Below are 194,828 nucleotides of genomic sequence, written 5' to 3' on the forward strand. Positions count from 1 at the left end.
TGAGGTAATATCTCTTGACCAACATATTTTTAAAATTGTTTAGGGCTCCGTTTACTCTCACACTTTTTCACTTTTTCTTCAAGATTAACACTTCCTTTGTAATTGACAAACATAGGAGGGCTTCGCCGTTACACCGATTTGTTTTCTGCCCTAGCAAGCTTGCTTGCTAAGTTGTATTGTATAAGATGTATGCCAATTTTTTAATCATTTGTTAGTCAAGTGCTTGTGGTGGTATCGGGTTATCTGGTTGTTCGATAACGGACGGTGAGGTGTACGCTAATATACGGCTGTGGCGGGTCGCCGGCAAATCTTAACAAACGGTGTTAAAAATTAATATTGAGGTAGTATTTGTTTTTTAATAAAAACCCTACATTTATTCATTCAAAAACTAAAAACTCATTATGAAAAGGAAGATTTTTACTACGGCTTTATTATCGTGCTGCTTTATGATAGCGATGGCCGCTTTTGCCGACCTGAACGGAAAATGGGTAGGCACCCTTAGCACGCCCGATGGTCAGGCGCTTGATGTAAGCTATAACTTTAAGGTAGATGGCGAAAAACTCACAGGCACAGCATCATCTCCTGCCGGCGACGTTACTGTTGACGATGGCAAAATAAAAGGCGATGATTTTACTTTTAAAGTAAACGTAAATGGTACCGATTACCCACACAGCGGTAAAGTATATGCCGATTCTGTTGCCATGAACGTGGATTTTGGCGGCAGCAATGCGCATTTTGTTTTAAAACACGGCAAGTAATTATAAACCTGAAACTGAAGGACCCTGCCCCAAAAAGGCGGGGTTTTTGTTTTGGGGGGGATAAAATAGATCGTCATAGAACTTGTTTCAACACCCCATCATTAAAGTAGCCACCAAGCTTATCGGCTTAGCAAAGTGCCCACCTGCCGTGTGGGGTGTTGAAATAAATTCAACATGACGACAAATTTTTAAACTTACAACCCTTACCTTTGCGGCGAAATGCTGCAACGTATAACCGCATATTTGCTGATCGTATCCCTGGTAACGGTGAACTTTACGCGGCTGTTCGTTTATGCGGGTTTTGAGCTTAACCGCAATTATATTGCTACCAAGCTTTGCGAAAACCGCGATAAACCCTGGATGCATTGTAACGGCAAGTGCTACTTTATGAAAAAGATAAAGCAGGCCGAAGACAACAAAGCAGCCGGCGAACGCACAGCGCAAAAGAACCTTTTCCAGGAAGCTGGGTTTAACGAGCCACAGGCCGTTAAATTCCACTCCGTTTTGTTGGCGGTAATAGCAAGCCCCGAGCGTCCTATTCACCTGCCGACTCAAATCCGCCCTATCTTTCAGCCTCCGCGGCTTTCATAAATTCCATCTAAGTTTTCCTGATACAGCTTTTTTGATGATGGCATTGCTCATCGTTAACTATCATGCATTTTAATTTTTGCATGGGCTGTATATTATTTTACGCACGGTTGGCTAAATGCCGACGGGCAATTGATATGTTTTTATGAAACCATTTACGCTATTATATCTTCTATTTTCTTTTTTTTCGGCAATAGCCTTCGGGCAAAATAAACTTACCGGCACCATTACCGATGCCCGCACCCACGAGCCACTTGCGGGAGTAGCCGTTTGCAATGTTAACGACCCGGGCAACCCTGTAGATATTACGGTTACTGATACCAAGGGCAAGTTCGTAGTCAATGCCGACGGTGTTAAAACGCTTCGTTTTAGCCTGGTGGGTTACAACACGCAGTTATACAGCGTTACCAATAGCGGCACTTCTGTGGCCATTATTTTAGAACCCGCTACAATCGATCTGCAACAGGTGGTGGTGTCTGCCAGTCGCGAGCGACAAAGCAGGCAGAGCGCGCCAATTGCCATCAGTAAGATAAATTCCACACAGATACATGATACCAAAGCTACCGCGCTGTACCAGTTGCTAAATAAAACGGCAGGCGTTTACATGGTAAACCTGGGTAACGAGCAGCATACTATGGCTATTCGCCAGCCCATTACGTATAATGCGCTTTATTTATACATGGAAGATGGGTTGCCTATACGCCCTACGGGTATCTTCAACCATAACTCGCTATATGAGATAAACATGAGCGGCGTGCGCGATATAGAGGTGATTAAAGGCCCTGCATCTTCGCTTTATGGCAGTAATGCTATTGGTGGGGCGGTTAACTTTATCACCCAGGGGGCTCCGGCAGGCTATGCCGCCAACCTATCGTTTCAGGGCGATAATTACCATTACCGTCGGGTTGATGCTGATGGCGGCTTTACTGCAGGTAAGTTTGGCTTATATGCGGGAGGCTACATTGCGCATCAAAAAGACAGCTGGCAGGATTATTCTGACTTTGATAAATACTCGGGCAATATCAAAACCACCTATGATTTTGATGCTGCTACCCGGTTAACTACCTCTGCCACCTACAACTATCTCAATACCCAAACCCCCGGCAGCCTGGATAGCGCGCACTTTTACAACCGTAGTTATGGCGCTAACCAACGCTTTAGTTATCGCAAAGTAAAGGCTTTCAGAACCAGTGCCCGGTTAGAGCATACATGGAACGATAACAGTAATACCTTTTTAACGCTGTTTTACCGTAACAACTCTACCGCGCAGTTGCCTAGTTATTTTATATCAGATGTGCGCGATAATTCGGGTAAATACCTCAGCTCAAACGGGCAGGAGAACGACCAGCGCTTTCATAGTTTTGGCTTGCTGGCGCAGCACCGTACAGATTTTAGTTTCCTGCATTCGCGGCTGATAGTGGGGCTTTATGCAGATAACAGCCCAAGCAGTTATTACGCCAAATACCTGGATATACAAAAAGATGTGGCTAATAATTACTATACGGGCTACACCAATACCGGCAGGTACATTGATGATTACCGCATCAAACTGTTCAACACGGCTGCATACACCCAGTATGAAATAAAACCCGTTGATGCCCTGCGCATAGTAATGGGCCTGCGGTACGATCGTATCCACTACGCTTTCAGCAACAACATCCCAGCCGGAAGCACCAAATACAAGCAGCAGGAGACCAACAACTTCGATATTGTGGCACCAAAACTGGGGTTGACTTATAACTTTGGTAACAATAAAGGATTTTATGCCAATTACAGCGTAGGCTTTCAGCCACCCGAAACAGGCGATCTGTACAGCTCGCGTCAGTTGGTGCAGTTGAAGCAAGCCACTTTTAACAATTACGAGGCCGGCGGATGGCTTGCCCTGCTGGATAAGAAGATGTACCTGGAAGTAAGCCTGTACGATTTGGAAGGCCGTAACGAAATCATCAACCAGTTACTGCCCGATAATACCACGCAAAACCAAAACGCAGGCGCAACCCGTCATCGTGGGATAGAGTACTCTGTAAACTATGCGCCTGTAAAAGAGCTGAGCTTCCGCTTCAGCGGCACCAATGCAAGGCATACGTATGTAGATTACAGTGAAGTGCGCACCAACTACGCCACCGGCTTAAGTAGCGTAACCAGCTACAACGGCAAGCGGATGAACAACGCACCCGCCTGGATAGCCAATAGCGAAATTACCTATAAGCCGCTGTACCTCGATGGCTTAAGGTTATCGGCAGAGTGGCAGCACATCAACCAATATTTCACCAATCCGGCTAATACCAAAACCTATTCGGGTTATGATATTTTTAATGTGCGATTGGGTTACGATGTAAAAACAGGCGCTTTAAATGGCGCGGGCATATGGTTGAACGCGCTGAACGTTACCAATAAGCTTTACGCTACCACCGTCACCAGCAATCAATACGGCGATACCTATAATGCAGCGCCGCCGCGCATTTTTACCCTGGGCATTAGTTACGCTATAGCAAAACATTAATATGGCAACAGCAAAACAAAACTTTTATAAATGGCACCGCATACTGGGTTTAGTAGCCCTGGTGCCGGTTATTTGTTGGACATTGAGCGGATTATCACATCCGTTCATGTCTAACTGGTTCAGACCGTCGATTGCGCGGGAGGTGTATAAGCCTTTGCCGCAAAGCGGGATAAAACCAACACTATCCATTAAACAGGTGCTGGATAAGAACCATATCGCCCGGTTCCGCAATTTTGGGCTGATAGCGTTAGAAGGGCAGGCCTTGTACCAGGTAATGGGCAAGGATAGTACGGTTAATTATTATTCGGCTGGTACAGGTGATATATACAAAGGTGGCGACGAGGCTTACGCCAAATACCTCGCCCGGTATTTTTTGCAGGATACGGTATCAAAAATCAAAGGCGTTACGCTGCAAAAAACCTTCGATAGCCACTACCAACCCATCAACCACCTGCTGCCCGTTTGGCAGGTATCTTTCGATAGGGCCGACGGGATGGATGTGTACATAGAAACCACGCAAAGCCGCATGGGTACCTTCAATAACAACACCCGCAAAGCCATGCTGATGTTTTTTGAGCAGTTGCACACCTGGGATTTTCTGGCCGATTTAGGCGGCGACCAATTCCGCCTGGTGGTTTTGCTGGTTGTGGTGAGCATCATGTTCCTTTCCTTATTGAGCGGACTTACCATTTACGGCCTGTTTTGGAAGAAGTTTAAAACGGCGCAACAGAACCGTAAGCAGGCCGGGAGGGATGACACCCGTTTTGTGCACCGTTTTCATAGGCAATTGGGGCTTATTGTTTCCTTCGTGATGTTTACTTTTACCATCAGTGCTGCGTTTCACATCATTGTAAAACTGCATAACATCGCCCCTGAAGCAAAGGCCTATGAGCAACTGATCAGCACTGCCGACTTAGCCGCTTCTAACTTGCAATTGCCCTTAGCCGATAGCTCTATCGTAAAAACAGGCATCGTAAAGTTTGAAGGGAGTACTTATTACCAGGTGAGCACCAATAAAAAGGACATCCGCTATATTAATGTGGCGGATGGCAAAGAATTAACTGATGGCGACGCAGACTATGCAAGATACCTTGCGGGATTCTATCGCGCACCGCGCCCCGGAATTAAGCAAGTTAAAGGCAGATTGGCAACCACCCAGATACGCCAGTTTGATAACGAATACGGCTTCATCAACAAACGGCTGCCCGTACAAAAGGTGGAGTACCCCGGCGGCGAAAACTGGTACGTGGAAACCACCACCTCGCAGCTGGCAGAAAAAGTTACCGGGATAGACCGCGCGGAAGGCTTTTCCTTCATATTTTTACACAAGTATTTCGGCATGAGCTGGGCGGGTAAAAACATCCGCGACGTGGTGAGCATGCTGGCCGCCCTGGGTGTGCTGGTGGTATCGCTGTTCGGCTTTGCCGCTTTTATCAAAAACAAATAAACTCGCTATGAAGATACGTTTCGTACTATTCGCATTAACCGGCCTGCTGGCCATGGCCGCCTGCAATAACGCACCGAAAAAGGATGCCAAAGCCACAGCAACAGAAAAGCCCAAAGGCAAGTACTATTGTACCATGCACCCGGATATCACTTCGGATAAACCCGGTACCTGCAGTAAGTGCGGCATGGATTTGGTAGAGCGGGACACGACCAAGAAATAACAGGATTTAGCGGTTAAAGGATGGGACAGGATTTTTTCTGAACCATGATGAAAGGATTTAAGGATTGCCCTGATGCAATTCAAAATCCTTTCATCTTTTAATCAGGTAAATCAAGGTTCAGACATCAGCGACATCATTTAATCATTGAAATCAGCGGTTCAGACAAAAAGCAATGCCATAATTTCTGAATCATGATGAAAGGATTTAAGGATTGCCCTGATGCAATTCAAAATCCTTTCATCTTTTAATCAGGTAAATCAAGGTTCAGACATCAGCGACATCATTTAATCATTGAAATCAGCGGTTCAGACAAAAAGCAATGCCATAATTTCTGAACCATGATGAAAGGATTTAAGGATTGCCCTGATGCATTTCAAAATGCTTTCATCCTATAATCTGGCAAATCAAGGTTTAGGCATCAGCGACATCATTTAATCATTGAAATCAGCGGTTCAGACAAAAAGCAATGCCATAATTTCTGAACCATGATGAGTAGGATTGAAGGACTGCCCTGATGCATTGCCCTGACGCATTTCAATCGTGTCAATCGCTTAATCCTGTAATCGTGTTCGTGTTTACCAACCCACGCTCATCCCGAAAGAGAAGTTCCTTAAGCCTTTTTGGGCGGGGCTATCATCAAACATATCATTCATGTAATAGCGGGCAAATACGCCTATGCCGCCGTAGCCTACCCGCACGAAGGGGCCGTAGCGGAATTTAGTAAAGTGGTAATCGCCACCGCGTTTTTGGCTGCCGTTCTCTGTGCTCTCCTGCAAAAGGCTGCTGCCCAGCAATAAGCCCATATCCAGCCCGCCCACAAAGTGAAACCTGCGACCGTCGGCATCATCGTGCGTGCGGAAATCCAACGCCACCGGTATACGCAGGTAGCTTGCCCTCAGGCGGTTTTTGGTGTATTTGATATCATCGGGTACAAAGGTGAGCACGTCGCCATCGCGCTGTATGGTGCCGCTTTCGCGCAGGCGCAGGTTAAACCAATCGAAGCCTCCTGCGGTGTATATCCTGAACGCGGAGTTGAAACGATAACTCAATTGCAGCACATCAAACCCAATGCTGCTGCTGCGCCACGAACGATAGTTCAAAAACTGGTTTTGCGGCGATAGCTTAAAGCTGCCGTTATCGTTCAGCGTGGCCAGGCCTATATCGAAACGTGTAAAGGTAAGGCCAAAAGAAAAGCCCGGGGCCTTAGAGGCCGTGTAGGTGGTGTCGTATTCGTTATTGTTGATGTTTACCTCGGCAACGTCCTGGCCTATACCAAATTTTAATTTGTGCCGCTTTTTGCTTTTAATAATGATGATGGTATCCGCATCGCCTTTATCGCTGGAGCGGGTTTTGATGGTATCGGTTTGCGCAAATAGGCTACTTGCCGCAAAACATATGATGAGGGTGTATATAAATGCTTTCATGGTTATTTATTAGTTGCTATAACTTCTTCTTTTTTTACTCTGATGATGCCCAGGTTTATCCCGGTAATCAGCGACTCATCGTCGTCTTTGTTGCTGAATTCTATCAGCTTATCCTTACGTTTATCTACCTTGGCTACCACTACGTTTATCAGGTCGCCAAAGCTGCGGATGCGGCGTTTTTTTGGCTGTACGACAGCCAGGGTTTGGGCTGTCAGCGCAGGCACGGCCAGTGCGGCAATGCGCGTATCCTTTACTTCGGCGTTTACGGTTGGCGTAATAGCAGCCTGCGCAAGTGCATCGGATTTAACGGCCGCTAATATAACATCGTTATGCGTTGTTTGCTGCGCAATTTGTTGCGGTTGTTGTTGTTGAGCTATGGCGTCGGTATTCAGCGCCGGCAGGTTGCTTTTTTGTTTTTTGATGCTTTGCTTAACGCTGTGCTGTTTTACAGGCAGGCTTACAACGGCTACCTGTTGAGCTTGGGGCGCTGTCACCTTAATTTCGGCGGCTTTTGGCACAACAGTGTTTGTTTTTTGGATGCCGGTATGGTTAACGGCTATCAACTTTGATGGTTGGATAGTAGCTGGTTTTATTTTGGGGATAAAAAACAATCCCGCAGCAACCAACACCAGTACACTGGCAGCTATACTGATGAAAGGGAGGGCCGAGCGGTTCTTGCTGTCGATAACAACTTCTGCAGCAATATTATCCCATAAGTCTTTGCCCGGCTCTACTTCCAGGTCGCCCAGTTTATTCCGGAACAATTCATCAAAATCCTTATTTTGCATATTCATAGCTTTTTTTTTCTGCCTTTAGTATCTGTTCTTTTAAAATGGTCCTCGCCCTTGATAATTGCGATTTGGAGGCACCCTCGCTAATGCCCACAATCTCTGCAATTTCCTTGTGCGAATACCCGTCGATGGCGTAAAGGTTAAACACCATGCGGTAACCAGGCGAAAGGCTCGTTATCAGTACCAATAAATCCTTCGCCTCCAGGCTCGATGCTGCTGTTGCATTTACCGATGGCTCCTGCCCAGCCTCGTCGATATCTACAACCTGCATCATGCGGTGGTGTTTGCGGTAATACTCTATAGAACTGTGCACCATTATCCGCCGCACCCAACCCTCAAACGAACCATCGCCCCTGTAATTCTCTATCTTTTGGAACACCCTGATGAAGCCATTCTGCAGCATGTCTTCGGCCTCCATACGGTCGGTAGCGTAACGCAGGCACACGCCCATCATTTTTGAGGCCAGGCGTTTGTAAAGCATTTCCTGCGCTTTACGTTGCCCGGTTTTGCAACGGTGTACCAACTCGTCAATAGTGATTTTAGGTTCCAAAAACATCATTTAAAGGTAAGATGGGAAACCGGTTAAAATGGTTGCATGGGCAATAAAATAATTTTAACTAGCTTTGAGTATGAAAGTGATAACCCTCAACATACCAGATACCACTGATATAGACGACAAAGAGGCGGCAATGTTGCTGGCAAGTAGTTTATATGAACGCGGGAAACTATCTTTAGGGCAGGCCGCCGACCTGGCAGGGTTATCTAAAACTACATTTGCCGAATTATTGGGCAGCTACAATGTTTCCATTTTTAATTATCCTGCTGATGACCTCATCAACGATATAAAAAATGCCTGAAATTATTATAGCGGACACGAGCTGTTTTATTTTATTGACCAAAATTGACCAATTAAACCTTCTGAAAAACCTTTACGGCACAGTTATCACGACAAATACAATAGCCACTGAATTTGGGCAGCAATTACCTGATTGGGTCATCATCCAAAACCCTATAGATGAAAGGTATCAGCATTTGCTGGCGATGCAAATTGATAAAGGAGAAGCAAGCGCAATAACGCTGGCATTAGAAAATAACGATAGTACTGTTATCTTAGACGACTTAAAAGCCCGGAAGCTTGCAAAACAGTTAGAAATAGCGGTTACAGGCACAATTGGCATTATTGTTAAAGCAAAGCGAGTTGGTTTAATTCCCTCAATCAAACCCTTGATAAGCAAAATAAAGCAAACTAATTTCCGCATAACCCCGATGCTGGAAAACCTTGCACTTGAAGAGGCCGGAGAATTGTAACCTAACCTGTTTATATACCTATGAAAAAATTATTTGCTCTGCTGGTAACTACACTTTTTATCGGCCAAAACCTTTTTGCGCAAACAGCTTACACCCTTTTGAAACCCGATCGCGTTTTCGACGGGCAGGATATGCACGCCGGTTGGTGGGTGCTGGTAAAAGGTAACCGCATCGAGGCCATAGGCCTGCCTTCATCCATCACCATACCTGCCAATGCAAAAGTTATCGAACTAAAAGGCAGCACACTGATGCCCGGTATGATTGAGGGCCACTCGCACCTCTTCCTGCATCCCTATAACGAAACCAGCTGGGATAACCAGGTACTTACCGAAAGCCGCCCCGAACGCACTGCACGTGCCATAAACCATGCGAAGGCAACCTTATTGGCCGGTTTCACCACCGTGCGCGATTTGGGTACAGAAGGTGCCGGATACGATGATGTTGGCCTTAAAATGGCCATCAATAAAAGCATTGTACCCGGTCCGCGGATGTTGGTAGCCACCCGCGCCATTGTGGCTACGGGCAGCTACGGGCCCTACACCGGCGTGGCCGAGCTAAAACTGATAAAAGGTGCCGAAGAAGCCGACGGTGCTGAAGGCCTTACTCGTGTAATACGCTCACAAATTGGCTACGGTGCCGATGTGATAAAACTGTATGCAGATTATCGCTGGGGAACCCGGGGCACCAGCCAGCCCACCTTTACGCTGGATGAATTGAAAGCCGCCGTACAGGTAGCTGGCAGCAGCGGCAGGCAGGTGGTAGTACACTCGGGTACTACCGAGGGTATGCGCCGCGCCATAGAAGCCGGCGTAAATACCATTGAGCACGGCGACGGCGGTACGCCTGAGTTATTTAAGCTTATGAAAGAAAAAGGTATTGCCCTTTGTCCTACCCTTAACGCAACTGAATCCATAGAACGCTACAGCGGCTGGCGCAAAGGCATAGACCCCGCACCGGCCAGCGTAAAACTGAAACACTACATATTTACCGAGGCCCTAAAAGCCGGCGTTACCATTTGCATGGGCGGCGACGTAGGCGTGTTTACGCACGGCAAAAATGCAGAGGAAATGCTGCTGATGGCCGAGTACGGTATGAAGCCCATGGACGTGCTGCGCTCTGCCACATCTGTAAACGCCCAAATTTTTGATTTGAAGGATCTGGGCAACATCAAAGTAAATTATTTAGCCGATATTGTGGCCGTAAACGGGGACCCTTCTACAAATATCAAAGCGGTAACACAAGTTACTTTGGTAATGAAAGATGGGGTGATCTATCCGCTTAACAAATAAACAAAGCCAACCAATACAACCCATTATATGAATTTTGTACGCTCAACGTCCCTGCGCCCGGCACTGATTATTGTCGCATTGACATTTAATTGCTTGTTCGCTCTTGCACAATCTATCGTTATCCCCATCGAAACCAAAAACAACGCCATTGTACTGCGCGTGGGCGATGATAAACGGCTCAGCATGGTGTATTTTGGCGGCAAGCTCAATAATCCAACTGAATATGCTGCGGTACCTAAAACCACCAAACTGGATGGCTATGATAACGTGTACAATTCGGCTTACACCACATCGGGCACGCATAACCTGCTGGAGCCCGCCATTGAGGTTACCCATGCCGATGGCAATAAATCGCTCGAGCTGCAGTACGTAAGCCATACGGTTACCAAAATAAGCGATGATGTATCGCTACTGAGCGTGCATCTGAAAGATTCGCTCTACAATTTCGAGGTGACGCTGAACTACCAAAGCTACTATGCCGAAAACGTAACCGAGCAATGGAGCGTTATTACCCATCACGAAAAAAAGGATGTAGTGCTCAATAAATACGCCTCGGCCAACCTTTACATACAGGCCGATAGCTACTGGCTGAAGCATTACCATGGCGAGTGGGCACAGGAAATGCGCCCCGAGGAAGAGCAGCTTAACCATGGTATCAAAACGCTGGATAGCAAACTGGGCTCGCGCGCGGATATCTTTCAGCCGCCGGTATTTATGGTATCGCTTAACAAGCCCGCCGGCGAAGACGAGGGCCAGGTACTTTACGGCAACCTGGAGTGGAGCGGCAACTTCCGTATCGATCTGGAGGTTGACCCTACCAACAACCTGCGCATCATAGCCGGGGCCAATAACTACGCCGCCAATTATACGCTTAAGGCGGGTGTAGCCTTCGAAACACCAAAATTTTTGTACACCCTTAGCGATAAAGGCAAAGGCGATGCCAGCCGCAACCTGCAAAGCTGGGCACGCAAATACAAGGTGCTTGATGGACAGGGACCGCGCTTAACACTGCTAAACAACTGGGAATCCACCTACTTCGATTTCAATAACGATAAGCTTTCGGCTTTGCTGAAAGACACCAAAGATTTGGGCGTTGATTTGTTCTTGCTGGATGATGGCTGGTTCGGTAACAAATACCCCCGCAACGGCGACCACGCCGGCCTTGGCGATTGGGAAGTAAACAAAGCCAAACTGCCCGATGGAATACCCTTTTTGGTTAAAGTGGCGAAAGAGAATGGCGTAAAATTTGGTATTTGGGTAGAGCCCGAAATGGTGAACCCCAAAAGCGAATTGTACGAAAAACACCCGGATTGGGTAGTAAAACAACCCAACCGCCCCGAGTTTTACATGCGCAATCAGTTGGTGTTGGACTTGAGCAACCCCGCCGTACAAAACTTTGTGTTCAGCGTGGTGGATAAGCTTTTTGTAGAGAACCCCGACCTAGCCTACATTAAATGGGATTGCAACGCGCTGATGTATAATGCGTACTCGCCCTACCAAAAAAACCAGGGCAATTTTTATTTCGATTATGTGCGCGGGCTGTACAGTGTGTTGGACAGGCTGCGGGCCAAGTACCCCAAAGTACCCATGATGCTGTGCAGCGGCGGCGGCGGCCGGGTTGACTACGGTGCGCTGAAATACTTCACCGAATTTTGGGCCAGCGACAATACCGAGCCTATCGAGCGCGTGTTTATCCAGTGGGAGTACTCGTACTTTTACCCCGCCCTAACCAGCAGCAACCACGTTACCGATTGGGGCAAGCAACCCATCAAATTCCGTACGGATGTGGCCATGATGGGCAAGCTGGGTTTCGACATTGTAGTGAGCAAACTAAAACCCCAGGAACTGGCTTATGCACACGGTGCATTGGCAACCTATAAAGAATTCAGCGAAGCCATTTGGCATGGCGACCAATACCGCCTGCAAAGCCCATGGGGCAACGATTTTGCTTCGATTATGTATGTAGATGCCGCAAAAAACAATGCCATCATGTTCAATTACCTGGTGAACAACCGCTACCAGGCAGGCAGCCACCTGCCCATCCGCATGAAAGGTTTGCAAGAAGATAAGCTGTACGAAGTAAGCGAAACCAACCTGATGCCGGGCCGCAGCGCGGGCATAGCCACCGCAACCTACTCGGGCAAGTACCTCATGACCGTAGGCCTAAACCCCGATGTACGCGATGGTAGAAATAGCGTGGTAATAGCGGTGAGGGGGAAATAGAAGTAAATTACGAAATTTTCATAACAGAAAACAAAATGTGTATCTTTATGTAAAAATAGGTGTATGAGAACGAATATTGATATTGACGACAACCTAATGGCTACGGCACAAAAAATCAGCAAGATAAAAACCAAAAAACTGATGGTCGAAAAAGCGCTGCAAGTATATATTGGCCTGGAAAATCAAAAGAAGATATTGGATTTCTGGGGCAAAGTGGAGATTGATGAAGAAGCCTACAAATGAATATCATTTTAGTTGATACTTCGGTTTGGGTAAATGTATTTAAAGGTATTGAAACACAAGCAAGCCTGATACTAAAAAACAAATCGGATGATTTCGTTATAGCCACCTGCCCTGTAATAGTGCAAGAAGTATTACAGGGAGTTGTTTCGGATCAACAGTATGGCAAACTGTCTAATTATTTTAAAGGGCTGAGACAGTTAAATGGCGATGCTTACCATCTGGCGAATGAAGCAGCTCAATTGTATCGTAAATTACGAAAAAATGGCGTTACCATAAGAAAACCGAATGATTGCCTTATTGCTGTTTATGCATTAAGCCATAACGTCAAGTTACTTTACGACGATAGGGATTTCGACTTCGTTTCTAAATACACTGAGCTCAATAAGTTTTAAAAGGGCACTTCTAATACCTAAATACTTATTCGCTTTCACCAGTAATGCGATAGCTTCCTTAGAAAGCATCATGTCCCCTAAAACTTACACAGTAGAAAAAAAGGGCTTTGCGATGATAGCGTTCATCGCAATCTTCGCCCTGCTCTTGCTTATTTACGGTCAACCGCCGTTTGCTGTCACTATAATAGCGGCAATCGTAGTTGCGATTTTCACAACCGTGCAGTTGCGATGGGAATATACCTACAAGGTGGTTATAGACACCGATAATAAGCAGGTAACCGTAGTAACCAAAAGCCGCACGAATACGGTAATAGATACCGTGCCATTCAATGAGGTATATTTCACTTATAAAAAACGGTTCGATTATTATGGTGGGGGCATGGGGCGCTTCGGCACGAAGCCAACAAGGGACATCCTACAAATGGAGTGTAAGCGAAAAACCTTAGCGCTTTTAGTGCCCTGGCAGGACGGTTGGGATAACAGAATGATTATGAGCCTTGCTAAAGACCTCGCAGCAGCGGGCGTTAAACAAGTGGTGGATAAAGGCAACGATAATGAGATTGTAGTAATTCCTGCATAAATATAAACCTTACCGCTATATTGCTATAACTATTAACTTTGCCGTATGGCACGCTTATCTGTAAACATCAATAAAATAGCTACGTTGCGTAATTCGCGCGGCGGCGACAACCCTAACCTGATACAGGTTGCAAAAGATTGCGAACGTTTTGGCGCGCAGGGTATAACGGTACACCCCCGCCCCGATGAGCGGCACATCCGTTACAATGATGTTTTTGAACTGAAGCAGGTGGTAAAAACCGAGTTCAACATTGAGGGCAACTGCGAGGAACAAAAATTCGTGAACCTGGTTCTGGCCAATAAGCCCGAGCAGGTTACCCTGGTGCCCGATATTTTGGGACAGCTCACCAGCAACCACGGCTGGGACACCATAGCCAACCAGCATTACCTGCAAAAGATCATCAAAGTATTCAAGGATGAAGGCATCCGCGTTTCGATATTCGTAGATCCTGTGGTAGAGATGGTGAAGGCTGCTGCAACCACCGGTACCGACCGTATAGAACTATACACCGAAGCTTACGCCACCCAATACCATCAAAATAAAGAACAAGCCATTGCGCCATACGTAAAGGCTGCCGAAGTGGCCCATGAGCTTGGCCTGGGCATCAACGCCGGGCACGACCTTGATTTGAACAACTTAAAATACTTCGCCCAAAACATCCCGGCGCTGGATGAGGTAAGCATAGGTCACGCCCTCATCACCGATGCGCTGTATTACGGGTTGGAGAACACTATACAAATGTACCTGCGCCAGTTAGTTTAGTGCTGAGTCTGAAGTCGAAAGCCTTGAGTCGATAGTCCGAGTTCGTTAACTCAGGACTTCAGACTTAACGCACAATAGTAACATTACCCGATAGTACATCGCCCTTTTTCAATGTGATTATGTAGTAGTACACGCCCACGGGTAATGGCTTGCCATTGCTTGTGCCGTCGAACGGTTTTGCATAACCTATCGCTTGGAAAACCGTGGTACCATAACGATTATAAATATTCACTGTGGCACCGGGATAAGTATCTAACCCCGGTATATTCCAGTAATCGTTAATACCATCGCCATTAGGGGTAAAGGTATTAGGGATGTTGCCCTTTAACGCACTTAAGAACACTTTAACTTCTGTACGGGCACTTTCGCAATAACCATAGGTGAGGCTCACGTAATAGCTGCGGCTTTCGGCGACGTTGATATTGATATTGCCGCCAATGGTATCTTTTATCGGCTGCGCGCTTGTGGCCGTTTCGTATATACGGTAGATAGCCGTAGGGAAGGGGCTGTTAACCTTAAGAACCGCGGGACCGGTATTATAAACCTGTATATTGTTTACAGATGGCGTAGGAGGAGTTACGGCCTCATCAATAATGGTGTAAGGCAGTTCGGCAAGGTTGCAGCCGCCATCGGTAATACGCAGTTTATAACGGCCCTTTAAAACGTTGCTCAATGCGGCCTGGGTTTTACCGGGCATGGGGCTGTCGTTGTTATCGGCGTCGAGCCATTGATAGGTGTAATTGCCGGTACCTCCGCTTAGGGTAATGCCCGATACGCCCCCAATGCCCACGCCGCACTGTGTGTTGGTCACGGTACCAAAGCTGTTTACGTTAAATTCGGGGTAGGCCTCTATTACAAAGATTTCCGGGTAGGTAACCGGGCAAAAATTCTTGTTTGTTAATTGCAGCGTATATTTTCCGGCTTTTAAAAATTGTACTTCTTTGGTGTATCCCACGGGGGGCCCTTTTTCATCCAGCCATAAGTATTGCGTGGGCTCTTCGTTGGCCTTATCGGTATTCAGCGTTATGGTACCTGTGTTAAACGCAGCGCAGGTTTTTGTTTGGGTATAAGTGATGCCCGAAAAAACCGTTGGCGGGAAGCCCGCTACCTCAAAATCGTAGCTTTTGCTGCACGTGGCGTTGCTGATAGTGAGCGTGTAAAACCCGGCCGGCACGTTCGTCAGGTCAATTTGGGTGCTTTTTACGGTATTTGTGCCGGTAATGGTCCACTGGTAGGTGCTGGCGTTGGTTGTTTTCAAACCTCTAATAGAGCCATTGTTCTCGTTGCAGGTTGCCGAGAGGCCGCCCTGGCCGCTAAGGTCGAGGCCGGGCACATTAGCATTTTTTATTTCGAAGGGGCCAATGGTTTGCGAACAGTTTTTGTCTGCAGTAAAAACCGTAAGGCTATAGCTACCCGCCTCAACGTTGATCAGATCCAGCGTGCCCGAGCGGACGTTTTGTTGCTGATCTCTCCATTCGGCCAAAAGCGAGGCACCTGCCGTAATGCCGGTGATGCTTCCACCATTATTACAGCTCACCGGGGTGTTTTGCATTGCCGATGTATTTATCTCTACAGCGGTATCTTTTATCTCAAAAATGGGAGAGGTTGCAGCGCAATCACCTGCCGTTATAACCAGATAATATTTACCAGGTATAGCACCAACCAGTTCTTGTGTTGTGGCAACCACAATACCAGCTTCATTATACCACGCAAAAGTTGAGGCACCATTTGAGGATAGGCCTTTGATAGAACCGTCTTTGCCGTTACAAGCGGGCTGTATTTTTACATCTTCGGGCGCATAGGTAAAATGCAATGACGAAAATTCCGACGTTGAGCCGTTGATGGTGCTGGATGCAATAACAGCATAGTTTAAAATATTGCCGCTAAACTGCCAATTGCCGTTTGCATCAGATGTTAAAGACGCAAAGAGCTGTTGCGGCTCGCAATAGCTGCACTCTATGCTATAATAAAGGTCAACACGCGAATTTGCAGTAGCCGTACCTGCAATTGCCGTGGCAGACCGGTTCGAAATTACAGGCGCCCTCGGATCGGCGTTCCACAGTTTAATGGGCCGCAGGCCACCGTTGCATTTAAATATATTACCAACAACTTCAATGCCAGGCGATTCAACATTGAATATTACGCCAAAGTTATCTAAGACACTTAAGGGATCCAGGAAAGACCCGGCAAATATGTTTTGATCCGCTAAAGTTGTGCCTCCAATTTTCCCACCTGCTGTAGTATACGAAGGGATTATTGCCATGCCGTTATGGGGGATGACTTTGGTACCCGTAATGTCTGTTCCGAATTTATTCCCCTTCACAAAGAAGAAACAATCCGGAAATAGGGTCAGCTCATCTAAACTCAAATTATTGCTTATTTCGCAACTAAGCACGTTCCCGCTTACGGCAATCGCGCCTGCATGAACAGGTGCCCTTTTCAGCAATTCCTGAGTTCCTGAATAGTTTAGGCCGAATTTATTATTACTAACTAATACGGCACCCAAAGTTGCGAAATGCCCGTAATATTCAGATATTAACAAATTTCCGGTCATCACATTGCCCTCTTGTGGATTAGCGCCTCCCACGGTCACGTTCCGGACCTCCAAAAGTTCAACTGCTGCGGCCTTAAGTTCACATACAGACATACCATCTGATGTTATGCCGATAAAATTAGACTGGATGGTAATATCTTCAGATAAATCGGTTTGATTTGGAAACTCATTGTCGACAACAATATCATTTTCAAAATTGCTGATAATGCAACCTTTCCCTGGCGCACCTATCCGCAACCTTTTAACAGTGGTTGCATCTATACCCCGGGCGGAAGTGTATTGGCTGAAGAGCGAGGGGGCCCGGTCTAAAAACAATCCATATATCTCAATATCGGTTTGGTTCTCCATACTTAAACAAGCATTAATGAGAACGGTGCTTTCGTACACCGATAGCAATAGCCGTACCTTTGCATCACTTACACCAAAAGGAGCGCCTGACTGCGTGGCTCCATCAATTTGAATATTGGAGGTTACACTTGGCAGCATACTTAATATTTTTATCGTCCGCCCCGCCTCACTCAAATCGGCAATGTTGAAATTGATAAAATCTTTTACCGCGCTCCCGTTCGCTGCGGCCAGCGTCAAAGCCTCGCGAAGGGTTCCCGGCCCGCTATCGGCATTACTGGTCACGGTAAACACATCCGCGTGCGCTTTCAGGCAAAAAAAACAAAGGAGTAAAAAAATGAAAACCCGCCTGCCAAACATATGTGATTTAAGGAGAGAGCCAAAATACAAAATATGCTTGTAAAACCATTGTCACTAAAACATTAGCCAATTGTTATTCAGTAGCTAAAAGCTTACCTTTGCGCTAAATTTAAGGGACACCCATTTGATGAAGCTGAACATAGATTACCAGGAAAAATTCCAGCACAGGCACATCGCGCCAAACCCCGCAGACACCGATAAAATGCTAAAAACTATTGGTGTGCAAACGCTTGACCAACTGATAGATGAAACGGTACCAGCCAAAATAAGGCTTAAAGCACCGTTGAATTTGCCCGCTGCCAAAAGCGAGTTTGATTACCTGAACACGTTGAAGGTAACGGCATCAAAAAACAAAGTTTTTAAATCATACATCGGCCAAGGGTATTATGATGTGATTGTACCGGGTGTTATCCAACGTAATATCCTCGAAAATCCCGGATGGTACACGCAATATACCCCATACCAGGCCGAGATTGCGCAGGGCCGTTTACAAGCGCTGCTCAACTTCCAAACCATGGTTATCGACCTTACCGGGATGGAAATTGCCAATGCATCGTTACTGGACGAAGGTACCGCCGCCGCAGAAGCCATGTTTATGCAATACAGCCTGCGTAAAAATCAAAAAGCAAATGTGTTTTTTGTGAGCGAAGAGTTGTTCCCCCAAACGATCGACATCCTCAAAACCCGCAGCGAGCCTTACGGCATCACGCTGCAGATAGGCAATCATGCGGATGTTGAACTTACCGACGACATGTTCGGTGCTATTGTACAATATCCTGCCGGCAATGGCGAGGTGTACAACTATAAAGGCTTTGCCGACCAATTGCACGAAAAAAATATAAAGCTAACCGTTGTTGCAGATATCATGAGCCTTACCCTGCTCACCCCTCCGGGAGAATGGGGCGCTGATATCGTAGTAGGTAGCACGCAGCGCTTTGGCGTACCCATGGGCTTCGGTGGCCCGCATGCGGCTTATTTTGCCACTAAAGAAGAATACAAACGCTCTATCCCGGGCCGTATCATCGGTGTAACCATAGATGCAGCAGGGAACTATGCCCTGCGTATGGCCCTGCAAACCCGCGAGCAGCACATCCGCCGTGATAAAGCAACCTCCAACATCTGTACCGCGCAGGCACTATTGGCTATTATGGCCGGTATGTATGCCGTGTACCATGGCCCTAAAGGCGTAAAGCTGATAGCCGAGCGCATCCATGGCTTAACCGTGCTGCTGGCTTCTTCGCTTAACGAATTAGGTTTTGGGCAACTGAACAAAGTATATTTCGATACCCTGAAATTCGACCTGGGCGTTTTGGCCGGGCCGATACACTCAGAGGCGCTGAATAACGAATCGAACTTTCATTACAACGGCACCGAGGTAACCATCTCTTTAGATGAAACTACTTCGCCGGAAGATGTGAAGAACATCGTGCGTTTCTTTGCCAAAGTAAAAGGCAAAAGCTTAAGCGATGCCAATTTCGACAGCCTGCGCGAAAATGTTGAGACCGTAATACCTGCCGAATTACAGCGTACCTCTACTTACTTAACGCATGCGTTGTTCAACTCGCACCACAGCGAGCACGAAATGCTGCGTTACATTAAAGCATTGGAGGCAAAAGATCTTTCGCTATGCCACTCCATGATTGCACTGGGCAGCTGCACCATGAAACTGAATGCCACCACCGAAATGGTACCCGTTACCTGGGCGGAGTTTAGCAAGATGCACCCCTTTGCACCAACCGACCAGGTGGGCGGCTACATGCAATTGTTCGACGAACTGAACAAATGGCTGAGCGAAATTACCGGCTTTGCCGCAATGAGCCTACAGCCAAACGCCGGCGCACAAGGCGAATATGCCGGTTTGATGGTTATCCGCGCATACCACCACGACCGTGGTGATACGCACCGTAACATCGCGCTGATCCCGTCATCTGCACACGGCACCAACCCTGCATCGGCAGCGATGGCCGGCATGAAGATCGTGGTAGTAAAATGCGACGAGAACGGCAACATCGACGTAGAGGACATGCGTGCCCGTGCCGAGCAGTATAAAAACGAGCTGAGCTGCCTGATGGTGACTTATCCATCAACCCACGGCGTGTTCGAGGAATCGATCATCGAGATCTGCGAGATCATCCACGCCAACGGTGGCCAGGTTTATATGGATGGCGCTAACATGAACGCACAGGTAGGTTTAACAAGTCCCGCCAACATTGGTGCCGATGTTTGCCACCTGAATTTACACAAAACATTCTGCATACCGCACGGTGGTGGTGGCCCTGGCATGGGCCCTATCGGTGTTGCCAAACACCTGGTACCTTACCTACCGGGTCATGCGGTTGTTGATATTGATAATGGTAAAGCCATACACGCGGTGTCTGCTGCACCTTGGGGTTCGGCTTCTATCCTAATCATCTCCCATGCTTACATTGCTATGATGGGCGGCGACGGATTAACCAACGCCACCCGTTACGCTATCCTGAACGCTAACTATATCAAAACCCGCCTTAAGGCGCATTACAACGTATTGTACACCGGCAGCAAAGGCCGTTGCGCACACGAGATGATCCTGGATTGCCGCTCGTTTAAAGCCTACGGCATCGAGGTGGTTGATATTGCCAAGCGTTTAATGGACTACGGTTTCCACGCGCCTACGGTATCCTTCCCGGTTGCTGGTACGGTGATGATAGAACCAACCGAATCGGAACCAAAACACGAGCTCGACCGTTTCTGCGATGCCATGATTTCCATCCGCAACGAAATTGAGGACGTAGAAAAAGGCTTGCTCGACAAAACAGATAACCCTTTGAAGAACGCGCCGCATACTTCGGCTGTAATTACCGGCAACGAGTGGGAACACCCATACACCCGCCAAAAAGCAGGTTTCCCGCTGCCCTATGTAGCGGCTTACAAATTCTGGCCATCAGTAGGTCGTGTAAACGACACCTACGGCGATAGGACGCTAATATGCTCTTGCCCGCCGTTGACTGACTACGAATTTGAAGAAAGCGAAGTAACCACCCCGGAATACGGAACGTGATATTGAATGTGCAGATTTGCAGATTTGCAGATTTCAAATGTGCAGATAAATTGATTAGATTGAGGCTCCTATTTAAGGGGCCTTTTTTGGTTGAGAAGAGGCTCGAATTTCTAATCTTTACAAGTGAGTAACGTTATAAAAACAATCGATTTAGTAAGCGATTTTCAGAAAAGGTCTATCGCTCAGATCAATGAGGCAGTTTTTACAGAAAAAAATGTGGCTGGCGAAACTATATTTGAGGTTTTGATTTGGTGGTATTATTTCGATTGGATCCTATTTTCATATCCCGATTACGAGTCTCTTCCTAAGGAAAGTATTCTTTATAGATATTGCTGGTCGAGTTTATACGGAAAGGAGACTTGGGGAGATTATACCGAAGGCGAGGTGGAGGTAGATCGGCTTGAGGAGTTTTACGCGCACCTCAAATCTATTACATTGCGGGATGAACTTAATGTTGAAAAGGAGTTTGCTGCAATACTCGAGATATGCGAGTCTGCTATAAAACACAAAAATAAACTGTTTTTTATAGCAGATTATTTTTGATGAGTTTACTTTGCGTCTTCGCCCCTTTAGTTGAAAAAAAACGAACTGCAAAGCTCTGCGGCTCCTCTGCGAACTCTGCGGTTAAAAAAATCGCGAACCGATAAATTATATAGTTAAATTTAGGCTCCTATTTAAGGGGCTTTTTTATGGAGAGAATTTATAGGGATGAAGAAGTGCTTGAGTTATCTCAGGGGACTTATTTTATCCATGATGCCATCGTTACTCGCTTCGATATCAACCAGGAAGATCACCGTTTGCAAATAGAGGTATATTTTACGTCTATTGATTCGAAATGGTGGCCTGAGACGAAATTGAAACTACGTTTTATAGATATTATCGAGTATGGATTCTACTGGAATGCCAGTTACAGTTTCTACTATGTAGAACGATATAAATTCTTTAGAAATGAGAAAGGATTTTATATGAGTTTGTGCCCGACAGATGAAAACGGTAGCCCTTCCGATGATGATGGCGATGTAATCATCAGCAAAAGTATTGAAGGGTATTTGCTATAGTATGGTAAAAAAAGTGAATAAGTTTAGGCAATTTATCGAAAGCATTTTATCCAAAAAAAGTTTCACCAATAAAACGAGCATGACGGGCAAGGAATTAAGGCTTTTGATGGATAGGGCAATAAAAGACATCGCAGTCCCTTTTTTTCGAAATAAGGGCTTTAAGGGCTCTTACCCTCATTTCAGGCGAATCAACGATGATCGGGTCAACCTGTTAACTTTTCAGTTTAGCATGTCAGGGCCAAAATTCGTCGTAGAAATTTCTAATTGCTCGCCAAAGGGTGTTCAGCGAGGATGGGGCCCCGATATCCCGCCATCAAAATGTACCGCACATGACATGCACCTGCGGCATAGAATCGGTGCCATTAAACACAATACTCATTACTGGTTCGATTTTAGTTCAGGAGAAACCAATAGCAACATTTACGCCGAACGGGCAAAAGAAATCATGAGTCTTTGGGATGAAGCTGAAACGTGGTGGGACGAAGACCCTCATGAGCAGCGATTCGCATTGATTCCGAAAGATAACGAAAATTAAGTAAGCGGGGACAAAGCGCTTAACTATCGTTCAAAGAGGCCGGCTATCGTTTGCATCGCTACAAACATCTTCCCGGAGTCGAGTTTTACAAAATCGTACTTGGCGTAGAAAGCTTCGGCATCGGAATCCAGTGGATCAACAATTACTGCCATTGCGCCAATGTGTTGCAAGGAAGCATCGTAGCATTTTTTTAAAGCATCAATTAAAAGGTATTCTCCTAAACGTTTTCCTTTATAATTTTCATCTAAAGCCAACCTCCCTAATAATATCGCCGGGAGATTATGATAAGACGGAGGCATCTTTTTTTGAACATTTTCCGGCACAAGCGCTCGCGGTACACTGGTACTCGACAACGTATAGTAGCCAATTACACGGTCACCATCTACCATAACAGAGACCGTACTTAAACGTCTTTTAATATCCTGGCTTGCTTGCTTATGCAGGTAATCATCCAGCGTTGGCTTTCCGCATTTAAACGCCTTTTTGTTTAGTCGCGAATGCAGCGGTTCAATTGGGTAATTCATTTAAGATTCGGACGGTTGATTATTCAACTCCCGATAACGTTCTGCAGCTTCCTGCAAGCGTTTTCCCGGTTTAGGTGGGTTCATAATGGCATCAAAGAAAACAGCCTTATCCCTTTCCGATACCAGGATGGCTTCGTGTTGTTCAACTATTGCTTTGGCTTTCTCTTGTACGGTAGTTATCACGAAATCTGTAAGCGTACGGTATCCGCCCAGCCTGGCAGCTAATTCAAAAAGTTCTTTTTGAACTGCAGTAAGCTTGGTATCAAATCTTGACTTTTCTGCTTTGAACGCTCTTTCCATAATAGTCAAATGTACGGAAAAAATACGTACGAGTAAATTATTTATATCCAATTGAAAGGTGCCGGATGAGTTAATTCGAAAATAATTTTGTCTCTCTCGTTAAGACCGTCGTAGTATTTACTGAACTCCATTATGATACTTTCTCCTGAACCCATGCGCCAAAACATATCCAATGGGTCAATTTCCGGATGCATTTTCCATGGAGGCGATACAGCATCGGCAAGTTCGTGGAAATAGCCGTATTTTATCAGGAAGTCGCGTGCTTCCATCAGCGCAAAGCCTAAAAGATTCAGCCCATCCCAAAAGTAAGGATTGCCGACACCCTCATCGTTTTCTGCCATACCAATGCCCCATATTTTGTCTGCGGGGCTGGCTTCAACCAAAATGCGATTAGCAGTATTGATAAGGTATTCGGCAAACTTTGGGTTTTGGTTGAACTTATGGATGTTACCATTCACAACAATCTCATACCTGTAGGATAACCAAACTTGTTCGTCAAAACCCAGAACTTCACGCCCGAGTTTCTTTGCTTCGGCCGGGGTTGCGGCGGCTATGATCTTGTTGAAGGTTTTCTTGTCGGCAAACAATAGCGCCTTATTTGCCATCATCCAATGTTCAGTAGAGCGGTATGTTACGCCATCTACCGTAAAAGGCAATTCAAACCATTGGCTGAAACAAAATTTGCCAACATCCTCGCGTCTTTTGTTGGTATGCCCCCAAAAGAATATGTATTTAATGTGCTCTCCGCTGTCGAATTTGTCGGTAAGCCATTGTAAATCATAAGTGGTTTTCATCGGACCGGTTCGGATTTTCAGGTAAACTTAAATATCATTTGCCTTAATGTACATCAGCACAAAAAATAAAGTCAAACTCCTCCTATCACCCCCATCATAAACCCTATCGCCTCCTCAGAATGCAAAAGCTCCGTTGATTGCATCGTCATATCCGCCGTTTCCGCCGCCCGTATGCGCATTTGCTTTTCGTAAGCAGCAATTGCAGCAAGCGTATCCGGATAATCTTTATTCAACAATGCTTGCGATAATTCCAACGCATCCAGCATGGCCATGTTTACGCCTTCGCCGGCGTATGGTGGCATCAGGTGGGCGGCATCGCCAAGGATGGTAAGGTTGGGTCGAGCCTCCCAGGTATGATCCAAAGGCATACAGTATTGCGGACGGGCAAAGAAAGGGCCGCTGGCGTTTTCGAATAAGCCTAGCCAGATTTCATCCCAGCCAGCGTACTCTGCATTAAACCATTCGAGTACTTGTGCTTTATTTGTGAAGTCTATCCCGCTGGCACGCACCCAGTTTTCATCGCATTTAAAGCCGGGGTAAAATACCAGGCTACCATCACCTTTAGAACTCACGATCAAACTCTTCTCATCGCCGAAGGCAAATATCTTCCCACCGTTCAACAGCTTGTGCATATCGGGAATAACTATTTCCGAATTGTAAACAGCTCCTTCAATCGCGGTAACACCCGCATAAAAAGGCTTGATGGGCGTTAAGTACGGGCGCAGCTTAGAGTTTGCGCCGTCTGCAGCTATAACCAAGTCGGCATAGGCGATATCGCCGTTTTTAAAAGTAATATCCCAGCCACTTCCTTGCTGCTGCATGTTCAAAAATTGGCTATCCCATACTACCGTTCGCTCCACCAGAGAACTGAGCAGGATATTTTGCAGGGGCCCGCGGTCAATTTCCGGGCGCATAGTTTCCTGGCGCGGAGTGTCGCTATCATCAAATATCAAGGTTGCATGCTTATCGGCAATGCGCAAGGCATCGGCACCGGGGCGGTAGTTGGCCCAGAAGGCTTCCATCAGTCCGGCTGCATCCAAAGCCGCCAATCCCGATTCTTCGTGCAGATCCAATGTTGCGCCCTTGGGGCGGGCATCTTTATGCGCATCGCGTTCGTAAACTTTTACATCGGCACCGTTCATTTGTAGCAGGCGGGCCAGGGTTAAGCCGCCGGGGCCGCCGCCTATCACGGCTATCTTTTTATTGTTGATCGTGTTCATCTTAATGGCGCAGTGTTAGGCCCCGCTTATTAAGGTAGACGAGCATCCCCCAAATACATTTTAAAAAATACACGGGGGTTAACTATCTGCATCAATAACAGTCAAACAGCCATATATTTGCTTTAGCCAATATGAAACACATCAAAACGCCCTTCTTCATAATTCTGCTTGTGACCTTTACGCTCGCTACCAAAGCCCAAATCAACAACGTACAGATAAACAACTACCGCATGTACTACGCGTTGGCAAAACGTTTCGGGCAGCCCTGGCTTGCGCTTCGCAGCTTTGAGAACCATAACCGCCAAACCCTGTTGCTGGTGAACCCGCAAACGCTGGAAACCCGGGTAGACGAAGCCTTGGGCTACCAGCTAATCCCCATGAGCCTGCCGCAACTGCTCTTACTGTTCAAAGATTCGCCCTACCAAAAGGCCCTTGCCCGTGCCGAAAAGCAATCTGCCGCTATACAGGATGCCGGTATAGAAACCGGTATGCCTACCGAAACCGGCATCAGCCTCACGGCAGATTTATGCCCCTCGCACAGGCCATTGGATAAGCGCATCTTCATGGATATTTTTACCGGCTTTAAAAAGTTTGGGCGACCCGCGCCCATCGCATTATCGGTAAGTGGCGTGTGGATGCGGCAGCACCCGCAGGACCTTGACTGGCTAAAAAAAATGGAGGCGTTGCATGAGCTACACATCACCTGGATAAACCATTCGTTTAACCACCGGGTGAGCGCCACCGCGCCGCTCAGGCAGAATTTCTTGTTGGAGCCAGGCACCGATATCAATTACGAAGTGCTGCAAACCGAACTGGCCATGCTGCGCAACGGGCTGCTGCCATCGGTGTTTTTCAGGTTCCCGGGGCTGGTATCGGATCAGCAGCTGGTTTACCGCATTACCGGTTTCGGCCTTATCCCCATCGGTACCGATGCCTGGCTGGCCAAGGGGCAGCAACCGCATGCGGGCAGCATCGTGCTTATCCACGGCAACGGCAACGAGCCCATCGGCGTTACCGATTTCATCAAACTGCTGTCCACTAAAAAGGGGGCCATTGCCGATAAGCAATGGCTGCTGTACGATTTGCGAGAAGCCGTGGACCAGGAGTTTGAGGCAGATAAATGAAGCACTTTGCAACCGTCCACAGCTAGCTGGTTATAAATATTAAAATATTTTTTATTAAATGCTGTAATTCACGATTTTACGAAAACAATTATTTGATATATTCGTAATAATAAATTATCAACCGCCTCTGTGAATTATTTCCCTGTTCCTGCAAATGAGCAAGAACGTCTTAAGGCCCTGCGCCGGCACGACATCTTGGATACGCTTAGCGAACCTGAGTTCAACCGGATTACCGAGTTGGCTGCTATGATATGCGATGTGCCTATATCTTTGGTAACGCTTGTGGACGAAAAACGGCAGTGGTTTAAATCGGTACTGGGGCTTGATGTGCACGAAACACACCGTGAAATTTCGTTTTGTACCCATGTAATTATGGAAACCGAATTGCTGGAAGTACCCAATACTATGCAAGATCATCGTTTTAGTGACAATAGTTTGGTAACCGGGCCACCCGCTATACGTTTCTACGCTGGTTACCCTGTTATAGATCAGGAGGGATTTGCTCTGGGCACATTATGCGTGGCCGACCTCAAAGAACGGCACCTTACGGATGAGCAAAAAAGGGCATTACAATTATTGGCCGGTCAGGTTATGGAACTCATTACAGAGCGTAGGCAAAAACAGGAACTGATGAGCTTTCAGAAAATGTTTAACCTGGCTAATGATTTGGTTTTTATGGGCGGCGATGACGGCGTGTTTAAAAGGGTAAACCAGGCTTTTACCCGCCTTTTGGGCTGGAGCGAAGACTATTTGCTCAACACCGCTACCTTTGAATTTGTTCACCCTGATGATATTGCAGTCACCGTTAGCCAGTTGGAGCGGTTAGCTATGGGCGAACCTAAGGTGAGCTTTTTGCAACGCTTTAAAACCGTTACAGGCGAATACAAATGTATTGAGTGGACCTGCATCCCTCAATCTGCTTCGGGTATAGTTTTTGGCACAGGCCGAGATGTAACCGAAAAACTAAAACTGGAAAGGACACTCGCCAGAACCAGGGATATGCTGGAACGCACCAACACTGTAGCACGCGTAGGGGGCTGGGAGCTTGATCTGCGCAAGCAAAAACTGTACTGGACGCCTGTAACCAAGGATATCCACGCCATGCCGGCCGACTATGAACCTACCCTGGCCAGCACACTGGAATTTTACAAACCCGGCGAAAGCCGCGAACTCATAACAGCGGCTATAAACAATGCCGTAAGTATGGGTACGCCCTGGGACCTCGAACTGCAAATTATCAATGCCCGCAGCAAAGAAGTTTGGGTGCACGTTATTGGCAACGCTGTTTTTGAGGATGGCGTTTGCAGGCGCTTATATGGCACTTTACAGGATATTGACGATCATAAGCGCGTGGAAATTGCCCTGATGCAGGCCGTTAATACCCAAAAAGAACTCAATAAAGAGCTGAAGGAAAAAGCAGCACTGGTACAGGAACAGGATAAAACCATACAGGATATAAAAGAGTATAAGTTCCTGGCCGATTCGATACCGGAAATCATCTGGACCTCGAACCCCGACGGCACCATGGAGTACTACAACCGGTACTGGTTTGATTATACGGGTATGACGTTGGAAGAAACCGCCAAATTTGGCTGGGCTTTCATTTTGCATCCCGATGATATTGAAAAGGATTACCTGGACTGGACACACTGCCTCAATACCGGCACCCCCTATCAATCTGAAGTGCGTTTTAAGCGCAAAACGGATGGCACTTACCGGTGGCATCTTGCCCGTGCGCTGCCCATGAAAAACGATAAAGGTGAAGTTATCAAATGGTTTGGCAGTTGTACCGATATAGACGAATACAAACGCGCCCTTATCCTGGAAAACAAGATAAGCCAGTTTGAAGATTTTAACCGCATCATAGCCCACAACCTGCGCGGGCCCGCTGCCAGCATAGAGATGCTGCTGAACATGATAAATGATGAAGAAATTGCCGAAGAAAAGGATGCGCTTTTTAATATGCTAAAAACCAGCAGCTTTACCCTTAACGATACGCTGGACGAACTGATGAAGGTGCTGGAGGTACGCAACAATAAAAACATGGCGTACGACCAATGTTTTCTGCCAGAAATGGTGGCCATTACCGATGCCATGCTAAAAGGGCAGATTGTAGCTACAAAGGCCCAAATTACCACCAGCCTGCAGGTACCGGTGATGATGTTCCCGAAGATGTACCTCGAGAGCATATTTTATAACATGGTGAGCAACTCGCTTAAGTACAGTAAACCCGGCGTGCCACCCGAAATACATATAAGTTCAAAAACCGAAGACGGCCGCATAGTGTTGGAATTTAGCGATAACGGGCTGGGGATAGACCTGGGCCGCCACGGCCAAAACATGTTTAAACTGAACAGCGTTTTCCACAAAGGCTATGATAGCAAGGGCGTGGGCCTGTTTATGACCAAAACCCAGATTGAAACCTTTGGCGGAAAGATTACCGTTGAAAGTGAACCTAACGTAGGCACAAAGTTTACAATAGTGTTTTAGTTTCCCTTACCATTTACCACATAGCTTTTTCGAATATCTTAAAAACCTAACAGCTATTTAATCAAAACTTAATTTATCCCTATTTATTAAGTATAGCAATAAGTTTCTAATTTCTTATCTTCGTACAAACATCTAAATACTTTTGATCTTGCAATCGTCCCCAATACCTCATAATGAAAAGGAACGGCTTCGGAGACTAATTGAGTACAATATACTCGATACATTGAGCGAGGATGAATTTGACCAGATTACCGAGCTGGCATCTATCATTTGCGATACGCCAATCTCGTTGGTTTCATTGATCGATACCGACCGGCAATGGTTCAAATCAAATAAAGGACTCGGTGCCACGCAAACGCACAGAGACCTTGCTTTTTGCGCACATACCATTATGGGTACAGAGGTGATGGAGGTGCAGGATGCCACCATGGATACGCGTTTTAAGGACAACGCATTGGTAACGGGCGAGCCGGAAATACGTTTTTACGCCGGGTTTCCGCTAACCGATCCGGATGGCTTTACCCTCGGCAGCCTTTGCGTAATAGACCGTAAAACCAAAAAACTTACTGCACAACAAAAGCGCGCGCTTGCGCTGCTGGGAAAGCAAGTAACCGATTTGATCATTGAACGGCGAAAAAAACAGAAAAGAACAAATTTTGAGAAACTATTTGGGCTTTCGCAAGACTTAATATTTATAGGAGGTACGGATGGGTATTTTAAAGAAATCAACCCGGCGTTCACCACCCTGTTTGGTTGGGACCAAAATCATTTACTAAAAACGTCCACCTTTGAATTTATACATCCCGACGATATTGAAAGCACAACCGGGCAATTAAACAAACTTTTACAAGGAAAGCCTACCATAAATTTTCATCAGCGTTTCAAAGCGTTAGACGGTACGTATAAAATTATTGAATGGACATCTAACCGTGAAGAAAGCTCGGGATGTATTTTTGGTATAGGGCGCGATGTAACCGAAAATATTTTGCAAAAACAGCACCTTGCAGATAGCGAAGCAAAATTAAGGGCGTTTTTCGAAAACTCAAAAGGCCTGATGTGTACTCACCATATCAATGGTAAATTAATATCAGTAAATACCTCAGGCGCCTCCTTGCTGGGTTATTCAGTTGCCGAGTTAAATGGGTTAAGCTTGTTCGATATCATTCCTGCAGAACGGCATAAGATGTTGCGCGCCTACCTGAAAAAGATAAAACAGGAGGGCCGCGCAGAGGGGCAAATGATAACACTGCATAAAGATGGATCGCAAAGGGTATGGATGTTTAATAATACCCTGCAAAATAATGGAAATGAAAGCTATGTAATTGGTAACGCCATAGACATTACCGAACGATATGCCCTGGAAACCAAATTGCAGCGCACCACTGAAATGCTGGAGCAAACCAACCAGGTAGCGCGTGTAGGCGGCTGGGAGGTTGATCTGCTATCGAATAAGGTCTACTGGACGTCGGTTACCAAAGAAATTCATGGGGTGCCTGCGGATTACGAACCCAATTTGGAAACAGGCATTAGTTTTTACAAAACTGGAGAAAGCAGGGAAAAAATAAGTTCGGTAATAGAAAAGGCATTAACCGATGGTTCGCCCTGGAATGAGGAACTTCAGCTTGTAGATTTAGTTGGCAACGAAGTTTGGGTTAGGGCATTAGGCAACGCAGAATTTGAAAACGGTACTTGCAAACGCTTATACGGCACTTTTCAGGATATAAATGAAAACAAAAAAGCCGAAATTGCCCTGCAAAGATCATTTGCAACCCAAGAGGCCTTAAACGAAGCTTTGCTGGAACAGCTGGAATTGATTAAACGACAGGACCAAACTATTGAAAAAATCAAAGAATTCCAGTTTCTGGCCGACTCTATCCCACAAATCATCTGGACATCGAAAGCTGATGGCGGCGTAGATTATTACAATCAATTTTGGTTTAAATACACCGGCTTAAGCCTCGAGCAATCTATAGAATCAGGCTGGGATCCTGTACTGCACCCAGACGATGTACAAACCGACGACGCACTGTGGGCCAAATCGTTACGAACCGGCGAACCCTACAGATCTGAAGTACGGTTTAAAAGAGCAGCGGATGGCCTTTACAAATGGCATCTCTGTAGCGGGCTACCTATGCTTAATGATGCGGGTGAAATTGTAAAATGGTTTGGCTCTTGCTATGATATTGATGAATACAAACGTGCAATTGATCTTGAAAACCGGATAAGCCTTTACGAAGATTTCAACAGGATTGTTGCCCATAATTTAAGGGGGCCTGCCGGCAGTATCCGTATGATACTAAATATGTTAAACGAAACTGCCGACGAAAGCGAAAAAGCCGAATTCTTGCAGATGCTGGGCGAATCGAGCGACACGCTTAACGAAACGCTTACCGATTTAATGCAGGTGCTGGAAATACGGATCAACAAAGAAATGCAGCGTGATGATTGCGACCTGTTGAAGATTGTTTCTGTTACAAAAGCGATGTTACAAGGGCAAATGCTGGCAAAACAGGCCACCATCACCACCGATTTTAAAATTGCAACCATCCCCTTCCCTAAAATGTACCTCGAAAGCATTTTTTACAATATGGTAAGCAATGCCATCAAATACAGCAAGGCAGATGTGCCGTCTCATATCCACATCCAATCGGCAATTATAGATGGCCGTAGTACACTAACCTTTGCCGATAACGGGCTGGGCATCGACCTCAAAAGGCACGCCGGGCAAATGTTTAAGATGAGCAGTGTTTTCCACAAAGGTTACGATAGCAAGGGCGTGGGCCTCTTCATGACCAAGACCCAAATAGAAACCTTCGGCGGCAAAATCACTGTAGAAAGCGAACCTAACGTGGGGACTAAGTTTACGATAGTGTTTTAAAGGGAACATAAAAAGCCTTTTGTTCGCGCAAAGCCGCTAAGAACGCAAAGGCAAGGTTTAATTTTTTTTGCGTCTTTGCGGCTTTGCGCGAAACTTATTACATTGCAATTTAGCATGATTAAAGTTAAACAGCCCCATGCCCTACACCTGCCCCAAATGCGAACGCGAGTTAACCAGCGAAAACCAAATGCATTACTGCGCCAAGGTGAGCCTGGATAGCTTATTCAAAGGCAAATCGCCGGAGTTGATTTTACTCTTCGATAAACTACTCGCCGAAGTTGCCGACTGGCCCGATGTATTGGTAGGCACCACGCCCAACTGTATCACCTTTATACACCGGCAAACCTTCTTCGTTATCCGCCCCATGCAAAAGGTGCTGGATATCAAGTTCTACTCCACCGAAAAAATGGAAGGCCCGCCCATATTCAAAAGCATAGCCACCGCGGGCAGGTTTCAAAATAATATCCGCATGAGCAATGTGAGCGAGTTGCGGCCACAGCTTTTTAGTTGGATAAGGGGGTCGTATGAGTTGTTGTGAGAAGGTAATCTTGATTGATAATTGCACTATAGCCCTTCAGTGTTATCTTTCATTAAAGCTGCTTTTAACTTTTGCAACCAAGCAGAAAGTCCCGGACACTTTTGAATAATAACCTCTATCCCCAACGCTTCCAAAATCATCTCAGCTTCCAAAACCTTGTCGTATTTAAATATTTCTATTAGGCGTTTTGAAGGAGCACCTTGAGGACTTGTATTAATTTCTTCGGGATTTTCGTATTTGTTGATAATCTCCTGTAGCCTGCTCAACTTTTTTTCATCATCTACAACTATCTTAAATCCATCCATTCCCGAATACATCAAAGCTTCCATCTCGTGCTTTTGTATGTAGGGAATGATTAAATCTCCAAATTCTTCTAGAATCATATTTTCTATTATTGAGATATCATTTGCGTTATTACTATACCCAGGGAAATTATTTGGCAACCTGAAGAAATCTAAAAATGTAGTAATGATAACATTACCTTGTGCCAAAATGCGACCGATATCGTTTTTCAGATATTCATAACTTATATTTCCGCCTTTTTTATTTAGCTGCCTGTTTGTAATTATCTTTTGGGCATGCATGGCGTTTTTAAAACCATCTTTGTATAGATAAGGAATAACATGCTGATTTATAAATATTACTTCGGTATCACCTTCTACCAAAAAAACAAGCCTTTTCATTTATTACATGTTTGAAGGCTGACCACCTATAATATTTTTCTCCCAAACCTCACCCAAACTATAATCTTGTAACCACGAATTCAGTTCGACTTTGTTTAATCTATTAAAAACAGTCTCTTTCTCCTCTCGATCGGCAATCAGTATATCTTCTGGTTCAAAATAATCCACTAAATATACTGACTGAGAGGACACAATGATTTGCACTTCTTCTGAAGCCTTTCGAATTAAGCTTGCTAGTTTACTGATTGCTACTGGATGTAATCCTAATTCTGGCTCATCAATTATAATCGTCTTAGGAGGAGAAGGCTGCATTAACAGTGTTGCTAAACAAATAAAACGCAACGTTCCGTCGGAGAGATGATTGGCATTAAAATAAGCATCGGGTTCTCCAACTTCTCGCCATTCTAATCGAATTTGATTTTCATTCAACCTATCTGGCGACAACACAAATCTTTCAAAAAAGGGAGCAATTGATTTTATTGTTTTCTCTATTCTAACAAAATGCTTTGGATGCTTTTCCTGCAAATAATACAGAAAGGCAGCGACATTTGAGCCATTATGTTTTAACATTAAATTATCATTAATGTTAGATGTACCTTTCATTGGCGACTTGTCACCAGTGTCATGAAAGTGATAAACTTCGAATTCCTTAAGTCTATTATTCACATAGTAGCCCTGACCATATTGAATACCTTTTAAGCTAAACTCCCTGACTGATTTAGCATAATTATGAAAATGCCATTTTCCATAGGAATTAAACGCCGTGTCCAGCGATTTTATATACAATGAATCCTGCGATTCGGCCAAAGAAATAATAAGCCTATTAGTTTGATTAGAAAAATCACTTCCGAAAAAAAAATCAATATCAATTTGCTGAGTTTGCTTTTTTCCAAAATAAAGAAAACTGTCAGCCCCTCCCTTTTGAATAACGTAATCCCCTAAATTACGATCATATAGATTTCTAATAAGTGAAAAAATTGATATAAAATTGCTCTTCCCAACACCATTGCTTCCAATCAAAATATTAATTGGACGCAATTCGATTGATTGATTCTTGATCGATTTGTAACCTTTTACGTCTATTTTAACAATCATAATTAATAAGAAGTCCTTTTGATATATAGCAGTATATCGAAGAAACAGTTTATACGAATATAGCATATATATCCCAAAAAAGGGACATGGCTCTCACCACATCCCTTTTTCTTAAAACAAAAACCCGTCATCCTGAACTTGTTTGAGGACCCCATCTGCAGAGTTCGCGTCGATGCAAACCTGCTTAGCATGTCGGCCACTTTTATGATGGGATACCGAAAAAATTTCGGCATGACGTTGGGCAATTAAAAAAGGGATATGGCTCTCACCACATCCCTTTTCTTATCTTAATTCCTGACTCTAAAAGTCTTTCGTCTAATAATTAGTAACGGTAGTACTCCGGTTTAAACGGACCTTCAACCGTTACACCAATGTACTCGGCCTGATCCTGGTCTAAAACTTCCAGTTCAACACCAATTTTGGCAAGGTGTAAACGGGCAACTTTCTCATCCAGGTGTTTAGGCAGGGTGTAAACTTCGTTTTCGTAAGCATCGGCGTTGGTCCAAAGCTCAATCTGGGCCAAAGTTTGGTTGGTGAACGAGTTGCTCATTACAAAGCTTGGGTGGCCGGTAGCACAACCCAGATTTACCAAACGGCCTTCGGCTAATACAATAACGTCTTTACCTTCAATGGTGTATTTATCAACCTGTGCTTTGATTTCGATTTTGGTGTCGCCATAAGCGCTGTTTAACCAGGCCATGTCGATCTCATTATCAAAGTGACCAATGTTACATACGATAGCTTTGTCTTTCAATGCACGGAAGTGACCTTCGCGTACGATGTTCTTGTTACCTGTTGCAGTAACAACGATGTCGGCTTCGGCAATAGCGGTAGAAAGTTTCTTCACTTCGTAGCCTTCCATAGCTGCCTGTAAAGCGCAGATAGGGTCAATTTCGGTAACGATAACGCGAACACCAGCATTACGCAAGCTATCAGCAGAACCTTTACCTACGTCGCCGTAGCCACAAACAACACCTACTTTACCGGCCATCATTACGTCGGTAGCGCGGCGGATAGCGTCAACCAATGATTCGCGGCAACCGTATTTGTTATCAAATTTCGATTTGGTAACCGAATCATTAATGTTGATTGCAGGCACCAATAAAGTACCGGCTTTCATACGCTCGTATAAACGGTGAACACCAGTGGTAGTTTCTTCAGATAAACCTTGTATGCCAGCGGCAAGCTCAGGGTAACGGTCAAAAACCATGTTGGTTAAATCGCCACCATCATCTAATATCATGTTTAGTGGCTGGCGGTCTTCGCCGAAGAAAAGGGTTTGTTCGATACACCAGTCAAACTCGGTTTCGTTCATACCTTTCCAGGCGTAAACAGAAGTACCGGCAGCAGCAATAGCAGCAGCAGCGTGATCTTGGGTAGAGAAAATATTACAGCTGGACCAGGTAACTTCGGCACCCAGCGCTTGCAGGGTTTCAATCAGCACAGCAGTTTGGATGGTCATGTGCAGGCAACCCGCTATCCTTGCACCTTTTAAAATTTGTGCAGGGCCGTATTCGGCGCGTAATGCCATTAAGCCCGGCATTTCTGCCTCAGCTAGTTCAATTTCTTTGCGGCCCCAGGCAGCAAGTTCAATTTCCTTCACTTTATTTTTTACGTAGGTGGTTTCTACTGTCGACATAGCTTTTCTGTTTTTTCTTCAAAAGTAAATAATAAAAATTCTTTAAAGAAGGCGTAGCGGTTTTGTTGCCATAGGGCAATCGGGACCGCTGATTTTAATGATTAAATGATGCCGCTGATTGTCTGAACCATGATTTGCCAGATTATAGGATGACAGGATTTTGAAATGCATCAGGGCAATCCTTAAATCCTTTCATCATGGTCTGAACCGTTGATTTTTCGCGAAATATTAATTTTTTATTTGGTGCTTAAGAGGGCTACGCCGTTTTAATGATTAAATGATGTCGTTGATTGTCTGAAAAACTATGATGTACCGGTTTAAGGGATTACTTGTTTTGTAATCCTTTAATCGAGAAAATCAGGAAAATCATGGTTCAGACAATAAAATCAGCTGTTCAGAAATAATCGTGTTTATCGCTTAATCCTGTAATCGTGTGTATCTTTGTTTAATGGCAGATATACCTTTTTTGCAGGCGGTTTCGGTAAGTAAAATATACCCGGGGGCAACCCAATCGGGGGTGAAGGATATCAGCATAGAGATTGTCCCCGGCAAAATTACCGCTATAATAGGCGAAAGCGGCAGCGGGAAGAGTACCTTGCTGCGGATGCTTTTTGGTTTGCTGTCGCCCAACGAGGGCACGGTTTATTTTAAAGGAGAACGCATCTGGGGCCCTGAAGAAAAGCTTATCCCGGGGCACGACGAGATGAAGATGGTTACCCAGCATACCGACGACCTGAACCTTTTTGCCCGCGTATGGGATAACGTGGCCGCCATGCTACCCAGCACCAACGTAAAGCTTAAGGAAGAAAAAACCGAAGCCGTGCTCACCCAGCTCAACATGATGCAGATGGCCTACAAACGTGTGGCCGATCTGAGTGGTGGCGAGAAACAACGCGTAGCCATAGCCCGCGCCATCATCACACGCCCGCACGTGCTGTTTTTAGATGAGCCCTTTAACCAGGTAGATACCTCATTTAGGGAAGGCCTGCAGCACGATATACGCCAGATAGTACGCGAAAGCGGCATCACCGTGGTTATGGTATCGCACGACCCTGCCGAAGTGCTTTCCATGGCCGATGAACTGGTAGTGATAAGGGATGGTGTTATCGTAGAAAAGGGCCACCCTAAGCAACTATATCAAAACCCCAAGCAGCTATATACCGCAGAACTACTGAGCAATTGCAACGTGCTTACGCCCGCAGAAGCTAAATTGTGTGGCATAGCTACCCAAAAAGAAAGCGTGGTGGTGTATCCCGAATGGATAAGACTGACCACTTCGCCCGAGGCCACCCAGTGGACGGTGCGTGAAGTGCTGTTTAAGGGCTTTTACGAAGATTTGCTGCTGGAGTACAATGAAGTTGTCGTTCGCGTGGTAAACGGCGAGAATGACCGTTTTAAGCCGGGAGATAGCATTGGGATAAAGGTGAGGAAGTGGCTGGAGTACTAGCCCCCCTGAATATGGAGCTATTGAAATGCAAAGAGCCCGGCTACAACAAGTAGGCGGGCTCTTTGCATTTATAGTTGCCAAGATTATATCTCAAAAGAAGATAGCTGCACGAACTGCTGTACGCGTGCGGCCACTTCTTCGCCGGTAAGGTTCTTGATTTTTTCGGTCCCGAATTTCTCCACGCAGAACGATGCCAGGGCCGAGCCGAAGATGATGGCGTTCTTCATGTTGTTGAAGTTTACGGTGCCTACTTTGGCCATGTAGCCTATGAAACCGCCGGCGAAGGTATCACCGGCACCGGTTGGGTCGAATACTTCGGCCAGGGGCAGGGCAGGGGCCGAGAAGATATGATCCTGATGGAAGAGCAATGCGCCATGCTCGCCTTTTTTAATGATGAGGTATTTGGGGCCCATTGCCAATATTTTGCGCGCGGCTTTCACCAGCGAGTATTCGCCAGATAGCTGGCGTGCTTCGGCATCGTTAATGGTTAATACATCAACCATTTTGATGGTTTCCAGCAGATCATCAAGCGCAATGTCCATCCAGAAGTTCATGGTATCCATTACGATGAGCTTAGGGCGGTTTTTAAGCCGTTTAATCACCGTTTGCTGTACTTGTGGACTTAGGTTGCCCAGCATCAGATATTCGCAGTCCTGGTAGCTTTCGGGGATGATCGGATCAAAATCGGCTAAAACGTTCAGGTCGGTAACCAGGGTGTCGCGGCTGTTCATATCGTTATGGTACTTGCCGCTCCAGAAGAATGATTTTTCGCCTACCTTAATTTGAAGTCCATCGGTGTTTATGTTGTGCGCGTTAAAGTCGGCAATTTCTTCGGCGGGGAAGTCGTCGCCCACTACAGCAACGATGTTTACCTTGTCATAAAAGTACGAAGCGGCCAAACCGGCATAGGTTGCAGCACCGCCAACGATTTTATCTGTCTTTCCAAAGGGGGTTTCAATTGCGTCAAACGCCACAGTACCAATAACTAACAAACTCATGCGAAAATATTTTAAATTTTTTTTGCGCAAATATTGTGAATTTACCTCAATAATCATACTTTTGCACACTCCAAACCGGAAAATACTCGAGACTAGTTCGAGAGTATAGAAAAAGGAAGATTCCTGAGTAGCTCAGCCGGTTAGAGCATCTGACTGTTAATCAGAGGGTCGCTGGTTCGAGCCCAGCCTCAGGAGCAAAGCCCCGCACGTCTGCGGGGCTTTTTTTATGCATGAATTTTTAGATTAGAGATGCGTTGATAGCGGATCAGTCCGAATAATAAATTGGGGAATTATAGTAGCTTTGTATAGACAACGACGAATGAGCAGAATCACTATTAAAAATATCGGCCCAGTCACCAGCGTAGCTTTGGAGCTTAATCGGATCAATGTGATCATGGGGCCGCAGAGTAGCGGAAAGAGCACAATCGCTAAGATTGTCAGTTTCTGCCAATGGGCGGAAAAAAGATATATTTTGGATGGAAACAAATTTGAATATGACTTTGAGGAAATGTTTATGGAGTTTCACCGAATCGGAGATAGTTATTTCAGCAGAGATTCGGCATTTATCTATGAAAGCGATTTCTTAAAGATAAGTCAGAAAGGCACGAATTTCAAATTGAAATTCGAATCAAAAAAGAGGAACGCCGATTTCAAGAAACCCAAGAATATTTACATTCCCGCCGAAAGGAATTTCGTATCAGTTATCCCTAATTTAGGAAAATACAATGAAACGAATGATAATATCATGAGTTTCCTGTATGATTGGTTTGACGCCAAAAAGAATTATAACGCAGTCAACCCGCTACCCATTTTGAACTTGGGTGTCGAATATGCATTTGACAAAGAAGTCGATCAGTTGACCCTGCTGAAAAATAAAAAGATACTACAACTGAAAGATGCTTCAAGCGGCTTGCAGTCAGTTACGCCATTGCTAATGTTGATCCATTACTTGACCCACGGGTTCTATGAAAACAGCAAATCAAACTCGGTTTACGAGCGGGAAGAAGTGGTAAAAACTATTATAGACAACCTGAATACCCAGATAGACGGTCCAGACAGAGATGCCTTAAACGGCTTTCAGGATCTTAATGACAATTTTGTACTGACTAAGGAAAACACTGACAGGCTCTTAAAGCTGGTAAGAAACCGGGGACGCTACTTTTTCACAAATTTCATTATCGAAGAACCGGAGCAGAATCTTTTTCCATCAACCCAGCGCGATCTCATCTACCACCTATTTTCACTGATCCTGAATACTAATCGTCCGCATCATTTACTTATTACAACACACAGTCCTTTCGTATTGTACGCAATCAATAATTGCATTATGGGCAAGCGAATTAGTAACGATATGCCTCCTGAAGAGTATAATGAATTACGAAGTCATATGGCTTGGGTGGATTCGCACCAGATATCTGTCTGGCAGATGCAGGCTGGCCAAATTACATCCGTCCTCGACGAGCGAACAGGAACGGTCACCAAGCATTACTTTAATGAAATCATGAATGAGCTGTTAGAGGAATATTATGAGATGTTGAATTATTTCAAAGATGATAGAAGCACTGCAAGCTAATTTTCCTGAGCACACGATTATCAGCCATGATGAACGAGCGCTATATGTTGTCGATGAAAAACCACTAAAGTTGGGAAGTGGCATCCGAGTACACATCACCGATCCGGGTGTCCACCATGTTTATTTGCACAACCCTAGACAGATACCCTTGCTTTTCGACTGTTTCCCGGAAAATAGTTTCTGGCACGAAGACGGAGAGCAATGTAAACAATGTGAATGCATTATCTTTCCTAAATCTTGCCTGCCGGACGACTGGGTTCTGGCTGTCGAAGCCAAATATGCAAGCGTCGAAACAGCATTCAAAAAAGAGATTGATTATCCAAATATAATGGTCACACAGATTATTGATACCATTACTTTTTTGCGTAATAAAGGTGTCATTCCTAATGGGAAAACTGTCAAAGCTTTGGTGGCATTTCCTAAATTGATAGAGGATTTCAACGCGTTTTTTTTCACCAATACGCCGTCAGTAGAAGATATCCTGCTAAATCACCGGATCCTTATCCGGGCGGCGAATTTTGCCAGTATCAGGAACAATCGCAAATTATACCTAGGCGAACTTCGTGACTTCGATGCGATGTGACTATTGATATGCACTCAGCGATTGCGCGTTAGTCATTAGATAAAAGAGGCAATCCGCCCTTAATTCAATACCTTTTCTTAACTTTCAGATAAGACTGACTTTTTTGTAGCTGCTTCAGAAAAAAGTAAAGATCTTTCATTTTGAGGACGATTTAGTAAACGTGTGATACCAAGTGTTTCAAATCTTTTGCAAAAGAATTAGAGAAGCTTCCCTGATGAGCTGAATTAAATTGCTTTTTAGATTATAGTTAGCCATAAGGGAATCGAGTCGTTTCTAAACTACTTTCTATTGTTAAAAACTTTCAATTGTTCCACCAAGCGGTTCGAATTGCGACCAGCCTCAGGAGCATCAAAAATCAATGATTTAACCCCACTTTGGCGAGTGGGGTTTTTTGTTGTGTGCCAGGGATGGATATGCGCTATAGGGTTAAAGTCCGTATCAAGCAACATAGTCGTAGGAGAGCATTGCCACAATCCGAATAGCTTAATTGCTGTTTTATTTAAAAAGCTCACCAAGCTTGTCCAGCAAAACTTTGTCTTTAATATCGCGCGCAATAATTTTGCCTGTGGGGTCTATCAGCACATTAGCGGGAATAGAAGTTACCCCGTAAAGCACTGCTACTTCATTTTTCCAGCCTTTCAAATCTGACACCTGTGTCCAGGTAAGACCATCGTCTTTAATGGCTTTTATCCAGGCTTTTTTAGTTTGCTCGTTGTCCAATGAAATTCCTAAGACGGTAAAGTCTTTATTCTTGAACTTATTATACGCCAGAATAATGTTTGGATTTTCGGCGCGGCAAGGTAAACACCATGATGCCCAAAAATCAATCAAGACGTATTTGCCTTTGTAATCTGCCAATTTTATCATCTTGCCTTTTGTATCAGCAAGGGTGAAATCAGGAGCCATTAGGTTAACAGACGATCTTACCTGCCCGGTTATATCGGTTGCCGTTTTTTTACCTAACGGGGTAGCCTTTACTTCCGGCGTTAAGCTAGCATAGGCGGCAGCTACCTGCTGTATTGGCGCGGCGCTACGCATTAAGTCTATTACAGTAACTAAGCTGATATAGGAATCAGGGTGAGTAGTAATGAATCCGAACTTAACGGGCTCCATCTCGGCAAGCACTATTTGCCTTTTCTTTCTAAAATCAGCAACTTCGTTAATGTCTTTTTGCTGCTCTGGTTTCAGTGCTTCAAAATCAAGCATTATTTTACGATACTTATTTTGCAAAGTTTTTAAATCTGCCGAAATGGTCATCAAATCCCTGTTAGTTTTAGTGCCTGAAATGTCTGCGTGTTTCAGCGAATCGTTAGTGGTAAATAAAATACCCCCTGGTTCTATGTAAAACCCAATAGAGTTATAGGCAACCTCTATTTGCATAGGATTTTCGTTTTGGTACAGGCTGGCAGAAGCGATACCGTTTATACGGCCTGTAAAGCCGAAGGTATGGTTATTAACTAAAACCGAATCTAATTTCGATTTACCCTCAACTTTATAGATAAGATATATTTTATCTCCATTTTTAAAACCGTCGCCAGTGCCTTTGATCGTAAATGGAGCTTGGGCCAACGCCGCAAACGGCACCAGCAATAATAATGACAGAATTATTTTTTTCATAAGCTACGAGTTGTAAGATATGGTAAAAACAGACGGCAAAAGACAGGATAAGGCTTTTATTAGTATTAATATATCGGCTGAAGCCCACCTTATTTTGTTGCGGTGAAAATTCTGACCGGGCCTATCAACCCCGACTCGAGCTGAGGAGTATTTACATTCAACATGTCAAACCTAAAGGTCTCGTGAGTTTTAGTCAGTCTTTTTTCTTTTGGAAGGCTTAGATCATGCACCACACGGTTTGCCCATAAATTGATTACATCTATCTGTAATACATTGCCCTTCTGTTTTATGGCATCTGTAATGTCAACGCGCCAGGGGGCGCACCATAAAACACCTAAATCTTTGCCGTTAATGCGTACCACCGCAACATTTTTCACATCCCCCAGATCAAGGAATATCCTTTCGTCTTTTTCTTTTAAATTACCACCTGCCGGGGTATTCACATCAAACGTTTTGCTGTAGGTAGCCATACCCGAATAGTATTTGATCCCTTCTTCCGGGCGTTTTGTCCAGCTGATCAGCTCAGGGAATGTTGCCGTTGAAGGGCCACCCCAGGCAGCGTCAAATGAGGCGTTCCAGGCCCCATCTAAAGAACTTAGTTGAACAAGTTGCGGAAAGTTATGTGCGGTAGTACCATTAGCATTTACAGGTTTACGAAAAACGATAAAATAGGAGCCGAATGGGTCCAGTTCCAACGGCATGGTAGTACAATCTTTTGTTTGCCGGTAAGCTGTTGCGTTGATCATTTTACCGGTTAATGCATCCCATATTTCCGGTTGTTTACCGGCAATTCTAAAGGTAAAATCGCGTGTTTGTTTTTTATCAGTTCTGTTGATTACGAAATAAATTTCCGTTTCACCGTTTTTACGATGGATATAATCAAACTGATCCGCATCTTCAGCTTGTCCGTTAAAGGTAAAGTCTGATACTATACCATCAGCTTTTAAGACATCTCCCTCCGTTTTCCCCCAAATAATACGGCCTTTGCCTAACCTGCGTTCGGTTCGCGTTTTACCGTCTAGGTCACCCCATATCTCTGCGGCTATTTTTCTAACCTCCGCATCAGTCACCAGGTAATCTTTAAGTTCCCCGGCATTTTCAGGTGGCGCGCCAACCACTGTGGCCCCCATATAGATCAGGCTTCTAAGTTTCTTTATAACAGCAAGCGACATTCCTTTCGATGGAATTGACGAGATATTTAGCCCCTGATATCGCCCAACTTCTGCGGCAATTTCCGGCGAAGGAGATACACAATTCTGTAAAACAAGCAATTTATAACTCATTCCGCCGGGCAGTACAACACGTCCGTTTTTTACGGTCATTCTATTCAAAAGTATATCCGGGTTAATGTAATCGCAGTCGTAACCAAAACCAAGCGTTGGAATATTGTATTTAGGCGGCGCCAAAAGCGGCGGTTTCTCTCCCAGGTAATAGCAAACATCTGCAACAAAGTTTCCTTGCTGAAGCATATACTGGCATCGATTGAGGTAGCTAAAAAAAGCCGGCGATTGTTCCCACCAGGTAATATTAGGCGAGAAATGGGTGCCTGCACAATATTCGTATCCCGGCTTACCGTCAGAGGGGGGCTGGCTGGTTGCCGAGTGTAACATCAAGCGGTTGATTCCTTCAACAAAGGCATCATTTGCGTAAGGTTTCAGATCTGATGGGCCAAGTGTCCAATGGGTAGCATCTTTCTCCTGTTCTGTAAAAGCTTCGGCTTCGGCTTGCCTTTTACCGTACACATGTGCAGCTGTAGCAGTTTGCTTTAGGTTAAGTCTCGAACTTCGGTTTTTATTGTAACCACCGGGAGCATTACGATGCCCGTTAACCCAAAATTCACCGGCCAGTATGTCACTGGTACTAAAGTTCTTTAAAATATCTTGTGGTGGGATGTCATTCGGCCCGCCCGCTTCGTTACCCACTTTCATTCCGTATTTATGACATAAGTAGGCAAAATGCCCGTAGCAATTTTCAGCAATACAATCCTGAATGGTCCTGTCAAAATCCTCACGGAAACGTGCAGTGATATCAGAATCTGAAATTGTGTAGCCAGCTAAAGCCGGCAGGAAAGGCTTCAGATCATAACCACGGAATTTTTTAAACTGGTTAGGAAAATCCTGGGTCCAGGTTAGTTTACCGCATTCCCAACTGTCACTCCATAAATAGTCGATTTTCCCTCCGGCTTTTTTCGCCTCTTCAATAACCGTTTTGCCTAAATAATTAAAGTAATTGTCTAATGCCGACTTGCTTAAATAGTCGATCTCGTAGCCCTCGCCGCCTTTAAACGTATCACCTTCCGGGTACGCTTTCCATTTACTCCAGGGATGGCCGGTGAGCGTATAACCGCTTCTTAGGATTACCCATTTGCCGGGTGGTACATTCCAGTTTAAAACTCCGTTGGGGTTTAATTGTGATGAAATGTCGATAACCTTTTTTGGATCAACAATTTTATCATTTGCTGGAACCGGATAGGCTTGAACGATAATATCATGATAGTACCCTTCAACCTTCTCTGGCTGGGGTAAAGATCCGGAAAATTTTGTCCCGCCATCAACCGTGATTTCTGCTGTTACAATTTTTTTCATGGCATCATCTTGGGTAACAGAAGGCCCCATCAACGTCCATCCTCCAGCCAGGTTAAAACCAAACTCCAGGTGTAGCCTTTTAGCTTCACGAATAGCATGCCTGAAAAGGCTCCGCCATTCTTTACCTAAAAAATCGACACCTAAGAGTGGTTCTTTACCGCCGTAACCACCGTTGCAGATGAGGTTCACGCCGCTAATACCCTTCGCTCTAAATTCTTCGAGATCTCTCGTGATGCCTTCTTTGGTGACCCGATTATATATCCAAAACCAATATACCCTTGATCGGGCAGAATCCGGTGGAGATTGGAACCGGGTTAAAAGTGTGTCGGAACCTGACTTGTTATTTTTTAACCGATTATTGCGTTGCTGTGCCTGGCTAAAATTTGGAAAGGTTAAACCCAATAGTGCTATAAACGATATTAAAAAAATGTGGCGACCGGAATTTGCTTTGCTCATAACTTTATCTAGTAAAGATATTGGTTTGTATTGCAATTGCCCAATTGATTATGTTTTGTGTTGCCGGGGGGGATTACTATTTGCGGTTCCCCTAGTTGCCTACACAAGTTGGTGCTACAAAGCGTGCGGATTGGCTTGGTCAAGCCTCCCGGAATATTCAGGATACTGTGCGGCCAATCTCCTAAATTACAGTTGCACAATATTATTCCTGATTGCAAAGATAACCAGGCCGGTTACGTTGCGCGAACCCGTTTTTATCAACAGGTTATTACGGTGGCCGTTAACTGTTTTTACACTTATAAATAATTTTTCGGCAATTTCATCAGCGGTAAATTGCTGGCAAGTGAGTTTAAGTATTTCCTCTTCCCGGGGCGAGATATTGGCGAGCAGTTTTTTGCCGTGCTTTGGTTTTTTGATCATACTCCCTTGGAGGGCTTTGAGCGTCCTGCTGTTGATATAGCTGCCTTTTTCAAATACTGCTACAATAGCTTCAAATATTTCCGAAGGGTCGCAATCTTTAACGAGGTAGCCATGGGCACCGTTCTTGATCAGCTCGGTCATAAAGTTTTCGTCGTTATGTACCGATAGTACCAACACCTTTATCTCGGGGAACTTTTCGGCCAAAGCAATGGTGAGTTGTAAGCCGCTGTATTCTTTTTTGTTTTGCGGTGGTAAGGATAGGTCTACCAACAGCACATCAGGGCGTAGAGGTGTTTTTTCCAGCTTGTCAATTACCGAGAAGCCATCGGCACTTTCAAAAATCACATCAAAATTATCCCTTTGCTTTAGTATAGCTTTAATACCTTCCCTAAAAAGTATTTGGTCTTCCACTATACCCATTTTAATCGTGCTTTCCATCATGATATGTTCAGGTTAACAGGAGTTAGTACCCACAAACACTTAGCTTAGCGATGATACCACTATCGGGCCCGTTGCTATAGCTAAACCGGCCATTCATGGCCCTGGCCCGGGCATCCATACTTATTAGTCCCAAGCCCTGGCCGGCTTCTAAAGTATCGGGGAAACCGATGCCGTCATCTTTAAAGTTAATTATTAAATTTTCATCTAAATAATTAAATTCCAAAAAAATATTGTGCGCCTGCGCATGCTTAATGGTATTATTAATCAACTCTATGATGATACGGTAAATGCCTAATGCAACAGGCCATTTTATAACCGGCCACTCGGCCTCATGCGTAAAAAGAACTTTTATATTGCCAGACTGGTTAATTTGCCAGATAAACGATTCAATTGATTTTACAAGGCCAAAAGTTTCCAGCTGCGGAGGCATGAGTTGGTGACTGATATTGCGGACGCTTGCCATAGCCGACTCCGACAAATCGATGAGATTTTGCACGTTCCTGGAAGTAACCTCGTCGTTTATACCTGCATCGTACTGCTTTTGCCGTATCAACGTGAGGTTCATTTTCATGATAGATATCACGGCCCCTAGTTCGTCATGCAAATCCTGAGCTATACGCTTGCGCTCTTCCTCTTGCACCATAATGCTGTTTTGCAAAAGTTTATCGCGTTGTTTTGCTTCAATTGCGGCCTTTTCAAGCTCAAGCGCCATCAGGTTTTTCTGGAAGTTTTGATACAGCAACACCACGCCTACCGAGATAGTAAAAAGTACAACGGTAAACGGTATGATGACATCAACGAGGTTCATTTTTGTTTAATATGTTTCCAAATAGCTACTATGAAGAAAATATACATCGCTACCGATGCCAGGTCGTTATAAACCCAAATATAATTTACGGTTGCCTCATCGGCATTTTTGATCAGGAAGTTGGAAAAATAGTAAATTAATAAAGTTGTAGAAAAATTGATAAAAATGCCAGAATTAATCAGCGCAACAGTTTTACCCATTGGTACTTGATGCATACCCGAACGGGGATCTAACAGTACTATGAAGGTAAATATCGACAAAATAATCAAAACCAGCGCTTCAACAATAAGTGAGTGAGAATTAAAAGTACTGATGGGCTGTATAAAGGTGCTGTTGACGAAAGAAAATAGCAAGAACAGGGTCATTCCGGTGAAAAATATTTTTTTATCAATATACTTTTCAAGCGACGCGTAATAAAAGTAGGCGAGCAGCGTAAATTCAACAGGAACAGCAATATGCAATAAAAATAAATTGTGCAATTTTAGGTTTGACAATACAAGTTGCAAAATTTGGATACCACTGTTAAAAAGCAGGAAAAGTTTGAACGAGAACAGCTTGCCGTCGAATTTTTTGAAATATATTGCAGCAAATGCCCCGGCCAATAACGGTGGGGCATTTGATGCTATCAGGATAAAGCGGACTACAGACATACCTTATATTTTAATCCAATAATGCTGGTTTTGGTTGTTATTGTACAGAGCAAGGCGGGCAAGGGTTATTTAAGTCAATTTCATATATTTTAACAGTTGTGTCGGATATCGATTTTGATTTTTTGGTATTATTCGCTTTACTTATATGCGTACTTCCATAACGTATATCATAAAACACAGGTTCGGGCCAGCCGTTCTGGAATTGGTACAGCTTTCCGGATTTATCAAAATACAGATCTGCTTTTACAACAAATGTATTTTGTAGAGAATCAAAAACAGCCACAACGGGGTGCGCATAAATTTTTATAACAGGCTTTTCGTTAATTGTATCAATTCCCAGCGTTGTTTTTAGCATGAGCTGTTCACTCTTTGTAATCTTCCACAAAGTATCTATGTTCAAGCCAATGGAGAGTAATACATCAGCACTTCTTATAATACTGCCATCATAGTGCAGACTTGTATCCCCCTTGGCTAAAAACGTTGTTTTTTGAGCCTTAACGACGTCATAAGGCACCAATCTCTTGCTGAAGGAATCAACTGGAATACTGTCTAAAGATAACAAAGAGTCTCTAAAGCTGTTTTTTGCGCTTCCGGTATTTGGTAGGGCGCTATTACCACTTGGCCTTAGTATGATTACTAAAATAAGAGAAACGGTGGATAACGCCAGTAAAAAAATGATCCATTTGTGTTGTAGTTTCATGGTTTTTTGAGTTTAAGTAGCTGATTTGTTTTCCTTTACAATAATACTTATAAAACTAATCTATGAGATTGATGTCAACCGCAGGCTATTGAAAAACAGGTATTTATACCTATGCTATTTGCAAAAACAGGTATAAATATCTATTTGCAATATCACCTATTTATCCTCTTACAGGGCGTTTTAATAAGCTCCAACTTTACAATATCAAAAGCTTTTGTAAAGCGGAGCAGATCCCGCTTAAAAAAACGGCCTCACCTGTAAGGGTAGTTTTTACAGGGGCTAAATCCCGGAAAGCCTAAAAAGAAGGGGATTAACAAAATTTATTATGGCAAATATTGCTATCTCTGCAAATCCTACTACGCAGCAATTTACAATCACCTTAGATCAATGGGAATGGACGAAATTGCAAATAAAAGAAAACGGAGCTTGGGTTAATGTTCCAAAACAATCTGGTGGTGTACAATTCCAGTACACTGGTACAGGGCCTGTACAGTTCAAGGCGGTTGCTAATCACAACATTGTTATCGTAAATGGTCCAACTACGTTGTATATGACGGGGCCAGATAAAAAATCCACCTACATAGCGACTATTAGCTATGGCGATGTTAACTCGGAAATTCATTTACATGGTGTTTTAATCGTTTTGGACGAATACCTGCCGATTGATTTGCCAGGCCCCTTGTTTTTTAGCCAGGGGAGAATGACGGGCGAATTTTATGTTGATGTTGCAAGCTAAATATGTTATTGAAGCCGTTGATTAGCTTCTGAGAAAGCTGGTTTTCTGAAATAAATGGGTTTTAATTTAATGGCGAAACATCCCGGTTGAAATTTCGAATAACGCCGATGGCGGTGTAACGCCGAATTGGATTCAGCAATATCGTTACCAGGTGCTTGTGCCCGGTTTATGCTCCGCCGACGAATGCTACATTTCTATTGAATATTTGAGTCCAGCCTCAGAAGCATAAAAGATCAATGATTTAACCCCACTCCGGCGAGTGGGGTTTTTTTATGTCGTACTTCCTAAGCTTCTGAGCCCGGCAAATCTATCCAAGAATCATTTGTTTAATATAGCCTATAGATACCTCTTCGCGTGTATGATAAAGTGCAAAGCAACAATTGTTTAGTTGGAAAGGGCTTTTGCAGCGGCCGATTTCTTTTTCTCCTGGTCTTTAAAAAATCCTTTAAATAAGAAATTGTGCTTCAAAGCCTCCATATTTTGATTAAAACCATCAGTACCTTTCATCACATTATCCAGCGTAATGCTTATCTTTTTGGCGATGAGTGAATCTTTAAGGAGTGCGTGCAAGGTTCCTTTCCCGTTATTAAGATCATTATTAACCGAGGTTACCATGGTGTTGGCCTGCCGTGTTAGCTGATCGGCATTTTCACTCGCCGACTTTAATTTGATCAAAGCCAGCTTTAAATTAGCTGCCAGCGCAGTGTCTGATAACAGCAAGCCCGCCGTACCCTTACCCTGCTTTATCCGAACGACAAGCTCATTGAGTCCCGCCGTCAAATCGTTGGCATTCCTGCTTGCCTTGTCGATGTTATGGAGCGATGACCTTAAACTGATGCCGATGGTCTTATCGTTTAGTACATCAAAGATGGCACTGCTATCTAATCGAAGCACGGTTGATTTCAGCGCTTCGGAGATGCGGGCAATATTGCTATTTGTTTTAGAAAGCGTCTGTAGCATCTCGTCCGTACTGACCATCTTCTGTACGGCTAGTTCGTCGCCGCTATTCACAGGTTCGCTTGCCAGGTTGATAGGCGTAATGTTGATTACCTTGTTCCCCATCAGTCCTTCGGTACCAATAGCGGCCAATGCGTTTTTGTGTATAAAAGGCTTCACTTTACTGTCGATCTGCATCGCAACCTCAATGGTGGTATCATTCACCATCCGGATACTTTTTACCGTACCGGCCTGTATCCCGGAGAATAGTACATTGTTGCCCTCCATCAGACCGTTCAGATTGGCAAAGCGCACCTTGAGTTCAAAGTCGCTTCCGAAAATATTACGGTTTTTGCCAATCATATAAAAAGCAACCATCATCACCAGTAGGCCAGCCAGTACAAAAAGGCCTAGTTTTATGTTATTTTCTCCCTGTTTTGCCATGATTTTATTCAAAAAATTGTTTGATCTTCTGATCGGTTGCGTGCGCCAGTTCATCATAAGTGCCGTCGGCATAACATTTCCCTTCCAGTAATAAAATGACCCGGTCAGCGATGTTTTTCACACAGTTCATATCATGAGAAATGATGATAGAAGATGTTTGGTATTTCTTCTGTAATTGAAGTATTAACTGGTCAATCTCTCGGGCAGTAACCGGATCCAGGCCCGTAGTTGGTTCATCATACAAAATGATCTCTGGTTTGAGTATTAATGTACGCGCCAGAGCTATCCGTTTCAGCATACCGCCCGACAATTCCGACGGCATCATTTCTGCCGTGTGTTCAAGCGCCACATTGGCCAATGCTTCTTTTACCATCGCATCTACTTCTATTTGTAGCAGGTCTATCCAGTGCCGGCGTAAGGGAAATTCCAGGTTCTCCCGCACGGTCATTGAGTCGTAAAGGGCGTTGACCTGAAAAAGAAAACCTACCTTTGATCTTACCTTGATCAGGTCATCATCATTGAGCATAGTCACATCATCGCCCAGAACGTTGATACTGCCTTTATCTGGTTTCAATAACCCCATGACGCATTTGATGAGCACCGATTTCCATGCGCCGGATTTGCCTAGCACCACCACGTTCTCTTCTTTGTAAACGGTAAGGTTGAAGCCCTGCAAAACGATATTCGGCCCAAACCGCATATATAAATGTTCAATAGTGATGACCGGAACAGCCGCAGGTGCAATCACTGTTCCTTTCTTTTGATCAGTTGAACTATCAGCTGCCTTTGCCGTTTCCATTTCTTTGACAGCACAACGGCCGAGTTGGCAGAATTGCCTACGCCTTGGGTACCTTTTGTCGAGTTAAAACCCTTATAACAGCCAATGAGTCCCACGGCAAAACCAAAGAACAGGGTTTTGATGACAGCCGGTATAATATCGCTGTAGGTTAAACTCTGAAAAACCTGGGCGAAAAAGAACCGCAGGCTGGTAACCGAACTGATGTTTACACCGATATAAGCACCAAATAAGGAAATGGCATCGCTAAGCAGGGTGAGTATCGGCAGCATAAAAGTAGTGGCAACCACGCGGGTTGCCACTAAATATTTGAATGGGTTAGTTCCGCTAACTTCCATCGCGTCGATCTGTTCGGTAACCTTCATCGATCCCAGCTCAGCCCCGATACTACTGCCGATTTTACCGGCAAAGATGAGGGCAGTGATAACCGGCCCTATCTCCCGCACAATGGCGATGCCAACCATTACCGGCAATTTAGATTGTACCCCGTAACTAACCAGCGATGGCCGCAACTGCATGGTGAGCACCAGCCCCATAATAAAGCCGGTTAACCCTACCAGCGGAAAGGATTTATAGCCAATGAGATAGCATTGGGATAGCAATTCTTTAATCTCAAACCGTGGTTTTATCCCATGAGAAAAAAAGTGCCCCGTAAACCTGGATATTTTTCCGGTTTGTTCCAGGAAATCTGTGGTATCGGTTTTTAGTGACATAATTTATAACGGAAATTGAACAGTTTAAGACAGGGCATCAATTGGGCTTACTTATTCTGTTGTAGCTCCGTCAAATTTTTCAGGATTGTCTTCCGCTTCTTTTTTGGTAACACGTAAAATGCCGTCTTTATGATTAGGCGGGCCGTATATGGTGTACATTTTCAATTCGTTCTTCCCGTCAGTATTAATTACGTTATGTTTTGCGCCGGCAGGTACTACTATGGCATCCCCGTTTTTAACTTCGTACACGTTGCCGTTGATGATGCATCTGCCGCTGCCGCTCTCAAAGCGGAAGAACTGGTCATTGGCATTATGGATCTCTTCGCCGATGTCTTCACCCGGCTTCAGGCTCATGAGTACCACTTGTAAATGATTGCTGGTGTATAAAACGCTACGGAAACTGCTGTTTTCAAGCACTTCGTTTTCGATATTGGCGCTAAAGCCCTTCATGGGCGTTGTGTACACATCTTCACTGTTTTTCATAGGATTGATTTATAAATTAGTTTAATAGATGCCGGATGCATTAGGTATGCCTGATCGCATCGATCTCGATAAGATTCTTTCGTTGATGATATCACAGGATTCCGTCTGTTTCCAGCGGGTTTTAGTCTAAATATCTGCTAGAATGATCTTTTTTCGTTCCTCATAATCGGCTTTATCGATCTCACCGGAGGCCAGTCGTCTTTGCAGAATATCTAAAGGGTTGTTTTTTTTATTCCGCTGGAAAGGGATATCATAAGGCGTGGCGAAGATCCAGAACAGTAACATGATCCATACGCACCACCAGATAAAATCCATTCCCCAAAAGTTGTTGTAGTAAAACATGATGTTGATATTTTAAAAAGTTTATTAATAACACAGCAAATCTGGCTTCTTTGGGCCACCGGTATGTTATGTAATTCTTTAAATTAATTACATCATTCACACCTGATACAGGTTTTGATAAGGTGTGAATGATGTAAGCTATAAACAGTTTTGTGTAATGGTTCAGTAGCAGCTATTGGCCACTTTTACACTTTATTCTGCATAAGCTAATGGTGGTTATTTTATGGTGTATCTGTCTCTCTGCACGATCCCGCTAGAAGTTTTCTTCCGGACTTTGGGTGTCGGGTAGCCGAAGAAACGACGATGAAATACTTCACCGATAGCCATATAAGGCAACTGAGGGCGTTGATCCGGGAACCCACCCGGGTGGGTTGTGCAGAAAATCAATAGAACGGATAGTTTATGAGTTATGAAATGATAACAACCGGTGACACCGGCGGGGTCGAATTTCTGCACATCACTTCAACCGTTTTCAGGAAATGGAAAGTCTGGCGTGTACAGTTTCACGACGGCAAGGAAACTTTTCTGTTTAAATGCGGTAACGAATGGTGGTGCTGGAGCAGATGCTATCTAAACAAAACAGCTGTAAGAGCTGTTGAGGAATGCATAGAGGCGATCATTATCAGGAAGCAGCTGCAGGCTATTTTTAAATTTACTATTAATTAACGTACATGAATAAAGTAATTGTATTATACAGACGACCGGCCGGGAAACCAGTTCCCGGCGATTTTAAAACCAACATCGAAGAGATCCCGATAGCCGACAATGGTGAAGTGTTACTGAAAACGCGATACGTTTCGGTAGACCCGTACCTGCGCGGTCGGATGAACGACACGGACTCATATGTAGCCCCCTTTGAGTTAGATAAACCCTTACAGTCGGGCATCATTGCCGAAGTTATCGATTCCAAACACACGCAGTTCAAAATCGGGGATATGGTTTTGGGTAACCTTAGTTGGAAAGAGTATCAGGTTTCAGACGGTGTCGGCCTCCGTATCATACCACCAGATCCCGAGTATATAACCGCCTACCTAGGCGTGCTGGGAATGACCGGCCTCACGGCCTATACCGGACTAACCCGCATTGGCAAACCGAAAACAGGTGAGACCCTGGTGGTTTCGGGCGCAGCGGGTGCTGTAGGTAGTATCGTCGGGCAGATAGGTAAGATACTTGGTTGCCGCGTGGTGGGCTTAGCGGGTTCTGAGGAGAAAGTTGAACTGCTCACATCCAGATTTCATTTTGATGTAGCTATCAACTATAAAACTGAGCCGGACCTGAGCGCCGCGCTTAAAACTGCCTGCCCCAATGGGGTCGATATTTATTTTGATAATGTTGGCGGCAGCATATCTGATGCCGTACTAAATCAAATCAACAAGTATGCGCGGGTACCTGTGTGCGGCGCCATTTCATTGTATAATGATGCAGCGCCGGCAATGGGTCCGTATATACAGCCTGTGCTGGTTAAAAAGAGCGCGCTAATGCACGGTTTCCTGGTATCCGACTTTGCCGATCAATTCAATGAAGCCACCGTGCAGCTCACGGCCTGGCTAAAAGCCGGCAAGCTTACCTACCATGAAACCATTGTGGAAGGGTTTGATCATATCCCCAACGCCTTCATCGGGTTGTTTGAGGGCCGCAACGAAGGCAAAATGATTGTGAAAATTTAAATAATAACTAATAATAAGCTTACATGAAAGTATTAATGGTACTCACCTCCCACAGCGAATTGGGAAACACCGGCAAGAAGACCGGATTTTGGGTTGAAGAGTTTGCAGCCCCTTATTATGTATTGGCGGATGCCGGTGCCGAAATAACGCTGGCATCGCCAAAAGGCGGGCAGCCACCGATTGATCCAAAAAGCGAAGACCCTGACGCGCAAACTGCCGCAACCCGCAGGTTTGATCAGGACAAAGCGCTTAAAGAACGGCTGGCAAACACGCTACCGCTGAATAGCGTTAATGAAATGCACTACGATGCCGTTTTCTATCCAGGCGGCCATGGACCACTGTGGGACCTGGCAAATGATACAGACTCCATCGCCCTCATCGAAAATTTTTATGCGCATCATAAGCCTGTTGCTTTGGTTTGCCATGCACCGGGTGTACTCATGAAAGTAAAACGCACCGACGGAAGCGCTTTGGTTAAAGATAAAGCGGTAACAGGCTTCTCTAACACGGAGGAAGAAGCGGTTCAACTGACGGCCATTGTTCCCTTCCTGGTGGAAGACGAATTGAAGAAACTGGGCGGGGTTTACAGTAAGGGGCCCGACTGGCAATCTTATGTGAAACAGGATGGCCTGCTGATTACTGGTCAAAACCCGGCATCTTCGGAAGAAGCCGCGAAACTTTTATTAAAAGCTTTAGCCAAATCCTAACAGCCATGGATGCCCAAACAACACCGGAAGGATATGACTGGCAGCCCGGCAACACAGGCGTATCTCAGCTATCTTCTTCCGGTGCAAAAGGGCAGGGCGGGCAAGTATTTAGTTGGAGCGGATGCCGCAGCTTAAGGCGGGATTTTATCATGCTGGCGATACGCTCATAAAAGATGACAACACTCGCCAAACCTGTAGTAAACAGCACAAAACCAATTAAGTTCTTTTCGCCATCACGGATTATTTTTTATGCCTTCGCACTGCTGGTCTTTTATTTCGCGCTGCATTACATTGGCAAACTGAAAGATATCAGGGATCTGATGCTGCAAATGAGCCCGGTTTGGCTTTTCTTAACTCTGGGCGCGCAGATTGCTACTTATATTATTAGTGCGTTCATCCTACAGGGCCTTATCCGCAGCCACCCCGGTTCGGCAGATCTGCGTTCGCTTTTTAAAATGTCCATCGTTATTATGTTTGTTAACCAGGCCCTGCCTACCGGGGGTATCAGCGGCAATGGCTATCTTTTTAAACAATTGACCAGGCGCCAGGTTCCGCGGCATACCGCATTTACTGCCCTGGTACTGCAAACAATCGGCTTTTATTTTGCCATCATGTTATTGTTGGCCGTTTTTTACAGCTGGTATCTCATCTTCCAAGTACACGTGGCTGCGACGATCAACTATGTGGTATTACTTGGATTTGTATTTTACAGCGCACTTACCTGCCTGGTGCTGTTGCTGTATAACAGGAGCACCGTGTTGTTTATTCTTCGGAAATTAAGCAGGTATAACTGGATTAAACGTTACCTCAGAAAAGCGGGACTGCTTTCCCTGCAGAGCGAAAGCGAACGCTCCTTTCAGATGCTGTTCAATAACAGGAAAGTGCTCATGAAAACTGTGTTTTTTCAACTGGTAATTATTTTTTGCGATGTGCTAACCGTGTACGCGCTGGTGAAGGGATTCCATATCCCCATGTCTTTCGGGCTGGTGACGTTCGCCTTATTATTATCACTGGTTATCGGTGCATTGCCCATTTCTCCAGGTTCGCTTATTGTTTACGAAAGCGCAATGACCTATTTTTTTACCAAATTAGGCGCACCTGTTCATGCGGCACTTATCATTACGCTGCTTTACCGGTTCTTTACCTTTTGGCTGCCTATACCCGTCGGTCTTATCTTATACAGAAATTTGGACAGATCCGGCGAACCCCGCCCCGCCGTAACTAAGCAGCTTTAATCTTGCTGATCTCTGCCATCAGTTCAAGCGCATCGTGTTTGCACTGGTCTATCATTTCGGCTGCAATGTATGGCTGCCTGGTCTTTACCTTTATATTGGCTTCGAACGCAAAAAACTCCATCTCGCGGTTTTTAAATTCTTGCGTGGTATAACCAATAGCGTTGCCGCTAAGTTCAATCTCCTTTTTTTTCAAAGCTAAAGCCGCTTTCACTTCGTTAACAATGGCTTCTATTTCTTTCATCTGATTTGTAGTTTAAGTTTGGCGGTCCTTACATCACCAGTACTGCCGCCCCGTTCAGCCCGCCATTGCGCGTTGCGGCCAATGCTTCATTCGCCTGCCGCAGGGGAAACAGGCGGGTCTCGGTTTTAACTTCAATTTTGGCGATTAACGCAAAAAAATCATCACCATCTTTACGGGTAAGGTTGGCTACCGAACGGATGCTCCGTTCTTCCCAAAGCAATTTGTAGGGGAACGAAGGTATGTCGCTCATGTGTATCCCGCCGCATATTACCGGGCAGCCTTTGTCGATATCTGCCAGGGCCTTCGGGATAAGTTCGCCCACGGCCGCAAAAATGATGGCTGCATCCAGGGTAACAGGCGGTGCCTCGGTCGAGCCTCCTGCCCATACAGCGCCCATACGGGTTGCAAAAGCTTGTGCCTGCAAGTCGCCATCCCGGGTAAATGCGTAAATCTCTTTACCCTGCGATCTGGCGATCTGGATGAGGATATGCGCTGCTGCGCCAAATCCATAAAACCCGATTCGCTTTGCCGCTGAATTAATCATTTGGTAAGAACGGTAACCGATAAGACCCGCGCAAAGCAAGGGCGCCGCTGCAGGATGCCCGTACTGCGGCGACAGATGGAAGCAATATTTCTGAAATGCAACCGTATATTCGGCATAACCACCATCAATGGTATAGCCGGTAAAAAGCGCATTTTCACAAAGGTTTTCCTGGTCTCTAAGACAATATTTACAATGGCCGCAGGTATAGCCCAGCCAGGGTATACCAATCAGATCGCCTATTTGCAGGGAAGTTACCTTGCTGCCAACCTGCGCTATAGTGCCAATGATCTCATGGCCCGGTATCAGCGGCAGTTTGGGTTTGGGGAGTTCGCTGTCCATGATGTGCAGGTCGGTACGGCATACGCCGCAGGCGATTATCCTGACGAGGACCTGTTCTTCATTTGGTACAGGTATGGGCATGGTTTTGCAAACGAGCGGCTGGCCTGCTGCTTCCATAACCATGGCCTGCATAGTTTTGGGCAGGGGAGACCGTTCCGCCTGTTCTTTCAGCGAGTTGCTGGTGCTGCTGCCTTGTCCCTTCAAATTGTTGTTTTTCATTTTTATCCTGATTTATCCAACGATCAGTTCGTTTTTGACTAACATCACGCCAGGGGTGTTCCAGGCGATCTTTTCCGCTTCTTCTTTCTGGTAATAAGACTGCACCGTTCCATTCAACGTGATAGTATTCGCTTCAATGTTAACCCGTATGTTTTGGTCAACAGTAGCGGAGTAGCGTAAAAGGGCGTGTTCAATGGTTCGTTTTTCCAGTGCCGCCGCTGTTTCAGGGGCGATAACGAGGTTGTTTGTGAAAACTTTTACACCCGCCACGCTGCCCACCGATTTTTTGGCATCTTGCTTTTGAAAGTTATGGCATACTTCGCCATCCAGCGTAACATGCCCTTCTTCCACCTTAACCTTTATCCGGTCCAGGGGCACCCAGTTTAGCTTCAGATATGCCAATACATTTTTAGCTATTTCCTCGTCGGCCACTTCGTCGTTACTTGCTATCTCCACCGTAATATGTTCAACAATCGCTTTGACACCATCAATGCTTTTAGTTATGTTTTCCGTGTGGATCTTATCCAGATAGCGCTTAACCACGCCCGATAGGGTGACCATGCCTTCGTGTACCTGCACCATAACCGCTGCGCTTTTCAGCGTTGGGTCTAATTTGATGGCATCCTGAATATTTTTTAGTAAATCCCGGTCATTCTTCATTTGTTTGGTGAGCGTTGGTGAAAAGTGAAGTTCCGCTTAAAGCGGGCGCTGCTGTTATGCAATTCTATATTTTAGTTACATCATTCACACCCTGTGCCCTGCCGTGGCCAACGCCGGTTCGCCTTGCCCCGGGGTGTTTATAGTGATGTGCATCACCAAAGCTATTGACCACCATCATTAATGGCCGGCAGTTAATCACCTAATTTTGCGGTATGGCTATCAGCAGAAAAGATTTGTTCGGGTACACCCCCGACCCGGCATACGCATTGCCCGTTGCGTATTTTTCCATGGAGTTTGCTATCGATCAGGCGCTGAAGATCTATAGCGGCGGGCTGGGATTTCTCTCAGGATCACACCTCAGAAGCGCATTTGAATTGAAACAAAATCTGATTGGTATAGGTATTTTATGGAAATACGGTTATTACGACCAGCAAAGAGACCGTAACGGGTTTATGAAACCCGGTTTCGTAGAGAAGGAATATTCATTTCTGCAAGATACCGGCATCCTGTTCACCATAACCGTGCATAACGCGCCGGTTCAGGTGCGTGCTTTTCTGCTCCGTCCCGAAACCTTCGGCACCGCGCCGTTGTTTTTGCTGAGCACAGATATCCCGGAAAATGACGAAGAATCACGTTCTATTACGCATTGTCTTTATGATGCCAACGAGGCCACGCGTATTGCTCAAAGTATGGTTTTAGGTATCGGCGGCGGAATGCTGCTTGATCTATTGGAACTTACGCCAGCTATCTATCATCTTAATGAAGGGCACGGCGTGGCGCTGAATTTCTACCTGTATGAAAAACATAAGACCCTGGCGGAGGTGCGTAAGCGGGTAGTATTTACCACCCACACGCCCGAAACAGCAGGCAACGAAGAACACAGCTTTGAACTGCTCGGGGAGATGTCTTTTTTCTATCACCTAAGTATACAGGAGGTTCGCTCGCTTTTAAAAATGGAAACCTTTAATTATACACTTGCTGCCCTGAAGTTTGCCCGTAAGGCTAACGGCGTTTCCAAATTACATGGCGAAATAGCGCGTAAAATGTGGGCCGGATATGAAGGGGTTTGTGAGATCACGTCGATCACTAACGCGCAAAATAAAAACTATTGGGTGGATGAAGTGATCGGGCAGGCCATCGCTCAAAACGACCGCCCGGCTTTCAATTCACGTAAAACAGCACTCAAAAAACAATTGTTCAAAATAGTGGCAGACCAATGCGGTATGCTTTTTGATGAACGCAAGCTGACGATTGTTTGGGCCCGGAGATTTGCAGGTTACAAACGCGCAGACCTGATGATGCAGGATTGGGATCGATTTCTGAAACTGATTGGGAACACCCAATATCCGGTACAGGTTATCTGGGCGGGTAAACCCTATCCCGAAGATGCGGAAGGCATTGCGCTGTTCAACCAGATCATTGGTAAAGCCAGGCCGTTGGCCAATTGTGCCGTACTAATCGGCTACGAACTGGCTTTATCAGCTTCCCTTAAAAAAGGTGCCGACGTTTGGCTCAATAATCCACGGATGTATCATGAAGCCTCGGGTACGAGCGGGATGACCGCCGCCATGAATGGCGCGGTTAATTTATCGATGCCTGATGGCTGGGTGCCGGAATTTGCCAGGGACGGTGAAAACTGTTTCCTGATCCCAACCGCGATTAAGGAACAGCCGGTGGAGCAAATGGACCGCGATGAAAACAGCAATTTGATGGCTACGCTGGAAAAAACGGTATTACCCGCTTATTATACCAAACCTGATCAATGGTTTAATATGGTTAAGCAAGCAGCTGCGGATGTGGATCCGGCGTTTGAATCGGCCCGGATGGTGCGGCAATATTATGAATTGATGTACAAGACAGTTCTGCCGGAAGAAACTAAAGAACAGATGCAGCTGGCCTTTGAATAAGATAATGAATAATATAGGTTTGGTACTTTCTGGTGGCGGTGCGAGAGGAATCTCCCATCTCGGCGTGTTGCAGGGACTGGAAGAAATGGGTATCAGCGTAAAGATCATATCTGGCGCCAGCGCCGGTGCAGTGATTGGCGCGCTTTATGCTGCGGGTTATACCCCAGGGGAAATATTAAGTCTTGCGAAAGCTCATACGCCCAGGAGTTTGATAGCTGCTGTAATGAGTTCCGGCGGCCTTTTCTCACCGCAGGTTTTAAAAGGTGTATTGATCGAAGCTATACCGCAAAATAGTTTTGAGTCTTTGAAAACCCCGTTAATGGTAACGGCTACTGATTTAGCCAACTGCAGCAGCATCACTTTCTCTGCGGGTGTGCTGCATGAGGTACTGGTTGGCTCGGCGGCGATCCCGGCCCTGTTCGAACCTGTTGTTTTGGAACAACGGCTGCTGGTAGACGGCGGCGTGTGCAATAATTTCCCGGCAGATTGCCTGTCGGGTAAATGCGATAAGATCATCGGATCTCATGTAAATAAACTGCTGAATAGTAGCGGCGGGAAATTGTCAAGGCTTCAGGTGTTGGAACGTTGTTTCCATTTGGCAATTGCAGAAAAGGTTGCCGCCCAGGCCAAATATTGTGATGTTTTGATAGAGCCGCTGCTGCCTCACTATAATATGTTTGAAATGAAACATGCAGACGAGATTTTCGACATCGGCTACAACGCAGTAATGGCGCAAAAGGAAAGTGTTTTGCAGCTGGCTGATTGATAGAATCATAGGGTCAGCTTTTGGCGGTTAGCTTTCCGCGACCGGCAACAAACGATATTTACACTAATCAGCAGGCATTGATGCGCTATCATATACTAACAACGGATTACGACGGCACGCTTGCAGAGGATGAAATGGTCTCCGAAGCTACCCTGCAGGCGCTGGTTAGGCTTAAAGCCACCGGGAGGACGCTCATTTTGGTCACCGGTCGGGAGCTGTATCAACTACAGTTGATCTTTTCGGAGTACACCATATTTGATCTGATCGTTGCGGAAAACGGTGCGCTCATCTACGATCCTCGCACGCTGAAAAAGATATTATTGGGTGAACGCCCGCCTGAGGCATTTATTCAGGCGCTAAAAGACCAAGGCATTCCGCTTTCGGTCGGCGAGGTTATTGTCGCAACCTGGGAACCGCATCAGCAACTGGTGCTGGAAGCCATTAAAGCAGCCGGGCTGGAGCATCAACTGATATTTAACAAAGGCGCAATCATGATTCTGCCCCCCGGCGTTAACAAAGCCACCGGCCTGCATCAGGCACTTAAAGAACTGCACATGTCTGAACACAACACGGTAGCTGTGGGTGATGCGGAAAACGATAACGCAATGCTGCAGGCGGCCGAGTGCGCCGTTGCCGTGGGTAATGCCCTGCCACAGTTAATGGCTAATGCAGACTGGACAACTAAGGGCCAGCGTGGCGAAGGCGTTGCCGAGTTGATTGGCCAGATGATGCGGGATGACCTGGCCATGCTGGATACAAAATTATCAAGGCACTACCTCGAAATAGGTGAAAAAATTGATGGTGCCGAATTTAAGATAAGCCCGTACGGAAATAATATTTTACTGGCAGGTACATCAGGCTGTGGCAAAACTACGCTGGCAGCTGCCTTTATAGAAAAGCTTATAAAAGGGAAGTACCAATTTTGCTTGATTGATCCGGAAGGCGACTACCAGGACCTTGCCGGTGCCATTACCATCGGCGACGGAAGCCACGCCCCGCTGATCGATCATGTGGTAAGAGTGCTCAGTATTCCCGCAGAAAATGCCATCGTTTCTTTCCTGGCAATACCATTGACGGAACGTCCTGTTTATTTCAAAAAGTTGCAGGTCGCCTTGTCAGCTCTGCGAAAACAAAGTGGTCACCCTCATTTTATCATCATCGATGAGGCGCATCATTTGCTGCCAAAAGATAACACGGAAAGCTTTAATGATTTTCCTGAAGATTTCACCAATGTGTTTGCCATTACCACGCAGCCGGCACTGCTTTGCCCCGACTTTTTAAAGCGGATCAATATCATGCTGGCGATGGGAGAAACGCCCGCACAGCAGATTGCTGAATTTGCCGCAATTTCCGGTGACGCGCTAGCCTTGCCGGATCTTCCTGAACTTCACAAAAGGGATGTGCTGGTCTGGCAAAAAGAAACGTGTGGTTTCACTGTCATCAACGGCATTGAGCCGGGTAAATTTCTGATGCGGCATAAGCGCAAGTATGCCAGCGGCGACATGTACGCCAATAGTTTTTATTTTACCGGTCCAGCAAAGCGGCTTAACCTGAAAGCCAATAACCTGATGATCTTTATACAGATGGCGGCTGGTATAGATGACGAAACCTGGCTATACCACCTGCACAGGCACGATTACTCAAAATGGTTTCTGAATGCCGTTAAAGACCCTAAACTTTCCAGGGGTGCTGAGGCAATCGAAAATAATGAACCCAATGCGGATCTGTCAAGGAAGGCGATCTTCAGCCTGATCCTCAACAGGTACACGCTTTCTGCTTAGTGTGAATTATGTAAGTTATCCACAGAGTTATGCCCTTCACCGCTGTCAAATGGCATGATGCTGATACTGCCCGTTGATTTCCTGATGATGGTTTTAATAACTACCGAATTGGGTACATATTCAATGATCTCCACAATAATATGTGCCTTTCCAGTTTTCAGTTCGGCAGGGTCTGCTTTCTTATAGTCCATAATAGTAGATTTTAATTGATAGCTGTCCATTTCCATAAACCTAATTTGACTTCCAGGTAGCCGATATCCTGTTTCTTTTTGAGAAATGATTACCGCTCAAGGCTAGCGAATAAAGGTGGATATTGTTAAAGGCAAACCGTTACACAACTCCATCAATAAGTTGCATCATTCACACATTGGCCTTAAAAAGCCGATCACGGCTTTCGCCGCTTACTTTTTGTCTGTAAATTATTTTACTTTTTGGTTAAAACTTTAAGTTGTTTTTATGCTTACCTCTAAGATGAAGATACGGCCGGTTAATAAAATTACAGGACGTGCCGCCTTAGTGAGAACTACCTGCCACAGCGGCATATGCTGCTAATGTTGCTAGCCTTCATCAACCGTAATTTTCCGCTCATTTTATTTAAAGCAGGCTCCTATAAGTATGAAACTGTACGTGAAAACATGGTTTGTATCCGTTGCAAGATGATCGTGAAGCAACAGCTGAAGAGACTTTCCGTTCGTTATATTTGCGTTGAACTAGGAGAAGTGGAGATTGTGGGGAACTTGTCCGAGGTGCAATTGCAGGATTTTAAGGTTGCATTATCAAAATTCGGCCTGGAACTGCTCAACGACAAAAAAAGCATTCTGATTGAAAAGATCAAAAAGGTTATTGTTGAACTGGTACATTATGCAGAAGAACCGGCCAAAGTTAATTTCAACAGCTTGGGGCATTACCCATTAAACGAATAAGCGCTGCCCCGCACCACCATCCCGGCCCGAGATGGCATTTATACCCCAAACTAATCAATGACTACTAAAGCACCATTTAAATGATAGCGTTAACAACTCAAGTAGCCTGGCTTTTCCTGCTGGCCGTTCCTGTGGCCTGCATTGCCTGGACCGTTACCCATGAAGAGGTTTTCCGCGAGCCGCGGGAGTACTGTGTAAAGCACAGCTGGCAGGGAAAAACGCTGCTGGAGCGGAAATTCTTTTACCTTTTTACCTGTGAATATTGTTTTAGCCATTATGTGACCATTTTTTTCCTGTGCCTTACTGGTTACCAGTTATTGATGGAGGGTTGGAGGGGCTACCTGATAGCAGGTTTTTCAATTGTATGGATCGCCAATACCTATATGAGCTTATTTGGATTGATCCGGCAGGACATCGTTAGGGAGAAAGCGGAGATCAAAACGATGGAAAAGCAAAATAAAACTGATTGAACGTTTGCCCGGATCGAAAACGAGGGTGAAAACCATTGATTTAATGATGCTTATCATTTAATAAGTTCCGGCACCCGGTACACGATGGCATTGACATTAATGCCGGCCCCAACTGAAGCGAACACCAGCTGATCGCCGCCTTTGATCTGATAACCGGGCAGTTCACCTTTGCTAATCAGGTCATACAGCGTCGGTAAAGTGGCTACCGAACTGTTTCCCAGGGTCTCCACCGTGAGCGGCATGATCTTTTCCGGTATTTCCTGGCACCCGAAGGCCTGATACACCCTTTTTAAGATAGCCTCATCCATTTTGCGGTTAGCCTGGTGGATAAGCAGCGTATTCATATTTTCAATAGCAAGCCCGGCCTTGTCCATGGTTTCGCGGATTAATGCGGGCACCGCTTTGAGTGCATGCTCATAAAGTGTTCGCCCCTGCATTTTCAGCACCAGCTGTTCGGGTAGGAAGGGTTCAGGGTGATTCGAACTGCCCATCTTTAATACATATGCCTGATCGGCATACGTACGGGTGCTATGTGACAAGATACCGACGGGGAACTTACTTTGACAGGCTTCCAGTACTACAGCACCGGCACCGTCGGCGAATAGCATACAATCCCGGTTATGAGGATCGGTGATGCGGGAAAGGGTTTCGGCCCCGATGACCAATATTTTTTTCGCTTCTCCGGAACGGATATATAGATCTGCCTGTATAATGCCCTGTAGCCAGCCCGCACAGCCAAATGGCAGGTCATAGCAAACTGTGGCGGTATTTTTAATGCCCAGTCGAGATTTTACGCGTGACGCCAGTGCCGGAACCAGATCACTGCTCCGCGTATCTTCCCGTACATCACCGAAATTGTGGGCGAAGATAATGTAGTCCAGTTGTTCCGGGTCGGTCCCGGCATCCAGCAGTGCGGCTTCTGCCGCAAAAAAGGCAATATCCGAAGCCACGAGGTCCGCTGTAACATATCTTCGCTCAAAAATACCGGTGATCGCTGTAAATTTGCTGATGATCTCCTCATTAGTCTGTTCCAGCTTTACGCCTTCATCATTATAAAAAGTATGGTCTAGGAAATCTGCGTTTCTGATCGCGCGGGAGGGCAGGTAACTGCCGCTGCCGCTGATAATGCTATAAATAGGAATTCCTGTCTGCTGGGTCATTGGATCTGTTATGCTATTTTTTTTGCGTTGAATACTTGCTGGTTGGCCGATCATCAATCCGTCACGAACGTTATTTCAATTTTTTAATCAGTGTATTCTCCGGCGGTTGTCAACTATGGTTCCTGTTTCTCATCAAGCAGAAAAGAATAATCCTCAATGATCGCGTATCCGGCCGGGATATTAAGTGATCTTCCACACTTATGAAACAGATCGTCGTCATAAAACAATCAATTGCAATAACTTGTCGGCAGGTGTCGGCTGGGCGAGACGGGATGAACCGTATTAAAAGATTTTTAGCAGCTTCTGCATTCAGCATACAAACGTAAGGATTGCAGATCCGGTATCAGCGCATCATTCCTCATTGCTTTATTACCAATTTCCGTTAAAAATGGATACAATCAATCTGTTTTCTGTACTGACCGGGAGACAAACCGGTAACCTTTTTAAAAATCCTGGAAAAATAAAATATGTTTTGAAAGCCGGTTTGGGCCGCTATGTCAGCATAGGTTAACCGGGTGGTAACCATCAGGTATTGCGCCCGCTCTATTCTCTTTTCCTGAATATATTTTAAAGGGCGTTCGCCGGTGTGCTGTTGAAACAAACGGGAGAAATAATCGGCATGCTGATTTGCTTGTTCTGCCAGGTCTGCCACTAACAAATCCTGATGCAGGTTCAATTGTATATGACTGATTGCCTGAAGTATTTTAACCGGTATAGGGCTTGTTTCTTTATGTTTGAATGCCTCCGGCGTTAAAAATCGGGAAACCAGTTGCAAAAGAATACCGTGAGTCTCGGTAAAAGTGGCTATGTTTTGTTGGTTGTTAAGATCTTGATATTCTTTATAATAGATATTTTTTTCATAGATGCTGGGGTTGTCAGAACGATTGATACCCCGCCCGGGGTTTATCTCGAGTAATCGGGCAAAATTCAAAATGTCTACTTCGGTAGCCTTAACTTTAAAAATCGACCGGTTATTGGCAAACAACGATATCCCATCGGCTGATTCTTCAAAAAATTGGATAAAGTACTGGCTCATATGGCTTTGGCAAACCAAATTGCATAGGGTGAAACTTGGTATCAGGTATAAATAACCGGGTTCAAGTTTCAGCGTTGTTGAAATATCTGAAACTTCACCTGCACCGGCATCGATAAAATAAAGTCTGAAATAGGGGCTGATTACGTTGTTATAATTCCACTTCGGGCCAAGGTTTACATAATCAACATTCAATAAGGTATAAGTATGTTTTAGTGCCCTTTTAATCATCATATGCAGTAAATAAACTTCTGGTTCATCTATAAAAATTTCTTTGTGGTTTTTCTTGAGGTAGCATCCGCCATCATGCGTTCGCGTATTCGGCGTGCAATATCATGCAAAAAGTCGGTTTTGTATAAAAAAAAGTCCTATTTAGCCAACTATTTAGATATAATTTAAAAGAAATTTGATTCGTCAATTATAGATGCAAACACGTGTGTTGCTCATTAGCCAATTAATAAAGATATACCCGATTTATAGAATTATGCTTAACTGTCCGGCTGTTCATTTGCATAGTTAGTCAGGATGGTCGTTTGTTAATTATCACTAAGTCCGATTATGAAAAGAAGAACATTAATAAAAGGTTTGGCCACAGGGGTCTCTTCCTTATACCTATCTAAACTCTATGCTGCCAACCCGTTGCAAAACCAGCCAAACCAGGAGATTGCAGTAGGGCCTTTTGCGCCCACATGGAATTCATTGGCCCAATATCAGGTGCCGAATTGGTTTCGTGATGCTAAATTCGGTATATGGGCCCATTGGGGGCCTCAATGCCAGCCCGAACGTGGGGACTGGTACGCGCGCGGCATGTACCAGGAGGGCAGCGACCAATATAAGTTTCACTGTGAAAAATATGGGCATCCTTCAAAATTCGGCTTTAAAGATGTTGTAAATGAATGGAAGGCAGAGAACTGGAACCCCGAAGAATTGGTTGGGCTATATAAAAATGCAGGTGCGCAGTATTTCTTTGCATTGGCTAATCACCACGATAACCTCGACCTGTATAACAGTAAATACCAGCCCCAATGGAACAGTACTAAAGTAGGCCCCAAAAAAGACCTGATAGGCGGGTGGGCAAAGGCTGCCAAAAAACAGGGTTTGCGTTTCGGCGTAAGTGTACATGCATCCCACGCCTGGCGCTGGTACGAATCGGCACAGCTTTCAGATAAAAATGGCCCGATGGCAGGTGTACCTTATGACGGTAAGTTAACTAAAGCCGATGGTAAAGGGCAGTGGTGGGAAGGCCTTGACCCGCAGGAACTGTATGCCCAAAATCATGCCCTAAGTAGAGACAGTGCCAATCCCAACAGCATACATAGTCAATGGGGATGGCAAAATGGCGCGGTCGCACCCAGCAAAGCCTATTGTGATAATTTTTTGAACCGCACAATTGAATTGCTCGATAAATATGATCCCGATCTGCTTTACTTCGATGATACCGCCCTGCCGCTTTGGCCGGTGAGTGACGCAGGTTTAAAGATAGCGGCACATATGTATAACAGTAACATGAAAAGGCATAAAGGCAAGCTGGAAGCGGTATTGTTTGGAAAGATACTCGATGCCGAACAGCAAAAATGCATGGTTTGGGATATAGAGCGTGGCCAAAGCAACAAAATAGAGCCATTTCCATGGCAAACGGATACCTGTATAGGCGAATGGCATTATGATCGCCGCATATTTGACCGTAAAGGCTATAAAAGTGCACAAACAGTGGTGCATACACTGGTTGATGTAGTAAGCAAAAATGGCAACCTGCTGTTGAATATCCCTGTACGTGGTGATGGCACGATTGACAGCGAAGAACGTGCCGTAGTTGAAAACATAGGCACCTGGATGCACGTGAACAGTGAGGCGATTTATGGTACCCGTCCCTGGAAGGTATTTGGGGAGGGGCCGGCAATAGAATCAGCCGCGCCAATCAGCGCGCAGGGTTTCAACGAGGGTAAAGGGAAGCCGTTCACTGCAGAAGATATCCGGTTTACGGTAAAAGGTAACATATTATATGCCATTATGTTGGGCTGGCCAACGGGTAATGAAGCGCTGATTAAAATGTTAGCTGGCAATGAGGCGGGTAAAGTAAGCAGGGTAAGCCTGCTTGGAAACAACCAATTAAGCTTTGAGCAAACCGAAGCGGGCCTGAAAGTAAAGTTACCAGGACAGGCACCGGGTAAATATGCATTTGTTTTAAAAATTGAGGGAGCTGTTTAGCTATAATATGAATCAAAAATTTTATTTCTTCCTGGGTGTAGTCTTTTTGTTGTGCCCAACTTTATTTGTTAGCGCCCAGGTAAGTGCGCCAAACCCATTTGGCCCGGTGCCAAGCGCTAATCAACTGCGTGTGCAACAGATGGAATCTTATGCATTTGTGCATTTTTCATTGAACACCTACACAGACCAGTCCTGGGGATTTGGGAACGAAGATGTGAATTTATTTAACCCAAAGGATCTGGACTGTAGGCAGTGGGCACGTACCTGCAAAGAAGCAGGTATGAAAGGGGTCATCATTACCGCAAAGCACCACTGCGGTTTTTGCCTTTGGCCATCAAAATATACGAAGTACTCTGTTAAAAATTCGCCATGGAAAAATGGCAAAGGCGATGTGGTGAAGGAAATGGCCGCTGCCTGTAAGGAATATGGTTTGAAACTGGGTATTTATCTTTCTCCCTGGGACAGGAACAATCCGGATTACGGCAAGCCCGAATACATTACCTATTTTAGGAATCAACTCACTGAGCTGCTTACGAATTATGGACCCATATTCGAAATATGGTTCGATGGTGCAAACGGTGGCTCGGGCTACTACGGCGGTGCTAACGAAACCCGTACCATCGACCGTACCACGTACTACGACTGGAAGAATACCTATGCGCTTATCCATAAGCTACAGCCAAATTGTGTAATCTGGAACGATAACGGCGATAGGGGCGACCTGCGCTGGGTAGGTACAGAAGCCGGCTATGTAGGTGAAACTAACTGGAGCCTGCTCAACGCAACCGGTGATGTGCCCTACGATATGCTGCATTATGGGCTGGAAAATGGCAATGCCTGGGTTCAGGCTGAAGTAAATACATCCATCCGCCCGGAGTGGTTTTATCACCCGAGTGAAGATACCAAGGTAAAAACCTTGCCGCAACTGATGGATACTTACTACAACTCCATTGGCCGTAACGCTACTTTTCTGCTTAACTTCCCCATCATGCCGAATGGTTTAATCAATGGAAGAGATGTAGAAGCAGCCAGGGAATTTGGCAAGGCGGTTAAAGACGCGTTTGCTGTAGACCTTGCTCAATTAAAAAAAACAACAGCCTCTAATGTCCGTGGTAATAGCAACCAATTTGGTGCCGGTAAAGCGGTTGATAACAACACAAATACCTATTGGGCAACAGACGATAAAGTAAAGACCGCCTCGCTCACCATCAATTTAGGCAAACCCACTACATTCAACCGTTTCCTGGCGCAGGAATATATCCGTTTGGGCCAAAGAGTGAAAGCCTTTAAAGTTGAAGCGCTGGTTGATGGTAGCTGGAAAGATGTAGCCAATGCAACTACTATTGGGTATAAACGTATTCTTCGTTTTCCGAGTGTGAAGGCCACGAAGGTGCGGCTGACTATTACCGATTCCAAAAGCAGCCCTGTTATCTCCAATGTTGGTATTTACAATGCGCAGCAGATCCTGACCGCCCCGGCTGTCATCAGAGATCAATCCGGTAAAATCATCATAACCCCTGCCGACAAAGAATCAATAGTTTACTATACATTGGATGGAAGTACGCCAACCACCCATTCAAAGAAATATACGGGCCCTTTTGAAACGGTTGGAAAATTAGAAGTAAAGGCGCTTGCCAGCGACGCAGCTACAGGCAAAAGCAGTTCCGTTATGGAAGATAAATTCGACCTGCCCCGTAAAGATTGGAGAATTGTTGGAGTAGATGACGAAAAGGCCAACGCTATTTTAGATGGCGACCCAACCACAGTATGGCACCAGGGTAAAGACAAGAAGTTGCCGGTAGATTTGATCATAGATCTGGGTAAAGAACAAAGCTTGTCCGGTTTCAGGTACCTGCCAGATCCCGGTTTATGGGGGCCGGGTATCATAACCACTTACCAGTTTTATGTTTCGATAGACAATAAGGAATGGAAACTGGTTGATGAAGGAGAATTTCCGAACATCAAAAACAACCCCTTGATACAAATTAAAAAATTTGCGGCAGTAAACGCCCGCTACATCAAATTGAGGGCTTTGAAGAATACAGAGGGTAACGATAACATAGGATACGCAGAGGTAGACATAATTACAGCCGAACGATAGTTTTTTTGCGAAAAAGAACTAATTTGTGATACGATACAAAACCATAAAACCATGAAACAAAAGACGTGCACGCTTATGCTTGCCTGTTTGCTCCTGTTGGCCTGCTCCAATACAAAAAAACTTGCCGGCACAGGCGATGCTGAAAAAGGCTGGAAAAAGCTATTTAATGGCAAGGATATTAACGATTGGTTTGTGAAAATAAACCATCACAACGTTGGCGAAAACTACGGGAATACCTTCAGGGTAGAAGACGGCATGATCAGGGTTAGCTATGATCAGTATGGCGATTTTAACGATCAGTTTGGTCACTTGTATTATAAAACACCTTTCTCTCACTTTCAACTTCGGTTCGAGTATCGTTTTGTGGGTAAGCAGCAAAAAGGCGCGCCAGACTATACGCTACTTAACAGCGGCGTAATGTTTCATTCGCAGGACCCCAGAACAATGCTGAAAGAGCAGGACTGGCCCATATCCATCGAAATGCAATTATTGGGTGGCTTGGGAGATGGTAAACCAAGGCCAACCGGCAATATGTGTTCGCCAGGTACAGATGTTGTTTATAAAGGCGTTGTATCGCCCGATCATTGTATCAATTCTACCTCTAAAACCTACGATGGCGAGCAATGGGTAAAGGGAGAGCTTATCGTTGAGGGCAGTAAATTAATTACGCATATGATCAACGGCGATACCGTGCTGCAGTATTCCCGGCCTACCATTGGTGGTGGGGTAGTAAAAGGCTACGACCCTAAATACAAAAAAGACGGTACTTTGCTAAGCAGCGGCTTTATTGCCTTGCAAAGCGAAGGCCAGCCGGTAGATTTCAGAAACATTGAGATTAAACAGTTGCCGGATAACAATCGTTAAGTTTCATATTCTTTATAGCCTTCACTGCTGCGCGGTATTACCTGATTTTAGCAGCGCAATTGCTATTAATGACGGCACCGTGTGCGTATTATTTACCATTATCAAAACTTTCCCGCCCAAAAAATAAGCTGGCTTGTTGGCGCAATAAGTATCAGCAAGCTGCAGGTACGCCAGCTATTAAAGCTGAAATACAGGCTATGCCTAAATGCCTGCATTTTAAAAAGTTGCTATCGTTGTTTTGCAACAATCGAGCATTTCTATTAAAGTTACCCTGGCCGAACCCGGCCGATTGATTGGAAAAGCTTTTAAAGCTTGTCCATTCGCCACATCGTGAACAAAAGTTCGCTTTTCTTGCCGAATAGTGTGATGCAGTCCTTTTGCGGAACCATAGTTTTGAATGATTGATGGGGGCATATAACTCGAACGGAATTGATTTTATGCATTCCATCAACGGTGGGCTGACTTACCGTGCCCCCGATAATTTATATATCTATTAAAATTCATTTAAGTTAATGTATCTACTATGAATATTAAACGCAACGCACTTTTGTTAGCAGCGAGCTTTTTAATTTTGGCGGGGTTTAGGTCTCAGGCACAGTCTTTTCCACCCAGACCCAGGATTGATAGTATAACCGAAAACGATACCCATCGAACGCTCGTTCCATTTTTTACCCAGGCAACCACAGCAAAGAAGATGCCCACTTCTGAAGGGTTTATTCAGCGCTGGTCACTTTTAGAGCCCATTAATAAATCGATAAGAAGCAATCTTGTTTTTACGAATGGCTACCTGAAAAAGGAATTCGAAACCGACTATTTCCCAAACCAGTTTACCATTATCCCCAAAGATGGCGACAAAGTAAAAGTTGGCGAGCAGGAGTTATTGTGGCATGCGCTGGAGAGCCCAACTTTCAATGTCAAACTGTTTCGTTTTGCTTATGGACTAAGAAAACAGACCTATGCCGTATTGTTCTGGGCCGTTACGGTTGTGAACAGCCCACGGGAAATACAAAATGTAAGGTTAGCGGTAGGCTCAAACGGCGGATCTACCTGGTGGCTTAACGGTAAAGAAGCAGTAACGCTTGACGGAGACAGGCGCATGGTAATGGATGATTGCGTTTCGCCCCGATTAACGCTTAATAAAGGGAAAAACATCATTCGTGGCGCTTTGATTAACGGGCCCGGACTGAGTGATTTTTGTGTTCGCCTACTTGATGAAAACGGCGAGCCGATAAAAGATGTCACGATAAGTTTACAATAATCAACTACAATTTTAGATCGAATTTCTACAGCAATTGTTTATGATGAAATTAACAGCGAAGGCAATCAGTACTATAGCCATTTTTGCATTATGGTCTACCCTAACGGCGGTGGCACAAATTGGCAAACCATTTATACACGATCCCTCCACAATCGCGGAATCTGACGGGAAGTATTTCACATTCGGCACGTTTGGAGGCGGATTAATATCTGAAGACGGTTGGACATGGAATGAGGGCGGCGTGAGACCCGGCAGGGGAGCCGCACCCGATGTTTTGAAAATAGGGGACCGCTACCTTGTCACCTATGGTGCCACCGGTGGGGGGCTGGCTGGCGGCCATAATGGTAAAATACTCACCATGTGGAATAAATCGCTCGATCCAAAATCGCCGGATTTTAAGTATTCGGAGGCAGTGGTAGTTGCCTCATCAGATGGGATAGAGGATAACGATGCGATAGATCCATCGCTTCTGCTCGACCCTACCGACGGGCGGCTGTGGTTATCGTACGGCACCTATTTTGGTTACATCCGCCTGATAGAGCTCGATCCCAAGACCGGTATGCGGGTGAAAGGCAACAAAGCGTTGAATATAGCCATTGATTGTGAAGCAAGCGATTTGTTGTACCGGGATGGTTGGTATTACCTGCTAGGCACACATGGCACTTGCTGCGACGGCCCCAACTCCACCTACAATATTGTGGTAGGCCGCTCCAGAAAGGTAACCGGGCCATACCTGGATAAACTGGGCAGAGATATGCTGAAAGGGGGCGGCAAACTGGTGCTTGCAGCCGGCGACAGGCTGATAGGGCCGGGGCATTTCGGCCGTTTCGTGGTAGATAACGGCATTGAAAAGATGTCTTGCCATTATGAGGCCGATTTGGATCAAAGCGCCCGTAGCGTATTAGGCATACGCCCATTACTTTGGAAGAACGGATGGCCCGTTGGAGGCGAGAACATCAAAGACGGAACTTACGAAATAGAATCTGAGCGAAGGGGTTACGCATTACAATTAGCGGTTGATTTTACCAGGATGCCCGGCGGGATGCGATTCAATCGTGATAACAATGAACCTATAAAGCCGGTACCTTCACAGGAATTAGCGGATGTGATTAAGGACTGGCCAACCACCAACATAGGGGTTACCATTGGAGATTACATGTTTCGCCCTCATCAGAAATGGACAATTTCACCGGTGCCCGGTGCCGGGGGGTATTTAGGCGGGCCTTATTATAAAATAGTAATAGTCGGCACCACCCGTGCGTTAGCCGCAACGGCAGAAGCTGAATTGATCACCGTGCCAACGTTTACCGGTGCGCCGGAGCAATTATGGCGGATAGATCAACTGACTGACGGCACTTACAGGATTATGCCGAAGGTTGTGCCAAACGCCAAAGAGCAACTGGCTTTGGTATCTTCGGGAGACAGCACGCCTACGCTGGCTAAATTTGATATGAACAGCGATAATTCCAAGTGGAATTTCAGGGTACACTAATCCACGCTATAGGTGAAAAAGCAGAGCTTTTGGTGAGTGCGTTTTGTCCGGTTTGTTTTATAGAAATTTCGAAAAAAGGCACTCAAATCAGGCTATTCCGGCAGGCATTTGCCTGCCGGTTTTTGCGCCCTTAGCAGCCCCCGATTTGCCCTAAAAACCGTTAAAAATCTGTGCTTTTCGGAGTTTTTTCGGTGTTTTAAATCATTGCCGCTGATATTCATCCATCTACTCCTTCTTAACCATTTTGTGTAAAAATCAACAGGGGTTTTTATTAGAAGTTACCCATCGGCAAAACCAATAACTTGCCGCCACCAATTATAAAAGGGCTCCGTCGGCCAGCTATTCTGGCACGACGGAACCGCTTTTTATTTAAGCCGATAATTACCCATGAGATATTTAAACACGAGATGGAGCAAGCCATTTTTATTGATACTGGTTTGTAGCATTTGCGGCAGCGCACTCAATAAATTAAAAGCACAAGGCAATGCGTTGCCGTTCCAAAACGCAAAGCTTAGCGCTGATGCCAGGGCTGCCGACCTGGTAAAACGGCTAACGCTGGAAGAAAAGGTGTTGCAAATGCTCAACAAAGCACCTGCCATTACCAGGTTAAGCATCCCCGCCTATGATTGGTGGAACGAGAGCCTGCACGGTGTTGCACGCACAGAATACAACGTAACCGTTTACCCGCAGGCTATTGGTATGGCAGCAGGCTGGGACCCAGCTGCATTTAAGTTAATGGGCACTTACATTGCGCAGGAAGGCCGCGCTATCTACAATCTTTCCGCTGCCAACGGCAGTACGGGCATTTACCATGGCCTTACGTATTGGACACCCAACATCAATATCTTCCGCGACCCGCGATGGGGGCGTGGGCAGGAGACCTATGGAGAGGACCCATTCCTTACCGGACAACTTGGAAAAGGCTTTGTGAACGGCTTGCAGGGCACCGACCCGCATTATCTTACGGCGGCGGCATGTGCTAAACATTTTGCCGTACACAGCGGCCCCGAACCATCCAGGCATACCTTTAATACTACCGTCAGCAACTACGACCTTTGGGATACCTATTTGCCCGCTTTTAAAGAACTTATCGTTAACGCTAAGGTAGCTGGCGTGATGTGTGCCTACAATGCGCTGGGCGGGCAACCCTGCTGCGGCAACGATTTACTGATGACGGATATCCTCCGCAATCAATGGAAGTTCAAAGGCTACGTTACCTCGGATTGCTGGGCCATTGACGATTTCTTTAAAAACCATAAAACCCATACCGGCCCGGCAAGTGCAGCCGCAGATGCCGTATTCCACGGTACCGATCTGGAATGCGGTACCGATGCTTACAAAGCCCTGGTGCAGGCCGTTAAAGATAAACTGATAGACGAGGAGCAAATCAATGTTTCGGTAAGACGGTTATTCGCTATCCGTTTCAGGTTGGGGCTGTTTGATAAGGATTGCAAATACAACCTCATTGGTAGGGAAGTATTGGAAGCCAAGCCGCACCAGCAACTTGCCCTTAAAATGGCCAGGCAGTCCATCGTGTTGTTGAAAAATGAGGGTCAATTGCTGCCCCTAAAAAGAACATATAAAAAAATCGCCGTTATTGGTCCCAATGCCGATAATGAAACTTCGGTTTTGGGCAACTATAACGGGTTCCCTTCGGTAATTACCACACCCTTAAAGGCCATCAGAGCTAAGTTTGGTGCAGGTACCGATGTGTATTACGAGCGGGCAACCAGCTATACCGATAACCGTGTAGCCTCCGCAATAAACAACCCTGCTGTTTTTTCAATCGATGGGCATCGGGGGTTCAAGGTAGCCTATTTTAAAAATACGGAATTGAGCGGCGAGCCTGTATTTACCAATTATGGGGAAACTATAGCACACCGCTGGCCCGAAAATGGCGACGTGGCGGGCGGCATAAAAGCGAATGGGTTTTCGGCCCGCTGGTCCACGGTTTTTGTTCCGGATAGCACGGGGCTATACAGTTTTAAAATTACCGGGAGGGATGGCTACCGCTTATTGGTTGATGGTGTAGAGAAAGCCGCCGACTGGAGGCAGCACGGCTCAACTACTATTGATTTTGTACAGCAATATACGGCGGGGAAGCCATATCAAATTGCACTTGAATTTTACCAGGGCAGTGCGCCCGGCAGAATTGCTGCCATAAAAATGGTACCCGGCAGGGTAAAAGAAAACAAGCCAGAGGCTATTGCTGCGCGGGTAAGCGATGCCGATGTGATTGTATTTGTAGGCGGCATATCGCCCGAACTGGAGGGCGAAGAAATGCCGGTTAGCCAACCCGGTTTCTCGGGTGGAGATCGCACTTCCATAGCGCTCCCGGCTATCCAAACCGAAACATTAAAGGCCTTGTATGCTACAGGCAAACCGGTGGTGCTTGTGCTGATGACCGGAAGCGCCATTGCCATGAATTGGGAAAATGAGCATATACCGGCAATAGTGAATGGCTGGTATGGCGGCCAGGCTGCAGGCGACGCCATTGCCGATGTGCTTTTTGGCGATTACAATCCATCCGGCAGGTTGCCCGTAACCTTTTATAAAAGCGACCGCGATTTGCCGCCGTTTGAAAGTTACGCCATGGCTGGTCGTACCTACCGGTATTTTAAAGGCGAGGTGGCTTACCCCTTTGGCTTTGGGCTTAGCTATAGCCAATTTGGTTATAGCTTTGGAAAACAAAAAATGAAAGTTAGCGCAGGGAAAATAACCGGTCTGGTTAATGTTAAAAACCAGGGGGCGAAGGCCGGTGATGAGGTTGTGCAGGTTTATATACAATACCCGGATGGTGTAAACGAAATGTTGCCGATAAAAGAATTACGGCAATTTAATCGGATCAACCTCAGCCCTGGTGCTTCTAAAAATGTTGCAGTGTCTATCCCGCTTAGCAGCCTCAAAAAATGGAATGAACAAGCCGGGAAGTTAACCTTACGCCCCGGGAAATATAAAATATTAATAGGCCCGAATTCAAAAGACAGCGCCTTGCAGGCAGAAGTTTACCTGAACTAAGTTTACCGGCAGGGCTTCTTTGCTGGGCAAGAGGCTGTATCATAAATGCATTTTGGGTATTTTACTCAAAATCAAATTTGGCTTCGTGTTCTTTGTGTTTCTCCCTTTGTGGACTTTATGGTAAAATTTTAACCACAAAGTTCACAAAGGTTGCATACAGTTTAGCGCAAAGGGCACAAAGCCTATATTGACCAAATTCGGTGTTTTTATTTAACGCTGGGTTTTAATTGATGATACGGACTCTTGTCACTAGCTATACCGCTGTTGCAGGTCGGAGATGATATCGAATTCATCTGCTACCTTGGTGATCAGGCTTTCGAACACTTTAAAATACTGGGCGTAAACCTGGTGGTTTTCGGGCTTAGGATAGTAGGTTTGATGCATGGCTACTGTTTTAGAAGCTTCTTCCAGCGAAGGGTAAATACCCATCTCGGTGGCGCTTAGCAGGAAGGCCCCTCTGCCAATGCTGTCGCCATGGCTCAACGTACTCACGGGTTTGTTAAATATATCTGCTATCATTTGCGTACAAAGCGGTATTGAAGCGAAGTTGCCGTTGATAGAGAGGCCTTCAATATGGCGGTGCTTTTCCAGCGTGCGGCCAATGCTATACATTTCGAACAATATCCCTTCTATGGTAGCCCTGATGAAATGCTTGCGCTCGTGCCGTATGTTTACCCCAAAATAGCAGCCCCGGGCATTGGGGTTCCATATAGGGGCACGTTCTCCGTGTAAAAAGGGGAGGAAGATGAGCCCACCAGATCCAACTTCAACCGTTGCCGCTTCCTGTATCAGCATTTCCATGGATTGGTCGATATCAAACGCTTTTGGGAAATCGCCAAATTGTTTGGTAAACCAATTGAATATCACGCCGCCATTGCTGGTTGGCCCGCCGGTAATGATATGCTTTTCGGTAAGCAGGTAGTTAAATATTTGTTGTTTAGGGTCTTCTATAATCCGGTCGCCTATGATACGGAAGGCACCGCTGTCTTCGATGGTTATGGTAGCCATGTTATTGCCCCAAACGCCTGCACCAAGGGTTGCCAGGCAGCCATCGCTCGATCCGATTAGGATTTTTACCGTAGGCGACAGCTTCAAAACCCGTTGATATTCTTTTTTTAGCGTTACGCCCGAGTAAAAAACAGGGTGCAAGGCGGGTAACTCTTCGGGGGTGATGCCCGCGAAATCTAATGCCGCCTGGTCCCAGGCCAAATTGTGTATATTCATTAGCCCCGTTGCAGATGCAATGCTGTAGTCTATTACGCATGCGCCGGTAAGTTGCTGTATGATATAGCTCTTCATCGGCATGAATTTTTTCGCCAGCCCGAATTTCTCCGGCTCGTTATTTTTCATCCATGCAATTTTTATTAACGACGACATGGGGTGTATGGGCGTACCGGTGGCTTTATAAATTTCCTCGCCAAGCGCGCTGGCTTTTAAGTCGGCAGCTTCTTTTTTGCCCCTGTTATCTGCCCAGGTAATGGCGTTGCCCAGCGGTACGCCATCTTTATCTACCGCCAGCAGGCTGTGCATCGATGAGCCGAAGCAGATACAGCTTACCGTATATTTTTTAGGGTATATTTTCTCTATCAGCAGGTTTTTTAAGATGTATAACATCGTAATGAACATCTGCTCGGGGTCTTGCTCGCTATGGTCGGTTTGTTCATGAAAAGTAGGGTAATGCCCCTTAGCGGAACTGATTAAATTGCCCGAAAGGTCGAAGGCAAAAACCTTTACTGCGGCCGTGCCCATTTCTATGATGATGATACAGTTCATGATGTATACTATTGATCTGTTGTTTTATTTTTCCTGAATTCGGTTGGCGTATAGCCGGTAAGTTTTTTAAAAGTTGTTGAGAAATGCTGCGACGAATAAAAGCCGGTGTTAAGCGCTATATCCGTAATATTTACCTCGTTCCTTTTCAACAGTTTGGTGGCTTCGGCTATCCTGATGTTGATCAGGTAATTCAGCGGCGAAAATCCGGAGTAATTTTTTGCTTTCTCGGTAAAAGCGGTAGTGCCCATGCCAATTAGCGTGGCCATTTCTTCAACCGTCCATTGGTGGGCCAGGTCTTGCCTTAAGGCATGTTCCAGTTTTAAGAAAGTTTGCGGGAAATCTCGCCTCGAATTATTTTGCCTGATAAACTGCCGGCTTATCAAAACAAAAAGCTCATCCAGCAGCTGGTTGGCACGGGTGTAAAAACCTACTTCTTCGTTTTGCAGCTCGGCTTGCAAACTGTGCATCAGCGCATGTGCCTCTTTTAGTTTTAAAACATGCTGTTCTTTATTGATCAGCAATATTTGGTTTACCGATACTTTTTCTTTTTTGGTTAAGCCGCTCCATTTGCCCAGCAGCAGCCTGCCGTTATCTTCGGTAGATATTTTTATCCAGAACAGTGCGCCGATGTTCATGATGCTGCTTTGGCCACCAATACACTGGCCCGGCAATACCATGGCAAAATCTCCGGGATACAAGGTGTGTTCCTGCGAATCAATTATCCAGGTAAACTTTCCTTCCAAAATATAATACAGGCAAATACAATCGGCAACATTACTGCTGAACGAGTTAAGTTGGATGGTATTATTCTTTTTGTGGGCAAATTCAAGTATATGCGGAAAGTGCGCAAGCTCCTTGGATAAGCCCTGCTGAAGTATCAGTTGATTCATTCAGGATAATTAATTGGTGTGCGGTTGGGGAATTGCAAAACCCAGCCGGCTATTTGGGTGCGGTAAATCCGAGCCCATCAAAAGCAAGTTTACGCATTATCAAACCAACATTTGTATAAAAATCATCGCTGTTTTTTAATGGTATTTTCCGTGTTTTATAATGCCATTCTTTGTTAAGATTATAACCAATCCCAAATTAAACCAGGCTGCTGTTGTACCCGGGGCCACTCCCGCTTTCAGCGTGCAAATTAAAACTGTATGATGAGAAAATGGCGTTTACTTACCGGCATTTTAGGTGTTGCATTATTGCATTGCTGCATCTTTTGTAAAACGGCCTCGGCCCAGCAAATCACCAAAGATGAATTGATATTCCTAACCCCCGAGTGGAAAGGCGAGCGCTTTGCCGATGGCCGCCCTAAAGTGCCCGATGCAATTTTGGCCAGGATGAAAAAGGTGAGTATAGAAGAAGCCTGGGCCGTATTAAAGAACGCCGGTTATGCCTATCAGTTAACCGAAAATTGGTTGGTAATAAACCCCGATAGCGTTTTGGTGGGGCGCGCAGTAACGGCAACATTTATGCCGGCACGGCCCGACGTATGGAAAGCCATAGACGACAGGGGTATAGCCCAAGGTAAAAAAGGCCAGAATACCTGGCCGGTAGATCTTTTGGTGAAAGGCGATGTGTACGTGGCCGACCAATTTGCCGCGCACAAGAACGGGCCAACCATTGGCGACAATGTGGGCAATGCCATATTTGCCAAAACCGGTAATGGCATTGTTTACAATGGTGCCGTGCGGGATATCCGCGGATTGAAAGAGATTGGCGGTTTTACCTCGTTCGTAGAGAGCTACGATCCATCTTACCATAACCCACCGGGCGACCTCAACACCATGATCATTGGCATCAACCAGCCCACCCGCATTAAACAGGCTACCGTAATGCCCGGCGATGTAGTGCTTGGCGAGAACGGCGTGGTGATATTTATACCGCCGCACCTGGCCGAGAAAGTAGTAACCACCTCTGAAATAGTAAGGCTGAGAGATATGTTTGGCCACCTGCGGTTAAAAGAAGGCAAATACACCGCCGGGCAAATAGATGCCCGCTGGAGCGATGATATCGAAAAAGATTTTTCGGCCTGGCTAAATGCCCATATCAACGAGTTGCCCGTACCTAAAGAGCAAATACAAAACATCCTCAAAAACCGAACCTGGTAAATCAATCTATCAAAAAACATACATTATGTCAAACCATCAAAACAGGCGCAGCTTTCTTACGAAGGCTTCTATAGCCGGCGCGGCTGCACTGGCAGCACCGCTGAGTAAAACATTTGGGCAGGGATTAATAGATGCCAAAGAGCGCACATCGCAGGCATCAGCACCAACCGACCTTAAAATAACCGAGGTTAAATGCGCCTATGCAGGCGGCGGGCTCTTTGTGAAAATATATACCAACCAGGGCATTTGGGGATCGGGCGAGGGGGTAGATGCCATTGCAGGCACCTATTACCTGGTTAAACGGCTGGAGTTTTTTCTGAAAGGGCGCAGTCCGCTAAATCCCAATCGCATAGCCGAAGAGATACGCAAGGCTAACTTTTTTGGTGGGGCACAGTCGGGTATGTTCGTTGCAGTACTTACAGCCATTGAGGCCGCGCTTTGGGATTTGACAGGCAAGGCTTTGGGGGTACCGGTTTACCAGCTGCTCGGCGGTAAATACCGCGATAAATGCCGGGTGTATTGTGATACGGAATTGTACACCGCCACGCATCCCGTGCCCCAGGATTATGCTAAGGCAGCCCGTGGTGCCATTGACCGTGGTTACACAGCCGTAAAATTTGATATTGACGATGCGCGTGACCCCAATAAGTTTGACCGCTATAACTGGACTGCAAGCAACGCCGAGCTAGACCGGATGTTCAACGCCATAGCCGCCGTAAGGAAAGAGGTTGGTCCGAATATCGATATCTGCGTAGATATGCATGGCCGCTATGATGCCACCACGGGCAGAAGGGTAGCCAAGATGATGGAACCCCTTAATTTGATGTGGTTGGAGGAACCCGTACCCGCTGATAATATTGATGTATATAAAACCGTAACCCAGGAAACAACGACGCCTATTTGCGCCGGTGAGAACTTTTACCTGGCGTACGGCTATACCAGGCTGCTATCCGAAGGAGGAATAGATATTGTAATGCCCGATTTGCAGAAGTGCGGCGGGCTGGGCGAGGGGCAGCGGATAGCCAACCTGGCCAACTTGTATTACGTACCGTTTTCGCCGCATATGGTCGGCTCGTTCCTGGGGGCTATGGCTACGGCGCACGTTTGTGCTTCGGTACCCAACTTTCATATTATGGAATGGCAAACGCTAAGCGATACCGAACCTAAGTGGAAAGAGATCGTAACCTACGATAAACCATTTATCGAAAAAGGCTTCTTGGTTTTGTCTGATAAGCCGGGAGTTGGGGTAGAGATAAATGAAGAGGGTCTTAAAAAATACGCCGTGCCGGGCGTGCCTTTCTTTGCCTGATGGTGTGGCGGATGAGCGCTTTTTATAAAGCCACCACAGCTTTAGCCATAGCAGCATTTGTAACGCTTTTATTAACCATTGCTTTTAGGGGGCTGGAGTATGCCGGCCCCTACCTGCTTGCGTTTTTTTTGCTGCTGGCCATCAGCGCACGCGCATTTCCAAAAACCAAAAGCTTCGCATACACGGTGGTGATTTTTGGGGCAGCGGTAGCCGCGCTTTATTACCCGGAGCTGTTTGTAAGCTATGGTAGCTTTAAATACGCTACGCTGATTATCCCGCTTATCCAGCTGATTATGTTTGGCATGGGCACCTCTATGCATTACAAGGACTTCCTGGGCGTATTGAAGGCCCCAAAAGGGATATTGATAGGCGTGGTGAGCCATTTTATCATCATGCCATTACTCGGCTTTAGTATTGCCACCTTAAGCGTAAAGTTTGCAGCTATGCCGCCGGAAGTAGCGGCGGGTATCATACTCATTGGTTGCTGCCCCAATGGCATGGCATCAAATGTAGTATCGTACCTGGCTAAGGCAAATCTGGCCCTATCGGTTACCATCACCAGTATATCCACATTGCTTTCGCCGGTGGTAACGCCTTTTTTAATGAATTTACTTGCCGGCCCGCTCATTAAAATAAACCCCTGGCTAATGGTTGCGGATATCTTTAAAATGGTGATGATACCCATTGCGCTGGGTCTGCTTTTTTCGTCGGTAGCCAAGGGGCGTGCCACCTGGCTCAAAAAAGTTATGCCATTGGTGTCAATGGCAGGTATTATCGGCATCATTATCATTATTACCGCCGCCGGGCGCGATAGCCTGCTTAAGGTGGGCGTATTATTGGCTGTGCTGGTGTTGTTGCACAATATAGGCGGCTACCTGCTTGGTTTCTGGTCGGCAAAATTATTGGGAATGGAAGAGCGCGACTGCCGCACTATAGCCATAGAAGTTGGGATGCAAAATGGCGGCATGGCAGCAGGGCTGGCAAAAGGCATGGGTAAAATAAGCACGCTTGGCCTGGCCCCCGTAATATTCTCAACATTGATGAATATTACAGGCTCATTACTGGCCTCGTACTGGCATAAAAAACCAATTAGCTCAAATGATGAAAGCTTTGATTTAAAGTAATTTAAAGTGTAAGTCTGAGTTTGCAGGAGCGATTTTTTTGTGTAAAAATCATCGCTGTGGTTTTTTAGAAGATAATGCCATTTGCTTTAACATTCTTTGTACTGTAACCAATTGTAACCGAACGAACGTATTTTTTTGACCAAACAATTAGTACCGCAGTAATGCGGCTTATAAAGAACAGCTATGCACATTTTTAAAACTACTGATAAAGTTATTGTTAAATACCTGGGGCAGCTTTATAGCTCGGCAGCATGGACCTGGGATGCTTTCATTAACCGCGAAGGACTGCATCATGCGGTGCTGAACGATATCTCGAACCTTACAGCCAGCGATGCTTTGTCTGCTGATTTGGAAACGCTGAGCGCACCTATCGCCAACCAGGAAATATGGGCATCGGGCGTAACCTATTTGCGCAGCATGGATGCCCGCATGGAGGAATCTAAAGACGCGGGCGGCGGCGATTTTTATGCCAAGGTTTACAGTGCCGAGCGCCCCGAGATATTCTTCAAATCGCCTGCACACCGTGCGGTTGGCACAGGTGGCACCGTACGCATCCGCAAGGACTCCAAATGGAACGTTCCTGAGCCGGAGCTGGTACTGTTTATTTGTAGCGCGGGTACTATTGAAGGATACATGATTGGCAATGATATGTCGTCGAGAGATATTGAAGGCGAAAACCCGCTATACCTGCCACAGGCAAAATCATACGATGGCGCAGCAGCGGTTGGGCCTTGCCTGTATGTGCCAGCAGCGCCTATATCACCCGAGACTAAGATCCAATTGGAAATTTTAAGGGGCGATGAGTTGATGTTTGCTGATGATATTTTGATCAGCAGGATGAAACGCACGCACCAGGAGCTTGCCAAATACCTTTTTATGGAAATGTCGTTCCCGGCGGGCGCTTATCTCATGACCGGTACAGGCATCGTACCGCCCGATTCGTTCACACTGAATTATGGCGACGTAATCAACATCACCATCGGCAATATAGGCACGCTTACAAATGTAGTTGGGGAGTAATGATGATAAACCTGGAAGGAAAGCAATTGATAAACTGCCAGGGGATGCCACAGGCTTTATTACCCGAAGAATTAGAAGATACTCATGTGCTTGCTATTTGGCGTTTTGTAAACGGCTATTTCAGCAATGCATCCATATAAATTATAAAACGAATATATAATGTCACAATTCAGAAGTTCGGATTGGTTTGGTAAATCGGGTAAAATGGGCTTTTTATACCGTAGCTGGATGAAAAACCAGGGAATGCCTGCCGATCTTTTTGATGGCCGTCCGGTTATTGGTATTTGCAACACCTGGTCGGAACTTACCCCTTGTAATGCGCATCTGCGCGATTTGGCCGAGTCGGTAAAACGCGGAGTTTACGAAGCCGGCGGTTTCCCGGTAGAATTCCCTATCATGTCATTAGGCGAAACTTTATTGAAACCAACTGCTATGCTCTTCAGGAACCTGGCTAGCATGGATGCCGAAGAGTCGATACGCGGAAACCCTATTGATGGGGTGGTATTGCTTACGGGATGCGACAAAACTACGCCATCAACCATGATGGGTGCGGCAAGTGTTGGCCTGCCAACCATTGTAGTTCCCGGTGGGCCGATGCTGAACGGAAAGTTCCGCGGTGCGGATATCGGATCGGGCACGGCGGTTTGGAAACTTACGGATGACCTGAAGACCGGTAAAATAACCAACGACGACTACCTGGCAGCAGAAAGCTGTATGTCGCGCAGCGCAGGCCACTGCATGACGATGGGGACAGCATCTACCATGGCCTGTATGGTGGAGTCGCTGGGCATGTGTTTATCCGGCGCGGCAGCTACTCCTGCGGTAGATTCGCGGAAAAAAGTGCTGGCACAATTATCGGGCAGGCGCATTGTAGAAATGGTGAAGGAAGATCTGACCATATCAAAAATACTCACCAGAGCTGCTTTCGAAAACGCTATAAAGGTAAACGCCGCCATCGGCGGTTCAACCAATTTCCTTATTCATTTAACAGCCATAGCCGGCCGGGTTGGCGTAGAACTAAACATCGACGATTTCGACAAGCTTGGCAGCAGGATACCCTTGCTGCTTAACCTGATGCCATCGGGCAAGTACCTGATGGAAGACTTTTTTTACGCAGGAGGCTTACCCGTAATTCTAAAGGAGCTCAGCAGCGAATTGGATATGAGCACGGTAACTGTTACCGGTAAATCGCATGCCGAGAATATCAGCAGCAGCAGCATTTGCTACAACAAAGACGTTATCGCAGACTACTTAGAGCCTATTATCCCGGAGGCGGGCATAGCCGTATTGAAAGGAAACTTGGCGCTTAACGGGGCGGTTATCAAACCCTCTGCAGCCACCCCCGCGCTGATGCAGCACACCGGCAGGGCCGTGGTTTTTGAAACCATAGAAGATTACCACGCCAGGGTTGATGACCCCGACCTGGATATAGACGAAACCTGTGTAATGGTATTGAAAAGCGTTGGGCCGGTAGGCTACCCTGGCATGCCCGAAGTAGGCAATATGGTGTTGCCCAAAAAACTCCTGGATAAAGGCGTAACCGATATGGTGAGGATATCAGACGGGCGCATGAGCGGAACCGCTTATGGTACTGTAGTGCTGCATGTATCGCCGGAATCGGCCATTGGTGGTAACCTGGCCCTGGTACAAAACGGCGATATGATAAGCCTGGATGTACCCGCCAGAAGGATTGACCTGTTGGTTGATGACGCTGAACTGGACAAACGGAGACTACTGTGGCAGAAACCCGCTTACCATACCGATAGGGGCTATGTATCGATGTACCAGCGCCACGTACAGCAAGCCGATAAAGGAGCCGACCTCGATTTCCTGGTAGGAAATTCGGGTTCTGTTGTAACGCGCGATTCCCATTAACAAGATAGCTGATCGACGATGATGATATTGGTACTCATATTCTGTATACTGCTGCTGGTAACGCTTATCACATGGGCAAAGGTAAATGCTTTCCTGGCCTTTATTTTCGTGGCGCTGCTGGCCGGTTGCTTATTCGGAATGCCGTTCTCAAACGTTATCGCTTCCGTTAATAAAGGGCTGGGCGATACCCTGGGGTCGGTCGCCATTATCATCGTATTAGGTGCCATGCTGGGCAAACTGGTTGCCGAAAGTGGTGCCGCCCAGCGCATCGCTCATTTTATGCACGATCTGTTTGGCGCAAAGTACGTTACCTACGCCATGGCGTTGACCGGTTTTATTGTGGGTATCCCGCTGTATTACAACGTTGGGTTTATACTGCTGGTGCCTATTATTTTTTCAGTGGCTTCAAGCTATCGTTTGCCTTTGCTGTATGTAGGCATGCCCATGCTCACCGCCTTGTCGGTAATGCATGGTTTTTTACCGCCGCATCCATCGCCCATGACGCTCATCAGCGTTTTTCATGCTGATATCGTTAAAACATTTGGCTACGGGTTGGTTATCGCAATACCGGCTATACTTATTGCCGGGCCAATATTTGCAAACACGCTTAAGAAAATAGGGCCAAACGGGTCGCAGTTTAACCATGGCACCGCCGCGCTGCCCGATGCAGAATTGCCAGGTATAGCCAATAGCATTTTGTCTTCGCTTTTACCGGTCATCCTTATTTGCCTAGCCTATTTGCTGCCCCTGCTTTTTGGGCACGCACCCATGGTAAAAACCCTGGCCCAATGGCTTGGCGAACCCATTATTGCCATGTTGCTCACGGTAATCATCAGCACTTATACCCTCGGCTTACAAAAAGGTCGGCCCCTGGCCAAAATTATGGAGGGCTACGCCAGTGCTGTAAAAGATATAGCCATGGTATTGCTCATTATTGGTAGTGCAGGGGCACTAAAACAAATATTTATCGATAGCCAGTTGAGCAACGCGCTTGCGGTAATACTGGTAAAAAGCGCCATGCCACCTCTTTTGCTGGCCTGGCTGGTAACCGCCGGCTTGCGCCTTTGCCTGGGTTCGGCAACGGTTGCCGGTGTAACGGCGGCAGGAGTATTATTCCCAATTGCGCAGCACGCCGGCCTCAATACCAATTTACTGGTACTGGCCATTGGTGCAGGCAGCTTGTTTGGCTCGCATGTAAACGATACCGCTTTTTGGCTGTGCAAAGAATATTTTGGCCTGTCGGTAAAGGAAACGTTGCGCTCGTGGACACTGATGGAAAGCCTGGTATCTGTAATAGGGCTGGCCGGCGTGTTAACATTAAACTTCCTGGTATAAAATGAATGCGATCAATATAAACCATAAAACCCCCACATAAATTATGAAGAGAAAAATACTATAAAATCAAAAAGAGGCGGCAAATGGCCGCCATGGAATACCGCTTACCCAATTGCCAATTTTGGGGAAGAGGTTAAAAAGAAGTAACCATACCAATTTAATTAACCGAAAATCATGAGAAAAAAGAATCAGGCATCTGGGATGATGCTGTCCGTTTTGATAAGTGTGTTTTTGACACTCATTTTTGCGATGGACGCAAAGGCGGGGGGCACAGGCACTCCACGCATGGAGAATGAACTAAGCGTGCAAACCGTTACCGGTAAAGTTATCGACGAAAAAGGAGCACCTCTTGTAGGCGTAAGCGTAAGCGAAAAAGGCACCAGCAACGGCGTAATGACCGATGTGAACGGTAACTACAAAATACAGGTTGCCGGCGATAAGGCTGCGTTGTTGTTTAGCTACATTGGCTATAACCCCAAAACAGAGCAAGTGAACGGCCGCAGTGTTGTTAACGTTACGCTGGAGCCTAAACCAAGCGCGCTTAACGAGATCGTAGTAACGGCATTAGGTATAAAACGCGAATCGAAGAAATTAGGTTATGCGGCAGAAAACGTGCGCGTAGGAGAAATTACCACCAACCGCTCTACCAACTTTATTAATTCGCTTGAAGGTAAAGTTGCCGGTTTGGATATTTCGCCACCAGCAAGCGGCCCGGGCGGAAGCACCAAGATCAGGCTGCGCGGGCAATCTGCCTTTCAGGGTGATAATGCACCTTTGATTGTATTAAACGGCCTTCCATTATCGCAAAGCCCATCCAGCACAAACGGTTACACCCAATCAGTGGATTTGGGCGATAACATGCAGCAGATTAACCCGGATGATATCGAGTCGATGACGGTACTGAAAGGTGCTACAGCTGCTGCGCTTTATGGTTCACGTGCAAGTAACGGTGCCATCATTATTACCACCAAAAGCGGTAACAAAAACCAGGGCATAGGCATAGAGTTTACATCAAACTTTACCCAAAACCAGGCATTGGATTTTACCGACTTCCAATATGAGTACGGCCAGGGTGAAAATAACGTACGCCCCAAAACGCAAGGCCAGGCACAAAGCTCGGGTGCGTGGAGCTTTGGGGAGAAATTTGATAATGCGCTTACCTATCAGTTCGACGGCGTACAACGCCCTTATGCACCCGAAAAAAACCGCATAAGCAAGTTCTTCCGGCTGGCAAACGCATGGACTAATACCATCGCATTCTCGGGAGGCAGCGATAAGGGCAGCTTCAGGTTCTCCTATTCAAACCAGGATGCGCAAGGCATTGTACCTAATAATGATTATCATAAAAAGATATTCAACCTTGGGCTTAATTATAGCTTCACCCCAAAACTAACCTCGCAGATCTACATCAACTACGATCACGAGAATAACAACAACCCGCCGGTAATCGGTATACAGGGAACATCGGTAACCAACTATATGTACCGCTATTCCAACTCGGTTAGTTTGGATGTGTTGAAGGCCAATGCGGTTGACGCTAACGGCAACGAAACGCCTACATCGCGTTTTACTACCCTTACCAACCCCTACTGGATCATGGCCAAGCAATTTACCAGGCAACCTAAAGATCACCTTTTGGGTACTGCAAGCCTGCGCTATCAGTTTTTTGATTGGCTTTACCTGCAGGGCCGCGTAAATATGGAATATAGCGCGTCGTTCTACGAACAAAATTCACCTACAGGTACGCTGGCAAATGCTGCCGCACCAGCCGGCTACTACAATGGTAGCTATAACTCAAATGATAACACTTACCGCGCGCTTAACGCCGACTTCTTATTGGGCGGCGGACACAAATGGGGCGACTTTTCTTTTGATGCCACCGTGGGCGGAAATACCTTCCCTTCATCATCAAGCGGATATAGCGTTACCGCAACAAACTTTTATGTAAGGGATTTTTATACCCTTGGTAATGGCGTTACTACCACTTCTTCCTACAGTGTTTCCAAATCAACAGTAAACTCACTGTACGGAACTGCTGAGTTTGGTTACAAATCGTATTTGTTTGTAAACGTAACAGGCCGTAACGATTGGTTCTCGGTACTAAGCCCGGATCATAATCATTACTTTTATCCTTCGGTAAGCGGCAGTTTCGTGTTTTCAGAAATGTTTAAAACCCTGCCATCATGGCTCTCCTTCGGCAAAATCAGGGCTACTTATGCTAATGTGGGCAGCGCAAATGGTATTGGCCCTTACAGCAATTCGCTTACGTATGGCCTCTCTCAAAATTCGTTTAACGGCATTCCGCTGGGTAGTATCAATAACACCACTACGCCTAATCAGGATATCAAACCTTACAGCGTAAAAGAAAAAGAAGTTGGCCTGGAGCTGCGTATGTTCAACAGCCGCGTTAACCTGGATGTTGCGGCTTACGATAAGCATACCACCAACCAGATACTAAGTGTTGCTATTTCTAACTCCTCGGGTTACACCGGTACCATTGTAAACCTTGGCGAATTGCAAAACCGCGGTATGGAGTTCCTGCTGGAGGTGATACCGGTCAAAAATGAGAATTTTACCTGGCGCTCGGCATTCAATACTGCCTTTAATACATCAAAAGTATTGGCGCTGGCAAATGGCCAAAATCAACTTACACTGGGTTCAGGTGAGTTCTTTGGTTCTATTGTTGACCAGGTTGGCCTTCCGCTGAACCAAATACAGGGTGCAACTTATCGCAGGGATGCTGCAGGTAAAATCATCGTATCCGGAGGTAAACCAGTAGCAAGCACTTCGCCCAAACTTTTTGGCAGTGCATTGCCTAAGGCTACCGGTGGTTGGGTAAACACCTTTACGTATAAAAAGTTTACGCTGATGGCTCATATCGACTATAAAGTTGGCGGTAAAATATTATCGAGCTCCAACCTGAACTTTTTGAGGGAAGGTTTATCTAAGCCGTCATTGGTTGGCAGGGAAGGCGGCGTAACGTTTGATGGCGTAAACGCCGACGGTACGCCTAACACAACAGCCGTAAATGCTGAAGACTTTTATGCGAATTACCGCTCTCAGGGTATCCTGGATCCTTTTATTTATAAATCAGATTTCATCAAGCTAAGGAACGTTTCGTTAAGCTATGATTTTTCTAAGATGGTGAAAACCAAATTTATAAAAGGGCTTGTGCTTTCTGCAGTGTGCCATAACGTGCTTATCATCAAAAAGTACATTGATAACCTCGATCCGGAAGCAATATCATCAAGCGGCGATATCCTGACCGGCTATGAGCAAAGTTCGCTGCCTACCACAAGGACTTACGGCTTCAATCTAAACGTCAAATTTTAATAGCGTACCATCATGAAAAATTATATAAAAATCATCTTATCCGCTGCTTGCCTGTGTTCTGTAGTAGGTTGCGATAAAGGGTTTAAAGAGCTGAATGTAAACCCGAACAGTACAACCAGCCTCGACCCAACGTTTCTGTTTTCCAACTCTGAAGTGTTAACTTATGCATCGTTAATGGAAACGGAAGCAACTGTTGTTCAGCAATTCATCGATCCTTTCGGTGGTGTTACCTCGGCGTTTAACTTCAACGTGCTAAACCAAACGTACTCCGTGCTGCGTTGGAACAATGCTTATCCTAATAGCATTAAACTGTTGGAGAGCGTTTTGGCTAACACCAAGGGCGATGCCGCTAAGGTTAACCTGTATAACGAGGCCCGTATATGGCGCGCTTACAACTATATGATGCTGGTTGATACCTATGGTGATGTACCCTACAGCCAGGCAGGGCAGGCTTACCTCAATTCGGTATTTTTGCCTAAATATGATAAGCAACAAGATATCTATGCCGATTTGGTGAACGAAGTTACCGCAGCTACAGCCGCGTTAGACCCTGCGAAGGACATAGTAAAGGGCGACGTTTTCTACGGCGGCAACATTCCGCAATGGAAACGCCTGGGGTATTCGCTGTTGCTTCGTTTAGGTATGCGCTATTCAAAAGTGGATGCCGCGAAAGCTAAAACCATAGTACAGGCTGCATTTGCAGGCGGCGTGATGCAATCTAATGCCGATAACTGTTACCTGAAATATAATACAGCGTACCCTAACCTAATGACGCAACAAATTCAGCAATTGACTAATACCTACTACCTTGCCGAGCCGTTTGTTACGCAATTGAAATCAACCGGCGACCCCAGGTTAAAGTATATCTCTGCCATGTATGCCGACCCGGGAAAAGCCCTGAGCCTTGCTCCGGATACCGCATCTGCAAATCAATTCGGCTTGCCGATAGGGTATGACAGTGGCACCTTGCCTTCAGCGCCCGGTTTTCGCGGCGGGAGTGGCTCGGGTTTCAAATATTCGCAGGTAAATTACAGCGTGTTTGGTAAAATAACCGCACCGCAGTTTTTCATAACCTACGCGCAAACGCAGTTGTTACTGGCCGAGGCAACCTTTAGAGGTTACATATCGGGCACAACCAGCACTTTTTACAATGCAGGTGTAAAGGCAGCAATGGATCAGTTTGCCACTTATGATGCTGGTGCCGTAATACCGGGCAGCACCGAAGATGCTTTCTTAAATAACCCGCTTAATGCGTATTCTGATGCCAACGCTTTACGGCTTATCAATACGCAGTATTGGATAACTTCTTTTGGCAACGGTGCCGAATCATGGGCTAATTTCAGAAGGAGCGGCTTCCCTGCATTAGCACCAAATACTTATCCGGGCAAGCAGATAAAAGGCAGTTTTGTACGCAGGTACACCTATCCGCAAACCGAAGCTTCAATCAATGCTGATAACTATAGGGCCGCTGTAGCCAGCATAGGCGCAGATGATTTAGACACCCCGGTTTTTTGGGATAAATAACGATACGCATATCCCTGATTATTGTTCCTACTACGCCCCGGAGCCGCTTGGCTTCGGGGCTTTTTTATAGAAGGATAGTGCTTTGCTAAAGGGAAAGCCAGGTGATTATGTTGCTTACCCGGAGCTTTTGACAAAAAAGCAAATTATCGTTTTTTTGGTGGACGGTAATGGCAACGCGAGGGGAGAAGTGATGAACAATAATATCCTGCCAAATAGCTGCCGTTACTTTGCAGTAAAACCAACGAGGGGATATAAAAAAGCTCAACCGGAGGTTATCGTTGGATTCTCCGGTTGAGCTTTAATGGTTATTATAGGTCAATCTATAACCTAATGTTTTTCCGTTAACGGGGATGATGAACTGATTTTAGTATTTCACTACCCGTTCCGTCCAGGTGGGGCCACCGATGGTGAAGATACCGTTCCTGAAAAATACCGGCTCTGTACGCTGGCCGTTCGCCTGTCGATACGGTTTGCGCGTGGCCATTTTGTGCCGCCAGTAACATCAACGCCATTAAAAAGCTGCCGGCAATTACCGCGAGCCGCAATTGTATAAACCTGTTTTTCATTTTTGAAGTATTCTTTGTGATAGTAAGCAGCAGTTACGAAACTTAGTATGGTGTCTTTAATCATTTAAAATAAAGCCGCCACTTGGCTGTATAATCACTTCGATGGCACCACTTTTTTTAACTTCGGCTTTTTGCATGGAGGTTGTTTGGCTGGCGTCGTCGTTATAAAAATTCACCATTTTTCCCGAGAGCATAGGGAGAGACAGTTTAAGTTTAATAGCTGTTTTCCCCGCGTTTATACCTGCCACATACCATTTATCCTGATGCCGCCGGGCTAGCACGCTGTATTTACCCGGGTAGCCGTCAATATAAAGTGTTTCGTCCCAGGTGGTAGGCACTTGTTTCATAAAATCTAATTCAAAGGCTGGTGCATCGGTTAAGTTGTTAGGCGTAAGCGCAAACATTTGCACCGGGTTCTGGAAAAGCACAGCCGTTGCCAATTGGAAACCATCGGTTGTTAAACGTTTGTTGCGCCCGGTGTTGCTCTTTACCAGGTATTTGTTTAAAAATACACCACCAAATTCCATACTGCCCACAGTATTGCGAATAAATGGATGCAAAGTGGCATTGTAGGCCTCGTTATCCCTTACGTTTTGAGAGAAAATCAACATCTCTGAGGCAAGCACCGCTTCACTTCCTATAAAATTGGGATACATTCTTTCCCAACCTCTGGGCAGCGTGGCGCCGTGGAAATCAATCATCAAGCCATAGTCGTTAGCGTCAGACAAAATATCTTCATACAAGCGCATGGTTTCCTGCTTGTCGCCACCAAAGAAATCAACTTTAAGGCCTTTAACACCTGTTTCTTTAAGCCATTTCATCTCCTTTTTGCGCTCAATGGATGAGCTCATTTTGTTTCTGGGGCCCTGTGGCGCATCATTGGCCGCACCGTTAGAATTGTACCATAAAAGTACATCCACACCTTTGGCATTTGCATATTTTACAAGTTCTTTCATTTTTACTTTGCCAATGTTGGTGTCCCACAAGGCATCCATTAAAATGTAATTGAATTGAAGCGTCGAGGCCAGGTCGATATATTTTACCTGGTCGTCATAGTTCATGCTGTTGTCCTGCCATACAATCCAACTCCAAACCGACTTGCCGTATTTGTAATCGGTTGAGGGCTGGTAAAGCGGCGCAACCACATCAAAGGGAATAGTTGTTTCTACAATGGGTTTAAGGTTTTCACCTACGGTAATGGTCCGCCATGGCGTAATGCCCGGCAAGGAAAGCGCAGCGCCCGTGCTTCCAAAACCATTATTTTGTTTTGGGTTTGGATAGGCTACGGTATATACCCCCTCCGCCGAATAATTGCTTAAGTGCGATGCACAGTACAAACTGCTCACACCTGTTTCAGACACCAGCACCCAGCCATTATCGCCAACGTGGAAAAGTGCCGGGAAAATATAACCCTCGTTATTGCGGGTGGCTTTTTTCATGGGGGCATCTGCTTCATAAGGCGCTTCATAACTTGGGGCCGAGCGGGCAAATCCAGTCATGGGGTTCATCATTTCAGAAAGAAATGTAGTAGTAAACGATGGGAATTTGAATCCGGTAGCTTCGCTTTCAACTACGCAGGCAAATGTGTTACCCCATGAAGGTAACTCATAGCGGAAGGCAATGTTGTTATTACTCACCTGGAATACAATAGTTAAACCCTTTTTGGCGGCGTTTTCAAACGTACAGGTTAACCTGTTGGCCTGATAATGAATGTCCGATTGCTTTATTTTTGTTTCCGAGTAATTGTTTTCTACAACGTCTTCTGCTTTGCTCAGGAATTTCATTCCCGTAGTAAAATCGCCTTCATTGGCAGTAAGGCCCAACGGCGAGTTTTCTACCATGGTTTTCCCTTTGTAAGTTACGCCGTACACCAGCTTCCCCTCGTTTAAATGTATATCTACTTTTAATTGTTTATCGGGGCTGGAGATTGTTAGCTCCTGTGAAGAGGCTTTGAGTGTTATCAATATTGACATAACACCCGCTAACCATATAAAGCAATATTTCATAAAAAAATGGTGTGATTGGGTTAACATGCAACTCGTTAAGTTCATGTTACCCGTTTTTTTATTGAGTATTAGTTTTTAAAAAGCAGCGATACATAACCCTTAAGGCTGCGACGCCAGGTTTGCCATTCGTGCGCTGTTCCGGGCGACTCATACTGTGCATATTTAATGCCTTGTTTATCTAACATGTTGCGGAACGCACCGATAGAACCAGGAAAGGGGTTTGGCTCTTTACTGCCCCAGCTCAGCCAAAGTACATGGAGCTGTTTGTTGATAGCTGCACCGTCTTTAAACTTGCCGTCGAGGAAGGTGTTGGGGTCTATTACATCTGCACTTGGGTAATTTGGCGTACCGCTAAACCCGCCTATGGCCGAGAATTTATCCAGGTTGTTCATGATAATGCGCATGGTTTGGTTGGCACCCATCGAAAGCCCGGCTATTGCTCTGTGCTCGCGGTTGGCAATGGTGCGGAACTTGGTATCAATCATCGGGATAATTTCATTCACCATTACTTCTTCAAATATCGAAACAGGGCGGGCGGTGTTATCAGTAGTACCTGTTACCGGTTTATTGGCGTATCCGTTATCCATTACAACAATCATCGGCACGGCCTTTTTATCGGCAATCAGGTTATCGAGTATCAGGTTTGTTTTTCCCTGTACGGCCCAGCCGGTTTCATCTTCAAAGCTGCCATGTTGCAGGTACAGCACCGGGTAACGGGTTTTAGTGCTTTCGTTATAACCCGCGGGGGTATAAACAAAACAGCGCCTCCATGCATTGGTTAGTTTAGAGAAGTAAATATTTTCGCTCACCAGGCCGTGTGGTACGTTCTTTAATGCATAAAAGTCGCCGTCGCCTGCTGGGATTTCAATACCGCTTCCTAAGCGGCCTGCACCATAAAAGTAAAGGCTCCCCGGATCGGGAACAGAAGCACCATCAATGTTGAGCTGATAATAATGAAAGCCTTCATCCTGGGGTAGCGACTCGCCCGTCCAAACGCCTTTGTCATCTTTAACCAGGTCGTACTTTTTGCCGCCCAGATCTAACTGTACTTTTGTGGCCTGCGGGGCGGAAATACTTGCCCGTACCCTGGCCTGGCTGTTTACCTGTGGGTATGGTTTGCCCGGTTGGTTGCTGCTTGCCGGTTTAAAATCTTCAACAAGCGTAGCTTTATCCGATTGCGCCATACCGATGCTGCCGCGCAGGGCGGCAGCTATCAGCAGGATGGCTATTTTATAAAAGAATGGAACTTTTTTCACGTTTTTAATTTTGGTGATTTAACTGCTGTTAGCCGATTGTATAAAGCGTTGCTGTTATTGGTTGAATAACATCGGCGCAAGTTCATGCAGGCTTCGGCGCCAGGTCAAAAACTCATGTGCTGTTTTATCAGAAATGAACGAAACGGCATTATAGCCGGCCTCTTTTAGCGCATCAGTTGCTTTTTTTACGCCGGTTGGGTTTTCTTTGCTGCCGCAGCTAATGAATATGAGTTTGGGTTTGGCTTTGCCGGTAAACTCTGCAGGGGTGTAAAGGCCTCCGCTCAGCAGGGCATAGTAATCAAAAACTTCGGGTTTGTTTAGGGTAATGGTATGGGTTTCCATCCCGCCCATGGATAAGCCACCCATAGCACGATGTGCTTTATCTGCAATGGTGCGGAAATTCGCATCTACAAATGGGATCAGTTCATCGGTCAGCACCGTTTGAAATGCATCTATCTTAAAATTCCTCATCCCGCCGAATTTGATTTCGTTGGTCATGCCGTAGGTCATTACAATAATGAAAGGTTTTGTTTTGCCTTCGGAAATCAGGTTGTCCATAATCAAGTTGGCATGCCCCTGGTTGCTCCATGCGGTTTCATCTTCGCCCCAGCCATGTTGCAGGTAAAGCACAGGGTAGCGTTTAGATTTATCTTTTCCGTAATCGGGCGGGGTGTAAACAAACGCCCTGCGCGAGGTACCAGTGCTTTTAGAAGGGAAAAGTATTTGCTGTACATTGCCGTGGGGCACATCTTTAAGTGCGTAAAAATCCTGGTCGTGTGCAGGGATCTCAATGCCACTTTCCCAACGGGTTGAACCATAAAAATTGAGCGCACCGGGGTCGTTAAATACGCCGCCATCAATGGTGAGGTGGTAGTAGTGAAAACCCTCGTCCATAGGCCCTTCGGTGGTGCCGGTGAAAACGCCGTCGGCCCCTTTGGTAAGCCTGGTGCCGCCGCGGCCTCCAAGGCCCAGACTAACCTTTATGCTATCGGCCTGGGGGGCCATGATGCGGAAGCGGGCGTAGCCCTGCGAGTTTACCTGCGGGTATTCTTGCCCGGGTTGATTAACGGTAGATGGTTTAAAGTCGTCCAGCACAGCGGGCTGGCTGGTTTGCCCATAGCAAATGGCACTCGTTGCACTGATTGCTAATGCAACAGCTAAACATTTAAAGTTCATGGTTTGATAAATTAAGTTTATAAAATTGGTGGTTTGGGTTTATTAGCATCGTGAGCGTATTGGTACCAGTCACGATGCTCAATTTTAGCAATTAATTGTATAAATAACAATTAATTATAGAGTTTTTTTTAAGCCGGCGGTGTTTTTTACGACGATGGGCAGTAGTGCCGCAATTTCTGTTCATTTCAAAGATTAAATCATCAGATTAACGCCTGTAAGTTGGGCCAAAACCTAAAAACATTTACCGTTTTTTGGTATATGAAATCGATTGCATGAAGATATTACATTGAACTGCATCTATCGAAGCCATTTTTTAATTGATGATTATTTAGCGCTGGTTGAGGCATCATGATTTCCACAGGTGTTATTTTAAGCTCATTAAACAATCGATTGCTAGTTTTGTAAAGTTAAGTCTTTGTTAAGTGTCTAAAATACATTTAATAATTGAAAATGGATTTATACTTATCACGATCAACCAACAGTTGAGTGATCGTTTGTTGCAGCCGCTTTTATGGTGAATAAAGAACATTCCTTGCATCTTTTTGGCGAATACTGCCATTGATAATTGCTTAATGTGAAGATATTGGGCCCCAGGTAAACCATACCGAAACCCAATACATCCGCCATTTATGAAGTTCGTTTATTCAACCATCGGCAAATTTTTAATTTGTGGTACAGCAATATTAATGCTTAGCCACAGGCCATCGGCTGCTGCCGTAACCGACAGTACTTATGTGCGCAATTCGCCGGCGAAGGGTTCCTTCAGGTTGTCGGCAAATGGATTCTCGGCCCCCATCTTTACCAGTAAAACCGATTTCGTTGGCGTGCTGCGCGCTGCCGATGATTTGCAAAATGATATCGGCGCAGTAACCGGGTTGAAGCCGGAAATTTTAACCGGGCTACCTAAAGAGAAAAACGTAGTCATCATAGGCACCATAGGTAAAAGCCCGGTGATCGACGGATTGATAAAATCGAAGAAACTAAACGTTGCGGGCATTCAGGGTAAATGGGAGTCGTTTATTTTGCAGGTGGTAGATAAGCCCCTGCCGGGGGTGGACAAGGCGTTGGTGATAGCAGGCAGTGATAAAAGGGGCACGATATATGGTATTTACGATCTTTCGGAAAAGATAGGGGTCTCGCCCTGGTACTGGTGGGCCGATGTGCCGGTTAAACACCATGATGCGCTTTATATTGCTGCGGGTAGGTTTACCAACGGCGAGCCAGCCGTTAAATACCGGGGCATTTTCATCAACGACGAAGCGCCTGCGTTCTCCGGCTGGGCAAAGCAAAAGTTCGGCGGCATCAACCACCTGGTGTATGCCAAAATGTTCGAGCTGATATTACGGCTAAAGGGCAATTACCTTTGGCCGGCCATGTGGGGTAGCGCTTTTAATGATGATGATACCCTTAACCGAAAAACTGCCGATGACTATGGTATTGTAATGGGGACATCGCACCACGAACCGATGGACCGGGCGCAAACCGAATGGAAGCGCTACGGAAGCGGCGAGTGGAACTATGAGAAAAACGGCGAGACGCTCCGCAGCTTTTGGCGAAAGGGCATCGAAAATATGGGCGATGCCGAAACCCTGGTAACGGTTGGCATGCGCGGCGATGGAGACATGGCCATGCAGCAGGGAACCAATATCGCCTTACTAGAAAAGATAGTGGCCGATCAGCGGGATATTATTACCTCGGTAACTAAGAAACCGGCAGCAAAAACGCCCCAGGTGTGGGCACTGTACAAAGAGGTGCAGGATTATTATGACAAAGGAATGCAGGTGCCCGATGATGTTACGCTGCTGTTGTGCGATGATAACTGGGGAAACATCAGGAAGCTGCCGGCCCTGGATGCCCCCCGGCGCGAGGGCGGGTACGGTATCTATTATCATTTCGACTATGTGGGTGGCCCGCGCAATTATAAATGGATAAATACCAACCCCATAACTAAGGTATGGGAACAGATGCACCTTGCCTATCAGCACAAGGTGGACCGTATTTGGATAGTTAACGTTGGCGACTTGAAACCCATGGAGTTCCCGATCTCTTTTTTCCTGGATTATGCCTGGAACCCCGCTAAAATCGGTCCCCGCGATTTACTTTCCTACACGCGCAAATGGGCTACCGCGCAATTCGGCAGCGGGCACGCCGCAGAAATAGCCGATATTATTTCTGCCTATAGTAAATACAACGGAAGGTGCAAACCCGAATTATTGAACGAGAACACCTACAGCCTGGTTAATTATAACGAGTTTGAGGATGTGGTGAACGATTATAAGCGATTAAATAAACGGGCAGATTCCTTATTCCGCCTGATGCCGCCGGAATACAAAGATGCCTATTACCAGTTGGTGCTGCATCCGGTGGAGGCATCCGCAAATTTGTATGCGATGTTCTATGCAACTGCGCTCAATCACCTGTATGCTGCTCAAGGGCGTTCGGCAGTCAACCAAATGGCTGCAGAAGTAAAGACACTTTTTGAACACGATGCCCAAATCTCCGATTATTATAACAATCAACTGGCGGGCGGAAAATGGAGCCATATGATGGATCAAACGCATATCGGCTATACCAACTGGCAACAGCCGCCGGTTAATGCAATGCCAAAAGTCTCCCCTATCGATATACCCCAACCCGGCAGCATGGGCGTAGCTGTAGAGGGTTCAGCCGAATCATGGCCTAAGGTGGACAATTCAAGCGCACCATCGCTGCCGGGATTTAATGATCGGGTAAACCAAAGCCACTTCTTCGAATTGTTCAACAAAGGTCTTAGCCCTGTCGATTATACGATCACTACGGATAAATTCGTCAGATTGAGTGCTGATAAAGGAACGATAGATAAACAAACGCGCATATCGGTGAACATTGATTGGAATAGCGTACCTGCGGGTATGAATCAATCTCTTATTAGCGTAACTTCATCTGACGGGACAAAGGTTGACATTGCCCTTAAACTGCAAAGGATACCATTACCGCTGCCCAAAGGATTCCTGCAGACGGATGCCTATGTTTCTATAGAAGCGGCGCACTACCAAAAAGCTATTCCGGGTAGCAACTATGCATGGGCAGAAATACCCGACTATGGGCGTAACCTATCTGCCATGACGGTGTTGCCATTAAGTAAGAGCCGTAGTAAAAGCACCGTTAATACGAAACCCTGCCTGGAATACATCGTGACCTTGCGCGATACCGGAATGATAACGTTGAACGCCTACCTGGCGCCCACCATCGACTTTACCGTGGATAAATCGCTAAAGTATGCTGTAGCGATAGATGACGAGCAGCCACAGTTGCAATCCTTCGATGCCGATAACAATCCCCGGCTATGGAGCCGGGCCGTAAGCAATAGCATCAACATCGTCACCACAAAACACCGGGTAAGCAAGGCCGGTACCCACGTGATAAAATTTTGGATGGATAGCCCGGCAATTGTTTTAGAAAAGATCGTTTTACAAGCCGGGGGAGCGGTTAAACAGAGTTATCTGGGTCCGCCCGAAAGTTTGCATAATTGAGCAATATTGCCAGGCCATCGCATGCTTTTGCAATTACCCCGGGGCAAACAATACATTTGGTGTGTTATTATGGACAAATGAGGTAGGGCGAACGGCACAGGATGCATAGATTTAACCCGCAGTAAATTCACCAGTTATAACTGTGCACCAATAAACCGTCGGTTTAGTATTTAGTCGCTTACCAATGAAACCAATTAATCACCCAATGAGAAGGATTGTGTACCTGTTGTTTTTTATTTCCTTGCGGGCGGCTGCTCAAAATGCACCGGCCTATCCGCCGCTCGTAAATTTTACTGCCGACCAGGATAAGGACAATATGATGAAGCAACTGGGCATCATATCCTTACGACCGGGGCCGAGCGGCGACGAAAAAGCGCCGAACCACGCCAACTACGATGAAGCACTTGCAAATCCCTACCCGGATTATCCGGAGATATTGACACTGAAAAACGGCAAAAAAGTAACCACCGCCGAGCAATGGTGGAAACTGCGCCGCCCGGAGATAGTGGAAGATTTTGAGCGCGAGGTTTACGGACGCATACCCAAAGATGTACCGAAAATTACCTGGGAGGTGAAAATAACCGACCGGGAGTTTATGGGTTTTACGCCCGTTATTGCCAAACAATTGGTGGGCCACGCCGATAATGCTGCCTACCCACTTATTGATGTAAATATTGCCATGACCCTGGTGCTGCCCGCCAATTCGAAAGGACCTGTGCCTTTACTGATCATGTTTGCACCCAGTGCACTGCCTGCACCGGCGCAACCTGCAAAGGACGAACTGCAAAAAATAAACGATGCCCTGAAAGATTTGCTGTTGAATGCCAGGCCCGACCTAAAGCCGATTTTTGACAAGTACCCTGCTTACAATATGATTGCCGCGCAAAACTACGGCTTCAATCCCTTCGCACCGAGGCCCGCCGGCGATTTGCCGGCTGCCCAGCAATTGATAGCCGATGGCTGGGGCTATGTGCTCATCGATCCGGCAAGTATTCAGGCGGATAACGGAGCGGGCCTTACCAAAGGAATTATAGGGCTGACCAATAAAGGGCAGCCGCGCAAACCCGAGGACTGGGGCGCACTACGTGCCTGGGCTTGGGGTGCATCAAGGGCGCTGGATTACCTTGCGACGGAGCCAATGGTAGACATCAAGCATGTGGGCATTGAAGGCGTATCAAGATACGGGAAGGCAGCGCTGGTAACCATGGCATTCGACCAAAGGTTTGCCATGGGTTTAATTGCTTCATCCGGCGAGGGCGGTACCAAACCACACCGCCGCAATTTTGGCGAAGCGGTGGAAAACCTTGCCGGTGGCGAATACCATTGGATGGCGGGCAATTTTATAAAATATGCGGCGAGCAATGCCGGTTTTGGGAATAAAACAGCCAATGACCTGCCCGTAGACGCACACGAGTTGATAGCCCTTTGTGCGCCAAGGCCTACTTTTATCAGTCACGGCATCCCCTCGCAAGGCGATGCCAACTGGCTCGACCATCAGGGCAGCTATATGGCAACTATCGCCGCTGGTTCGGTATTCAAACTGCTGGGTGTTAAAGACCTTGGTTTTACAAACGACTATAAAACCGAGAAAATGCCGGGTGTTAACGTAAGTATTTTAGATGGACAGCTTGCCTGGCGACAGCACGACGGCGGGCACACCGATGGGCCAAACATCAAGTATTTTATTGGCTGGGCCGATAAGTTCATTGGCCATACCGCCGCTGGCCGTTAGGCCCTCAACTTTACAAATTTTAAACATGGATCAGTTTTCATTAAAAGATAAGGTAATCGTAGTTACCGGCGGCACGGGTATCCTTGGCGAGGCCTTCGTAAACGGTATTGCCGGGGCGGGAGGGACGGCGGTTATTTTAGGCCGTAAATTGGAAGTAGCACAGCTTCGCGCTCAAAAAATTATTGATGCGAGTGGCCGCGCACTGGCCATACAGGCGGATGTGTTGAAAAAGGACGAAATTATCGCCGCGAGGGGTAAGGTACTGGCTGAATTTGGAAAAATCGACGGTCTGGTTAATGCAGCCGGGGGCAATATGCCCGGCGGAATTGTTCAGCCGGAGGCAGATGTTTTCGACCTGGATATGGACGGCCTGCGGCAGGTAATGGAGCTCAATTTATGGGGTACCCTGCTACCCACGCAGTATTTCGGCAAAGAGATAGCTAAAAACGCAACGGGCAGCATCGTGAATATTAGTAGCATGGCATCTCAGCGGGCGATCACCAAAGTGCTGGGCTACACGCTCGCCAAAACGGCGGTAGACGCGTATACCAAATGGTTTGCGGTGGAAACAGCCAACCGTTACGGCGATAGGGTACGCATGAACGCCATAGCACCGGGTTTTTTCCTTACCGAACAAAACCGTACCCTGCTTACCACGCCCGATGGTGGTTTTACCACCCGTGGCAACCTGGTTATTAACCAAACGCCCTTCAAACGTTTTGGCGTACCTGAGGAATTGGTAGGCGCATTGATATGGCTATTAAGCGATGCCTCGAAATTTGTTACCGGTACGGTTATTAATGTCGACGGTGGTTTCGCGGTGAATAGCGGCGTGTAGGAACACCAGGAAGTAAAACGATTACGCTAAAATAGGTTATATATCACTAGAAAAGCAATCCCCCAAAATGATTGAAAATAAAGCTACAAACTATCGGTGGACCGTATGCGCGCTGGTGTTTTTCGCAACCACTGTTAATTACCTCGATAGGTCGGTAATCAGCCTCCTTAAATCCAACCTCACAACGGAGTTTAAATGGGACGATGGCGATTATGCCAATATCGAGATCGCGTTTAAGGTTGCTTACTCCATTGGCTTGCTTGCTGCCGGGCGGATAATAGATTACTTAGGGACAAAGAGAGGTTACCTGCTTTCTACCTTGTTCTGGAGCATTGCGGCGGTCTGTCATGGTTTTGTGAGCAGCACGCTTGGTTTTGGCGTAGTGCGTGCTGCTTTGGGGTTAAGCGAGTCGGGTAATTTCCCTGCGGCCATCAAAACGGTGGCTGAGTGGTTCCCTAAAAAAGAACGGGCGCTGGCAACAGGCATATTCAATTCGGGGGCCAACATCGGTGCCATCATCGCGCCGCTCACCGTGCCATTTATTGCCCTGATGTGGGGCTGGCGATGGGCATTTATCATAACCGGAGCTGTAGGCTTTATTTGGATAGTGCTCTGGATAATCTACTATGAGATCCCATCGAAGCAGAAAAGATTAGGGGTAGCTGAATTCAACCTGATCAACTCCGCCGATGATGAAACCGAAAACCAATCGGCCTTGAAAAAAGTAAGCTGGTTTAAATTGCTCAGCTTCAGACAAACCTGGGCTTTTTCTATCGGCAAATTTCTTACCGACCCTATTTGGTGGTTTTACCTTTTTTGGTTACCCGATTTTTTGCAAAGCCAGTATAAAGTAACGGGCACGGCAATGGCATTGCCGGTGGCGCTGGTGTACACGTTTTCCGCATTCGGCAGTGTTTTTGGCGGCTACCTACCAAAAGTATTGATAGAAAAGAACTGGCCGGTATTTAAGGCACGCAAGGTATCCATGTTTTTTTATGCGCTGGCGGTTGTCCCCATTATTTTCGCCCAGGTATTGGGTAGTGTAAATATGTGGCTGGCGGTATTTATTATAGGGCTGGCGGCAGCCGCGCACCAGGCCTGGAGCGCCAATATTTTCACTACGGTTTCAGACATGTTCCCGAAGAACACCGTGGGGTCTGTTACTGGTATAGGTGGCATGTTTGGTTCGGTGGGCAGCGTTTTGCTATCGTTGTTTGTACAGAAATCAATGTTTATCCATTACCGGTCAATCGGACAGATAGAGACCGCCTATTACATCATGTTCGGCGTGTGCGGAAGTGCGTATATCCTGGCCTGGCTCATCATGCATTTTATGGTACCCAGGCTTAAACAGATTGCGCTTTGAATTATAAAGACATGGCTTACAACAGACATAACAGGTTGTATGTGTACAATTAAGTGAACGCAGCAAGTTTATTGAATTCCCTGTAAGCAAAGCAGCGAAGGATTAAAAAGCGCAACATATGACCATGCTAGGCCCAGGTGGCTTTAGCGTCAAGAGAAAATAAAAATAAATTATGCAATCGATTGTAATTGATAAAAATTAATCTATTTTCGTTTTAAATAAAGCCAGTTGCCGGCATCCGCACACAGAAGGATTTTTCGGGGCATGGTTAACCATTATAATTTATAGCGAGACCCGCTGAAACCTAATACTAAATTGAGTCATCAATGAAATCTCTTTCGACCGGCGATTACATCGTATTTTTAGTCTATTTCCTTATCGTAGCCTGTTACGGTTACTGGATATACCGCCGTAAGCATAATGCCGACGCTACCTCCAAAGATTACTTTTTAGCGGAAGGCTCCCTAACCTGGTGGGCCATTGGGGCATCCTTAATCGCGTCGAACATTTCTGCCGAGCAGTTTGTGGCCATGAGCGGCAATGGCTTTACCATGGGCCTGGCTATATCTACCTATGAGTGGATGGCCGCCCTTACGCTGATCATCGTAGCGGTATTCTTTATACCGGTGTATCTCAAGAACAAGATCTTCACCATGCCGCAATTCCTGCACCAACGTTATAACAGCACGGTTGCCATGATTATGGCGGTATTCTGGTTGCTGCTGTACGTAATTGTGAACCTAACCTCGATACTGTACCTCGGTGCTATTGCCATCAACGGCATCTCCGGCATCGATTTCAAATTGTGTATTGCCGGTTTGGCCATCTTCGCCATCATCATTACGCTGGGCGGTATGAAGGTAATTGGCTATACCGATGTTATCCAGGTGTTCTTCCTGATACTGGGCGGTTTAGTAACCACCTATATCGCCGTTACTAAAGTAGGCGAGTACTATGGCCACCCCGGCCTGCTTAACGGCATGTCGGACATGTACAGCCATGCCAATGACCATTTCCAGATGATATTGAAAAAGGAAAACAAAAGCTACGGCGACCTCCCCGGCCTGACGGTGCTGATAGGCGGTATGTGGATTGTAAATCTTAACTACTGGGGCTGTAACCAATACATTACACAAAGGGCGTTGGGTGCCAACCTCAATACGGCGCGTAGCGGTATCCTGTTTGCTGCTTTCCTGAAACTGCTGATGCCACTGATCGTAGTACTTCCGGGTATTGCGGCCTATATCCTATATAAAGAAAATGTATTCAATGCGGATATGACGGGCAGCATCACAGCCAATCACGATAATGCGTACCCGGTATTGCTTAACTTACTGCCTACCGGTGTAAAAGGTTTGGCTTTTGCCGCACTAACGGCTGCGGTAGTAGCCTCGCTGGCAGGCAAGGCCAATAGTATCGCCACCATCTTTACATTGGATATCTACAAAAAGAAAATCCGCAAGGACGCAACCGACCACCAGCTGGTGGTAGTAGGCAAAATTACCGTAGTGGTAGCTATGATACTGGGCGTAGCCATATCGCCATTCCTGGGCATCGATAAAAAAGGCGGTTTTCAGTTTATACAGGAGTACACAGGCTTCGTATCGCCGGGTATCTTTGCGATGTTCATCCTGGGCTTCTTCTGGAAGAAAGCATCATCCAACGCGGCATTGTTCGCTACCATCGGCGGTTTTGCGTTCTCGGTATTCTTCAAGTTCCTGCCCAAGGTGGTTGATTTAACCTCACTGGCAGCAAGCGGATTTTCTTATAAGAGCGCCGAGAGCGGCCTCTACGAGATACCCTTCCTGGACAGAATGGGTTTCGTATTCGTTATCTGCATAGCAGGTATGGTGATTATCAGTTTGATAGATGCAGCCAAAGGCAAAGAAACAAACGGCCTGGAGATAGATGCCAAAATGTTCAAAACATCAAACGCTTTTGCAGTTGGTGCCATGCTGGTTTGCGGCATACTGGTGGCTTTATATACTATATTTTGGTAATAAGACAGGCTGGTAACGCATTAGCCATCAACGGCTGAGAACTTAACGGCCCTGTGCATACTCCTTGTTTTTTAAAGATATGATACCAAATTTAAAACAAACATTCCGCTGGTTCGGCCCTAATGACCCGGTAACTTTACGGGCCGTCAGGCAAACCGGCGCAACCGGCATCGTTTCGGCCCTGCATCATATTCCTTGCGGCGAAGTTTGGAGTATGGACGAAATACGTGCTCACCAAACTACCATTGAGGAAGGCGGTTTTGATTGGACAGTTGTTGAAAGCGTAAACATACACGAGTCGATTAAAACAGGTGCCTCAGATCGCGATAGGTATATTGACAACTATAAGCAAACGTTGGCCAACCTCAGTAAAGTCGGCATTGGTACGGTGTGTTATAACTTTATGCCCGTGCTCGACTGGACACGTACCGACCTTGATTACCGCTTAGCAAACCAGGCATCGGCGCTTAGATTTGATGCGGTTGCGCTGGCAGCATTCGATCTTTATATCCTGGAACGGGAGGGAGCATATGCCGAATTCAATGCCGATGAGCAACTGGCCGCAAAGCAGTACCTGGATAAGCTAACAAGCAACGAGATAAGCCTGCTAACGAATACCATATTGGCGGGCTTGCCCGGAACCGACGAGGTATTTACTGTAGAAGAGTTTAAAGGTCATTTGAAAAGATTTAGCGATGTTGATGCCACGAAGCTGAAAGAAAACCTGGCTTACTTTTTACGCGCCATTATACCCTGTGCGGAAGAACACGGCATAAAAATGTGTATCCATCCCGACGATCCGCCATTCCCGATACTCGGCTTGCCGAGAGTGGTATCTACTGAACAAGACCTGCAAGATGTAATTGATGCGTACCCTTCGGCAAATAATGGCATCACCCTTTGCACCGGCTCGCTTGGTGCCCGTCCGGATAATGATATTCCGGGCATGATAAAGCGTTTAGGCAGTCACATACATTTTCTGCATTTGCGGAATGTGCAGCGCGAAGCAGACGGAAGTTTTCACGAAGCGGACCATTTAGGGGGCAGTACGGATATGTTTGAAGTAATGAAAGCAGTGGTAACAGAACAGGCCAGGCGGCAGGAGGTAGGACGATATGATGCCGAAATACCCATGCGACCCGATCATGGACATAAACTACTGGACGATTTTAATTACAACACATATCCCGGTTACTCAATAATCGGGCGATTAAAGGGATTGGCAGAATTGCGGGGCCTGGAAATGGGCGTAAAGCAATCATTGCTCTTTTTAAATCAAGTATTTGGCATCCAGTATAAAAAGGAAGGTTCTCTATAATGTTTTTGTTGCATTACAAACGCCTGCGCGCACATAATATATAAATGATGACGATAACCTTGCTGTTTAAGCGATTGGCGCTCTTATTCGCAATTTTGCAAATTGCCGGCAATGTTTATGCCGACGATGGGTACAAGCTCTGGCTTGGCTATAACGCCGTCGCCGATAAAAAACTGGCTGCTAAGTATAAAGCGCAGTTGGCGCATTTGAAATTTGCAGGCAATACACCTTCGCTTAACGCCGCCCGCGAGGAACTGTTAACCGGATTGGAAGGTACCCTGGCCCTTAGGCCTCAAATTGGCGACAAAATTGAATATCCAGCCTTGTTGGTAGGTATTGCGTCATCATTAAAACTGCCGGGAAGTGTTTGTTCTGAAAGCGAACTGGATAAAACCGGCAACGAAGGATACCTTATCAAAACGGTAATCATCAACCAAAAAAAGTGCATCGTTATTACGGCCAAAACAGATATTGGTGTTTTGCATGGTGTTTTTGGGTTTTTAAAGTTGCTGCAAACGCAGCAAAGTATCGATGCCTTAAATATATTGGAGTACCCGCGTATCATGTACCGGGTTTTGGATCATTGGGACAACCTTAACCGCACGGTGGAACGCGGATATGCAGGCGCATCTATTTGGAACTGGCATAAGCTGCCTGGTTATATAGATCAGCGCTATATCGACTACGCCCGGGCCAGCGCTTCGGTGGGTATTAATGGCTCGGTGGTGAATAATGTAAACGCCAACGCGCTGATGCTGACACCGGAATACCTGGAAAAGGTAAAAGCACTGGCCAATACTTTCAGGCCCTATGGCATAAAGGTGTATTTGTCGGTTAAATTTAGCAGCCCCATTGATATAGGCGGGCTCAAAACCGCCGACCCGCTCAATGCGCAGGTAATGCAATGGTGGAAAGATAAGGCAGATGAAATATACCGTAGCATCCCCGATTTCGGTGGCTTCCTGGTGAAGGCTAATTCCGAAGGGCAGCCCGGCCCACAAGCCTACGGGCGCAGCCATGCAGATGGTGCGAATATGCTTGCTGATGCATTGCTACCCCATAACGGTATTGTAATGTGGCGCGCATTTGTTTATGACAACAACGTGCCTGATGACCGCGCGAAACAAGCCTATAACGAGTTTAAGCCGCTCGACGGGCAGTTCAAAAAAAATGTAATTATCCAAGTGAAGAACGGGCCGATAGATTTTCAGCCCCGGGAGCCGTTTCACCCCTTATTTGGTGCTATGCCCAATACCCCGCTGATGATGGAGTTCCAGCTGACGCAGGAGTACCTGGGCTTTTCTACCAACCTGGTTTACGAAGCCCCGTTGTTTAAAGAAAGTCTGGAATCTGATACCTATGCAATGGGAAAGGGCTCTACGGTAAGCAAGGTTATACAAGGCGCGTTTAACCCAAAACTCATTACCGGGATGGCTGGCGTGGCAAATATCGGCACAGACATCAATTGGTGCGGGCATCCTTTTGCCCAGGCCAACTGGTATGCCTTTGGCAGGCTTGCCTGGAACCCGGATTTATCATCGGGCGATATAGCTTCTGACTGGTTGAAGATGACTTTCTCCAATAACCCTGGTTTTATTTCGCCAATGAAAGCGATGATGCTGCAATCAAGGGAAACAGCGGTAAACTATATGACGCCGCTCGGGCTTCACCACATCATGGGTGTAAACACGCATTATGGCCCGGGCCCCTGGGTGGATAATGCGGGCCGTGCCGATTGGAACGCTGTTTATTACCACAAGGCAGATTCTGCAGGTATAGGTTTCAACCGCAGCAGCACCGGCAGTAACGCGGTAGCGCAATATCAACCGCAGGTAAGGGATCTTTTTGAAAACCTGGCCACTTGTCCGGATGAATATCTGTTATGGTTCCACCATGTAGGGTGGGATTATAAGATGCGTTCCGGGGCTACTTTGTGGGATGAAATGGTGCATCGTTATTACCTGGGGGCAGATGCTGTTAAACAAATGGAGCTTTCCTGGGGTAAAATGGCGGGCTATGTAGATGAAGAAAGGTTTGGATCGGTTAAGCAATTATTAGCTATTCAATACGACGAGGCGACAACCTGGCGTAATTCCTGTGTGTTATACTTCCAAACATTTTCCAAAAGGCCAATACCAGCCCAATACCCAAAGCCGGATAAACCCCTGAGTTTTTATAGGGACCGGAAATTTTTGCTCGCACCCGGTATCGGCGGAAATCAATAAATAATTAAACCAAGCTATAAATTATAAACTCATGAACCAGTTATCAACCAAAGCAAAGCCGTTTTTAATGCTGCCAATTGTTTTATGTTCGCTCTTAGCGTGCCATTCACCAGAGCAGAAAGCAAGCACCGCAGCTACCGATACCACGAAAGTAAAATTCCTTACCGAGCCGCTAATTAGTAACATATACACTGCGGATCCCTCAGCGCACGTGTTTAACGGTAAAATTTATATTTATCCTTCGCATGATATTGATGCAGGAATAAAAGAAAACGATAACGGCGATCACTTCGCCATGAAAGATTACCACATCCTATCGATGGATAGTATCGGTGGCAAGGTTACTGATGAAGGCGTAGGGCTGGATATTAAAGATATACCATGGGCCGGCCGGCAGCTTTGGGCACCCGATGCTGCGTATAAAGACGGTACTTACTACCTGTATTTCCCGGTGAAGGACAAGCAGGATGTCTTTAAAATTGGGGTGGCAACTTCTAAGCAACCTCAAGGTCCGTTTAAAGCAATGCCCGAGCCTATAGCCGGTAGTTTCAGTATAGATCCCGCTGTTTTTACGGATACAGATGGTACTTCCTATATGTATTTTGGCGGTATCTGGGGTGGTCAATTGCAGCGCTGGGCCACCGGTAAATACGAAAGCAATGGCTCTAAAACCGATTTGCAGCAAGATGATAAGCCGGCAATCAGCTGCAGGGTAGCCAAACTTAAAGCGAACATGACGGAGTTTGATGGGGCGGTGAAGGATGTTGTTATACTCGATAGCGTTGGCAAACCTTTATTGGGCAAGGATCATAACAGGAGGTTCTTCGAAGGATCGTGGATGCATAAGTATAACGGTAAGTACTACTTTACCTATTCTACCGGCGATACGCACCTGCTTTGCTATGCTGTTGGCGATAGTCCGGTTGGGCCGTTTACCTACAAAGGGGTATTTATGAAGCCCGTACAAGGATGGACCACACACCACTCTATCATAGAAGTTAAAGGTAAATGGTACATTTTTTACCACGATACGCAAATATCCGGAAAAACACATTTACGGAACGTAAAAGTAACTACACTTGAACATGAGGCCGATGGATCAATAAAACTGATTGACCCCTTTATAAAATAGATGAATTTTAATACAACGATGGAAAAACCAAATCAAGCACTCGAAACATTAGCGATAGATACCGTAAGGATACTTTCTGCGGATGCAGTACAAAAAGCAAACTCCGGCCACCCGGGCACCGCAATGGCGCTGGCACCAATGGGCCATGTATTGTGGACCAAATTTTTAAACTACAACCCCAAGAACCCCGATTTTGCCAACCGCGACAGGTTTATCCTTTCGGCAGGCCATGCTTGTATCTTACAATATAATTTCCTGTACTTAACAGGTTACGACCTGAGTTTAGACGATATCAAGGCTTTCCGCCAGATGAACAGCAAAACCGCCGGCCACCCCGAATATGGTTTGGCACCAGGTGTTGATGTGACAACCGGCCCGCTTGGCCAGGGTTTTGCAAACGGCGTTGGTTTCGCTATCGCGCAGAAACATTTAGCCGCCCGTTACAACAAACCGGGTTTCGACCTTTTCAATTATAACATCTACGCCATCGTAAGCGATGGTGATATGATGGAAGGCGTAACTTCTGAAGCAGCTTCTTTAGCAGGTCACCTGCAGTTGGGCAACCTGATCTATTTATACGATGATAACCATATCTCGATAGAAGGTAGCACCGATATCGCCTTCAACGAAGATGTAAGCGCACGCTTCCGCTCATACGGCTGGCATGTACAGGAAATTGCCGATGTAAACGATACCCATGCTTTAGAACTGGCATTGATCAACGCAAAATCTGAAACACAAAAACCATCATTGATCCGCGTACGCTCACTGATTGCTTACGGCAGCCCTAACAAATCGGGTACTGCAGGTTCGCACGGTTCGCCGCTGGGTGCCGATGAGATCAAACTGGTAAAAGAATTCTTCGGTTTCGATCCGGAGAAATCATTTAATGTGCCTGCCGAAGTATTGGATTACTACCATGCAAAAGGCGCACGCGGCGAAAAAACCGAAGCCAACTGGAACGAACTGTTTGCCAAATACAAAGCCAAATTCCCGGAACTGGCTGCCGAATACGAAACCGCAGTATCGGGCGAGCTGCCTGCAGGCTGGGCCGATAAACTGCCTACCTTCAAAGCATCCGACCCGAAGATGGCCACCCGCCAGGCATCAGGTAAGGTGTTGAACGCCATTGCTGCAGGTCTGCCAAACTTAATTGGCGGCGCAGCAGATTTAGCCCCATCTACCGAAACCAACTTAAAAGAGTACGATTCGTTTACATCAGAAAACCGTGCAGGCCGCAACTTCCACTTCGGTATCCGCGAGCATGCGATGGGTTCGGCATTGAATGGTATGGCTTTAACAAAAGGCGTGCTGCCATTCGGCGCAACCTTTTTGCAATTTGCAGATTATATGCGCCCGCCGATACGTTTGGCAGCCATCATGAAGATCAGCCCGATATTCGTTTACACACACGATAGTATCGGTTTGGGAGAAGATGGCACCACGCATCAGCCGATAGAGCATTTAGCCACCCTACGTGCTATCCCTAACGTTACCGTTATCCGCCCGGCAGATGCCAACGAAAGCGCATTTGCCTGGAAAGTAGCGATAGAGAAAAAAGGCGGCCCGACGGTATTGATCTTCACCCGCCAGGGCTTACCAATCCTCGATCAGGATAAATACGGCAAAGCAAGCGGCGTAGAAAAAGGTGCTTATGTGGTATCAGAAGCCAGTAAAGAAATCGATCTGATATTACTGGCAACCGGTTCTGAAGTAGCCCTGGTGATGGATGCGCAAGCTAAATTGGAAGCAGAAGGCATCTCTACCCGCGTGGTGAGCATGCCATCATGGGAGCTATTTGAAGCGCAGGATGCCGCCTACAAAGAATCGGTATTGCCAAAAGCAAGCCGCAAACGTTTGGCTGTAGAAATGGCCTCGCCAATGGGCTGGCATAAATACACTACCGACGAAGGCGACACGCTGTGCATGACCACCTTCGGCGAATCAGCCCCGGCAGAAGATTTGTACAAACACTTCGGCTTTACCGTAGATAATGTAGTTAACAAAGCGAAAGCTTTATTATAGATATAAGAAATCAAGAGTCAAGAATCAAGATTGGAACGTCTGTCTTGCTTCCTGGCTCTTGACTTCTTGCTTCTATCAACTTCGGTGCATGCCAAAATCCATCATTCATTCATTGCAAAAGAAGATGGAGTTTTAGGGCGTTGCACCTTTTTATTCGTTTGGTATTCTGAAGGTAGTATGCCGAACTTGCTTTTAAACGTCCGGGAGAAATAGCTTGGCGTTCCAAAACCCGTCATGTAGGCTATCTGGGCTACGTTATAGTCGCTAGTTTCCAACAGTGCCGCGGCCTTTTCTAATTTCACCTGGCGGATATATTCTACTGGCGTACAACCCGAAAGTTCCAGCAATTTATAATACAACGATCCCCTGCTCATCCCCACATGCTTGCTTAGTTTCTCAACAGACAGATCCGGGTCGTTCAGGCCGTTTTCAATACATTCCATCACTTTATTCATCAACTTTACATCTGCCGATTCTGATTCGATTTGATTGACTTTGAATTGGATGTGTTTGGAGTATGTTTCTTTCAGACTACTGCTCATGATAAGCAGGTTGCAAATTTTGGTGTACAAAATTTGGAAGTTGAACGGTTTGGTGAGGTAGTCGTTCGCCCCGGAGCGGAGCCCGTCCAATTGTTCCTTCTCCTTTGCCATTGCAGTGAGCAATATCACCGGTATATGGCAGGTGCGTTTATCCGATTTTATTTTCTGGCTTAGCTCAATGCCATTTACATGGGGCATGCCAACATCGCTTACCACCAAATCCGGGTGAAGGCTCAATGTTTTTTGCCAGCCCTGTTTGCCATCGGGTGCTTCTAAAATGTGGAAATATTGCTTTAAGTGCTGAGCGAGGTAATAACGGAATTCATCGTTGTCTTCCACCAATAGCACAGTCGCCATATTAGGGTTTCTTTCGGCCTCATCATCTGCCTGCGAAATTTCAAGGCTTTCGCCGCCAAGGATGGACGATTGCGGTAAGTTAGTTTCCGGCTCTTCTGCCACCGAAAGGGCCGGTAGCAGGGGTAGCGTGATCACAAAATCGCTGCCTTTGTCGCCGGCGCTTTTGGCGCAGATATGGCCACCATGTAGCTCTACAAATTCTTTTGTGATCGCAAGGCCAATACCCGTTCCCTGGTTCATTATTGAGCCTTTTTGGACCGACTGATAAAAGCGATCGAATATTTTAGTGGTATCATTTTCAGCTATACCAATGCCGGTGTCCGAAACGGTTAAATGCAATAACGGCTGCCCGGTATCTGCGCCGGAAATATTAATATCAATGGTTACACAGCCTCCGACGGGCGTAAATTTAAATGCGTTTGATAGTAGGTTAAATATCACGCGCTCCATTTTGTCGCAATCGAACTGCGTGGCCCATGATTTTTGGCTGCTATCTATTTTAAGCATAATATGCTTGTTTTCGGCTATGTCGCGAAACGATTCGGTACATTCTACAATAAAGCTGACAATATCGCCGGGCACCAGGTTCAGTTGTAGTTCCTGCTCCTCCATTTTACGAAAATCGAGCAACTCATTAACCAGGTTAAGCAGCCGTTTGGCATTTCGGTTGATCATTTTCAAGTGACCAAAATCTTCCGCCTCAAACCCCCGGTTCATTAATCTGTCTACCGGGGCCAGGATAAGTGAAATGGGCGTCCTGAACTCGTGGCTCAGGTCGGTTAGTATTTTAATCTTTACACGGTCAAGTTCATGTAGCCGCTCCGCTTCGAGGCGTTCCCGTTCAAGCAATTCCTTTGCTCTTGATTTCTCCTGCGCTACCTCAAACTCGTTCCGCAGTTTCCGGATACCCTCCCTGCGGATGAGCAATAAAATTGCAGCGGCAGCGAGCAGGTAAAACAGGTAGGCATATACGGTGCGCCAAAACGGTGGCAATACCACGATATTTATTTGGCTTGGCGGATTATTCCAACCGTTTTCGTTCTTACTCGACATCACCTGGAATACATAGTTCCCGGGGTCGAGGTTGGTGTAATTAGCTGTTCGGGCTCTGTTTACATAGTTCCAGCCCTTATCGAAACCCGAAAGCCTGTAAGCATAAAGGTTCTGCCTGGGCGAGGTATAGTCTACCGCTACATAGTTGATGGAGAAGTTTTCGCCATATTTAAGTATAATTTCTTTGGCACTACTCAGTTGCTCGTTTATAGGGGAGTTTGCAGAAGGTGCTATGGGTAAATTATTTACCTTAAGCCCGCTGAATATCACTTTACCGGGCACAGACGATGGCGGGAGTTTTTCGGGATTGAAGTAATTAAAGCCATCCTCCCCTCCAAAAAACAACTCGCCACTACTGGTTTTTATGGCGGAGCCAATTAAGAATGCACCTTGTTGAATGCCATTTTCTGCCGTGAAATTCCTGAAGGTACTTTTGGCACGATCGAAGGAGACGATACCCCTGTCGGTACTGATCCAAAGCATGCCTGCGTTATCTTCAACAATACTTTTAATAAAGCCATTGGTCAATCCTTCGGGCTCTTTAAACGAATGGAAGCGGTTGGTTTTTGCGTTGAAAAAGTTGATGCCATCATTGGTGCCTACCCATAGGGTTCCGTCTTTAGCGAACAGGGTAGCCGAGATTACGTCATCGGCTAATCCGCTGTTGGCTTTTGTGTAATGGGTAAGATTGCCATTTGCAGCCTGGTAAACGGCAATGCCTGTACCGGCAGAGCCTATCCATATATTACCATTGGGTGCCATGGTTAGCGATTGTATAAAATCGTTCAGCGGTAAATCGTGAGGAAAGCCGATACTCGCCCGCCTGTTCAAATTAGAAAACGTATTGGTGGTTTGATCATATACGTCAATCCCATGGCCAATAGTGCCAAACCATAATCTGCCATTTTTGTCTTCGATGATCGCAGTGACATCGTTAGAGCTCAGGCTATTAACGCCGGCATTATAGGTGAATTGCTTAAATGTGCCGCTTTGCGGGTCGATACAAAAAACGCCATGATGGTAAGTGCCGACCCATAGCTTCCCCTTCCGGTCAATATGGAGCGACAAAATTGCTGGTTTTACCGATCCGTCGAGCCTGCTTGTTAGCTTATAAGGCGTAAAAAGCCCGGTGGCGCGGTCTAAAAGTTCTAGTCCGCCGCCATCTGTGCCAACGAAGATTTTTCCGGGCTGATATTCGGCAAAAGCAGTTACGAAAGGTGCCGCCAGGCCTCTGGGGTCGAAAGGGTTGCTTTGTTTGAGGTTAAAAAGCGCGAGGTGCCGGTTGTATTTACTTACCCCACCACCGAACGTGCCTATCCAGTAAATGCCGTCCGGATCGATAAATACACTCCTGATAGATTTGCTTTTTAAGCTGAACATATTGCGTGGATCAGGCCGCAGCTGCTTAAACACGCAGGTAGATAAATTCAATACAGTTACCCCGTCTTCGGTTCCTATCCATAGGTCGCCGTCTTTGGTGGCGGTTAAGGCGAATATGGCGTTGTTGCTTAATGAATTGCTGAGTCCTTTCGCACATTTATACACGGCGAATTTGCCGGGCGAAACTTGTTTGTTCAAGCCATCAAAAGTGCCCAGCCAAATGTTCCCCTTCGCGTCTTCCGTTATCGATTTGACGATATTATTACTCAAGCTCGTTGTATCTGCCGGGTTATGTGCATACCTGCTTATTTTGCGGGTGCTGTGGTTATAAAAATAAGCACCGCTATTGGTACCTACCCACATGTTTTGGTTTCTGTCTTCAAATAGTGAGATAGCCACAAAGCTTCCCGCATCGGTGATTTTAGGATAAGTTATCGGCAAACGGGCAGAGTGGCCTGTTTGGAGATCTATCATCCGCAAGTCGCCATAAGTGCCCACCCACAGGTTGCCGCTATGATCTTCCAATATCGTCCTGGCCGATATGGTAGGGAGTTCCTTCCAGGTGCCATCGCCGGTATATGTTTTAAAGCTGTCGAATTTTGTATCGTAATAACAAAGCCCTCCTGCAGCAGTGCCAATCCAGAGTTTTCCGGTATGATCTATAAATAGCGCCAACACCTCATTAGATGGGAGGCTGGTTTTATCGCCCTGATGATGCCTGTAAACCGTAAAATTATTACCGTCGTATTTGCTTAAGCCATTGGTTGTGCCGAACCACATCAAGCCATTCCGATCTTTAATGATAGCGGTGACGGTGTTTGCTGATAACCCTTCTTTCACGGTGATAGATGTGAAGTTCAGGTTATTCTGGCCGATAGCAATTAGTGGCGTACTCATTAAAATCAGGCATACCGCAAGGTTGCGTTTAATCAAATTCCAAATCATGGTAAATATGTTTGGCCCCGCCGCAACGATAGCTGTTTTGCTACAGATACCGTCTTAGAATGGGTTGGTAAAAGATAATTGGTTATAACAAATATATTATTCTCACTCAATTTATTTACGAAAACATATACATAAAAGTAATTTTTATAACAATCGATTGAATGATTGGCCTGCTGCCGTTTGTCTGCTGTTTCCATATTGATGATTAGGACATCTTAAGCAGCATGCATGGATAAGGGGGTAATGCTTAACGGTTGTTTTAAGTGACTGATTTAAAATCTCATTAGGCTTTTTTATTCGTTTTTTATATCAGGTTAGGCTATCAGGATCTTTGTATGATCAAGCGGTATACGCAATGCCGGGATAAAAAACTGATTTCATTGCGTTGCAAATTATCGCTCCCATATCATACAACATATCAAAATAGATGTTAAATTTACAATCGATTGCCAATATAAATTCGATTTTGAATTTTAGCTTTTGATTTTCCAGCCCTTACGGTTTACTAAACAGACATGAGGTTTATGAGAACATTTTTTGCCGGATTTATCGGCATGGTGGTAGTATTATGCACCGGGCAGTATGCCAATGCAACATTAAGGCTTCCGCAACTCGTTAGCGATGGTATGGTATTGCAGCGCAATACCAATATCAAAATATGGGGCTGGGGTAGCCCCGGGGAGCGGGTGAAAATAGCTTTTATCGGTAAATCGTTCAAAACGCTTGTAGGGGACGACGGCCAATGGAGCGTAACCCTCCCGAAAATTAAGGCAGGGGGGCCGTATCAAATGGATATTGATGGCAGTAACCACATTGTTTTAAAGGATGTACTTATCGGCGACGTTTGGTTCTGTTCGGGACAATCTAACATGACCATAAAGATGGAGCGCGTGAAAGAGAAATATCCCGAAGAGATAGCTAAGGCTGATTTTCCGTTGATCAGGTATTTTTTTGTTGCGACTACTGCGGACGTGGCCGGCATCCATAGCGACTATCCTCCCGGCCACTGGGTGGCAACTACAAAACAAAATATACTGGAAATAGGTGCAGTTGCTTATTTTTTTGCAAAGCAACTTTATAGCAGGCACCATATACCTATCGGCATCATCAATTCGAGCGTAGGCGGCACGCCTATACAAGCATGGATAGGAGAAAGCGGCATAAAAGATATTGGTACCTATGGCCATCGGCTAGCCCAATTTAAGGATACGGCTTTTATGGCCGGCATCGCCCGGGCCAAACAACGGGCCATCGCCCCGGATCCGGCTCTGCAGGGCGAAGACAAGGGGACTTCGGGAGCTATTAAATGGTACGAACCGAGCTATATTCCCAATAACTGGCACAAGTTCTGGATGCCGGGCTATTGGGCCGACCAGGGTGTAAAAGGGCTGAACGGTGTTGTTTGGTTCAGGAAAGAAGTAAACGTTCCTGTTGAGATGGCTGGCAAGGCGGCGAAACTGTTCCTCGGCCGCATTATTGACGCCGATGAAACCTATGTAAACGGTAAACTGGTAGGGAAGATCACTTATCAGTACCCGCCACGCAGGTACGAGGTACCGGCTGGCATATTAAAAGCCGGGAAAAACGTAATTATGGTTCGTGTTACGAATTCGGCCGGGAAGGGTGGTTTTGTGCCCGATAAGCGTTATGAATTAACCGATGGTACTACGGTAATCGATTTGCGGGGCGACTGGCTTTACCAGGTTGGCCAGGCCTACCAACCGCGCAGAAATGCGCTCAGAGGCAGTGCACCGTTTTCGGCCCAGGATGAGCCGACCGGGCTATATAACGCCATGATAGCACCCGCAGTGAGCTATCCTGTAAAAGGCTTCCTGTGGTACCAGGGCGAAACCAATATCGGGACAAAAAACTACGGGGAACTATTAACTGCTCTTATAAATAATTGGCGTACTGCCTGGAAAGATGACTCCTTGCCGTTTTTGGTAGTTCAGTTGCCCAATTTTGGCGAGGTACAGTATTCCCCCGCCGAAAGTGCCTGGGCCGAGATAAGGGAAGCACAGCTAAAGGCAATGGCTTTGCCGAACACCGCATTGGCAGTTGCTATAGATGGCGGCGAGTGGAACGATATTCATCCCCTAAACAAGAAAGATGTGGGAGAGCGCCTTGCGCTTGCTGCAGAAAGGCTGGCCTATGGTAACCTGCAAGTCGTTGCATCAGGCCCTACCTTTCAATCTGCTGTTGTCTATGGCAACAGTATTACCCTTGCCTTCACTGATATTGGAACCGGCCTGGTATCAAACAACGGCGAGCCGCTTGCTCAATTTGCAATAGCAGGCGAGGATAAACAATTTGTATGGGCTAGTGCTACTATTGTGGGAGATAAGGTTGTGGTATCGTCGCCCCTGGTGCAACATCCCTTGTATGTACGGTATGCCTGGGCAGATAATCCGGAGGGTGCCAATTTGTACAACCGTGAGGGCTTGCCGGCCTCTCCGTTCCGCACGGATCTGCCTAAGTAAATCAAAAAACATTGCCTCGTTGCCTAAACAAAAAAGGACAGCCTCGCGCTGTCCTCTTAACCAATTAACTAACCAAATTGAGGCACTAGCCCCAAGGGTGGGTAATAAATTTAATTTTTAAAATTCCTCTTTTTTTAAATGCGCGAATAGCTGTTTTCGTCATATTTATACTACATATGTCCGTTATGGAATTTTCATGGGCGGCAACGGAATGCCTTTCATAACACTATTTCACAAATCATTTTAACAAATAAGTAGTTTGGCCGGCCGCTATACGCTTATTTGTGACACATATTGTTGGGCCAACCGAGAAACTTCACATAAACCCGTTTTTTGCACATTTGCAATATGATTTTTGCGATATGTGATATACCAATCCTCCGAAACCACAGAACTTAGCAGAAAGTCGAGGGTGAAAAAACGCCAGACTTCAACCAATTTTTTAACCAGGCTCTATTTTTTTTCTGACGGGATTAAAACCTCTCTGTTTACGTCCAAAAATGCAATCGATTGCATTTGTAATGAGGCTAATTCTATGATATTAACTATACACCTGAATAACCAATTATAAGCACCAAAAACCTAAGTTATGAGCCTATGAGCACTACATAAAAAAAGCAGGGGGTGAAATGTCAAGGACATGTAAACCGTCGATAAACAACTAACCAATATTAATGTGAAAGATTAAAGCAGCCAGAAATGGATTTAAAAAATTAGGGTGGTAATGATGTTAGCAAGTCTGCATCTTATGCCACCTATTGGCTTTAATCATCAAATACTTAGTAAATAAATTATGAAAAAATCAATACTAAACATTTATAACAAAGCGGCGCTCTTACTGCTATTCAGTATTTTGACTTGCGCCACAGCTTTGGCACAAAGCAAAAAAATAACGGGTATTGTGCTTGATGAAAATAATCAACCACTGCCCGGGGCTACTATTAAGGCACCAGCCGGAAAAGTGACTACCTCTACCAATGTAAACGGTAAATTCACCATTGAGGTAGCTGATAACGAGAAGTCGCTGTTGGTACAATTCGTAGGGTATTTAGACCAGGAAGTGGCCATAGGCAACCAGGTTAACCTCACTGTTCACCTTGTACCCAGTGCAAAAAACCTTAACGAAGTTGTGGTGGTGGGGTATGGTACGCAGCGCCGGAAAGACGTAACCGGCTCGGTGGCATCGCTTTCTGCAAAAACCTTAAGCGAAGTGCCTGCGCCAAACTTAATAGATCAGTTAAAAGGCCGCACGGCCGGCGTAGACATCGTAAGTAACGGCGCAACGCCGGGAACCGGTGGCCAAATCCGTATTCGTGGTAACCGTACCATTACTACAGGCAACAACGATGGTCAGGACGGCCCTTTGGTTGTTTTGGATGGCATACCTTATCCGGGCAGCATCAATGATTTTGCCCCGGAAGATATCGCATCTATCGATATATTGAAAGATGCATCGGCTACTGCTATTTACGGTTCGCGTGGTGCGGGCGGCGTTATCCTGGTTACTACCAAAAGAGGGCGCGCAGGGAAAGCGGTTGTTTCTTACGATGCCTATTACGCAACTGCCAGCGTGCTTGGGAAGTACAACATATATGATGGCGCTGGTTACGCGCAGTTGAAGCTTGATGCCGCCAAATACAATACGGCATCTCCGGGCACCAGCGCATACCCCATAACAACAGCCGAACAAGCTGCACTAGCCGCCGGGGTTTCTACCGATTGGCAAAGCCTCATTTACAGGAATGCACCGACTCAAAGTCATCAATTAGCCGTTTCGGGCGGTAGCGATGCCACCCAATTCAATATCGCGGCCGGTTTTTACCGCCAGGATGGTATCATCGTTAACCAACGTTTCGATCGTGCCGATGTGCGCACAACAATAGATCACCGTATTAGCAGCCACGTTAAAGTTGGGATCAATAGTATAAATACCTACCGCATTACCGCACTGCCGGGCGGCGGTGGCGTACCCAGTGGCCTGGTGAGGACTACACCGCTGGCCTCGCTCAACAATGATGACGGCACCGTAAATCTTTTCCCTCAAATCGGAAGCATTGATGCTGCTGCGGTAAGCCCATACACGCTTATTACCAAGGCAAGTTCAATTTACGATCGTACCCGTCGCTATTCTACTTTTAACAGCTTATATGGCGAGGTAAATATTTTAGAAGGCCTTAGGTACCGGGTAAATGTTGGTTTGAATTTTATACAAGAAAATGGCAACTCTTACAACGGCACGTTAACCTATATAAACGGCAACGCATCACTGAACAACGCTGCACTTAACAATAACGAGCAATGGAATTACAATATCCAGAATTTGCTTTACTACAATAAGGCGTTTAAAAAACATCGGATAGATTTTACTGCGCTTTATGAAATAACTAAAGATCATAACAAGAACAGCAATTTCAACACCACTGGTGTGCCATCAGATTATATACGCAACTCTAACTTTAACCTGGCAAGCGGTACCATTAGCGGCGGCGGCAGTTTTAGCGAACAGGGCCTGCTTTCGTATATGGCGCGGTTGGCTTACAGTTACGACGATCGTTATCTGTTAACTATTACCGGCAGGCGCGATGGCGCGTCGTCACTGGCTCCTGGCCACCAATGGTTCACCTATCCAGCTATTGGTTTGGGGTGGAATATCAGCAACGAAGCCTTCATGAAGAACGCCACTTTTATAAACAACTTAAAACTACGAGGTGGCTTCGGTATATCGGGTAACAGAAACGTAGGTGCTTATGCCACCCTGGGGAGCTTAACCTCTACAGCTTACAATTTCGGTAGTTCGGGCCAGTTAGCCTACACAGTTACCAGTTTACCTAACCCCAATTTAGGTTGGCAGTCGACAGCGCAAACCGATATCGGTTTAGATATTACCGTATTGAATAACCGTATTACGGCCAATATTGATGTTTATCAGCAAAAAACCAAAGATATACTCTTGCAGGTTAGCTTGCCGCCAAGCACCGGTACCGGCAGCACCTTCCAAAACCTTGGTAAAACCGAAAGTAAAGGTATAGAAATCAACGTGTCTACTATCAACGTTCAAACCAAAGGCGGCTTCACCTGGAGCACCGATTTCAGTTTTTCGATGAATAGAGAAAAAATCACGCAATTGACTAATCCGGGCCAGTTGAGCGATCCGGGCAACGGGTGGTTTGTAGGGCAGCCATTGAACGTTATTTACGACGTAAAGAAGATAGGCATATGGCAAACTTCTGATAAAACCGACGGAACCTTAGCAAAACAGACCTCTCCGGTTCAGTTCCCGGGTCAAATCAGGATACAGGATTTGAATGGCGACAACGTAATTAACGCCAACGACCGCCAGGTTTTAGGCAATTTCCAGCCAAAATGGGTTGGCGGTTTTACCACCCGTTTTGCTTACAAGTCTTTTGATCTTTCGGCAATTTTTTATGCGCGTATGGGGATGAAAGTATTGCTGCCTTATTTCACCGCAGATGGCGGGTCGGCAGGTTTTCCTTTCTTTAACCAAGGCCGTGTTAACCAAATTAAAACCAATTACTGGACCACCGACAACCCAACAAATGATTTCCCTGCGCCCGATGCCAGTACAGATCGTTTATTGTTTGGCTCAACGCTGGGGTATTATGATGGTTCGTTCATCAAGTGCCGTAGTATCAACCTGGGCTATACGCTGCCAACGGCGTTGATCAAGAAAATAGGTTTTAGCAATTTACGTGTTTACGCAAATGCAACTAATCCGTTCATCGTTTACTCGCCTATAGTGAGAGACCATTTGGCGCTCGATCCGGAAGGTAACGGATATGGCGGCTCGGTAAATAACAACGGCGGTAACGCAGCTGTAACCGGCCGTGCTGTAAGCGTGAACCTTAATAACCCTTCTTACAGGCAGTTTACCATTGGTGTGAATGCTAAATTTTAAAATTAAAGAGATACTGATATGAAAACAAATAGAAAATTTGCTTGTGCTTTTTTAATTTTCACGGCACTTTTAGGCAATGGCTGCAAGAAAATACTGGAAGAGCACCCGCAATCGAGTATAGTTCCATCTTTTTTTAACACCCCTTCGGGTGTGCTGGGCGGCATAGCCGGCGGCTATGCCGCAATACGCGAGGCAACTTATGGCACCGAGGGTTTTACCGCCGAAATGGATGCCGGTACCGATGACCACCTGGCCGGCGGTAGCGCGAGTGGGATTCAGTTATATACTTATAATGGTATCAATTCCAGTGTAGGCGGTGCCGGTTTTGCCGACGCTTACAGGGCTATCAATACCATGAACGGCGTGTTGCAATATGGGCAGAGCATTGATTTGGACGCCGCAACACGTAAACAATATCTTGCCCAGGCCAAGTTTTTAAGGGCGTTTTGGTATTTTTTATTGGTGCAGAAATATGGCGATGTGCCATTGCATACCGAATTTATTTCGGTACCTACAAAATCAGATACAAGGGCCCCTGTTGCTGATGTTTACAAAGTAATTATACAGGATTTGACCGATGCCGCAGCAGATTTACCCAATACGCCAACTGCACCGTTTACAGGCAAGGCGGCATGCAAGCCGGTTGCGCAGTTTTTACTGGCAAGGGCGTACCTTACCAGGGGATGGTTAACCAATAGCCAGCCGGATTTTCAGCAGGCATATACGCTCTTCACAGACCTTATTACCAATAAAGGAACATATGGCTGGGATTTATGGCAAGATTACGGAGACGCGTTTAACCCCGCGAATGATTATGGCAAGGAAACCATTTTTGTGAGCGACCATAACATCGATACCAAATATGGTATTTATCCGCTTGGCCAGGCGCAAGGCGGTGGGCCATACAATCTGTTGCCTTGGTTTACCAATTTTAATTACCCCAATTTAAGTGGTATAAATTCATATGAAAACGCATCAGGCGGTTTGGTTACAACCGGCGCGGGCGCAATGGTGCGCGATGTTCAGTATGGTCGTCCTTATACCAGGACAAGGCCTAATTCTGACCCGGTTAAAACCGGTGCCAATACCGGCAAGCGCTATGTGTTAGATCAGGCTTTTGTTAACCGCGATGTGGACTCACGCTACGAGAACACTTTCTATACCGCATGGATATCTAACGTAGCTACAACCAACACGGCTGCTGCTGCAAATAATAGACGCGGCATTTCTTACACCATGGTACCCGGTTTAGATACCGGCATTTACATGCCGCCTTTCGATGTGGTAGGTGCCCCGCAGTTTATAGGTACAAGGCCGTTTAAAGGTATCGTGATACCACCTAAGTACTGGAATAATAACATCTTTCCTTCGGTAAAGAAGTTTATGGATCCAAGCCGTGCTGCTGCCAACTTTAACGACCCTTCAACCAGGCCTGTGGTGATCTGGCGTTTTTCTGATGTTTACCTGCTGGCCGCCGAGGCTGCATTTAAGCTCGGCGATTTAACCAACGCCGCCAACCTCATCAATGTGGTTAGGCAGCGTGCGGCTTATCGCAAAACAAACACACCTGCTCAGAATACGGCAGCAGTGGCAGCAATGACTATTCAACCAGGCAACGTTACGCTCGACTTTATACTGGACGAACGTAGCCGCGAGTTCTTTGCAGAATGCCAAAGATGGCTCGATCTGGTACGTACCCGCTCTTTAACCACAAGGGTAAAAGCCTGGAACAACGAGGCTGCTCCTTATGTTAAGGATGAGTTTATGCTGAGAGCTATACCGCAATCAGAAATCGATTTGGTAATAGAAGGCCCGAAAATGCCTCAAAACCCGGGATATTAACCGTGGGGTAACCAATCTATTTTTATTGACTAAAAACGAGAGGCTGTTCCGGATTGGAATGGCCTCTTTTTTTGAAAAGCGGATATTTTGTTCATTGATCCTCCACTTTTATAGCGTTGCTGAACATGAGTAGGTGATATTCAATAAAATGTTGTACATGGTTTGCCCTAAAACATTCACTTTAGTTGTGTTGGCCCTTGCATTCAAAAGGGTAGGAGTTTTAAAATCAAAATTATCAAGCATATGAGCTATTTTAAAACAGGCCCGAAGTCGTTGAGCACTTCGTGGATAATTTGCCTCGCAGTCATTTCTTTTGTGGCAATAAGTTGGACGTACAAGCCAGATGGATCTCATAAGGTAGCCGCTTCACCATCCGCAAAAAAGCAGGAAAAAGGGCTTAAGGATTACTACCGGAAATATTTTTCTATCGGGGTAGCAGTAAATATTGCGGCACTATCCGGAGATGAAGCAGATTTGATCAGCCTTGAATTTAACAGTGTTACGGCAGAAAACGATATGAAGATGGGGCCTATCCATCCCCAGGAAAATACTTACAACTGGCGGAATGCAGATTCTATCGTGAATTTTGCCATCAAGCATAACATAAAGGTTAGGGGCCACAATTTGCTGTGGCATGCACAGGCACCTGCGTGGATGTTTAAAGATAGTACGGGCAAGCAGGTAAGCAAAGAGGTGTTGCTACAGCGCTTAAAAGACCATATTACAACCGTAGTTAATCATTTTAAGGGCCGGATATATGCCTGGGATGTGGTAAACGAAGCTATTGACGATAAGCCCGATAGCTATTTGCGTAACTCTTTATGGTATAAGATATGTGGCGAAGACTTTATACCCAAGGCATTCGAATACGCCCACGCAGCTGACCCATCCGTTGCGCTTTATTATAACGACTACAACAGCGAAGAAGAACCTAAACGCGAGAAGATTTACCGGCTGCTGAAAGGCCTTGTAGATGCCAAAATACCCATAACGGGCGTGGGGCTGCAGGGGCACTGGAAATTGGATAACCCAACGCCCGGACTAATAAGGAAGGCAATTGAACGTTACGCATCCCTGGGATTAAAAATTCAGATTACCGAGCTTGACATTACCGTGCGAAAACCTTTTAAGCGTGATACCAGTATGGTAAACGGCGCACGGCCAACCATGCCGGTTGATTCGGGCTATACGCCCAACCTGGCCAGTCAGCAAGAACAGCGCTACAAAGAAATTTTCGAGATTTTCAGGGAATATAGGAAGGTAATTACCAACGTTACCTTCTGGAATGTATCAGACCGCCATAGCTGGCTCGATGCCAGGAACGGTGGGCTCGCCGGGGGGGCTGCAGCCAGCGATGGTACCAGGCCCACCATCCGTAAGGCTTACCCTTTACTGTTTGATGAGCATCTGCAGCGCAAGAAAGCTTATTATGCGGTGGTAGATTTTTAATGTAGGGACCTTAGTGTTTACAGTTAATTGAACCGATGCCTAAGCTTAGGCACAAAGAGGTGCTAACCGGCATAAACGGTAGGCACCTCTTTTGGCTATTATCATTTTTTTTAAACGCTCTTTAACTATTGGCGTTCAGCAATACACCGGCCCACTAAGTTATTGGCCTTAAGGCCCTACAATTCCGGTTTAATAACTGCAGCAAAACCACCTCTGCGCAATATTGGTACATCTATTGAGGTATTTTTATCTACCAGCAAATACTGAGTAGAAAATGCCTTATCGTGCTCTCCATCAGTAATTAATGTTAACTTGTACTTTACACTATCGGCTAAAAAGTCAAGCTTCACGCTTTTCTTTTTTTCCCTTAGCTCGGCGTTTATGCCGCCTATGTACCAGTCGTTGCCTTTGCGTCGGGCCAGGATTACCTCTTTCCCCGGATAACCGTCTAATAGCCTGGTGTCGTCCCAGGCAGTTGGTATCTCACGCAAAAATGCCTTTGGTGCGTCGGGCAAGTTATAGTAGCCTTCGGGCCTATCGGCAAAATGTTGCAAGGCCGATTCAAATAATACGCTTAACGCCAGTTCATGCCCGTAAGAAGTTACATGAGGATACTGGGAGTTTGTAAATGTAACCGGCGTATAATCCATAGAACCTACTACGTTGCGGGTAAAGGGCAATATGGCATTATGCTCGGGTGCGGCCATCGTAAAATCCGGTGTGTTGTTATACCATTCTGCCCCGCGCACAGCTTCGTAGGTCATTAGGTTAGGGTAAGTGCGCGCCCATCCGCGCGGCACCAGGCTTCCATGAAAATAAACCATTATCTGAAATTGGGCCGCATCATTCAAAATATCCAGATAATACTGTATCATATTTTGCTTTTCGCTTTCGAAGAAATCTATTTTAACGCCTGCAACACCTAGTTTTTTTAGCTTGGTGAATTCTATAACCCGGCTTTCATGCGTCAGCATACGGTCTTTCGGGGTAGATGACACATAAGTGTGGTTTCCACCCGAATTATACCACATGAGCGGTTTTACGCCTTTTGCCCGGATGTAATTTAGCGCATCTTCCAAATTTCCGCCGTTGCCCATTCCATCCCATTCCCAGTCTAATAGCGTGTACGGCCAGTTCATATCTGCCGCCAGGTCGGCAAAACGGGTTACTATTTTATAATCTTTTGTACCATGGTTGCTCGACCAGTAATTCCATGATACCGGCCCGGGTTTTATCCAATCGGTGTTCTTTATTACCGACGGGGCGGATAGATCATCTGTTAACGTTGATGCGACAATATCCTGCAGCGTTCCCATGATTACTACGCGCCAGGGCGATTTCCAGGGAAAGGTTATGGTTGGCTCCACTGTGCCGGTGCCGCGCCCATCGCGCGGGTCGGGAAATGTAAGTTTGTATTTTGTTGCGTCAAGGGTGTTGCTCAGTTTCGTTCCGCAATAGTTACGGTCTAGATCGGCCTCGTGCAGTAAAAACCAGCACGTCTTATCTTTTGTGTTGAACAAAGCCGGATAGCACCATTCCTGTTGCTGTACCTTATCATCACTCATGGGCGTGTAATACCCCTCGTTAGCGGTATTCCATTTTTCCATCCAGCGGCTCGTTTCCCTGGAGATTGTGAAGGCAGTCAGTTCGTCCTTCACCGCAACAGCTTCATGACCCTCCGGAAATTCATAGCGAAAAGCAACACCATCATTATAGGCCCGCAAAATGAGGTTGATTTTAGTCTTATCAGGATTTTGGAACGAGGTGATGATTTCATTGGCAGCATTGCTCCTTACCGACCTTTTTCCGTGTACGGATGTGTAACGTTCGTTTATTAAAACCGGCCTACCTGCTTTAACCAAAGTTAGCTCTTTGGAAAACGCCTGGTCGGCCCTGATGAGGCCTAAGTCTATACGTGATATGGATTCTGTAGTTGTTGCGTCCAGGGTATATAGCACTTTCAGGTACCATTCGCCTGTGTTGCTGTTTTGCTGATTGAACAGCTCTATGGTTATCTTTTTATTTGGTGATTGAAGTGTAAGCTTCTGCGCATATAAGGCCTGCTCCAAACAGGTGATGATAAGAACCCCAAGAATGATGGCTTTTAGATTTTTCATGATAAGTATCGATGTAAAATAAGAGTTGGAAATATAAAAAAGATTGTCACTTTTTTTGCCAGCTATTTTCCAATCAGCTTATAGGTTTTTCCTTTTTCTGTTTTTACATCATAAAGTGAACTTTCGGCCAGATTAACGCTGAGGTCTTTACCCGAAGGTTTGATTACAGGCTCGGGTATGCTTGTGATATCATAAAACGGATTTGAATTTTTGCCACTCGCCTTTTTAAGCTGGCTGCCGGTTGCTGTTTGATTTAGCCGCAGGCGCAAGTTGCCGCCTACTTTTGAATGAATAACCAGGTGCGTGAGTTTGCCCTCGTCCCAGTCCATATCTACCACAAAGCCGCCCCGGGCAACCAGTCCCTTTACACTTCCTTTGTTCCATACATCGGGCAGCGCCGGTAGCAGGTAAATAAAACCATCGTGGCTTTGTAGCAACATTTCGGCTATGCCCGATGTGCATCCGAAGTTACCATCAATTTGGAAAGGCGGATGTGCATCAAACAAGTTGGGGTACGTGCCTCCGCCTCTGCCTGTAACCGGCGCAATTTGGTCTGTGATTAATTTGTAGGCATGATTACCATTGAGCAAACGTGCCCACAGGTTAATTTTCCAGGCCATCGACCAGCCCGTAGATACATCGCCGCGATACAGCATGGAGTTTTTTGCCGCAGCAAATAGCTGAGGGTTGCGGAACGGTGAGATTTGACTCCCCGGGAATAGGCCGTACAGGTGCGATACGTGGCGGTGATTATCGGTAGGTGAATCCAGATCTTCCAGCCACTCCTGCAGTTGCCCATATTGGCCAACCTGCATCGGCGGCAGCCTCTTCCGGTAGTTTAATAGGCTGTCGCGAAAAGCATTATCTACTTTTAAATCAGCAGCAGCGTTTGCAACCAAGTTAAACAAGCCATAAACCAGTTGGTTATCCATAGTTGCACCTGCGGTTACCGATACCTGTGTTTTACCGTTGATGTATTCATGCTCCGGGGAAACGGATGGCGATACCACCAGCCAGTTATGCTCCTTATCTTCCTGCAAAACGTCGATAAAATACGTGGCGGCATCCTTCATTACCGGGTAGTATTTTTTAAGGAATTCTTTATCGCCGGTATATAAATAGTGTTCCCAAATGTGTTGGCAAAGCCAGGCGTTGCCGGTTGGCCAAAGCCCCCAAAATGCCCCGTCGACCACGCCCGTCATTCGCCATATATCGGTATTGTGATGCATGGACCATCCCCGCGCGCCGTACATCACTCGGGCAGTTTCTTTGCCGGTAACCGATAAATCCTTAATCATATTAAACAGCGGCGTGCTTAGTTCCGGTAATTGGGTAACCTCGCTTGGCCAATAGTTCATCTCGGTGTTGATGTTGACCGTGTACTTACTGTCCCAGGCACCTTTCAAATCACCGTTCCAAATGCCCTGCAGGTTGGCAGGCTGCGAGCCGGGTTGAGAAGAGGAGATCAGCAGGTATCGCCCGAATTGAAAATAAAGTTCGGCTAATTGCGGGTCGTTTCCTTGTGCGAAATTCTTTATTCGAAGATCAGTTGTCGCTTCCGCCGCCGTGGTAGTACCCACGTTTAATTTAACGCGGTTATAATATTTTTGATAGAAAGTGATATGCTTTGCCAGTAACGCTGCATAGCTGGTTTTGTACGCATTATTGATGATTGCCTTTGCCCGGCTCAGTGGATCGGCGCTGATATCATGGTAGTTGACAAAGTTTGTGGCAATTGACAGGTAAATGATAGCAGTATCTGCACGCGTCACCTTAATACCCGATGTATCGGCAGTAAGCGAGCCTGCGGCCAATTTTACCCTGGTGATGACATTGAATTTTACCCTTCCTTTTTGATTTTCGTGATCGCTGCTCAGGCCCGACAGGATGAGGTCGCCGTTAACAACTTCTTTGTTTTTACTTAGCGGACTTTGAAAGGCAATGTTGCAGGTGATCATCTTAGGTTTATCGGCAGTAAGCCTCACCATTAAAACGTTATCGGTAAACGATGTAAAATATTCGCGCTTATACTTTACACCATTATATACATAGGTTACCGAAGCGGTAGCGTTTTCGATGTTAAGGTCTCTTTTATATTCATCTGTATTTTGATGCCCGGGGAAATTGATATACAGGTTGCCCGCCAGTTGGTAAGGCATACCACTATTGCCTTTTGGCCCCAATTGTTTATTGGCAACCAATTGGGCTTCCACGTATTTTTTTTGTGCCAGCAATGCGCGCACTTCATCAATGTAGGGTCTTGCTGCCGAATCGACATTATTGTTAGGGCCTCCCGCCCAAATTGTCGATTCATTTAGCTGCAGGCGTTCAAGCTGCGCATCGCCAAACACCATGGCGCCTATGTGCCCGTTGCCCATTGGCAGTGCTTCGTTCCAGTTAGCGGCGGGTTTGTTGTACCATAAGGTGTTTTTGCGTTGTGCAAAAACCGTAGCGCTGTAGCATAATAAGATGCATACCGCAGCGAATTTTAAATAGTGGCTGGTCATTATAGTTTTAGGTGTTGGTTTAAGATCAGAGATGGTTTATTATTCTTTTAGGTCCCACTAGCCGGCATTTCAATAGTACTCAACGGTTAGCAAGTTCGCACGGTTTGTAAGCTGTAAATGATGATGGCCGTTGCAACGGGCTTTAGGTTTTTTAATCACCCTAAATTAATTATTCTGCGCTAAAGCTGGCTGCCTAATTTTGCCGGTCTGGACATTTATGTTAAAGACATGTCAAATACTGGTATCAGGACGCTTTTGCATTGTGGAATTTTATCGCTATAAACCAATTACAAATAAACGAAGCGGGCCATTGCCCGTAGGGCGGCGAACCGGCTAAACAGCCATTAAAAGCTACAGCTAAAAGGATTGCCGGGTTATGAAGGAGTCATCATGTATTTTACAAAATCAGATCAATTAAAGCGATTACTGTTGGCAAAATTGATGTGCCTGCTCATTGCCATGGCACCAGTAAAGGTTGTAGCCCAAACCGTAATGGCTATTTACCCCGATACCATCCCCAACACCAGGAATGGGCAGTTGGTATTGCCGCAGAAATTAAACCCCGGCCTTATTTACAGTGTGCCAAAACCCGAAGTTGAAATGTTTGCTCCCGCAGAAGGAAAATCGAACGGCTCGGCAGTTATTATTTGCCCCGGGGGGAGTTATAAAGTATTGGTTTACCAGGGGGAGGGTGTTAGGGCTGCGCGGGCTTTTGCCGAAAATGGTACCACGGCATTCGTACTCAAATACCGACTGCCCGACGATTCCATTATGGTGGATAAAACAATCGGCCCGCTTCAGGATGCCCAGAAAGCGATGAAATTTGTACGCCAACGGGCCAAAACATTGGGAATTGATCCTAGCCGTATTGGCATAATGGGTTTTTCGGCAGGCGGGCATTTAGCAGCCACGCTGGCAACGCATTTTCACAAGTCCCTGGTTAAAAACCCCGAAAATATCAGTCTCCGGCCGGATTTTGTGATACTCATTTATCCGGTAATCAGCATGCAGGATAGCCTCACCCATTTGGATAGCAGGCGTAATTTGCTGGGCAAAGCCCCATCCAGGGCAACCGTTGATGCCTTTTCGAACGAATTGCAGGTTGCTGATGATACGCCACCAACATACATCACGCATGCAGGCGACGATAATTTAGTAAGTGTAGATAATAGCATCGTTTTCTACCAGAAACTGAGGCAACATAAAGTCCCTGCAGAGTTGCATCTGTTCCCTAAGGGGGGGCACGGGTTTGTACTGGGCCAACCCATCGAAAGCTGGACTGCCCCCATCTTTAAATGGATGCAAACATTAAATAAATAACACAAATACCTATTTCACGCATGCAATTACATCAACACCATAAACCCACAATCATGAAGATATTCTATTTCGTTTGCTTACTGGTTTTGGCCGGTTATACGGCCTGCGCGCAGAACGGCACACCTGCAAGCACTAACATCAGGCAGGCAAAGTACCCCCTGATATTGCCCGATCACCGGGTGGTTTTCCGCGTAAAAGCGCCGGATGCGAAGCGGTTGCAAGTAGATCTGGGCAAAAAGTACGATATGCAGAAAGACAGCAGCGGCTTTTGGACAGCAACCACAGACTCGATAGGGGAAGGCTTTCATTATTATTCTTTATTGATTGATGGCGTGGCTGTTGCCGACCCGGCGAGTGAATCTTTTTATGGCATGGGCCGCATGGCCAGCGGTATCGAAATCCCCTTTGCGCAAGGTGGTTATTATCAGGACAGAGACGTGCCGCATGGCGATATGCGTATCCGTAAATACTATTCGGCAACGGCAAAGGCCTGGCGACAGGTTTTTATTTATACCCCGCCCGGCTACGATGCAAATACAAAGGAAAAGTTCCCGGTGCTGTATATTTTGCATGGCGGCGGAGAGGACGAACGCGGTTGGGCAAACCAGGGAAAGACAAACGTGATACTGGATAATTTGATAGCCGATAAACGTGCAAAACCCATGTTGGTGGTGATGCCCGATGCTAACTTCAGCGCTTCCGGGTTCTCAGAAGATTACCTAATTACGGTTGAGCAGGAGATAAAAGGATCGGTCATCCCCTTTATCGAAAAAAATTACCGCACTAAAACCGACGCTGGGAGCCGGGCACTTGCAGGCCTTTCTATGGGCGGCCTAAACACCCTATACACCGGTATTAAAAATAATGACATGTTCGCTTATCTGGGCGTATTTAGTTCGGGTTGGATATTACCCATGCAAAATGATATTGCCGGCGCGCAGTACGACTTCATGAAGAAGAACCAGCCAACGATTAACAAAAATCTAAAAGCTTTTTGGATAGCCATGGGCGGCAAGGAGGATATAGCTTATAACAATTGCCAGTTAATGCTTGCCAAATTTAAAGAGCTGAATATAAACTATACCTATTATGAATACCCGGGCGGGCATACCTGGCCGGTATGGCGCAACAACCTGTATCATTTTGCACCCTTATTGTTTCAATAGGGCGTTGCGGAATAAAAATCAGGGTATATTAAATTTAAGGATCAATAAAAACATAAGTGATGAAGTTTGATACGAAAAGCGGTTTGCTGCTCAGTTTCTTAACGGTTTTGATGAGTTACGCTGCTGCGCAAAACCCGCTGATAAGAAATCAGTATAGTGCCGACCCTACTGCACGGGTGTTTGAAGGGAAAGTATATATATACCCATCGCACGATATTTTGGCTACACCAGGCCACGGTCGGTTGGCCTGGTTTTGCATGGAAGATTATCATGTGTTTTCGTCTGCCAATCTTGTTGATTGGACCGACCATGGTAAGATTCTTTCCCAGAAAACCGTGCCCTGGGCAGATTCGACGGCCTATAGCATGTGGGCGCCAGATTGCATCTTCAGGAACGGGAAATATTACTTTTATTTTCCGGCCCCGCCGGCGGCAAAAGCAAACAGCAGGGGTTTCAAAATAGGTGTAGCTACGTCAAACACCCCTTATGGTCCGTTTACGCCGCTGCCCGATCCGATAGCAGGTGTGAACGGCATCGACCCGAATGTTTTTATCGATAAAAGCGGTCAGGCTTATTTGTATTGGGCTCAGGGTAATATATACATGGCTAAACTGAAAGAAAACATGATTGAGCTGGATTCCCCTTCGCAAATAATAGCCAACCTACCGGAAAAGGGGCTTAAAGAAGGGCCTTTCCTGTTCGAACGCAAGGGGATTTATTACCTTACCTATCCGCATGTGGAAAATAAAACGGAACGATTGGAATACGCCACCAGCGATAACCCCATGGGCCCCTTTAAATTCACCGGTGTAATTATGGATGAGTCGGCTTCCGGGTGTTGGACAAATCATCAATCTATTGTTTCGTTTAAAGATCAATGGTACCTGTTTTACCACGATAACCAGTTATCGCCCAATTTCGATAAGGCCAGGGCCATCCGGGCCGACAGCCTGTTTTTTAACGAAGACGGCACCATCCGTAAAGTGGTCCCTACTTTGAGGGGCATCGGGGTCTCCTCTGCTAAACAAAAGATAGAAATCGACAGATACTCAGCTATAAGCAGCACCGGGGCATCGGTTGATTTTATTGATACCGCAAAACGGTTCAACGGATGGAAAACGGTCTTAAGCCAAAAAGGTGCCTGGGTTCGTTATAACGCAGTTGATTTTGATCAGAAATCGAAGGTCGTATCCATCATGGCCAGGTCTGCCGTGGGCAGCGCAATAGAAATACGCCTGGATAAACTGGAAGGAAAACCGCTTGCACGTGTAAATATTACCAACAGCAACCAATGGAGCACAATGAAAGCCGCCGTGTTGAAAGCAATAGCCGGCAAGCATGATTTATTTGTTGTGCTTACCGGTGCCAATTCAGCTGAAATTGACTGGGTGAAATTTTGAGTGTCGAAAAACTTTGCATACCAGCCCGCATTTTTTGCGGGTCGGCCAAAAGCATAGCACCCACATTCGGCAGTGCTAAATATAAGCACTACATGCCCAGCCAAGTTTTATAGGCTTGCTGTTAGTGGTATGAATTATACACCGTTTAAAATTGTTTTTGCCGGTTCGGTGCATGAAAATTTATTTGCTTTTTTGATGAAAATAATTGTAAATTCAACAATTATAAACCACCTGTATTCCTAATTGACGTCTTGATAAAAGCTTCATCCAAAGCTTGTTTGTGTTGTGCCTGAAAGGGTGCGCCACACCTGTTCTTTCAAGATATTGCTGTATTTAGACGTTGCTAAATTTGAGAGAGAAATGCATTATTTTCAGCTGTTTTCGAGCCGGAAGGCAAGTTCGTTTTTGCTATTTCAGCTATCTGTTATAGCAATTACGCTATTTGCGTACCCCCGTAACGCGAATGCGCAGGAGATAAAATTCACGGCAATAACATCGCGCGACGGGTTATCATCAAACACCGTAAACGCAATACTGAAAGACGATGACGGTTACATGTGGTTTGCTACCCCCGAAGGTGTAGACAGGTTTAACGGAAAAGATATCAAGGTTTATGGTTTTCATAACGCAGGCCAGGGTAGTGTGCAGGCCAACGAAGCTGCCTCTATGTATAAAGATCGGCTGGGTAGGATATGGGTTGGTACCGTAGGCGGCGGACTTTATTTTTATGACAAACTTAACGATCGCTTTGCCTCCTACCCGGGACTGGGCAGGCAAGGCGGCGTTACCAATCCAAATCAATACATCAGGACAATTTGCGGCGACTATAGCGGGAAGTTATGGCTTGGCAAAATTGATGGTATCACTATATTGGATACGGCGGCAAAAACAACCCGCAGGTTTTTACCCGCCGGACGACACGGCGGCCAGCAGGCACCGGAAAATATATTGTGTTTGTTTGAAGACCGTCAGCACAGAATGTGGATAGGAACGTCAACTGGGCTTCACTTATTTAACCCCGCTACCGGAAGTTTCGCAACTTTTACACACGACAAAAACAATGTAAACAGCATCGGATCGGATAAAGTGAACACGGTAACACAGTCTGCCGACGGCAGGATTTGGGTGGGCACGTTTAAGGGCTTAACCTGCTTCTCAGCAGACCTAAAAACGTCTAAGAGTTTTAACTACAGTCCGTCTGATAACAGGACTTTAAGCGGTAACCTGGTATATAACATTGCCGTAGCCGATGCGAACAAATTATGGATTGGTACCGAAGGCGGGCTGGATATTATGGATATGCGCACGGGTTTGGTGCAGCGCTTTAAGCACGATGACCGCGAGGTATTTAGTATAAACAGCAAGTCTATCCGCTGCTTATACCTGGACCCTTGTGGTATTTACTGGTTGGGTACCTACGAGGGTGGCGTGAACAAGTACGACAGGAGCCTTACCTTATTTGATCTGAAACAGAATAATGGCTACGATGCCAAAAGCTTAAGCAACCCGGTGGTAACATCGCTTGTTGAAGGCAAACAAGACCAAATTTACGTGGGAACAGATGGCGGCGGGCTTAACGTTTTTGATACAAAAACACGCTTGTTCAGCCATGTGGATATCAGGCCGAGAGAAAAAATAAACTCGGCCGGCCTGCCAATTTTATGTATGGCGCTTGATGGTAAAGAGCAGCTTTGGCTCGGCACTTTCCAAAACGGCCTGTTTGTTTATAACACCAACAACGGCAGCTACAAGCAACTGAAGGCCGGTAGCGGAGCCAGCGATATCAGCAGCAACGAAATATTTTGTTTGAAATACGATAGCAAAGGCCAGATGTGGGTGGGTACTAACGGCAACGGTTTAAACAAGTACGATCCCGCGACCGGAACCTTCCGGAAATACGAGGGCACTTTCGGGTCCTTAGATCAAAAAAGCCTTCCTTTAAATGGGTACATCAGGGCAATTGAAGAAGATAGGGAGGGCAACATCTGGATCGGCTCGGTAGGCACCGGAATTGCCATCCTCAACCCAAAAACGCAAAAATTCAAACTGCTCAACTTTGCCAATACCGGTATGGCTATTGAAAGAGTTTTTAGTCTACTGCAAGACAGCCGGGGCAATATGTGGATAGGAACCAGCGGCGACGGCTTGTTTTGCTACAACATAGCTACCGGTAAATTAAAATCGTATTCCACTGCTAATGGCCTCGCAAGCGGCGTTATCCATAAAATTTTAGAAGACAATCATGGCAATATTTGGGTAAGCACCAACAAAGGGGTATCCAGTTTCAACGCCGGCCTAAAGCAAATTACCAATTACTCAAAATATAACGGGCTGCAGGATGCCGCGTTTTCTGATGGGGCAGGTTTAAAACATTCAAATGGTTCGTTGTTTTTTGGTGGCGGCGGCGGCCTTAATTATATCGACCCTGCAAAAGACGTTAAATTCAATAGAAACCCGCCGCCGGTATATTTAACCGGCCTGCAGGCTGATAATAAAGTCGTAACGCCGGGTAAGGACGCGCCGATAGCATCCAATATTGCCGTTGCTCAACAGCTCAGGCTCCGTTACAAGCAAGATTTTGCCTTAAGTTACAATGCCGTTAATTTTACCATACCCGAGCAAAATAGTTATGCTTACAAACTGGTGGGCTTTAATACCGATTGGAATTATGTGGGGACGGCAACTACAGCCTACTTCACCAATTTAAACCCGGGCGAGTACACCTTTATGGTGAAAGCCGCTAATAACAATGGCATTTGGAGCGAAGAAGTGGCCAGCATACACGTGAGCATACTGGCCCCGTTTTGGATGACCTGGTACGCTTATATAGCCTACGCTTTAATTGTGCTGGCCACTTTGTTGTTCATCAGGCATTTAGGCATTAAAAAGGTAAAAATGAAATTGGCCGTTGAGCAGGAAAGGAAAATGGCTGAGGAGATGCACCGGGTTGACATGATGAAGGTGAAATTTGTAACCAATTTGAGCCACGAATTCAGGACGCCTATTTCGCTTATACTCGCGCCCACCGATAAATTACTTGCTCATCATAACGACCGTCAAACTACCAAACAGCTTGCCGTTATTAAGCGGAATAGCCACAGGTTGCTCAACCTGGTAGATGAGATGCTGGATCTCAGAAAAATAGAAGAACACGAGATGAAGCTGAATCTTGCCGATGGTGAGATATCGTCCTTTATTAAAGAAGTGGTGGATTCGTTTTATGATCTTTCTGAATCAAAAGACATACAGCTTCACTATGAGGGCTTGCAACATCCTTTGTTCGTGAAATTCGATGCCGATAAAATTGAGCGCATATTGCTTAATTTACTTTCAAACGCTTTTAAGTTTACCCCTGCGGGAGGGAAAGTAAGGGTAGAAATATTGGAAATACCCGGAGAAGGTGCTAAATCTGCAGCTTCGCTGGCTATAAAAGTAACTGACAATGGCATCGGTATCGAAAAAGAGAATCTAACTAAGATTTTCAACCGTTTTTTCCAGGGGGAGAATCTGTCGGGAAGCTTAAATCAAGGAAGCGGTATAGGGCTTTCTATCGCGAAGGAATTCGCTGAAATGCACGGCGGCAGGATACTGGTAGAGAGTAAACCGGGCCAAGGCGCAGTTTTTACAGTAATGATTGATCTGAAACGGTTCGATGCGCAGCCCGCTACAGCTGCGCCAATCGCAGCAGCAGAGAATCTGCTAGTGCTTAACGGGCAAGACGACGACCCAATTGAAGAAACTAAAGCCAATGCCCCCTCTAAGCTGCGGGTACTTATTATAGAAGACAATGCAGAATTGCGAAGCTATATTAAAGAAAATTTAAAAAGGTGTTTCAAGGTAGACGAAGCAGCAGACGGCAAAGAAGGCTGGGAGAAAGTGCTATCGTTTCACCCCGATCTGGTGGTGAGCGATATCAGCATGCCCCATATGGACGGCATTACATTGACGGGTAAAATTAAGGCCGATAAACGGACGTGCCAAATCCCGGTGATTTTACTTACAGCCCTTACCGGCGATAAGCAGCAACTTTTGGGCTTGGAAACCGGGGCAAATGATTACCTCACCAAGCCGTTTAATTTTGATATTCTGAACCTGAAGATCAAAAATCTTTTATCTCAAAACAGCATATTAAAAAATACGTACAGTAAACAACTTAAGGTTACCCCCGAAAGTGTGGAAGTAGAATCGAGCGGCGAGAAATTCCTGAGTAATGCCATCAACTATATCGAAAAAAACCTTACTAAACCCAAATTTTCGATAGTGGATTTGAGCGAACACCTCGGCATGAGCAGAGGGGCGCTTTACAACAAGATATTTGCCCTCACCGGGCAGCCGCCCGTAGAATTCATCAGGTCCTACAAGCTAGATCGCGCAGCATTTTTACTGTTAAAGAGCGATATGACGGTATCGCAAATAGCGTATGAAGCGGGTTTTGGCACGCCTCATTATTTTTCAAAGTCGTTTAAAAACAAGTTCGATGTGCTCCCCTCAGAATACCGTAAAATGGTAGTTAAAGAGGATGCTTTATCCGATACGCCAGCCGCACACGCGTAGCAATTGCATCAGCTAAGTTTTAAAGTGCAGGAGCATTATTTCCTTATTTTAATGTCGATAATACATTTCTTGCAGTAAGATGTTAAAAAGTGTTATTCAAACCTTCTCTGTATAAATACTTTTGAACCGGTTAAGGGCATCTTAACCGGCTTACTAAGCTAATTTATAACCGTTCAGCAATTTGTAATTTTCCAGGTTCCGCTAAGTTTGATGCGCTGCCTATGCAGTGTTTATGATGATGCAGCAATAGAATGGAAGAATATCAGGCATGCCGCGCTGTGGTGTATTGTGCTTTTTTGTTAGCCTTAACTGTTAATATTAAAATTTTGGATATGAGGTATCTGTATGCGGTTTTCTTCTGCATGATTTTTCAAGTAATTTGCGTCCCTAAATTGCTGGCGCAGCATAATGCTGCTATCGATTCTTCCTCTTTTTATACCACGGTTAAAACGTATGTAAATCCTGTTTTGCCGGGAGATCATCCCGATCCTACGCTGCTTAAGGTAGGCAACGATTTTTATTATTGTGGCTCCACATTTCACTTTAACCCCTATCTGCCTATTTATCACTCTACCGATCTGGTGCATTGGGAGGTGATTGCGCGGGTTTTACCGGCAGCAAAGGCTGGCTGGGTTAACGATAGGCCGTCCGGTGGGATATGGCAGGGGGCAATCACGTACTTCTACGGCTCTTATTGGATATATTTTTCGGCAGGGGGCCAGTGGTTTTGTAAAGCCGATTCGCCGGCAGGCCCCTGGTCGGCCCCGGTTCAGGTAAAATCTAACCCCCAAACGGGCAACCTGGGTTATGATAATTCAATTTTTGTAGACGATGACGGCAAGCCTTATATGCTGATAAAAGACGGGCAGAAGGTGAACCGCATACAAGCCCTGGGCAAAGACGGCCAGTTAACCGATACCGTAATTAATATAGACTGGGTGAACGCCAAGCTACAATATAGCTGGGCAGAAGGCCCCGTAATGAGTAAACGTAATGGCTATTATTACTACTTTCCCGCAGGCGATGTATCGGGCGGCCAGTATGTGCTGCGGGGTACTGCCTTAACAGCAGATTCTACCAAATGGGAACGGCTGGGCGAGTTTTTTAAACCCGTTACCGATCCCAAAGCCGGCTTCCGTCGGCCCAATCATATTGCGGCACCATTTCAGCTTGCCGATGGCTCCTGGTGGACGATTGGGCAAAGTTATGAGAAATACACGGGAGATGATTGGTCGGGCATGGGCCGCCAAACATCACTGTTCCCGGTGCTATGGGAAGGTGACCGCCCCTGGGGCATGGCACCCACAACGCAACCTATTGTAAACCCACAGTTGCCAAAGTCACACATTCCGTGGCGAAGCGTTAAGACAGATTATTTCAACAAGGATACACTTGGGCCATGGTGGCATTTTTTAACAAAAAAAGCATCCGCCAGGTATTCGTTAACCGCGAGAAAAGGCTGGGTTAGACTTACGCCCGATACGGCTCGCACCCATTTGGTACAAAAGGAAACCGACCATTTTTATACTGCGGTAACAAAAGTTTCGTTGAATGCGCTCGAGCCTGCCAGCAAAGCGGGGCTGTACCTCACCAATGGCAATCAAAAAGTTATCGCGCGGCTATACTCCGGTTACGATAATGGTAAAAAGATCGTGTTCAGCTTAGATACCGCAACACGCTCTGTTGCCAATTTGGCCGGGGATGTAGTGTGGTTAAAGCTGCAGCGCGAACAGCATCTCCTGACTGCCTTTTACAGTGCCGATGGTAAAAAGTGGACCCAGTTGGGCCAGCCTATAAGTGCTGCCGGCCTTGATAAGGTTCAGCCTAATTATAATTCGTGGGTAGGTACCAGCGTAGGCTTGTTTGCCGAAGGTAAACCTGCGGATTTTGACTTCTTTATTTGTAAAGACGGATTGTCTACACAGCCTGCTTTGGGATATAGCAATTATTTCGGCGTGTCGATAGCCGATACTAAAGGTGGGGAGGCCGTAACAAATACATCAGCCCTTGGGGGATGGTTCATGATTTCGGGCGTAGAACTGGGTGAGGTTTCGCCGTCGGCAATTGCCTTAACGGTTAATTCGGCCACAAAGGGGTACCTGGAAGTGTGGCTTGATGATTTGCAAAGCGGCAAGCTCCTTTGCAAATTACCCTTTACACCAACGGCACCAGGTAAGTGGAGTGTACTTACCAAAGCCATACCTAAGGTTGGCGGACAACATGATCTGTTAATCAAATTCCCGGCCGGGACACCCAAGGCAACATTTGTTAAAAGTATCCGGTTCTTAACTAAATAAAGATATGCTTGTAAGAAAACTATCCGTTCTGTTGCTGCTCATTGGGCTTGTATCTGCATCAGTATTTGCCCAAACCCAAAAACAGGTCAATAAGAAAAATAACGCTGCGGCAAAAAAAGGCGTTTATGTAAACCTTTTCCGCAAGGCGGGCTACAGCCATGCAGATATAGATCAGAAAGTTGCCAAGGCGTATTACGACGTATTTGAAGGTCCTAACCGCGTTTTTTTTACTGTGGGTGATACACTTGGCTATGTAAGCGACATTAAAAACCACGATGCCCGCACAGAGGGCCTTTCTTACGGAATGATGATTGCCGTACAGTTGAATAAGAAAGATGTTTTCGACCGGATATGGCGATGGTCTAAAAAGTACCTCCAGCACCAGGATGGGCCAAGGGAGGCTTACTTTGCCTGGAGCATAAACACAGGTACCATGAAACGTAATTCGGAAGGCTCCGCGTCTGACGGTGAGTTGTATTACATCACCAGTCTTTTATTCGCATCTAACAAATGGGGGAATGATACGGGTATCGATTATTATAAAGAGGCGCGCCGCATTTTAGATGCCATGTGGAAAAAAGACGGAAAGGGTAATATTTATAATTTAATCAATACCGAGCATAAGCAGATCACCTTCGTGCCGGAAGGCCGGAACTACAACTGGACCGACCCATCGTACCATCTCCCTGCTTTTTATGAAGCATGGGCCTTGTATGCAAAAGATGGGCATGAGCAATTTTACAGGGATTGTGCCGATACGTCCCGTGTATTTTTCCACCGGGCTTGCGATTCGGTAACCGCGCTGAATTCTGACTATACCGAATTTAGCGGCAAACCCCATCCAACGCCCTGGATGCCGCCCGGTTTTAGGTACGATTCCTGGCGGGTTCCAATGAACATCACTATGGACTACGTTTGGTTTGGTAAAGACAAAGCATGGCAGCAGCAGTATGCAGTACGTCTTCAAAATTTTCTGCGGTCCAAGGGTATCGATACTTTTGAGGATCAGTTTAACCTGGATGGTTCGCGCCCGGCTTTTATTTTAAAGGCCGGCAGCGTAGAAAAGCTAAGGCATTCGTTGGGGCTGGTGGCTACTTCAGCTTCCGCATCTATTATGAACAAGGATAACGCGAGCCTCGATTTTGTGCGTGCATTATGGAATGCCAAACTCGAACCTTACGACGATGGATACTTCGACCCGTATTACGACGGCCTGTTATATCTCTTTAGCCTGATGCACCTGAGCGGGAAATACCAGCTGATAACCCCACAACATACAAATCATTTACCTCAATAATTTTAACCAAAATGAAGAAGTCATTACTAGTTAAGCAGTTGCTCAGTACAGCGGCAGCCTTGCTGTTTACCACTTGCGTATTTGCACAGGATATTGCCCACCAGGCACGGGCAGGGTTCGATGTTGTGCGCGCCGATATTCCCCACGGGAAAATAGATACCATCACCTACGACTCTAAAACAGTTGGCAATGCCCGTAAGGCCCTGGTTTATACGCCGCCGGGCTTCTCTAAAAAGATCAAGTACCCGGTACTATACCTGTTACACGGCATTGGCGGCGATGAAAAGGAATGGCTAAACGGCGGTACACCGCAAGTTATCCTTGATAATTTGTACAAAGATGGCAAGCTAACGCCAATGATCGTAGTGTTACCAAACGGTCGGGCCATGAAAGACGACCGTGCAACGGGCAATATCATGGCGCCGGACAAGGTAGCCGCATTCGCTACTTTTGAACAGGACCTGCTTACAGACCTGATCCCTTTTATCGAAAGCAAATACCCTGTTTTGAAAGACAGGGAGCATCGCGCCATTGCAGGGCTATCAATGGGAGGAGGGCAATCGCTGAACTTTGGTTTAGGCAACCTGGATAAATTTGCCTGGGTGGGGGCTTTCTCGGCTGCGCCGAACACCAAAAAGCCCGAAGAGTTGGTACCCGACGCTGAAGCTGCAAAAAAACAACTCAAACTGCTTTGGATATCCTGCGGCGCAAGCGATGGTTTATTGTCTTTCAGCAAGCGCACGCACGATTACCTGGTTGAAAAAGGCGTTCCGCATGTTTATTATATAGAGCCGGGCGTACACGATTTTAAGGTTTGGAAAAATGGCCTGTATATGTTTTCGCAGTCTATTTTTAAGCCTGTAGAGGTAGCCAACTTTGCTAAGTACGTTTACACCGATAATAAATAAACAGGTATTAGATGAAAGCAAAACTTCGGTTTTTTGTCACGGGCATATTCCTGTTTATCGCATCCGAGTGTTTCTCACAGGATAAGGATTTTTATATCTTCTTATGCTTTGGGCAATCTAATATGGAAGGAAATGCGCGGATTGAGCCGCAGGACACCACAGTCGACAAGCGTTTCCAGGTATTTGAAACTGTTGACTGCCCCAATTTGGGCCGTACGAAAGGTAATTGGTATCCCGCAGCGCCGCCATTGGCGCGCTGTAATACCGGCCTTACGCCTGCTGATTATTTTGGCAGAACGCTGGTTGCAAATTTGCCATCAAAAATACGAATTGGTATCATCAACGTTTCTGTAGCGGGGTGCAGGATAGAATTATTCGAAAAAGACACTTATCAATCCTATGTGGCCAAGGCCCCACCCTGGATGCTGAATATGATTAATGCATATGACGGTAACCCTTACGCGCATTTGGTAGAAATGGCCAAGCAGGCGCAGAAATATGGGGTAATAAAAGGCGTTTTGCTGCACCAGGGCGAATCGAACCCGAACGACAGCCTGTGGACGCAAAAAGTAAAGGGGATATACGGCAATTTACTGCACGATCTGCATTTGAAAAGTAAACGGGTACCCTTGCTTGCCGGCGAACTGGTTAATGCCGATCAGGGTGGTAAGTGTGCGGGTATGAATGCCTTTATTGCCGGGCTGCCTGCTTTAGTGCCACATTCGTATGTGATATCTTCGAGCGGCTGCCCGGCAAATGCCGATAAGTTGCACTTTACAGCCGAAGGATACCGCATAATTGGCAGGCGCTACGGGGAACAGATGCTGGCTCTTTTGGGCTATAAGGCTGCTTATTAAAGCTGCTGCCTGCTTTTAGGTGACCAAACAGACGAAACAGCCGAAAGCCGAATGTGGTTTTCACAGTTTCTGATGCGCGTGGCGGTATTCGGAAGGCAGGAGCCCGAACTTATCTTTAAAGATCTTCGAAAAGTAATGAGGCGTGGCGAATCCTGTTTCGCGCGCCACCTGCGCCGGGGCTTTGTTGGTATTGGTAAGCTGGCCTGCAGCTTTATCCAGCTTAAATGAGGTGATCAGTTGTATTGGCGATTTCCCGGTAAGTTCGAGTACTCTGTTATAAAGCGATACGCGGCTGGTGCCAAGGTATGCGCTTAAGCTGGCTACATTGAGGTTGCCGCTCGTGATATTCTCCTCCATAAAACGCGTTACGCCACTCATAAACGACTCCTGATTAACTTCCACTGCCGCAGGGAGCACCGTAAAATGCCTGCTGTAGGTTTTTTTAAGCAGATTGTGAACAGCCAGCAGGTTTTTTATCTTAATGAGCAGTATATCGAAATTGAATGGCTTGGTAAGGTAGTCGTTGGCGCCGGAGCTAAGGCCCCTTAACTGGTCATCGTGGCTGCTGAGGGCGGTTAATAAAATAACGGGCAGGTGCCTGGTACGTTTATCAGTCTTTATTTTTCCGCTCAGTTTTATGCCGTCTATCTGCGGTAGCTTAACATCGGTAATAATCAAATCAGGATGCAATGAAAGTACCTTTTCCCACCCATCCTGCCCGTCGGCTGCCTCAATTACTTCGTAAGTATCCTGCAAACATTCAACGATGTGATCGCGCCATTCTGCGTTGTATTCAATAACCAATAAACGATGATGTTTTTCCTGCATTTAGAGCTAAATTACAACTGCTTGTGTGCTCGGGGTGATTGTATCCGGGCATAAAGCGCTGCCTTATTTACGCGCGTACACAAAAACGGCCCCGTATCACCCCAAAAGGTAAACCTATATAACAACATTACGAAAATTGCCCGTAAATGAAAACGGGGTGCCCCGCATAAGCTGCGTTTAACGGGCGTATACAACGTTTTTTGCCCAAAAACTAAACAAACGTTGTTTAAATGTGGCAAAAAATTGCACCTGCTTTTTTTAGTGTGGTGTAATTTTACTTTTACTCTAACGAGGTTCAACAGCACCAGAGAGCGTATTTAACCAATTACTAAACATTTTAAAAACAACACTAACGGCCTGGCTTGCTTGCGCTTTTTTTTGGCAATAAAAATGCAATCGATTGCATTTTGTAGTAAAGCCAAGAAAAAAGATTCAACAGCAGGAGGTTCAACAACAACTGACTTTAGCCGGCATGGCCGGGTAAGCTATTATCATACTCAACCAATCTCAACCAATTAACCATAAAACCAAAAGCAAAATGAAAAAAAGGACCGACTAAAATTAAACAGATGATCAGGGGAGATCATACCCGGAAACGGATGTGCACGAATAAGCACAACCCATATTCTCCACTTAATCCAATTTTAAATTTTAACCAAATTATGAAAAGAAAATTTTTACTTAATCACAGCATACGGGCAACGTTATTAACAACCTTGTTTGGTATTGTTACATTACAGGGTGCTTCTGCTTCGGCATCAGCATCTAACTTTAAAAGTCCGCTGGCCGATGGGGCGGTAAAACCCTACGCCGCAGTTACCATTACAGGTAAGGTTACCGATGAAAACGGGGTTGGCGTACCGGGTGCTACCGTAATGGTAAAAGGCACATCCATTGCGGCTGCTGCCGACTTTAACGGAAATTATAAAATAACAGCTCCCGATGCAAACAGCACCCTGGTTTTTAGTTTCCTGGGGTATGTTTCAGCAGAGGTTGCCATAAACGGGCAAACCGTAATAAACGTTCAGCTAAAAGCCGATACCAAATCGCTTAACGAAGTTGTAGTAGTTGGTTACGGTACCCAGAAACGTGCTGCCGTAACGGGTGCTATATCTACTGTGAGTGGGAAAACACTTGCACAGCTTCCTGTGGCAGGTATCGATCAGGCTTTACAAGGCCGGGTTGCCGGTCTTACCGTTACCAATAACGGTTCGCCGGGTAGCGCGCCAATTGTATCTATCCGCGGTAACAGCTCCATCAGCTTCGGATCAGACCCATTGTATATCGTCGACGGATTTCCCGGTAGCATTGGCGGTATCGACCCTAAAGATATCCAGTCGCTCGAAGTATTGAAAGATGCGAGCGCGGCAGCCATTTATGGTTCAAGGGCTACCAACGGTGTAGTTATCGTGACTACTAAAAAGGGTGCCGCCGGCAAGGTACAAATCGATTTTGACTCATATGTGGGCGTGCAAAGCATCACCAAACGGTTCGATCTGTTAAATACAGACCAGTACCTGCAATATGAGCGCGCACTGAATTCTCCATCAGCAGTGCCGCCAAGGCTGGAACCGGCAAATTTCAATAAGCCTATTTACGAAGGTGCTTCTCAAACGTTTGCACAAACGAACACCGATTGGCAAGACGCGTATTTCAAAAACAACCAATTGCTTCAGCAGCACTCTGTTGCCATAAGCGGCGGTAATGATAACTCTCACTTCTATACATCTGCCGGTTATTTCGCGCAAAACGGTATAGCACAGGGATTAGATTTTAACCGGAAGAACTTCCGCATGAACTCCGACCACAAAATCCGCTCGTTTTTAACCTTCGGCGAAACATTCAATGCATCGGTTACGCATCAGCGTCTGGATGTCCCAGGGGGGAATCGCACCCCGATAACTAATGTAATCAGGATGTTACCTTATATCCCGGTTTATAACCCAAATAACGCGGGAGGCTTTCAGGGGCCGTTAAATAGTTTCGATGGTTCTGACCCTACCAACCCGGTTGAAGGTGCATTGATCAACGAAAACTATAACAATGGCTTTAACATCCGTGGTAATGCATTCATGACCTTGAAATTCACCGATTGGTTGAAATTTACTTCTACTTACGGCCTGGATTACGGCACAAACCTTAATGAGCAATACACGCCGATATACAATGACGGCGGTACATCAAGTTCACCAACTGCCACAATTAGTAAAGGCAGGAGTTCGGGCACAACTACGTTGTATTCTCAGCAACTTGCTTTCGATAAAACGTTCGCCAAACATCACGTATCAGGCGTTGCCGTATATGAAAGCCAGGGTACAAATAATTCAAGCCAGTCTTCAAGCGGCAACCAGTCAACCAATGCTGTTAAAACATTGCAAGGTGCTACCAACCTGTTTACCAACTATACAACCGATAGAACTTTACTCGTTTCGATGGTTGGCAGGCTTGCTTACGATTTTGACAGCAAGTACTTTATTTCAGGTTCGATACGCCGCGATGGTTTATCTGTTTGGGCTCCCGGTCACAAGTATCAAAATTTCCCTGCTGTTTCTGCCGGCTGGAAAGTTGACAGGGAAAGTTTCCTTAAAGATGTTACCGCTATCACAGAACTGAAGTTACGTGGTGGTTATGGTGTTACCGGCGTAAACGGTACCGCTTTAGGCCCATATCCATACTTACAGGCTATATCAAGCAACCAGGCAACTTATCCTTTTAACGGATCGCTTTCTGATTTGGGTAATGCTTCGTTTTACAACGGTTTAACCAACCTTTCACTTGCCTGGGAAACTACCAAGCAAACCAACATTGGTGTAGACCTGGGCCTTTTTGATAACAAAGTAACGGTATCTGCCGAGTTATACAAAAGGAAAATGGACCGCTTGATTATCAACGTACCAACACCATTAAGCTTTGGTTTCGGCGGTGCCGGAACAGTTGCAAACGTGGCATCGTTAGAAAACAAAGGTTTTGAACTTACCGTTGGGTATCACCAAAACAAAGGCGATTTTAAATGGGATGTTACCGGTTTATTTAGTTTAGTAAGGAATAAAGTGCTTGAGCTTAACAGCCCTAATGCATCTATTACTGCCGGTGGCGATGCTGATTTTGGTGGCGGTGGCCCTATCACCAATACTATCGCTGGTCAGTCTATCCAATCATTCTATGGCTACGTGGTAGAAGGTATCTTCCAAAACGCGGGTGAAATAACCGCGCATGCAACGCAACCCGGCGCTCAGCCCGGCGATATCAAATTTAAAGATCTCAACGGTGACAAGATCATTAACGATGCCGACAGAACTTTTATCGGTAGCTACCTGCCTAAATTCACCTACTCTTTAAACTACTCGGCCAGTTATAAAAACTTCGATGTAAGTATCTTTTTCCAGGGAGTACAGGGCAATAAAATATTCAATGCCGAAAGGATTATCCTGGAAGGTATGCCACGTTTATTCAACGCAGGTACTAATGTGTTGAAAGCATGGACACCTACCAACACCAACACAGATATCCCAAGAGCTGCGAAAGGCGATCCGAATGGCAACGTAAGGCCATCTACCCGTTGGATTGAAGATGGATCTTACCTGCGCCTGAAGAATGCTATCATAGGTTACAACGTACCATCAACCTGGCTTAAATCAAAAACAAACAACAGTTTAAGCAGATTGAGGCTGTATGTTTCATCGCAAAACTTGCTGACGTTTACCAAGTATTCCGGTCTCGACCCTGAAGTGGGCTCTAAAAACGGAACACTAACTAACGGTATAGATTACGGCCAATATCCACAGCCACGGTCATTCCAGTTCGGTATTCAGGCAACTTTTTAATCAGTATTCACTAATAATTTTATAAATTATGAAAAATAAAAAATTTTATATCTGGTCTGCGTCTACCATACTTTTGGTGATGGCTACCACTTACTCCTGCAAGAAAAGCGACCTCGATACGAGTAACGTTAATGCGGTGACTACCGATCAATACTATAAAAACGCAGGTGAACTTACCAAAGGCGTAAACGCAGTGTATAAAGCTGCGCAAGGCCTTAACCTGGTAGCCAGGGAGTGGTTCTTTATCCACGATCTTAGAAGCGATGAGGTATCAGCGGGCGGAAGCCAGTTAGAGGTGCCAAGGGCGCAAATGTTGGCCGGTACTTTCGATCCTACCAACAGCGTTTTGAACTCTGTTTGGAACGGCTGGTTCCAGGTTGTTTTTAGGGCGAATATTGTTTTAGACAATGCTCCGAGCGTAACAGACGATATCGCAATCAGAGATAGAAGAGTTGGCGAAGCAAAATTCATGCGTGCATGGGCTTATTTCGATTTGGTTAGCCAATGGGGTGGCGTACCTATTTATACCACTACTGTTAAAAGCCCAACCGGCTTTGTGCCGAGGTCTTCTGAGGCGGATGTTTACGCATTAATCATCAAAGACCTGCAGGATGCTGCAGCTGTATTACCGGGTAAATCAGGCACTGATAAAGGCCGTGCTACTAATGCTGCCGCCAATGCATTACTAGGCAGGGTGCTGATGCAAAATGGCGACTACGGCGGTGCTAAAGCTGCGCTGCTAAAAATACCAACCGCAGGTGCCGATGGTTATGCTTTAACCAGCCGTTTCCTGGATAATTTCGAAGAAGAAACAGAGTTTAACTCAGAATCGATATTTGAAATGGTGTATGTAGATAAAGGCGACAACGGCTTCAACTGGGGTGGCGACAGCCCGACCGAAGCACAGACCACTGTAAGAAACCAGGAATACAATCCGGTTGCCTGGAGGAATTTAATACCATCGAACAAGCTGTTAAATGAGTTTGAAAACGTTGCTACAGGTGCTGCAAAAACAGATCCAAGGTATAAGTTCTCGTTTTATGAAACCGGCGACTCGTACAACAACGGTGCATCAGTATTACTTGCAAGCGATCAAAACGGCGAATCATCAACCGTGAACGGTGTCACCAAAAAGGTAGGTTTCCGTAAATTTATGGTTATCTATAAAGAAGGTTTACCTGCTGCATCGTTCCACCCGGGTGGCAATAACCAGCGCATCTTACGTTATGCCGAGGTATTAATAAACCTTGCCGAGTGCGAAAACGAACTGGGTAATACCGCTGCTGCCATAGCCTACCTCAACCAGGTAAGGGCAAGGCCGAGCGTTGATATGCCTGCTTACCCAACCACGCAGTTCCCTGTTAGTTCTAAGGCAGAAGTAACCAAAGCCATCATGCACGAAAAAATGGTTGAAATGGCCGATGAGCAGGTAAGGAACGTTGATATCGTAAGGTGGAGGAAGAAAGGATATTTTACTACCGATCCACTTTCATACTTCAAAGCAAACAGGGATGAGTTATTGCCAATCCCTACAGCAGAATTGGATAATAATCCTGAACTAAACGGGCATCAAAACCCAGGGTATTAATTGATATTTATTAAATTACCACCGGGGGCCAAAACGGCTCCCGGTTTTTTTGTTCTTGCAGCATTATTATGAAAAAAATCTACTTCTGCCTTCTTTGCTGTTACTTGTATGCCGGTTGCAAAAAGCCCGCTATGTTCACGCAGGTTTCTTCCTCGCATTCGGGTATTCATTTCAATAACCTGATCACTGAGAATGATACCCTAAACCCAATTGACAATGCGTATGTATATAACGGCGGCGGGGTAGGCGTAGGCGATTTTAACAACGATGGCCTGCCTGATCTGTACTTCACCGGCAATATGGTTTCCAATAAACTTTATCTCAATAAGGGGGATTTTAAGTTTGAGGATGTTACCAATGCGGCAGGGGTGACGGGAGCTGGCCGTTGGGGCAGAGGTGTGGCGGTGGTGGATATCAATAATGATGGGCTGGCAGATATTTATGTGTGCAATTCGCTATCCGGCGATGTGCATAAACGGCAGAACCTGCTGTACATCAATCAAGGGCTTAACAAAGCAGGCATCCCTGTTTTTAAGGACGAAGCCAAAGCTTACGGGCTGGATATGCAGCTGCACTCCACCATGGCCGGTTTTTTTGATTACGATAACGATGGCGATCTGGATATGTATCTAACCGTAAACCGGCCGGAACCTTCAGAATACCCCAATAGTTTCAGGCCGGTAAGTCGCGATGGCACCGGCAGGAGCATGGGCCACTTATACCGAAACGATTGGGACGCGGCACTTAAGCATGCGGTGTACACGGATGTTTCGCAGGCCGCAGGTATTGCCATAGAAGGTTACGGGCACGGCGCTACCATTGCCGATATTAATTTGGATGGATGGAAAGATATTTATGTAACCAACGATTTCCTCTCGAGCAATATCCTTTACATCAACAACCATGATGGCACCTTTACCGACAGATCGAAGGCGTATTTTAAACATACATCCTTCAACGCGATGGGGCAGGATATCCAGGACATTAATAACGATGGCTTAGCCGACGTTTTTGAACTGGATATGAACCCTGCGGATAATTACCGCAAAAAAATGATGATGATGCCCAACAGTTATCAAACCATCCAAAATTTTAATCATTACGGTTACCAATTGCAATATGCCCGCAATACCCTACAGTTAAACCAGGGCCCAAGGGTTGGGGAGCAGGATTCCATTGGCGCACCCGCGTTCAGCGAGATAGGCTTTATGAGTGGGGTTGCTCAAACAGATTGGAGCTGGACACCTTTGATAGCCGATTTTGATAACGATGGCTATAAAGATATCATCGTAACGAACGGCTACCCCAGGGATGTAACGGATCACGACTTTATGGTGTACCGGTCTCAGCCTTATCTCAGCGCCTCCAAGCAAGAAATCCTTAAACAGATACCCGAGGTTAAAATCCATAATTATGCTTTTAAAAATGGCAAGGGCTTGCGCTTTTCCGATGAAAGCAGCAATTGGGGACTTACCGCGCCCTCGTTTTCGAATGGTGCTATTTATTGCGATTTAAACAACGACGGCAAGCTGGATTTGATTACGAACAATATCAACGACGAGGCATTTATCTACCAGAATACCGCCGCTAACGACTCCCCCGCGAACTTTTTTAACGTTAAGTTTAAAGGAGATAAGCAGAACCTGAATGGCATTGGCGCTATGGTGCGTATTTACTATGCTAAGGGATTAACGCAGGTTTATGAGAACAACCCATATCGGGGGTATTTATCCAGCCTACAGTCTATGGCTCAATTTGGGCTCGGTAATATCGGTACCCTCGATTCTGCGGTAGTGGTATGGCCCAACGGCGCTAAACAAACCATTACCAAAATAAAAGCAAACCAAACGTTAACGGTAAGCATCAGTGATGCTCAGGTTAAGCCAAAGCCAAACGCGACTCCTAATGCAGTTAAGCCGATATTTAGTAATATCACTCGTGCCAGCGGCATAAACTATGTGCAAAAAGATTCCGACCGGGTAGACTTTAACATACAAAAGCTTTTGCCGCATAAACTATCGGGCTACAGCCCGGCTTTAGCAGCAGGCGACCTTAATGGCGACGGCACCGACGATATCGTTATCGGCGGTAATTCTACCGAACCTGCACAAATACTGCTTCAGCAAAAAAACGGTAAATTCATTCAAAAGCTATTAACGGCTAATCCCGCCAACGGTGGCTTCTACCAGGACGGTGGCGTACTTTTATTTGATGCCAACGGCGATAACGCACCGGATATTTATATCGCCCGTGGTGGATATTCCGCAAAGCCCAATGCAGGTAATTATCAGGATAAGTTGTACATCAATAATGGCAACGGCGAATTTACGCTGCAACAGGATGCCTTACCGGCAAATTTTACCAGCAAGCTTTGCGTAAGGGCCTTTGACTACAACCACGATGGTAAGCTTGATCTTTTTGTATCGGGCCGTGTAGAACCCTGGCGGTACCCTAAACCCGTAAGCAGCCTTATCCTGAGGAATGATAGTGGAAATGGTAACGCGAAATTTACCGATGTTACAGCAGAAGTTGCCCCGGCATTAAAAGATATTGGTTTGGTATGCGATGCGCTGTTTACAGATTATGATGGCGACGGCAACACCGACCTTTTGCTGGCAGGCGAATGGATGCCCCTCACGTTTTTAAAATATAGCCATGGTAAGTTTATCAACGCCACTTCAACGACGGGCGTAGGAGATAACCCCGGCTGGTGGAATTCTATCGTAGCCGGCGATTTCAGGCACACCGGGCGGATAGATTACATCGTAGGTAATAGCGGCCTCAACAGCCTTTACCAGGCAAACAGCGAGCAGCCCGTTTACATCACCGCAAAAGATTTTGATAAACGCGACAGGTACGATGCCTTCACTTCGCTTTATCTGCCAGGAAAAGATGGCGTAATGCGCGAGTACCCGGCAAACGTGCGCGACGATGCTTTTAAGCAAATGATAAGCCTCCGAACCAAATTCACCAATTATCACAGCTATGCCGAAGCAACGCTGCAAGATTTATTTAGCGATGAGCAGCTGAAGGGTGCCTTAAGGCTTAAAGCAACCGAACTGCGGTCATGCTATTTCAGGAACGACGGCCATGGAAAGTTTACGGTAATCCCTCTGCCCGACGAAGCACAGGCATCGGTATTAAATGGTATGGTTGCCGATGATTTAGACGGAGACGGCAATATTGATCTGGTACTTAACGGGAATGATTTTTCTACAGATGTATCCATCGGGCAATCTGATGCCCTGAACGGTTTGTTCCTGAAAGGCGATGGTAAAGGCGGTTTCCGTCCGCTAAATATATTGCAAAGCGGTATTTACCTTCCTGGTGATGGCAAGGCGCTTGTAAAACTTCGCGGAAGCAACGATAGCTATTTACTGGCGGCAAGCGAACATACCGGGCCTTTGCGGTTGTTTAAACTAAACACAAAAAACAGGCTTATAAATATTTTGCCACAGGATAAAAGCGCTGTAATCACAGATAAGAACGGGCGTGTTACCCGACAGGAGTTTTATCATGGAACTTCCTTCCTGTCGCAATCTGCAAGGTTTATTTCGGTAGATAATAACGTAAGGGAAATTGCCATAACAGATAATAACGGCAAGGTTAGGAAGCTGACATTTTAAGGTGATCGAATGCTCCTTTGAGAGTATCAACAAAGCGGGGGGTATATTGAGCACTTCAATTTAGCCTTTTAATGAAAATGCTTGGCCTGGCTGCATTTTAGAATAGGCTGGTTAGGTAATTGATGGGATTTGAGCACCCGTCAGTGATACCGAATCTTCATTCATACTAAGTATGATGAAAAAGATGCCTACAAAAAAAGCACCTTCCTTACCGGAAGATGCTTCACAATGATTATATAGTGTATTAAGCTATTTTTACATTTACTGCGTTTGGTCCTTTACGACCTTCTTCAACGTCGTAACTAACCGCGCTGTTCTCGCGAATGTTGTCAATCAGACCTGTTGAATGAACGAAGATTTCGCTTCCACCATTGTTAGGTGTGATAAATCCGAAGCCTTTTGTTTCATTAAAAAATTTTACTGTTCCTTGTTGCATTGTATTGTTATAAATAATAAGTCTGCAAGTTACGCAAAGTTATTGGTGTATTTTCTTTTTGGTAAAAATATTTAAATTTTATTTAATTGGATACTTATTTCGCTTGTAAATAGACCTTGAATTCCGAACCTTTACCTAACTCGCTTTTTTACACAATTTTCCCGCCTGAATTAGTAACGATTTCGTTTACCAAACACAACCCGATACCCGAACCTTCAACCGTGTCGCCTATACGGCTATATTCTGAGAATGCATCTTTGCGCTTGGTTTTATCAATGCTGATACCGTTGTGAATTAAACAGGGATAATTCCAGGTGGAATTTCAGCCCTCAAAAAAAATACCCGTTGCAAGTGTGACGGCAAATGACAGCTAAACAGTTCAAGTTTAGATTTTATGATTAAGATTAGTAACTGCTGATTTTTACTAGGAGTAAACGTACCGAATAGTATTTATTAATTGTATAAATAACAATTAATGTAATTGATTATTTTGCTGGTAAATATTTTGTTACTTACGCAGGGATTAACTCCTGTAACTTTCTTTTTTGGTACCCAAGTCGGCCTGGATTTATCGTTCCGTGTATTCGGTATAGCTGAATATAATAGCTTGATTTGAATATAAAAAACCGTCATTATTGTGATCAGCCTACGAAACAGCGGCATAGGCGTATAATGTACTATCGTTTTCTGAACGATATTTTATATTATTTCTAATAATTGGTTTTTTATTTAAAAAATCCTGTTAAGTTTGCTTATCAATTTAAGTGTATAAAACACATTTAATAAACCAAAAAACCAATTATGATGAAGCCGTGCACCATTTTTAGCTTGTGCGTATTTTTGCTTGTTACCACCAACCTGGTAGCACAAAACCCTAAATTAACACTCGATTTAACCAAACCCGGGGTAACTGTTAGTCAGCAGTTGTATGGGCTGATGACCGAAGAAATTAACCATGCTTACGATGGCGGTTTATACGGCGAATTGATAAGGAACCGGGTGTTTAAAGATAACCCGAATACGCCAGAAGCCTGGAGCCTTGTGCAGGAGGGGGAAGGTAAACCGTCGATACAGTTAGTTGCGCCTGATCCTGATAAGGTTGCCATGGATCAACGAGGGCATGCCATCAACAGTTCGCTTACCACCTGCTTAAAACTGGTTGTTGAAACCGATGGCGGCAGGGCAGGGATTGCCAACGAGGGTTATTGGGGTATCCCGGTAACGCCAAATACTACCTATAAAGCTTCTTTTTATATAAAAGGCCTGGGCAGTGCGCCTCCACGCCGCCGCCCGGATGGTGCTGCTTCAACCACGCCTGTTATCGAAAATAACACAGCCGGCCCTATAACCGTTACCATAGAAAGTAACGATGGTAAAACCGTGTACGCTACTGGTGTGATTACCCTGGCCAAAAGTAACTTTTGGAAAAAATACGAATTGCAATTAACTACAGCATCTGATATAAAGCCCACTGCGGATGCGCGTTTTGTAATATCCACCAACAGAAAGGGCGTTTATTATTTTAACCTTGTGTCCTTGTTTCCGCCAACTTATAACAACCGCGCTAACGGTAACCGTATTGATATTATGAAATTGATGGCCGATATGAAACCCGCTTTTTTAAGGTTTCCGGGTGGCAATTTCCTTGAGGGGCCGAAGTTGAACGATGCCTTTCCCTGGAAGACAACCTTAGGGCCGCTCGAAAACCGGCCAGGGCATAAAGGTTCCTGGGGCTACCGCGCAACCGACGGTATGGGTTTGCTGGAGTTTTTGGAATGGTGCGAAGATTTAAAGATGGAGCCTTTGCTGGCTGTGTACGCTGGTTACTCGCTCGATGGCGACCACGTAGATGCCGGCCCCTTATTGAAACCATATATTGAGGATGCCTTAAACGAAATTGAATATGTTACCGGTGATATACATACTTACTGGGGGGCAAAGCGCGCTGCCGACGGCCACCCCGCTCCGTTTAAATTACAGTACGTAGAAATTGGTAACGAAGATGGCTTCGACGGATCTGGAAGCTACGATGGGCGTTTCGCACAATTCAATGATGCTATTAAGGCCAAATATCCTGCCTTAAAGTGTATCGCCACCATTGGCGGCAAAGATTTCCTGGGCACGCGCGGTAAATTAACCATACGCAAACCGGAGATTGTTGATGAGCACTATTACCGCAATGCCTGGGAGATGGAAGAGGATGCCGCTCATTATGATAATTACGACCGTAAAGGTTACAAGGTATTTGTTGGCGAATGGGCAACAAGAGAAGGCGCACCAACTACCAACCTGAATGCAGCCCTTGGCGATGCCGCCTGGATGACCGGTATGGAGCGTAATTCAGATCTGGTTATTCTATCGTGCTATGCACCGCTGTTTGTGAATGTAAACACCGCTACAGCTACCGCGCCAAAGGCCTGGCAATGGGATTCGGACCTGATTGGCTATAATGCTTTAACAAGCTTTGGTTCCCCGTCTTATCACGTACAAAAACTATTCAGCAATTATATAGGCAATAAGGTTGTCCCCTTAACAGGCATTAATATACCTACCCAAACCAGGCCCGCAACTAAAAGAGATAGCGCGGCTAATAAAATGCCGCCGCCTATACCGGGTATGTTTTACGTAGCCACAAAAGACACCAAAACAGGCAAGATATTTTTAAAGGTGGTAAATGCTACCGGCAAGCCGCAACAGGTAGATATTGAATTGAATGGTGTGGTTAAGTTATCGGCAGAGGGCACCCTGATCGTTATAAAGGGCGATAAACCGGAGGATACCAATACGATTGATAACCCGGATAAGATAGTCCCCGTTTCATCGGTTGTAAAAGGACTCAGTAAGAAGTTTACCAGGACCTTCGATCCATATTCGGTAAGCGTACTTCAAATGAATACGGTTAAATAATTGACAAAGGGTATATTAATAAAACGATGAGTATGAGACATTTTTTTGCCCGGCTTACTATAGCAGCAAGCTTGCTTTTTGTCCCTTTTTTGGTTGAGGCGCAAAACAAGGCGGTTAACCCGGTTATCTATGCTGATGTGCCCGATATGAGCATGATTCGTGTGGGCGATACCTATTATATGAGCAGCACAACCATGCACATGAGTCCGGGTGTGCCTATCATGAAATCGAAAGACCTGGTGAACTGGAAATTGATTGGCTACGCCTATGACACGCTTGCAACCGTTGATGCGCTTACGCTAAGCAACGGCAAAAGCACCTATGGCCGCGGCTCCTGGGCCAGTAGCCTGCGTTATCATCAGGGTACTTTCTACGTCACCACTTTTGCCCAAACTACGGGTAGAACCCACGTATATACCACTAAAGATATCGAAAAAGGGCCATGGAAATCCGTGTCGTTTAAACCGGACCTGCACGACCACTCCCTGTTTTTTGACGACGATGGAAAAGTATATATGATAACCGGCGGTGGGAAACTGAGGATTGTGGAGTTAAACGCAGATGTATCGGGTATAAAACCCGGTGGCATCGATCAAACCATTATTGAAAATGCAAGCCTGCCTTCCGGGAATAAAGGCGGCCTGAACGCCGAAGGCTCTCAACTTTTTAAGGTAAACGGGAAATACTATCTGTTTAATATTACCTGGCCACGTGGCGGCATGCGTACCGTAGTTATACATCGTGCAGATAAAATTACCGGCCCCTATGAAGGGCGGGTTGGCCTGCAGGATAAGGGCGTAGCGCAGGGCGGCTTGATTGACATGCCCGACGGCACCTGGTATGCGTACCTGTTCCGCGATTTTGGCGCAGTAGGGCGTGTGCCTTATTTAGTGCCCGTAAAATGGGCCGATGGATGGCCCGTTTTAGGCGTTAACGGCAAAGTGCCGGATACACTTAATTTGCCGGCGAATAAAAGTTTGATACCCGGGATTGTATCATCGGATGATTTTAAGCGGAAAAAGGGCGAACCAGCATTGCCGCTGGCCTGGCAATGGAACCACAATCCCGATAATAGCCTGTGGTCGGTTACTGCACGAAAAGGTTATCTGCGCCTTACAACAGGAAGAGTGGATACCAACTTTTTGATGGCAAGGAATTCATTAACACAGCGTACCGTTGGCCCGGTTTGTACAGGGGAGGTATCGCTCGACGTATCGAACATGAAAGCGGGCGACTTTGCCGGCCTGGGGCTTTTGCAAAAAAACTATGGCCTGGTAGGCGTTAAAATTGATGGCGAAAGCAAAACAATCGTAATGGTTAACGCTAAAACCGGTATGCCAACAGTGGCACAAAGTATCCCGCTGAATCAACAGAAAGTTTTCTTTAAAGCCGAATGTGTTTTTACGGATAAAAAAGACATCGCCAATTTCTTTTACAGCTTGGATGGTAAGGAATGGATGCCCATTGGCACCCAATTGAAAATGGCATATACCATACCTCAGTTCATCGGCTACAGGTTCGCGTTGTTCAATTACGCTACTAAAACCCCTGGCGGATCAGCTGATTTTGATTATTTTCATATCACAGATAAGGTTTCAGGGCAGTAGCTGGGAGTAGATTATCCCTTGAATATGACACAAAGGAGCCCCAGTCTACTATAGCTTGGGGCTTCTTCTTTTACATACTTTTCCAGGCCGTGGCTTTATGCCGCGCTTCCTTTTAGCTTTAGCCGTTTGTGATAGAAAATATACGAGCAGGCCAATACGGCAAGGAATACCAGTATAGGTGCCCAATCTTTAAAGGCAATGCCCGAAGCATAGGAAGAATATGCGGCACCGATAAGATCGAAAGTGAAGCCCGCGTATGCCCATTCTTTAAGCCTTGGAAAACCCGGCGTTAGTATGGCTATTACACCCAGTACTTTGGCCACCGCCAATAAATGCATTACATAAGGCTTGTAGCCTAGTACTTCCAGCATTTTGGTGCCTTCGGGGGTTTCCTTAAAGCTGCCCACTGCCGAAAAAAGCATCAAGGCCAATATCAGCCCCGTGGTGATCCAGTAAATAATGTTAATCGTTTTCTTGTTCATGGTGATTGTAATTAGGTTATTTTAATAGTTTAAGTTAATTAGCGCAGGTTTTGATTGCGTTGATTTCCCGCTGCCTAATATAACACCATTTATAATAATTTGGAACTCGTAAGGGCTTGATAATTAACCAAAAAAAATAAAATTGTCATTTCGCAGGCTTGCAAAAGCTTCCTTGGCTAAGGCAAAGTAATCCAGCAACGTCTTAATCTGTTTATGGCGCGCGAACACTGTTTTTGCATCGTTTATTCTTCCTGGTAATCTTATGGCTGGAAAAAAAGCGCTGAGGTTACCCTCTTAAGCCAAGGAATACATCGGGCGGGTATACAGGCAATACCGGTATATTATCTTTCTGCAATTGCTCATCGCGGGAAATAAAGTAATCTATTTGATGATGGATTGCGGCATAGTATTGCAAGGCATCCTCGATATCATTGATTTTTGAATGTAAAGCAACTAAGGCTGTTTCGTGGGGAATGTCTATGAGCCGTATATCCGCTAATAAGCTTAACAGTACTTCTTTGGCGGTTTCCGCGCCGTAGGCTTTAGTAAGCCAATACCCTGTATATGTAATACCGATGAGGTAATAAATCCTTGCAGGCGGTTATCTGCAATTAATTGAAAAAGCTCATGCGCCTCCAAATAGTGCTCGCGTTTTAGCGTAAAATCGAGCAATATGTTCGCATCTAAAAAACCTTAGCGGCCTTTTTTTTATCCTGATAGTAGAGTTCCTTTAAATCTGCTTTTGCATCAATATCATGTTGCGGCAGTTGGTCAACTATATCCATAAAAGATTTCTTTTTAAGGGGTTTGGTTACGTTTCTAAAATAATCTTCCACTAAATCAGATACCCTGGTATGCTGTTTTTCGGCATATTGCTTCATACGCTGTATAACGCTTTCTTCTATCGTAAGATTTAATCTGCTTTTCATAAGTATAAAGATACGCATAATCCTAAATCATGCACGTGTGCTGGAAATAATAAAAACGCGAAAATAAGTCTTGACGGGCTTGACGTAAATGATTTAAGCGTAGCTTGAGAGATCAAATCTATATGGCTTTGCCGGTTATTAACTCATGATAACTGCTTAGGTTTTTGTTTCTTTAGCATTGTTAACAATCTCCAATATAATGGCATCTAACTTAATAGCGGCAGTTGACAAATGATCCAACAGCTCCTTTTTTTCCGGATCGGTTAACCCTTCATTTTTTAATACATTCATTAACCCCAATATATTAGCAACATGAGGCCGCGTTAAGTGCGATTGTTTCCAGGCTACTGCCCTTAATTTTTCGTTTTGTTCCTCTATAGCCCTGGTATGATTGAGCTTCTCGGTGATGTCCTTAAAATATACCGATAAGCCGCTTTCAGAGGGGTAAACCATTACATCAAACCACCGGTTTACAGCCGGGCTAAACGTTTCAAATGATTGAACGGTTTTTTCTTCAAACGCCCTTTTATAGTGCTCGTAAGTAGTCGGTCCCGGTAATTCGGGATACAGATCTCTCAGATCGTGGCCAACAACTTCTTCGCGGGGCTTTTTCAAAATAATTTCAGCCCTTTTATTCCAATAGTTTATTGTCCAATTTTTGTCTATCGCAAAAAAGCCATCACCAATACTTTCCAGTATGTCATTTCTTTCCTGGTAAGAGCTGATTAATTTTTGCTCGGCCAGTTTTTGTTCGGTAACATCCCGCTCAATAGCTATCCAATGGGTAAACCAGCCCTTTTCATTGGCTACGGGGGTAACAGACATATTTATCCAAAATTCTTCTCCATTCTTTTTATAATTGATAATGGTGATCTCGCACGATTGCCATTTACGTAAGGCCGCGCTAAGCCGGGCCAGCGCTGCCCGGTCACTTTTGGGCCCCTGCAAAATTCTTGGCGTTTTACCCACAACCTCGGCGGCGGTGTACCCTGTCATTTTAGTGAATGCATTGTTCACATAGATAATGCGTGGCTCCGGCTCATCCAATGGCTCAGCCTCGGTTATCAAAACCGCATCGTTGGTGTTGGTAATTACCGATTCCAGTAATCTCAGTTGCCGCTCTTCTTCTTTTAATGCGGTAATATCATGAACAGACCCAATCAACTGCACACAATGGTCATTTTCGTTTAAAATGGGTGTAACTGTTACTTCTCCTGTTTTTATGCCTGTTGGGTATGGTGTTGTTTCTGTCCAGGTAGTCTTTTGTTTATGATGAATTGCCTGTGTATACTTGGACACCGCCAGGGTTAACGATGGCTCGGGAATAATAGCATCAATATATTTTCCGATCACTTCGCTTTCCTCAATTCCGGTGATATCTGCGAACGCCTTATTAACAGAGATGAATTTAAACCGACCGTCGGTTTCAACACTAATTACAAAAATTACATCTTTAACGTTGTTGTATATCAATGATAACTGTTGTTGGCTATTTAACAGCTTTTGTTCGTTATCCTTTACCTTCTGCAAATTAGCTTCCTTTTCGGTAACATCGTTAAGCACAACCATCATGCATTCTTTGTCGGCATAATTGATGGCGTAGCCCGAAATCTCAACCTTAATAATAGTTTTGTCTTTTTTTAAATGCTCATAAACGCCAAATTGGTAAGCCCTGTCTTTATCAACAAGCCCTTCAAGTATTTTATTAATATCTTCAATATCTTTTTTGGGCCGGTAATCATGTATGGTCATGCTTAAAAACTCGGCTCTGCTGTAGCCATAATGTGATACGGCCATTTCATTTACATCGCGTATTTTATAGCTCGATAACTCATATATCAGCATGGGTAACGGGCTTTTATCAAACAGCACACGGTATTGTAAATCGTGTTTCATGATATTGCTGTGCTCATGATTTGGTTCCATGCCAGTCGCTCCGCCCTTATTCTCTTTCAAAGAAGTATCAATTCTTTTTGACATATTAGTAACTCCACCCGGTGTAAAGCTGAATAAATTTACGAGATGTGCGTATTAAAAAGAATTTTATTTTGAAATGATACCGAACTGTGATAGTTTTTGGCTGTTACGGCAATGAAAATGAAGAGAAGTTGCCAACACTTTTTCGATTTAGGCTTGGGAATGAATGGAAGCCGTTTTTGACAAAAATTCAGCTTACTGCCGATAGCATTATCGGTAGTAATGTTTTAACCATTAATGCACCCATCTTTGCAGATGAAGACTTTACTAAAACAGGGCTAATAGTAAACGATATGATGCAAACTTTTGGAATGAGCGAACAATAATAATATAAGCCGGTTTGCCGTTGCAACGCCCAGATGAGCCTTTGCTTCCGACGAACCGGCAAATGCACCAATTTGTTAATTCTTCAAAACTTCGGGCGAAACCAATACGTAGTCGTACTTCTCTATCACGCTGTAAGCATCGCGTGTTAGCGAGTCATCGTATTTTAACCTGATCCTTAAGCTGCGGATATCTACAAGCACCCATCTGTCAGCGGCATATAGCTGAGAGAACACTTTTGGGTTGTCGGGATTATCACTGGTCAAATCATCTACCACGCTGTCTTTCTCGGTAGTGTATCTTACCATGATGTAAACATTAGCAAACTTTTGTCCTTGTCGTTGCGCAAGTTCATACACGGCGTTACCTATATCGTACTGATTGGTTTGCAGGTTGATCCCTTTGGCCAGGTGGTTGCTACCCATTTTAAAGAATACTTTCGGGCTTGCCGCTTTATCATAATAACGGAAGAAATTGCTTTTCATCAGCGCCGCCCGCCCTTCATTATCGCTGTTGCGATAGATCTCTTTGGATATTTTGATATCGTCTAGCAAGGCCCTGAATTTTGGTTGCCGCACTACTTTTTTCAGGCTGTCGAGCAGTTTAGTTTCGGGGTACCACCACCTGGCTTGTAAACTATCTATTACCGGTTTGAATGCCGCTTTTGTTTTTTTAGATTGGGCATTGTAAGCCTGGTTCATGCCGTAAGAAAAGCACATTTGGAATTCCTGGTCAATCCCCCAGATATCGAAACCGAATTTATTGGCGGCAAGGAGCATTTCCGCGTCTTCTTTTGTACGGAAGAACGGGAAGGTGCCAATGCCGGGGTAGCCCGCTTTAAATATTTTATCGAGGGTATCGGCAGGGTTTGTTGCTGCAGCAATGCGCTTAAGCTCTGCTGCCACAAAAGGACTGGTTTCTACGCAAAAGGTTTTATAGCCTTGTTGGTTTGCGCTGGCCATAGCCAGGGCCGTTAGTTGCGATAATTTGGCTGAGCCATGGTATTCGCCCCAGGCTACGAACTGGTTTTGAGCAAACAGATCCTCTAAAACCTGCCAGGCTTTACCCTCGGGCTGGTTGCCATTGAAGGTGAAAGAGCTGGTGTTTGCAGCGATGCAGTCGTTTAGTTTTTCCAGGTCGGTACGCGGTTTCTTTGCCTGGGCAAAGCCGGTTAGGGGTAAGCACATGATGAGTGCCAAAAGGAAGCTTTTCATTGTTGTTGGGTTGTGGTTAAAAACTTTGTTTAAACGGTAGTCACAATTTGCAAAGCGCTGGCTTTATGCTGTTGGCTACGGTACAAAATTGCAGGTAGGCGGGCTGCCCCTAAACTTTATTATCCCAAAGCACGCAAACGCTATCCCAGCGTAGCCCTGCGTACTCTTGTATGCTTTGGATAGGGAAAAGCTGCGTTTGGGTAGCCAAACCGGTTGTTGGTGTAAAAAAATTAATAAATAGGCTTCCTGCGCTATATATTCGGGTTTCAAAAAAGCGGATGACAAAAAAGAGGTTGATCTTGTATTACCTGGCTGGGTGGCTTTGCCTCACCCTGTACCTTTATATAGATAATGTGGCCAATAAAAGGGGGGCGCAGCCCTATGTATGGTCTAACCTGGTTTCGGTTTTCATGGCATTCACTTTCTGTTTCTTTGCCGTTTATCCTTTTTTTTTGAAACGGAAAAAAATACCGCTTTTGCTTGCAGGGCTGGTTATTGCAGAGGTGCTGTTTGTGGCTTGCCGGTATCTGATAGAAGAAGTGCTGTATCTTTGGTTTTTAGGCTATGATAATTACGATGACAGTGTTAGTGCAATCAGGTACTTTAACGATAATTGGTGGCGGGCGCTGCAGCCCATCTTGTTTAGTTTTATAGCCTGGGCGCTGCTGGATACGTTCAAAAAAGAGCGCGAGGCCGAACAGCTTAAAAAGGAAAATATACAGGCCGAATTATTGTTTTTAAAAACACAGATCAATCCGCATTTTCTCTACAATACGCTAAACTACCTGTATTCGCTGGCTTATCCGGTGTCGGATGTATTGGGGCAGGCCATTATCAAGCTGTCTCAACTGATGCGCTACATGCTCCATAATAGCCCCGATGGCATGATTGGCCTTCAGTTGGAGATTGATTATCTTCATAATTACATCGAAATCTATAAGCTTCGCTTTGAAGATCATTTTTTTGTGGATTTTAGCATTACAGGGGCGTCAGAAGGGAAAAGGATAGCATCGCTGATATTGATACCCTTTGTAGAGAACGCGTTTAAGCATGGGGTTGTTGATGATAGCAGCAGGCCTATCCAAATACGCATAGATGTAAAGGGGGACGAATTATATTTCAGTTCGAGCAATGCCATCAACCACGGCGCTAAGGATAGTTCCAGCGGTATAGGGCTGGCCAATATCAGGCGCAGGCTGCAACTCATCTACCCCGAAACGCACCAACTGCTAACCGCAGCAGAAGGCGATACCTATACCACCACTTTGAAGATCCACCTAAAATAATATTGCGATATATCTATGCCAACCACTATGATCCGTTGCCTTGCCGTTGACGACGAAGCTTACGCCACCAAAATGATTGCTGATTATATCGGCAAGGTGCCTTACCTGGAGCTTGTTGGCGTGGCCAATAATGCCATCGATGCGCTCGCCAAAGTAAGGGAGGGTGGGGTAGACCTGGTTTTCCTGGATATCAGGATGCCGCAGCTTACCGGGCTCGATTTTTTAAAGCTTTGCGGCGATAAATGTAAAGTAATACTCACTACGGCATACGCCGAGTATGCGCTTGATGGTTTTGAGTACAGTGTGATCGATTACCTTCTAAAACCTATCGCTTTCGACCGGTTTTTTAAAGCCACCGAAAAAGCCCTGGAAGTTTTCCAGCCGAGGCTTAACCCAGTGGTTGCAAGCCCGCAAAACCAGCCGGGTTACCTTTTTATAAAAGGCGATAGCAAGAACAAATTCCTGAAAGTTGATCACCAGGATATACTGTACATAGAAGGTTTAAAGAACTACGTTTCTATCTATACCAAAACGCAGCGGCTGATTACTTATCAAGCCCTGCGCGAACTGGAGGAGCAGCTGCCACAGCCCCCATTTCACCGTGTGCATAAATCTTATATCGTATCAATAGATAAGATCCGCCTCATTGATGGTAACACCTTGTATGTTGGTGATACAGCCCTGCCCATAGGCGGCATCTACCGCGAAGCTTTCCTGAAAGTGATACGCGGTGCGTAAAACCTGGTGTTGAAGTTCTCTGCGTTACAGAGGATGCATTTGCAGTTTTTGCCGTATGCCTGGCCTGATTTTTTAGGGAGATTGAGCATCGCCCCGCGTGGCAAGTCCTCAAGAATAAATGCCTAACTTTATAGCAAAACTGCCTTCACGCATTCGTCCGTCATGAAAAAACTCCTGCCGTTCATCATCGCCCTGCTTCCTGTGTTCTGTTATGCCCAAACCGATTCGGTACTGGTGCTGTCTGACGTGCATATCGATCTTCGCAAACCCTTCGATACTTTTTACCATACCGATACCGACCCCAGGGTGTTCTTATCTGCTACCGAAAACGCCAAAACGGGTAAATACCCCTTTATTATTATGCCCGGCGATTTGCTAAGGCATACCACCAAGGCCGAGAATGATACGCACGATATAAGCGACATGCAGCAGAGCTACAAATATGTCATCAAAAACGTAAGAGCCATTGATAAGCATGCCGTGATATTGCCTGCGCTGGGCAATAATGATTGCATTGCGCACAACGTACCCAATGCCGCAACCTATAAAGTTTTTTATGATGCTTTGCTCAAACGGATAGACAGGCATGGCCGGATCAAAAAATCATTCCTTGCCGGCGGGTATTACGCCTACGAGAAAGACAGCCTGGCAATCATCATCCTCAACACCGTGCTTTTTATGCGCGAAAATGACTCGCTGGCTACCGAAGCTAAAGCGGAGTTGGTTTGGCTGAAAGAGAGGCTACAGGCCCTTACACCCGGCCAATCGGCGTGGCTGGTTTACCATGTGCCGCCGGGTATTGATAGGTACGGTAAAACACCCTCCTGGCAGGATAACATCCAGGCCACCTACCTGCAAATCATCAAACAATATGCGCCACGCATTAAATTGCAGTTGGCAGGGCATACCCATATGGTTGATGCCCGCTTGCTGGTAGATAGCGGCAAACTGCTATCGTATGTTGCTATAGCCCCCGGGCTCGATGGGCGGAACAGCAATAACCCTGCCTACCAGGTGCTGCATTACAATCAAAACGATAAAAGCCCAACCCAAATTACCACCTGGTACACCGATTCTTTGAGCAACTATCAATGGCATTCCTTTACGTTTAACCATATGGATTTCGGCTTTTTTAAGGATAGCGACCCTAACAGCAGCCTGGCGCAGGATTTTATAAAGCATTACACCACCTGCAGGGGCGCTACCAAATCTAAAGATGGCGCTACCATCGGCTGGGATGATACTTTCAGGGAGATATCAACCATCAGGATTTCTGATTGATAAGGGCCAGACTTAAGTATGCACGAAACCTTTTAGGGGCGGTTCTTATCGCTCGCAGATTTGACTCACCCCGACGACCCGCATGCGCGGGCGTCGACCCTCTCTGCTGCGCAAAGAGGGTGAAGAAAAGAAAAAAGTAACTAAAACCCTCTTTGCGGAGCAGGGTGGTCGAGCGGAGCAAAGACCGGGTGAGTCGACTCGCGACGCGGACATAGCAACCATGTCTCAAACGCTATCCCCCCACCTACGGATTCTTTGGCCGGTACTTAGCCTCGTTCAATATTTTTTGCGCATCACGGTCGGCCATTAGCTGCGGCAGGGTAACTTCTGGGTGCTTATCCATATAAGCACGTACAATTTGCCAGCCGGTCCATATCGCCAGCTTGGGTGCCGATTCGTTGTTTTCGCCCAACCCGGGGGTAAAGGGTGCCTCGTTAAGGTATTTCTGTATTTTTTGATAGTCGCTTTCGTACAGCAGGTTCTCCTCCAAAAAGTAGCTCCAAATATCGGCCTTAAAGCTATCGCACCATTTAATCTGTTTATCGGTATAACCAATTTTGGTAGAGTCGGCCACATCTGGCAGCACCTGGTCCATAAAGTACATAATTTTGCCGTTGTACACCATTTTGGCCAACAGGCTTTTGTCTTTTTCATTCTCGGGGAACATATCCTCGCGGGCTATGCCCTCCACTACGCGCGGGGCAATATTATCCGGCGTAAACCGGCGACTGACGTAATGCGGGAAAGCATTCACTAGCGAGGGGTAAAAGCGCGAATCGGCACCCAAAAACAAATCCAGCCCAATGCCAAAGTACCCATCGCCAATGGAGGTTTGCGCCTCAAAGCCCGACCAATAAGCATATACTTTGGGCAGGTTCTTCTTGGGGTAATAGTATTTTATACGGCGGAAAGCGTCGGTGAGTTCTGCTTCCTGTTTATCCATGTTGGGGTAGGTGGCATCTACGTCGTGTTTTAGGTCGGCATAGGCCTTGTCTGCAAAAATGGCACGCAGGCGGGTGTAGTATGCCGTATCTCGGGCACTACCGGCTTTTAATACGCGCTCTATAAAATCGGTATAAAAGCTGCCGTATTTCTTATAAAGTACGCCGGCCTGTTCGTCCATAGGCTTTACACGCAGCGAATCAAAATCCTTATCAAAACGTTCGATTTTTACATCAAGCTGTATATCGCTAACATCAATTTTTTTATGTTTGTTACAGGCCGATAGCAGCACCAGGGCAAGGCCTAAATAAATAAGCCCCGTTTTATAAGAATAAGAAGTCATTTCTGTCGTTTTAGCAAAAATAATTTTTTTATTTGCATTACAGCGAAAGCATTACTACCGCATTATATGAAGATCGCATTAGCCCAGCTTAACTATCACGTAGGTAACTTCGAATCGAACACCAATAAGATCATACAGCACATCCGCGAAGCCAAACAAAACGGTGCCGACCTGGTGGTTTTTGCCGAGTTATGCGTTTGCGGCTACCCCGCGCGCGATTTTTTGGAGTTTACCGAGTTTATTAACCTATGCGACGAAGCAGCCAAAACCATTGCTGCCGAATGCCGGGATATTGCCTGCATTATAGGCCTGCCAACACCCAACAACAAACCCGAGGGTAAGGATTTGAACAACTCCGCCTATTTTATTGCCGATGGCGAGGTAAAGGCCATTGTAAACAAAGCTCTGCTGCCCAACTACGATATTTTCGACGAGTACCGCTATTTTGAGCCATCAACCAGTTTCAACTGTATCGATTTTAAGGGCAAGCGCATTGCACTTACCATTTGCGAGGATTTGTGGAACACCATAGAAAACCCGCTATACATTACCCGCCCTATGGATACGTTGATACAGCAAAATCCGGATGTGATGATCAATATTGCGGCATCGCCATTTGCGTACAACCACGATGACGAGCGTATTGCCATTTTAAAGGATAACGCCAGCCGCTACAACCTACCGCTATTTTATGTGAACCATGTTGGCGCGCAAACCGAACTGATATTTGATGGTGGCTCGCTGGTTTTTGATAATGGGGGCAATTTGGTTGATGAGCTACCGTATTTCAAGGAAGCTATCACTTCCTATACCCTGGGCGATGATGCGGCCATCAGTTTTGAGCATGAAAGTACCGTACGCGTACAAAAACAGAGCGATATCGAACAGATACACCAGGGACTTATTTTAGGCATCAAAGATTACTTCTATAAATCGGGCTTTAAGCAGGCGATATTAGGCCTCTCGGGCGGGATAGACTCTGCCGTGGTATGCGCATTGGCTGCCGAGGCCCTCGGGCCTGAGAATGTGATGGCCGTGCTGCTACCCTCGCGTTTCAGTAGCGACCACTCTATAAAAGATGCCGAGGACCTGGTGAAGAACCTGGGCTGCAAAAGCGAGATTGTACGCATAGCCAAAATTACCGAAGCCTTCGAGGAATCGCTGTCGCCCCAGTTTAAGGGACTGCCGTTTAATATTGCGGAGGAGAATATCCAATCGCGCAGCAGGGCGGTGGTGCTGATGGCCATGTGCAATAAGTTTGGCTATATATTGCTCAATACCTCCAACAAAAGCGAGGCCGCCGTGGGCTACGGCACGCTGTATGGCGATATGTGCGGCGGTATATCCGTTATTGGCGATGTGTTCAAAACCCAGGTGTTTGAGCTGGCGCGTGAGATAAATAAAGACCGCGAGATAATCCCCGAGAATACCATCGTAAAACCGCCGTCGGCCGAGCTTAGGCCCGACCAAAAAGACACCGATTCGCTGCCTGAATACGATATACTGGATGCCATTTTATTCGAGTATATCCTCAACAGGCGTTCATCTGCCGAGATCATCAAGCTTGGTTTCGAAGAAGCTGTAGTGCGCAAGGTGCTCAGGCTGGTAAATATAGCCGAGCATAAACGCTACCAAACCCCGCCCATTCTGCGCGTATCGCCAAAAGCCTTTGGTATGGGCAGGAGGATGCCGATTGTAGGGAAGTATTTGTCGTGATGTCTGAACCATGATTCACTTGATTCAAGGATTACCTGATGAATACGCAGCAGGAACGAGTCATGGCAATCCTTAAATCCTGCTAATCAAGGTTCAGAAAAAAAGAGCTTTATAACCATAGTATCCGATAATTTTAATAATCATGAGAACTGCTGATAAACTCAAGAATGTCCAGAATCTACTTCCCAAAAGTTAAAACGATTAGTATAGAAGAGTTCCTGCATATTGTTGTGAATTATTTATAGATAGCTGAGTAGCTCGTCGGGTGCCAGTACAGTTATACCGGCATCTTTAAAGTCCTTTAAATTTCGGGTTACAATAAAGTCTATATTGGGTACGGCAGTTGCTGCAATTATTTGAATGGCATCTTCAAAGTCTTTATAATTTGATAAAAGGCTTTTTTTGATGATAGCGCTAACAATTGAAATTAAGTCGATATAATCGAGTAAAGAATAAAGTGATGCTCTCAATTCCTTTTCGGGGGCGTGCTTCTTTAAAAGGTAATGCGTTGTTGCAAACGCGTGTGAAGAAGTAAAAAGCTTTACTTTGCTTTTTTCCGCCAGATCGAACAGTTGTATGGCAAATTTACTAAAGGGCGGCCTGTCGGCAAGCAGATCAATCAGGATATTGGTATCTACAAAAACCTGCTTCATAAATACTTCGTTTCAAAATAGGATGCTAATTCTTTTTTTTCGTCGAAATCTGAAGGCAATTTTACAGAACCGGCCAGGTTTTTCAACTTATCAGAAATTTGAGGCGTTTCGCTATGCTGCTCTTCCGTAAGTGTTTCCAGGTAGGTTTCAATTAATTCTGATAAACTCCTGCCGGTTTGCTTTGCATACAATTTTGCTTTTTTGATAACGCTTTCTTCCACGGTTAGTGTTAGCTTTGTTGTCATTCCACGTGTGTTTTACTCAAATATACGTATTCCTTATAAAATCAAACAGAAGCGTCAGGCACTGAAATAATTATCGCGTTAATAATAGGGGGGATTTTGTAAAAAAAACTTTCACCCCATTAAACCTTTGCCCAACAACCCGTCTAACGCTTATAAATAAAAGGTGTTGCCATGAAAAAAAATATCTATTTAATGCTGGCGGTAGCGTTTGTATCGGCACTGTCGGCCTGCAGCAGTTATAATTATTATACCGCCGCTGCCAATAAAACCAACCTAAGTGCTTACCGCACCTTTGCCTGGGCACCCATGCAGCGCGATACCGGCAAGCAATGGCGCCCCCTTACCGAAATTGGTAACGGAAAAATAAAGGAAGCCGCCAAAGCGGCCCTGCTGCAAAAAGGCTTAACCATTAATGAACAAAACCCCGATCTGTTGGTAGGCTACGCCACCGCTACCGGTCGTGGTACTAAAATAACCTATTATTACACCCCTATGTACGGCGGCTATTATGGCGGCTTTGGTTATGGTTGGTACCGCCCCTTTGGCTATGGCTATTACGGCTATGGTTATCCGGGTTACGGTGGGGCTTTCCCTGCAAGGGTGCCTTACCGCGAGGGTACCATTATTATAGATTTAATAGACCCCAAAACCAACGTACTGGTTTGGCGCGGCTATGGCGTTGGCGAACTGCGCGACCCAAAAACCACTCAGCGCGAGATACCCAAAGTGGTAGAAGGCATACTGAAACAACTGAGCTTAGCACCACCACTTAACAAGGGGTAAAAACGTATTCGTTTTAAGTTTATAAAAGGAAAAGCCTTTCTTGCACAGTGCAGGAGAGGCTTTTTGCTATACATGAAGACGGATTTTTGAGATGAATTGCGCTTTGGCTTTAGTGCTGCCCGGCAAGGCTATTACATTTGCAGCGTACAGGCCCGCATTAAAGCCGCCGATGCTATCTATCCTGCGGTACATAAGTTGGTGTTGAACCCTGATTTGATGATTAATGGCAGTAGGCTGCTAAAATATGTACACCGGCAATGCTAATAATTTAGGATAAGGCTTCTTTTTGTTTTTTATTTAGGTAGTAAGCACCGTAAATAACCGCTACGATTACGAGAAACATTACCCAGGTATCAAGTGGTACCGGGCAGCCGGCTGGGTCATCCAAATCGATTTCATCACAGGGGGTACCCGGGTCTTGCGCAAATGCGCATGACATGCTCAAAAATAGTAGTATAAGGGTAGCTAAAATGCTTTTTAGTTTAAAATACATGCAATCTACAATTTAATAAATTTACTCCGGCCAACCACACTATTGTCTTTCTTGTTATTAACTTGAATGATGTAAATTCCGGGAGGTAAAGCTTCTATGTTTCCGCTCCAATAGGGTTCAGAAAACGAAGCTTGTTTTACCACACGGCCCGAACTGTTGATGATAGATATGCTATACGAGCCACTATTTTTTTGCGCTAGCATAGACACATTTATTTCTACACCGGTAGGGTTAGGGAAAACTTTGATGAGTTTTATACTTCCATTGGCTATTTCTGAATACATCAGTTTCACTTCTTTAGAATAGCTGATGTTGTTGTCAATATCGGTTTGTTTAAGTCGGTACACGTTAGACCCCAGTACGAAGTTCTTGTCGGTAAAGCTATAAGTACCGCTATTATTGGAAGCCATATCGTAAATAGGGACGTAAACGCCGTTGGTATCCAGTTTTTGTAACTCAAACTTGGTATAGTCAAACTCGTTATCAACTTTCCATACAACTTTAGCACCTTCCAGTGCTTTGCTTGCAGTTAACTGTAGTAAAGAGTAAGGCGGGAGGTTTTTCTTATGAAAAACAATTTCGAACCGGTCTGCCCCAAATGTAGCGGGCACACTTTTATCGATATTGAAATTATAAACCTTGTAAGTACTAATCAGCAAGGAGTCTTGTTTATAGTGATCTAACAGAAACGTATCATAACGCTTGTTAAGCGTTTCAAATTCACTCCCTTGCAACTGGTAAATACCGGTTGTGGTAGCGTTTACAGATATCTTGAATTTATTACCTTCGGCTAAAGGCGGCAGGTTTTTAAATGCCACCAAATGCCCGGCGCTGTCAACGTTAGATAGCGATACCTGGGCACTGATCCCGCCTAAATCTTCCGCATCATTAAACGGATCGTATACGTTACTTCCGTCTGTTTTAAAATACATCAAAATATCGTCGGTATTCACGCTGTCTTTCACCAGCTTTAGCCGCATGCTTTGGCTAATGGTTTCGTTGGGCAGCCCCAAAAATGCGGTAACCTGTTGGGTTGATGCCTTGGCGGTTTCGTTAAAAGTTAAGGTAGTTGTACCACCACCGGCTTCCGGCATTACCCGTACAAAAAAGCCTTGCCCGCTGGGGATATAGCGGGTAGCGCTACCGGTACCGCTGGCACCCTGGGTGTAGGTTTCAAAATTTTTGGAGGCCGGGTTATATATATAATAAGTTTTGCTTACATAGTTACTGGTTGGCGTACTACCGCTTAAGGTAGCAGGCGGCGCATAAATACCTGCGGTGCTGGTGGTGTAGCTTAACTGTTCCCAGTCGATGGTAGAGGGGTACGGGTTGCCAACCAAATTGAAACCCCTAACGCCCGAGTTGCCGGTAACGGCATTATAGCCAAGTGTATGCTGATAACTTTGTGTAGCTGTTTGGCTGTACCACAGCGTTACAGGTATTGAGCCCTGGTTAAGCGCACCCGTTGCACTCAGGGTTACATCATCCGGTGCGGTAGGGTTAGGGAAGGCCACCCTGGCACTGAGCGATGACGTGCTGCCGCGGTAAAACATGGCAAAGCCATTACCTACCGGCAGGTAACCGCTTGTTTTTTTAAAGGTAGTACCATCGTCAACAAAACTTAAAGAGGGCGAAGAAGCGATGCTGCTGATGCCGATATAATTTCCGCCACTAAAAGCATTAGATAAAGGCTTTCGGTCTTCGCGGTATAGGTAGAGGGTTGGGTTACCTGTGCGGTTAAAGCCACCGGATGCCGCACCCGTTAAAATAGGGAAGTTACCGTTGCTGCCGGTTAAGTAGCCCAAGCCATAAACATTGCGGCTTTGGCCATTGAGTGTTTGTGCAGAGGCATAAACCGGCGACGACAAAAACCTGTATGCGCGGTATGTAGAGTTGCTGCTCCCTTTGATATATTTTTGTACAACAAAGTTGCTGCCGCCAAGGGTAACGTTGGTTAACTGGCCGATGGATGCAGACCCGCTTGAATTTGCCAGTAAATTGAAGCTGCTGGCGCTGTTAGTAAAGGTAAGGTTGCTTAATGATAACGAAGACAACGGATTTAAAACGATTGTGCCGCCGTTAACATTTAACGTTTTGCTACCGCCGACAATGGATACCGTTGCAGAAGGGTCTAAAGAGAAGCCATTGGTTAAGGTTAGATCCTCCTGCATGGTTAAAGTAATGGCACCACTTGCTGAACCAAATCTAATGGCTTTGAATGTTCCGCCATTGGTTGATGTTGGCTGGTTTGTAAACGCGACTACACCAACCCTTGGAATTTGTGACGACGTTGGGGTGCTTCCCGAACTCCAGTTGGTCCCGGTGCTCCAATCACTGCTGTTTGTCCCTTTCCAGTCTACACTATTGGCAAAACTTATCGTACCGCTGGTTACCCCTGAGGATGTAATACTAATGCCGGTTTGCGAATTGTTTGGTTGTTCAAAAAGGCGGCCAACAGCAGTTAGTGTAAATGTGCCTGTTGGATTCTTGCCATAGTTAAGCTGAGATTTTGTTGTGCCTGTAAAAAAATAATATTGCGGTACAGACAAGGTTCCATCGGTATTACCGCTGGTTGATACCGTATCGGCGAAGCCAGACACCTGTACTGCGCCAGTACCATTCCCGCTAAGCTGAACGCTCGAACTGATTTGATGGTCGGTACTGGTGGAAAAAAAGGAGTCGTTAGATTCCCAAAATCCGCCGGTGTTGGATACGAAGTAATCATTTAACCCAACTGACCCTGAACTGGTAAGGTACAGCTGACTTCCAAAAGCAAAGTTGCCTCGCGCTTGTACTTGTAAACCATAGTAAATCACCGTTTGGTCTTCGGTGTACGGTGTTGGAGTGATACCATTCGCAGCAGAGTTCGCACCAACAAAGGTCAGCACCCGGGTATACATGTCAAATTTATCAAACTGAAACCTGCGTAAGGTGGTACTGGTTGCTTCGAGGTAAGAATAGTAATAAGTGCTATATCCACTCCCGGTGTTATCGCTGGAAATGGTGACCAGTGTTTTTGCTGTGGTCATTCCCGCTACGAACCTATCCATATATATCGCCCAGGTACCACCCCTGAGTCTTTGTATCTTGATCATATAGGCATTCTGATCGTTTGGCAGCGTGGCAGAAAGGATTGAGTTATAATGGCCCGCTTGATTACCTGTATCATATCTGTACCGCAGCACCAGGCTTGTACCCACATGCGAAACGTAAAACCCCTGCATATTGTTGGTTGTGTAACCGTTGGCTATCAGCCAGTATCGCCAGGAGTTGTTACCGGCGGTCATTACATCGGGGTCGTCGTTTGATGAAGTGGTGGTGTTTTTATAAACAAAGTTCCATTCAAAATCATTGGCCGACAGGCTTACGCCGCTGGTGCCGTTGCCAACAAAATCCCAGCGGATGGCACCAATAGCACTTAAACTTTTTGATTCCAGGCTTACCGAGCCATCGAGCGGAGATGTTGTGGATGCATCTATAGTAACCGAAGTACCACCGCTTGGGCGTGTGGCATTACCCACGCCGGATGCGCCTAAAGAAGAAATGGTACCGGCGCTGGCACTCTCAAAATTATTATAGTAGTAAGTGGAGTTGTCGCTAGTTTCCTGGGCACTTACTTTTGAGTTAAAAAGGATCAAAAAATTAGCAATAATGAAACAAATAAGTGATAATTTTTTCAAGGCTTGGGGAATTTGTCTTTTTTAATACAAACTTAATCAAAAATGATGCAAATCACTTTTTTATGTGTAACAATTTGCTGCTTGAAGCGTATAAGAGATTATTAAGCATGCAGATTTAAAGCAGTTGATATGCCTTTCAAATACCCATTTCCTCAATTTGTGTATTTTATTCCCCGGTGTTGCTGATTTAAAGAATAAAGCAAAGAAATTGCTCGTTTTACGGCTGTTAAATGAGAACCTTTTATAGAAAGGGGGGTAGCGAGTAAGCTACCATTTGAAAAATTGCATCATGCGTTTGAATTTATCGGTTTTGCTATTTTTTATCCCGCTTTAAATGTGCAAACTTGTAATTACATCCTCTTTTTTAGCTTAATGAAGAAACGCTATTCGGTACTGCTGTTCCATATTCTTGTACTGTGCTTTGCCGCGCCGGTATTTGCGCAAAAACCGCTTGTAGATGCCGCCAAAAAACAGGAGCTTAACCGTATTTCGGTGCAGGCCGGCCAGACGTTTAACGCAGGGCAGCAAAGGGCAGTATCGCTGGCTAAGGGGCGTGGCTGGGCCATCCGCAGCCAAACAAAAACCGGCAACCTTAAAACCTTGCAGGGTACCAACAGCCTGGGTTTCCCGGTGTTTTTGGTTACCCATAACAACACTATAGCTGCCGCTACCACCGGCACCAATGCCGTACAACCAGGCGGCGCGCTGGGGCTCAACCTATCGGGCAGCAGCACTTTTTTGGCCAACCGGCTAGCCATTTGGGATGGCGGCTCGGTTTACAGCTCGCATGTAGAATTTGCCGGCAAAACCATCACCTCTAAAGATAACGCCTCCGTGCTCGATCACTCTACCCACGTGGCCGGTACCATGGTGGCCAAAGGGGTTTACGGTCCGGCTAAAGGCATGGCTTTCAACATGGCTGTACTGAACTCCTGGGATTTTGATAACGATGTATCTGAAATGAGCGCCGCTGCCGCAACGGGCCTGCTACTGTCCAATCACTCTTATGGCGATGTTGCCGGCTGGGAATACAACAGCGGCACCGGTCATTGGGAATGGTACGGCCTGCCCGGTGATACCGAGGATTACAACTTTGGCTTTTACGATAGCCGCGTGCAAAGCTGGGACAATATTGCTTACAACGCACCTTACTACCTCATTGTTGAGTCGGCGGGTAACAGCCGCAGCAGCAACGGCCCCGCCGAGGGTGAAGTATATTATGGCTATGCCACTAAAACCAATCCCGCCATCATCAACAAAGGGCCAAGGCCGCCAGGCATCAGCAGCAACGATGGATACGATATCATCAGCACCACGGGCAACGCCAAAAACATCCTCACGGTAGGTGCGGTAGGCCCCCTGCCCAACGGTCCGCTCAACCGCAGCGATGTGGCCGTATCATACTTCAGCAGCTGGGGCCCAACAGACGATGGCCGCATAAAACCCGATCTGGTTGCCGATGGCGAAAACGTGCTCTCTACCGGCGTAAGCAGCCCGAATTCGTACCTTACGTTATCGGGAACCTCTATGGCGGCACCAAACGTTACGGGGTCTTTATTGTTACTACAGGAGTATTACGCACAAAAAAATAATGGTGCCTATATGCTTTCCGCTACGCTGAAAGGGTTGGCCTGCCATACCGCATTTGATGCAGGTAACGTAGGGCCCGACTACATTTACGGCTGGGGGCTGCTCAACATGCGCACGGCGGCACAGGCCATTACCGATAACGGCGCCAAAAGCCTCATCAGCCAGAACACGCTGGCGCAGGGGCAAAGCAAAACCTTCCAGGTAACGGCATCGGGCGTTGGCCCGCTGGCGGTATCTATCAGTTGGACCGATCCCGCCGGCACCCCAACCACCGAAGGGGTGATCAACAGTCGCGTACCTAAACTAGTGAACGACCTGGATATCCGCGTAAGCGATGGCGTAACTACCTACAGCCCCTATGTACTGGATCCTAATAACCCATCGGCTGCAGCCACTACGGGCGACAACATTCGCGATAATATAGAGCAGGTGTACATTGCCAACGCTACGCCGGGCAAAACTTACACTATCACGGTATCGCATAAGGGTACGCTATCATCGGGTAGCCAGGCGTATTCGCTCATTGCTACGGGTATTGGTGGCGCGGCTTATTGCGCATCGGCCCCGGCATCGGCCTCGCCCGGCGCATCCAGGGTAGATAACTTCACTTTATCCAACGTTAATCATACTGCTGTAACCGGCTGTGGAGGGTACACAGACAATACCACACTAACCTTGCAGTTAGAGCAAGCCAAAACCTACCCCTTCAGCATTACTTTGGGTAGCTGTGGTGGCAATTTCAACAAAGCTGCCAAGATATTTGTAGACTGGAACGGCGATGGCACCTTCGGCGCCGACGAACTGGCCGCTACTACCACCGTAGTGAACGGCACAGCTACTTATACCGGCAATATTACAGTGCCGTTATCGGTTGTCCCCGGTAATTTCGGCCTTTTGCGTGTGGTACTTACCGAAACTTCGGATGCGGCAACCATCACAGCCTGCGGTACTTACGCCAAAGGCGAAACGCAGGATTACCGCGTACAGTTTGCCAAGCCCGTGGCCGATGCCGGGGTATCGGCCATTGTAAATGCCGAAGACGGTACCTCCTGCGCAGTGGCCACAGCCGTAACTGTTAGGCTTAAGAATTACGGCAGCGCCGGTATCAGCAATTTGCCGGTTACGGTAACGGTTACCTCGCCAAATAGTACTGTGGTTACGTTTAATGAAGTTTATACGGGTACCATCAGTCCGCTGGACGAGGTTGATTTCACGCTTTCGGGCAAGTTCAATACCTTGGCGGGGGCAACCTATACCATCGCTGCTGAAACCCGCCTGGCCGGTGACCCTATTACAGCCAATGATAAAACCACCGGCACGATAAGCATAAGCCTGCCGCCTGCACTGGGTACGCTTAGTGCCTACCTGTGCAATAACAACAATACCTACCTGCTCAACGGCACCGGCGATGGGCAGCTGCTTTGGTATAAATCGGCCACTGATGCCTTGCCGATAGCTTTCGGACCAATCGCATCAACCACCGTTGCACCCACCAATAATACTTTCTACGCCGGACTGAACGATTTTAGCGGCAACGTTGGCCCGGCCACCAAAAGCGCATTCACCGGCGGGGGGTACAACCAGTTTGGCCCATCGGTAGTGGTGTACACCAATGTGCCCGTAGTGCTTGAAACTGCGCGCATGTACTTCGGCAACCCAGGCAAGCTCACCTTTACGGTAACCAATGCCAATGGCGAAACGGTATCTACCACCACCATCAACGCAAGCGCTACCCGCAGCACTCCCGGCCCCGGTGCCCAAACCAACGACCCTGCCGACGAGGGCACATTAGTGAATCTTAACCTCACCCTGCCCACCGCAGGTACCTATGCCATTACGCCAACGTATGATACATCGGTAACGGTATTCCGCAACAACGGCGGGGTGGCTGGCTATCCATTCAAGATAGGCAACATCTTCAGCATTATGGGTAATACGGCGGTATCGCCCACCAATGCGAGTGATACTACATACTACAAAACCTTCTACTACTACTTTTACGATCTGCACGTGAAAAGCATGGGTTGCCCATCTGCCGCCAGGCTGCCTGCTGCCGTAAACAAACCGGTAATTACCCGGGTGGATGATGTGCTGACTTCCAATTTTGCCGAGGGTAACCAATGGTACCTGAACGGTGTGGCCGTTGCAGGTGCAACCGGTGCTACCTACGCGCCCATACAAAGCGGCAAGTACACCACCGAAGTTACTTTGAACACCGGCTGCGTAAGCCGGTCGGATGAGTTTGCTTTTGCCCTCGTTGCCAAACACCCCGATGCGAGCACCGATATCGGGCTCACCTTGTTCCCTGTGCCGGCGGTTGATAACCTTAATGTGTTGTTTGTGGCGAAAGCGGCAGGTACCGCCAAAATAGAATTGGTAAACACGGCGGGGCAAATCGTATATCAGCAGGAGCAAACGGTGACCGCAGGTAATTTTAGTACGGCGGTAAACACCACCAACCAGATGCCGGGTACCTATGTGTTGCGGGTAACTTTAGGGCAAAAAGTGTATGCCAAAAAGGTAATCATCGTGAAGTAAAGGTTTCCACAGAAAAGCACCGATTTTTTGAAGAATTTTAAAGGTTTTCCGGGGTAAAAACACAAAAAAACGGCTGAAAAACCACAAGTTCTTCAGCCGTTTTTGCATCCCAAAAACTGGGGATGGACTATCCTATTAAAAAGTGTACTTCAAACCCAGACCCGGTGCCAGGTCGAAAAAAGGTCCGGTAGCCAGTTCAACGCGCGGGTTTAAATCAAGGCTAACGGCGATGGGGGCATCGGCAATTTTGTATTCTAAACCCAGCACGCCGTCGGCACCCAGCAAAATATGGTTGCCGGTATAGTACTTGTCGTCCCCGCCGAAGGTTTTATACCTGCCCGCACCAACCGAGCCCAGGTGCGCACCAAAGCCATAATAAAACTTAAGTCCTGCTGTGTTAAAAGCCTGTTGATGAACCTCATACAAGCCGGTAAGTACAGCCCCATGTGAGCGGATGCCGAGGATTCCTTCCAGTGCGGTGCGGTCGTCCATAAAGTATTTTACCGAGAAACCGTTCTCGAAACCGCCGAATTTAGCGCCAACGGCCGTTTTGTAATCCTGGGCCTGCGAGCGGTTGGCAGCCAGCAAAAAAGTGCATATTATTAATGCGATAAAGGAAATTTTTTTCATGGTAGTAGTTTTTGAATAAACGGCATAAATAGGGTTTTATGCTTGTTGGGCCAAAAAAGAAGGCGTTTTAAAAGGCAAGTGCCTGGTTTTCAAAGGGAAAATTACACTTGTATAAACAGTATATTTATGTTGAAATACACTAAATTGCCCAAATTATTTTCTGTAACGATGATGAACCGCAAACTCCGCATATCCCATAAATTAGTTTCGGCTATGGCTTTTTTATGCCTTACGGCTGGCTGCGTAAAAGGGCAGCTAGGGCAAAACGTAAGCGGCCAGTACCGCAACGGTATGGTGGTTTGCGCCTATCCCGATGCTGCGCAGGTGGGCCTGGATATCCTTAAAAAGGGAGGCAACGCCGTGGATGCTGCGGTTGCCGTGCAGTTTGCGCTGGCGGTAACGCACCCGCAGGCAGGCAACATTGGTGGCGGCGGTTTTATGGTGTACCGCTCGGCATCGGGCAAGACCAACACGCTGGATTTCAGGGAGAAAGCGCCCTCGCAGGCTAATGCCAATATGTACCTGGATAGTGCAGGCAACGTAATACCTAATATGAGCTTATACACGCATTTTGCTTCGGGTGTGCCCGGATCTGTAGATGGAATGGTAGCCGCTCATAAAAAATACGGTAAATTAAAATGGGCCGATCTGGTGCAACCTGCTATAAACCTGGCGCTGAATGGCTTTAAGATGACTGCACGCCTGGCCAGTAACGTCAACAGCGCGAAGGCAAAATTTGCCGCACTGAACCCCGGAAAAAAATACCTCTTAAAGGATGGTTACTGGAAAGAAGGCGACATATTGATACAGGAGGACCTGGGGCATACTTTAGAACTGATACGCGATAAAGGTCGCGACGGCTTCTATAAAGGTAAAACTGCAGATATGATCGTTGCCGAAATGAAATCGGGCAAAGGCATCATGACCCTGGCCGATTTGCAAAATTACCACTCGGTATGGCGTACGCCCATCGTTGGCGACTATAAAGGCTACAAAATCATTACCATGCCGCCGCCAAGTAGCGGGGGCATCGTTTTGATGCAGCTGTTGAAAACCGTTGAACGCTACCCCCTTAAAAGGTGGGGCTTCAATAAAGATTCTACCGTGCAATTGATGGTAGAAGCTGAACGCCGCGTGTATGCCGACCGCTCCAAATACCTTGGCGATCCAGATTTTTACAAAGTACCCAAAGATAGCCTCCTTGATAATCAATATCTTATCAAGCGAATGGCAAACTTTAACTGGGACGTAGCAACGCCAAGCGCCAGCATACAACCAGGCATGTTCATTGGCTACGAAAGCGACCAAACCACCCACTATTCCATAGTTGACAAGGAAGGCAACGCGGTGGCTATTACCACCACCCTCAATGATACTTTTGGCTCGCACGTATTTGTAGGGGGCGCAGGCTTTCTGCTTAATAATGAGATGGATGACTTTAGCTCGAAACCCGGCGTGCCTAATATGTATGGCCTGCTGGGCGGCAAAGCCAACAGCATACAACCCAATAAACGGATGCTATCGGCCATGACGCCTACCATTATCGAGAAAAACGGCGACCTGTTTATGGTAGTGGGTACGCCCGGCGGTTCTACCATTATCACCTCGGTTTTCCAAACGGTATTGAACGTGATAGAGTTCGATAAAAGCATGCAGGAAGCGGTATCGGCCAAGCGCTTCCATCATCAATGGATGCCCGATGAAGTTGGTGCCGAGCCGGATGCCCTCGATAGCATAACCGTGGACAAGCTAACAAAAAAGGGTTATAAGTTTACCAAACGCGGCGCTATTGGCCGGGTAGATGGTATCCTGAAAACCAAATGGGGTTACTACGAAGGTGGTGCCGACCCCAGGGGAGATGATACCAAATTGGGGTGGTAGTAGCGTAAATTGCTCATAGTCAATATTCCAGATAAAGCTAGTATGAAATTACGGCTTGCAATATGTTGTTTCATGAGCCGTTTAGTTTCAACCATTACATATTTATAAAGGCGAAAAAACTATGGACTATGGACTATAGACTATCGACTAAAACACTAAGTTTGTTGCCTTATGCGAAGCAGTGTAAAACACCAGGAAACGATTGATTACTTTTTAAAGATAGTTTGGCAAACCGTTGCCAACCGTTATAACCAGATAGTTACAGAATTTGGTATTACGCAATCTATAGGTTACCTGCTCATCAATATCGATGAGGAAGGAACTACCGTATCGCAGGCCGCGGCATTGCTTGGGCTTAAATCAACCAGCCTTTCGCGCATGTTGAACCAGTTGGAGGAAACAGGCCTGATATACCGCCAATCTAACAAAGGGGATAAACGCTCGGTAAAAATATTCCTGACCGATCTGGGCAAAGAAAAACGTAAAATGGCCAAGGATGTGGTTAAGCAGTTCAATAATTACCTCAATAGCCACATAAGCGAGGCAGATAAGCTGTATTTAACCGAAATATTGAAAAAGATAAATCAGCTCACCGTCAATTACAAACCCCAATAGCTGGCTTAATTTACGCTGCCAAGTGTTAAAAAGTGTTAAGCTGCCGTTTTTGCCATTTAAAACAATAAATTTGCGAATTATTAAGGGAATGAACAGGTTACTGCTTATCATATTGTTGCTTGCTGCGGGCTTATCGTCATGCAAAAAGGGGTATGACGTGGTTGCGGAGGTAAGGGCGCAAGGGGTTATTGATGAGAAGATAATTACCGACTATATTGATGCCAACGGCTTAACAACTGCAGCCAAGCGTATTGATACTACCGGTGTTTTTTATATCGTTATAGCACCTGGAGAGGGTAACGACTTGTTCACTAACTCTACCCGCGTAACGGTTGATTTTACTGGCAGGATATTGACCAGTGGAAAGGAATTTAGCAAGAGTAACGATTTTCACCCCAGTTTTGCGCTGGGCGAGGTGATAAGGGGATGGCAATTGGGCATACCGCAAATTAAGAAAGGTGGCACCGTACGATTATTGGTACCCTCGCGTTATGCATATGGGCCGTATGACCAGACCGATTTGGGATTGCCCAAAAATTCGGTGCTCGACTTTGATATAAAACTTTTAGATGTAACGAACTAATTTTAGATGAAACAAAAGATCTTTACCTTTTTACTGATAGCCGTGGCCGGCTTAACCGCTTGCCGTAAAGACGGCGTTGACCCAACGATCAAGGAATTCGACGAACAGCAGATACAGAGTTATTTAAGCAGTAACAGCCTTACTGGCTTTAGTCGGGATACCACTGGCGGCGATACCACCGGCATGTATTACAAGATCATCAATCCGGGTACAGGCCCGGCGCTTGAATGGTCTGACAGGGTTTCACTGGTATTTACGGTGAAAAGTTACGATGGCAAATACACCTCGGCAGATACCATTACCAACCATTTTGATGACTACTTGGGTCATTTACAGCAGGACGGCTTGCCTAAAGGCTTGCAAACAGCTATACACAATGTGCTGAAATACAAAGGGGCCAGCATGCGCCTGCAAATACCATCGCGTCTGGCTTATGGTAAAAGCGGCTACGGCAGTGGCAGCGTTACCAATGTAAATAGCCGTATAGCGGGTAACCAATGCCTTGATTATTATGTGCATGTAATTGCCGATCAGCCGGCGTATGATGACCTCGTTATCCGCAATTACCTTACTGCCAATAGCCTAAGTGGCTATACCAAAACGGCATCAGGTTTGTACTATAAGGTTATTGTGCCTGGCACGGGTGTAGTTGGGTCAATAAATGATCTTTCTGTCGTTACCACCACTTACACAGGTGCTATTTTAAACGGCACCTCGTTTGATGAAGCATCAAAAACTACTGCTTATGAATTTACGCCTGCTACCAGCGATGGTTTGGCTGGTTTGGTATCGGGCGTTTCTGAGGGCTTGAAAGGCTATGCTGCGGCGGGCACATCAATATCACTCATTATGCCATCGGCGCTTGGATATGGGACATCTCCGCCATCGTCATCTGGTATACCAACGCATGCACCGCTCCGTTTCGAATTCCAGATAACCACGGTGACGCAATTAGAATAAGATATTAACTTAAGGCTTCTTTGAAAGCCTTGAGGCAACGTTCGCGCGCAAAAGCGTGATTTACAATGGGTTTTGGATAGGTGCTGAAGTCGGCATACTCCGGAACCCATTTTTTTATGTATTCCATCTTTGGGTCAAACTTCTTCATCTGCGCTTCGGGGTTGAATATGCGGAAGTATGGCGCAGCATCTGTACCGCAACCGGCTGCCCATTGCCAGCCGCCTACGTTACTGGCCATTTCATAATCCAGCAGTTTTTGGGCAAAGTAGGCTTCGCCCCAACGCCAGTCTATCAGCAGGTGTTTGGTTAAAAAGCTTGCCGTTAACATGCGCACACGGTTATGCATAAAGCCGGTGGCATTCAGTTCGCGCATACCTGCATCAACCATGGGGTAGCCGGTTTGGCCATTACACCATGCCTTAAACTGCTCTTCGTTGTTTATCCATTTGATGTTGTCGTAATCGGGCTTAAAGGCATGCGCTGCCGTTTGCGGGAAATGGTGCAGCACCATCATATAAAACTCGCGCCATATTAACTCGTTAAGCCATGTTTTTTCGGTGGCGTGAAAAGCATTAGTGGCCAGTTGCCTGATGCTTACCGTACCGAAACGCAGGTGAAGCCCGATATGCGAGGTGCCTTTAACTGCAGGGAAATCGCGTTTTTCGGCATAATCGGCAATAAACTTTTCATAAGCCGTACCCGGAAATTCAGCATCGCTTTTTGTAAAGCCCATCTCTTTTAGAGAGGGTATGGGCGATGCTTTAAACTGATAAAGATTGGCTAAATATTTTTCGGTAGGGTAGGCCTTGAGGTAAAATGGTTTCAGCTTTTGATACCATTTGTTTTTATAGGGGGTGAAGACCGTGTAGGGCTTTCCATCATCCTTTGCTACCTCATCGCGTTCGAATATCACCTGGTCCTTAAAGGTTTTTAGGTCGATGCTGTGCTCCGCCAAAAGCTTCGCAACGGCATCATCGCGTTTGTTAGCAGCAGGTTCATAATCGTGATTGGTATAAACGGCTGTAACTTTACGCTGTTTAATCAGTTGCTCAATAGCGTGTTCAGCCTGGTCATAAAACACCAGTAAATCGCTGCCATGCTTTTGGTATGCTGCCTTTAGCTTGGTAATGGTATCGTAAATGAAGTTGACCCTGGCATCATCTTCCGCATTTAGCGCATCCAATATATCCTTATCGAATATGAACACCGGCAGCACCGGGTGGCCGCTATTTAGCGCGCGATACAGGCCGGCATTATCATTCAGCCGCAAATCGCGGCGGTGCCAAAAAATAGTGATGGGCGTATTATCCATAAATCTCTTGCAGGGCCGAAGTTATATCGGGATAGGTAAATGTAAAACCGACATCCATTATTTTTTTTACAGATGTTTTGGTGCTGCCCAGGGCCAGCAAAGCCATTTCGCCCATCAGCAATTTCAATATAAAAGCAGGTACTTTTGGTGCCCAAAGCGGGCGATGCAGTTGTTTGGCAATCGCCCGGGTAAGCTGCTCGTTAGTCACCGGGTAAGGGGCAGCCATGTTGAAAACGCCGGTTAAGTTCTCGTCAGCTACGCCAAGCAGGTACATATCCATCACATCGCGCGGGTGAATCCAGGATACCCATTGTTTGCCGGTACCCAATGGCGAACCAACGCCTAGTTTAACCGGAAGCGCCAACTGTGGCAAGGCGCCGCCATCTTTGCTTAACACCACGCCAGTGCGAAACTTGAGTACGCGCAGGCCAAGTTCCTTGCCTTCGTCAACCGCGTTTTCCCAATCGACGCAGCAGGTGCCGATGAAATCGTTCGCGGGCGGGCTGTCTTCAGTAAGCAGTTCCTCGCCCCGATTACTATAATACCCTACACCCGATGCAGAGATTACAGAACGTACGCGGTTTGCCCTGTTGCGCATCAGCCCGTAAATAAGGCCGATTGATTTGGTGCGGCTCTCTAATATCTCGCGTTTGCGCTGGTCGGTCCAGCGTTTATCAGCTATGCCCGTACCTGCCAGGTGTATAATGGTATCCACGCCATCTATGCAATGCTCGTCTATCTGCCCTTTGTCCACGTCCCAAATAAAGGTATGTACCTTTGGATTTTTGCCTTTGCTGCGGCTAAGGTGGCTTACGATATGGCCCTGGGCCAATAATTCTTCGGTTAGTTGGGTTCCCAGCAAGCCGGTGCCGCCGGTGATGAGTATGTTTTTGTTCATAAATTATAGCTAGATGAAAATATAGAACGCAGTATATGTATATCACATTCGAAATTCAGCATTCGTGATTACTTCTGTTTTTCTCCTTCTCCAAAATCAACTATCCTTTTTGCCATCCCTTTAAATATAAAAAGGTGGAAAGGCCACATCAGGTACCAATACATGCGGCCCCAAAGCCCGCGGGGCCTAAACGTAGCTACCTGGCTGAGGAAAGTTTTGCCGTTGCGCTCAATAATTTTAAATTCCAGCCAGGCTTCGCCAGGCAGTTTCATTTCGGCATAGAGCAAAAGGCGTCGGTTAGGTTTATCGGCAAGCAATACGCGCCAAAAATCGATCACATCGCCCGGCGACACGCTGATATTGCTGGTGCGACCGCGTCTGCTGCCTACTCCGCCAAAAAGTTTATCCAGGAAGCCGCGGATGCTCCATATCCAATCCCAATAGTACCAACCACGATTGCCGCCTATAGCCATGATGTTTTTTAGTACTTCTTCGCCGTCGCGGCTAAAAGGTTGTTTTACCTTATATTCCAGCGTACCGTTCTGGGGTACCTTAATCTGGTCCATAAAGCCCGAATTTAGGTAGCCGTTATTCAGGGCATCCTTCCAACTGCTTACGATGGAGTTTTGTTCTATTTTGTTAAATGCGAGTTCCAGCGCCTCTTCATAACTCAGGCAATCGCGCTTTACTACGCCATCAATTTCATGATCTTTCATTATGGTTTCGTTCTTCATGCTATCTACCAGGCTTTGCGCAAGCGAATAGCTGGTAGAAGTGACGAAGTATAGCCAGTAGGATGAGATTTTGGGCGACAGGAACGGTAGGGTAATAATATACCTTTTCAGCTTACGTACTTTTGCGTAAACCAGCATCATTTGTTTAAAGCTGAGGACATCCGGGCCGCCAATGTCGAAAGTTTTATCGAAAGTTTGTTCGTTCATCAGTACGCCTTCCAAATAGCCCAGTACATCGCGTATGGCAATGGGCTGGCATTTGGTATTCACCCAGCGGGGAACGGTCATGATGGGTAGCTTCTCGGTGAGGTCGCGGATGATTTCGAATGACGAACTACCCGATCCGATAATAATAGCCGCCCTTAAAACGGTAATAGCCACCTTACATTCCTGCAATACATCTTCCACATGCCTTCGCGACCGCAGGTGCTCTGATAAACCGGTATCGTTTACTATCCCGCTGAGGTAAATTACCTGTTTGCAGTTGGTTTTACTAATAGCCTGCGCAAAGTTATGTGCCGATAAAGCCTCCATTGCTGCAAAATCCGCAGCCTGCGCCATGGAATGTACAAGGTAATAAGCAGCATCAATATCCTGCGGGAGGGTGTCTATGCTCTCTTCTTTCAACAAATCGCCGGTAAGGAGGGTAACCCGGTCGCTATAATCGTTTTGTTCGTGAAAGCGACGCTTATCGCGAACAAGGCATACCACGTTATGGCCCTTCTCCAGCAATACAGGGATGAGCCTTGTACCTATATATCCATTAGCGCCCGCGAGTAAAACTTTCATTTGTTTATGTAACAACCAAATTGGAAGGCTGTTTTATATAGAGGTATAAGGAGTAAGTAAAACAACAGTGCCTAACCGTGTTTTTACTATGCATCTAAGATCAAGATAAAAGCTCCGCTTTGCAAAAAAAGCCTCAACCTGTTGCACAATTCCCCATAAAAATGTAACCTGTGGATAAATAATTTAGTAATAGTGAATTTTTGATTAAAAAAGGCCACTTGCTAAGCTTTAAGCGTTTTGGATGGTCTTTTGCTTTATATCAAAAACTATCGAATGTTAAGATGTGTACAAAATAAAAGCATCCATTTTCGATTATGCCACGTATATATCCTATTATCGCAGATTACTATGCTTACAGACGATTTTCAGAGATTGCTCATTGGTGTTTTTGCCGTAGTTTTAATCGCCCTTGTTGCTTTTGGGTACTATTGTAACCGCAAGTCTAAATCGTTTGCTGGCACGGGGCGCGTAGCCGAAATTGAAGCTTGGTACCTTAAATCTGTCATCAGTTGGATCGCTACGTTCGCCGTATCGCTGGCAGCCATAGTGAATTACTTTTAAACTTAATGCAGGCAGCCTACGTACACCTTGCCCTTAAAGGCAAAGACTTTATGCCCGGGTAATAACCTAAGTGCGTTATCCGCGTCGGCTTTATTTTCGTATATGCCTGTTACAAGGGCTATCATTTTAGGATTTGCACCGGGCTTATATGTTCCCAGATAATCCAGGCTTAAGAATTTCGATGGATCTCGCCTTGGATAGTAATCACCTGCTACAATATCGTCCTCGTCATCTTCCGGTACCACTATTAAATCTTTCTTTTTATTGTAATACCGGCCCATTGTATCTACGGCAATGCCCGTAGTATCGTGCAGCGTAAGCATCTTATCCCTTAGTGCATAGTAGTTTGTGCCCGTATCAGCAACCACAATGTAGTAATCAGCATATTGGTCTGCCTCGTCAATGTTTTCCAGCGTATCTATTTCTGGTTTATAGGCTGCCTTTGCGGCAACATAGCTAGCCTGCACTATGGTTAGCGAATCTTTAGCGTGCTTTTGCTGTTGTGCCGGTTTGTTTTTACACGATGCAAAACCGATGATGATGCAGCAGGCTATAAAGGCAAGGCGTTTCATGTTAAAACTTTTTCTAAAGATATTACAAACTACCAATGACTGCAAGCGCCCACATGCCAGCTATGCAACCGCCTCCACATGTGGTTTATAAGTATCTGTTTTTACTTTTGCCTTCAGTTCGTGCAGGATATTATACAGGCCGAAATTGGTGCGGTTTACGTAGATAAAATGCTTTACCCCGCGTGCTTGCTTAAACTCGGGCATTTTGGATATCCGCTCGCCAAAGCCGAACAGCTCATCGAAAAAGGCTTTCTCGCCAAAATCGAACTCATTGGTTATATAAGGCTTGGCAAACAACCCTATCATCTGGCGGAACATGGTGTAAAAAAAATCTACTTGCGCTGGGGTATCGTTAGGCAGTATCATCTCCAGCTTGCGGAAAGCAGCAATGGTATCTTCCTTACTGTCGAACAAGTCGGTTGAGGTGAGCGCAAAGAATGGATAATAGAAATCATCCGGCATTACTTTAATGCAGCCAAAATCTATAACGCCCAGCTTACCATCGGCGGTTATCATAAAATTACCGGGGTGCGGGTCGGCGTGTACGGCGCGGAGTTCGTGCTGCTGAAAGTTGTAAAAATCCCACAGTGCCTGGCCAATCTGGTCGCGCAGTTGCTGCGAAGGGTTGGTTGCCAAAAACTCGCGCAGGTGCTTGCCTTCAAGCCAATCCATAGTAATGATGCGCTTGCTGGATAATTCGGGATAATATTTGGGGAACACCACATTGGCAAGGTTTGCGCAGGCTTCAGAAAACTCGATGGAGCGGCGCACCTCCAGCTCATAATCGGTTTCTTCCAGCAGGCGCTCTTCTACCTCCATCATGTAAATATTCAGTTCTTTTTCGCTCATGCCCAGCATCCTGAAGGCAAAGGGTTTGATCAGCTTAAGATCCGATGAGATGGAATCGCCCACGCCGGGGTACTGTATCTTTACCGCCAGTTTTTTGCCCTTTAGTTCAGCCTGGTGCACCTGTCCAATAGAGGCCGCATTGGTAGAGCGGATGTTGAATTTATCGTATATCTGTTCAGGGTTTTTGCCGAAATATTTCTTGAATGTTTGCACGATAAGCGGGCCGGATAATGGCGGCGCGTTATATTGCGATTGCGTAAATTTGTCTACATAGGCTTGCGGCAGCAGGTTTTTATCCATGCTCAGCATCTGGGCAACTTTTAATGCACTGCCTTTCAGCTCGCTTAATGATTGGTAGATATCCGTGGCATTATCCTCGTTAAGTTCGGATTTATCCATCTCCGGGTTGAAGAGTTTTTTAGAGTAGTGCTTGATGTAGTTGCCGCCTATTTTAAAACCCGTTTTCACGAATTTGGCGCTGCGTTCTACTTTGCTGGTGGGAATGCTGTTTTGTTCTTTTGAAGTGTTATCACTCATGTTCATGGTCAAATAATGCAGCCAGCATATGCAGATGAATGCCTGCATAATTATTTATGGCCAGGCTGGCTACCTGGTTTATCTTTTCGGCGGGGTGGCTGGTGGTTATACCTACAACTTTCATGCCCGCACTGTTGCCTGCCTGCAGCCCCGCGGCCGAATCTTCAAACACCACGCATCGGGCGGGCGGCGTATCCAATAATTCCGCGGCCTTTAAAAATATCAGTGGACTAGGCTTTGGCTCCTGAACCATATCGCCGGTAATGATGGCATCGAAGTATTGTCCGATTGGTACAGCATCGAAAATAAAATCAACATCTGCCATGTCAGACGAGGTAGCGACGGCCATTTTAACACCTGCATTTTTAAGTTCGGCCAGGAAATCCTCCAATCCGCTAATGGCCTTTAAATAAGGCAGAAATTCCCGCTGGTAAAACATTTGCTTTTGGTGCGCTATAGAAGCAATAGTAGCCTCGTCTGCATCGGCAAAGTACCGCCTAACGGTGTTGGCTATGGGGATGCCGCTTATCTCGCCTTTGTAGGTTTCGCGGCTTAACTCGGGTAAACCGTGTTCTTTAAAAAGCAAAGCCCAAGCCAAAAAGTGGAACGGCGTATTATCAATAAGGGTGCCATCCATATCAAATATGGCTGCGAAGGTAGCTTTAGCCCCCTCTAAATCTCCCCCGGTAGAAGCCCCACCTAAATCCTCCCCGGTAGGGAGGACTTTATTTATATCATTGGAAAACGATTCAGTACTCATTAAATATTTTTAAGCCCCTCTCTCCCGGAGAGGGGTTTGGGGTGAGGCTGCTTTAAAAGCCCATCTTCTCTTTCAAACCGCCGTTTTTGGCTAAAAATTTTCCGTATTCGAAAAGGTTATCTATAGGCGAACGCTGGAACAAGTCGAACGTTACGTTCAGGCCTTTTTCTATGGCCTCGTCGGTTTTCTCGAAACCAGCCGAATTATCGTTTATCCAAAAATTCAAAACGAAGCCAAACTGCACCCAAAGCGCATCCTTGTAGCGTTTGCTAAAAAATTTGCGGTCGGATAATTCCGAAGTTTCAATACCCTCGGCCAATATGCTTTCTGCAAAGTTTTCGAATAGTTCTTTTGTGGGTTCCAATACTTTCGGCGTACCAAAACCACGCTGCTTTTTAATGCTGTAAACGGCAAAGCTGCGGTTGCTTTTCAGGAGTTCGAAAAAACTGTAGAAGAAAGATAATCCCTTTTCACGTGCCGAATATTGCGCCCATACTTCCTGTGCGCGTATCTCGGTAAGCGTTTTGCTCACCAGATCGACCCATACGCTTTGCTCAACGGCATCAAAAGAGCCAAAGTGTTTGTAAAACTCCTCCTCGGCCATTTCGTTCTGCTTAGCAAACACGTAAACCGATTTGGGTTGCCCGCCCTCGGTCAATACAAAATCAATATAAGCTTTCTGGATGCTTTCGGTTGTTGCCATAATGGGTTGATTTGATGAGTTAAAGTTACCCTTTATTATACATGCAAATATCATGCTTGTGTTATAAAAAAATAATGCCACATGTGGAAAAGCCCTTAACTGTAGCTTTACGCATCATTACGCCACACTAATAAATTGATATGCATAAAGGCAATAAACAAAACCTGCCCTCAAAAATTTGCCAAAGTTGCAAAAGGCCATTTAGCTGGCGTAAAAAATGGGCTAAATGTTGGGATGACGTTAAATATTGCAGCGACAGATGCCGGACAAATAAATAAGGTAAATCAATTATTGCTTATATTCGTTATAACTACTTAGGGCCTGGTGAATATCGTATATATAATTGATTGTTAGTATATTATATAATAAATTCCTTTTAAAAGTGCAAAGGTTTTAGTATTTTAGGGTCATAATCCTTGCACTAATGATCAAGTACAAATCTGCTAATCAGCTA

145 protein-coding genes and 1 tRNA gene are annotated in these 194,828 nt (G+C 45.9%); 89 read left to right on the forward strand and 57 right to left on the reverse strand.

Annotated features, from left to right (window positions below):
- The first annotated feature begins 401 nt into the window (after nt 1–401).
- The 5 genes from E2R66_RS11580 (at nt 402) to E2R66_RS11600 (ending at nt 5,516) form a co-directional block, all read left to right on the forward strand.
- Entirely contained in the window at nt 402–758 is a 357-nt protein-coding gene (locus E2R66_RS11580) for a glycoside hydrolase (RefSeq protein ID WP_133231088.1), read from the forward strand.
- A gap of 219 nt (nt 759–977) precedes the next feature.
- Nucleotides 978–1,349, forward strand: a complete 372-nt coding sequence (locus tag E2R66_RS11585) for a hypothetical protein (protein ID WP_133231086.1) — start codon at nt 978–980, stop codon at nt 1,347–1,349.
- A gap of 142 nt (nt 1,350–1,491) precedes the next feature.
- Nucleotides 1,492–3,849, forward strand: a complete 2,358-nt coding sequence (locus tag E2R66_RS11590) for a TonB-dependent receptor (RefSeq protein WP_133231084.1) — start codon at nt 1,492–1,494, stop codon at nt 3,847–3,849.
- A 1-nt stretch (nt 3,850) separates the two neighbouring features.
- On the forward strand, nt 3,851–5,296 hold the full coding sequence (locus E2R66_RS11595; protein WP_133231082.1) for a PepSY domain-containing protein: 1,446 nt from the start codon (nt 3,851–3,853) through the stop codon (nt 5,294–5,296).
- Nucleotides 5,297–5,303: 7 nt separating this feature from the next.
- The gene (locus E2R66_RS11600) at nt 5,304–5,516 is read left to right on the forward strand and encodes a heavy metal-binding domain-containing protein (protein ID WP_133231080.1); all 213 of its coding nucleotides are present in this window, start codon (nt 5,304–5,306) and stop codon (nt 5,514–5,516) included.
- 575 nt (nt 5,517–6,091) lie between these two features.
- Here the strand turns inward: E2R66_RS11600 and E2R66_RS11605 are convergent.
- From E2R66_RS11605 to E2R66_RS11615, 3 genes are read right to left on the reverse strand one after another with little or no spacing between them, the layout of a single operon-like run.
- A complete protein-coding gene (locus tag E2R66_RS11605) occupies nt 6,092–6,940 on the reverse strand; it encodes an outer membrane beta-barrel protein (RefSeq protein ID WP_133231078.1) in 849 nt (282 codons plus the stop codon).
- A 2-nt stretch (nt 6,941–6,942) separates the two neighbouring features.
- Nucleotides 6,943–7,728 (reverse strand): hypothetical protein, encoded by a 786-nt coding sequence (locus E2R66_RS11610; protein ID WP_133231076.1) that lies wholly within the window; start codon nt 7,726–7,728, stop codon nt 6,943–6,945.
- On the reverse strand, nt 7,718–8,287 hold the full coding sequence (locus tag E2R66_RS11615; protein ID WP_133231120.1) for an RNA polymerase sigma factor: 570 nt from the start codon (nt 8,285–8,287) through the stop codon (nt 7,718–7,720). Before E2R66_RS11615 ends, E2R66_RS11610 begins: the two co-directional genes overlap by 11 nt.
- Before the next feature lie 73 nt (nt 8,288–8,360).
- On the opposite strand from E2R66_RS11615, the gene E2R66_RS11620 reads away from it, so the two are divergent.
- From E2R66_RS11620 to E2R66_RS11655, 8 genes are all read left to right on the forward strand, one after another.
- The gene (locus E2R66_RS11620; RefSeq protein ID WP_133231074.1) at nt 8,361–8,588 is read left to right on the forward strand and encodes a UPF0175 family protein; all 228 of its coding nucleotides are present in this window, start codon (nt 8,361–8,363) and stop codon (nt 8,586–8,588) included.
- Complete coding sequence (locus E2R66_RS11625; RefSeq protein WP_133231072.1) at nt 8,581–9,039, forward strand: DUF3368 domain-containing protein; 459 nt, start codon at nt 8,581–8,583, stop codon at nt 9,037–9,039. The genes E2R66_RS11620 and E2R66_RS11625 overlap by 8 nt, the downstream gene beginning before the upstream one ends.
- A gap of 20 nt (nt 9,040–9,059) precedes the next feature.
- Nucleotides 9,060–10,328 carry a metal-dependent hydrolase family protein gene (locus tag E2R66_RS11630; protein WP_133231070.1) on the forward strand — a complete coding sequence of 423 codons (1,269 nt, stop codon included), beginning with the start codon at nt 9,060–9,062 and terminating at the stop codon, nt 10,326–10,328.
- A gap of 27 nt (nt 10,329–10,355) precedes the next feature.
- Nucleotides 10,356–12,551 (forward strand): alpha-galactosidase, encoded by a 2,196-nt coding sequence (locus tag E2R66_RS11635; protein WP_133231068.1) that lies wholly within the window; start codon nt 10,356–10,358, stop codon nt 12,549–12,551.
- A 63-nt stretch (nt 12,552–12,614) separates the two neighbouring features.
- On the forward strand, nt 12,615–12,794 hold the full coding sequence (locus E2R66_RS11640; protein WP_133231066.1) for a type II toxin-antitoxin system VapB family antitoxin: 180 nt from the start codon (nt 12,615–12,617) through the stop codon (nt 12,792–12,794).
- Nucleotides 12,791–13,186, forward strand: a complete 396-nt coding sequence (vapC, locus tag E2R66_RS11645; protein WP_133231064.1) for a type II toxin-antitoxin system VapC family toxin — start codon at nt 12,791–12,793, stop codon at nt 13,184–13,186. Before E2R66_RS11640 ends, vapC begins: the two co-directional genes overlap by 4 nt.
- A 70-nt stretch (nt 13,187–13,256) precedes the next feature.
- Nucleotides 13,257–13,766 (forward strand): hypothetical protein, encoded by a 510-nt coding sequence (locus E2R66_RS11650; RefSeq protein WP_133231062.1) that lies wholly within the window; start codon nt 13,257–13,259, stop codon nt 13,764–13,766.
- A gap of 45 nt (nt 13,767–13,811) precedes the next feature.
- A complete protein-coding gene (locus E2R66_RS11655; RefSeq protein WP_133231060.1) occupies nt 13,812–14,528 on the forward strand; it encodes a pyridoxine 5'-phosphate synthase in 717 nt (238 codons plus the stop codon).
- A 64-nt stretch (nt 14,529–14,592) separates the two neighbouring features.
- Here the strand turns inward: E2R66_RS11655 and E2R66_RS11660 are convergent, their stop codons facing one another.
- Nucleotides 14,593–17,721 (reverse strand): gliding motility-associated C-terminal domain-containing protein, encoded by a 3,129-nt coding sequence (locus tag E2R66_RS11660; RefSeq protein ID WP_158288394.1) that lies wholly within the window; start codon nt 17,719–17,721, stop codon nt 14,593–14,595.
- Nucleotides 17,722–17,914: 193 nt separating this feature from the next.
- Between E2R66_RS11660 and gcvP the strand changes: the two genes are divergently transcribed.
- The 4 genes from gcvP to E2R66_RS11680 all read left to right on the forward strand — a co-directional run bounded on the left by gcvP (nt 17,915) and on the right by E2R66_RS11680 (nt 22,417).
- Nucleotides 17,915–20,824, forward strand: coding sequence for an aminomethyl-transferring glycine dehydrogenase (gcvP, locus tag E2R66_RS11665; RefSeq protein WP_133231056.1), 2,910 nt, complete (start codon nt 17,915–17,917; stop codon nt 20,822–20,824).
- Between the two features lie 123 nt (nt 20,825–20,947).
- Nucleotides 20,948–21,367: a hypothetical protein gene (locus E2R66_RS11670; RefSeq protein WP_133231054.1), complete on the forward strand. Its 420-nt coding sequence runs from the start codon at nt 20,948–20,950 to the stop codon at nt 21,365–21,367.
- A 146-nt stretch (nt 21,368–21,513) separates the two neighbouring features.
- Complete coding sequence (locus tag E2R66_RS11675) at nt 21,514–21,882, forward strand: hypothetical protein (RefSeq protein WP_133231052.1); 369 nt, start codon at nt 21,514–21,516, stop codon at nt 21,880–21,882.
- A gap of 1 nt (nt 21,883) precedes the next feature.
- Nucleotides 21,884–22,417, forward strand: coding sequence for a DUF4304 domain-containing protein (locus E2R66_RS11680; RefSeq protein WP_133231050.1), 534 nt, complete (start codon nt 21,884–21,886; stop codon nt 22,415–22,417).
- A 23-nt stretch (nt 22,418–22,440) separates the two neighbouring features.
- Here E2R66_RS11680 and E2R66_RS11685 read toward each other — a convergent pair whose 3' ends face one another.
- From E2R66_RS11685 to E2R66_RS11700, 4 genes are all read right to left on the reverse strand, one after another.
- A complete protein-coding gene (locus E2R66_RS11685; protein ID WP_133231048.1) occupies nt 22,441–22,941 on the reverse strand; it encodes a GNAT family N-acetyltransferase in 501 nt (166 codons plus the stop codon).
- Nucleotides 22,942–23,241 (reverse strand): type II toxin-antitoxin system TacA family antitoxin, encoded by a 300-nt coding sequence (locus tag E2R66_RS11690; protein ID WP_133231046.1) that lies wholly within the window; start codon nt 23,239–23,241, stop codon nt 22,942–22,944.
- Nucleotides 23,242–23,282: 41 nt separating this feature from the next.
- Nucleotides 23,283–24,035 carry an NADAR family protein gene (locus E2R66_RS11695; RefSeq protein WP_133231044.1) on the reverse strand — a complete coding sequence of 251 codons (753 nt, stop codon included), beginning with the start codon at nt 24,033–24,035 and terminating at the stop codon, nt 23,283–23,285.
- A gap of 71 nt (nt 24,036–24,106) precedes the next feature.
- Nucleotides 24,107–25,255 carry an FAD-dependent oxidoreductase gene (locus E2R66_RS11700; protein ID WP_133231042.1) on the reverse strand — a complete coding sequence of 383 codons (1,149 nt, stop codon included), beginning with the start codon at nt 25,253–25,255 and terminating at the stop codon, nt 24,107–24,109.
- A 131-nt stretch (nt 25,256–25,386) separates the two neighbouring features.
- On the opposite strand from E2R66_RS11700, the gene E2R66_RS11705 reads away from it, so the two are divergent.
- From E2R66_RS11705 to E2R66_RS11720, 4 genes are all read left to right on the forward strand, one after another.
- The gene (locus E2R66_RS11705; protein ID WP_133231040.1) at nt 25,387–26,379 is read left to right on the forward strand and encodes a polysaccharide deacetylase family protein; all 993 of its coding nucleotides are present in this window, start codon (nt 25,387–25,389) and stop codon (nt 26,377–26,379) included.
- Nucleotides 26,380–26,508: 129 nt separating this feature from the next.
- Nucleotides 26,509–28,869, forward strand: coding sequence for a PAS domain-containing protein (locus E2R66_RS11710; protein WP_133231038.1), 2,361 nt, complete (start codon nt 26,509–26,511; stop codon nt 28,867–28,869).
- 223 nt (nt 28,870–29,092) lie between these two features.
- On the forward strand, nt 29,093–31,747 hold the full coding sequence (locus E2R66_RS11715) for a PAS domain S-box protein (protein ID WP_133231036.1): 2,655 nt from the start codon (nt 29,093–29,095) through the stop codon (nt 31,745–31,747).
- Between the two features lie 136 nt (nt 31,748–31,883).
- Nucleotides 31,884–32,285: a DUF5655 domain-containing protein gene (locus tag E2R66_RS11720; protein ID WP_133231034.1), complete on the forward strand. Its 402-nt coding sequence runs from the start codon at nt 31,884–31,886 to the stop codon at nt 32,283–32,285.
- A 26-nt stretch (nt 32,286–32,311) separates the two neighbouring features.
- Here E2R66_RS11720 and E2R66_RS11725 read toward each other — a convergent pair whose 3' ends face one another.
- The 3 genes from E2R66_RS11725 to ahcY form a co-directional block, all read right to left on the reverse strand.
- Entirely contained in the window at nt 32,312–32,968 is a 657-nt protein-coding gene (locus E2R66_RS11725) for a DUF4276 family protein (RefSeq protein ID WP_133231032.1), read from the reverse strand.
- Between the two features lie 3 nt (nt 32,969–32,971).
- Nucleotides 32,972–34,063, reverse strand: a complete 1,092-nt coding sequence (locus E2R66_RS11730) for an AAA family ATPase (protein ID WP_133231030.1) — start codon at nt 34,061–34,063, stop codon at nt 32,972–32,974.
- Between the two features lie 322 nt (nt 34,064–34,385).
- Nucleotides 34,386–35,702 (reverse strand): adenosylhomocysteinase, encoded by a 1,317-nt coding sequence (ahcY, locus tag E2R66_RS11735; RefSeq protein WP_133231028.1) that lies wholly within the window; start codon nt 35,700–35,702, stop codon nt 34,386–34,388.
- A gap of 448 nt (nt 35,703–36,150) precedes the next feature.
- On the opposite strand from ahcY, the gene E2R66_RS11740 reads away from it, so the two are divergent.
- Nucleotides 36,151–37,149, forward strand: coding sequence for an ABC transporter ATP-binding protein (locus E2R66_RS11740; protein WP_133231026.1), 999 nt, complete (start codon nt 36,151–36,153; stop codon nt 37,147–37,149).
- An 83-nt stretch (nt 37,150–37,232) separates the two neighbouring features.
- Here the strand turns inward: E2R66_RS11740 and E2R66_RS11745 are convergent, their stop codons facing one another.
- Nucleotides 37,233–38,147, reverse strand: coding sequence for a PfkB family carbohydrate kinase (locus E2R66_RS11745; RefSeq protein ID WP_133231024.1), 915 nt, complete (start codon nt 38,145–38,147; stop codon nt 37,233–37,235).
- Nucleotides 38,148–38,268: 121 nt separating this feature from the next.
- Here E2R66_RS11745 and E2R66_RS11750 point away from each other — a divergent pair.
- From E2R66_RS11750 to E2R66_RS11760, 3 genes are all read left to right on the forward strand, one after another.
- Nucleotides 38,269–38,342 (forward strand) — tRNA-Asn (locus tag E2R66_RS11750).
- Nucleotides 38,343–38,466: 124 nt separating this feature from the next.
- Nucleotides 38,467–39,720, forward strand: a complete 1,254-nt coding sequence (locus E2R66_RS11755; protein WP_133231022.1) for an ATP-binding protein — start codon at nt 38,467–38,469, stop codon at nt 39,718–39,720.
- Nucleotides 39,698–40,303, forward strand: a complete 606-nt coding sequence (locus E2R66_RS11760) for a hypothetical protein (protein ID WP_133231020.1) — start codon at nt 39,698–39,700, stop codon at nt 40,301–40,303. The genes E2R66_RS11755 and E2R66_RS11760 overlap by 23 nt, the downstream gene beginning before the upstream one ends.
- Nucleotides 40,304–40,798: 495 nt before the next feature.
- Here E2R66_RS11760 and E2R66_RS11765 read toward each other — a convergent pair whose 3' ends face one another.
- The 6 genes from E2R66_RS11765 to E2R66_RS11790 all read right to left on the reverse strand — a co-directional run bounded on the left by E2R66_RS11765 (nt 40,799) and on the right by E2R66_RS11790 (nt 47,980).
- Entirely contained in the window at nt 40,799–41,920 is a 1,122-nt protein-coding gene (locus tag E2R66_RS11765) for a TlpA disulfide reductase family protein (RefSeq protein WP_133231018.1), read from the reverse strand.
- Between the two features lie 89 nt (nt 41,921–42,009).
- Nucleotides 42,010–44,961, reverse strand: coding sequence for a glycosyl hydrolase (locus E2R66_RS11770; RefSeq protein ID WP_133231016.1), 2,952 nt, complete (start codon nt 44,959–44,961; stop codon nt 42,010–42,012).
- 186 nt (nt 44,962–45,147) lie between these two features.
- Nucleotides 45,148–45,822: a response regulator transcription factor gene (locus tag E2R66_RS11775; RefSeq protein WP_133231014.1), complete on the reverse strand. Its 675-nt coding sequence runs from the start codon at nt 45,820–45,822 to the stop codon at nt 45,148–45,150.
- Between the two features lie 22 nt (nt 45,823–45,844).
- Nucleotides 45,845–46,630 carry a sensor histidine kinase gene (locus E2R66_RS11780; RefSeq protein ID WP_133231012.1) on the reverse strand — a complete coding sequence of 262 codons (786 nt, stop codon included), beginning with the start codon at nt 46,628–46,630 and terminating at the stop codon, nt 45,845–45,847.
- Nucleotides 46,627–47,280: a hypothetical protein gene (locus E2R66_RS11785; RefSeq protein ID WP_133231010.1), complete on the reverse strand. Its 654-nt coding sequence runs from the start codon at nt 47,278–47,280 to the stop codon at nt 46,627–46,629. Before E2R66_RS11785 ends, E2R66_RS11780 begins: the two co-directional genes overlap by 4 nt.
- 37 nt (nt 47,281–47,317) lie before the next feature.
- Complete coding sequence (locus E2R66_RS11790; RefSeq protein ID WP_133231008.1) at nt 47,318–47,980, reverse strand: hypothetical protein; 663 nt, start codon at nt 47,978–47,980, stop codon at nt 47,318–47,320.
- Nucleotides 47,981–48,305: 325 nt separating this feature from the next.
- On the opposite strand from E2R66_RS11790, the gene E2R66_RS11795 reads away from it, so the two are divergent.
- Nucleotides 48,306–48,716: a hypothetical protein gene (locus tag E2R66_RS11795; protein WP_133231006.1), complete on the forward strand. Its 411-nt coding sequence runs from the start codon at nt 48,306–48,308 to the stop codon at nt 48,714–48,716.
- Between the two features lie 384 nt (nt 48,717–49,100).
- Here E2R66_RS11795 and E2R66_RS11800 read toward each other — a convergent pair whose 3' ends face one another.
- From E2R66_RS11800 to E2R66_RS11820, 5 genes are all read right to left on the reverse strand, one after another.
- Nucleotides 49,101–50,096 (reverse strand): MlaD family protein, encoded by a 996-nt coding sequence (locus E2R66_RS11800; protein WP_133231004.1) that lies wholly within the window; start codon nt 50,094–50,096, stop codon nt 49,101–49,103.
- Between the two features lie 4 nt (nt 50,097–50,100).
- Nucleotides 50,101–50,796, reverse strand: a complete 696-nt coding sequence (locus tag E2R66_RS11805) for an ABC transporter ATP-binding protein (protein ID WP_240049309.1) — start codon at nt 50,794–50,796, stop codon at nt 50,101–50,103.
- A gap of 44 nt (nt 50,797–50,840) precedes the next feature.
- Nucleotides 50,841–51,605: an MlaE family ABC transporter permease gene (locus tag E2R66_RS11810; protein WP_133231000.1), complete on the reverse strand. Its 765-nt coding sequence runs from the start codon at nt 51,603–51,605 to the stop codon at nt 50,841–50,843.
- A 51-nt stretch (nt 51,606–51,656) separates the two neighbouring features.
- Complete coding sequence (locus E2R66_RS11815) at nt 51,657–52,088, reverse strand: cupin domain-containing protein (RefSeq protein WP_133230998.1); 432 nt, start codon at nt 52,086–52,088, stop codon at nt 51,657–51,659.
- Nucleotides 52,089–52,214: 126 nt separating this feature from the next.
- A complete protein-coding gene (locus E2R66_RS11820; RefSeq protein ID WP_192901966.1) occupies nt 52,215–52,430 on the reverse strand; it encodes an SHOCT domain-containing protein in 216 nt (71 codons plus the stop codon).
- Nucleotides 52,431–53,101: 671 nt separating this feature from the next.
- On the opposite strand from E2R66_RS11820, the gene E2R66_RS11830 reads away from it, so the two are divergent.
- The 4 genes from E2R66_RS11830 to E2R66_RS11840 are packed head-to-tail and all read left to right on the forward strand — an operon-like array spanning nt 53,102 to nt 56,039.
- Complete coding sequence (locus tag E2R66_RS11830; RefSeq protein WP_133230992.1) at nt 53,102–54,097, forward strand: NADP-dependent oxidoreductase; 996 nt, start codon at nt 53,102–53,104, stop codon at nt 54,095–54,097.
- 23 nt (nt 54,098–54,120) lie between these two features.
- Nucleotides 54,121–54,804, forward strand: a complete 684-nt coding sequence (locus E2R66_RS11835) for a type 1 glutamine amidotransferase domain-containing protein (RefSeq protein WP_133230990.1) — start codon at nt 54,121–54,123, stop codon at nt 54,802–54,804.
- A 5-nt stretch (nt 54,805–54,809) separates the two neighbouring features.
- A complete protein-coding gene (locus tag E2R66_RS28330; protein WP_158288395.1) occupies nt 54,810–54,974 on the forward strand; it encodes a hypothetical protein in 165 nt (54 codons plus the stop codon).
- 3 nt (nt 54,975–54,977) lie between these two features.
- Nucleotides 54,978–56,039 (forward strand): lysylphosphatidylglycerol synthase transmembrane domain-containing protein, encoded by a 1,062-nt coding sequence (locus E2R66_RS11840; RefSeq protein ID WP_133230988.1) that lies wholly within the window; start codon nt 54,978–54,980, stop codon nt 56,037–56,039.
- Here E2R66_RS11840 and E2R66_RS11845 read toward each other — a convergent pair.
- Genes E2R66_RS11845 through E2R66_RS11855 form a run of 3 tightly spaced genes read right to left on the reverse strand, consistent with a single transcriptional unit; the run spans nt 56,026 to nt 58,042 of the window.
- A complete protein-coding gene (locus E2R66_RS11845; RefSeq protein WP_133230986.1) occupies nt 56,026–56,280 on the reverse strand; it encodes a hypothetical protein in 255 nt (84 codons plus the stop codon). The genes E2R66_RS11840 and E2R66_RS11845 overlap by 14 nt on opposite strands.
- Before the next feature lie 28 nt (nt 56,281–56,308).
- Complete coding sequence (locus E2R66_RS11850; protein ID WP_204985906.1) at nt 56,309–57,382, reverse strand: zinc-dependent alcohol dehydrogenase family protein; 1,074 nt, start codon at nt 57,380–57,382, stop codon at nt 56,309–56,311.
- A 12-nt stretch (nt 57,383–57,394) separates the two neighbouring features.
- The gene (locus E2R66_RS11855; RefSeq protein ID WP_133230984.1) at nt 57,395–58,042 is read right to left on the reverse strand and encodes a BON domain-containing protein; all 648 of its coding nucleotides are present in this window, start codon (nt 58,040–58,042) and stop codon (nt 57,395–57,397) included.
- Nucleotides 58,043–58,254: 212 nt separating this feature from the next.
- Between E2R66_RS11855 and glgP the strand changes: the two genes are divergently transcribed.
- From glgP to E2R66_RS11870, 3 genes are all read left to right on the forward strand, one after another.
- Nucleotides 58,255–59,949 carry an alpha-glucan family phosphorylase gene (glgP, locus tag E2R66_RS11860; protein ID WP_133230982.1) on the forward strand — a complete coding sequence of 565 codons (1,695 nt, stop codon included), beginning with the start codon at nt 58,255–58,257 and terminating at the stop codon, nt 59,947–59,949.
- Nucleotides 59,950–59,953: 4 nt separating this feature from the next.
- Nucleotides 59,954–60,715: a patatin-like phospholipase family protein gene (locus E2R66_RS11865; protein ID WP_133230979.1), complete on the forward strand. Its 762-nt coding sequence runs from the start codon at nt 59,954–59,956 to the stop codon at nt 60,713–60,715.
- Between the two features lie 80 nt (nt 60,716–60,795).
- Nucleotides 60,796–62,496, forward strand: coding sequence for an HAD-IIB family hydrolase (locus E2R66_RS11870; protein ID WP_133230977.1), 1,701 nt, complete (start codon nt 60,796–60,798; stop codon nt 62,494–62,496).
- On the opposite strand, the gene E2R66_RS11875 is transcribed toward E2R66_RS11870, so the two are convergent.
- Nucleotides 62,493–62,687, reverse strand: coding sequence for a hypothetical protein (locus E2R66_RS11875; RefSeq protein ID WP_240049297.1), 195 nt, complete (start codon nt 62,685–62,687; stop codon nt 62,493–62,495). The two genes, E2R66_RS11870 and E2R66_RS11875, sit on opposite strands and share 4 nt — an antisense overlap.
- 360 nt (nt 62,688–63,047) lie before the next feature.
- On the opposite strand from E2R66_RS11875, the gene E2R66_RS28965 reads away from it, so the two are divergent.
- Entirely contained in the window at nt 63,048–63,419 is a 372-nt protein-coding gene (locus E2R66_RS28965; RefSeq protein ID WP_240049298.1) for a hypothetical protein, read from the forward strand.
- 80 nt (nt 63,420–63,499) lie between these two features.
- Entirely contained in the window at nt 63,500–63,889 is a 390-nt protein-coding gene (locus E2R66_RS11885; protein WP_240049299.1) for a hypothetical protein, read from the forward strand.
- A gap of 53 nt (nt 63,890–63,942) precedes the next feature.
- Here E2R66_RS11885 and E2R66_RS11890 read toward each other — a convergent pair whose 3' ends face one another.
- Together E2R66_RS11890 and E2R66_RS11895 are read right to left on the reverse strand one after the other, a co-directional pair.
- Entirely contained in the window at nt 63,943–65,049 is a 1,107-nt protein-coding gene (locus E2R66_RS11890) for a 3-oxoacyl-ACP synthase III family protein (RefSeq protein ID WP_204985907.1), read from the reverse strand.
- Nucleotides 65,050–65,431: 382 nt separating this feature from the next.
- Nucleotides 65,432–66,316, reverse strand: coding sequence for a helix-turn-helix domain-containing protein (locus tag E2R66_RS11895; RefSeq protein WP_240049300.1), 885 nt, complete (start codon nt 66,314–66,316; stop codon nt 65,432–65,434).
- A gap of 324 nt (nt 66,317–66,640) precedes the next feature.
- Between E2R66_RS11895 and E2R66_RS11900 the strand changes: the two genes are divergently transcribed.
- The 6 genes from E2R66_RS11900 (at nt 66,641) to E2R66_RS11925 (ending at nt 77,023) form a co-directional block, all read left to right on the forward strand.
- Complete coding sequence (locus E2R66_RS11900; protein WP_133230975.1) at nt 66,641–68,290, forward strand: alpha-L-fucosidase; 1,650 nt, start codon at nt 66,641–66,643, stop codon at nt 68,288–68,290.
- A gap of 7 nt (nt 68,291–68,297) precedes the next feature.
- Complete coding sequence (locus tag E2R66_RS11905; protein ID WP_133230973.1) at nt 68,298–70,391, forward strand: alpha-L-fucosidase; 2,094 nt, start codon at nt 68,298–68,300, stop codon at nt 70,389–70,391.
- 51 nt (nt 70,392–70,442) lie between these two features.
- Complete coding sequence (locus E2R66_RS11910) at nt 70,443–71,255, forward strand: 3-keto-disaccharide hydrolase (RefSeq protein WP_133230971.1); 813 nt, start codon at nt 70,443–70,445, stop codon at nt 71,253–71,255.
- Between the two features lie 694 nt (nt 71,256–71,949).
- Complete coding sequence (locus tag E2R66_RS11915; RefSeq protein WP_204985908.1) at nt 71,950–72,513, forward strand: hypothetical protein; 564 nt, start codon at nt 71,950–71,952, stop codon at nt 72,511–72,513.
- A 40-nt stretch (nt 72,514–72,553) separates the two neighbouring features.
- Nucleotides 72,554–74,005, forward strand: coding sequence for a family 43 glycosylhydrolase (locus E2R66_RS11920; RefSeq protein ID WP_192901967.1), 1,452 nt, complete (start codon nt 72,554–72,556; stop codon nt 74,003–74,005).
- A gap of 387 nt (nt 74,006–74,392) precedes the next feature.
- On the forward strand, nt 74,393–77,023 hold the full coding sequence (locus E2R66_RS11925) for a glycoside hydrolase family 3 C-terminal domain-containing protein (RefSeq protein WP_133230967.1): 2,631 nt from the start codon (nt 74,393–74,395) through the stop codon (nt 77,021–77,023).
- 249 nt (nt 77,024–77,272) lie between these two features.
- Here the strand turns inward: E2R66_RS11925 and E2R66_RS11930 are convergent, their stop codons facing one another.
- Together E2R66_RS11930 and E2R66_RS11935 are read right to left on the reverse strand one after the other, a co-directional pair.
- Nucleotides 77,273–78,796: a gluconokinase gene (locus E2R66_RS11930; RefSeq protein ID WP_133230965.1), complete on the reverse strand. Its 1,524-nt coding sequence runs from the start codon at nt 78,794–78,796 to the stop codon at nt 77,273–77,275.
- A gap of 8 nt (nt 78,797–78,804) precedes the next feature.
- A complete protein-coding gene (locus tag E2R66_RS11935) occupies nt 78,805–79,686 on the reverse strand; it encodes an AraC family transcriptional regulator (RefSeq protein WP_133230963.1) in 882 nt (293 codons plus the stop codon).
- 258 nt (nt 79,687–79,944) lie between these two features.
- Here E2R66_RS11935 and E2R66_RS11940 point away from each other — a divergent pair, with 258 nt between their 5' ends.
- The 9 genes from E2R66_RS11940 (at nt 79,945) to E2R66_RS11975 (ending at nt 92,421) form a co-directional block, all read left to right on the forward strand.
- Entirely contained in the window at nt 79,945–80,901 is a 957-nt protein-coding gene (locus E2R66_RS11940) for an RraA family protein (RefSeq protein WP_240049301.1), read from the forward strand.
- Nucleotides 80,902–80,926: 25 nt separating this feature from the next.
- On the forward strand, nt 80,927–82,210 hold the full coding sequence (locus E2R66_RS11945; protein WP_133230961.1) for a mandelate racemase/muconate lactonizing enzyme family protein: 1,284 nt from the start codon (nt 80,927–80,929) through the stop codon (nt 82,208–82,210).
- A gap of 11 nt (nt 82,211–82,221) precedes the next feature.
- Entirely contained in the window at nt 82,222–83,334 is a 1,113-nt protein-coding gene (locus E2R66_RS11950; RefSeq protein ID WP_133230959.1) for a bile acid:sodium symporter family protein, read from the forward strand.
- Nucleotides 83,335–83,517: 183 nt separating this feature from the next.
- Entirely contained in the window at nt 83,518–84,354 is an 837-nt protein-coding gene (locus tag E2R66_RS11955; RefSeq protein WP_133230957.1) for a fumarylacetoacetate hydrolase family protein, read from the forward strand.
- Nucleotides 84,354–84,494, forward strand: a complete 141-nt coding sequence (locus E2R66_RS28335) for a hypothetical protein (protein WP_158288396.1) — start codon at nt 84,354–84,356, stop codon at nt 84,492–84,494. The genes E2R66_RS11955 and E2R66_RS28335 overlap by 1 nt, the downstream gene beginning before the upstream one ends.
- Before the next feature lie 19 nt (nt 84,495–84,513).
- The gene (locus E2R66_RS11960) at nt 84,514–86,229 is read left to right on the forward strand and encodes an IlvD/Edd family dehydratase (protein WP_133230955.1); all 1,716 of its coding nucleotides are present in this window, start codon (nt 84,514–84,516) and stop codon (nt 86,227–86,229) included.
- Nucleotides 86,230–86,247: 18 nt separating this feature from the next.
- Complete coding sequence (locus E2R66_RS11965) at nt 86,248–87,564, forward strand: gluconate:H+ symporter (RefSeq protein ID WP_133230953.1); 1,317 nt, start codon at nt 86,248–86,250, stop codon at nt 87,562–87,564.
- A 174-nt stretch (nt 87,565–87,738) separates the two neighbouring features.
- Complete coding sequence (locus tag E2R66_RS11970) at nt 87,739–90,897, forward strand: SusC/RagA family TonB-linked outer membrane protein (RefSeq protein ID WP_133230951.1); 3,159 nt, start codon at nt 87,739–87,741, stop codon at nt 90,895–90,897.
- A 12-nt stretch (nt 90,898–90,909) separates the two neighbouring features.
- Nucleotides 90,910–92,421, forward strand: a complete 1,512-nt coding sequence (locus E2R66_RS11975; RefSeq protein WP_133230949.1) for a SusD/RagB family nutrient-binding outer membrane lipoprotein — start codon at nt 90,910–90,912, stop codon at nt 92,419–92,421.
- A gap of 622 nt (nt 92,422–93,043) precedes the next feature.
- On the opposite strand, the gene E2R66_RS11985 is transcribed toward E2R66_RS11975, so the two are convergent.
- From E2R66_RS11985 to E2R66_RS11995, 3 genes are all read right to left on the reverse strand, one after another.
- Nucleotides 93,044–94,960 (reverse strand): glycoside hydrolase family 97 protein, encoded by a 1,917-nt coding sequence (locus E2R66_RS11985; protein ID WP_240049302.1) that lies wholly within the window; start codon nt 94,958–94,960, stop codon nt 93,044–93,046.
- A 101-nt stretch (nt 94,961–95,061) separates the two neighbouring features.
- A complete protein-coding gene (locus E2R66_RS11990) occupies nt 95,062–96,249 on the reverse strand; it encodes an alpha/beta hydrolase-fold protein (RefSeq protein ID WP_204985909.1) in 1,188 nt (395 codons plus the stop codon).
- Nucleotides 96,250–96,303: 54 nt separating this feature from the next.
- Nucleotides 96,304–97,425 carry an alpha/beta hydrolase-fold protein gene (locus E2R66_RS11995; RefSeq protein WP_133230943.1) on the reverse strand — a complete coding sequence of 374 codons (1,122 nt, stop codon included), beginning with the start codon at nt 97,423–97,425 and terminating at the stop codon, nt 96,304–96,306.
- A 629-nt stretch (nt 97,426–98,054) separates the two neighbouring features.
- On the opposite strand from E2R66_RS11995, the gene E2R66_RS12000 reads away from it, so the two are divergent.
- The 9 genes from E2R66_RS12000 to tkt all read left to right on the forward strand — a co-directional run bounded on the left by E2R66_RS12000 (nt 98,055) and on the right by tkt (nt 113,573).
- Complete coding sequence (locus E2R66_RS12000; protein WP_240049303.1) at nt 98,055–100,937, forward strand: glycosyl hydrolase 115 family protein; 2,883 nt, start codon at nt 98,055–98,057, stop codon at nt 100,935–100,937.
- 205 nt (nt 100,938–101,142) lie between these two features.
- Entirely contained in the window at nt 101,143–102,669 is a 1,527-nt protein-coding gene (locus tag E2R66_RS12005; RefSeq protein WP_133230941.1) for a glucuronyl esterase domain-containing protein, read from the forward strand.
- 25 nt (nt 102,670–102,694) lie between these two features.
- The gene (locus E2R66_RS12010; RefSeq protein ID WP_133230939.1) at nt 102,695–103,507 is read left to right on the forward strand and encodes an SDR family oxidoreductase; all 813 of its coding nucleotides are present in this window, start codon (nt 102,695–102,697) and stop codon (nt 103,505–103,507) included.
- Nucleotides 103,508–103,574: 67 nt separating this feature from the next.
- Complete coding sequence (locus E2R66_RS12015) at nt 103,575–104,873, forward strand: MFS transporter (RefSeq protein WP_133230937.1); 1,299 nt, start codon at nt 103,575–103,577, stop codon at nt 104,871–104,873.
- A 326-nt stretch (nt 104,874–105,199) separates the two neighbouring features.
- Nucleotides 105,200–106,873 carry a sodium/sugar symporter gene (locus E2R66_RS12020; RefSeq protein WP_133230935.1) on the forward strand — a complete coding sequence of 558 codons (1,674 nt, stop codon included), beginning with the start codon at nt 105,200–105,202 and terminating at the stop codon, nt 106,871–106,873.
- 79 nt (nt 106,874–106,952) lie between these two features.
- Complete coding sequence (uxuA, locus tag E2R66_RS12025) at nt 106,953–108,191, forward strand: mannonate dehydratase (RefSeq protein WP_133230933.1); 1,239 nt, start codon at nt 106,953–106,955, stop codon at nt 108,189–108,191.
- Nucleotides 108,192–108,235: 44 nt separating this feature from the next.
- Nucleotides 108,236–110,416, forward strand: a complete 2,181-nt coding sequence (locus E2R66_RS12030; protein ID WP_240049304.1) for an alpha-glucuronidase family glycosyl hydrolase — start codon at nt 108,236–108,238, stop codon at nt 110,414–110,416.
- A gap of 31 nt (nt 110,417–110,447) precedes the next feature.
- Nucleotides 110,448–111,548 carry a glycoside hydrolase family 43 protein gene (locus E2R66_RS12035; RefSeq protein WP_133230931.1) on the forward strand — a complete coding sequence of 367 codons (1,101 nt, stop codon included), beginning with the start codon at nt 110,448–110,450 and terminating at the stop codon, nt 111,546–111,548.
- Between the two features lie 18 nt (nt 111,549–111,566).
- Nucleotides 111,567–113,573 (forward strand): transketolase, encoded by a 2,007-nt coding sequence (tkt, locus tag E2R66_RS12040; RefSeq protein WP_133230929.1) that lies wholly within the window; start codon nt 111,567–111,569, stop codon nt 113,571–113,573.
- A 101-nt stretch (nt 113,574–113,674) separates the two neighbouring features.
- On the opposite strand, the gene E2R66_RS12045 is transcribed toward tkt, so the two are convergent.
- Nucleotides 113,675–117,802 carry a hybrid sensor histidine kinase/response regulator transcription factor gene (locus E2R66_RS12045; protein ID WP_158288397.1) on the reverse strand — a complete coding sequence of 1,376 codons (4,128 nt, stop codon included), beginning with the start codon at nt 117,800–117,802 and terminating at the stop codon, nt 113,675–113,677.
- Nucleotides 117,803–118,374: 572 nt separating this feature from the next.
- On the opposite strand from E2R66_RS12045, the gene E2R66_RS12050 reads away from it, so the two are divergent.
- The 4 genes from E2R66_RS12050 to E2R66_RS12065 all read left to right on the forward strand — a co-directional run bounded on the left by E2R66_RS12050 (nt 118,375) and on the right by E2R66_RS12065 (nt 127,537).
- Nucleotides 118,375–120,330 carry a sialate O-acetylesterase gene (locus tag E2R66_RS12050; RefSeq protein WP_133230925.1) on the forward strand — a complete coding sequence of 652 codons (1,956 nt, stop codon included), beginning with the start codon at nt 118,375–118,377 and terminating at the stop codon, nt 120,328–120,330.
- Between the two features lie 793 nt (nt 120,331–121,123).
- The gene (locus E2R66_RS12055; RefSeq protein ID WP_133230923.1) at nt 121,124–124,246 is read left to right on the forward strand and encodes a SusC/RagA family TonB-linked outer membrane protein; all 3,123 of its coding nucleotides are present in this window, start codon (nt 121,124–121,126) and stop codon (nt 124,244–124,246) included.
- A gap of 18 nt (nt 124,247–124,264) precedes the next feature.
- A complete protein-coding gene (locus tag E2R66_RS12060; protein WP_133230921.1) occupies nt 124,265–126,088 on the forward strand; it encodes a RagB/SusD family nutrient uptake outer membrane protein in 1,824 nt (607 codons plus the stop codon).
- Nucleotides 126,089–126,331: 243 nt separating this feature from the next.
- Complete coding sequence (locus tag E2R66_RS12065; protein ID WP_133230919.1) at nt 126,332–127,537, forward strand: endo-1,4-beta-xylanase; 1,206 nt, start codon at nt 126,332–126,334, stop codon at nt 127,535–127,537.
- Nucleotides 127,538–127,713: 176 nt separating this feature from the next.
- On the opposite strand, the gene E2R66_RS12070 is transcribed toward E2R66_RS12065, so the two are convergent.
- Together E2R66_RS12070 and E2R66_RS12075 are read right to left on the reverse strand one after the other, a co-directional pair.
- Entirely contained in the window at nt 127,714–129,654 is a 1,941-nt protein-coding gene (locus E2R66_RS12070; protein WP_133230917.1) for a glycoside hydrolase family 97 protein, read from the reverse strand.
- 62 nt (nt 129,655–129,716) lie between these two features.
- A complete protein-coding gene (locus E2R66_RS12075; RefSeq protein ID WP_133230915.1) occupies nt 129,717–132,161 on the reverse strand; it encodes a glycoside hydrolase family 95 protein in 2,445 nt (814 codons plus the stop codon).
- 429 nt (nt 132,162–132,590) lie between these two features.
- On the opposite strand from E2R66_RS12075, the gene E2R66_RS12080 reads away from it, so the two are divergent.
- From E2R66_RS12080 to E2R66_RS12115, 8 genes are all read left to right on the forward strand, one after another.
- Nucleotides 132,591–133,481, forward strand: coding sequence for an alpha/beta hydrolase (locus E2R66_RS12080; RefSeq protein WP_240049305.1), 891 nt, complete (start codon nt 132,591–132,593; stop codon nt 133,479–133,481).
- A gap of 53 nt (nt 133,482–133,534) precedes the next feature.
- Nucleotides 133,535–134,647: an alpha/beta hydrolase-fold protein gene (locus E2R66_RS12085; RefSeq protein ID WP_133230911.1), complete on the forward strand. Its 1,113-nt coding sequence runs from the start codon at nt 133,535–133,537 to the stop codon at nt 134,645–134,647.
- A gap of 59 nt (nt 134,648–134,706) precedes the next feature.
- Nucleotides 134,707–136,047, forward strand: coding sequence for a family 43 glycosylhydrolase (locus E2R66_RS12090; protein WP_192901968.1), 1,341 nt, complete (start codon nt 134,707–134,709; stop codon nt 136,045–136,047).
- A 360-nt stretch (nt 136,048–136,407) separates the two neighbouring features.
- The gene (locus tag E2R66_RS12095; RefSeq protein ID WP_133230909.1) at nt 136,408–140,601 is read left to right on the forward strand and encodes a hybrid sensor histidine kinase/response regulator transcription factor; all 4,194 of its coding nucleotides are present in this window, start codon (nt 136,408–136,410) and stop codon (nt 140,599–140,601) included.
- Between the two features lie 332 nt (nt 140,602–140,933).
- Nucleotides 140,934–142,898: a family 43 glycosylhydrolase gene (locus tag E2R66_RS12100; RefSeq protein ID WP_204985910.1), complete on the forward strand. Its 1,965-nt coding sequence runs from the start codon at nt 140,934–140,936 to the stop codon at nt 142,896–142,898.
- A 4-nt stretch (nt 142,899–142,902) separates the two neighbouring features.
- The gene (locus tag E2R66_RS12105) at nt 142,903–144,195 is read left to right on the forward strand and encodes a glycosyl hydrolase family 8 (protein ID WP_133230907.1); all 1,293 of its coding nucleotides are present in this window, start codon (nt 142,903–142,905) and stop codon (nt 144,193–144,195) included.
- 11 nt (nt 144,196–144,206) lie between these two features.
- Nucleotides 144,207–145,103 (forward strand): alpha/beta hydrolase, encoded by an 897-nt coding sequence (locus E2R66_RS12110; protein ID WP_133230905.1) that lies wholly within the window; start codon nt 144,207–144,209, stop codon nt 145,101–145,103.
- Nucleotides 145,104–145,114: 11 nt separating this feature from the next.
- Entirely contained in the window at nt 145,115–145,960 is an 846-nt protein-coding gene (locus tag E2R66_RS12115) for a sialate O-acetylesterase (protein WP_133230903.1), read from the forward strand.
- Between the two features lie 60 nt (nt 145,961–146,020).
- On the opposite strand, the gene E2R66_RS12120 is transcribed toward E2R66_RS12115, so the two are convergent.
- Nucleotides 146,021–146,788, reverse strand: a complete 768-nt coding sequence (locus E2R66_RS12120; protein ID WP_133230901.1) for a response regulator — start codon at nt 146,786–146,788, stop codon at nt 146,021–146,023.
- A gap of 662 nt (nt 146,789–147,450) precedes the next feature.
- On the opposite strand from E2R66_RS12120, the gene E2R66_RS12125 reads away from it, so the two are divergent.
- The 3 genes from E2R66_RS12125 (at nt 147,451) to E2R66_RS12135 (ending at nt 155,826) form a co-directional block, all read left to right on the forward strand.
- Entirely contained in the window at nt 147,451–150,612 is a 3,162-nt protein-coding gene (locus tag E2R66_RS12125; RefSeq protein ID WP_133230899.1) for a SusC/RagA family TonB-linked outer membrane protein, read from the forward strand.
- Between the two features lie 28 nt (nt 150,613–150,640).
- Entirely contained in the window at nt 150,641–152,200 is a 1,560-nt protein-coding gene (locus E2R66_RS12130; protein WP_133230897.1) for a RagB/SusD family nutrient uptake outer membrane protein, read from the forward strand.
- A 131-nt stretch (nt 152,201–152,331) separates the two neighbouring features.
- Nucleotides 152,332–155,826 (forward strand): VCBS repeat-containing protein, encoded by a 3,495-nt coding sequence (locus tag E2R66_RS12135; RefSeq protein ID WP_240049306.1) that lies wholly within the window; start codon nt 152,332–152,334, stop codon nt 155,824–155,826.
- A gap of 244 nt (nt 155,827–156,070) precedes the next feature.
- Here the strand turns inward: E2R66_RS12135 and E2R66_RS12140 are convergent, their stop codons facing one another.
- Nucleotides 156,071–156,262, reverse strand: coding sequence for a cold-shock protein (locus E2R66_RS12140; protein ID WP_121226346.1), 192 nt, complete (start codon nt 156,260–156,262; stop codon nt 156,071–156,073).
- 801 nt (nt 156,263–157,063) lie between these two features.
- On the opposite strand from E2R66_RS12140, the gene E2R66_RS12145 reads away from it, so the two are divergent.
- Nucleotides 157,064–159,169 (forward strand): alpha-L-arabinofuranosidase C-terminal domain-containing protein, encoded by a 2,106-nt coding sequence (locus tag E2R66_RS12145; protein ID WP_240049307.1) that lies wholly within the window; start codon nt 157,064–157,066, stop codon nt 159,167–159,169.
- Nucleotides 159,170–159,201: 32 nt separating this feature from the next.
- On the forward strand, nt 159,202–160,776 hold the full coding sequence (locus E2R66_RS12150) for a glycoside hydrolase family 43 protein (RefSeq protein WP_133230893.1): 1,575 nt from the start codon (nt 159,202–159,204) through the stop codon (nt 160,774–160,776).
- A gap of 95 nt (nt 160,777–160,871) precedes the next feature.
- Here the strand turns inward: E2R66_RS12150 and E2R66_RS12155 are convergent, their stop codons facing one another.
- From E2R66_RS12155 to E2R66_RS12165, 3 genes are all read right to left on the reverse strand, one after another.
- Nucleotides 160,872–161,258, reverse strand: a complete 387-nt coding sequence (locus tag E2R66_RS12155) for a DoxX family protein (protein WP_133230891.1) — start codon at nt 161,256–161,258, stop codon at nt 160,872–160,874.
- Between the two features lie 683 nt (nt 161,259–161,941).
- On the reverse strand, nt 161,942–162,187 hold the full coding sequence (locus E2R66_RS12160) for a DUF6364 family protein (RefSeq protein ID WP_133230889.1): 246 nt from the start codon (nt 162,185–162,187) through the stop codon (nt 161,942–161,944).
- 156 nt (nt 162,188–162,343) lie between these two features.
- Nucleotides 162,344–164,167, reverse strand: coding sequence for a PAS domain-containing protein (locus E2R66_RS12165; protein ID WP_133230887.1), 1,824 nt, complete (start codon nt 164,165–164,167; stop codon nt 162,344–162,346).
- 86 nt (nt 164,168–164,253) lie between these two features.
- Between E2R66_RS12165 and E2R66_RS12170 the strand changes: the two genes are divergently transcribed.
- Nucleotides 164,254–164,490: a hypothetical protein gene (locus tag E2R66_RS12170; RefSeq protein ID WP_133230885.1), complete on the forward strand. Its 237-nt coding sequence runs from the start codon at nt 164,254–164,256 to the stop codon at nt 164,488–164,490.
- Between the two features lie 75 nt (nt 164,491–164,565).
- On the opposite strand, the gene E2R66_RS12175 is transcribed toward E2R66_RS12170, so the two are convergent.
- A complete protein-coding gene (locus E2R66_RS12175) occupies nt 164,566–165,702 on the reverse strand; it encodes a hypothetical protein (RefSeq protein ID WP_133230883.1) in 1,137 nt (378 codons plus the stop codon).
- Nucleotides 165,703–165,980: 278 nt separating this feature from the next.
- On the opposite strand from E2R66_RS12175, the gene E2R66_RS12180 reads away from it, so the two are divergent.
- From E2R66_RS12180 to E2R66_RS12190, 3 genes are all read left to right on the forward strand, one after another.
- Nucleotides 165,981–166,988 (forward strand): sensor histidine kinase, encoded by a 1,008-nt coding sequence (locus E2R66_RS12180; protein WP_158288398.1) that lies wholly within the window; start codon nt 165,981–165,983, stop codon nt 166,986–166,988.
- A gap of 27 nt (nt 166,989–167,015) precedes the next feature.
- Nucleotides 167,016–167,726 carry a LytR/AlgR family response regulator transcription factor gene (locus E2R66_RS12185; protein ID WP_133231094.1) on the forward strand — a complete coding sequence of 237 codons (711 nt, stop codon included), beginning with the start codon at nt 167,016–167,018 and terminating at the stop codon, nt 167,724–167,726.
- A 162-nt stretch (nt 167,727–167,888) separates the two neighbouring features.
- On the forward strand, nt 167,889–169,007 hold the full coding sequence (locus E2R66_RS12190) for a metallophosphoesterase (RefSeq protein WP_133230879.1): 1,119 nt from the start codon (nt 167,889–167,891) through the stop codon (nt 169,005–169,007).
- Between the two features lie 244 nt (nt 169,008–169,251).
- Here the strand turns inward: E2R66_RS12190 and gldB are convergent, their stop codons facing one another.
- Nucleotides 169,252–170,292: a gliding motility lipoprotein GldB gene (gene gldB, locus E2R66_RS12195; protein ID WP_133230877.1), complete on the reverse strand. Its 1,041-nt coding sequence runs from the start codon at nt 170,290–170,292 to the stop codon at nt 169,252–169,254.
- A 66-nt stretch (nt 170,293–170,358) separates the two neighbouring features.
- On the opposite strand from gldB, the gene E2R66_RS12200 reads away from it, so the two are divergent.
- Nucleotides 170,359–172,008, forward strand: coding sequence for an NAD+ synthase (locus tag E2R66_RS12200; protein ID WP_133230875.1), 1,650 nt, complete (start codon nt 170,359–170,361; stop codon nt 172,006–172,008).
- Between the two features lie 239 nt (nt 172,009–172,247).
- Here E2R66_RS12200 and E2R66_RS12205 read toward each other — a convergent pair whose 3' ends face one another.
- Nucleotides 172,248–172,661 carry a type II toxin-antitoxin system VapC family toxin gene (locus tag E2R66_RS12205; protein ID WP_133230872.1) on the reverse strand — a complete coding sequence of 138 codons (414 nt, stop codon included), beginning with the start codon at nt 172,659–172,661 and terminating at the stop codon, nt 172,248–172,250.
- Entirely contained in the window at nt 172,658–172,906 is a 249-nt protein-coding gene (locus E2R66_RS12210) for a DUF6364 family protein (protein WP_133230869.1), read from the reverse strand. The genes E2R66_RS12205 and E2R66_RS12210 overlap by 4 nt, the downstream gene beginning before the upstream one ends.
- Nucleotides 172,907–173,077: 171 nt before the next feature.
- Between E2R66_RS12210 and E2R66_RS12215 the strand changes: the two genes are divergently transcribed.
- On the forward strand, nt 173,078–173,689 hold the full coding sequence (locus E2R66_RS12215) for a DUF4136 domain-containing protein (protein WP_133230867.1): 612 nt from the start codon (nt 173,078–173,080) through the stop codon (nt 173,687–173,689).
- Nucleotides 173,690–173,755: 66 nt separating this feature from the next.
- Here E2R66_RS12215 and E2R66_RS29120 read toward each other — a convergent pair whose 3' ends face one another.
- From E2R66_RS29120 to E2R66_RS12225, 3 genes are all read right to left on the reverse strand, one after another.
- Complete coding sequence (locus E2R66_RS29120; protein WP_262710299.1) at nt 173,756–173,881, reverse strand: hypothetical protein; 126 nt, start codon at nt 173,879–173,881, stop codon at nt 173,756–173,758.
- Between the two features lie 76 nt (nt 173,882–173,957).
- Nucleotides 173,958–174,182 (reverse strand): hypothetical protein, encoded by a 225-nt coding sequence (locus E2R66_RS12220; RefSeq protein WP_133230864.1) that lies wholly within the window; start codon nt 174,180–174,182, stop codon nt 173,958–173,960.
- 5 nt (nt 174,183–174,187) lie between these two features.
- Complete coding sequence (locus E2R66_RS12225) at nt 174,188–177,820, reverse strand: T9SS type A sorting domain-containing protein (RefSeq protein WP_133230860.1); 3,633 nt, start codon at nt 177,818–177,820, stop codon at nt 174,188–174,190.
- A 414-nt stretch (nt 177,821–178,234) separates the two neighbouring features.
- Here E2R66_RS12225 and E2R66_RS29215 point away from each other — a divergent pair, with 414 nt between their 5' ends.
- Nucleotides 178,235–181,990: a S8 family serine peptidase gene (locus E2R66_RS29215; RefSeq protein ID WP_133230858.1), complete on the forward strand. Its 3,756-nt coding sequence runs from the start codon at nt 178,235–178,237 to the stop codon at nt 181,988–181,990.
- A 135-nt stretch (nt 181,991–182,125) separates the two neighbouring features.
- Here the strand turns inward: E2R66_RS29215 and E2R66_RS12235 are convergent, their stop codons facing one another.
- Nucleotides 182,126–182,620 carry a hypothetical protein gene (locus E2R66_RS12235; protein ID WP_133230855.1) on the reverse strand — a complete coding sequence of 165 codons (495 nt, stop codon included), beginning with the start codon at nt 182,618–182,620 and terminating at the stop codon, nt 182,126–182,128.
- 171 nt (nt 182,621–182,791) lie between these two features.
- Between E2R66_RS12235 and ggt the strand changes: the two genes are divergently transcribed.
- From ggt to E2R66_RS12255, 4 genes are all read left to right on the forward strand, one after another.
- A complete protein-coding gene (gene ggt / locus E2R66_RS12240; RefSeq protein ID WP_449406733.1) occupies nt 182,792–184,501 on the forward strand; it encodes a gamma-glutamyltransferase in 1,710 nt (569 codons plus the stop codon).
- 171 nt (nt 184,502–184,672) lie between these two features.
- Nucleotides 184,673–185,116 (forward strand): MarR family winged helix-turn-helix transcriptional regulator, encoded by a 444-nt coding sequence (locus E2R66_RS12245; RefSeq protein WP_133230852.1) that lies wholly within the window; start codon nt 184,673–184,675, stop codon nt 185,114–185,116.
- A gap of 88 nt (nt 185,117–185,204) precedes the next feature.
- On the forward strand, nt 185,205–185,699 hold the full coding sequence (locus tag E2R66_RS12250) for an FKBP-type peptidyl-prolyl cis-trans isomerase (protein WP_133230849.1): 495 nt from the start codon (nt 185,205–185,207) through the stop codon (nt 185,697–185,699).
- Nucleotides 185,700–185,705: 6 nt separating this feature from the next.
- Nucleotides 185,706–186,659, forward strand: a complete 954-nt coding sequence (locus E2R66_RS12255) for an FKBP-type peptidyl-prolyl cis-trans isomerase (protein WP_133230846.1) — start codon at nt 185,706–185,708, stop codon at nt 186,657–186,659.
- 4 nt (nt 186,660–186,663) lie between these two features.
- Here E2R66_RS12255 and E2R66_RS12260 read toward each other — a convergent pair whose 3' ends face one another.
- The 3 genes from E2R66_RS12260 to E2R66_RS12270 all read right to left on the reverse strand — a co-directional run bounded on the left by E2R66_RS12260 (nt 186,664) and on the right by E2R66_RS12270 (nt 190,392).
- A complete protein-coding gene (locus E2R66_RS12260) occupies nt 186,664–187,971 on the reverse strand; it encodes a cryptochrome/photolyase family protein (RefSeq protein WP_133230843.1) in 1,308 nt (435 codons plus the stop codon).
- Nucleotides 187,964–188,869, reverse strand: coding sequence for a TIGR01777 family oxidoreductase (locus tag E2R66_RS12265; protein ID WP_133230840.1), 906 nt, complete (start codon nt 188,867–188,869; stop codon nt 187,964–187,966). The genes E2R66_RS12260 and E2R66_RS12265 overlap by 8 nt, the downstream gene beginning before the upstream one ends.
- Before the next feature lie 68 nt (nt 188,870–188,937).
- Nucleotides 188,938–190,392, reverse strand: coding sequence for an SDR family oxidoreductase (locus E2R66_RS12270; RefSeq protein ID WP_133230837.1), 1,455 nt, complete (start codon nt 190,390–190,392; stop codon nt 188,938–188,940).
- A gap of 348 nt (nt 190,393–190,740) precedes the next feature.
- On the opposite strand from E2R66_RS12270, the gene E2R66_RS12275 reads away from it, so the two are divergent.
- The gene (locus tag E2R66_RS12275; protein WP_133230835.1) at nt 190,741–190,953 is read left to right on the forward strand and encodes a hypothetical protein; all 213 of its coding nucleotides are present in this window, start codon (nt 190,741–190,743) and stop codon (nt 190,951–190,953) included.
- Nucleotides 190,954–190,955: 2 nt separating this feature from the next.
- Here E2R66_RS12275 and E2R66_RS12280 read toward each other — a convergent pair whose 3' ends face one another.
- The 4 genes from E2R66_RS12280 to E2R66_RS12295 are packed head-to-tail and all read right to left on the reverse strand — an operon-like array spanning nt 190,956 to nt 194,374.
- Nucleotides 190,956–191,525, reverse strand: a complete 570-nt coding sequence (locus tag E2R66_RS12280) for a hypothetical protein (protein WP_133230832.1) — start codon at nt 191,523–191,525, stop codon at nt 190,956–190,958.
- Nucleotides 191,526–191,585: 60 nt separating this feature from the next.
- A complete protein-coding gene (locus tag E2R66_RS12285; RefSeq protein WP_240049308.1) occupies nt 191,586–192,911 on the reverse strand; it encodes an ABC1 kinase family protein in 1,326 nt (441 codons plus the stop codon).
- On the reverse strand, nt 192,904–193,671 hold the full coding sequence (locus E2R66_RS12290) for an HAD family hydrolase (RefSeq protein WP_133230829.1): 768 nt from the start codon (nt 193,669–193,671) through the stop codon (nt 192,904–192,906). The genes E2R66_RS12285 and E2R66_RS12290 overlap by 8 nt, the downstream gene beginning before the upstream one ends.
- Nucleotides 193,672–193,723: 52 nt before the next feature.
- Entirely contained in the window at nt 193,724–194,374 is a 651-nt protein-coding gene (locus E2R66_RS12295) for a TetR family transcriptional regulator C-terminal domain-containing protein (protein WP_133230826.1), read from the reverse strand.
- Nucleotides 194,375–194,514: 140 nt separating this feature from the next.
- Here E2R66_RS12295 and E2R66_RS12300 point away from each other — a divergent pair, with 140 nt between their 5' ends.
- Entirely contained in the window at nt 194,515–194,652 is a 138-nt protein-coding gene (locus E2R66_RS12300; RefSeq protein ID WP_133230823.1) for a DUF2256 domain-containing protein, read from the forward strand.
- The last annotated feature ends 176 nt before the right edge of the window (nt 194,653–194,828 follow it).

Origin of the sequence: Mucilaginibacter psychrotolerans (assembly GCF_004519315.1) — a bacterium.
Classification (GTDB): domain Bacteria; phylum Bacteroidota; class Bacteroidia; order Sphingobacteriales; family Sphingobacteriaceae; genus Mucilaginibacter; species Mucilaginibacter psychrotolerans.

Bases quoted from the DNA above. Each gene is read 5' to 3' on its own strand.
- E2R66_RS11685 (WP_133231048.1), bottom strand. From the start codon at position 22,941: ATGAATTACCCAATTGAACCGCTGCATTCGCGACTAAACAAAAAGGCG.
- E2R66_RS12130 (WP_133230897.1), top strand. From the start codon at position 150,641: ATGAAAAATAAAAAATTTTATATCTGGTCTGCGTCTACCATACTTTTG.
- E2R66_RS12260 (WP_133230843.1), bottom strand. From the start codon at position 187,971: ATGGATAATACGCCCATCACTATTTTTTGGCACCGCCGCGATTTGCGG.
- E2R66_RS12300 (WP_133230823.1), top strand. From the start codon at position 194,515: ATGCATAAAGGCAATAAACAAAACCTGCCCTCAAAAATTTGCCAAAGT.
- E2R66_RS12155 (WP_133230891.1), bottom strand. From the start codon at position 161,258: ATGAACAAGAAAACGATTAACATTATTTACTGGATCACCACGGGGCTG.
- E2R66_RS11955 (WP_133230957.1), top strand. From the start codon at position 83,518: ATGCACATTTTTAAAACTACTGATAAAGTTATTGTTAAATACCTGGGG.
- E2R66_RS12200 (WP_133230875.1), top strand. From the start codon at position 170,359: ATGAAGATCGCATTAGCCCAGCTTAACTATCACGTAGGTAACTTCGAA.
- E2R66_RS12220 (WP_133230864.1), bottom strand. From the start codon at position 174,182: ATGTATTTTAAACTAAAAAGCATTTTAGCTACCCTTATACTACTATTT.
- E2R66_RS12265 (WP_133230840.1), bottom strand. From the start codon at position 188,869: ATGAACAAAAACATACTCATCACCGGCGGCACCGGCTTGCTGGGAACC.
- E2R66_RS11895 (WP_240049300.1), bottom strand. From the start codon at position 66,316: ATGATGATTAAAAGGGCACTAAAACATACTTATACCTTATTGAATGTT.
- E2R66_RS12210 (WP_133230869.1), bottom strand. From the start codon at position 172,906: ATGACAACAAAGCTAACACTAACCGTGGAAGAAAGCGTTATCAAAAAA.
- E2R66_RS11725 (WP_133231032.1), bottom strand. From the start codon at position 32,968: ATGAAAAGGCTTGTTTTTTTGGTAGAAGGTGATACCGAAGTAATATTT.
- E2R66_RS11730 (WP_133231030.1), bottom strand. From the start codon at position 34,063: ATGATTGTTAAAATAGACGTAAAAGGTTACAAATCGATCAAGAATCAA.
- E2R66_RS11785 (WP_133231010.1), bottom strand. From the start codon at position 47,280: ATGTCTGTAGTCCGCTTTATCCTGATAGCATCAAATGCCCCACCGTTA.
- E2R66_RS12290 (WP_133230829.1), bottom strand. From the start codon at position 193,671: ATGAGTACTGAATCGTTTTCCAATGATATAAATAAAGTCCTCCCTACC.
- E2R66_RS11780 (WP_133231012.1), bottom strand. From the start codon at position 46,630: ATGAACCTCGTTGATGTCATCATACCGTTTACCGTTGTACTTTTTACT.
- E2R66_RS12115 (WP_133230903.1), top strand. From the start codon at position 145,115: ATGAAAGCAAAACTTCGGTTTTTTGTCACGGGCATATTCCTGTTTATC.
- E2R66_RS11620 (WP_133231074.1), top strand. From the start codon at position 8,361: ATGAAAGTGATAACCCTCAACATACCAGATACCACTGATATAGACGAC.
- E2R66_RS11800 (WP_133231004.1), bottom strand. From the start codon at position 50,096: ATGGCAAAACAGGGAGAAAATAACATAAAACTAGGCCTTTTTGTACTG.
- E2R66_RS12005 (WP_133230941.1), top strand. From the start codon at position 101,143: ATGAGAAGGATTGTGTACCTGTTGTTTTTTATTTCCTTGCGGGCGGCT.
- E2R66_RS12285 (WP_240049308.1), bottom strand. From the start codon at position 192,911: ATGAGTGATAACACTTCAAAAGAACAAAACAGCATTCCCACCAGCAAA.
- E2R66_RS11845 (WP_133230986.1), bottom strand. From the start codon at position 56,280: ATGAAAGAAATAGAAGCCATTGTTAACGAAGTGAAAGCGGCTTTAGCT.
- E2R66_RS12045 (WP_158288397.1), bottom strand. From the start codon at position 117,802: ATGAGTACGCCACTAATTGCTATCGGCCAGAATAACCTGAACTTCACA.
- E2R66_RS11875 (WP_240049297.1), bottom strand. From the start codon at position 62,687: ATGGACTATAAGAAAGCAGACCCTGCCGAACTGAAAACTGGAAAGGCA.
- E2R66_RS11600 (WP_133231080.1), top strand. From the start codon at position 5,304: ATGAAGATACGTTTCGTACTATTCGCATTAACCGGCCTGCTGGCCATG.
- ggt (WP_449406733.1), top strand. From the start codon at position 182,792: ATGAACCGCAAACTCCGCATATCCCATAAATTAGTTTCGGCTATGGCT.
- E2R66_RS11965 (WP_133230953.1), top strand. From the start codon at position 86,248: ATGATGATATTGGTACTCATATTCTGTATACTGCTGCTGGTAACGCTT.
- E2R66_RS12035 (WP_133230931.1), top strand. From the start codon at position 110,448: ATGAACCAGTTATCAACCAAAGCAAAGCCGTTTTTAATGCTGCCAATT.
- E2R66_RS11605 (WP_133231078.1), bottom strand. From the start codon at position 6,940: ATGAAAGCATTTATATACACCCTCATCATATGTTTTGCGGCAAGTAGC.
- E2R66_RS11995 (WP_133230943.1), bottom strand. From the start codon at position 97,425: ATGAACTTTAAATGTTTAGCTGTTGCATTAGCAATCAGTGCAACGAGT.
- E2R66_RS12125 (WP_133230899.1), top strand. From the start codon at position 147,451: ATGAAAAGAAAATTTTTACTTAATCACAGCATACGGGCAACGTTATTA.
- E2R66_RS11635 (WP_133231068.1), top strand. From the start codon at position 10,356: ATGAATTTTGTACGCTCAACGTCCCTGCGCCCGGCACTGATTATTGTC.
- uxuA (WP_133230933.1), top strand. From the start codon at position 106,953: ATGATACCAAATTTAAAACAAACATTCCGCTGGTTCGGCCCTAATGAC.
- E2R66_RS11765 (WP_133231018.1), bottom strand. From the start codon at position 41,920: ATGAAAAAAATAATTCTGTCATTATTATTGCTGGTGCCGTTTGCGGCG.
- E2R66_RS11890 (WP_204985907.1), bottom strand. From the start codon at position 65,049: ATGACCCAGCAGACAGGAATTCCTATTTATAGCATTATCAGCGGCAGC.
- E2R66_RS12160 (WP_133230889.1), bottom strand. From the start codon at position 162,187: ATGAAAAGCAGATTAAATCTTACGATAGAAGAAAGCGTTATACAGCGT.
- vapC (WP_133231064.1), top strand. From the start codon at position 12,791: ATGAATATCATTTTAGTTGATACTTCGGTTTGGGTAAATGTATTTAAA.
- E2R66_RS12075 (WP_133230915.1), bottom strand. From the start codon at position 132,161: ATGACCAGCCACTATTTAAAATTCGCTGCGGTATGCATCTTATTATGC.
- E2R66_RS11595 (WP_133231082.1), top strand. From the start codon at position 3,851: ATGGCAACAGCAAAACAAAACTTTTATAAATGGCACCGCATACTGGGT.
- E2R66_RS12275 (WP_133230835.1), top strand. From the start codon at position 190,741: ATGCTTACAGACGATTTTCAGAGATTGCTCATTGGTGTTTTTGCCGTA.
- E2R66_RS12205 (WP_133230872.1), bottom strand. From the start codon at position 172,661: ATGAAGCAGGTTTTTGTAGATACCAATATCCTGATTGATCTGCTTGCC.
- E2R66_RS11945 (WP_133230961.1), top strand. From the start codon at position 80,927: ATGTCAAACCATCAAAACAGGCGCAGCTTTCTTACGAAGGCTTCTATA.
- E2R66_RS11625 (WP_133231072.1), top strand. From the start codon at position 8,581: ATGCCTGAAATTATTATAGCGGACACGAGCTGTTTTATTTTATTGACC.
- glgP (WP_133230982.1), top strand. From the start codon at position 58,255: ATGGCTATCAGCAGAAAAGATTTGTTCGGGTACACCCCCGACCCGGCA.
- gcvP (WP_133231056.1), top strand. From the start codon at position 17,915: ATGAAGCTGAACATAGATTACCAGGAAAAATTCCAGCACAGGCACATC.
- E2R66_RS12100 (WP_204985910.1), top strand. From the start codon at position 140,934: ATGAGGTATCTGTATGCGGTTTTCTTCTGCATGATTTTTCAAGTAATT.
- E2R66_RS11920 (WP_192901967.1), top strand. From the start codon at position 72,554: ATGATGAAATTAACAGCGAAGGCAATCAGTACTATAGCCATTTTTGCA.
- E2R66_RS12030 (WP_240049304.1), top strand. From the start codon at position 108,236: ATGATGACGATAACCTTGCTGTTTAAGCGATTGGCGCTCTTATTCGCA.
- E2R66_RS11695 (WP_133231044.1), bottom strand. From the start codon at position 24,035: ATGAAAACCACTTATGATTTACAATGGCTTACCGACAAATTCGACAGC.
- E2R66_RS11820 (WP_192901966.1), bottom strand. From the start codon at position 52,430: ATGTTTTACTACAACAACTTTTGGGGAATGGATTTTATCTGGTGGTGC.
- E2R66_RS28330 (WP_158288395.1), top strand. From the start codon at position 54,810: ATGGATGCCCAAACAACACCGGAAGGATATGACTGGCAGCCCGGCAAC.
- E2R66_RS12250 (WP_133230849.1), top strand. From the start codon at position 185,205: ATGAACAGGTTACTGCTTATCATATTGTTGCTTGCTGCGGGCTTATCG.
- E2R66_RS11985 (WP_240049302.1), bottom strand. From the start codon at position 94,960: ATGTCAATATTGATAACACTCAAAGCCTCTTCACAGGAGCTAACAATC.
- E2R66_RS11940 (WP_240049301.1), top strand. From the start codon at position 79,945: ATGATGAGAAAATGGCGTTTACTTACCGGCATTTTAGGTGTTGCATTA.
- E2R66_RS11855 (WP_133230984.1), bottom strand. From the start codon at position 58,042: ATGAAGAATGACCGGGATTTACTAAAAAATATTCAGGATGCCATCAAA.
- E2R66_RS11805 (WP_240049309.1), bottom strand. From the start codon at position 50,796: ATGCGGTTTGGGCCGAATATCGTTTTGCAGGGCTTCAACCTTACCGTT.
- E2R66_RS12245 (WP_133230852.1), top strand. From the start codon at position 184,673: ATGCGAAGCAGTGTAAAACACCAGGAAACGATTGATTACTTTTTAAAG.
- E2R66_RS11815 (WP_133230998.1), bottom strand. From the start codon at position 52,088: ATGAAAAACAGTGAAGATGTGTACACAACGCCCATGAAGGGCTTTAGC.
- E2R66_RS12165 (WP_133230887.1), bottom strand. From the start codon at position 164,167: ATGTCAAAAAGAATTGATACTTCTTTGAAAGAGAATAAGGGCGGAGCG.
- E2R66_RS12015 (WP_133230937.1), top strand. From the start codon at position 103,575: ATGATTGAAAATAAAGCTACAAACTATCGGTGGACCGTATGCGCGCTG.
- E2R66_RS11865 (WP_133230979.1), top strand. From the start codon at position 59,954: ATGAATAATATAGGTTTGGTACTTTCTGGTGGCGGTGCGAGAGGAATC.
- E2R66_RS29215 (WP_133230858.1), top strand. From the start codon at position 178,235: ATGAAGAAACGCTATTCGGTACTGCTGTTCCATATTCTTGTACTGTGC.
- E2R66_RS12105 (WP_133230907.1), top strand. From the start codon at position 142,903: ATGCTTGTAAGAAAACTATCCGTTCTGTTGCTGCTCATTGGGCTTGTA.
- E2R66_RS12110 (WP_133230905.1), top strand. From the start codon at position 144,207: ATGAAGAAGTCATTACTAGTTAAGCAGTTGCTCAGTACAGCGGCAGCC.
- E2R66_RS11760 (WP_133231020.1), top strand. From the start codon at position 39,698: ATGATAGAAGCACTGCAAGCTAATTTTCCTGAGCACACGATTATCAGC.
- E2R66_RS11950 (WP_133230959.1), top strand. From the start codon at position 82,222: ATGAGCGCTTTTTATAAAGCCACCACAGCTTTAGCCATAGCAGCATTT.
- E2R66_RS12090 (WP_192901968.1), top strand. From the start codon at position 134,707: ATGAAGTTTGATACGAAAAGCGGTTTGCTGCTCAGTTTCTTAACGGTT.
- E2R66_RS11790 (WP_133231008.1), bottom strand. From the start codon at position 47,980: ATGAAACTACAACACAAATGGATCATTTTTTTACTGGCGTTATCCACC.
- E2R66_RS12060 (WP_133230921.1), top strand. From the start codon at position 124,265: ATGAAAACAAATAGAAAATTTGCTTGTGCTTTTTTAATTTTCACGGCA.
- E2R66_RS11615 (WP_133231120.1), bottom strand. From the start codon at position 8,287: ATGTTTTTGGAACCTAAAATCACTATTGACGAGTTGGTACACCGTTGC.
- E2R66_RS11705 (WP_133231040.1), top strand. From the start codon at position 25,387: ATGAAACACATCAAAACGCCCTTCTTCATAATTCTGCTTGTGACCTTT.
- E2R66_RS11915 (WP_204985908.1), top strand. From the start codon at position 71,950: ATGCCCACTTCTGAAGGGTTTATTCAGCGCTGGTCACTTTTAGAGCCC.
- E2R66_RS11830 (WP_133230992.1), top strand. From the start codon at position 53,102: ATGAATAAAGTAATTGTATTATACAGACGACCGGCCGGGAAACCAGTT.
- E2R66_RS11885 (WP_240049299.1), top strand. From the start codon at position 63,500: ATGATAGCGTTAACAACTCAAGTAGCCTGGCTTTTCCTGCTGGCCGTT.
- E2R66_RS11835 (WP_133230990.1), top strand. From the start codon at position 54,121: ATGAAAGTATTAATGGTACTCACCTCCCACAGCGAATTGGGAAACACC.
- E2R66_RS11745 (WP_133231024.1), bottom strand. From the start codon at position 38,147: ATGAGTTTGTTAGTTATTGGTACTGTGGCGTTTGACGCAATTGAAACC.
- E2R66_RS11720 (WP_133231034.1), top strand. From the start codon at position 31,884: ATGCCCTACACCTGCCCCAAATGCGAACGCGAGTTAACCAGCGAAAAC.
- E2R66_RS12000 (WP_240049303.1), top strand. From the start codon at position 98,055: ATGAAGTTCGTTTATTCAACCATCGGCAAATTTTTAATTTGTGGTACA.
- E2R66_RS12085 (WP_133230911.1), top strand. From the start codon at position 133,535: ATGAAGATATTCTATTTCGTTTGCTTACTGGTTTTGGCCGGTTATACG.
- E2R66_RS11960 (WP_133230955.1), top strand. From the start codon at position 84,514: ATGTCACAATTCAGAAGTTCGGATTGGTTTGGTAAATCGGGTAAAATG.
- E2R66_RS12050 (WP_133230925.1), top strand. From the start codon at position 118,375: ATGAGAACATTTTTTGCCGGATTTATCGGCATGGTGGTAGTATTATGC.
- E2R66_RS11810 (WP_133231000.1), bottom strand. From the start codon at position 51,605: ATGTCACTAAAAACCGATACCACAGATTTCCTGGAACAAACCGGAAAA.
- E2R66_RS11930 (WP_133230965.1), bottom strand. From the start codon at position 78,796: ATGAACTGTATCATCATCATAGAAATGGGCACGGCCGCAGTAAAGGTT.
- E2R66_RS11630 (WP_133231070.1), top strand. From the start codon at position 9,060: ATGAAAAAATTATTTGCTCTGCTGGTAACTACACTTTTTATCGGCCAA.
- E2R66_RS11650 (WP_133231062.1), top strand. From the start codon at position 13,257: ATGTCCCCTAAAACTTACACAGTAGAAAAAAAGGGCTTTGCGATGATA.
- E2R66_RS12140 (WP_121226346.1), bottom strand. From the start codon at position 156,262: ATGCAACAAGGAACAGTAAAATTTTTTAATGAAACAAAAGGCTTCGGA.
- E2R66_RS11655 (WP_133231060.1), top strand. From the start codon at position 13,812: ATGGCACGCTTATCTGTAAACATCAATAAAATAGCTACGTTGCGTAAT.
- E2R66_RS12145 (WP_240049307.1), top strand. From the start codon at position 157,064: ATGATGAAGCCGTGCACCATTTTTAGCTTGTGCGTATTTTTGCTTGTT.
- E2R66_RS12150 (WP_133230893.1), top strand. From the start codon at position 159,202: ATGAGACATTTTTTTGCCCGGCTTACTATAGCAGCAAGCTTGCTTTTT.
- E2R66_RS11970 (WP_133230951.1), top strand. From the start codon at position 87,739: ATGAGAAAAAAGAATCAGGCATCTGGGATGATGCTGTCCGTTTTGATA.
- E2R66_RS11690 (WP_133231046.1), bottom strand. From the start codon at position 23,241: ATGGAAAGAGCGTTCAAAGCAGAAAAGTCAAGATTTGATACCAAGCTT.
- E2R66_RS11580 (WP_133231088.1), top strand. From the start codon at position 402: ATGAAAAGGAAGATTTTTACTACGGCTTTATTATCGTGCTGCTTTATG.
- gldB (WP_133230877.1), bottom strand. From the start codon at position 170,292: ATGACTTCTTATTCTTATAAAACGGGGCTTATTTATTTAGGCCTTGCC.
- E2R66_RS11870 (WP_133230977.1), top strand. From the start codon at position 60,796: ATGCGCTATCATATACTAACAACGGATTACGACGGCACGCTTGCAGAG.
- E2R66_RS12135 (WP_240049306.1), top strand. From the start codon at position 152,332: ATGTTCACGCAGGTTTCTTCCTCGCATTCGGGTATTCATTTCAATAAC.
- E2R66_RS11775 (WP_133231014.1), bottom strand. From the start codon at position 45,822: ATGATGGAAAGCACGATTAAAATGGGTATAGTGGAAGACCAAATACTT.
- E2R66_RS12055 (WP_133230923.1), top strand. From the start codon at position 121,124: ATGAAAAAATCAATACTAAACATTTATAACAAAGCGGCGCTCTTACTG.
- E2R66_RS12120 (WP_133230901.1), bottom strand. From the start codon at position 146,788: ATGCAGGAAAAACATCATCGTTTATTGGTTATTGAATACAACGCAGAA.
- E2R66_RS11675 (WP_133231052.1), top strand. From the start codon at position 21,514: ATGGAGAGAATTTATAGGGATGAAGAAGTGCTTGAGTTATCTCAGGGG.
- E2R66_RS11925 (WP_133230967.1), top strand. From the start codon at position 74,393: ATGAGATATTTAAACACGAGATGGAGCAAGCCATTTTTATTGATACTG.
- E2R66_RS11840 (WP_133230988.1), top strand. From the start codon at position 54,978: ATGACAACACTCGCCAAACCTGTAGTAAACAGCACAAAACCAATTAAG.
- tkt (WP_133230929.1), top strand. From the start codon at position 111,567: ATGGAAAAACCAAATCAAGCACTCGAAACATTAGCGATAGATACCGTA.
- E2R66_RS11640 (WP_133231066.1), top strand. From the start codon at position 12,615: ATGAGAACGAATATTGATATTGACGACAACCTAATGGCTACGGCACAA.
- E2R66_RS12215 (WP_133230867.1), top strand. From the start codon at position 173,078: ATGAAAAAAAATATCTATTTAATGCTGGCGGTAGCGTTTGTATCGGCA.
- E2R66_RS12190 (WP_133230879.1), top strand. From the start codon at position 167,889: ATGAAAAAACTCCTGCCGTTCATCATCGCCCTGCTTCCTGTGTTCTGT.
- E2R66_RS11770 (WP_133231016.1), bottom strand. From the start codon at position 44,961: ATGAGCAAAGCAAATTCCGGTCGCCACATTTTTTTAATATCGTTTATA.
- E2R66_RS12020 (WP_133230935.1), top strand. From the start codon at position 105,200: ATGAAATCTCTTTCGACCGGCGATTACATCGTATTTTTAGTCTATTTC.
- E2R66_RS11755 (WP_133231022.1), top strand. From the start codon at position 38,467: ATGAGCAGAATCACTATTAAAAATATCGGCCCAGTCACCAGCGTAGCT.
- E2R66_RS11700 (WP_133231042.1), bottom strand. From the start codon at position 25,255: ATGAACACGATCAACAATAAAAAGATAGCCGTGATAGGCGGCGGCCCC.
- E2R66_RS12280 (WP_133230832.1), bottom strand. From the start codon at position 191,525: ATGAAACGCCTTGCCTTTATAGCCTGCTGCATCATCATCGGTTTTGCA.
- E2R66_RS12185 (WP_133231094.1), top strand. From the start codon at position 167,016: ATGATCCGTTGCCTTGCCGTTGACGACGAAGCTTACGCCACCAAAATG.
- E2R66_RS12010 (WP_133230939.1), top strand. From the start codon at position 102,695: ATGGATCAGTTTTCATTAAAAGATAAGGTAATCGTAGTTACCGGCGGC.
- E2R66_RS12095 (WP_133230909.1), top strand. From the start codon at position 136,408: ATGCATTATTTTCAGCTGTTTTCGAGCCGGAAGGCAAGTTCGTTTTTG.
- E2R66_RS12175 (WP_133230883.1), bottom strand. From the start codon at position 165,702: ATGAAAAGCTTCCTTTTGGCACTCATCATGTGCTTACCCCTAACCGGC.
- E2R66_RS11975 (WP_133230949.1), top strand. From the start codon at position 90,910: ATGAAAAATTATATAAAAATCATCTTATCCGCTGCTTGCCTGTGTTCT.
- E2R66_RS12065 (WP_133230919.1), top strand. From the start codon at position 126,332: ATGAGCTATTTTAAAACAGGCCCGAAGTCGTTGAGCACTTCGTGGATA.
- E2R66_RS12070 (WP_133230917.1), bottom strand. From the start codon at position 129,654: ATGAAAAATCTAAAAGCCATCATTCTTGGGGTTCTTATCATCACCTGT.
- E2R66_RS11680 (WP_133231050.1), top strand. From the start codon at position 21,884: ATGGTAAAAAAAGTGAATAAGTTTAGGCAATTTATCGAAAGCATTTTA.
- E2R66_RS12295 (WP_133230826.1), bottom strand. From the start codon at position 194,374: ATGGCAACAACCGAAAGCATCCAGAAAGCTTATATTGATTTTGTATTG.
- E2R66_RS11795 (WP_133231006.1), top strand. From the start codon at position 48,306: ATGGCAAATATTGCTATCTCTGCAAATCCTACTACGCAGCAATTTACA.
- E2R66_RS12235 (WP_133230855.1), bottom strand. From the start codon at position 182,620: ATGAAAAAAATTTCCTTTATCGCATTAATAATATGCACTTTTTTGCTG.
- E2R66_RS11900 (WP_133230975.1), top strand. From the start codon at position 66,641: ATGAAAAGAAGAACATTAATAAAAGGTTTGGCCACAGGGGTCTCTTCC.
- E2R66_RS11585 (WP_133231086.1), top strand. From the start codon at position 978: ATGCTGCAACGTATAACCGCATATTTGCTGATCGTATCCCTGGTAACG.
- E2R66_RS11740 (WP_133231026.1), top strand. From the start codon at position 36,151: ATGGCAGATATACCTTTTTTGCAGGCGGTTTCGGTAAGTAAAATATAC.
- ahcY (WP_133231028.1), bottom strand. From the start codon at position 35,702: ATGTCGACAGTAGAAACCACCTACGTAAAAAATAAAGTGAAGGAAATT.
- E2R66_RS29120 (WP_262710299.1), bottom strand. From the start codon at position 173,881: ATGTACCGCAGGATAGATAGCATCGGCGGCTTTAATGCGGGCCTGTAC.
- E2R66_RS11590 (WP_133231084.1), top strand. From the start codon at position 1,492: ATGAAACCATTTACGCTATTATATCTTCTATTTTCTTTTTTTTCGGCA.
- E2R66_RS11935 (WP_133230963.1), bottom strand. From the start codon at position 79,686: ATGAATCAACTGATACTTCAGCAGGGCTTATCCAAGGAGCTTGCGCAC.
- E2R66_RS11610 (WP_133231076.1), bottom strand. From the start codon at position 7,728: ATGCAAAATAAGGATTTTGATGAATTGTTCCGGAATAAACTGGGCGAC.
- E2R66_RS11850 (WP_204985906.1), bottom strand. From the start codon at position 57,382: ATGAAAAACAACAATTTGAAGGGACAAGGCAGCAGCACCAGCAACTCG.
- E2R66_RS12180 (WP_158288398.1), top strand. From the start codon at position 165,981: ATGACAAAAAAGAGGTTGATCTTGTATTACCTGGCTGGGTGGCTTTGC.
- E2R66_RS11910 (WP_133230971.1), top strand. From the start codon at position 70,443: ATGAAACAAAAGACGTGCACGCTTATGCTTGCCTGTTTGCTCCTGTTG.
- E2R66_RS28335 (WP_158288396.1), top strand. From the start codon at position 84,354: ATGATGATAAACCTGGAAGGAAAGCAATTGATAAACTGCCAGGGGATG.
- E2R66_RS12255 (WP_133230846.1), top strand. From the start codon at position 185,706: ATGAAACAAAAGATCTTTACCTTTTTACTGATAGCCGTGGCCGGCTTA.
- E2R66_RS28965 (WP_240049298.1), top strand. From the start codon at position 63,048: ATGTTGCTAGCCTTCATCAACCGTAATTTTCCGCTCATTTTATTTAAA.
- E2R66_RS12270 (WP_133230837.1), bottom strand. From the start codon at position 190,392: ATGAAAGTTTTACTCGCGGGCGCTAATGGATATATAGGTACAAGGCTC.
- E2R66_RS11905 (WP_133230973.1), top strand. From the start codon at position 68,298: ATGAATCAAAAATTTTATTTCTTCCTGGGTGTAGTCTTTTTGTTGTGC.